Consider the following 230,686-nt stretch of genomic DNA (forward strand, 5'->3'; position numbering starts at 1 on the left):
TGCATTTAATCACCTCATATTACCTAAAACTAATATAAATAACATATTACCATTTGATAATATGTTATTCAATCCTTTTTATAATGTTAATTAGAATTTCGTTTGTCCTAATTAATTTTATTAGTTAGTCTGTAATTATTCTTTCTTAAGATACGTTCCTATATTCATTTGGTGTTAGTCCATCAAATTTTGGAACATATCTTTTATTCATATAATAATTAATATATTCACTGATGCCTGTTTCAAGATCTTCATATGTGCTGAATTGATTTCTATAGTAATATTCTGATTTTAACGTACCCCAAAAAGCTTCTATCGGTTGATTATCTAAACAACTCCCTGCTTTTGACATACTAATTTTTACGTTATGTGTATCTAAATAGTTCTTGTAATGTTTAGAAGTGTATTGAAAACCTCTGTCACTATGTAAAACTGTATTAGATGCATCATTATTTTGTAAGGCTAATTTCAATATGTCCATAACCAATTTTAAATCATTACGCTTACTCACTTTATAAGCAATTATACTTAAATCATACCTATCAATTATAGCGCTAATATAAGCTTTTTGACCTTTTCCATAATTTAAGTAACTAATATCTGTAAACTATTTTTGATTTGGTTTATTGGCTTCAAAATTTCTATTCAATATATTTTCAGCTGTGAAATGTGGTTTGATTCTAGTCCAATTAGGACGTTTTTTTCTGATTTGTGCTTGTAAACCTAAAATTCGCATAATTCTTCTAATACATTTTATATTAACATTTAAATTGCACTCTCTTTTTAAAGCGTAATGTATCCTTACTACACCGAAGGTTTCTTTAGAGTTCTTAAATATACGCTTAATTTCTTTTGCAATTAATTTAGAGCGTTTTTCATTATTAGAAATTTCTTTATTACACCATTTATAATAACCACTACGGCTGACTTCTAGACGCTCGCATAACATTTTAATACTGTAATTTTGTTCTCTGTTGAGCTCAAATATCATTTGATATAAATGTTCTTTATGACCTAATGAAAATGATTGTTTCGATACTTGAACTCTTGCCACTTTTTTACGATTGCTTTATCCATTTCTAAGTATTCTATTCTTGTTTTTAGTTTTTTATTTTCTAATTTTATTAGTTCTATTTCAGATAATTCTTGTTTTTTATTTTTTCCACGTTTATCTTTTAATCCATCTATACCATTCTTTTTATAGCTCTTCACCCAATGGTATATTTGATGGTAGGAAACACCATATTCCACGGAAGCCTCTTGATAGTTAGAATTTTTAGCTATGACATTTTCAGTAATTTCAATACGTTCAGATAAAGTTGTTTTTCTTGATTTATTCATAGTGGAAAACCCTTTCCCTGTGTGCTTGTTAGATTTTCCCTTTTTATAATTTCTTAACCACAATTTTAAAACTGATATAGGGCTAATATTATACTTGTTAACAACTTTATACAGTGGAATATTCCTTTCTAACACATCTTCTATAGCTATTGCTTTAATCTCTGCAGAGTATTTATTTCTTTTACTAAAAGGTTTTAATCCATCTACACCATAAGCTTTATATCTTCTTACCCATTCTTGTAATGTAGCGCTAGAAACTCCATTATTTTTTGCTGTACTATATCTAGATATATTTCCATCAACTATATCTTCAACTATTTTAATATGCTTTTCTAAACGCATCTTATTTGTAGTCATAAAAAATACACTCCCCTAATTATAGTTCACTTTTTATATTTAAAGTGTCTACTTTTAGGGGAGTGTATCAAAAAAGTTGGGATGGTTATTTTTTATGGCTTGATTTAACAAATGTGATTGCTATACCTAACAAGGTAACGATGAATGTACCGAAACCTAACATTAAGTACGGCACTTCTACAATTGAAACCAAACAAGACGTCTCCTTTCTAAAGATTTTGTCGGTACTTTCATAAGCACCACCTCACTTTATACTGAGATTAGCCACCATCTATCCAACTTACTCACCTTAATCTGCTTTCTTCAAATCTTTCCATTTCGCTTACTATCCCGCTTACATTAATTCTATAAAAAAAGAACCTTGCAAGCGCAAGATTCTTAATTGAATAATATGTAATTTATTCTTTTAGTGTCCTGGGAGGGCTGCTATACAGCCCTTATTATCAGTGTTTGTAGCGTTTTAGTGCCATGCCAGTGTCATAAAAATATTGATTATATATTTCTTACATTTTAAATGGTAGAAACTAGTTCGTTATCTTTAACGTTACTAAATCTATTGTTGTGCAATTTTAAACACCTTGACAGATTCTTGTTATTACTTTTACGATTGTATATTGATGTTTAAAAGGACTTGTGGAATTACTGTTTTAAAAGACTTTTAAAATGTTATATCTCTATGAGCGTCTGCACTTTTTTAAATAATCTGTCTTTTTTTGCCCTAAAAAAGACCCACCTATTCATTTAGGTGGGTTTGTTTTCTTATACTGTTATTTTTAATCGTTTAGCTTTTGTGCCAATTGCTATATCTATAACAGAATCATCATAAAGACCTTTAGGATTATGGATATCTAAATAAGCCTCACCATTGCCTGTTTTTAAATAAGCTTTAGTTTCAACAAATTCTTGTTGCTTTCCAAAATTATATATAGATGCAAGTAGTTCTACATTAGATTGACCATACACATGATCTGCTGTAATTGGTATTCTGATAAAGTCGCCAACATTCTCAGCTTTAGTTGTTTCTAAAGTTGCAAAGTCTAAGAAATTCTTAACGGTTGAATTCAAATCAATCGATAATAATTCTGATGCGTTTTTATAAATTAGATAAGTGTTTCCGTTTATTATCGCAGTGTGTTTGAAATCATCTGTACATGCAATAGCTCTTTGTGAGAAGAAATCTAAATATGAAAATCTAGTTGCTAAATCATATGGCTGTTGTTTATCAATATCATCTTGAATGAAATCATCTAAACGCAAACCAAATGTTAATGAACCTGTAACTGTATATCCAGTTAATGAAGTATCATAATTAAAAACACTTTCTCGAACATGCTTTAAGTCCCAAGTAGTTCTCGTTGTTCTACCTTTTAATGCTGGCAGATAAATATTATCAGTTGCATCTATTTCATAATATTCAGTTAATTCTTTAGGTAATGCTTTTTTTACATCTTTAGGTAAATTTAATTTAGGTGCTTTTGGCTTACCTTTAATTTTCACATCACTTTTTTCATCATTTGTAATTTTAGCTTCAGTTGTAAATATGATTTCATCTTTATCAAATGAAATATCTTTAATGTAACTTCTAGCAGTGATGTTTGCTTTTGATTCAGAAAAAGAAATAGCTAGTTCTGGTTTGTTGAGTTCTAATATTTTATCTAAAATTTTACTTCTAGTGTCTAATTTTTCTATTACTTCATTAGTAACATATTTTTCTTTCCACTCTTTTGCTTTTTTAAATTCAACTTCTTTAGTTGCATCTTTCTTCTCGTGGAAATTTTTTCTAATAGCACCTAGCACACGTGAATTGTACCAATGAGTAATCATTGTGATTTTATCTTTTTCATCTAAATGCTTATTGAAAAATTTTGCTAAATTGTTTAATTGTGACCATTTATAGTTTAAATCTTTTCCGAATCCAGCAGATACGTTTTGTTCACGCCAATGATAAATTGGGTAATCTGCATAGATACCTATTTTAGGGTTTTTGCTGTATACAAGGCATGAGTACATAACATCTTCCCACCATACCTTTTCCCCTTCAGAAAAATAAAGGTCATTAGCAATTAAAAAAACTTTTTTATACAATTTAGGTACCGTCATTGGCCCCATAGAATTTACACCGTCTTTTTGAGCGTCAATCTTATTCTCTTTGTATTCTTCCCAACCCCAAGACCAGCCTTTTGTCCTTACTACTTTAGGGTTTACAACATCTAAGTTATTCGTTTCTGCGAATTCATACATACGTTCTAAGGCTTGTGGAAAAATTGAATCATCATCATCACTGAAAAATATGTATTTTGAATCAGCTAAGTCTATCCCTTTGTTTCTAGGTCTACTTGACCAACCTGACGGTGATATTCTGTGGACAAAAAAATTATCGTGAGATTCTGCTTTTTCTTTTAATCTTTTATAAGCAGCAAAGTCACTAGACCCATCATCTATAAAAATTACGTCAAAATCATTTTTATCCATTGTTTGTTCATTTAATGAATCAAATAGTCTTTGTAATACTTTTTCTTCATTATTAAAACTAGGTATGACTACTGTTATTTTTTTCATATAATAATAAACCCCTTTTTACCCATTTGTTTAAATATTATCACATTTTATATTTTATTTACACACAACTAAAAATAAATTTAATTCACATAAAAAATATCCACCTATTTTAGGTAGGCTTTATTTTATCTCCACAATATCTTTTAAATTCAACACACTCATTCCAGTATCTTCATACATGTGTAGTGTTTTAGTATGTACGTCTACTTTATGAATATAACCTACTTTCGTTTTAATATATCCATTTTCGAAGTAACGCAATTCAATTGATGGGTCATTATACATTTTGAAAATTAATGTGTTATTAAGGTCATTCAATTGATCGTCGTCTAATATCGGTCTATCAATCTTATTTTGGTCTTGTATGTATTGTTCTAGTTGCTCGTATTGTTCGGGGAGTGTCTTGAAGGCTTGCCACTTAACGATGCCACGCCCTTGTGGTATACGTGGATTAAGATACTCTCTAGGTATATTACGGTAATCAGTTTCGTATTTGTATTCATCTGGTGCGTTAGGATTTATTATTTTCATATTATCACCTCAAAAAAATGGAATCGTTTTACTAGCTTCTATAATGTCCTTAGTAAAGAAAAATTGCTTGCCTTCACCAGTATAAGCTGGGTTTAAAACCATATTCGCTTTAGCATTATATAGCCACTCTGGATTAATTCCAGAATTTAATATCTCTTGAAATTCTTGAAAATTTTTACTCCAATCTAAATTAGGAATCATATAATCACCTCATGAATATAATGGAACACTTGTTCGTATAAATCAATTTAATATCTATTTTTCTTATAAATAATTATAATTAGTAGTTAGAATAAAATCAGACAATCTAGGAGAATACAAATGGATTATAAAAAAGAAATTGAAAAAATGGGTTGGAATACAAAAGAAGTAACGAATCGAGTCGAAAGTTTAATAGAAGAAAAAGTAATAGATATAAAAGAAGAAGTAACCGAGAATCTATCAGTGGTTGTTGAAAAAGAAAATAATAATCCAATACTTAACGAGTTTTTAAATAAATAAAAAAAACAGCCTATCTAATCAGATAGGCTAATTTATTACAGTTTGTTAAGCGTTCCACGTCGCTTGATAATTAAATACCCCAATTTTCTTATTGGAAACAAATTATAGCTATAAAAGTTATATAAATTGTAGTTCATATATCTCTTTATATTCATAAGTATTAAAACTATCAATATGACCTTTTAATACTACTTCTTGTTTCTTTCTACTCACATTGTGATAATATGTTAGCCTAATATTCATATCTGATTCGTAACCATTATTTTGAATAGTATCATCCAATTCATCAAATACAGTTTTATTAATAGGTAACATATAGCTTTCTTTGCTAGGTAACATATTTATATATTTCTCTTGAATTACGTTATCTTTACCTAACATAACTTCAACAGTTATGTTTTTAGCAGCTCCTCCACCAAGGTTATATAACTTTAAATAATCTTCGTTTTCTTCAGAATTTGAAGTCGTATTTCTTAAATTTAAATTTTTATTATCCTCTTTTTCTAAAAGGATTTGATTAAAACCAAGTGCTGGGATAAAACTAATTTTCATTTGGTAAAGTTGAACTGATACCGATACAAAATAAAATAACGCCATAATAAAAGTTCCTAGTGATCCAATTGCTGAAATAATATTTATCATATTAAATCTCCTTTTTTAATTTTTAGGAGACAGTAGTAGGGAATTAATCATAACATTTAATTTGATATTTTTGTAGATTTTTTAACGTTTCGTACTACCTACGTATAAAATCATCAAATAACCACCCAGTGGCATGTGTGGGTGGCGGATATAAAACTATTCGGGAAAGGGCTTATACATGTAAATAAATTATATCATAAAAAAAATAGGGCAAGCACATAAGTGCTATCCTTAATCTATTATTGATCTCGTGGTGCCACTACGAATTATCAACACCTCAATTTAAACAAAATTTATTTAATATTAACATATTATTAATTTGTTTTTATATAATGATTATTAATACTCTATTTAACTTCTAGTTCACCCCATAATGCTTTCTCTTTTAATAACTTCTCTTCTTTATCAGTAATATTACCTATAGGCATAAAGAAGTTATCCTTTTTGTTTGCTCCATCTGCTTGGTATTTAAATCTAATCCACCACAAGCCATTTTTCTTATCTTTGATGACTTGGTCAAATTTTACAAATTCCCCAGGATAAATCCAAGAACCTTTATCTACTTGAGCTTTATCTAATCCCATTGCTCGTCTTACGACAATTGGTTCAGTATTACTCTTCCTTGCTGTGAATATACCATTCCACGCCCAAACTGTACGAGGTGGTTTGGCTTTGATAGGTTCTTTTACGTCTTTTGCTACTTTTTGTGTTGGTGAATCACCTTTCATATGCTTGAGTACTAAATTATCAAGTACACTAATATCATTTCTTCCATAACCTGCTGCTGCTAATAAGTTACCTGGATCTTGTTTATCATATTGTATTTGTTGGTGTCCAGGCATTTCATTACGTGGGTTAATTTCCCATGAATTACATAATGCTGCCATAATACGACATGAATTATCTAGTGATTTAAGTGTTCGTGAACGATTAGAGAAGTAACAAGCTTCAAGTCCAAATGCAATATCATTTGCATCGTCACCATACCACTGATTATCAATTGGCGTATCATACAATACATGCCACGCTTTCTCCGTAACTGGTATACAAATAATACATTCACTATCGTCTACAAAAATGTGAGCTGATGCTGTTCTAGCCCAATCAATATTATAAGTATTTCTATAATAGCTAACATTTTGTTGTGCTGTTGAATCACGATTACCTGTATCATGAAAAACTGCAAATCGTGGTTTACCACTTTCTAATCTTTGTCCTGTTCGACGCGTGCCAATTGGTAAAAAATCAGTATAAACGGGTACGCCATTCCATGTACCTATTCTTTTTTTGCCCATGTTTTCCCCTCCATTTTCTAAATCATTAATAAAAGGGAGTCGTATGACTCCCCAAAATCCGTAGCTATCATAATCATGTAGAACTTTTTTAACTGGAGAACCATTCCATGTTCCCCAGTTTTGATCCAATGAATAAAAAGTTTCTAAATTACCTTCTAGACCAATAGAAACATGGCCATATTGTCCACCTACCCATACGCAAATATCTAATGGTTGGACAACTAAGTCTAGTGTGTTTGGTAAAAACTTTGTTCCTTTTGGTGCAGTTGCTCTATTTTTAGCATTAATAATATCTTTAGCATCACCTTGAAAATGCCAATTAAAATATTTTTTGCATACATGAATTACCCAATCGGCACATTGACCTGGATATATACCATCTTCATCATGTTGATATCCTATTCTTGAATTAACATATTTTAATGCCTCACTTTTCTTTGCCACTTCGCATCACAACTTTTTCATATTTATTTTGTGTTTTTAGTTCTTTCATTACTTTATTACTTTCTTTAGCTGCATTAGTAAGTGGGTTATCTTTCCATGCCGTAATTAATGCTACTGCAATTGTCATTAACGTTGACTCATCAACTGGTATTGGACTAACACCTTTGTTTGCTAAGCATTGATTGACTAATACCAAAACCAATCCTAAAACTCTCACAATTACTGTTACTTTTACATCCATATAAATTTCCTCCTCATAATAAAAAGCCGACAGATTGTGCCGACTCATAGAATTTGATAATATTTTAATGTTGTGTTAATTTATATATAGAAAAAGGGCAACACACATATGTGTATCGCCCAAATGAGCCCGTTAAAAAGACGGTGGCATAGAGATAATTAAATATTAATAAAACCTTTTAACCATCTGCTCGCCAAAGCTATAGATGGTTATTTTTTATGGTCATTTTTACTAACTAATACTAAGCCAATGATTGTCATGACAATCATTAACATTTCATAATCAGTCAATGTTACTCCTTTCTAGGAGTCAAACCATATTTCATAGGCATCACCCCTTATTCAAAAGAGATTAGCCACCATCTATCCAACTTGCTCACTTTAATATTTTACCATATATATTAATTTTCTTTCCTCAAATCTTGTTTAATTTCGTCCATCATTTTAAGCATCATATCACTCTGCGTATTAAGTTTGTGAAGTAACTTCAAATCCTCATTTTGGCTTTTCAAATCCTTTTTTATATCCTTCAAATTTTCATCATGGTTATCTACCCTACTTTCAATTAATGTCAGTCTATTTTCATTTTCACGTTTATCCTTATTAATTTTCATCCAAAATGTAGAAATACTTATGAAAATTGGAATTAATATACTAAAAATCCAGTATATGAGACTAGGTTCATCCATTATTCCCCTCCTTTACTAATCAATTTAATCTTGACTATTTATATTTACCTCTTATGAAATATAGACCTACTAATCCCACATCTTTATACAGACTATAAATCATACTAGCTTGATGTTTACACCAATTTATATCTGTTGCATATTGCATAGTACCTGGGTTTCGTGGGTTCCATCTCATACGATATAACGTATTTTTACCTTTATTAAAGTAATTTTCTCTAACAAATTTAGCACCACCTAAGATACCCTTAGCTGGTGTTGTCCAACCTCTGTTTTTAGCATAACTAATTGCTAAATTTGGATTATTATCATAGGCATTAATACCAAAGAAATTGTATATACCATACCTACCACTAGCAAAATTAGATGTACCATACGCACTTTCTAAAAAGGCATGTGCAATTAAGTATATTTCGTTTACATTATACTTTTTACATGCATCTGCAAATGCTTTTCCTTGTCCATGTAACTTGCCTTTACCTTTTAATATTTGATTAAGTTTATCTACAGATACATCTTGATATTTACCTAAATTCAACATTTGGTATTTTTGCTTACTATCACTCCAAATTTTATTTGGATCCATAGCAGCACTTACTTTTGCGCGACTAGCATTAAACCATCCACCACCAGTACTAACTACTGGAAGTCCCTTTGCCATTTGAGCATTTAAGGCTTGCGTAAACGTGTATTTACTAATTTCAATATCTACCTTACTTTTCTCTTTATTTTGAGTGGGTGGATTATTAGGTTTTTTGATAAGTACATTATTAGTAGCTGGTTTAAGTTTAATTCTCTTTTTAGATTTTTTAGTTACAATTTCTTGTTTAAGTAAATCATCTTTTTTACGATACATCGTTATTAATTTTTCAATAATAAGTTGATATTTTTCTAATTCTGGATAACCTTTTAAAATTAAGTCATAGTTAGTAGTATCTTTCATGATTCTCCAAATGTTTTTATCCAATCTCAAAGAATTTTCACTTAACTTTAGGTCGTTCCATTCCAACATTTTCAAACCATGAATCATTGCATAAATTAACGTCCGCATATATTCTTCTTTCATTTCAGACTCAGAACCACATACTTCTAATACAATCCAATCAGAATAACTTTCAACTTGAAATTTGGTATGTCGACAATGCCATGTCATATCTTTGTCTACATAACTATGAGGATAAATCATATCATTATCATATTTATTTCGTTGTTTATAAATATCTTTAACACTTCTAAACATAATACTTTCTTTGATATATAATCCCTTAATAGGCGAAGTTCTCTTATTACCATCAACAATGTAATGTGTAACGTTTTCTCTCTCTTTGTCATCTCTGAAACTTGTATAGCTAATATTAATAATATTTTTGAATCTTGGCATATTATCTTTTTTAGTTTCTGTTGGTGTATTATTCTTACTTGGCTCATTTCCTTTACTAGGATTTTCTTTCTTCGGTTCAGGATGATATGGCGGCCTTACAAAATGTGTAACTCCACCTGGAGCATCAGTGTACTTATGTTTTATTTTATATGGAGGGCTTCCAGACCAATTTCCAGTATAATAATTTTGATCTACTGACCAAAAATAATCTTTAGTGGATTTACCAACAACGATAGATACATGTCCTGGGTTTTGATTAGCCCATACTGCCCAATCACCAGGCTTAGGTACAAAATTCTTCGTATTTCTATAAATTTTAAAATTGTATCCACGATAATTGGATTTTTGAGCCATTGCATTTGCATTTCCCCATGTAAAGAATCCCCAGTATTTTTTTAATATATAGTTAGGTAAGTCCCAACACTGCCCGCCCCATTTCCTATCAACATTTATGGTTCTTTTTATTCTAGCAATAGTCAATGCCCATTCCACAACTTCACTTGCAGTTGGTTTACGTTTACTAGGTGAAGGTAATCCCATTTTCTCACCTCCCTTCATTGGCATAATAAAAAGACTACAAACTTAATTTGCAGTCTTTATGCTTTATTGGATAAAACTTTTTCTTTCAAATCATTAAACTCTTTTCTAAGTTTCTCATTTTCTTTTTCTAATTCTTTAATTTTATCTTCTTTAATACTAACCTCATCTTTTGCACTTTCTATAAAGTCAATTTCATTAGGCGGTTCATAATTGTAATTGATAATAATACCCTCGTATTCATCGTAAATATATTTTCTCGGTTCATAATCATCAAAGAAATTAATAGGTAGCTCTTCTGAAGAAATTTCTATAGCATTTTCTACATGACCAACACGAGCATATCCTATAATTTCTCTAAATTCATTAATTGAAATTTCCATTATCTCCACCCCATTATTTTTTGTACTGTAAACTTATTAGCATTTGCTCCTGATGGTTTTCGCAATCCTAAATCCCAAAAAACATCATTAGCGATACGTAAAGTTGTGTTATTAACTTTTGAAATAATACCTTCATATGAAGCACCACCATCGCCAGTAGAATCTGGAATATTATTTTTTGAAACAATAATACTTCCTGGCATTGATACTAAACTCACCTCGTTGAATGTTCCTCCTGGATATAAGCCAGAAACAATAAGGAAATCATATTTTGTATAATCATCAGTTAAAACAATGTCATTACCTACGCCATTTACAGAACCGTCAAATAAAACTTTTTGTCTTTCTTCATTAAAGGTACTCCAACCACTTAAAGTTGAATTATTTAAAGTACTAATTAAAGTTTTTGATGTTCCTTTAGGCGTAAATTCAAACAATTTATTTTTAATGTCCTTAGAAGTAACACGTAAATAACCTTCTGTGCTTTCTATTCCTATTGGTAAATTAGGTACTTTCAATGCATAAAAGTTTGCTGTTTTTAATTCAACTAAACTACTTTGCGCATAATCCAAATCAACATTAATCGTATTGCCATCTGTATCTGTTATTTTATGTTTTTGAATAGATGTACTATTTAATTCATCTTCAAAGAATTTTTTATTTTCTGAGTTTTTAGCATCTACAAATGCTTCTATATAACTTTTAGTAATAGTTTCATCATTAACTTTCAACCAACTTAACCATATATTGTCTTTATAAAAGCATGTATATATTTCATTTGAATCATCTGGATACCAAATAGCCCTACCAGTATTTTGGGATTTATATACAACTAATAAACCTGATGCTATAGAAGAATGTATTTGATGTTCTGGTAATTCTTCATCATGATTTTCGTCATATTCTGAATCAACTCTACCATTATCTATATTTGATACTTCAGAATCACTTATATTATTTGCTAACTTAGATGATGGTGCATCGGTAGCATTATTAATATGAACAAATTTTGTACTTGTAGTATTTTCTAATATTGAATATATAGTTACATCGTTTAATTCTTCGGTTACTCCTGAATCATCAGTTAATTTTGATTTTTGATAGTTTACAACATCGCCTTGTTTCAACACACTTAGTTCTTTTGCTTCTTGCTTGGCATTGTCTATATAGGATTTTATGTCTTCTTTAACAACCACGACATTTTCTACAAAACCATTTGTTTTATTTTCAAAATTTTTTTCTCGCTCACTATAAATCTTATTTAAGTTTGTTTCTACTTCATTAGACTTAAGTTTAATAGCACTTATACCTTCATTCACTTTATTTTCAATGCCTTCTACAAGTGTAGGGAAATCGCCTAATGCTTTATTAAATCTCGAAATATCTCCATTAAATTGTGCCATTATATCTTTAAGTGTTTTAATATAAACTAACTTTGTTTTACCATCAAAATCACTAATTTGATCATTATCAATTCTAAATGCAAATTCACGCATTACAATAATATTGTTACTACCATTTTGAGTGAAAAATACTTGTCCAAAAACTCTACCTGTGTACCTTAATAATTCATCAGTTAATGTATAAGAAAGACGTCCATTGATTGGATCAACGAACGTCAAATCATCTGATATGTGAGCACCAGTTTCAGCACCATAATTCTCTGTTTTTAAATCAATTGTAGCCTTAGCATTATTAGAGCCTATTTCAAAAGGTTTATCATTCTTTGTAACTATAAAATTTAATACAGACGTTCCTTTATCAGTATTAAAAAATCTAATATTAGTATCTGTTAACCTTTTATATTGCGAAGTTACTTCTAAAGGAACTATATTATCATCTTTTAAAAATGCTTCTTCCCTCATTATCCAACCTCCTTATAACTACCAGCATTAGAAAACCACTTAGATTTCTTCTGTCCCTGTGTTGTACGTTCTAATGTTTCAGGTGGTGCAATTATGTTATTTCTAAACAAAAATTCTTTATATTGATTTTGCGACAATTTAACTCTTAAATATACAAAACCTGCTACTCCTTTATATTTAGTTGGAAAATCAACAAAACGTTTTGTATCTTCAGCTGTTAAATAAATCTCTAATCCTGGGATATTTAAATCAGCTAATTTATTAATACTTTTTGGTGGTGTTTCCCACATCTCACCATATGTCTTAACATAACTCCAACCCACTGAAGTTTTACCAGTAAATACATCAACGTTTCTAGTGAAAATCATTGTATTTCGTCCAAAAGAGTATCTAGTTAAAACCTGTCTTACTACTCCATTAATATCACCTGGTAACACATCAAAAAACCATCCGTAACCACGCCAAGCTTTACTTAAAGGAAAATCTTTAATGTTTAATGTGTCTCCTGTATACAGGTAATAATGACCAATGTCAGTAACATTACTTAATTTACTAAATCCTTGTGAAGGTAATGGTTTAGCTCTTCCTCCAGTATCGGTCATTAAAACAGGTGTAGCTCTATTTTTTAAACTATCATTTAAATCTCTTTGAGCAATTGAATGAATTTCATGATGTCTATTGTTACCTGGTCCAGTTGTTACTCCAAGTAAAAGTGCCTTTTTACCAGTATCTTCATCATAGTACATTGCCATACCTTCAGCTTCTTGGAAGTCACCTACATAGTTTCCATCAATTCCTCCAATAGTAACTTTACGTTGCCATAAATGTTTACCGTTTTTGACATCAAAGGCATGTAAATAGTTAGGAATTTTGGGATTACTATCACCTGTGTACCAATACAAAATACCATCATCATAAGTCACGCCTTGCACTGGTTGTGTAGCACTTGTATATTCAGCAGGTATATCAAATTTATATAGTATTTTATCTACATTATTGTCTATATCGTTAATACTTCTTATTTCAATAAAGTTTAATGAATTCTTATCTTTAAATTCTTGCTGTGTATACTCTCTTCTAAATATCATTAATCCTTCTTTAGAATTATATATAGCAGTTGTATAAAGATTATTAAATACATGAGGCATAACATCTTGCATTTCTTCATCTTCGTACTTAATTTCACCCGTTTTATATTTAAATCTTACGAATCTATTCTTTTTATTAGTATTTAAAACTGCAGAATAAATCCATAACTCTCCTTTAATATATCGATATGCATTATGCGTACCATGTCCTCCATTTTTTACTAATAATCTATCTATAAATTGACCATTAGGTTTAAGTCTACTTAACATATAATCCCCGCCTGGTCTTGCTTGTGTCATATAAATAATTTGTGTTCTATAGTCTATCCAAAAACTTTGCATTACGGCATTTGTTCTTGGAGATAAATCAGTTATAAATTGTATTTCTTGATTCTGTGGATCAAAACGATATTCTGCATTTAAAAATTCTTCATGATTCTGTTTTGTTTCTTCGGTTAGTTCAGATATTAACTTTGTGTAGTATAGATTTTCGTGTCTTAATCGTTCATGAAGTGATGAATGAACAACACCTTGATTATCAACTCTTGCGTCTTTAACTTCATTAATACCATCACCATTATGCCCCAAAACTAAATTGTTTAATCTAGCTACTAAATATTTATAAAAATCTGCAATACTTTGTCTTTGATAAATAATCTGGTCGGCATTATGTGCTTGCTTATCTGTTTTACCATGTGCATACATATATAAATTAACGTTTTGCATAAAACGGTTTAACTTTTGATAGTTAAATTCATGTTGATTTATATACTTTTCATTAAACACAGAATGCAAACTTGTGATTAATTTTTCTTCCACTAAATAGTCCTCCTTTAATCGTAAAAGTTATAATAATTTTTGATTAGCTCATACATGATAACTTCATGTCCCAACTCATTAGGATGTAGTCCATCTTCCATATTTTTAGCTCTATATGCTGGATTATATGGATCTATTAAATCAGTATGATATGCATCATAAACAGGGATATTCAATTCTGTACAAGTTGAAATATGGGTATTTACATAATCTTCCAAAACTAATCCAAGTTTATTTTTATCAGTATCTCTACGTCTTATTCTTGTTCCATCAACAGGACATTGTCTTGTTGGAGTCATAGAAAGAATTTTGCCATTTGGGTTGTTTTTCTTAATCGCAATTACTGCTTGATAAAAAGCTCCATAATAAGTTTTCAAATCGTTTTTATCTTCACCTAAAGGTATGCCACCGTTACACAACCAATCATCATCGGTACCTTGAATTATTATTAAGTCGGTATCTTTAATCTTTAAAGCTTGTTCATAGATACTTCGTTCGCGATTAATAGACATAGTAGCACCACCTACAGCACCATTAGTTACTGTTGCACCTATTTTTTTAGCAAGCATTTGTCCGAAGTTTTCTTTTGCACCAGAACCTTTTGCTACCGAATCTCCTATAACATAAATAGACTTCATATTCCTTATACTTGAAACAGATGTGAAGTCTATCATTATAGTGCCATTTTTTGTTTTTATCGTTTTACCAATTAACTCAGGTTTTGGTTTATTAAACTCAACTAAATAGTTGATAGCTTTAATTGTTCTATTTATATCATCATTTCTTAAACGTTCTTTTTTACCTGGTGTTTCAGTAGATGAAACATCTAAATTTGCTACATATTTAGCAGCTTTTCTTGCCATTTTCTTATTTCTTTCTGTTAATGTAAAATCACCAAGTATTACATTTTGATTAATAATATTATTGTTTACATCACGTTTAGTCGTAATTTCAACAATTCTCACTTCATCATTGATATTATTAACTGAGTCTTTCAATGCAGTTATATCACCAGGCATAGGCTTTGCTTCTTTATATGATTCAAGATGTATAAAATCAGTTGAAACGGAAATTTTAACACTATCGTTAATGACTTTTTCCATTTTCTCTTTCAACTTATCTTCGTGTTTAATACGGCCATCTATTACAGGTGGTGCATGTATTTCACCAATTACCTTTGCTACTGGGTGGACGTAAGTTATTTGTAAAGCGCCCTCCATGTATGAGTCATTTTCATCAAAATCACCAAAACCTTTAATATAAGTAAAACGTTCTGATGCATCTTCTTCTAATTGCACATTATTCGCATTAATCTTTGTGTCTATTCGATATTTTGCTTCCTTACCTACAGACGTTTGCAAATAAAATGTTCTCGTTTTTTCATCATAATAATATTCAAGATTATAACGTTTCAAACCCTTTTTAAATAATTCTAGCCTTGAATCTCCTTCACCTAGATTTTCAAACCTAGAAGCATAAACTTTACTTAAAAGTTTAAAGTTATAACCACTACCTTTAAAAATAAGTTTAAAATATTCTTCCCCAGTAAAACTACCAGTATAAGATTCATGTATCCGTTTAGCTTTCAAATCAAATATTTCTCTTTTAATAGCTTTAACATATACTTTCTGATTTTCGCCAATGCTACTCTTTTTAATATAAATAATTTTATATTCATTAATATCATCAGTTCCACCTACATTTGTTACTGTCCACATAGTAGAAATACTGGTAACTAAATCATAATTATAGCTATCTTCTGTAATATCAAATGATAGCACTGATTCTTCAGACACTTTTTCTTGTGTTGTTGTATTAACAAATAACGGGAAACTACGCCCCGCTATACTATTAATTATTATGGGCATAATTCTCCTCCTATCTGTAATACATTTTAAATTTGAAAACTACTTTATTAACTACTTGGTTAAAATGAAATTGATTATAACCAGGGATTAGAGATGGTTGGTTACCTGTACCGTATTTCTTGCCATTAATAGGGATGCCATTTTTATATGTTTGAATACCATCATATTTAATAACATCTCCTTCTTTTAAATCAATATTTTTTACGGTCATCATTTCACTCTTATATCCAGTGTCAAATGTGAAATGTTTTGTGTTCTCACCTATAGTAACTTCAACAATTAATTTCTGATTAAATTGATTTATAGGAACATCACCAGCATAATAAACAAAATCATTATCCGTATTATAAAACGTAAACTTTCTTTGATTACTATTGCTGATGAAAGTCATTCCACTAGTCATACCCCATAAATCTAAATTATTTCCACTTTCTAAATCCGTACTATAACCAATGGACTCATAATAAGGTAATTCAACTGTTTCAAATTCTAATGTTATAATCCCTTCTGTTTTAGTCGTATCAAAAGAAACGTTAGAAACCAATGTGACTAATAACTGTTTGCCATCTACATAGCTTAATTCGAACTTATGCATAGGATCAAACATTGTCTGAAAAGGTATTTCAGTATCATTAGTGGCCATTTCTCTCAAATAAAATTGGCCAGAAAATAAATTTTGGATACTATTTTTTAAGTGAGATGCATATGCAATTTTACTAACACTATAACGAAGAACCATCGTCGCTTTTTTATATCTTTCAACACTTGAATTAAGAAATCTGCCATTAATCCTCTCGATTTCATTAAAATCTAATTCTTTTTCAGAACCTTGTACATCGAATTCTACTACTTCTAGTTTTTGGCCAGTGATAGGGTTATCACTAACCTTATACAGTTCACCATTTTTATTTATTTCTACATCATGCGCTATAAACATATGCCACCTCCTTAAAAGTTGTCTCCGATTGCTTCTCTAGCTCCTAGTTCTTCAATTGTCGATTTAATCCATTCAGAATCACCTTCATTTCTAACTAATACTTTTACTATTGGTTTGTTGTTTTCTTCTAAACTGTGTCTTACATCTTTACTCATGTGAGCATTAATATCACTATTCAACGAACTACCTAATCCTTCTGTTATGCCAGGCGATAGATCTACTTTAAATGCGTCCATTACTTTAGTTGCTGCTAATCTGCTTTCTTTAGCCGCTTTATTAGCATATTGTGCAATTCCATTTCCTAAACCAATCATAGAAAACATACCTAAAGATTTAAATTCTCTTGATGGTGATTTTATGCCTAATGCACTTTTAGCTGCATTTAAAGCTCCTTTAGCCGCGTCCCAGGCTGCTTGTGCCAAATCTTTAGCTTTATCTATAACACCTTGAATCATGCCAGCTATTAAATCAACACCAGCTTGAACAAAATCAGATACAAAACTTCTTGCCCTTGATACAGCATTAGTCACGCCTTGACCAACAGCAGATACTACTAGAATAAATCCACCTACTATTTCATCTAAAAATCTCGCCATACCTGCTTGAGCATGTGACACCATTTGAATAAATCCATTAACAATTTTTGCTAACCATTGACCTACATGAACAGCAATCGCAGTAACCAATGCACTAAATACGCTAGTTATTTTAGACCAAATTTGTGAGACTTTTGAGGAGACAGTAGCAAAAATTTGTTGCCAATTTGTACCGAAAATTCCAAGTATTCTATTTAGTGTACTTGATAAAAAACCAGTAATAATTCCAAAAATATTTGTTATAGTATCCCAAATAATTTGTAAATTTTGAATCACCATATTTTTCAAAGTATCCCAAGCACCGCTAAAATCTCCTGTCAAAAGTTGAATTAAAGCTGTAAAAAGCGAAATGATGGTATTTGCAGCCATTGATACGGAGGCACCAATTAATTGAAACACTACCTGTATTACTGTCAATAATCCTTGTATTGCAGTAATGAGCTGAGAAATTACTAGCATAATTTCGATACCGAAGACTTTATTAAAAATTCCACCTAACATTTCCAAAATAGGCATGATAGGTTTTAATGTAGATTGAATATTTGACCATAATTGTTGAAACCAAGAAATAACGCCTTGAATTGCACTGCCAATTGTTTTAGTCAAATCTTGCCACGCTTTAGTAATAAATTTTCTAAAATTTTCATTTGTTTTCCACAAATAAACAATAGCACCCACTAAAGCAGCAATTACACCAATTACAAGCCAAACAGGTGCACTAATAGCAGATAATGCACCACCAACCAATGGTAGTGTTTTAAGTATATTTCCAATAGGTTTATTTAAAAGGTTAAAAGCATTTTTAAGTATATCCATTAATCCAGTAAATATCTTACTTGCGTTACCTGATATAAGAAATTTCTCTGCTAAACCTAATAAAGATTTTCCAAACAATCCTAAAAAGCTATTCACTGCCATCAATGGAACTGCTAATGACCAAATTGCCCCTAATAATATACCTGATATACCAATCAATCGACCAATCCAAGGATGATTTTCTATTAAAGCAGCAGTAAATCCTATAATTTTAGTAATAACATTTAAAAGTGTGCTTGCAATTGGTGCCATTGCAGTACCAAAGGCTACTAATAAATTCACGATATTACCTATTAACTGCATAATAACTGGACCATTTTTTTGTACATAATCAATGAACTTTCTAAAGCCCTCTGATTTACCAATGGTTTCTGACCAATTACGGAATTTTGCACTCATTTTATCAAGATACTCAAAAATAGTAGTTGAATTTTGTCCAAATGCTGTCATTAAATTAAAAATACCGGCAATCACATTTTTAAAAATGTTGCCGATAATAGGTAAGTTCTTTTTGGTATATTCTATAAATTGTTTAATACTATTTTGACCATTTGCGCTATTAGCCCATTTTTGAAAAGATTGTCCTAAGCGATCAATCCAATTAGCTGACCATTGAAACAAAGGAGCTAATTGAGTAAATACGTTAATTATAGCGTCACCAAAGCGACCTAATGCACTTAATAATTTATTGAATACTGAAACTCCAGTTATATTCATCATTTTAAAGAATTTTTGTGCTACTTTTGAATTTTCTGCCCATTCTAACATCTTCTTACTAGCAACGTTCACACCGTCAGCTACACCTTTTAAGAATGGTGTTAATGATTTCATAGCACTTTCAACTGTATTTAAACCATTAGCCATAGATTCAAATATTGCATTAGCATTTTGTTTAACTATATCTTGCCATGTATTTTTAACTGATTCTAAGGCAGTTTGATATTTTTTAGTAGCTGAACTAGCCTCAATCGTTCCATCTTCTAACATTTTGATTGCTGTTATTGCCATTCCTGCATAAGCAACAAAGCCACCAAAAGCAACGGCTCCTACTCCTGCAAATGCTACTACGCCACCAGTTAATACTTTAATTGCATTTAATACTGCAAATAGCACTGGAACTAATCCAGCTATAATAGGTATTAATGCTTGTATAGACGTTAACATTATCCCTTTAAAAGTTTGTGAAAAAACAATACCAAACGATTTGATGTCTCCAGCTAATCTATCTACATTATTTTTGAAATGATTAACTTGTGTTTCAACATTTCGAAATGCGCGTTGTAGTTTGGAGGTAGAAGTTGTATCAGCATCGATTTTTATTGTTTTCTTTTTGGGCATTATTCTCAAAGATTGTGTTACTTTTTTTAATTTAATCAATGCCTTTGTAATACGTGTATCAACATTAATATTTCTATTGTTAGGTAAACTATATAAATTTTGAGTTACCTTTTTTATGTTGTATTGAGCTTTTTTCACTTTTGCGACTATGTCTATTTCTTTTCGAGGAGGGATGGTAGTAATTATCCCTTTAGCTCTAGTTAACTTTTTTTGCAGCTTTCTTAAATCAGCAGTAACATCTACATTTATTTCATCAGGTACTGAAGTTTTTGCCAATCGTTGTGCTTTTCTGATATTACGTTCAAAATTTCTAATAACTGCATATATTTTAGCCACAAAATTACTTTCCATTTTCACCCTCCCTTGTGACTTGTATTTCTATTATTTAAAGAATTTACAAATCTTCTAGTTCCTCTCATTGCTCTTGCTCTTTCCCGTTTATTTTGAGCAAGTTTTTGCTTACGTTTTAATTCGTATTTATCCTCTTCACCTCGAACAATGTACCTTTCACGTTCAAGTTGATTTTGTAGTTTAGTTAATCTTTTACCAGCTTGAACCATGCCATTTGCTTGTGCCATAAATAACATAGATTCTTTTTGATCTATCAAAGCTTGACGCCTCCCGATAATCCAATCATTCCATATGTGTGGAACCAAATTCATAAGTTCATCTTCCGAAAGATAACCTATATATTGGCTTGTCAGTTGTCTTACCTCTGAATAATTTAGTAAGGTAGTTCTCCCATGATTTCTTTGTAGCTGTTCTTCAACATTTCGATTCCGTGTTTCGTTGATTCTTTCTCTTCTTCTTTGACCATCGGTATAGATTGATTCATCTGTAACCAATAAGCACGTGATTTCTGCTTGAAAAAACCACTATTGTTCATCATGTCTAACGCACCTTGTAACAATTCTATAGTGTCGTCTTTTTCATCAATAATATTCATCAATGCATCTTCAATATCTTCACGTTTAGGCGCTTTTTTACCTAAATATGCAGTAGCACATTCCCAAAAATCAGCAATAGATTTTGTATCTCTAGATAAGATACCGTTGTAAATTGCATTAAACCCTGGTACTTTTTCTTTCTTTCCTTTTTCATCTTCACGTTCTTCAGTAAACTTTTCTGCTTTCATGTCAAAATTAAAAGTTGCTCGTGCTTTTATTTCTTCATCATTAATCATTAATGTTGTAATTGGATTAATTTTTTGTTCTGTCATTTTTATACCTCTTTTCAATTTTTAAATATAAAAAAGGAGCTACACGCCCCTTTTATGCTCCACTATCAACTGATTTTTTAGTTCTTTCTTCATATGATCCTTCATACTCATTCATGTTTTCAAACTCAATAGTTGTTCCAACTTCGCTAGGATTTAACCATTCTTCCGGTAATTCATCTACTTCACCATCAGCACTATTGAATTTAACTTTAGCAGTAATTTCTATCTTGTCGTCTTCATCATCAAATGACCAATCATGTTCTTCAATTACTACATAAGCGAAAGTACCATGATGTTTACCATTTCGTTTTTCAACTTCCCAAATCCATATACGTAATTGTTTAAATAACTTAACTGATGCTTTTAATGCTTCTTGACCTTTGTCACCTGGAACCTTATCAACAGTTAATTTTATTTCTTCTTCAACACTATTACGTGAATAATCTTTTTTGTCTCCTTTAATCATTTCAGCTAAATCATTACTGATTGTATGACCGCCTTCACCAAGACTTGCTAACATTATAGATTCTTCAAGTGTTAATTTAGATGCTAATTTCTTATCTGCAATTTGAATAGCTGCAATGTACTTTTTCTGCAAATTGTTCACTCTCCTTCATATCGTGTTTTATGTCTATATTTAAAAAGAAGTCGTAAAATACCATGCTTTGTATACTGATCTATATCAGTAATAACTTGCTGGACACTTATACGACTTCTAATAAATTCATAATCTGGTATATTTAATTTTCTATTTACTACAAATGCTATATCTCTTATTATTCTTGCTGCTTCATCCCTATTATAAGCTTGGCTATATACATGGATTGTAATTGCCACATCTTCTTTCATACTATTTGCTGTTTCTTCGGGAGTCACATTAGTTTCTCCAACAACAACATATGGATAAATAGCCTTTTTTTGGACACTATCATAAACTCTATGATTAACATGTTTATTAATTAATCGGTGACTTTCTATTTTGTTATACAATCTTTCAAAGAGGTCAGGTTCAACTGATACCCACATATTTAATCACCTCACCCAAAATACTTTCTAAAAAATTTCTCACCTTGATCAACTGCAGGAAACCAAAAAGGCTGTGGTTCTTGGCCAAATGTGGTATACCATTGACCATCGTCACCTTTATATGACCACGGTATTTTTTCAGCTCTTGAACCACCTGGTCCAGTAGCAAAAATTCCACTGCCAAATTCAATGTACACTGCGTAATCAGCTCCAACACTAATAACTGCACTATAACCACCATCAGTAAATTTAAAATCAATGCTTTCTTTTAAATAACCTAAATCTACAGGAGCTAGTGCAATAGCAGCGTTATATATTATAAGTGTTGTTTTTGCTATACCTTTTTTAACCCACTCTTGCATATCTTTTTCGAATTTCTCTAAATCTACTACTAATTTGTCACTACCATATTTAACTTTGGCCAACTTCATACACCTTCAATCTAGTAAGAAGTACTTCATGCATTCCGCCCTGGTCTGTTGGTTCACCGATTACTTCGTATGTCTTACCTTCAAACTTAAAAATTGATTCTCTATCTATAGGTATATGATATGGCGTATATAAATTACGATCATAAGAAGCATTCATTTGATAAAATTTAAGTTGCTCACTGGTAGATGGTGTATCCATAAATCCATTAATTTTTGTTATTGAAACAAATACTCTTTTTTGATTTGGAAATTTACCAACTAATTCAAAACTTCCTATTTCTATTACATGCGGAAACTCATTTAATAGATCAAACATGTTACCACTTCAACTTTCTATATGGTGTTAAAGGTTTGTATAGCGTTACTGGTAATTCAGTAACAAAAGAATAGCTGACCGAACCCATAGAACGACCAGCTATATTACCTGTTTCTCCATATTTGATACAATCCGCTATAAACTTTTTAACTCCTGATGGGTATGGTGTTTGGAATTTATTATTACAATATTCTTCTGCCATACCTTTGTAGATTGTTATCATTGCCTCAATTTTCTCATCGTGAGAATAGTCATCTAATGGCTTTGAATTTAGTATTTTTACTTCTTTTACGTCCATTAAACATCACCTTGCAATGCTTTAATAAGTTCTGATTTCTTCATATCAGAATAGCCTTCAATACCCTGTTTTATGGCCGCTTCTTTTAGTTCTGCAACTTTCATACTCGAAAAGTCTTTTGCTTCTGAAATAGGCTTAATCAAAGGTACTCCTTGTCTATTTTTATCAGTAGATAAATCTTCTAAGCGTTCAGCACTAACTTTTAATCCATCACGTGGAAAAGTATCACCAACATTGTATTCGTAATCATTATCTTGTAAGTCTGTAAAGTATTTAATAACTTCATAGGTCATAATTACTCACTCCTTATGCTCCTGTATCTTCGGTTCTAACTTCTGTAGCATGTGCGTCAATACCATCTCGTTTAGTCTCTACCTCAGTTCCACCAATTGTATAAATGAATTTTTGTAAGTGTTGTGGCACAAAAGCACCTGTATAGATTAATTGCTCTGCCAAAGTTCCAAACATACCCGGAACATTTGAATTTAATTTTGCTAAGTTAGCTTGAATTGGAGACGCCATAACTTCACCAACAATTGCCATAGCTTCAACACCTTGTAAAATTTTTGATGGAACTTTTACCACAATGAATCCATCTAATTCACCTTGAATTCCCTTGCCTAATACTTTTTGTTGAGTATCACCTTGTGGTAATCCAACAACATATTTTTTAATGAATTTATAATATTTAGGTGCTACAAATAAAATACGATTTTGTGATGCGTTAATTTCATCTAGTTCAACTGAAACATCCAATACTGCATCATAATGTGCATCTTCTCCTGTTCCTAAAGCTATGTGCTTAGCTTTATTACGTGCTAATGTGGCAAAACGTAAGTTGTCTAAATATGGCGCCACAACTTCTGCGGCTTGTTTTGCGACAACATAATCAATGTCAATATTACCTTCTGTATCTCGTTTATCTAATGCATCTACAAAACGACCCCAATATTTTTCTTGGTCTAAGAAATAAGTAGTTTCTTGAATTTGTGGGTGATCCCATTCATTTTGTGCATTACGTTCATAATCTTTTAATTCAGATATATCACCTTTTAATACAGTAAATGAACGACCCTCCATAAATATTGCATCATTACTAATAATCGCAGGTGATGAATATGAGTGTTTAGCTGTTACTTTTTCAATAATTCCAATATGCTTGTTTTTTAGTAATGTTTCTCCAGGATCCACCTTAGTTTGTTCTGCGAAAAACTGTAAGTTAAGTTTTAATTTTTCCATTATTTACCACTCCTATTTTAAAAATTCTGTCCATTGTTCAGTAGGTTCTAACGGTTTAGGATTATCACCATCTAAAGGTGAGCTTCCTCTTGGTTTGTCAGCTCCGAACAAATGCGTGTTTTCTTCTTTGAAACTTTCTAAACGTTTATCTAAACCTTTTACTGAGCCATCTTCTTGTATCTCTAGCCCGTCTTTATCTATAAGTTTCAGGACGTGGTCAGTGTTAACAGCATCTTTTGCTACTGCAACTTTAATAGCATTGTCTAAACGCAACTCTTTCATTTTTGATTCATATTCTGTGTTAGTTTTTTTATATTCTTCAAGTTGATTTTCTAATGCTTCTTTATCATTTGCCTTAGACTCTAAATCTGTAATTTGTTTATCTCGTTTAGAAATTTCTTCATTTGCTTTATCAAGCTCTTTTTGAATTGAATCAAGTTTCTCAGCTTTATCTTTAAATTCTTTTAAAGCCTCGTGATGTTCATCAAGAATGTTGTTAATGACTTCATCCTCTAATCCTAAATTTCGTAAAAACTCTCTTTTCATATCAATTACTCCTCACATTTTTTATTACGGTGGTTTTGACCACCATTGAGCTTTGCACCTTTTAACGCCATAAGCATATTTGGGCATAAAAATAGCCACCACACACTGTGCAGTAGCTTTAATCACTTATTTCTGGTCTAATGTTTACCAATTCTTTTTTTATTTTATTCGTATCTGCTTCATTGCTAATAGTTATATTTACAATAGGTTCTTTTAAAATCTCACTTATTTCATTTAATAGTGATTTAACCTTTTCTAATTTTTCAATTCCTTCATCTGCATCTACAATTACTTTTAGCTTTACTTCTTTCATTAGACATCACTCCTTTTTTGTTTTTCCCATTCTGAATAAGTCATGAATGGTATTACTTCGGTTTTATCGTCTTCTTTTCTAACTCTCATTACTGTTGGTAATTCATCTTCATCAATATAATAAAGTAATTTACAACGACAATTTATGTTTTCTCTTGCACTTTTAATACCAATAAATAATTTAGGTGCTTGGCCAATACAACCACTTGAATGGAAGTTATCATCAATAGGTATTGCTTTGCCATCAAGATGACGATGTGTATCTCGTGTCCTAGTATCTTTTGTGGCAAACCATTTCTTTTTCATATCTAATCCATTATCTTTAGCAACTTTAGCGCTATCAAGTCCAGCTTGTGACATTGCTCTGCCCGCTTCAGTACGTGCTACTCTTAATGATTGTACCTTTGTCATTCCAATGTCTTCACGTAATGATTTAGCTATTTTTTCGTATCCTCCACCACTCATAATGCCCTGTGTAATATTTATACGAATTCTTTTAATAACTTCGTTACGGTGTTTCTGTAATGTGGGAACCAATTTTATAAATTCGATTGGTTGCTCTATCGCACTTATAATCACTTCAGGACTTGGAAAATCAAACTGCATAGGTTTTTGTGATGCCATTTCATATAAGTAAATACTCATTAAATACTTTTTGATATAACTATTTTGTTGTGATTGTTGAATGGTTTTAATTACTTCTTTATAATCACTATTTAACATTTGGCCTATACGTATTAACTCTTTATTAAGCCTATTGTATTTATTAAATTCAGTCCACGTGGCATGTGGTGATTCTTGGTGATACTTTTCAAATAGTATCGCAATTGATTGTTGTATGACTTTTAATCTTTTAGCAAATACTATTTCTATTTCCTTATCAGCTTGTTGTTGTATCAATTCAATATAGTTATCTATATCATTTTGGGTTGTTATTTTCGGATTCTTCTTGCTCATTTGAACTCTCCTCAATATCACCAACTTGTTTGCTAAATTCAATTTGTTCTTGTTGTAATCGCTGTAGTTCTGCTTCTAAATCTTCTACAAATGGATGGTTCTCAATTACTGTTTCATGACTTACAACTCCCATTGAAGCTTGTGCCATTTGTACTTGTAATTCTGTGTTTGCAACTTTGTTATAATTAAAACTTATATCAATCTCCTTATGATTAACTTTTAAATTATGATGTTCTATTACGTACCAAAGTAATTCTTGGATAGCCACTTTGGTTTTACGAGCTAATTTATCGGCTTTTAAATTTAAATTAGTATATAAGAACTCTAACGCAACTCCACTTGGTGCAGAACCAAATTTATCAGAACTAAAATCTACTGCTTGGCCAAATAGCATTATATTTTCATATAGCATTTTTAAATATTTTTCTGTATTTTCAACAGGCACTTTTATCTCTATTGTATCTACGCCACCGTCAACATTACTTACTTTAATCGCACCATAGTGACGCATATTTCTTTTAAACTCTGATAAATCGGTGTCATCATAATTTGTTAATACATATATTAATTCATTTGATTCTTTAAACATGTTTGCCGTATCGGATAAACGTCTATTATATGCATCGATCTGTGTCTTATACATAAATAAATCTGAACGTTCAGAGTCATTATTCTTAAATGGTATAAACGGTATACGTCCCCATGAACCCGTACTGAAATGTGTTTCTTGACTATTTAAATTACGTGAGTAATCTCTTATTAAACTTCCATTATCATAAACATAATAATTTATTAATGTTTCATCCCAATACTCGACTTTCATTTCATTATCTAATTTATAGAAACGTATGAATGCTTCCAATTCTTCATGCTCTCTATCTTTCCATATCGGTACTGCTTGCTCAGCTGGCACTCTAAAAAACTTGAGTTCTCCCTCTTCGTCAATATATGGATGAATCCACTCAATACCTTTATTACTTGCACCAGTTAATACACTGTGTAACTTGTCATCAAATCTACTTCCTAGTGCTAGATTGATTTGCTCTATTACATTGGTATCAGTGTATTTAAATTCGATAGGTTTTCCAACTAAATAAGATACTTTTTGATCAACCAAATTTGCATGGAAATTAGTAACTAATCTATCATCTGGTTTTAATGGGTCAACTTGTCCCGTTGCATCTCTTGAAGGTGGCTCTCTTATAATATCTGGCTCTTGATCATAGTATTTTTGACCAATTTCAAAGTTTGGAATTTTTTTCTGATGCGCTTTAATATATCGGATAATCATTTCTTCTAATGTTTCAGGTTTATTATTATTTTTAATGATGTCATTAAAAATTTCTGTTTGCGTTGGTTCACTTGGATACAAAGTATCTCCTCCTTACTTAAAACCAGTTCCTGAACCTTTGCTAGATGTATAAATTGCATATCTCAAAGCATCTAAACAATCATCATTAGCTTTTACTGGTTCATCTTTTTTCTCATCCCATACATAGTTATATATCTCATCTTTGAACAACTTAACTTTATCCTCAATAATAAATAACTCATTAAGTTTGAATCCTCTAGCAACTACTTCTATACCAGATAAAACTGATTTATCAGCATATCTAGCTTTAATTCCTTCTTTACCAAATCTGTTTATGTGTTCAGTTCGAGCGGTGTCGCAATAAAATAAGATATTACCATGTCGCTCTATGACATCTTTTGCAATTTCAACCCAATCATCAATTTCTTTATGTTGATAAGCATGTTCTTCAATCAGGTATCTTTTGCCCTCAATATCTTCTGCAATTACAATAATCGAACCATAATGTTCATATCCCCAGTCGACACCAGCATATTTCTTTTTGATTTGTTTCTGATTATATTCTTCTTCTGTGATGTAGTGTATTTCTTCGTTGAAATCCTTATATACTACACCTTCAGCTGCTACCCATTTACCGTATATATCTCTATCGGTAAACATGCCTGTTGGCGTACTAGCAATAATTGATTCAACATATTCACTATCTAAAAAAGTATTATCAAATAAAGTAAATTGAAATGCTTTTATATTAAGTCTGCCATTGGATAATGTTTGTCCAGAATTATCAATATAATCTTTTTTAACTGGATGCATCGGATTTTCAGGGTTTGTGTCTACTAATATTCTTGCATCTTTATAACTACAACGAGAAAACACCTCTTTAATAAAAGTGTCATGTAGCGCTGTTCCTTCATTAAGAAATGCTCCAGCTGATGTAAAACCACGTGCTTTCTTCCAAGAATCTGCATTTTGACCGTCAAACACATAAACTTTATTTCCAAATATTTTAACTGCATTTGATTTATCTAATTTAAGCTCTTTTCCAAGTATTAATTCCATATCATCTAGTACATTACGACGGATAGATGCTTGAGTAGCACCACCTATAATAAAGTTCAATCCTTTATTCTCATAACCAGCTATGTGCATTAAAAAAAGCAGTATAAAAACATACGTTTTACCTGCTCGCTTAGCTCCACTTGCTATTAAAATTTTAGGTCGTTCATTTATAAAACAATTCCAGACTTCTTGTTGTTTTGGATTTAATACTTTATCAATCATCTGAATCACCAGCTAATTTAATAAGTGCTTTAGCAATTTCAGATTCTTGATTATTATTTTCTGCACTATCCATTTTTTCAATTTTCTTCTGTAACATTTGTATTTCTTTTTCAAGTTTTTCATTAGCTAAACGACCATTTAAAATGCCATGAACCTTTAATATATGTTCTATAGATCGTTGGCGTTCTTCTATTCTAGGTGTAATGATATACGTAACTTCTTTATCAACTTTATCCTTTAAATTGTTATATATCTTTGTATACGACTGTTGATGTTCACCTCGTGCTATTGATGCAGAAATTATTAATGCTTCCTCTACACTCATTAAACGTTCTTCTTTTATTTCATTTAATCGTTTCTTTATATATTCCATAATGTAAGGTTTTGTTAAGTTTTCAGCACCTACTGACCTAGCTGTTCTCTTACTATAACCAGCCTTTATTGCCGCTTCTGTAGCATTACCACTAATTATATATTCATCGGCAAACTTCTGTTGTTTTACTGTTAATTTCATGTCATCGAATCACCTTCTTATGCTAATTGCTTGTTTAAAATAAAAAAGAACATAATTTATTATGTCCTTTTCTTCACATCTATTAATTCAACTATTTTATTTTCATAATAGTCTTGATTTTCATAAATGATATCTAAATCATCCATCATTTTTGCTTTAGTTTCATTGAAAACTTTTAAATTCCGTCCAAATATACCTAATGGCGAAATGTCTTTAATTATACCATCTTCAGTCACAATGCCTTTGGTAATCATTAGTTCGCTTCCATGTGTAATGTCATTCCTATACTTCCTTGTGTTACGATTATTTTTATTAGGTAGTTTCGGATATCCTTTTTTCTCTAATTTCAATATTTCATATTTTTTTCTAAAACACTCGTCTTTATTAGGTGCGTAAGTTTCTACTATTTCCCCATCATTTTTTTCTTTATCGACTAAATGTGTATAAACACCAATTTTAATTAAAATATCATCAAGTGTTGCTAACATTCTTATGTACATATTCATATGATATAAAGTGTCTAGCCCTAAAACGAATGAGTTTTCCTCTCCCTCACTTTTTTCAAAAAGGCCTAATTTTTTTTCAAATTTGTTAACAGCCATAACTGTGACATACATATTATCATCAAACACTTCTAATAATCTATAGAGCTTGCCTTCATTATTTTCTTTTGGCAAATAACTATCAAATATATCTTCATATTCTAGTAAAAATTGCCCATTATTAAACATTTCTCTATTCCTCCATTATTGAATTGCACTACTCTTATTATTATACCCTATATACAACAAACAAAGAGTAATTTTTCATAATAATTAAATTAAAAACCTACCCAGGTCGTAGCTGGATAGGTAAAGGAGAAAATTCATATGCCTTAGTTTTTGAAGGAAAACAAATGCAAAGATTTACATGTTTCGTAACTATAGCTGTTTACATATATCATAATAATACATTTCAAGTATCAAAAACTGTCATATTACTATCAATTTAAGACTCTCCCAGTTCCTCAGCTAATTTTAATACAATTTTCTTTTTTATTCTATGGCCTGTACTTTCAGATATATGAATATCATTACACGCATTAATAATCATTTTTTGATTAAAATAGTACTCATGAATAAATTCACGTTCCTTTTTACTTGAAGTATTTATAACACGTTCAATAGCTCTTTTGAATTCCAATATTTTATTTCTTCTAATATCGCATAAATAATTAGTAACAATCTTTTCAGTTTTTGACTGATTAGATGGTATTAATTCACCTCCAATGTTAGTATCCGTCCTTATCCATGGATTCATAACTTCCTCTTTTAGATCTTTCAACTGTTTATGGTAGTTTGGATAATCAACAAGCTCATCTTCTAGTTTTCTAACCGTTGATAATTTTAAACCGTATTTCTTTTTGCTCATTATCCCCTCCTCCCTTATTTCTCAAATTGTTTCAATCTATTCTCAAGTACTTTCCTTTCATATTCTCTCGACGCTAGTTGTCCCTTCAATTTACTATTTTCTGATATAAAGCCTATGATTAATAGTACTAAAAATATAATAATTAGAACTAGCCACATTATCGTTTCACCTCAAACTTTTCTGCACCTTTTTCTTCAATAACAACATCACTGTTCATCACTTGAACACGTTTACCATCAATATTAATTACTAATGCTCCACCTTCATTATATTTAGTTCTAACATTTTCACCCTTGTACTGTTTAATTAGATCACCTGTTTTACTATAAATAGTGACAGTTCTTTTCAATCCTTTAGTATCACTCTCATGGTCTTTTTTAACATCATCAAACCAAGTACAACCTGCTAATAAAAAAGTAAATGCCACTAATGGAATTAATAATAGTTTTTTCAAAGTTGTCGTCTCCTTTAACATTGGTATAAAATTTTAAAAATATTATCTTCTCTCAATATTTTTAAACATGGACTACCTAAATATTTTTAAAATTAATACTTCGTTTATATAGTTCCTAATGTTCATATAAAAATCTGATATAATAAAACTATATAAGGTGGTGAAGTCACATTGGATAAAGATAAAGTATTTAAAAAATTAGATGAAGCTAAAGAATATGGTCTAACTTTTAGAGTAGAAGAATATAGTACTTTGCATGAACCCGACGAAGATTATAAAATAAAATCTGACTATAGTTATGAAGTTGGATATTTAATGATTAAAAAGTTAAATAGTAATGCTAAGATACCTATTAGTTTTGACTCAATTTTTGCTATTAATCTTTCTAAAGATTCATTAATAATAAAAATTCGTGAGGACAGGGCATGATTGCCCTCCTTATTTTTTTTATAGTTAATTAAAAAAATCCAACTTATCTAGTTTACTTCTGTATTCAATATATTTATTATTACCAAGATGCACGTCTAATTTATAATTAATGAAATTGCTAAACTCTTTAAGTAACTCTGCTTGTTCTTTACTCTCTTCACGAAACTTTTCAATATCATCAAGGCATTTATCTCTTTCTTCTTTGTATTGATCACGTTTTTTAACTACATCAATATGCATTTGCAATATTTCTAACGCAAATTTACTTGGATTACTATTAATTTCATTCAAAATAGCTTGAATAGCTGTACCTACTCTTTTAAATTCTTCCAAATTCATATTATTCAATCACCCTTTTGGGATATATATTATTTTTCATCATATCTTGCACATATTGACTTCTTGGATGTACTTGAGGCGTACCATCGTATAACCATGGTTTCTTTTCTCTCTTTTGTTTTTCTTCTAAAAGCAATATGTGCAATTTCTTGTTATGTTCTACGCAAGTTACTTTTCGCTTTTGTTCATTTTCTCTAAACTCTTTTAGCTTCATACCAACTGGTACATTTACTGATTCATATAATGACCAACCTAACTCAATTCTTCTGCATAATAGCGCCATAGATAATTTATTTTTCTGAAGATGTATTTTCATTTCTTTAGTTAAAGGATATTCCTTACCTTTTACTTTGAATTGACGCATTAGCATTTCTCCTCTACGTTTGCTATTCCTAAAACTGTAGCGTCTGTATAATCATTTTCATATTCAAATAAATTATCTGCTATACGATCAATGAAATTTTGTCTAGTTTCGTATTTTCCCTGTGCAGCCTTAATTCGCTTTTCGAATTCCACTGTATATCTAAGTGTTACTGTTTCTTCTGACAAAGCAATCACCTACTATATGTACTCAAACATGCATGTTTGATATTCTTTTGTTAATTTGTCATTTTGAATAAATGTGTTTAATTCATCTTCCGTAAGTTTCCAATGTTTTCCTGAATAAAATGTTCGTTCTACACCCGTAAGTTCATATAGTCCATTAGGATATAAGCTCACATGAAACATTAATTTTCCGTTTCCATCATACAGGCCGAACTGTTTCATTTGAATTCACCTCGTAATCGTAAATACCATTTCTTGTTTCTCTTTCTAACTTTTTTTGAACTAATAAATTATCTAACTTATAAATATCACCATCAGCATAATCAATTAATTTCTGAACATACATATCTGACAAACCTGGGACATTTAAATAAGCTCTGACATATGCTTTTGTAATCATCGAATCACCTTCAAGTTTTTCAATCTGTAATCTATACCGCTCAATTCAAGCACAGTTGCATTTTTTATCATTCTGCTAAATATCCGTTCTGAATCTAGACCATTCGTCATTTCCTCTAGCCTTAAATTCGTGGTTATAATATTATGCTTATCTACACGACTTTCTAGAATTTGGAAAAGTTTCCCCATTCCATAGTCATTAAGCTTAATTCCATAATCATCAATAACCATTAGGTCAACACTTTTTATTATTTTTAAAAGTTCTGATTCGTGCTCACTAGAATTATTGCTATATGTGCTTCTAAACATCGATATAGCATCTTGAACATTCAAGAATAAAGCTGTATATCGTTGTTCCATTACTTCTTTAGCTATTGACATTGCTAAATGTGATTTTCCTATCCCACAAGATCCAGTAAGGATTAATGACTGCTTGTTATTTAAGTCAAAGTTCTCTACATACCTCTCACAGATAGTCTTTGCTTTTTGTTGTATCTCATTTGTTGGGATGTATTCATCGAAAGTTGCTTTTTTAATTTCATCGTTTACGTGAGAATACTTGAACATACGTTTAACTTTTTGGCTCTCTATTGCATTTTTACGACGTAGCTTTGCTTCTCTCAATTGCGCATTTGATTCGCAAATACAACCGTCTTTGTATTCATAACCACAAGCAAATTTGTAGAAGTCGTAGTTGTGCTTACACTTTTCACAGGTAATCCCTAATTCCTCTACAACCACTTTGCTTATTTTAGGGTTGTTTTCTCGAAGTTTCTTTGCGACATCGGCTATTTGCGTCATCGATGCAAAAGTCTTAATAGTATGGTTTTGTTGATGTTCTTTCTTCCTGTCATCAACATATTTTCTTAATGCCTCACGCTCTGCATGACTCATTGTTTCACTGTCCATTGCGTGCCTCCTCAATTACTTTAAGATAAGGATTATCAAAATCCTTCTTCTTGGTAATATTTAGCTTTTGGTTATTAATCAATGCATCAACATCACTCAATGACTTCACGCCACTTTCATACCAACGTTTGAGTATGCCGTTGATGTAATTCCAGCGTTTAGAATTATTACTTACCGCAATCTTCATTGCTTTAATAACAATCTCATCTGCATCTTTTGGGAATTCATCAAGCCATGCATTGATTTGATCAACAATATAGGGCTGTAAATTACCGAAGCCGTTTTGTTGGAAGAAGTCAAACGCCAACACCTTGGGGGGACTACTGTAAATTTTACAATCACCTATACTCCTGTCTTTGTAACTTATATCTAGTTGTGGTTGTTTCTTTTCATTCTTCTCATTCTTTACATTCTTCTCATTCTTGTTTGTGTGCTTTTGTGATGCATCTGTGTCGCTTTCGTGATGCTTTTGTGATGCATCCGTGATGCTTTTGCGTCGCTTTTCTGAATCTCTACTTTGATAAAACTCATAATTGACAACGGTTAAGAGCGTCTTTTTTGTGTCGCTTTTTGCTGTTAACATACCGTCGCTTTCCAATGTTTTCAAATACATTTTCACCTTGTTATTAGACCAAGACCATCTTTCACAAAGTTTTCTAATACTAATGATTTTTTGTCCACGTTTCACTAAAATTAATTCTTTTCCTAACAAGACTTTTTTATCCTCATGATTAACCATCAATAAAATGTCTAGCCATGCTTCAAAACGAGAAAACTTTCTTTTTTCTTCATACAACCAATGTTCTCTCAACGACCTATGAACTTTTATCCATCCGGTCATGTTTTCTCACCTCTTAAAACAGAGGGAGCTATTTGCTCCCCTTATTCAATTTTATCTTGGTGTTCTATACTTTCATTTTCTTCGACCTCTGAATAATCGGTAACATCGATTACAGTGGACATATCTTTGTCTATCTCTTCCTTAATCGTACTGTCATTTTCAACTGCTTTATTCATTTCAATAGATTTTGGTGCATATTTTAATACTTCTTTGAGTACTGTTTTCTTAGCCATAGCATCATAATTTGTAACCCAAGGAGATGTCCATCCTTTTTGAACAGCCTGGCTAAATGCTTTAGCATGTTTATCTACTCTTTCTCTTGTCCAATAAACAAAGTCATATCCACCATTTTTCAAATGATAAACTGCATAATAACCAATTGGTTCTCCCTCGGGTTCTTGTGAAGGAACATGTATTAAATCTTTGAATAAGCCATATCTATACTCAAACTCATCATTGATATATACTTCATGTGAATAGATTGATTTATATTGGCCACTTCTACTCGCTAAATCAATTAACCCTTTATAGCTCAATTGAAATTGTACTTTACCTCCATAAGGTATTAGATAAGCTTGGCCAAGCCCTGTATTAGGTTCTACACCTAACTGTGATGCTTGCATTAACGCAGCAATAAAACTCATTTGGTCACACTCTAATAATTTAGGGGTATTACTGACTGCAGTCATAGCTATTCGAGCCATTCTGTCTGAATCCATATGCTTAGGTAATGCTCTTTGAATTTCTGGAGCCATTTTCTTCAATAAATGATTTAATTGTGTTTTAGGACTTTGCTCATTTATTCCATTTGCTTTACGCTCAATAACTTTTTGTTTTAACGTTTCATTTGTAGCCATTTACTATCCTCCTAATGATTCAATTCTTTAATTCTAAGTACGCGATATTTTGATTCTTTTGTATATTTTTTTGATAAATCTGGATAATCTTTTTCAAATGATGTTTTATCAAATGATTTTTTATTTTGCATTTTCCAACTAACTTTGAAATTTTTAGACATCCCACGTTCTTCATTGCCTAATGTTGCCTTTATTTCATTTTCATATTTTTGCTTAAGTGTTCTAATTTCTTTTTCTTCTGCTTTTATAGCATTTAATGCTTCAATGGTTGTTTCAATCTCATTGTTTAATATTTTTTCACTACTAAAACTTTCCTTATATTTTTGCTTCAAAAATTCACTTGTAGCATCTGAACCATCCATATCGGGTATCTCATTCTCCGATATATATCGCTCCCAAAAGTCTTTTTCTTTATCTATAATGAGATTAATTAATTCTTCATCACGTTCAATCTCTTTCCATATGAATCTATTACCGCCAATCAACACTGCAATATAAGCCTTTTTATAATCTGTAACTGCTAAATAATGTTGTACTTGAGCTAGATAAGAGCTGGGAATTTCATCATCTTCCCACTTGTCTTTATTGAATTCTGAAGTGGTTTTGCATTCTAATAAAGCTTCTTCGCCAACTACGGAACGATCTATATTTGCGATCATAAAATTATATTTAGGATGTCTGAACATCTTATTAACTCTTCTAACCTTTTTACCTGTACGTTTACTAAACTCTTGAGCAACTACATCTTCTAAGACATTGCCCCAATAGATATATTCATTATCTAAAACTGGTTCTTTAACTTCGCCAATTTTTTCAAAATATAATTGTATTGGAGATTTCCATTTATTAACACCAAGAATAGTACCTACATCAGAACCACCTATTCCAGTTTTCCGAACATTCAACCAATCTTTATGAGACATATCTTTTGTATTAATTGAACTTCTACTCAAGTTAATAACACCTCCTATTTGTTCATAGTATTTATTAGTTCATCTAGCGAATTTAATAATTGGAATTTTTTTAATGCTTCTAAAGCTTTGCTTTCAGAGACAATAAACTTATCCATATAATCAGGCGCAATTAAACTGTCTCCCCAAAAGTCTTTTTCGTCATCTTCTGTACTAATAATTACTTGAAGATTTAATCCTGCATTAACTTCACTTCTTTTACTAAGTTCTATGATAGCTTTTTGTAATTTTATAGTGTGTTTTTTTATATATTGTTTTAGTTCACTATTCGTTTTATCTGATAAATTTACAGCCATTCTTGACGGCCTCCTTTTATTTTTGTATATTTAAGTTGTATATTTTTGTATCTGACTGTTTGCAATTGTCGTTGCTAACAGTCTTTTTTTATTGCTATATCGTAAAACCATTTTGCTAAACCGCCACTTATTATTCCAAAAGCTATACCCAATACAATGCTCAGATGAAAATCTTCTGAAAATAACAAAGTATAAAATGATATTGCAATCCAAACCATCACTCCAATATAAAAAGCAAAATCAGTTTTGCTCATACTATTCACCTCCTTCTAAAAATCTCTTTCCAATTTTCTTGAATAAATTGATACATTTTAGGGCCATTAAATCTCCATTGATTAAAATCACGATTGGGTTCATGTACAATATCCAATTCAATTAATTTCCTTTTGAATTTAGGCCTGTCTAACAACCTATCTTTAATAACTTCATCTGATTTAATCTTTAAATTTTCTTTTAAATCATCCATAGTCCATACTGCTTTTTGTTGATTCATAATAAGTTGATCGTGTTCATCTTTTGTAATGACTACATATTGCTCTGGTATTGTGACTGTTAATTGTGTCATGTAATCACTCCTTCCAAATTTACGTTGTGCTATACTATTTTTATCGGTACTGCGAAAAAAGGTGGTGTTTTAAGTGCATTACATTAATCCATTAAAAAATGTTAGGGCAATAATTAACAAGAATTATAAGCACCTTAAAGGGTACTCAATACTTAATAAATAAATCGTTTAGTAATACACAATATGTAATAAAATCTGTTAATGAACTTAACAATTTATACAGAAAAAACACTTTTAGAGATTGGTAATGCTGGTACTTTAAACCTAAAAATATCAGGTATAACTACAGTTCCTAATTTCAAAAATTTTCGAAGTAGTCTATTTTCTAATGATTCTATGAATAGTTTTAAAGAACTTGTGGATATTGACTTTGATACTATTGATAAAACTATTGAAATCATGAGATATGAGTATGTCAAAAACTCTCTTTTTAACACTAAACCTATTAAAGTTATCAATTGGGAACCTGTTGTTTTTAAACCAGATAAAGAGATAACAAATATAAATACCTATAATATCGATAATGATGCGAATACTAACAAAAAATACATGAAGCCACTCCTAAACTAGAATTGTTTTTATTAGGTGCCTTGTCTGATAATTTAGTCGATTCAATAACTCCTCTAGTTGAGTTTTTATCTGTTCAAATGTTGCCCTTTTTCCCAGAAAATATAAGACCATTTTGTTTCTGGTTAATTGTATTTGTCGATATTTCAAATCATAAAAATACTGATAATTAAATCATTAGAGACTATTTCCTCAGGCTACTCACTACCATGTTTAATTTGATGGTTAAATTAACTCAATTTATCAAAATATCTTTATAAAAAAGTAGCAAAAATTTTGTTATTCTGGATTTAATTAATACCATCTAAAGCCTTTTTAGTCACAATTGCAGTTGTAATTAAAAGGGCTATTTTTAATACTTTGCTTTTCACTAGCTCTCCACTCCTATGACTCTTTTCACGGTTAAACCGTGATTAACGTTAAAAAAAATAATTTCATTATAATTAACGTCAAATAAACTTTCAATGTCAGAAATTTGCTTAGCATTGGGAAAAGATTTTTGGTTTTCCCATTTATTCCACGTACTTTCAGATATACCTAGACTTATTGCTGTTTCTTTTTGAGTCAATTCTAATTTGGCTCTCAACATTTTCAAAGTATACCTAGCTTCCGTATTTACATTCTTCATTTTTATCACCTCCAAAATTTATAACTAGGTACACTTATAATTTATCACGGTTTTACCGTGATATCAAGTGTAAATTTTTCTTTTTTATTTTCAACTTTACTTTTTTATGGTTTAACCGTAAAATATTATCTAAGAGGTGAGCCAAATGCTAGGCAATAAGGAAATAATGGCAAATAACATAAAGTATTATATGAACAAATTTGATATAGATAGAAATAAACTATGTTCAGATCTAAATTTAAAATATATGACAGTTTCTGATTGGATTAATGCAAAAACTTATCCACGTATCGATAAAATTGAATTACTGGCTCATTATTTTGGTATAAATAAAGCAGATTTAGTTGAAGTAAACTCTGATTCTAAAAATGACATCACAACAATTTACAACCAGCTCACATCTCTTAATCAAAAGAAGGTATTTACTTATGCTGAGCATCAACTAGCTACCCAACAAGAAAACACAGTAAATGAAGATACTTTTAATGTAACTAATATATATAATCATAAAAAGGAAAATATAGAAGCTGAAGAAAATATAATCCCCTTCCCTATATACGGAGCCACAGGTGCTGGTTTAGGTGAAGAAATATATGATGATGTTTTATATGAAGAGATTAATATCAATGTAAATGATCTACCTAAAGATGCTGAATTTGGGATATTAGTTAATGGTGATTCTATGGAGCCAATGTTTGATAAAGGGAGCTATGCTTTCGTTAGCAAGCAAAATCAAGTACTTAACAATACGATTGCCTTGGTTGTATTAAATAATGCAGCATTGATAAAGAAAGTTGTATTTAATGATAAGACTGTGAAGTTGGTATCTATTAATCCTTACTATGACGACATCTATGTAAGAGATAATGACAACTTCAGAGTTGTTGGGAGAATTGTTATGTAGAATTCTATTTTGTACACAAGGAGTAGATAACCATGAGCAACTTACATTTACCTAATATGCAATTAATATTCGACGATATGAGGGATAAAGATTATATTATCGATTCATTTAAATTCAAGTACAAAGATGAAAATTATTTAGTCTTTATTCGTAGATTTAAAGGTGAATTTATTAAAAGAATAAATAAATATGCAAAGGTACAATTAACATTTTATAAAGAGTCAATCATCAAAGATTCTTTGATAGTTGAAGCACATAATAACGGTTTAATTATAGATGATTACAATATTATATATACTTTTTTTGGCATAAAATCATCTAGTTTTGGTAAAGGGCTATTTCCTTTTTATGAGAGTCTTAATAAAGCGATTCCTACTGAAGCAAATCTAAACTCAAGTAAAGAAAAAAATATTTCTTTAGCAAAGGAACTTTATAAAGATGACGTCAATGAAATGGATAAAATTTATTGTATAGGAGTAACTCGATTACCAAAAGGTTGGAAAAGATCAGAGAGAAGAAATGAAAAAGCAAAAAGATTAAGACCTGCCCTTTATGAGTTTTTTGATGACCCAAGTATTACTTTTAACTTTTCACCTCATGATTGGAAAGAAAAATCTGATGAACAAATCATTAAGGATGCTGCTGATAGACTTTAATATAAAGGAGATAGTTGGAATGGAAAATTTAACATTTAAGGAATCGTATACTGAAGGAAATATCATTAAAGATTTGAATAAAGAAGACAAAAAGAAATGGAAAAATTTTAATATTGTCACAAAGAAAAGACTTATTCATTTATTTAAAACTGATAAAGAGACTTTTAAAAAGGAGTTAGAATTCTCTTTATCCGATAGTAGTTCTACAAATCTAAATCCTGATAAAGTTCTTTCAGATAATGAAAAAGAAAAGTTAATTAACTTCTTTGCAACACAAGGTATTTATTATCCGAGCCAAACTACTTTAAATGCTTTTAGTAAACAAAATATTATGGCTAATTTCGATAAATTTTATCACGCTTTTGGTACGTTTACATTAAATATGGAAAAACAAGCAACTTATAATTATTATCAAACACAGCAAAACCAAAATTTTATTCAAATTGCACAAAATGATACTATAATTAAGCAACAAGAAAAAATTGTTGAACAGAATGATGAAATTATCAAATTGCTTAAAATTATTTCAGAAAAGTGATGGAGTGATAATATTGGACAAAAATGTATTTGATAATTTAATGAAAAAAATAAAAGTATTTGAAAAGAAATTTAGTACTTTACCAATCGCTGGCGAACAAGCTAAACATAAGTTAATCCATGTAATTGACCACGAGGAAAAATTCACTTTAATCATCAATCGGAAAGGTCATAGAAATAGAAACAATCTCACGTTAATTATCAATAGTAGTACTTATAAATCAAGTATGGTAAGATTTGATGTTAATGGTTCTGATCATGAAAACCCTCCTGATTTTAAAGTGATTCCAACACCACACCTACATATTTTTACTGATGAATATGATAACGGAAGAATTGCGGTTCCATTAAATGAGATTACTGATATAATATTGGTAAATGAAATTATAGATTCACTAGAATTTTTTATGGATTATACGAATATAAAGCGTGATTCACTTGTTCTAAATGATACTTTACTTTAGAGAAGGGAGTAATTTTCATGGAAATCATTGAAAAAAAAATGGATGAATATTTTAAATGGCTGAAAGAAAAATATAAATACAAAAAACTAGATGATTCCATGGAGATTACTACACCATTTAAGAATCATCTAAACGATTACATTAGAATATATATGGATGTAAATACTAATAATAAAATTAGACTTTCAGACGATGGTTTAACCCTTAATGAATTAGATATATATGGAATTGATGTTAAAACTAAAACTAGGCAGATGATAATTACTACAACATTAAATCAATTTAATTTAAAACTTGTAAATGATGAAATTGTAACAGATGCTGCTTTTGAAAATTTTGCACAAGCTAAGCATAATATACTTCAAGGTATCTTAAAAGTGTATGATTTAACTATGACGATTAAAACTAATATATCTAATCTTTTTTATGAAGAGGTTTATGATTTCTTATATGAAGAAGAAATTGGCGGTTCTGATAAAGTTAGTGTAGCTGGTGAATCTGGTATTAATTATACAATTGATTATATTCTTCCTCCCTCAAAATCTAAATCTGAAATACTAATCAATTTTGCAAATAACTTAGATTTCAATAAAATCACTTCAAATTCTTTTACTTATAGAGATGTTAAAAATAACAGACCTAATAGAAATAGACTACAACCTAAAATGAAAGTTATAGCAAATGATGAAGAAAACACTATCCCAAATAAAGTCCTTCAGGCAGCAGAGTACGAAGGGATAGATATATTACCTTGGTCTGATAAACAAAAAATACTAAATAGTTTAAAACGTTAATATAGGGCAGTTCAAACTGCCCTATATATTTTTATATTTTTTAGGAGGTACAGCTTATGAAAACACAACAATATGATAAAAAACTAAAAAAGTGGATGTATGACTTTGTATATGAAGGAAAACGCTATAGAAAAAAAGGATTTAAAACAAAACGTGAAGCTGAGTATGCAGGAAATGAAAAATTTAATGAATTATCTAATGGATTATATCTTGATAATGATTTATCATTTTATGATTACTTTAAGAATTGGTGTGAGACATTCAAACAGCCTAATGTAACACCAAAAACCTACAAATCCTATAAAGCAGCAATCAAACATGTAGGAGAACATTCATTTTCACAGACAAGCCTTAAATCATTAACACGAAATATGTATCAACAATTTATAAATGAATTTTCTAAAACACACTCAAAAGAAACAATAAGAAAACTAAATGGATATATCAGATCATCATTAGACGATGCTGTTTATGAAGGACTATTACCTAAGAATATTACTTACAAGGTTACATTTAAAGGATCTAACCCCCCAAAAGATGAACAAAGCAAGTATATTAACCTAGTAGAATACGAAACACTTAAAAAATATTTCAAATCACAAAATAATCGTTCATCCCTCGCTCTATTTATAATGATTTGTACAGGCTGTCGAATAAGTGGTGTTTTAAATATGAAGTATGAATACATTAACCAAGTAAAAAATGAATTATTTATAGATGAACGTAAAAATGATGTATCACCTCGTACTTTAACTATAGCTAAAGATGATATGAGACACATTACTGGTATGATTGAAAAACTCAAACTAAATACCAAAGGATTACTATTTAATTCTTTTGGTACTATACTTACTATTAACGCTGTTAACAAGCAACTAAAACAGGCTTGTAAGTTACATGGTATTAAACAGATTACTTCACATGCATTAAGACATACGCATTGCTCTTATCTCCTCGCAAATGATGTATCGATTTATTATATTTCAAAAAGGCTTGGCCATAAAAATATTTCTGTTACTACTGAAATCTATTCCCATTTGTTAGAAGAAAAATATCTTGAAGAAAATAACAAAGCAATTGAAGTTTTATCAGCAATGTAAAAATATATTTCTCGGTGCCATGCCAGTGCCATAAAATTTTGTTTTCTATTGTATCGCATTGTAGACAAAATAAAAGAAACCCCGTAACGACGGGGTTTCTAAGTTTGAAATGTGCGCTATTCAACGCTATTAGTGTCCTGGGAGGGATTCTTAAAAGCCTTTAAATATAGTAATCACAAGATTTTTGTGACCGGTTTGTGACTATTTATAACGATAATTTTAATACTAATTCCTTCATTAAATTGGTATAGTTAATATAATGAGTAGTTGCATACTATTCGAATAAAATTTGGGAGGTATTTTTATGCAATTGAAATTAACGTTTGAAAAATTAATGAATGGTGATAGTGATATTGCAAAGTATTATAAAAATGCAAATGATTTATGGGAAAAAATTTGGAATAACCCTAAAAGCCAAAATGTAGATGATTTAGCTCAATTAATTGGGTCATACCAGTATTATTTTGAAGAAAATTGTGGTGGTGTATATTTAGGCAAAGAAATAATGGGTTGGTCTGGATATGTCTACCTTCTTAAATCTGATTCTGATGATTTATTGATTAATAATAGAATTGATGCTTTAAAAGAGGCTATTAATAAATCATTCCTTAGCTCAGAAATATATTATGATTCTGATCAAGCAATTAAATTATTTGGTTTAAACGAAGAATAATTAATACCCACCTATTCATTTAGGTGGGTTTATTTTATCTCCAATATGTCTTTTAAATTCAACACACTCATTCCAGTATCTTCATACATGTGTAGTGTTTTCGTATGCACATCTACTTTATGAATGTAACCTACTTTCGTTTTAATATATCCATTTTCGAAGTAACGCATTTCAATTGATGGGTCGTTGTACATTTTGAAAATCAATGTGTTATTAAGCTCATTCAATTGATCGTCGTCTAATATCGGTTTTTCAATCTTGTTTTGGTCTTGTATGTATTGTTCTAGTTGCTCATATTGTTCGGGGAGGGTCTTGAACGCCTGCCACTTAACAATTCCACGACCTTCTGGTATACGTGGATTAAGATACTCTCTAGGTATCTCTCTATAGTCAGTTGTATATTTATATTCATCAGGTACATCTGGATTAATTGGTTTCATATAATCACCTCATGAATATAATAGAACACTTGTTCTTATATGTAAATAAAAAAATAACCACCCAGTGACATGTGTGGGTGGTGGATATAAAAATTTGAGAAAGGACTTATACATGTAAATAAATTATAACATAAAAAATAGGGCAAGCACTTGGCCGTGCCTACCCTGTAATATAATCTCGTGGAAGAGACTAATTTCAATTCTATCATATTATTTATATTTAATCTTACCAAATAACTTTTTCTCTTTTTTGAGTCGTTCTTTTTTATCAGTAATTTTACAAATTGCCATATAGAAATAACCAGCCTTTGGATTAGTTGGATATTTAAATTTAATCCACCAATAACCGTCCTTCTTAGTCACACTTACAAAATCTACCCATTGATTTTTATAAATCCAAGAACCTTTGTCAACAATTGCACCACTTAATCCAGGTTTACGTCTAACTTTAATAGTGGTATTTGCAGTAAACCTACCTTTCCAGTTCCAAGTAATTTGTTTTTTACCAGCACTTGTACCACCAATAGGTTTACCATTAATCGCACCAGCAAGTTCTTTACTAAACTTGTCATAGTTCTTTTTAAGGTAGTCCATATCTTTTTTATTAGTTATGAATCCCATTTCTACTAATCTATAGTTAATGTTTAATCTACCTGATACATTTGCATTAAGTAAATCATTACGTGGGTCAATAGCTCTGATTGTACCTACAGTAGCTTTTAAACAGTTATTTATATCTTTATCAATCTTATCCGCCGGCCATTGATTAGATATGATAACATGTCCACCTGTTGCACTTGCGCCTGCCGCATCAAGGTGTAACTCTACTACTACATCATATTTCTGATTGTGTACCCAATACATACCGTAATTCTTTGTATCTCCCAAACGTTCACCGTAAGCCGTATCAGTATATAAATTTTGGTCTTGCTTGCTTCCACCGTATAAATCAACAGTGTGACCAGCTTGTTTTAGATATTTTTGTACGTTAGGTGCAATGTATTTACGAATGAAATCACGTTCGTTTGTACCGTTACCAACTGCTCCAACATCTGCATATCCATGACCACTAGCGATTAGAATTTTCTTACCTTTTGCTTTAGCTTTTGTTGTAGTCGTTACTTTATCTTTAACTTTCTCAACCACAGTTGCTTTTGCTTTGTATAATGGTCTTATGAAATACATAGGGTTGTCGTAATAATGAGTAATTAATTGTGCGACTTCTCTAGGATTACTTTGTGCACCACCGTACCAATTTTGATCTAGTGATACAAAACTATTGATGTTTGCAGACCATACAATTGCAACGTGACCAGCACCACCGCCATAACCACTATGAAATACGACAATATCTCCCTTCTGTGGAAGAAAAGATGGCGTATTCTCATACACAGTTGCAAGTCCACTGAAGTTATTTTTAAAAGGTATATCTTTAGCATAATACCCATCTAATCTACCACCGGTTAAATAGTTCCAATATTTATTAGCTAAGTCAAAACACTGTGCTCCAAATGCTCCGTCAAAGTCCCACCAGTAACCTTTAAGCGTATTTAAATAAGCTATTGCTTGTGATTTAGTTTTATTTACAGTCATTTAATCCCTCCTATATTTGTCCGTCTTTATCTGCGTCAAAATCGCTAGGTGCCATACCATTAGTCGGTTGTTTCTTTTCGTACTTCAATTCTTTTAATTTATCGTTAGCTTGTTTACCTTCTTTAGTTATTGGGTTATCTTTATAAGCTGTGTATGCTCCAATAATCCACACAACGATATCGCTTAATAATTGGTCGTCACTAGGAATAGGACTAATACCATGTTTTGTAAGTTGTTGATTTATTAAAGCTAAAATTAAAGCTAGAATCCTAACTGCAGTTCCTTTTGTAATATTCATTTAAAAACCTCCATAATAAAAAGCCACCCCGTTAGGAGTGACTTATTTATATTCTTCGCCAGTCATTTGTTTGTATTGTTCTTCTGTTAGTACGCCGTATTGAACATAAGTTTTAATATCATCATTTGAATAAGCATTCACATCGTAAAAATATTTAATATCTTCGTAACTTGGCCACATATTAATTACCACCCTTTAATTTTGTTATTTCCATCATCATTTGTGCATTTTGTTTTTGTAACTGTAATTGTGCGATATTTGACTTCATTAACTGCATTTGAAGATTTGCCGCAACTTTTTCTAATGGGTCTGGATCTTTAGGCGTAGGCGTTTCTTGATTAGATAACCATTCTTGGTATGACGTACCAACCCATTGGTTACCGTCAAAATGAATAGGTTGATATAACCCATTAGGTGGTTGAATATCTGTGTAAATATCAGAATTAAATTCATCGCCTTCTATTAAACTAGGTCTTCCATCTTCTTTTTTAAATATTTGTTTATACATATTATCCTCCTTATGCAACCCACATAGTATCTAATATAAATGTTTTGGTGGTTGTTATTGACCCTTGACCTTTTAAATCTCCATTAAAAGAAATTGTAAAAGTAAGTTTTTCATTAGTATTCCTATCAAATGCTACAGAATAAAATGTTTTTAATTGTATAGCATATTCTTTTGGAATTTGGCTAAATGTAACGTTATTAGATAGGTTTGTAATCATACCGACAAGTCTTACTATCGTTATACCTCCGATTTTTATAACTTTATATGAAGGTTTAATGGAATTGTTATAAGTATCGGCAGTAACTCCGTTTAATAACGGTAGTTCAATCCATCCACTATCACTAACAAGAACACCATTATCACCTTTTGGACCTTTTAAAGCGTCTAATTGTGATTGAGTGAAGTCTGTGTATTTGAATGGGTCGCCTTTAGGTCCTTTTAAATTATTTAATTGCTCTGTTGTAAAATCAGTGTATTTAAAAGGTTCACCCTTTTCTCCAGGTTCTCCGCGTATACCTTGCTTGCCTTCTACACCATTTACTCCATCTTTACCAGGCATACCACGCTCTCCCTGTGGTCCTTTGAATTGTTCTGAATTTTCCGATATATAATTTTGTAAATCAGTTGTTAGTTCAGTTTTGAAACCACTATCTAATAATACAGTTAAATCATCACTCATAATTCTTCGCACTGTATCTTCAACTAAATTCACACTTATTTCTTTTTGTACTTTGCCTTCAACACCACTATCTACAATATTAAAACTAAAGTTAGCTGCATGTATTTTTTCATTGTCTGATACAAGAAATAATTTAGCATTAACTAAACCGCTGTGCTTTATAACTTCATCACTCACGTTATATTGTACTAACCCTTTTTCACTTGTAATTATTTCTAAAGGTTCATCTATAAATATGGAACCATCTGCTAAAAACAAATCTAATTTAGGAATTAAGTTAACTGTTTTTAAATTAATTGGGCTATTGTTCCAATTTAAGAAAATTCTTATTGAAGCTGTACCTACATCTTCTGTATAAAACTTAACACCTATATTTCCTATATCTATATTTGAAACATTTATATTAGTATTTACATCTTTACTTTTATATATCATTTATACACCCCATTAAAATTAAAAGCCGACGTTACACGCCGACTTAAAAAAATACTTGTGCAAATCCAATTGCTGCAACTATTACACTTACAACAGCACCTACAATAATACCAGTAAGTTGTAGATTACCTTGTTGCTTTGATGCTATTAACCCTTCAAAACCTTTGATTTTATCACTATGATTTTGAACTTTATATTTTATATCTACAAAATCATCAGCAAGTTTATCCATGACATCTTCTAATTTAGCGGCATGTCCTTCTTGTTTTTCTAAATTCTTTTCTTGTCTTTCTAATGAATCTAATTGTCGTTGTGCGATATCTGTTTGTCTTTCTATTCTATTACTCAAATCTGAAATTTTACTATTGTATTCAATTTTATCCATATTGATTCGCTCATATATCTTGCCGTTACTATCGATCCATTCCGAACGTAGAACGTATTTACTTTCTTCTTCCATATATGTCTGCCCCTCCAATAAATGCAAGAAGTCCACAAACAACAGTGATTATTGAAAACTGCGCTGTGGCTAACCAATTAATCGAATGGTAAATACTCGCACTTGTCATTAAAAAATACAAAATTGCAGAACCTAGACCACCGATCACTAACAAATAATTACAGACGTTATTGATTTTTTGCTTTGGAATAAAGAAGGCACTCGTCATCAAAACCAAACTGAAAAACATAGCAACAATTCCCCAAACCCATATTGGCATAATTTGATGTAGCGCTAAATAGAACAGGCTATCACTCAACACTGTTTCTTGTTCTTTCGACCAGAAAAAGCCTCGTCCAAACATATAGGTTCCCCATCCAAATATAAGTACAAATACCAACATTTCAATAAATTCTAACTTCTTCATTTACACACCTACCTTCCATTAAAATAGGGTTAACCACTGGCAGCGATCAACCCCGATTTATTATCTATATCTATCTCTCAAGAAGTACAGACCTCTCAACCCTATTTTTCTATATAAATCATACATTGTACTAGCTTGATGTTGCGCCCAACGTACATCAGTTGCATATTGATGTGTACCTGGATGTGTAGGATTCCAACGCATACGGTAAAGCGTCTGCTGTCCTTTAGATATATAATCTTGTCTTACAAACTTAGCCCCACCAATGATACCTTTAGACGGTGTAGTCCAACCTCTGTTTTTGGCAAATGCTATAGCATTATTAGGGTTAGCATCAAATGCGCCAATACCGAAGTAGTTATACATACCATAACGTCCACTCGCATAATTTGAAGTTCCATATCCACTTTCTAAGAAAGCGTGCGCAATCAAATAAATTTCGTTTAAATTGTATTTCTTACACGCATAGGCTACTGCTTTACCTTGACCCGACAATGTACCTTTCCCTCGTAATATATCATTCAATTTAGAAACTGAAATACCTTGATACTTGCCTAAATTTAACATTTGATATTTCTGTCTTGAACTGTTCCATATCTCCAGTGAATTCATAGCTTTTAATGTAGCACCTCTTGATGCGCTATACCAACCGTTGCCGTAGTTAATTTGTGGATTCGTTCTCATCTGAATATTAACCGCCGAATTAAACGAATATTTACTATGAACAACCGTTGTTTTAGGTGTTCTTGTTGCTTTGCTTGAACTTGAACTTGAAGAACTACTTGATTTAGCAGTTGAAGAATTAATGTTACCGTTGTTTTTATTCTTAACCTCAACTTTAATTTTAGATGTTTTAACAGAACTTTTAGCTATTGAACTAAGAAGTTCGTTGCGCTTGTTATATAATCCGATTAAAGCCTTTTGTAGGGTGTTATATGCAGAAGATTTAGGCATACCATTAACAACCATATCCCAACTAGCATGTTCGTACAAAGAACGCCAAATTTGCGGGTCTATTTTGATTCTCGAACGTTTTATAGGTATTTTATATTCTTTCATTCTTCTAACACCTAAAATTATGGCGTGAATCTCATTTAATATAAAATCATTTTTACTCGCACTGAAATCTTCACACACTTCAATTACAATATTGCCAGGATCACTAGGAACATCAAATATAATACGTCTAGGCATCCATATATGGTTTCTATCAATAAAGAAATGTGGATATTCTCTATCACTCATATATTTTTTTCTGTCGTTATATAAATCTTCGACCGAACTCATTGTATTAGCATTCTTAACAGTTATACCCTTAGGTTGCCCTGCCATCCGATCGCCTGTAACTATAAAATGATAAATATATGAAGGATAGGTTGGTTCAAAATCACTACTTGAAACAGTGATTTCTTTAACGGTTTTCCATACTTTTTTTGTAGTTGGCTCTTTATCTTCTTTTTCAGTTGGTTTAGGTGATTTACTAGATCCGCTAGGGTTAGTTTTAGTTTTCTTCTCTGCTTTATAGGGCGGACGTACAAAGTACATTTGGCCTAATTCATTGTAGCCATGTTTAATTTTTGCAGAAGGCGACCCACTATAAGCGCTCGAATTAATCCAGTTTTGATCAACACTATAAAAATAAGATTTGGTACTTGGTCCAATGACTATAGCGGTATGCCCGAATTGTCCTCCAGTCCATACAGCTATATCTCCTGGACGTGGAATAAAACTGGCAGTATTTTTATATATTTTAAATGACCTACTAGGGTAATTATCACGTCTTGCCATTGCATTAGCATTACCCCATGTTCTGAATCCCCAATATCTATTAAACAAATAGTTCGGAAGATCCCAACACTGATTCCCAAATCTACCATCTACATCAATTCTCCTATGACCTGCTGCAAGCCATTTAGCCCAGTCTACAACGTCACTAGCTCTTGGTTTCCCAGAAGTTGGTAAGCCCATATATGCACCTCATTCCTTGCGAAATAAAAAGCCGACCCATAAATGAGTCGACCTTTGTTTTATTTAACATCTTGGAGTGCCTTGCAAATCGCATTAGCGTATTCGTACATTGATTCACTCCAGTTGTTTCTGCTTTCTCTATTCTTTTTACTGAAATCACTGCCTTCGAATAAAGCTTTTCGTAGTGAAGTAGATAATTCTAGTTGAACACCTACACCACGTTTATTTTTATTTGTAATATTAGTTTCTTTAGATGCACTAATTCGAGTAGGTGCTATTTCAACGCAAAACCCTTTTTCTTTTAAATATTGTGTAATTAATGTAACTAACTGTTTATCATTGCCTCCAACAAACGTGTTTTTTTCTGTACCTGAATAACCATGTATCGCAATAGTTTTATCAGCGTTTTGATTGAGCGTTAGTAACAACGGGTTGTCGTAATTTGTAGATGTTACATGTAGTTGGGTGTTACCAGATGCTTTTAAACCTTTAAAGCTAAAATAATTTGAATTAGATAGTTCAGATGTTAGTAAAGCGAGTTCTGTCGTACCCGCCTCAATACCTCCACCATGAATTGCAGTTATTAGTGTGTCTGAATTTCTATAACCCACTTCAAACATATAATCACTTGTTTTATCATGTTTGCGAATAAGTTCCGTCATTGATTTATAAGTGTCAGCCATTATTTACGCCCCTTTATAATGTTTCGTTATCGTCTGGTTGAGAATTTTCTACTTCTTCAGAAGATTCTTCTTCATCACTATTACTAGGTATTGTTTCGCTATCGTCTGGTTCAAAATTTTCTAATTCTTCAAAATCTTCTTCTTCATCACTCTTACTAGGTATTGTTAAACCATTTGTGATTTCGCGCCATTGACCCCAACCAGTTGTGCTACCCATTTTGTTGCGTGAGTAAATAACGTGTCGGTTAAAAGGCATAAACAACACTTTGATATACGTTGAACTTCTTGCAATAACTTGCATATACCCATTTTGACTATCTTCATCTGGCGAATTAATCGGCTGATAAATATAGAACCAACCACTTGTAGTAATTCCAGTCATAGATTCCATATCTAAATTATCTATACGTGAAACATATCCGCTGTCATCAGTTAAGCTGTACTTACTTGATAATACTTCGTTAACTTTTTCTGTAACCTTTTGTTCTAACAATACGTTGAATTCATCTTGTGTAGTTATATCTGTAGGTATTTCTGATTTATCGGCTTTGTTATTAGTAATGTTCACAAATTGTTCATTTGTCGTATAATCTGCTAACTTAGCAATTAATTCATCTTCGGTAATTACATTGGCAGTGCCTTCTTCAAGCTCTTTTAACGTATCTTGTACTTTTTGATCGATGTCATTCACTTTATCAGTAATTTCAACTTGCGTACGTGATGTTAAATCTTTTAAATCAACAGTCATATCATCAATCTGTTGCTTTAATGTTGTCATTTGAGCTTCTGCATAATCACGAAATTCTTCTTTAACATCTTCGATAGTCGTTAAAGTTTCCATTGCACTTTTCATTTTTTCTTTGAAATTATCAATCAAATCATCTACTTCACGAATGTATGAAATCTTAATATCTCCATCAATTTGATTAATCAGTGCATCTTTAACTCTAAATCTGAATTCGTTTAAAACTACGGTGTCTGCCTTACCAATTGCTTTAATATATAGTTGCCCTGTTACCCAATTATCAGTAGATGCTTTAAGAAAATTGTTATCTAAAATAATTCTAATGATACCGTTAATTGGATCTACATATTCAACGTCTACTTTTCCTGTAGTGCTACCGTTATCAGCAATGAAGTAACCATAAATATTTGTGTTTGTTGAACTTATTGATAATGGATAATCCTCACGCTTTACTTGGAATTGCAAAACACCTGTATTTTCATCCATATTATAAAAACCAATACCTTGATCGGATATTGGTTTTAAATAAGGTTCATCTTTTACGATAAGTTTTGCTACTTTTTGCATACCGTCCATCATAGAACCTCCTTATTTTTTAATTTTAATGTCATTTCTAATATCATAAGGTGCCGGTTTGTTCGGATAAATTTGTGTGAATGTTTCTTCTTTTTGGTTTCCTAATGATGTTGAATTGAATATTTGAACTGCGTTATGGCTGTGGCTTGGTGTAAATTTAATATTTAAAATCATATTTGTTACATGTGCCACACCTTCTGTACGCATTACATCTACCACTGCCATTACTTCATTTGTTCTTTTAACTGTAGGTGGTGCAGTCGTTGAATACTGAACACCCGCAATAGCATTAATCGGAATTGTGTGCGTTCCTTTAGTTACCTTATGCTCAATTTTATAAAGTTGTCGTCTACGAGTTTTACCATTACCAAAGAATGGATTGTAGTTTTGTACAACACCAGGATTAATACCTATCGTTGTATCTCTATCAACATCAATAGTAATCGAACCATTCAACTCTACAAATCCGTTTCCTGTAACTTTGAAACGTTGTTGTGTCATCAGCATACGTTGATAGCCTGTTTTAGCTATCAATGAGAAAGGTTTGATGCCTTTACTATTAAATCTACTACTATAAACAAACGACTTCGCAATTGGCTCTAGTGCCGTTCTACCATGCTTGCTAGTTGTAGCAGATGCTAGTTTCATAACAATATTTCCTATGAAATAAACTGAACGCCACATTTCGCCAGAAGAACGTGGTTTCCCAGCGCGTCCTTCATAGATTTCTGGTAGGAATGAACTAATTTCTTGGTTAATGCCTACCCAGTTACTAAACGAACTTAATGTACTTGAACCCCATGTGACATAATCCCCATAGTCTTGCATTTCGTGCATCATTTCAGTCATGATATTATTTTGTTGATTTGAAAAACGTGGGTAGAATAAACAATAATCACTTACTTGGCTTGTGATATTGTGACAATCAACATGTCCAGTCACATTACTTAAACCTTGAAAGAACTTACGCATATTCTTACTTTCTGCTTCTGAAAATGCTGCTGTTCCTTTAGATCCTCCACCGGCGCTACTTGTACCAGACGACCACATATAATCAAAGTTTCTGTTTAAATCGACGTTATTCACATTTTCACGTTCGTTGTTAGCAAAGCCCCAGGGATTAACAATTGGAACTAATATTAAACGTACATTTTTTCTTAAATAAGCTAACTGTGAATGTTCTTGCCATTTATTAACGATTAAATCCATAAAACGTGCCATCGCATAGAAAGCACTGTATTCGTTCCCATGAATACATGAAGTTACTACAACCGTTTTAGTGTAATGTTTAGGCTCGAATTTGTAACTATATACATTGTATTCGCCTGATTGATCTTTACCAATATATGACTTAGTACAATAATCATCGTCTACAAATTTATCATAAAACACTTTTAAGTTTTCCGTAGGATTATTATTTGAAGGCGTTTCATTCACACCAGATTCTGTACTAGGTATAAATGGTGGCGTCCATAGATAATCGTTTGAATCCGCAACATTCAATTCGTTTTCTATTTTATTATCTATGTTTAAAAAGTCGTGACGTAATCTTTCAGATAATAATGGATGTCTGAATCCATTTAAACTTGTACGACTATCGCGCACTTCTTGTTGACCGTTCCCCAAATTACCTAATACTAGATTCTTAACCCTTTGGCTTTGATATGTTAATTCTTTTTGTACAGATGTTTTAGGACCTGTCTGCAATTTAAATAAGACTTGTTCAGCAGTGTGAGTAAGTCCATTTTTGGTAGCATGATTATATTGTTCTTCTTCTAAAGCAAACAACATATCTCGTATTGTTTTGTAATTCAATTCGTTTTCAGTAACATATCTTGAATCAAATAAGTTACTTAAATCTGTTAAAATGGTTTTTCTCATTAATTTGCCACCTCAATTCCTAACTTGCCATCTTCAACAACAAGATTATATTTTTGGTTGTCCTTACCTTCGATAACTAAACCTTTACTGTTAGTTTCTAAATTATCTATTTTACTTTTGTCTGTTGATGCTAAAAGGCCAGATGATGTTGATGTTGCAATAGGTAATGTGCTTTTATCTAACCCTTTTGATGTGATGACATTTTGGTACGTTTGGCCGCCATCACTACTAACTTTAATTAAGGCACTTCTATCTAAAGCAACTATATCATCGCCATCTTGTGCAGTGAAACCATTGCCATCTGCATTTAAGGCTTCTGCTGCATCCATCATTTTTTGTGTTGATTCCACTACAGCTTTCGCTTTTATTTCAGTGTTTTTGTAGTTAGAAATAAAGTTTCTGCCACCTAAGCCACCCACAACACTCATAGCATCATTCATACGCTTCATATAGCGTTGCATTCGGTTAAATTCACCTAACACAACATCTTGCTTGTATATTCTGTTCTTATGATCGCGTTTAGTTACAACTTCTACAATACGTTGCTCACCGGTGATACCAATGATTGTATGTCTTACCGGTACGATATCGGCTACTTTTGCTATTGCACTAGGAAAATGTTTTTTTAAAGTTATAAAATCTAATGTAAGTGATTGTTTTAAGGATTGGCTTAACCTAGATTCTAATTCACGCTTCATTAAATCTTCATCTTTGATTTTCCCATTCATATAAGGTTCTGCTTCAATTCTACCTTCATCATCATAATCTGGACTTTTAACTTTCATGATTAAACCAGCTTTTTCAAAGCCTTGTTCATCAGTAAAGTCACCATAACCTACAATATAGTTACAATAATCAGCAGAATCTTCTTCTAATTTAATGCTATTTGCATTAATATCATTCGATATATAATATTTTGCTTTCTTCTCTAAAAATGGCGTTAATATAAATTTATAACGTCTTTTTTTCTTGTCATATTCGATATCATATTCGAGGCCATAATGCTCTAGTCCTTTATTAAACAATTCTTCTACACTTTGACCTTCTCCAGCATTTTCAAATATTGATGAAGATACTTTGTGAGTAAGTTCATAATCAATATTTGTATCTCTCAAGATATCATGAAAGAATCTTTCTGCTGTAAAACTACCAGAAATATTACTATGAACTCTTTTGCCCCTCATTACTTCCATAGGCTTAACACGAGCAGTAACAGTAATAAATTGCTTTTTACCTTTACTTTCTCTATCGATTCTAACAACCACATATTCTTTTTTGTCATTGGATCCTTCTATATTTCTAACAGTCCAACGTTTTTTAATCGATCTAATAACATCGTTATTGTTTTCATCTTCTAGCATTTCAAATTTCAAAACACTATCTGAATTCAAACGTTCAGTTAATGTCGTGCCTACGTGAACTGGAATACCCCTACCTCTGATAGGTTTAACTAATATTGGCATTGATCCACCTACTTATAATAAAATTTCATATCAAATTGTACTGATTTAACAACTTGATTAAACTCAAAATCATTCCAACCATTTTTAAATTCGGGTTGCGCTAAATTTGTTTCGTTATTAATAGGAACACCGTTTCTAAATGTTTGAATACCATCATAAACGATTTTATCACCTTTTTTAAGATTAACACCTTCGATTATCATTACTTCTGAATGTGTTAAGTTCCATTGGAAAAGTTTTGAATCTTCCCCTAATATAATCGTCACTTTTTTGTATAAGTTGAATTGATTATTAGGTACGGTTCCAAAATAATTAACACTATTACCATTTGTATTTTCAAATATATATTTCCGTCTAGGATCATTGATGTCAAACGGAACGCCCATGTCGTAGCTCCACAAACTTTTATTTTTATCTGTTTCTAAATCTAAACTTGAGCCAATACTTTCTGCAAAAGGTAATTCATCTGTTTCAAACTCAATATCAAACGTAACCTTATTACCTTCTTGTTGCGGTGTTATAACCCCTGTACATTTCACTTCATATCTTTTTCCTGAAACATACACTTCATAATTACTTGCATTATTAGGATATATAGGTTCGTTATAATAATTAAATTCTTGGTAATCATCTTTTGTAGGTTGTATAAATGGGTAGTTTTGAAAATTCTTTCTGCGTCGTTCTCTTAGATAAACACTATCCGTATCTGTTACTAAGTTATACAACGCATCTCTATAAGCTGCTACATCATTCAATTTAGTAACAGTAAAAAAAGCCGGAACCGTAATTTTTCTTTTACGGTACTGGCTTGATAATAGTAAACGTCCATGTGCATTATCTTTATTTTGATACTCGTCGTCTATTTCTATACTTTCAATAATTACATCTTTAACGACAATACCGTAATCAGACAATTGAAATACGGTACCATCTTTTTTAGTTATTTCAATATCCATTTACAACCTCCTTAGAATGAATATGCGCCACTATTATCAGCATTAACACTATTCACTGTTGCAGCTAACACTTCATTGTTTACGTCCATTTCAATGCGTACAACACGTTGAGAAGGTTTCGTTTCTACTGTGTGGTTATGTTGAATTTGATGATTTAATGATTTACTAGCTTTATTTAAACTACCTTGTATGTCTGGCGCATTTAGATTTGGATTAAAGTTATTAGTCATTGATTTAGCAATGCCAGCTACATCAGTAATTACGTTACGACCTTCTTTTTCTAAACCTATACGCATACCAGCCATAGTGTAGTAACCAACGTCTTTAAACTCTCTGGATGGCGAATGTATACCTAATGCACTTTTTGCAGCATTTAAGGCTTTCATTGCTACGCCTCTTGCTGCCTCCATTAAGTTACCTGCCATTTGACCGATACCATTAATAATACCTTGTATCATGTCAACACCAGCTTGTGTAAAGCTACCTATGAAACTTCTAGCAGCGTTGACTGCATTAGAAACCCCAGAAGTCACATTGCTAACCACATTACTCATTCCCGAAACTACAGAACTTACAATTCCACTCATAGCAGAACCGACTGCACTAAGCATATTATTCCAACCATTCACGACCATACTAACCGCGTTTGATACTGCACCAGAAATCGTGCTAACGATTGAATTCCAAACGCCTGTAATTAATCCTAGAATAGCGGACATAACAGATTGTGTAATACTTTGAACAGCCGACCAATTTCCGGTAACTATGGCTACGACTAGACTTGTAACAGTTGAAATAATTGAAGAAATTACGTTCCAAATTGACGATATAATACTACTGATCGCACCCATGATTGTAGATGTTACACTCAACAATAAATTCCAACCGGCACTTACTAATGTAACAATCGTTTGAACAATTGTAGTGATTACAGTAACTAATGTCGTCCAAATCGTTGTTGCCACAGTAACTAATGTCGTCCAAATCGTTGTTGCTACAGTAACGATTCCCGTCCAAATTGCCGATAAAATCGTACCTAAAGTTGAAACAATTGTCGTTATCACAGTAACGACCATCTGCCAAATTGTTGATGCAACGGTAACAAGCATAGTCCAATAAGTAGTCGCAACTGAAACGATTCCAGCCCAAATTGTAGATAAAAATGAGCCAATCATACCGAAAATAGTAGTAATTACAGTCCATATTTGCTGGGCGTATGTGCTAACTGTGTTCCAAATTTGCTGCCAACTTGTGCCGAATACGCCGAGTATTGTGTTTAGCACATTACTTAAATATTGAAGAATTATGTTCCAAATATTAAGGATTGTTTGCCAGATTATTTGTAAGTTTGTAGAAATCATATTTTTCAATGTTTCCCACGCACCACTGAAATCACCAGATAAAAATTGAATTACTGCGGTAAATAAGCTAACGATTGTGTTTACGATTAAAGATACTGCACCACCAATAATCGATGCTGCTATTTGAATTGCAGCCCACAATGTCTGCCATGCAACTATTACTTGTGCAATTACTTGCATAACAACTTGACCGAAAACTTTACTCATAAAGTCGCCGATTTGTTTTAATACTGGCATAATTGGTTGTAATGTAGATTGTGTTTGCGATGCTAATTGTTGGAACCAACCAATCACACTTTGAACAGCACTACTAATAGATGATACCAAACCGTTCCAGGCATCGGTAAGGAAATTTCTAACTTGTTCGTTTGTCTTGTATAGATATACTAAAACGCCGATTACTGCTAGAATAACCCCGATCACTATTCCTATAGGACCTAGTAGTGCGCTGAATGCAACACCAATTCCTTCTATAGCGCCACTAACAATTCCAGCGATTCCACTCAAACCGCCTAAAGCACTAATTAATGGTACTATGACGTCTACAACAAAAATTATTGCGGGTGTAAGTGCCATGAATACCCCTGCTAAAGTAGCGATTAAACCTAATATTGCACCTATAACTGGGTTTGCTTCTGCTAAGCTAGCTATAAAGCCTGTGATTGCCTTCGCTACACTTAACACTACAGATGCTAGTGGTGCCATACCTACAGCCATTGCAATAATTACTCTAATGATATTACCAATTAAGCCTATTAATTTCGGTCCGTTTTCTTGTACATATTCAATGAATTTTTTAAATCCATCTGATTCTGCAATTTTTGCGCTCCATTGTTCAAATTGTGCTGCCATAGTAGCTAATGATTTGAAAACGAGTTGTGAATTTGGTGCAAAAGCCTTCATTAAATTGAAAATACCTTTAAATGTACTTGAAAAGATTTGACCTATAACCGGTAGATTAGTTTTAACGTATTCAGTGAATGCTTTAATAGCATTTTGTCCAGCTACACTTTGCGCCCATTTGTTAAATGATTGCCCCATTTTAGCAAAACCTTTAGATACCCATTCAGTTAATGGCGCTAATTGAGTTAAAACACTTATTAATCCACTACCAAATCCACCAGCAGCTTTTAGCATATTATTAAATATTCTAACGCCAGTAGTACCCATCATTTCGAAGAATTTCGTTGCTACTTGTGAATTTTTAGCCCAATCAAGCACCTTAGCACTTGCTTGTTCCATTCCTTTAGCTACACCAGTTAAGAACGGTGTTAAACCTTTTAAAGCAACTTGTGCAATCTTCGCACCATTGGCTAAAGTATTAAATATTTGTGCTTGGTTACTTCTTACAACGCCTTCCCATGCACTTTTAAGACCTTCAACTGCACTTTGATAATTCTGTACTTCTTTTGTTACTTGTAATGTGCCATTTTGAACCATTGATAACGCACTTTTTGCCATTAAACCAAATCCAACAACACCAGCGCCTGCAATAGCAAAAGCATTCGCTAATCCTAAAGCGCCACCACCAACTACACCTACAGCATTAAGCACTGCCATTAAAGCTGGTACAAGCGAAGCGATAGCGGGTACTAATAAGGTAATGTTAGATAAGATCGAACCTTTTATTACATTGCTGAATACAGTTCCGAAAGAACGTATTTTAGTTGCTAAAGCATCAATATTACTATCAAATTTATCGAATCCTGCTTTTACTGCTCGTATAGCTGCTATAGCCCCATTACCATCCACATCAAGTCGTGTTCGGTGTCTGTTAGGTATGGATTTGAGCATTGCTTTAAAAGCTGCAATTCGTCCAATAGCTGCCGAACTTTCAACTTCCACTTTAGCCTTAGCACGTTGCTTAGCAAAATCATTTAACGATGCTTTAGCTGCTGCAATACTTGATCTAGCACGAGTAGCATCTGCATCCAATGAAGCACTGTAAACACTACCATCAATACTATCTAAACTAGATTCTAATGATCTGATATTAGTCATCGCTTTAGTAATATTAGCGTCTATTTCAATATCACTATCTGAACTATCGATTTTATCTATATATGCTTTTAACTTTTTAACATTAATCATCGCATTAGTTACATTAGCATCTAATTCAGCATTCCCTCTGTAATTATCAAAGGATTGAATATATGCTTTAGCTTGATCCACATGTGCTTTTAATCCGGAAATATCAACATCTAAATCAGCTTCTTTATCCATTTTTTCAAATGATTCAACTGATTTCTTAGCACTTTCTACTGCTTTAGTAACGCCACTAGAATCTGCATCAATTTTATTGTTCTTGATTGCATCTATTGCCGGTTTAAATTTTTGTGCAGCTCTTTTAGCAGCTTCTATTTGCCTTTTGAACTTGGAAGTATCAGCCTCTATTTTTGAACTTATAGTATACTCTGCCATTCATCCACCTCCAATTCTTATTTATTTAAGTTAGCAATTTGTTGTAGTAAGTCATATGAAGGTTTGCTTTCTTCTTTTTGTGATTCACTACCATATTTAACTTGTTCACCACGATTAAGACGCTTAATATTAGTTTCATAATCAATAATGTCATTAGCACCCCTAAATCTATACTGTGCTTCACCTTTTTTGCCGCCAGGTTTCTTTTCTTCGGCTTGTGCATCACGTATGGCAAACGCTAACTTATACATGTTCATATCTTCTTTAAGTCTTTCGTATTCTAACGCATACATCCGATAGTTAAATTCTCTTAATGTCATCATCTCAATGTAATTTAAATCATAAATATTTAACTCACTCATACAGATAACTACGATCCTATCGAATGTCATAGGTTCTTCATTTATTTCTCTTTTTTCTTCGCTTCCTTGTACTCGTCCGGTACTAGGTTTTGGGTTAAAGGTTTCTTTCCCAGCTCCTTGATGACATCTTCACAAAATGCTTGAATGCCTTCATTTTCTGCAATACCTTCAAGAATTGGCTCTAATTCTTCGTTAGTTTTAGGATGTTTCTTATGATGTGCAGTTGCTGCTTTAATAATTTTTGCTAAAGCTACTACATTACCATTAGATAACTTAGGAACTAACATGTTTAAACCTTCACCAATACTCATTTGTTCAGCTTCAAAACCTAAATCTCTATCAATATCATTTAAAAAACCTAATCCGAATGATAATTCTAAATCTTTACCGTTAAATTTAATTTCCATTTATAAAAACCTCGCTTATTTATATTTAGTCAAAATAAAAACGAGGGTATTTCACCCTCGTCATTTCTTATACTGTTTCGCCTTCTGTTGGTTGTGGAATATCTTGTTCTGCTAAGCCGTCTGTAGCTGGTGTAGATTCCAATGTATCTGTGAAACCGTATTGAGCTTTGTTTTTCTCAATTTCCGCTGGTAACGTAGCAAATCCTCTAACTTTTCTTAGATAAACACCATATTCAACTTCAAACTCTGCAACACTATCAGCTTCGTTAGTACGAGTGATTGAGTTGAAGTAACCTTGACGATATTCTGCTTTGTATTTGCCTTCACTATTTTTTACATATTTGTTAATGATCCACATTTCATATGCAGTGCCATCTTCTGTAGCATCTTCAATATCGTCTGTTAACGTATCATTTTGTAACATGTAAGTAGTTAAAGTAACTGTTGATTCAGTTGTACCTTTTGATTGAACTGAACCGTCCATAGTTGCTTCTGTGTCTGTGTCGCGTTCTGTTTCTCTTTCAATTTCAGTAGCATACATTACTTTGTCTGCTGCTTTTGCTAATCCTAATTTACGAACTAAGACTAACTCATCAGTACCTTGTTTGATTGGCATAGGTTAAACCCTCCATTAATTTTTTTGTATTAAAAAAAGCAAGCCGCTATATACGACCTGCTTAATGAGATTCATATTCAACATTTATAATTGTGTGTAGTAATGCTTGGTTGCTATCTATTTCAGTTAATTCATTCACATTGAATTGAGGATAGTATAAGAAATAGTTAGGCAATTGGATGTCGTCCATTAGAATGTCTTGAACATTCATATATAGCGCATCGTGTTTGCCTTTATCTTCATCTAATCCCCATACATGAACTGTTACCGTTGGATGTCCTCCAAAACTATCAAAAGTTAAACGATCAACACTATCACTCACATTCTGTATAGCGATAAAAGGATAATTCAAATCTAGCTCTAACTCTTTAGTAGTTATAACGGGTACACCTAAACTTTGTAACTTTTCAAATAGATAGTTAAACAATTCTAATTTTGCGGATTGTTTCATCACATGCCTCCCTAACTATCCATCAGCATTTGTAAATCAGCACGTACTTTTTTAGTAAATTCCTGATAAACTGGAAACATAAATGTTTCTGGTTCCATGTATCTAGTGCCATATTCAAGAAAACCAGAATAATGCGCTTTTGATTTAATTTCATATTCTAAATGACCTGTTTTAGCATCTTCTATCATACGGGCTAAGTTACCAGTCCAATAACCTTTGTTCATCACTGACTTAGCACTTTTCACAGTTTCAGCATTGAATTCTATCGCGTTATTGTGTAACACTTCATCAACGTCATCATCAATATCATCTTCCATACGTTCGAATGCTCTAATTAAATCATTTATTGATCCTGCCATTACTTCACTTCCTCAACATAGAAAACTGTATCGTGACGATAATATATTGGTTTAACAATAAGATATTTCTTATTATCAATATACGCATGAGTTACTGGGTAATTATAATTACCATTCAATCGAATAACATTCATACGCTTTTTAACATCGCCATACTCTAATGCAGTTCGTTGTGATGACAAAGGACTAAAGTTACATGGAATCGGTTCGAGAACCTCCATAGATTGTTCTGTTTTACTCGTTTTAGGGTTGTAGACCTTTTCTTTTTCAATAGCAAATATTACTCGGTTATCATATCTCAATAAAAAACACCCCTACCTTTGCGATTACTTGAATCGGTAGGGTAGAATCGCGCTATATCTTCCATATATTCATCGAAATCATTTGCTTGAAAAGTATTAGAACGTCCATCAACACTTTCGGATGTCATACCTTCTGCACCTATACGGTTATATCGTTTGATTGAAACTTCTTCAACAATATAATTTAATTCAGAAGGCACTGAATTAACACCTATTGGCAATAAAACACTCAATCTACTTTCAGTTCTCTCAATTATTCTATTTAATATCTTATCTTGCTTAGTGTCTTGGATTGATAATGATTCTTTTACGTTTTCTAACGCTTCGACCATATTATCCCTCCAATACTTTAAGAATATCCGCTTTAGTGTCCTTTTCTGATACTTCGATATTGTGTTTCTTGGCTATTTCAATTAAATCTGCTTTTGTTGCGTCGCCACTTGGTACAATAGCAATGTATTGTTGATTGTACTCATTATCTTTGAACAAAAGTGTTTTAATTCGTTTGTCTGAAATATCAGTAGGATGATCTTCATTAACCACATATTTCTTGCCACTATCTTTATCAGTGAATTCACGAATTACTTTGTATGAATAATCCATTGAACACCCTCCTTATTAAACAGTTTCACCTGAACCGGCTTCTAATTTAGCGAACGCTTCATCTTGTGCCACATGGAATGCAACATCCATAGTTACACGTAATGCAATTAATTCTTGTTCGAATAGATTCACTGGTGAACCATCAGCATTAGTTACAGTTGATAATTGACCTTCTTCTGAAATTTTATAAGAAAGATTATAAGGGATGCCATAGAATAACTTGTTAAAGTCACCCGCATACAAATCACCTTTTTTAATTCCATCACTTTTTAGATCAACAACTGGGATAGAATCTAAAGTGTTGTTTGCTCTATCGTAGTAACGTTCTTTAGTATCTTCATCGACAACACCACGTAAAGCAGTTCTATTTTGTGTTTTAGAAATAAAGCCGTTAGCTTCTACATCATGTTCTAATAAAGCATCTTCTAAAGCCAATACATTTTCTAAATTAATTGGACCAGTAACTACATTATCGCTTTTAGTAGCAGAATCAGATATAGATTGTGCAAATGGATTATCAACACCTAAAATGCCGGCTTCATCGAATTTTTTATAAAACTGTTCAGCGATTTGTGGTTTCATAGCTTCGAAGAATCGAGCATATGTGTAATTCAAATACTCACGAGAAGCAACTACGATTACACCTAATTTGTGTGAACGCATTGAAGCCTCAACGATACTAGGTTTAGATGTTTGGATTTTTTGACCTTCTCCTACCCAGTAAGCACCAGGTCTATCAGCCCAGTAAGTGAATTTTTTCTCTGATTTACCACCCATATCTTGAATTTGTCCTAATTGCATGATTTTAGAATTCTCTAAAATATCTAATAAAATTGGTTCGTTAAAATCGTTTAATAATTCGCCTTCTTTGTGTTCGTGCATTAAAACATTATCTGGATTAAATTCTTGCGGTTTAGTGTTTGCCATAATTTGTAACCTCCGTTTATTGTGTAATACGTTTTTCGTTTGCTATGTCAATTAATGACTTGCCATCACCATTTTTATGTGTGGCAAAGTTTGAACTTTTATTACTTGGTGTTGTTTGTCTTGTAGCTTCTTTAACTTGTTCTTTTACTGCTGCATCAAAATCTTTTTTAATGGATTGAATAGATTCTTTAATCTTGTCGTTGTCCTCAATAAGAATTAAAGTGTCTGCAAAAGAAGTAGGTAGGTTGTTATCTTTTAGATCTGCTTCAACATCTGATTTAAGATGGCGTAAATTTAATTCACGTTCACGCTCTTTTAACTGATTCTCACGTTTTTCGAGTTCTTTATCTCGCTTCTCTTTTTCAGTTAATTTCGCATAGCTTTCTGCTTCTTTACGTGCTTCCTCTTTAGCATCTTCTAATTGTTTTTGATGTTGCTTTTCTTTTTTAGATAGCGCCTTATCTACTGCCTTACCAATCGCGCTATCAAGTTCTGATTGAGAATAACCTGTTTTGCTTTCATCATTTTTATCGTTAGGGTCGTCATCGTTTCCCGGCTCATTATTATTATTGTTATTATCCGTTTCGCCTTCGCTACCTTCACTGTTTGCAAAATGTTGTAAGTTAAGTTTTAAAAATTCATTTTTATCCATTGTTTATATCCTCCCGTACAGTGTTAACCGTTTAAATATTCGCGCATAATAAAAACGCCCCATACAGTGCAATTAAGCCCCATACAGTGCGTTAAGTTATGTTTGATATATATTAACGAGTAACCCCGTTCAGTTTTTGTTTTGGTTAGCCTTTTAGCGTCGTGCTTAGGACAAGTAACTAACGTATGTTACCAACGAGATAGGTGGACCACCATTTTCACGTTAAGACTTTTCATGAAATCACCTTCTAAATAAAGTTTTTAGGATCGAATTTGTCTGCTTTCTTCTTATCTGATTTAGCGACTGGATTTGGTTCGTTCTGTTTCTTTAATTCTTGGTGTATACCTTTAAGTGATTGTGCTATATCTTTTAAATATTTATCTTCCAATCAAACACCTCCTTAAAGGTTGTCCAAATTATATTTCCCTTTAACTCGTTCAAAGAATTCTGTGCGCCAATCCCCTAAATGTGGAACAACGGCACTACGACAAAATGGGTGCATAGGTGGTGCATTAACACCTGGTGTCATATCTTTAACTTTAAATGTTTTACCGTTTAAACTACGACAAGTAGGTGTTGTTTTGCTATCCATCTTTGCAACATATTCATATTCTGCATCTTCACCGTTATTCTCTAACATATGTTGCTTAGTAGCCAATGTTTGTACACGAGCAGTTTCAGTAAGCAACAACCGTTTGATTTCATACGTTGTATTACCTGTATCTTTACGCATATCTTTTACAAACTCATTAGGATGTCGTCCGCGCAGTAATACATGACTTGCAGTACGTTGTACATGCTTGCGTACTACCCTCATATCTTTCCAATGCCTTGTACTCCATTTTGAGTTGTGGAACGGTGCTAATATGATAGCCTTAACATCAGTTAAACTAACTTGTAATGTTCCACCTAATATTCCAGCTTGTTGTTGCAAACTACGATAGTATGATGATTCCATATAGTTATACATTTGGCTCTCTAGCCTTGCATAAGCATATGTAACGATTAATCCTAATTGCATTTTCAACAGCTTTTCTCGTGATACATACATTGCTGTATTGTATTGCTTTAATTCTTTATTTGCCTGATCGCTAAAATCTCTTTCATTCACATATCGTTTTGCTTTAGCTTTGAATTCTTGAACATCAAATGCGTCAATTTTCTTTTTAGCTTCTTTTAATGTGATACCTTCTGCATTAGCATACTTAGTGTAAAATTTTAATATTTCTTTTTCGATATCATCATTCATTTCATTCACAATACGTTTAATTTCTGTAATGATCTCATAATCACTTTTAGTTTCTTCGTCAATGATTTCATTTGCACGTTCTCGCCAATATTCTCGTGATTTATCAGTAGCCATAGACTATCAACCTTCTTTCTGTTCTTGGTTGTCATCTATACCCTCTGACTGTTGATTTTGTGTAAATTGTTCGTTGTACATACGCTTATCGGATTGCTCTATTTCCTTATCTTCTTCATCTTGAATCTTATCTAACTCTTGTTGTGGATTATCAATAAACGATACTAATGTCATAAGTGTTGATTGGCTTAACTTACCACCTGCACTTAAATACATTTCCATATCTTCTTTGATTGACTTAGGAAGATTGCGTGTGAATGTAAATACAAGACCTTTAAGGTCATCTGCATTAATTTCCCTGTTAATACCCATGATTTCACTTACCAGCTTATAACGACGTCTTAAACCTTTTCTGAACAGCCCTTCTTTAATTGCTGCCCTTTGTTCTAATCCGAACAATTTATATTTCATTGCTTCACCCGAAGTTGTACCACTGAAATTTTCATCAGTCATGTCTGGTGTGTTTGTGAACATGTGTATATTGTCGTTAATTCTATTTTTATATGATTCAACGCCAGATACATCATATTGTTTATAAATATATTCTGCATCTACATTACCTTCGTTTACGCTCATATCATCTTTTTGATATTCTGGTGGGATTAAGTGGAAGATGTTGGCTTCTTTTTGTAACTTAACTAAATTTTCATCACCTAGATCCACATTACCTTTAATTAAAAGCATTGCGTCGTTTAAATCATTCATATAGTTAGCTGTATCAGATTGAACATTATCATATAAATCGATTAGTGGAATAACTTTTTCAAAGTCACCACGACGTTTTTCATTATTCATAAATTCGGTAATTGTTACACGATTGAATGAATGTGGCTCGCTTGGTTTACGTTCTGATAATTCAAAATTGGTAACAACAGAACCTTTATAGAAATGTGTCGCGTTTGGCGTAATAACATCTATGTTATATATAATGTTTTCACCTTGTACATCATCTTTGTTTCGAGCAGCTTCCCAATACCTAACTGCAATCAAACTGTTTTGTTCAATTGTATTATCATAAACAACGAATGTATTACGCGCATCACTCTTATATATTCTTACTTCATCATCTTCACTACGAAGTACATATTCAAATGCACGCCCATATATTGATAAATCCAATCCAATAGATCTATTATGTGTATCTATATCGTTTATATCATGCAATTGATCCAATGTCTTTTGCGCATTATCTTTATCTGCTTGTACTTGTATCGCATGACCTAAAAAGTAACCATTAATGAAATCAGCAATATATGACGCAAAGTCATGGGATGCTCTATTATCAGCTAAATGCTTTTCTAAACGTCGTTGATTACGCATAATGTTAAAGTTCAAACCTTCATAATAGTCATTCAACATATTCAGTCTAGGTGCTTGTGCTTCTATATGATGACGAATGAATTTACTTATTTGTGCCTTATCATCAATTAAATCTTCACTTGTTCCTTCATAACTATATAATTCTGTTGCATCCCTACGATATATTGCATTCCGATGCGCACGATATTCTATATCTTTTTCAAAGTTATTAACCTGTGCCATTTGCACCCTCCTTATAATCCCATTGCTTTAATATTTTTAATGCTATTACCTGTACGTTTCTTCTGTGTATTTTGTCTATTATAAAAACGCTCTACAGAATAACGTAGGGCGTCAATACAGTGATTATATGTGTCTACTGGTTCATTGGTGTATTCTTCGGTGTCTTTATCTTTTTTCCATGTATAGTTATCGAATTCTTCAATCGTCTTAAAACAACGCTCGTCAATAGTGATTTCAAACTGTTGTAAAAACTGTAAACCTTGAACAATTGAGCCTTTACCTTTTTTAGTAGGTACAATTCTTTCAATACCCAACTTTCTAATTTCGGCTATACTCTTTTGTTCAGCACTATCGGCAGTCACTTCTTCTTTGCTATAACCGAGTTGTTTAATAACTTTCGCTATCTCATCATTTAACATCCCAGTTTTAACATATTCTTCGACGATATATAGTTTCTTTTTGTCTTTATCTATCTTCACATGAATAAAAGCACTTGGATCATTGATGTAACCAAAGTCCAAAGCAAAGTATGAAGGCAAATGTCTTAACTCACTTACGTTAAGTAACCTTTTTTCGTACTTAGGAAATACCAATTTATCTAACGTAGCAAATTGACCTAACGCATATATCTTATAATATGCTGGATTACGTTTTGCTAGTAGTTCTAAGTTCTCACGAGTAATGTCATCTAAAAACTTATTATCCCTATAGTTTGACTGACGTATCAACACATTTTCCATTTCTTCCCCATGTTCAAAGAAATACTTATAAACCCAATTGAGTTTGCTCACTGGGTTAAACATTAAATATATTTGCTTTTTATCATGTTTACGTTCACGCAAACGCAGTGTTAATTGTGTGTAGTCATTCATTGTGAATTCAGACGCTTCTTCCATAACAACGTCTGATATACCTTTTATAGACTTTATCTTTTCTGGGTTATCTAACCCTTTAAACAAGAATGTAGATCCATTCGGTAACACTACTTTGTTATCAGTCCTGTTCCATTGGCAGTCATCCCACAATTTAAAATCAATCAAACAACTTTTCACATCTTCAAACAAACTATCTTTAATTGTAGATTGTACTTTCCTTAACCATAATATACGTCTGGGATGTTTCCATGTTTGCATAGCTTTTAATACTACCTTTTGAATAACACCATGTGATTTACCACTTGAACCACCACCATAATGAACTTCAGTGAAATTATCGTAATTCAATAGTACGTTGTATATATTTTTGTTGAATACCTTTTGTGGTTTATCAAACCTAATTTTCGGACTCATCATCATAATCCCCAATCACGATATCGTAATTACGTTGAGTGATTTCTTGTTCGACCTTATCACGATATTTTTTAGGCAATCTGTTTTTAAGTGCAAAAATTAATGATGTTGGATTCGCATGTTCATATTTCGTAGTAGTTACAACCTTGCCATTAGGTAATGCTGTTTCTTCTGTATAGTAATAGCCAGTTGCTCGTTTATGCAACGCATTTTCCAATTCATAATCAGAAACTTCTTTACCCTTTTTTATGGACTCGAAAAATTCGGGCTTTTCATTTTTCCACTTAATCAAAGTGTCTTTAGATACACCTAAATTTTTGGCAATTTGTTCATCAGTTAATCCATCACGTTTCCAACCTTCAACTAACGTCAACTTACTTTTAATATCTAATTTTTCATATAAACCTTTTCTAGCCATCTCATATATCACCACTTTCACGATATGCTCGTTTAATTTATTTTCCTACATAAAAAACCTACCCAGTGTGCTACCGGATAGGCCAAAGGAGAAATTTCATGCGTAAACTACATTTGTTTACATTACTATATTAACACCGTTTTGTAGGTCGTTTGCACAATCAACGCACAACCTTCACTTTAATCCCACATGTAGTGCTACTGCTCTTACAAATTTTTTACGAATGTTAGATACTGTATTACGGTGCATATTACATTCATCACCTAATATTTCTAACTTCATATGCTTTGTGCTATTATCCCAATACTTCTTTCGTATCACTTCTTTGTATGTCGGTTCCATATTACTATATACATATTCAATGGCTTGCACCATTTCTTCTGAATTTCTTAACACTTTGTTAGTCATTAACTTAGTTGCCATTACTTCTGTAGTACGTGTAGGCTCACCTTTTTGTAGCGGACCGTATACAATATTATCATCTTGTGTACTCATTGGATTGAGTATCTCCATGCGTAATTTTTTAATATCTTGCTTGGTTTTATTTAGGTTATATATTTCAGATTCAACATACTTAAATGTTCCTGGTTTAATATCGTAGCCTGTTTTACTCACGCTTATACCCCCTCATCTTCAAAGCAATTTCTTTTATCATCTTCTTGTCGTTTTCCTTTATAGCTTATATAAGCTAATCCCAACAACGGTATAGATACAATAAGTATATTAATCATTACTTGTCCTCCTCATAATCCTTCGGCTGATCTATATCATCGTTTGCTTGTAGTTTAATAATGATTTCATTCGTAACGTATTTGCTTAATTCATATAATGCTATGATCAGTAGTGTTTTAAGTATTCTCATTTAGGTTGCCCCCAGAATAGTTTTATTAATAAATAAGTAGCATGTATATTATGCTTGATGTTTCTTAGGTACCACTTTCTTATTTTCACTTGAAGCATAGCAACGTTTCGAATATACGTTATTTTATTTTCTATATTTTTATTGTTGTTAATATTTATCTGGTCGCTAATGATAATGTCTTGTTCGAAATTTAAATCTAACTTATCTTCATCTGTATAAATTCTCATCACTCACTGTCCTTTCTTATAATAAAAATTTAAAGATAAATATTATAAATCCTGCAAATAACCAAATAGGTAGTATTGACATAAGGACTATCTCCTTAACATCGAACAATCGTGATTTGCCACCGGTTACCTTTTCTTTCGCCTCTTCCTTACTCTCTGCCTCAACCACAGTGAACGTTTCATTCTCACGTGCTTTAGTTACATGAGTGAAAGGTGTGCCGGTTGAATCGGTTAGTGTTCTAATTAAATACTGTGTCATTTCCTCAACACTTCCTTAACTTTTTGTAGTATGTCTTTATCTTGTTCCACTTGAACCGAAACCATTTTGTCCTCTTGCTGTCTCACTTTCAAATTCCTCCACTGGTATTAACTCTGGTGTCCATATAGGTACGATAACTAACTGTGCTAATCGGTCGCCTTTGTTGATTTTGTATGTTCTCAAGAAAACATGATTATTTGTAGTTTCTAAAGGCTTACCATCTATACCGTTAAAATGTAGCCCTATCTCATTTGTTTGTTGTTCATCATTCTTAACATTAATCTTCATATGACCTTGAAACCCTGCGTCAATCTTTCCTGTTTCAACTACAAGATGTGTCTTACTACTCACACCACTTCTACTTGTTAGTAATCCCACATATCCTTTAGGAATATTTACTGCTAAATCAGTTGCAATTAATGCTTTCTGTTGTGGTTCAAGTATCACTGTTTCTGCTGCATATATATCGTAACCAGCCGATTCATCATCTGCTCGTTTAGGTTTAGTTGCGTTGTCGCTTAGTAGTTTGATTTGTAGTTTAGTCATTTTTGTTTGTCCTCACCTTCTAATCTATTTAATGCAATATCATATACCCTTAACACCGTTTCAAATTATGAATTAGTTAAATATGGAGTAAGTCGTTTAGCCATTGATAAGAAATCTCTTACATTTTCATTTGCTATTGTTTGGTTCATCTACTCATCCTCCAAATAAGTTTTGATCAATGTATACATTTCATAAGCGAATAATCCATCGTCATAGTATTCATATCTATTTGCAGATAACGGTAAATCATTTCCATATATACTTGATTTATCTATATGTTGAGAATGTAACTCCAACACTTTATCAAAAGCCTTAGCTTTGCGATAGACTTCTTGTAATTCTTGCGTCATTGCTTTATATTCTTCATATGTTTTGCTACCACTAGCATAATCAAGTAGTTTATCTTCATATTCATACGCCATCTACTTAACCCCCAATTGATCTAACTTACTTCGATATTCTCTATACATCAAACTGCCTTGATGCAGTGATAATTTATAATCTATGAGCTTTCTAAACTGTTTCAGTAATGCGAGTTGTTCTGCGTTCTCTCGTTCCAAACGTTTATTATTTGCACGCAAGACGATTAAATCATCTACACAGTGTTGATACGCTTTTTTGTATTGGTTGAGTTCATTCATTACTTGCCCATATTCATTTTCAGACATTGTTACTCTATCGATTTTGGCATCTATTCTCACTCGCCATCACTCCTTATTGATTTAAAATACGTTCATACCACCCCGCATCATAATGGTTATCTTCTATATCAGATTCTACTTTTTCCCAATCTACATCTGCTTTAAATTTAGGTCGAAAATCTCCATCACCATCTGAGTAGATAGAAACATCTCTGGAAGCTCCTAAATTACCGAGATGTTCCATTTTATTTAACATCGACATAAAACAATCAATCCATCTTTCTTCCATTTCAACTTCAATTGTAAATTTCTTCTTCACCCTCACCACTCCCTTACATAGTTGTCCACATTATCAATAGCACGATTGTCAGTATGATTACGACTACTAGCCAAACTGTGAATTGTTTCATATGCGCAAATCCTCCATTATCTTCCTGTTCCGTTTTATATCCTCACGTGGTACTGCTACGATTACATTTCTATCATTCGAAGATATTACGAATCCTTTAACACCTTTATCACGTAGTAACTTTGCAATTTCATGTGTCTGTAGCCCACATGTATTTAATTTATATTTAACTTTTATAGTATCTGATAGGATCATATCGCTAGCTCTTTCTCTATCTCAGATATCAATACTTTCTCTGCTATTAACCTAATGCTATTCGGTCTGTTACTATTCGCTGCACGTCTCTTATTTACACCAGAAGATAAGAAACCAACTGTCTGTTCACTAACCTCTAGCTTCTCGGCACATTCTTTACGTGTGCCAGCACATATAATTTCATCACCCTTGTATATCACGTATTCATAAAGTTGTTTCTGCCCCATACTGTTCACCTCTTAACACGTTCAGTCTTATTAGCAATGTAATCTTTCCATAGTTCAAAATTGTTATCTTCTGTAATTTCATATTGATGCTCAGGTATAGATTCTATAATTGCACTCTCAATCTCTTTGTCGAAGTTGTAACGTAATTCAATCACTTTACCTATCACTCTCATACCATAGCTATATTCACTTTTACCTAAGTCATGTACAATAATGTATTGTACTTTGTTAGGATCTAATTCTCTAATCTTCATCTACTTCACCACTTTCGGAAATATGTTGTTTTCACATAAATGCTTAAACCACTTGCTACTCACTCTATGTTTCTCAATCATCTCTAAACGTTCTTGTTCTTTGCGTTGTTTAGCATCTAACTTATCTCGTCTACGTTCAGCACGTTCTCTATCCTCTGCAGTGAGTCTGTCCACACCTTGACGTTGTTCATATTTTCTAATGTAATTTTTAAATTGACGTTTACCTTTTCTAGCTTGATATCTGATTACAGTATCAGTTAACTTCATACTTTTAGCCTCTTTGTAATCGTCCACATCTATTAGTATTTCATCTGTTCCATCAAGCATTACGTAACTCAAATTACCTTTATCATCTTTAACCTTTTCCATTCTTGTTGGCATATTATTTGCCCTCCTTATCATCAAAACCTTGTTTTAGGATTTCTAATGCCTTAATAACACTGTCAATGCTTAGTTTGTTATCAAAATCCAAAATCAAACTTCCAGTATCTTTTCCAATGTTTTTCTCATGATTTCTATAAGCAACGTCAAAGGCATTGCTAATGTCGGTTTCAAACGATAAAAATACACCACCTTCGCTTTCTCCAACGCCTAATAAATTCGTCATATTGAATTTAATTACTACATCGTGATAATTTTCGTTTATTTCTTCGTTTATTTCTTTAAATTTTTCTTCTGTTAAATAATGTTCTGCGACTCTTTTCCATACGTTTTCCATCCTTCTCGTCCTCCTAATAATCCTTAACTTGTACGTCTGATACTTTTCTGAATTTAATATCTTCAAACCCTAATTGTTCTGGATTATTTACATACTTTTTATATAACTTATCAGCTTCACTGTTGCTTATTTCTTCCAAATCGTAATTGTCTGCCACAGGTACCGTTACTTCCTGTTCAACTTCCACTTTGATTTGTAGTGTGATTGTTTGTTCCATTGGAATCACCTTCTATTTCTATGTGCATTATGATTTTTGGTTCTTCTGCATATTTTTTGAAACTTCTGATTTCTACAATTTGATTATCGTCATTCCACAAGTGTCCATTTGCTGCATCTAATACTGTTTTTATTAAGTTATCTATATCTGGTTTAGTTCGTTTATATTGCCCTACCATTGCAATGTGTTTTTTCTTACTCCACGACTTTAGTAATGGGAAATAAAATTCGATTGTTAATTTAATTGGCTCATCTATCATTGACATTGGCATTTGCCATCTAAGGCTTCGCTTATGGTCTGTATATTTTTTTGGCATATAGGTTTGTACAAACTTACCCGCGTTCCTGAATCGTGGTCTAGGTGATGACATAGGTACATCTACTTTTAACTCGATTGTTTCCATGTCCTCACTCCTATAGATCAAATATATTCAACTGACTGCCTAGCTCTTGCTCGTAATATAAATTGTGTACTGATTTAAAATGCATCAATTCATGGTCTGTCATTTCTTTAGTTGGACCACCGAAGTAAGCACCAGTGATATTGCCTACTTCGTTCAATCCGTTTTCTAGTGGAACAACTGATATAACTTTTTCATCGTTGTCTCTATATAAGAAATATTTTTTATTTATCATTTACTTAACCTCACGTATAGCCGGTGTATTTCGGCGTTGATTTAACTTTTGGATAAATAGGTCATACAACACTTTATCGTCGCCCTGAGCATAGTCTATGAGTTTCTGAGCATATACATCTGAACACTCAAGGTTTTGTTTAATAAATTGTTTGGTAATCAAAATTTGATACCTCTCATTCTGTAATCTTCGCCATCCATTTTAATTAATGTTGTGTTAGACATCATTCGGCTAAAGATACGCTGTGCGTCTTTATTTTTACTTAATTCTTGTGCATTTAGGTTAGTTGTATATATGTTGTGCTTACCTACTCTCGATTCAATAAGCTCGAACATCTTACCTGTCGCAAACTCATTCATGTTTATACCGAAATCATCAAACACCATTAAGTCTACTTCGCTTATAATGTGATTCAATTCTTGTTCAGTAAGATTGGTGTTCTTGTTATAGGTACCTTTTATAGTTGAAATAAGTTGTGGTACATTCATGTACAATACTGAATAACCTTTATCCCTAACTGCTTTTACTACAGACATTGATAAGTGTGATTTACCAGTACCAAATGAACCTTGCAATAGCAATGATTGCTTGTTATCTAAATTGAAGTTTTCTGCGTATCTCTCGCATAATGCTTTAGCTCTTGCTAATTCTTCATTAGTAGCTTTGTAATTATCAAAAGTACATTGCGATAGATCATCATTAATAATTGATTTCTTAAATATACTGTTAGCTTTTACAGATTTATTACGTTTCTCAAACTCTGCCTTACGCTGTTTAGCAAGTTCTATCATTTCGCAGTCACAACCATCTTTAACTACTTGACCGTTATCAAATTCGTAATAGTCATAAGTACGTCCACACTTATCACATTTCAATCCATATTCTTCTTTAGTAATATTATTTTTAAATCCAACTTTACTTGCTATATTCTCAAAGGGATTCATTTACTCACTCCCTAAAATAGATTTGCGTAAGGGTTGTCGTCTGATCCCTTATTGCTTACTTGTTGGTTGAGGTAACCCTCAAACTTGTTACCGAATAGCGTTTCTGGTCTAAGGAACTTTTCCATATCTGTACCTTTCCATTCAGCTACTTTGTTATCTATGACTTTTCTAAAATCATCTTCTGCAAAACCTTCATTCCATCTAGCCTTGATAACAGTTTGTGTTTTATTAGTAGTATGTTTATAGTGCTTGCCTGTTTTTTCGTTAAGATAGTTAATGATTGATTGATAATGTGGTTGATGTGTAGTCGGGTTTCCCGACAATGTACTTACTTCTTTATCTAGTTCTAATTCTTTATCTAGTTCTAGTTCTTCTTCTGTTGCGTTACCTTGCGTTACTGTAACGTTACTTTCGTTTAATTTGTTTTGTTCCCTGTGTTTACGCACTCTTTCGCGTGTTTGTTGTCTTATTTTTTCAAGCCCTTCGACGTTTTGATGTTTCTCCCAGTTAGTAATTCTCAACGCGCCTACATCTTCAATCATCCCTAATTTCTGGAATGTTTGTATTGCCAACCTCACTGAATTAAGGGGTCTGTTAAATTCATTTGCTAACATTTCTGCGTTGTAAGGTAAATTTTCCGATAACATAATGTAACCTTGTTCGTTATACTTACCAGCTAAAGTTAGCAACTTAACCCAAATTGTTATGATCGTATCTCTTTCGGGTAGTGCTTCAATGTACTTGATTTTGCTATCGTCGAACATCCCTACTTTAAGTTTTATCCATTGGACTTCGCCCATGTCTTTCACCTTCTCCATATAAAAGCCAATTCATATTTACATCACATTCTTTTGTTATCAAATGACATCTCGACACACTTGGTGAAGTTAAACCCTTCTCCCATTTAGAAATTATCGATTTATGCGCTTTGAATAATTCGCCAAATTCTTCTAATGTCATATGCCTTTCGTACCTCAGAATTTTAATTCGTTTACCTATTTCACGTTTGTTAGTGTTAACTTTCATGCTTCTCACCTTCTCCGTACAATATCCATTCGGGTTTTAACTTGAATATGAATGCCATCAATTTAATCTTCTTCATGTGTGGGATTAAAACTCTATTTTCCCAACGGCAAACTGTTATTCTCGTAACACCCATAATTTCCGCAAACTCACTTTGGTCAAAATTGCGTTCTGTTCTAATTTTCATAATTCTGTATGCAATACCTATTCGGTCTTTATTCCTAATTGTTTTTGCTATCATTGTTTCTCACCTCGTAACATACTGTTAAGTTTGTCATCTACTGAAATCCAACTGTTGTGTAAGTGGTATTTTTCATCAAATGATTTAACGCCTATATTGTGCTGTTCGTTGTGATGGCGTCTACAAAGTGCAAGTACATGTTTACCGTAATGATTCATCGTCCTACGATTCATGCCGCGTCCTACTGTTTCGTAATGTGCTAGGTCACTATTCGAAGCGCCACATATTACGCAGTTACGATTCACTGTAGCCCAATACAACATTGCTTTATCTCCTTGTAACAGCTTGCTTGTTTCTACTCTCATTGGTACTTGATGATGGAACATAAACGCTATGATAAGTTCTATTAATTCACTTGCTATTTTTCTTGTACAATCCCGTAAACTAATTCGTTCATAACCATTCATAATTTCTAATTCACTTTGAAATCTTTGACGCAACGCTTCTACTGGCTCGCCCCAATACAACTCAATATCTCTACACATCGCGAATATCTTCTTACGTTGATCAGTAGAAATTAATTTATTATCTGGAACAGTTACATCAGCATTTATTTTGTAACCATTGTCTATCAATTCTGTGTGACTATTTTCTAATTCAACACCAGTGGCAACGACGGAATATGTACCGTCGTTATCCAGTTGGTATCTTGTAATTTGTTGCATTTAACCACTCCTAAATTAGAACGGTAACGTCGAGTCATCTATATCAATTGGTCCGTTAGCGTTAGCGAATGGATTACTTTGATCACTTAGTGATTCTTTTTGTTGTCCATTTCCATTTGCTAATTGTTCTTCACGTTTCATTTCATCAGTTTTAGCAACTGGTTTATTTACTACTTCATCACCTTTGTTCCATACTTTCACAAAAGATAGGCGTACAAAGTATTTACCTTGATCTTCGTTTAGTTTGTGTTTTAAAACGATTGTTCCCATTTTGTTAATCAACTCATCTGTGTTGAATGATAAATCTGGTAAATTCAATTTGATTCCTAATCTACTTAAAAATTCTACATACTGTTTTTCTTGGAAGTCTTGTTGGAATGGTGGTACAAACTGATTGTGTTTATATTGCTTGCCTTCGCTATTTTCAAATACAACTGTGAAGTATCTGTTTTGACTATCATTAAATTCAACATCTTTAACTTTTACTGTGAATTCTCCAGCGCCTAGGAAGTCGCCACCTTTTAAGAATGCCTCTTGATTAGTTTCTTTAATGTGTTGTGCTTTACCTGAAATATTCATAATTTATATACCGTCCTTTTATTTTTTTAGTTTCCGTTTCTGATTGCTTCCACTACATCGTTAATGCTTGGGTTAATAAATCTTTTGTCACTGATTGTCACACTTGGTGAGTGTCTGATTTTGGTTTCAAATAAACTTGATGGCTCTGCGTTTAATACATAGTCATAACGCTTTTGCCCCTCTTGTTCCGTTTCTTCTATAGTCATTCTTGCTAATACATCAGATTGGCTAACAACTGCTTTTTTAATCTGTTCTTGTGCCTCAATTGTGATTGTAGGATTGATTGTTCCACCTTCGTCATCTTTGTCTTTATTGATGCCCTCATGACCACTTATTGCTAAATGAAATTGATAATGTTCTTGTAACTTGGAAATGTAGCGATACATACTAACGATCCTTGTAGCACATTCTCCCCAATCATTGAATGTTGCTTTACGTGTCTTACCAGCCATTACATCATCCATCGTTATATCTCTTAATTTTTGAATAGTTTCAATTACAACTACGTCTATTTGCTTACCATTATTTCTAAGTTGTTCTAATGCTTTAGGCAGCATTTTAATAACATAAGAAAGATGTTTGTAATTCTTCACTTCAACAACTGCGCCATCTTCTGTAACCGTTGTTCCATCTTCGTTAATATCTAATACAAGTGCATTATTATCTTTAGTTAAGAATGTCGTTTTACCTGTTCCGAATTTTCCGTAAATAGCAAACTTGTAATACTTATTTGCGTTTTGTTGACTAATATCTTTCACACCTAATTGAGTTAAAATGTCCTGTTCTTCACTCATTTATCTCACCCTCAAACTTCTAGTTTGCTTAACCTCTACACCAGGAATTTCTTTGCCTTCTTTTAATTCAGCTAATGCTTCTTTTCTGTTTAATTTAGGTGATTGTGATACCCAGTAATCTGTAGGTATTAATTTTTCATCTAACACGTTTAAACTAGGTGGATTGTTCTGAATGTTGTAACTGTTTAATGCAGTTTTAAATTTAGTTTTACCAGTTTCTTCCATCATGTTTTGAAGTGATTCCTTCATACGTTTAATGTGTGCATCATATGTTGTCTTACGTTGTCTTAGACGTTTAATTTCTTCGTCTATTGCTTCGTTATCATTCTCTAGTGATTTAATTACTTTGATATAATTGTCTGCTTTTACTTCTAATGCTTCATCTATACTTTCTAGTGTATCGATATATGATTGATCTAATTCTTCATGTTCTTGCGTAATCATATTCAACACCGTTAAGTAATCGCTTGATAATTGAAAAATGTTACTCATTGACTAATCCCCCTAAGATTGTGTATATTTAAGGTGTTAATTTTTGTTAAATACTCGACTGTTAAGCGTTGGCGCGCTTAGCGGTCTTTTTTTGTGCGTAATAGCTATTCCAAAATGCGTAACTACCTATGAAACTTAAAACGCTAATTACTAAACTGTAATGAAAGTCGAATGTGATAAGTGCGAAAATCATTGTGAATAGTATTGCTGTTGACCACGCTAAAATGTGTTTCATATTATCCCTCCTTACATAATAAAAATTGATTGAGCATATGATTTAATGCATTACTCTTTAAGTTATCGATGAAAATAAAGTAATTATGCTTAGTTTTCTCAAATGGCGTTCTCACAAATTCTATTGAAGTAACTTTTTTAATATCCTTATAACTTCCTTTAGTCATCAGTGATAATTCTTGAATGCGTTTTTCTATTGCTTTATTCATGTTATCCCTCCTTTAATTTTTCTTTTTAACTCTTGCTTTTATTTCTTCATCGTATTCATCAAGAAACTGTTTCATTCGCTTTCTGTTGAATAAATACTTGCCACCACCATTAGGCGTAAGAAATGTACTGAATGGTTCGATTTTCCTTTTGAAGTAATCGTCATCAATTATGTGTTCAACAATGTACTTCTTAGTAACTCTGTAATACTTCGCTACTTCTTCTAAAGTCATATTCATAGGTTGGTTATCAATAAGTTCTTGATACTCAACTTTTGAAACAATTACATGTGTGTCTGGTATTGGAACAGTAACTTGTAGTGTTTGCGTCATTTTAATCACTCCTAGATTTTGATTTACAACGTGAATAACTAGCCAATTTCTCTACTATCAACCGAGAATAAAGTGATTACTTTTTCATTGTTTTTTTCTGCTATTTCTTTTTGTTTGTCTGTAAGTTTCAAATAATTAAACGGTAAATCTACTAATTCAATTGAACTGATGTAGTTCATTGCTTCGTCAAAATCGATGTGCCTAATAGTTGTATAAGTTATCGCATCAAAGTTTTCGTTGATTTTTTTATAAATACCAGTTTGTAAATGAATACGTTTTTTATGAAATAATTCATCGGACACTGGATTTTTAAAATAGTGATTTGCTAAAAGATAGGCTCTTCTCATAACTTGAGATTTTATTTTTTTAGCTTCTCCATTTAATAATGTTTTAGTATTTTCTAAATCTTCCAAACGATCATTTGTTCTAGCGTTAATTGATTTTGCTTCATCAGCTAAATTTTCTACATAGCCTTTTATCTCGATGATTTCATCAAAGGCTTTTGCGATAAATTCACCTTGCTTATTACTTTGTTCAATCTGTCTTTTGAAAAGTTCCAACTCATTATTTTTGTTTATTTCGTTATTGTTAAAATTAGACATCTATAACATCTCCTTGATTGATTTGTTTTTTTAATCGATTTGCCATATCTGACAAATCTTTAATAATTTTTTCTATTGGTTCCCTCGCATAATCGTTATCTATGATGTCTTTCGAAAAAGCTAGGTAACATAATGGCGCTACTTCTCGAATAACTTTCTCACTGCCTTTTACTAAATCGTAAATCTCTTTCTGTGCTTTTAATCTTTGTTGTCCTTCATTAAGCTTTGTGTTCATGCTATTAATAGCTTTATTCAACTCATCGTATTTAGCTGACTTTTCATCTGTTTCAGACCGTTCACGTTTCAATTTCTGAATATCTGTATTTAATTTCTTATTATGGTCTGATACTTCGTTAAGATAATTCTGAAGTTGTTTGTTACTTTCTTTTAATTCTTGATAATCTTCCGGTTCCATGTAACGTTCAATCACTTCCGGTTCTTGATCTTCTGCGTTTTCAAGTTTCTTACGTGCAATTGATTCAGAACGTTGTGCTTGTTCAAGTTGAGATTCGAGCTGTGATTTTTCTTCGTCACGTTGTTTGAGTTGGCGTTCTAACTCTTTGTATTCTTTGTGAGTTTTAATATCACCTTCCAAAACTTTTTCTTTTAATTCTGGAATATGGGACGGTTTCGAAACTTCTAATTGCAATCGTTTCGGCAACTCTTCAAACGTTTCTAATTGGTCGCCGTGCAACTGTTGCACTTCGTTGTATATTTGAATGTAGTTATATACATTTCTTTTTTTGAAACCTAATGAGCAATACCATTTTTCAAATAAACCACCATTGTTATAATCGCTAAACTCTTGTTGTGCTTCGTAGAATACTTTTCCTACTTCTTTTGCGTATCTGTGTTTTATACCATTCAAAATATTTTCTTTTTCAATAATCGATTCTGATAATTTTTGCGGTAAAGAATCGTATTGAAATTCGTCAATTGAATATTCCATTAAAAATCTCAACACCTTTATTAGTCTCTTGTTCGAATAATTCTTTTACCTTTTCGTTTGTAATTCGATAAACCTTAATTCCTTTTTCAGCAAAGAAAATTTCTTTCATTCTATCAACAATTTTCTGTCTTTTAGTTTGATGACTAAGCCCATCAATTTCGATAACTATTTGCCTTTGAGGGTCATAAAAATCTGCAGTGAATTTTTTAGTGGCCCATTTTTCTAAACCGTTTTTACCTGTTCCAAAAGTTATTTGCCTCTCGAAGTTCGGGAATAGTGTTGCAAACATGTTTTCGTGTAAAGTGAAATCAAATTTTCCTCGTTTATCAAAAGACTTCATAACTTTTTCGCTAAGTTGTAATTCGTTCAATTAATTCATCTCCCTATTAAGTCGTTTGATGTTCTTTTTCTTCGACTAAAACGTATTTAAAATACGATTTGTCTTTTAAAAAAATAATCTCATCAATTGAGATTTCTAAAGATTCAGCTATTTTAAAAGCATCTTTAGGTTTAATAATTTCTGGGTTGTTCTCCCAAATATTATAAGTCGATGGTGATATACCTATTTTCTTTGCTAATTCTGGTTGTGTGTAGTTTTTTCTGGATCTCCATTCTTTTAAAGTAAGACCCGTTGCGTTTACTGTCATTTTTAGACCTCCTTCTTTCAAGCGCTAACTAGAGTATATCGAATTAATAATACGATTGCAAGCAATAATCGTAATTATTTTAAAAATATCCGTAATTTATTTTTAAAATATCGTATTTTAGGTATTGCAATTACGATTTTTCATAGTATAATGAAGTCATAGAAAAACATTATATATAAGGAAGTGAAAAATAATGGCTTTTAAAAACACCATAAAAGAAGTTAGGTTAAACAATAGATTAACCAAAGTTGAAATGGCTAAAAAATTAGATGTTAGCGAAGGAACAATAAGAATGTGGGAAAACGGCAAAAACGAACCTAGAATGGGTATGATTGAAAAAATAGCCAACTTATTTAATGTTTCGAAAAGTTACTTGTTAGGAGATATAGAAGAATATACAGTGCCAGAATTCGATTCAGAAATAGAAATTCCTTATTTTGGTAAAGTTTCGGCTGGTAATTTTGAGGAAGTCGCAATTGATAAAGAAACACTTAAAACACCTTCTTCTGTATATAACGGACGTAATCCTAATGAATGTATCGCTTTACAAGTTAATGGAGATAGCATGAACAAAGTGCTTACTAACGGGTCTTACATAATTGTTCATGATTACAGAATGAATCAAGATTACAAATTAAATAGTAATGATATTCTAGTTTTAAGATTAGGTGGAGAATATACGGTAAAACGTGTTAGACGTACAGAAACTAAATTACATTTAGATCCAGCTAGTTATTCTGATGAATTTAAAACAAATTCTTTTGATTTAGAAAGTGTAGGAGAAATAGAAGTTATTGGTAAAGTTATTTATAATTTTCAATCATTTGATTAAAAGTTTACTTTTATTTAACAAATAATTGATAGTATAAAATAGATTATAAAACAAAGGAGAAATGTAGAATGAAAAAGGTAGTATTTTTGTTGCTGGCAAGTTTTTTAGTATTGGGTGCATGTGGAAACAAAGAAGATAGTAAGGAAAAAGATAATAAACAAGCTACTTCATCTAGTAAAGACGATAAAGAATCAAATTATAGTGAAACTCCTGATAAAACTTCAAAGTCAAATAATGAATATAAAGATAGTAATGGTAAAGAAGCCACTAAGACAAATGAAGATAATACAAGCGATAATAATGCAAATAGTAAATCAGAAAACAACACTACAAACGATACCAAACAAGTACAAAGTAATAATAGTAATGTAAATACTGGAAGTAAACAGTCACAAAGTAATCAACAAAATAACAAAAATACTTTAAATCAAAGTAACTTACAAGCATCATCACAAAGCAACCAACAATCGACGCCACCACAAAACAATAATACTACTGGCCAAAAGAAACAAGCACCAGCAGGCATGTCACAAGATGAATTTGATCACTTACCGACTTTACATGACGAATCGCAAGTTAGTGGTAATAAGGACGGTACAGTCAACAATAATAGACAAAGCAGCAATAAGACATATGCGCAAGGTTTAGACGAATATACTGATAACCAAGGCGTTCATGGTGGATATAGTATAGACGAACCTAAAAAGCAACAAAATGTAGATACACAACAAAATAAACGTTTAAATTACGATGAATAAATTTGTGGGTAGTTCGCTACCCTTATTATTTTTTTACCTTTTTTAGGAGGAATCGACTATGAATGTAACAAAACGTAGTGGAAAATGGCAATACGATTTCAGATATAACAATAAACGATATAGAAAAGGTTCATTTAAAACAAAAAAAGATGCAACGATAGCTGGTAATTCTAAATATAACGAACTTATAAATGGATATAATATTTCAGATGATAATTCATTTATTAGCTACTATTATGAATGGGTTCGAGTAAACAAAGAAAACAAAGTTTCACAAACTACTTTGAATAGATATCTTGCATCCGGTAGAGCGTTTGAAGAAAAATTCGGTAATACACCAATCAATAAAATCTCACAATTAAAGTATAGAGAATTTTTAAATGAATATGCAGAAGGTAAGTATTTAACACCTAGAAAAGAAGGACGAGCTAAAGGTAGTGTTAAGAAGTTGCATAACTGTCTAAGTGGTGCCTTTGCAGACGCTATAAATGAAAAATTGATAACTAAAGACCCTACTTACAAAGCAGAACCACATGGAGTTAAAAAAGAAAAATCAGAAAAAGATAAATTTATGAATCTTACAGATTATAAAAAATTGAAAAGTTATGTATCAGATAGTTACGAACTTTCTTATCTATTCATTTATGTGCTTATTGCAACTGGTGCAAGATTTAAAGAAATACAACATCTAAAATATAGTGATATAGATCAAGTCAAACAACAAATACATTTGCCTGGTACGAAATCTGAAAATGCAGAACGTACAATTGCGATTGCTAAAAATGATTTAAAACATATATTAAATATTTTAGACAACAGACCACGTAATATGGGTGGTTATATATTTAATACTGGTGCTACATTAATTTCTAATAATGCAGTTACCAAAACGTTGAGAAAGTTTTTGTTAGAAAATAAGATAGGTAATTATACTTTGCACGCGTTAAGACATACACACGCTTCTATGTTATTAAGTGAAGGATTATCAATACAATATGTTAGTAAACGCTTAGGACATGCAAATATAGAGATTACATGGCGTGTCTATAGTCATTTATTAGAAGAACAAAAACTTGAAGAAGATAGTATGCTAGACAGTGCATTAGCTAATTTTTAAGATGTGTCCACATTTGTGACCACGTTATTATATATGTGTCCACTGCGTGACCAAAAATTTGAAAATGTATGATTATATATTTTTGAACAAAATAAAAAGAACGCTGATATATCAACGTTCTCGGTTGTGAAAGGGTAATAGAATTACGTACATTTTCACGTATTAGTGTCCTGGGAGGGATTCGAACCCCCGACCGATGGCTTAGAAGGCCATTGCTCTATCCAGCTGAGCTACCAGGACATATTGTTTTTGAACACAAAAATAATTATATCTAACTTAGTGCTATAAAGCAATACTCCAAGCGCTAAAAATAAATATGATTTTTCACTTTAATGGACTTTTTATCATCTTTTCTAAATATATTTTAAAATTCTAATTAAAAACTAAGTTATCTCATTTGCTTTTACTGATCAATGATTATCATAAAGCAGCACTATAAGAAATCAAATACGTGTATATTTGATTTCTTACTTCTGCATATTGAAAGCAAATTTTCGTATTAACATAACCATCGTATGTATTTAACGATTAGATTTCAAAAGTTTCACTATCAATGACCTTATGATCACGATTGTAAAAATTCAGTACTACTTCCTTACTTTGTTCATCAATAACTAATTCTGCATACGTTTCTTCAATATTGCTTCTCGATTGTGATATACTTCCTGGATTAATTACGTGTACGCCAGCGATATTTTCATGTTTAGCCACGTGTGTATGACCGTAAAAAGCAAATTGACAACCTAATGATTTAGCCTGTTCAGCAAGTTGCATGCGTGAACGATTCACATTATAAAGATGGCCATGCGTATAAAAAGCTTTAATACCATCTATTTCTATAGTCTCTTCATTAGGAAATTCAGGATAAAAATCTGTATTTCCTTTAACTCTATAAAAATGACTTAGTTCACTATCATCATATGCAAATTCTGAATCGCCTAAATGAATTGCAACATCAATATGACTGTGATGATTTATAACATCAAACAGCACACCTTGCTCTGTGTGATTATCACTAACTATAATCCATTTTGTCATGATTCATCACCTTCTAAATATTGTCGTAATTTTTCTATTGCTTTACCTCTATGACTGACTTCACTTTTTTCTTCTGCAGAAAGCTGTGCCATCGTTTTGTTTTTATCATCTAAGTAAAAAATCGGGTCATAGCCAAAGCCATGTTCACCTATTTTACTCAATGTAATCTCACCTTGTACGTTACCTTTAAATTGTACAGTTTCCTCACCTGGCGTACTCATACTAATCACACATACAAACTGTGCGCTTCTGTCTGTTTCACCACCAAGCTGGGTTAATAATTTATCGATATTGGCATCGTCGTCTTTATCGGTACCAGCATAACGCGCAGAATAAACGCCTGGTTCTCCACCTAAAGCAAATACTTCAAGTCCACTATCGTCAGCAATCACGCGTTTATTCAATACTTTTGCAGCAGCTTCTGATTTCAATTTAGCATTTGCTTCAAATGTATCTCCCGTTTCTTCAACATCGAAATCTTCTATAATTTCAGCTATACCTATAACATTAAAATCTGGAAATATAACTTTAAAATCGTTAATTTTACCTTTGTTCGTCGATGCAATTACAATATCTTCCATTGTTATGTCTCCTGTTCTTTTAAGTCTATTTTTTCAACGGTAGCACTTATATTTAACCATTCTGTTATGATACGTTCTATATATTCTGTTTCACCAGTCACGAAAAAACGATGTTTAGGTTGACGTTGATAACCAGCATGTTCATTACTAAATGTTAGTAAAGCACTGACTTCACGAGCAGTTTCTAGCCCAGAAGAAATCACTGTCTTCTCTCCACCAAAATAATCATTAATAGGTTGGTAAAGCAATGGATAGTGTGTGCAACCCAGAATAACTGTATCTGCATTGCTATTTCGCCAGTGTTTTAAATTTTGATGAATAATAATACTAGTAATGGTTGGGTCTTTATAACGCATTTGTTCTACCATAGGTGCGAAACTTGGACATGCTATACCTGTCACTTCAACGTTCGGGTTAATTGCCTTAATATGATGTCTATATGCTTCTGATTTAATTGTACCTTCTGTTCCTAAAATTAAAACATCATTATTTTTTGTTGTCATAATCGCTGTACGTGCGCCCGGTTCAATGACACCTATCACTGGAATCGGTAAAATATTTTGTAAATGGTTGAGTGCAACGGCTGTTGCAGTATTGCAAGCAATGACTAGCATTTTTATGTCAAAGGTCATTAGCTTTTGCGCTAATTCAGTAGTAAATTGTCTTACTTCAGATCCTTCTCTAGATCCGTATGGACAACGTTCAATGTCGCCTAAATAATATATTGTTTCATTTGGTAGTTGACGCATAATTTCCTTTGCGACTGTTAGACCGCCAACACCTGAATCAATTACACCAATTGGTTTTTCCATATTCAATTACATCCTTACTTATCATCTTCTACTTTATTGTAGCATAGACCTGTTTTTATTATCATTTAACAACACTGTCATTTATTAATAATTTTTAGTATGTATCCTTTACTAAACAAAATATATAACCTATCGTACTTTATTTTATAAAAAAAGACCTAGCATTTGTACTAAACAAATGCTAAGTCCTATTTATTTAATTTGAGCTTTTATTGTACTTGGTGATCTGAACCAAAGAATGATTTGAACATATGGAATGATGTTTCTCTATTTAAAGCAGCGATAGAAGTTGTTAAAGGAATACCTTTAGGACAAGCATTTACACAGTTTTGTGAATTACCACATGCTTGTAAACCGCCACCACCCATTAGTGCTTCAAGTCGTTCATCTTTAGTCATTGATCCTGTTGGATGCAAGTTAAACAATCTAACTTGAGAAATTGCTTGCGCACCAACAAAGTCATTTTTCTTAGTAACGTTAGGGCAAACTTCCAAACAAACACCACATGTCATACATTTAGATAATTCATATGCTGTTTGTCGTTTTTTCTCTGGCATACGAGGGCCTGGTCCCAAATCATACGTACCGTCAATTGGTACCCAAGCTTTCATACGTTTCAAGTTATCAAACATTCTAGTACGATCAACTTGTAAATCACGAATGACTGGGAACGTGCTCATTGGCTCTAATTTAATTGGTTGTTCCAATTGGTCAACAATCGCAGAACAAGACTGTCTTGCTTGACCATTGATAACCATAGAACAGGCACCACACACTTCTTCTAAACAGTTCATATCCCAAATGACAGGTGTTGTTTTCTCACCTTTACTGTTAACTGGGTTACGTCTAATTTCCATTAAACATGCAATCACGTTAAGATTTTCTCTATATGGAATTTCAAATTCTTCCATATAAGGTGTTGATTGATCCGTATCTTGACGTTTAATAATTAATTTAATTGTTTTTTGGCTAGGTTGTTGATTTTGTTCGTTTTGTTCAGGAGCATCATGTACTTCTTGAGTATCTGCCATAATTATTTACCTCCTTTTGAAACACTAGAATAGTCACGTTTACGTGGTGGTATCAAGCTAATATCTACAGGCTCATAAGTAAACTTAGGCGCCTCTGTTTTACCTTGATATGTAGCTAGTGTTGTTTTTAACCATTCTTCATCATTTCTATCTGGGAATTCTGGTTTATAATGCGCACCACGAGACTCATTTCTGTTGTATGCACCGATTGTAATCACTCTTGCAAGCACTAACATATTCCATAATTGACGTGTAAAGAATACCGCTTGGTTACTCCAAGTTTGCGTATCTTCGATATCTATATTTTGATAGCGTTCCATCAATTCTACAATTTTTCTATCTGTTTCTAATAACGCTTTATTTTCACGAACAACTGTGACATTCGCTGTCATAATTTCACCAAGTTCTCTGTGAAGTTTATACGCATTTTCAGTTCCTTTCATATTCAGTAAGTGATCAAATTTTTCTTGTTCTTCTTGTACACGTTTTTCATAAAAACTTTGATCTAAATCTGTATATGAATCTTCGATATTTGAGATGTATTCAACCGCATTTGGTCCTGCAACTGTTCCACCATATATAGCTGATAATAATGAGTTTGCACCAAGACGGTTACCACCATGTTGTGAATAATCACACTCACCAGCTGCAAATAAACCTTTAATATTTGTCATTTGATCGTAGTCAACGTATAGACCACCCATTGAATAGTGAACTGCTGGGAAGATCTTCATCGGAACTTTACGAGGGTCATCACCAGTGAATTTTTCATAAATTTCAATAATACCACCAAGTTTAATATCTAACTCATGTGGATCTTTATGTGATAAGTCTAGATATACCATGTTTTCACCATTGATACCTAATTTTTGGTTAACACATACATCAAAGATTTCTCGCGTTGCAATATCACGAGGTACTAAGTTACCGTAATCAGGGTATTTTTCTTCTAAGAAGTACCATGGCTTACCATCTTTATATGTCCAAATACGACCACCTTCACCACGTGCTGACTCACTCATTAATCTAAGTTTGTCATCTCCAGGAATTGCGGTCGGATGAATTTGAATAAATTCACCGTTTGCATACATTGCGCCTTGTTGATATACAATAGAAGCTGCTGAACCTGTATTAATCATTGAGTTAGTCGTTTTACCGAAGATAATACCAGGACCACCTGTTGCCATAATGACTGCATCTGAACCAAATGATTCAATCTCTGATGTTGTCATATTTTGAGCAACAATACCTCTCGCCATATTATCGTCATCTTTAACGATACCTAAGAACTCCCAACCTTCATACTTTGTAACTAAACCATCGACTTCAAAGCTACGAACTTGTTCGTCCAAAGCATAAAGTAATTGTTGGCCAGTTGTCGCACCAGCATACGCTGTTCTGTGGTACATCGTTCCACCAAAACGTCTAAAGTCTAATAAACCTTCTTTAGTTCTATTAAACATTACACCCATACGGTCTAGTAAATGGATAATCTTTGGTGCAGCTTCCGTCATTGCTTGAACTGGCGGTTGATTTGCCAAAAAGTCTCCACCATATACAGTGTCATCTAAATGTACTGATGGTGAGTCCCCTTCACCTTTTGTATTTACCGCTCCGTTTATACCACCTTGTGCACAAACAGAGTGTGATCGTTTAACAGGAACAAGTGAGAACAAGTCAACGTGTGCGCCTTGTTCTGCTGCTTTAATTGTTGACATCAGACCGGCAAGTCCTCCACCGACAACAATAATTTTCTTCTCTGCCATATATGTCACTCCCTCAAATATATATGAAACTTAGTTATAATTCTTTATAAAAATGCTAAGATTGCACTGATTCCGATATAAGAAACAACTAGGAATACAACAAGTGAAACCCAAGTGAAAATTTGTTGAGATTTTTTAGATTGTAAAACACCCCAAGTAACTAAGAATGACCATAAACCATTCGCAAAGTGGAATGTTACTGCTAATAAACATACAATGTAAAAAATTAACCAAAATCGATTCGTCACAATGTCATGAACCATGTCAAAGTTCACTTCATGTCCTAACGCACGTTGGATACGTGTTTGCCATAGATGAATTGCTACAAAGATAAATGTTATGACACCAGTCACACGTTGTAGTAAAAACATCCAGTTTCTAAATGCAGAATAATGCCCTACATTCTCCTTTGCCGTAAAGGCAATATGTACGCCGTAAACCGCATGATACAGAATTGGAATATAAATAATGATAAATTCCACTGCAATTAAAAAAGGTATAGATTCCATAAATCCAGCTGCCTTGTTAAACGCGGCCTCACCTTGTGTTGCCTGATGGTTAACAAGTAAATGAACTAATAAGAATCCACCTATTGGTATTACGCCTAGCAAAGAATGTAAGCGTCTTAAATAGAATTGATTTTTCGAATATGCCAAAAGGAAGTCCCCCCTGTGAAACAGATAATTTTTTTGGATTTCTTTTTTTACCGTACAAAGTAATGGCAATTTTCATATAAACCTTATGAACAATGATTTTTTTGTGACGTATGTTTTTTACAACACAATAACATTGCATAATTATTTAAACATCACTGCATTTTTTAGACGTTGTAGTTTACAGTTTAAATAAAAGGCTGTTGAGAACATTCTCAATTAGAAAACGCTTCCATATACTTGTAAAAAAAGAACTCCTGTTATTTGTTATTGTAACACTAATTAAATAGAAATTGGGCATGAGAATGATTCTCATGCCACAAAGTTATATCTATGAATTATTGGATAAGGCGTGATGAAGATTCTCAGCCACATTTTGGGGAAGACCAGAGTTTTTTAAATCTTCTACACTTGCTTCTTTCATTCTCTTAATTGACCCAAATGTACGTAATAATTTAGTCTTACGTTTGGCACCAATTCCATCAACTGTATCTAGAACAGATTGTAATCCTGTCTTTTGTCTTGTTTGTCTATGGAAAGTGATTGCAAATCTATGCACCTCGTCTTGAATTCTTTGCAACAAATAAAATGGTTGGCTATTTTTTTTCATAGGTACAACCTCTGCTTGCTCTCCATATAAAATTTCTGACGTTTGGTGCTTATCATTTTTACGCAATCCGGCAACGGGAATATCTAAACCTAATTCATTTTCTAGGACATCAATAACACCACTCATGTGGCCTTTACCACCATCTACAATAATTAAATCTGGTAATGGACTGCCCTCATTTAATACACGTGTATATCGCCTGCGTACCACTTCACGCATTGATTTATAATCGTCGGGTCCATCAACTGTTTTAATTTTATATTTTCTATAACCTTTTTTGTTTGGTTTACCATCAATGAAAGACACCATTGCAGACACAGGATTTACACCTTGGATATTAGAGTTATCAAAAGCCTCTATTCTTATAGGCGTTTGTATACCCATTATATCGCCTAACTCTTCAATCGCTTTAACAGTGCGTGATTCATCCTTTGCAATGAGTTCAAATTTATTTTCTAACGTAACTTCTGCATTATGATTTGCTAAATCAACCATATCTTTCTTTTTGCCTTTAAGTGGTTGTACAATTTTTGTGTCCACAACGGATTGTATCAACTCTTTATTTAAATGTTTCGGTACATGTACCTCTTTAGGCAAAATATGTTGATTTAAATCATAAAATTGTCCAATAAATGTATAGAACTCTTCTTCTTCTGTTTGTTGGAGCGGTATCATCGTTGCGTCTCGTTTAATCATATTACCTTGTCTAATAAAGAATACTTGAATACACATCCATCCTTTAGAAATACTGTAACCAAACACATCTCTAATCGTATTATCAGAAGATGTGATTTTTTGTTTTTTATTAAGGTTATGGATATGTTGTATTAAGTCTCTATATTCTTTGGCACGTTCAAAATCTAGTGATTCACTTGACTCTTGCATTTTTTGCTCTAAATTATACAAAATTGTTTTGTCTTCTCCATTTAAAAAATCCGTTATTTCTTTTGTCATTTCAGCATACTTTTCTAAATCTACTGGATACACACAAGGCCCTAAACATTGGCCAATATGATAATAAAGGCATAATTTGTCAGGCATTTTATCACATTTTCTAAACGGATAGATACGATCTAGTAATTTTTTTGTTTCTTGTGCTGAATATGCATTGGGATATGGTCCAAAGTATTTTCCACTTCCCTTTTTCACTGTTCGCGTTACAACGAGCCTTGGATATTTTTCTTTCGTTATTTTTATAAAAGGGTAACTTTTATCATCTTTCAATAAAATGTTATAACGCGGTTGATATTGTTTTATAAGATTTAATTCTAATAGTAGCGATTCAGTTTCACTGGATGTTACGATAAATTCAAAGTTTCGAATTTCACCGACAAGTCTTGTGGTTTTCGCATCATGCGCACCAGTAAAATAAGATCTTAATCTATTTCTAAGTTTCTTTGCTTTACCTACATATATAATTTGATCATTTCGATCTTTCATTAGGTAACAACCGGGCTCTGTTGGTACTACTGTCAGTTTCTGCTTAATTTTTTCTTGGTATGTTTCCATAAATTGTCCTCCTCCTTTCACACAAAATTTTATAGTTCGATTTTTCAATAAATAGCTTGGTTTTATATGATATCAACGTAGTTTTAATTTACATTTATTTATATTATAAAATAGCTTCGCAATGTTTCTCAATTGATTGATATGCTTATAAATTGAAAACTGGGACATTAATCAAGATTAATGTCCCAGAAAGTTGCCCAATTTATTATAAGTGTTTTTCGATTACTTCAGCTAAGTTTTCTTTTGGTTGGAAACCAACAACTTTGTCAACTGGTTCGCCATCTTTAAAAACGATTAAAGTTGGGATACTCATAACTTCAAATTTAGCAGCTGTTGATGGATTTTCATCTACATCTAGTTTTAAAATATTAGCTTTGCCATCATAGTCACCAGCTAATTCTTCTAATACTGGAGCAATCATCTTACATGGACCACACCAAGTTGCCCAAAAATCTACTAAATTGACCCCTGATTGAATATTTTCATCAAAGTTTGAATCTGTTACTTTTACGATTGCCATAACTGCCAATCCTCCTTAAATTTCAAATGATGAAGAAATTATAACAGACTTTATACAAATCTGCATACCTCTTGCTCACAATTATTTTATTTCTACAACGGTAACGCCAAATCCACCTTCACTCGGCATACCGTTTCTATATGATGCCACATTTTTATGTCGTTTTAAATGATTTTGCACACCTTTTTGTAATGCACCTGTACCTTTACCATGAATAATGTAAACTTGCTCATAATTGCTTAATACAGCTTGATCTAAATATTGATCTACAGCAACCATTGCTTCATCATAACGATAGCCACGTAAATCGAGTTCCATTTTAATGCTTTGACGATTTTCTCGTTTAATCATTTTCGTTGGTTCCGATTTCGTTTTCTTCGTTTTTTCTAAGTCTTCTAATGGTAATTTCATCTTAATAATACCCATTTGAACAACCGCTTCATTATGATCAATCAATTCTAAAACTTCGCCTTTTTGGCCATAAGTTAGCACTTTAACTTCATCACCTGCATTGATTTCATCCCATTTTTTCTTTTGAACATTTTGTTTTAGGGATTTGGCTTCGTATTGATCATCAAGTTGTTTCTTCTTATCAATGAGCTCGTGTTCTTTTACATCGGCACCTTTTTGGTCTCTCAATTCACGCAGTTCTTTTAATATATCGTCAGCTTCTTTTGTAGCTGATTTCACACGTTGGTTCGCTTTTTCTTTTGCTTCGTTCATCAATTGTTTTTCATGATTTTGATATTGTTCATATTGTTTTGCTAAAGCATCATGTGTATCTTGTGCTTCTCTTAATAAATAATCTAACTCGATACGTTGTTCATCTACGCGTTTTGAATTAGATTCTAATGAAGCAATCATTTCATTAATTTCTTGCTCATCTTGGCCAATCATTGATTTTGCTTTTTGAATGATTTTCATATTTAACCCAAGTTTTTTAGAAATATCAAATGCATTTGAACGTCCTGGTACACCCATTAATAATTTGTAGGTTGGACTTAATGTATTGACGTCAAATTCGACACTGGCATTCATTACACCTTCTCGGTTATAGCTATATGCTTTTAACTCTGGGTAATGCGTTGTTGCCATAACTAATGAGCCTATTTCATGAACATGATCTAAAATACTCATTGCTAGTGCAGCACCTTCACTCGGGTCAGTTCCAGCACCTAACTCGTCAAATAATATCAAACTGTTTTTAGTTGTATCTTGTAAAATTTCAACAATATTCTTCATATGTGAAGAGAAAGTAGAAAGTGATTGCTCAATAGATTGTTCATCACCAATATCACAGTAAACATTTTCAAAAATACTTAATTGGCTACCATCTAATGTCGGAATAAGTATACCTGATTGTGCCATAACAATGATTAAGCCTAATGTTTTCAATGTAACTGTTTTACCACCGGTGTTTGGACCTGTAATAATAACTGTTTCAATATCTTGTGCAAATTCAATTGTATTCGCAACAACTGTTTGCTTATCAAGTAATGGGTGAAAAGCTTTTGGTAAATAAACTGTTCTATCTTTTGTAAATTGTGGTTTGGTTCCTTTAATTGAACTTGCATAGCGTGCTTTGGCTGTTAAGAAATCAATTTGGCCCATGATTGACTCTGAAATTAAACATGCATCTGCTTCTTCAGCTACTTCTACTGTCAATGCGGATAAGATGCGTTCTCTTTCAATCGCTTCATCATTTTTTAAACGGCTTATTTGGTTACTCATCTCTACAATGGATGAGGGCTCAATATATAAGGTTTGTCCAGAAGCAGACTGATCATGAACAATACCATTAAAATCTTGGCGATACTCTGCTTTCACTGGAATTACATTTCGCTCATTACGTACAGTGACAATCGCGTCAGATAGTTTCTTCTGGTTAGCTTGACTCTTAACAATCTTGTCTAAATTTTGTTTAATTCTTTGATTCGTACTAGAAATTTTACTTCTAATTCCTTGTAATTCATAACTTGCATTATCATATAAATCATAAGTATCACATTTTTGATGAATACTTTGATATAAATCTGACAATACAGGCAGTTGTTCCATTCTATCGTTAAGAATAGGGTAATTAATTGTTTCTTCTTCATTTAATAAATTATTATAAAATGTTTTATATTGATTTTGGATTTGTATTAGGCGTTTAATGACATTTAATTCGCTAACACTGAGTACACCACCGATTTTCGCTCTATGAATATACGTGGATATTTTAGCTAATCCACTTAAACTAGGCATACGATGTTTGTTATAAATTTGTGAAATCTCATCTGTTTCGTTCATTTGAAATTCAACCGTGTTAAAATCAGTTGCTGGTGCCATATCTACAACTTTTTCTTTACCTAAATCACTGATTGTTTCATTTTCTATCAATGCTTTTATTTTATCGAATTCTAAGACATTTAAAGATTTCTGTCTCATCTAATCCCTCTATTTCTTCAGTTTAATATTATTCTCAACGAATGATTTAAATTCTTCTCGAGACATTGTATTAATCACTCTATCTTTTGTAACAAATCCTTTTTGTGCAGTTGCAACACCATATTTCATAAATTCTAAATGTTCGACATGATGTGCGTCAGTATTGATTGTTAGCTGTATATTTGGATGTTTTTTAACTGTATCTGCATTTAAATCTAAACGTTTTGGATTTGCATTAATTTCTAAAATGGTATTAGTTTCTTCTGCAAGTTGACATAATTTATCTATGTCTGGTTCATAGCCAGGACGTTTACCTATAATGCGACCTGTTGGATGTGCAATATGGCGTACATAAGGGTTACGGCAAGCATTTTCCAATCTGCGCATGATTTCTTCTTGCGACTGATTAAAACTTTGGTGTATCGCAGCAATGGCATAATCTAACTTCGCTAATATCTCATCATCATAGTCTAATTGACCATCAGGTAAGATATCCATTTCTATACCTGAGTATATATCAATTTCCTTATATTTTTCATTTAGCGCTTTAATTTCTTCATTTTGACGCAATAAACGTTCAACTGATAAGCCGTTCGCAACTTTCAAACTTTGAGAATGGTCAGTAATCACCATAAATTCATAACCTTTCTCAATGTTCGCTTTTACCATATCTTCAATACTAAATGCACCATCGCTATATGTCGTATGCATATGGATATCACCATGAATATCTGTTAATTTGATAATATTATCTAAGTTTTTATCAAATTCACTTCCGTCCTCTCTCAATGCAGGTTCTACCCAATTCACTCCAAAATGTTCATATATTTCTTTTTCGCTTTGATATTGAATGATTTCCCCATTATTTTGTTCAATACCATATTCGCTTACCTTTTCGTCTTGTTCTTTAGCCAATTGTCGTATTCTAATATTATGATCTTTTGAACCTGTAAAATGTTGTAAAGTATGATAGAAAGCTGCAGGTTCAATTAACCTAAAATCAACACCTATCGTTTCATCATCATAAGCTAATTCAAGTGATACCTTAGTCTGACCTACTGCTACTTGCTTAACAATGTTAGGCATTTTTAATAATGACTGTTGAACTGAAGTAGGATGATCTGTGCTAATAATATAATCTAAATCTTTACTCATTTCTTTATATCTTCTATAACTACCAGCGACTTCGTATTTGTCTATATCCTTGACTGTAGCTAAATAGTCATTAATTTCACTATTTAAACCACGTATTTGATCGATTGGATATTTTTCTTTCTTAGCGCCTAAAGCTTTTACAGCTTCAAGGATATTCTGTTCTGTCTTTTTAGCAAAGCCACTTAACTCACTAACTTTTCCTTGTTCACAAGCAACTTGCAGTGCTTCTTTACTATCAATATTTAATTCTTTATATAGCTTTGCAATTTTTTTACTTCCAAGACCTTGTATTTTTAATAAAGGAATAAGTCCCTCAGGAACTTCTTTTTGCAATGCTTCTAATGCACTTGATTGGCCTGACTGACGATATTCATCAATCACTTCTCCTACACCTTTACCAATCCCTTTTAATTCAGTCACATCTTCAATTTCATCTAACGTACGTTCGTCCATTTCAAGACTTTGTGCAGCTTTTCTATATGCAGATACTTTAAACGTATTTTCGCCTTTTAATTCCATATAAGTCGCTATTTTTTCTAGTAATTGAATAATATCTTTTTTTGTCATTATTTTCACTCCATAAAAAAAGGTCAAGACAGATTACTGTAGCACGCATTCAGTAAATTAATTGTGTCCTGACCTCCTATATTTTATAAGACCATTCTAATCTATAACACGCTATATATTCACAACATAGTTGGATATATAGGGGATATGTAAAATTAAAAATTCTGAGATTTTCCCACTTATAAGCTGTTGTTGCACTATTTTTAATGGATACAACGAAATAGTGTAAAGCAATGTAGCACTGATAATGATTGAAGAAATCAGACTCATTATCACACCAATCACTCGACTTATGACATTAGGACGCTTAAATTTTAACACATTATCGAAAATCACTATAATACCATAACATATGATTTTAGTAAGGATCGCAATAATTAAAAATGCGATGATATGATCAAATCGTTGGTGTATATTATCAAATTGAATGGCATAATTCAAATCAAATGCACGTGTCTTGGGAAATGGTATAAATAATTCTAATCGCTGAGCAATTTGATGATAAAATCTTTGTGCAATCCATAATGAAAACAAAGTAGAAGTTAAATGCAAAGCACTTAACCAAGCACCTCTTCTAAAACCAATCATTCCAATATAAAGAAAAATAATTAGAACAATCAAATCTAAAATCATTTGTCTTCACTATTTTTCAACTGTTTTATTTCTTGTTGCAGACGAAGGTTTTCTTCTTCTAATTGAACTTTTTCATGCATAATATTGACAGCTGTAAGTATCGCCTTTCTCGTCGTATCTAATCCAGCACTTTTACTAGCTAACATTTTGAGTCTTTCGTCTACTAAATGCGCAACGTAACGGATATGCTCGGGATTGTCCTCACCGACAATAGTATAATGTTGATCATTTATAGTTACGTTAATCCGATTTTTAAACTCGCCCATATCATAACTCCTGACTTTTTAATATATTTCCGAACTTATTTTCCTATTTGTTTCAATTAAGTATGTAATTTAGTATTTTAGAATATTCACGAACCATTATACACGACATAATATTATTTTGTAAGAGGTGAGAATTGTTATATAAGAAATATTTGTTATTAATGCTATTTTTTATCGATAACAATTAAAATTTTCTTTCAATAATTAAAATATCATATATTTATCACCTAACACCACTTACATACATATGATATGATGTTCAATGTCTAAATACATAAGTTATTCATATAAAAAGTGAGGTACCGTACATGACAAATATTGTACATAAATTAACCAATTCAGATATACAGCAATTAATGTCAAAAATACCCTTTGAAACATCAAAGCTATCCCGAGGTATGAAAGCAAAAACAAAATACAAGGGAACTTCTATTTCAATATATAATTCAAACAAAGTGATGTTTCAAGGCAAGGATGCAGAACGTATCGCTGCACAGTTGTTGCCTAATGTTACTAAATCACAACCATCCAATAAGAAAGCTTCAACAACCAAACAAACGATTTCATATAACCAATTTCAATGTATTGGTAGTGATGAGGCAGGAAGTGGCGATTATTTCGGACCATTGACCGTATGTGCTGCCTATGTCTCACATAAAAATGTACAAATCTTGAAAGCGCTAGGCGTCGATGATTCGAAGAAATTAACAGATACAAAAATTGTTGAATTAGCCGAACAGCTCGTTACCTTTATCCCCCACTCATTATTGGTCATGAATAATGAGAAATATAATGAAAAGCAAAAGGCGGGCTGGTCTCAAGTTAAGATGAAGGCTGTATTGCATAATGAAGCGATTAAAAATGTCACTCAAAAAATTGATACCACTGAATTAGATTATATCGTTATTGACCAATTTGCCGAAGCAGGTGTTTATAAACGTTATGCCTTAAGTGACTTACCATTCAGTGATAAAACGAAATTTGAGACTAAAGGTGAATCAAAATCCATTGCAATTGCAGCTGCAAGTATTATTTCAAGGTATGCATTCGTTAAACATATGGATCATTTAACTCAATCAGTTAAAACAGACATTCCTAAAGGAGCGAGTAATAAAGTAGATTTAACTGCAGCTAAAATAATTGAACGCAAAGGCATAGCTTACCTTGATTCTATTTCCAAGAAACATTTTGCCAATCGCAAAAAAGCTGAAAATTTAGTTCAAAAAAAATATAATGATTAAATAGAAAAGCGCCTTAGACATAAATAGATGTCTAAGCCGCTTTTTCAATTGGGGAGTAGATGACTGAATTGAAATTGTAATGTCTCACTTCTTATGCAAAAGCATCAGTATGCCACGTAAAAAGTCTAGTTAGACTTATGCATACGCTTTAGCTCAAATAAACCTTTATCCGAGTCATCCTTGCCTTGATTGCATAGGTGAGACTTCGAAATTTCTATTAGAAAATTTGATTTCTATCCTACTCCCTTATCTTATATTACAAAATCAAATCTAAAATATATGTTTGTGAATCATTATCTAATCGTTGCACCCTCTGATTTTAAAGCCTCTAATATGGCTTCATGTACAGCGTTCACTTTATCATCCGTTAATGTTTGTTCAGTGTCTAAATAAGCTAAATGGATTGCGATTGATTTTTCATCTTCTGCCATATTTTCACCTTCATAGACATCGAAAACTTCTGCTTCTTGTAAAATATTGCCACCATGTTCATGAATGATGTTTACTAATTTGGCTGATGGTGTCGCACGATTAACCACTAATGCGATATCTCTTGATACGCCTGGGAATCTTGGAATTGCTTGATAATTAATATAACCAACAGATACTGACATTAATTTATCAAAGTTTAATTCAAAGACATACGTGCGTTTTAGGTCATAGTCCTTTTCAGTTTTAGGATGTAGTTCACCTACGAAACCAACAATTTCGCCATTTAATTTCACATAAGCTGTTCTACCTGGATGCAGTCCATTTATTTCTCCAGCTTCATATTCAAATTGGATATCTAGCTTTTCAGCGATTCTATCAACGATACCTTTAGCAACGAAGAAATCAATCGTTTCTTTTTTACTTTGCCAGTGATTAACTGTATAATCACCTGTTAAAATACCGCTTAAATATTCTACTTCATCAGGAAGTTCATCCTCACCATTCGCAAAAAATACGCTACCTAATTCATATAATCGCACATCGCTATTTTTACGTGCCACATTATAAGCAACTGCATCAATTAAATGCGGGATTAAACTTTGACGTAAAGTTGAGTGAGCTTCACTCATAGGCATGAGTAAGTCAATTGTTTCACGTTCTTGTAATGCAAAATCTTTTGCTCTGTCTTTATCTACAAGTGAATAATTAATTGCTTGGTTTAATCCAGCACCTTCTAATGTCGCTTTAATTATTCTTGATTTAGATTGTCTATCTGTTAACGCGCCATGTGTTACTTGATCAAATACAGGTAATGTTGAAGGGATTTCATCATAACCATAGATACGTGCGATTTCTTCAATTAAATCTTCCTTAATTGAAATATCTTTACGACGTGAAGGCACCATGACAGTGAGTACATCTTTATTTTTAGTTGTTTCAAAACCTAATTGAACAAATATAGATTCAATATCTTCAGCACTGAGTTCAAAACCGATTGTTTGATTCACTTTTGAAACTGAAATATCAATTGGTGTAACGAAAGATCCAAGTTCACCTTGAGAAACACGTCCTTGTGCTACTGAACCGCCAGCATAGGTTTGTAATAAGTAACAAGCTCTATCAACGGCCTCATCTACAAATTCAGTTGCAATACCTTTTTCGAAGCGACTAGATGCTTCACTTCTTAAGTTCAATCGACGTGATGTATGTCTTATGGATACTGGATCAAAAATAGCGCCTTCTATTACAACGTGCTTCGTTGCTTCTGTAACTTCAAAGAAATCTCCGCCCATTACACCTGCAATCGCAATAGGTGTTTCTCCATTTGTTATAACAATGTCATTTTCTTTTAGTTGACGTTCCTGGTTGTCTAAAGTTGTCATCTCTTCATCAGCTTTAGCTTGTCTCACTTCTATATGTTTGGAACCAATTTGGTCTTGATCAAACATGTGCAACGGTTGACCGTATTCAATTAATACATAATTAGAGATATCTACAACATTATTAATTGGGCGAATACCAGCTTTGATTAAACGCATTTGCATCCACTCTGGAGAAGGTGCAATTGTTACATTTTTCACTACGCGTGCACTGTAATATGGTACTTTATCTTCATTTTGAATGTTGACACTAATTTCATCATTCGTTTGATCACTTGTTTCTGTACTTTGTGTTTCAGGTTTCGTCATTGGAACATTATATAGTGCAGCAGTCTCATAGGCTGTACCAATCATACTTAATGCATCTGCTCTATTTGGTGTTAAATCAAATTCCATCACTTGATCATTTAAATATAATGCATCTAATGCATCTGTTCCCGGTTTAACTTCAGTTGAAAATACAAATATACCATCTTCAAATTGTTTCGGTACTAAATTACTAGGCACCCCAACTTCTTGTAATGAACAAATCATACCTTCAGAACGTTCGCCACGTAATTTCGCACGTTTGATTTTCACACCACCAGGTAATCTGCCACCAACACTTGCAACGATCACTGTTTGGCCTGCATCTACATTCGGCGCACCACAAACGATTTGTACTGGCTCCGCTTCACCAATATCAACTTGGCATATATTAAGTTTATCGGCATCTGGATGTGCAGCTATGGATTGTACATAGCCTACTACAAGGTTTTTAATCTCTTTTGTATAATCAATAATATCGTCAACTTCAATTCCAGTACGTGTAATACGTTCTGCAAGTACATTAACTGGTTCATTAATTTCTACATATGACTCTAACCATTCTTTAGAAATAAACATTATTTTTCACCTCTGTCTTCTACTGCTTTAAATTGACTTAAGAAACGTACATCATTTGTATAGAAATGACGTATATCTTCAATACCATATTTCAACATAGCGATTCGATCTGGTCCCATACCAAAAGCGAAACCAGTATATTTATTTGAATCAAAGCCTGCCATTTCAAGAACGTTAGGATGAACCATACCAGCACCTAATATTTCTATCCAACCCGTATGCTTACATACGTTACAACCTTCACCTTTACATTTGAAACAAGATACATCAACTTCAACAGAAGGTTCTGTAAATGGGAAATAGCTAGGTCGTAAACGTATTTCTCTATCTTCACCAAATAGTTGTTTAGCTAATAATTCTAAAGTACCTTTCAAATCGCTCATTTTAATATTTTCATCAACAACTAACCCTTCAATTTGAGTGAATTGGTGACTATGTGTCGCATCATCAGAATCACGACGATAAACCTTACCAGGACATAAAATTTTAACTGGGCCTTCACCATTGCGTTTTTCCATTGTTCTAGCCTGTACTGGAGATGTGTGTGTACGCATTAAAATTTCATCCGTTATATAAAAACTATCTTGCATATCTCTGGCAGGATGTGATTTTGGTAAGTTTAACGCTTCAAAGTTATAATAATCTTGTTCAACTTCAAAACCATCAACAATTTCATAACCTAAACCTAAAAATAAATCTTCAATTTCTTCGATGGTTCTTGTGAGCGGATGTTTAGCACCAATCGCAATTTTACGACTTGGTAATGTTACATCTATTTTTTCTTCTTTCAATTGTTGCTCTAACTGCTCATTACCCAGTAATTCATGACGTGCTTGAATTTCCTTTTCAATCGTTTGTCTAACTTCATTTACTTGTTGACCATATGCAGGTTTCTCTTCATTCGGTAAATCTTTCATATGTTTCATCAATCCAGTAACTGAACCTTTTTTTCCTAAATACTTAACCTTTACATCCTGTAACGCTTTTTCATTTTGAGCTTCATTAATATCGACTAATGCCTGCTGCTTGATTTCAGCCATAGCTTCTGTTTGTGCCATACTTAGCCCTCCTACTTGAATTTTAAGTTGTTATATTTATATTTTAAAATTGCATAAAAAAAGACTTCCATCCCTTAAAACTGGGACGAAGTCTTCCGTGGTACCACCCAAATTTATGCCGTAGCATACACTTGTTGTCATTGATAACGGAAATGATTTCCGACTTAAATTTCTTTAAGTAACCAAAAAGGTGAAAAAAACTAACTACATCGGATTATCTTTCAGTCGTGGATAATCTCCCTTTTACTTCTGTATCTATTTAGTTTACGTCTTTTTATGGGTTCATATTTAAATATCATTACATTTATTATATACGATGATTTATGATAGGGTCAACCTTTCAAATGATACATCACAATACTACCTGCTATTGCAACATTTAAACTTTCTGCTTTACCATAAATTGGAATTGTTAGATTTTGCGTTGTTTGACTGAGTAATTTGTCATTAACGCCTTCACCTTCATTACCTAAAAGTAAAGCAAATGTCTCTTGACTAGGTATTTGATTATATACAACTGCATCTTCTAACGCAGTCCCATAAACATCGCCCTCAAAATCAGCAATAAAACCACTTAACTCTGTCGTTAAAATAGGTATGTGAAATACACTACCTTGACTTGCACGCATTACTTTATCTTGATACGGATCTGCAGTTCCTTTTTCTAACACGATTAAATCTAAACCTGCAGCATCAGCTGTACGGATTAACGTACCTAAGTTACCTGGGTCCTGAATACAATCTATTAATAACACTTGCTTCGCATTAGTAGTTTCGTAGATAGGTTTCTCAATAACAGCAAAGAATCCTTGCGGTGTCACAGTTCCCGATAATACTTCTGCAACTTTTAAATTAATTTCAAATACTTCTTCTGCATAACTTATCATATCATCTTGTATTCTATCTGCATCAACAACATAGAGCTGTTGAATCTTGATATTACTCTTATAAGCTTCTTCTATAAGATGATAACCTTCTATAAGCGCAAGGCCAGTCTTATCTCGCTCACGCTTTTTCTTTAATTTATTTGCATTTTTTATTTTATTATTTTGTGCTGAAGTTATTATTTCCATAACATAGCCTCTTTATATATTTATTTTCAACTTTTGAATAGGTGTGTAATGTTCGAACGTATGCCTTTTGCTAATTTAGACAATTCGTGTTTTTCTTTTACCACAATACTATCACCTTTATATGTTACTATATCACCTTTGACAGGCGCTGTAACATTTTGAAATTGAATTTTTAATGTTTGTGTCGCTTGAATATGCTTATCTTTCATAACTTGAAAGTGTATATGTGGCTCTGGTGTATTACCTGAATTACCAACTTCTGCTATGTGTTGTCCTCGCAATAGCATATCACCTTTTTCAATCTTAAAAGAATATGGTTTAATATGTGCAATCATACTATATTCATTACGCCCATGTTTAATAATAATATAATTACCTTCTGGATGGACAGTATTACTATCACCGGGTAAGTTATCTGGTATACCATCTACAATCGCCTCTACTACCCCATTTGCTGGCGCTACGATTGATGTTCCATAGCTATAGTAATTCTCACATTCATTTGGATTTCCTTTATATGTATAACCATCTTTAACTCTCACTAAATCTAAAGCATGACGTTGTTGTTTAAATCGATGATGGTCATTCGTTAATTCATTATCTCCACCCCAATAAACTAAGCACGGTTCTTTAATTGGAATGGTATAGCTATATTTAGTATGTTTCGCATTATGGTTATGACCAATTGGTAATAAGGACATTCCAACAATCTCTTGGTACTTATTTAATGTGACACTTGCACCTGTAGCCATTTTATTATCAAACCAAATGTACTCATCTTGTCGATTAATATTGAGATGTCTATATAAATTATTTTCGCCTCTAAGTGCATTATAATTACTTAGTAATTTCTCAAGTTCTTCAAAAGATGAAACTTCTTGAAATGATTCACTAAAATGATGATAAAGCCACTGCGCATCGTGATCTTCAATTTTATTTATAATTATTTGTGCATTTATCGTTTCCATATGATTCACACAACCTATCAGTTGAATATATAGAGTAACTATCTCTAAAATAAAAAATCGTTCAAAAATTATCAAGTGAATAATTAATGAACGATTAGATTAGGCTATCATATAGCCTAATAATTAAATGAAATTATTTTGATACAACGTCTTCGCCTTTGTATGAACCACAGTTCTTACATACACGGTGAGATAATTTGTATTCTCCACAATTTGGGCATTCAGTCATACCAGGTACTGAAATTTTAAAATGCGTACGACGTTTATTTTTTCTTGTTTTAGACGTTCTTCTTTTTGGTACTGCCATGATAATCCTCCTTATATTCAAACACTAAATAGATAATTTCAGATTCAATAATCCATTATACTATAGATTATCTAAATCCGCTATTGCTCTTCGTCATATAATTGTTGTAGTTTTTGAAGCCTAGGATCGATTTGCTCTGATTCAGCAGATGCTTTATCTTTCGCAATTTCAACCGCTTGTTCTTCGTCAATAACTTCCCAACCATTACCTTCTCGTAACATCTGATCGCTTTCTTTTGAAAAAACGCGCATTGGTTTTTCAATAATAACTAGTTCTTCAGCAATATCTTTTAGATTTATCATACCGTCTGTTGCATCATGGTAATGTTCATCTTCATCTTCATCATTTTCAAACTGCTCATATCCTTCTAAATCAAAAATCTCTTGAGACTTGATATCAATAGGAACTTCAACAGGAACTAAAGTACGTGCACAAGACATCGTATACGTCCCAGTCAAATGCATATCTGCAATGACTTCACTTGATCTGACGGTTAATTCACCTTCAACATCAATATCTGATAAATCTATTAAATCTAATGATTTTACTAAATGATCAAAATTAACCGTTTGATGGAATTCAAAAGGTTTATCTTGGAATTTTCTTAATTGTGTTATTGACCATTTCATATGGCTTCACCTCTAACAAGCACAAAATTTATTTTAACTTTATAGATATAAGTTGTCAAGATTTTTTCTTAACACAGTTACATCTGTTACAATATCTATAATGAATTCTGAAAGGAAGAATTGCAAATGAAAAGCGTTGCACTAGTCACTGAATATAATCCCTTCCACAATGGTCACTTATACCATGCCCAACAATCAAAGTCAATAACCAACTCTGACATTTCCATAGCAATCATGAGTGGAAACTTTGTGATGAGAGGCCAACCTGCAATTTACAATAAATTCACTCGTGCAAAAATGGCATTGTGTGCCGTAGACCTTGCCGTAGAGCTTCCAGCTTATGCATCAGTGTCTGCAGGTCAATATTTCGCAAAAACAGCTGTGCAGATAGCAGATTATTTAAATGTTTCTCATTTATCATTTGGAAGCGAATCGGGTAATATGGATGACTTTCTATCATTGGCACAGTCTATTGATAAAATTGAGCAATCACCTCTATTTTTAGAAAAATTAAAAGAAGGCAAAAGCTACCCAAGAATCTTAAGCGAACTGATTACTGATAATGACTTGCTATCATCGCCCAACAATACATTAGGCCTTTCTTATGTGAGAGCAATCCAAACATACGCACCATCAATACAACCATGGACGATTTCCCGATTTCAGTCTGCCCATCACGATAATGAAATCTCTCACCAAACATTTGCAAGCGGCACTTCTATTCGTCAATCATTAATGAATCAAACGGATCATTGGAAAGATGTCGTACCATCTGAGATACATAAGCACTATGAACGACCTCATATCTCTATTGAGGATACATTCAATTATTTAAAATATGCAATTTTAAGCCAAGATGCCACATCATTAGCACAGATTTATACCATGAGTGAAGGCATTGAAAATCGCATACTTCAAACTATTGAACGAGCGACAAGTTTTGAACATTTAATGACACTATTAAAAACGAAACGTTATACCTATACGCACATTCAGCGTTTACTTATGAATATACTTTTAAATTTTAAAAAATATGATGAGCCTGCGTCAATTAACGCTGTGCGTATCCTAGGCATGTCTGAACGTGGACAACAGTATTTAAAACAAATTAAAAAATCGTTTCCAGAAAGAAACTTTGTGACGCAAGTCAATAAACAAAACGCAAATTTATTTACTAATGAGATACATGCTACTAAAATTTACAACCTTATTTCAGGCCAAACTGCAAACGACTTTAATACACCAGTGATACGGATTTGATACGGATTAAAATACCAAGCATGGTCATTTAGCTTTGCAATTGCATAAGGGAGTGGGACAGAAATCAGCTTTTTAATAATGATTTCGTTGTCCCGCCCCCACAAGGCTGACTAGAATGCTAAAAAACATGCTTGTGTGCATTTAGCTTCAGTCAGCTACTGTGTAACACTAACCAACAAGTTGGTAAGCTACTTTGGTTTACAATTGCCTTGCAATTGCATAAGAACCACTAACCAACAAGTTGGTAAGCTACTTTGGTTTACAATTGCCTTGCAATTGCATAAGAACCACTAACCAATAAGTTGGTAAGCTACTTTGGTTTACAATTGCCTTGCAATTGCATAAGAACCACTAACCAACAAGTTGGTAAGCTACTTTGGTTTACAATTGCCTTGCAATTGCATAAGAACCACTAACCAACAAGTTGGTAAGCTACTTTGGTTTACAATTGCCTTGCAATTGCATAAGAACCACTAACCAACAAGTTGGTAAGCTACTTTGGTTTACAATTGCCTTGCAATTGCATAAGAACCACTAACCAACAAGTTGGTAAGTGGTTCTTTATCATTTTTTAAACTTTTCGTTTAACGCTTTTTCAACATGTACAGGTACAAAGTCTGAAACGTTTGCTTTATATGCTGCAACTTCTTTCACAACGCTAGAACTGATGAATGAATAATTTGTACTCGTCATCATATACATTGTCTCTACATTGCTGTTTAATTTTTTATTCATTGATGTAAGTCTTAATTCATATTCAAAATCACTCACAGCTCTTAATCCTCTTATAATCGTTTCTGCTCCAATTTTGTCACAAAAATTGACTAATAAACCATTGAAATGATGAACTGTTACGTTATTCAAATGTTTCACTGATTCTTCAATCAGCGCGATACGTTCTTCTATTGAAAATGTGCCTGACTTACCACTATTTTTCAATACACAAATATGTAGTTCATCAAAGCGATCCGCACTTCTATCTATGATATCGATATGACCATATGTAATCGGATCGAAACTTCCTGGAATGACTGCTTTAGTTGTAGACATATTAATCTCCTTTTTTTAATAACAAAGTGTCTGTCAAACCATAATGATAACGTTTTATCTCATGGAATGGCTCCGTTTTGATTTTTTCATGATGTTTAAACTCACAAACGATAATACCATTTTCTTTTAATAAATTAAACTTTGCAATACCTTCCAATGCTTCATCAATTAACCCTTTTTCATAAGGAGGATCTAAAAATATTACATCAAATTGTATTTCTCGTTTGGCTAAGGCCTTTAAAGCACGATCAGCATTGTTTTTATATACTTCTGCTTGTGTATCAATATTAAGGTTTTTTAAATTTGCTTTAATGACTTTTACAGCTTTAAAATTTTGATCAACAAATATCATTTGGTCAATGCCTCGAGATAATGCTTCAATTCCAAGTGCTCCACTACCAGCAAATAAATCAAGACCAATGCCAGAAACTTCGTGTAAACTATTAAATATACCTTCTTTTACTTTATCCATTGTCGGTCTAGTATTGCGTCCTTCTAAACTCTCAAGCGCCTTACTCTTATGTATTCCAGAAATTACTCTCATATGATTTACACTTCCATTCTCAAAATATATTTTATATAATGCATACTGCAGATAAGGAGGCATCGTATTTTGAAACAATCATTTATAAAGCTCGGAGAAGGCCTTACAGATTTATTCGAATTTAATACATTAATAGAATATAACCACCAACGTATAGCACATATCGTTTATTTTCATTCTCCAAATTGTGCACACGCACGTTCATCTGTCGCTATCATCATGCAACCAACCAGTGAACAACATTTCCAAGCAATGTATATTATGCTTAACGCAGTGAAATACCCTTACCCTGATTCCAATAAAAAATTTGAACTGATAAATAACCAGGCTGAAAAATATCACGTCAATATAAAAGCTGTTGACGTCCAGCCCACCGAACGATTTCACGACACTGAATTATATTTTAATTATTTAACAAGTGTCTTGCGCTTACAAAGATGGATTCCACCTTTGCAATAATATAACAAAAAGCCACTATAGCTATTGCATATACTATTGTGGCTTCCCTATTGTTAACGCTGATATAGCAACTGCTTCAGTCAGTATGCAGCAGTATCGTTAAGTTCATATTATAAAACTTCATGCTGTTCTTTCTCATAAACTTTCTTCAAATATTTATAAGGTGAACCTTCAACATGCTTCACGTATTTTAATCTCATTAATTTATCAACAATTTGATCCGCTTCGTCTTCATTAATGTACATGACAACAAATCTCTCTTGTCCATTAGTACTGACAATATGCCCGAATTTACGTACTTGTCTTTCATGCTTCATATGTTTTAGATATATAATTATACTTGTTCTTGGTACAATATTCATTTATTCATCACTCCATTTATTAGCTATTATATAATATCATGGCTTTTCCATTTTATAAATAATAATTATTTTGATGTAGCATGAACTTTTGCTATATTACTCTATATACCCAAATTTGAGGAGGAAGGCTCGTGACAAAAATTAATAACATAATTAAAGCTGGATTTTTAGGCACAGTCGGTTTGGTAGGAAGTTTAATTTTTATTAATAAATATAAAACACAACCGCATAATCAAAGTATACCACCTTTCTTTTCTAGAACTGCACCATATATTTTTGCACATCGAGGTGGTATGGCTGTCAGACCAGAGCAAACTAAGCTTGCTTTTGATAATGCAGTCGCACATGATATAGATGGTTTTGAAACAGATGTCAGACTTACGAAAGACCATAAACTTGTAGTATTTCATGATGCTACTGTTGATCGTACTACAAATGGATCAGGTAAAGTATCTGAACATACTTTAGCAGAATTAAAACAACTAGATGCAGGTTATCGATTCACCGATATTAATGGTACTAAAGTTTATCGTGGACATGAAGATGCCAAAATATTATCATTTGATGAATTATTAAAACATTATCCAAATCAATTAATTAATGTGGATTTAAAAGATGACCCCAAAAGCAAAGAAGGTGAATTAGCGCCAGAAATCATTTATGAAGTCATCGTTGCACACCATGCACAAAAACGCGTTTTAGTGACAAGTTTTCACAGTCAACAAATTGAAAGATTTAATATAATTAGCCATGGTACTGTGGCGATTGGTGCAAGTCAAAATGAAGTAGCTGAAGGCGTATTGAAATTCTTCACAGGTCTTGGCAATACTTTCCAACCTCGTGCGAATACGTTTCAAATGCCTGTTTCTTTTAACGGGATTAAGCTAACATCGCCCAAGTTTATACAATGGTTAAACGAACGAAATATTGTTCCAGGCTACTATGGTGTTAACAATTTAGATATGATGAATGATTTAATCTTTTATGGTGCACATACCTTAGTCACTGATCGACCTGATTTAGCAGAAAGATTTAAAAATACGTATCCCAAATAAATATTATAAAATAAACGACAAGTGCTATTTACAATGATTTCAATATCTGATTAAATTCACAAAAAAGGAGGCAGAGTCCTGTTAGCGCTCTGCCTCCTTTACTATTTTCTTAAAAATTCCAATCTATCTTTTATAATGAACAACCACATGAACCGCCAGTGGCACAACCACCTGATTCTTTTTGGAAAAATGGATTGCCCGCTTCAATCTTCACATTCTCAGAAACTGCGTAAGCAATTTTCACAATAACTTGATCTATCAATTCCTGCAAAGCAACTTCTTTTTGTTTATAATCCATCACTACATCAAGCATTTCATATGCACGTTTACGTATACGTGTTTCTAACATGACACTTTGATAATCTGGATGATATTTACCAAACCGCATAATTTCATCATATTTTTCTTTAGATTTTAAGAAAGCTTGATAAAGTAGATGCGCTTCATCATCATTGGCTAATGTCTGTTCAGCTGTTTTGTATGCTTTATATAATCGAGATTGTAATATTTTATCACTGAGCATTTCTATTTCATCTAGCACTGTTAAAGTTTCTTCTGTAATCATCGTCGTCCATCTCCTTTCTATTTATCCTCTACGAAAATAAGTGTGTAATAACCATTTGTTACTTCGCCACCCATTTCATTATATTTTGAATTTAACATCCTTGATCTATGGATATCCGAATTTAACCAACTATGAATCAACGTAGGTACTTCATTAAAATCATATCCTACGTTTTGACTCGTGGAGACAAATGATATTTTTTGTTCATTCAACTGTTGTTTTAAAGCATCTTCTGTAAATTCAACACTATCAGTCCCTGTAGCTTCATACAAGTTAAATGATGCAATATGAGCTATATCATTGTTAATTTTAAGTGGCTTGGCATCCTTTAACTTTCTCATTTCATTTGTAATTTCATATAATGTCATCAATTGATTTGAATTTTGCTCATAGGGCAAATCATCATGCTCACTTTGAACTTCTTTATCTTCTTGAGAACTTAACATTTGATATGGTTTAAAGGCTGCTAAGGCTTCGCTATCTAAATATCTAACAGCTACAATTTCATTTGATTGTTGGTCAATATAAATTTGTGCATAAATATTTTTAAACTTTATAAGTGTTTGCGTCTTCATATCTAAATCAGATAATTCAAGTTCATATTCTTTACCATCAACTTTAATCGTTGGTTCAGGATTAATACTGTATTTCTCAAAAACATGTGATGCATTATCGGAAATCTTTAATGGATCAACTTTTGCATCTTTACCAGTTGCGTACACAGATTTAATAATATTATGCTTTGTTGTAACAAGATAATATTGATTATGCTCTTTAAATATATAATTTTTAAAATCACCTTTATATGAATAAACCCGTTCAGCTTGCCCATATGTATTTGTAAGTTTTTTTAGGTTTTGACCTACCCACGTACCGATACCTTCTTTTGGCATCGGATTTTCAACTGATTCCTCATTTTTATTAATATTTTCATTTTGAGTAGTCTTCGTTGAATCTTTATTAGGATTCTCCAAAACATCAAACTTTAAACGTGGTGAGTAAAAAAGGTAAATCAAGAAACATATTAATAACAGTACACCAATAATTTTAATTATTAATTTTTTCATCGCTCACCCACCTATACTTCTCTTTCATTTATTGTACATGTTTCAATATATCACAAACAAGGCATGCCGTCGTAATATTAGAAGTATATTGTAAAATACGACAGATTTTCAACATATTACGCTCTATTACAAATTAAGGTAATACACAACTCAACTTTGGGTATACTATGAAATAAGAGGTGAAAATGCATGTCAATGATACGTATACATGGCGCAAAGCAAAATAATTTAAAAAATATTTCTGTTGATATACCTAAACATCAAATAACTGTTTTTACTGGGCGTTCGGGTTCAGGAAAATCTTCTTTAGTGTTTAATACAATTGCCGCAGAATCAGAACGGCTTTTAAACGAAACTTACTCAACATACATACAACATCAACTAGCTCAATTTTCAAAACCAAAGGTCGACTTAATCGAACATTTACCAGTGGCAATGATTATAAATCAAAAAAGATTAGGTGGAAATTCTCGCTCTACAGTCGGTACAATCTCGGACATCTATGCATCTGTGAGATTACTTTGGTCACGAATTGGCAAACCGTTTGTTGGTTACTCAGATATCTTTTCATTTAATAATCCTAAAGGTATGTGTGAAACTTGTTCAGGGCTTGGTTACGTTGAGGACATTGATTTACATGAATTATTAGATTTTAATAAATCGCTCAATGAAGATGCGATACGTTTCCCTTCTTTCAGACCAGATAGTTGGCGAGGAAAACGCTATTTATATTCTGGTTTGTTTGACAACGATAAAAAATTAAAACATTTTACCAAAGAAGAACTAGATACCTTCTTGTACGCTAAGCCAATGAAAATTAAACACCCACCAGAAAACTGGCCTAAGACTGCAAAATTTGAAGGTCTCATCCATAGATTTAGACGTTCATTTTTATTGAATGACAACTTTGAAAAAAATAAATTTAAAGAAGCGATTGATAGAGTGGTTACTTCTAAAAAATGCCCTACTTGTCACGGAAAAAGACTGAGCACTTCAGTTTTAAAGTGTAAAATCAATAACTTAGATATTGCTGATTTTACAAATTTATCAATTGATGATGCTTTAAAATTCATCAAAAAAATTGATTCACCAAAAGCAAATGTCATTATTGAACCATTGCAACAGCAGTTAGAATCATTGAGTTATATCGGCTTAAATTATTTAACTTTATCTAGAGAAACCACCTCTTTATCAGGTGGAGAATCACAAAGAATTAAACTCATTAGACATTTAAACAGTGCGTTGAGTGATTTAGTATATATTATTGATGAGCCGAGTATTGGACTTCATCCAGAAGATATTCAGCGTATTAATGAAATTATTCTGTCCTTGAAAAATAAAGGGAATACAGTTTTAGTAGTCGAACATGACCCAGATGTTATAAAAATAGCCGATCATATTATTGATTTAGGTCCTTTAGCTGGCAAATATGGTGGTGACATTACTTTTACAGGTAGTTATCATGAGTTACTCAATTCAACAACACATACTGGTGATGCTTTACGCAGAACGCACCAATTAAAATCACCGAATTTAAGCGCTTCAAATTTCATAAATTTAAAGAATGTTTCTCGTAACAATATTAAGAATATGACTGTGACACTGCCTGAACAAGCTATGACTGTCGTAACTGGTGTTGCGGGTTCTGGTAAAAGTTCGTTAATCCATGCAGGTTTAGAAGCGCTAGCAGATACCATTTTTATAGACCAAAAACCAGCGCATGCTTCGAGTCGCTCCAATTTATTGACTTATTTAAATATATTTGATGATGTGCGCTCATATTTTTGTGAAGCAACCGGTTTAAAGAAATCGTTGTTTAGCTATAATTCTGCAGGTGCTTGTCCTGAATGCCACGGTAGAGGCATTATCAAAACAGAGCTAGCCTTTATGCCAGATTTCACACAAACATGTGATGTTTGTCATGGTAAACGATACAAACCAGAAGTGTTAGATGCTAAAGTGGAGGGGTATAATATTGCTGATATTTTAGCATTAACGGTTGATGAAGCAATCACCTTTTTCAATAAAAATAAGGATATCGCTCAACCACTCCAAGCTTTAAAATCAACTGGTTTAAACTATATGACATTGGGACAAACACTTGATACATTGTCTGGTGGCGAAGTACAAAGAGTCAAATTAAGTAAATACTTAACAAAGACTGTCCACCAACATATCTTTGTTTTTGATGAACCAACGACTGGTTTACATGAAGATGATATCCCCATATTAATAGATTGCTTTAAACGACTCATCGATGAACACAATACAGTTGTTATTATAGAACATAATTTAACGATGATGACTTATGCTGATTGGATTATTGATATCGGACCATTTGCAGGTGAAAAAGGAGGCCAATTACTTTATCAAGGGGAACCTCAAGGTTTACTTCAAATAAATGCGTCGCTTACAGCCAAGCACTTAAAAAGATATACAGAACGCTAATTATCTTGTTAGCTATTCAAAACAAAGAGGAGTCATCTCATTGAGATGACTCCTCTTATATGCCTTTTAAAAAACTAACGCTTTATTTATGATTATTATAATCCAAACGTTGCTTTAAGTAGCGATGTTGTCTCGCCACCTGGATATAATACGTAAAGCAATAGGTATACAGCTACACCTGTAATAGCTGTACAGAACCAGACAATCGATGCTATAGGTCCAACAAATCTATGTACCTTAAATTTATCTTTAAAGGCGGTAATGATTTGTACAAGTCCTAAAATGCCCCCGATTGTTGCCAAATTAATGTGGAAAATCAAGAAAATTGTATAATAAATTTTGATAGAATCTGGACCACCAAATGCAGTATTACCTATAAAAATTGTTCTTGAAGCATAAATGATAAAGAATGCTAGTGCAAAAAATGCTGCAGCCAACATTACCTTTTTATGACTTTCAATTTTTCTTTTCCATATTTGACGCCAACCTATTGCAATAAGGATTGCACTAATTACAATAAAGCTTGTACTGATTGTGGGTAAAATTGGTAAGTTCATATAATACATCCTTATCATAAGTTATTAAAACATTTGAATGAGCGAGATGACAACAACGAGTACGAAGAAAACGACTAAATAGTTTAGTGAATATATAAACATTTTTGTTGCCCATTTTGTTTGATCTGTATCTTTTTTGAAGCTTGTTAATCCTAAGTACAGCCATCCTAAATTTAATAAAGTAGCTAACACAATAAATGTAACACCTAAGCTACTTAATAAGAATGGTAGTGGTAACAAGACAACTAACCAGAAAAACATACTTACTCTCGTACGATTAAATCCTTTAACTGATGGTAACATTGGTATATTTGCTAATGAATATTCATCCTTACGTTTAATTGCTAAAGCATAAAAATGAATCGGTTGCCAACAGAAGATAACTAAGAATAGTGCAACGGCTACTAAGCTTATATTTCCTTCTATCGCTGTCCAACCAATTAGCGGTGGAACTGCTCCTGGAAAACTGCCTATGACTGTATTCCAAACCGTATGTCTTTTAGACCAAATTGAATAAAATGATACATAACCAACAATGCCCAATAGACCAATAACGCCTGAAGGTATATTGAGTGCAAATAGTAATGCTTCCCCTATGAGCATCATTCCAAAGCTGAGAATTAATAAATTTCTATTTGAAATTCTTTCATTAACTGTAGGTCTCTGTTGTTTACTTGGCATGATACTGTCAATATCTTGATCGTAGTAATTATTTAAAGCACATGCGCCCCCCATAATTAACGTAGAGCCCACTAACATCATTAAGATTTGTGGTATTGACGAGAGGAAGGAATGATTTGCCAACACAATCGCTAACCATGATCCAGCAAATGCAGGAATTAAATTCCCTTGAACCAAGCCCATTTTGATGATTTGCTGTAACTCTTTAAAAGTTACACGGCTAGAATTATGCGCCAAAGTTTGTTCTTTGTTCATAATTTCCCTCCTATTTTTTTCATATAATACAATGATATATTAATTTTGTTCGATTGACTACATTAATGTAAAGATATTTGTGACACTTTATCGACATTAGCAAAAAGTCATTTTTGTGACACATTTTATTTGCTATTTATTGTTATAATAAAATTTAAGATTTATGAACATATAAAAATATATGAATGAGATGTATCATTATGTATACCTAAGTTGCTTTTAGCACTACTGGGCGTAATTAAATATTTTCATTATTATATTTTTAAAGTGGGGGGTTAATTCTTGTTTAGCAAAAAAAACCTTAAATGGTTATCTGTGTTAGCAACAGTCATAATGGCTTTTGTTCAACTTGGTGGCGCGTTAGTAACAAAAACAGGTTCAGCAGATGGTTGTGGATCTGACTGGCCACTTTGTCATGGCGCGTTCTTACCTCAAAATTTACCAATTCAAACATTAATTGAATTAAGTCATCGTGCAGTATCTGGCTTATCATTAATTGTCGTTTTATGGTTGGTTATTGTTGCTTGGAAACATATTGGTTATATCAAAGAAGTTAAACCATTATCTTGTATTAGTGTTGGTTTCTTACTAATTCAGGCTTTAGTTGGTGCGGCAGCAGTAATGTGGCAACAAAATGCATATGTATTAGCACTTCACTTTGGTATCTCTTTAATTTCCTTTTCATCTGTATTTGTATTAACTTTAATTATATATGAAGTTGACCGTAAATATGAAGCTGATGAATTGTTTATTAGAAAACCATTGAGAATTTATACATGGATTATGGCACTCATTGTTTATATGACGATATATACAGGTGCTTTAGTAAGACATAAAGAAGCAAGTTTAGCGTATGGTCAATGGCCATTACCGTTTAATGATTTAATGCCACATAATGTTCAGGATTGGGTAAATTTAACACATAGAGGTATGGCACTCATTGCCTTTATTTGGATTTTAATTACATTTATCCACGCCGTAAACAATTATAGAGAAAATCGTACAATTCGTTACGGTTATACAGCGGCATTTATTTTAGTTATCTTACAAGTAACAACAGGCGCATTATCCATTATTACTGAAGTTAATTTATTCATCGCATTGTTACATGCATTGTTTATTACATTACTCTTCGGATTAATCGCATACTTTATCATATTAATGTTACGTACAATTCGAAGTGGCGGATAATTAACGTTTTGGGTATATAATCACATAAAAAGCAAGCTCAGTTTTTAAGAAAACTGAGCTTGCTTTTTATTTTTAAACTAATCAACAGGTTCTTTTTCAATTTCAATCAATAAGTCGCCTGTTTCAATTGCTTCACCACTTTGTACTGTAACTTTTTTAACAACGCCATCAAACGGTGCTTGAATCGTTGTTTCCATCTTCATAGCTTCAGTAATCAATAACGCTTGACCACTCGTTACAGATTCTCCTTCAGCAATCTTCACTTCCGTAACTGAACCTGGCATTTGTGCACCAATATGATTTGGGTTTAATTTATCTGCTTTTGGCTTAACACTTTCATTCGCCTTAACATTTTCATCTTGAATAAAGATACGTCGCGCTTGACCATTCATATCATAAAAGATTGTACGTATACCTTTTTCATCTGGTTCCGTAATTGTCTTAAGTGTAATGATTAAACGTTTACCTGTATCAATTTCAATCTCAACCGTTTCATTTGAACGCATACCAAAGAAGAATGTTGGCGTATCTAAAAGAGACACATTTCCAAATTGTTCTTGTGTTGCTATAAATTGTTCGTAAACTTTAGGATATAGCACATAACTTATGATGTCTTGTTCTGTTACTTCTCTCTCTTGTTTTTCTTCTAATTCTTTTCTTACTGCTTCAAAATCAACAGGATCTAAATGTTCCCCTGGTCGATCTGTAATGGCAGATTGCCCTTTGAGAATAACTTTTTGTAACGTTTTATTGAAACCATTAACTGGCTGTCCAATATCACCTTTAAAGAATGACACAACTGATTCAGGGAAATCCAATTTATAGCCATCTTTTATAATAGTATCTTCATCTAAATCATTTTGTACCATGTACAATGCCATGTCACCTACAACTTTAGATGACGGCGTTACTTTAACAATATCACCAAATAAGAAGTTCACACGTCTATACATTTCTTTTACTTCATTAAATCGATTGCCTAATCCTAAACTTTTAGCTTGTTGGCTTAGGTTCGAATATTGACCACCAGGCATTTCGTGTTTATAAATTTCAGTATTAGGTGATTTAATATCACTTTCAAAATCACTGTAATATTGACGTACTGTACCCCAATAGTGTGATAACTCTTCCATACCATCTACATCTGCACGCATATTTCTATCAAATCCATTTAATGCATAATATAAAGAGTTGCCACTTGGTTGGCTTGTTAAACCACTCATAGAAGCTACTGCAGTATCAATGACGTCTACACCTGCATCTATAGCTTGTTTATACACTAATAAACCATTTCCACTTGTGTCATGTGTGTGTAAGTGAATTGGTAAATCAACCGCAGCTTTCAATTCTCCAATTAGTTCATTGGCAGCTTTAGGTTTCAATAATCCCGCCATATCTTTAATCGCTAATATATGGAATCCTTCACGTTCAAGTGTTTTCGCCATATCAACATAGTATTGTAAAGTGTAAATATCCGAACGATTTGGATTTAATATGTCTCCTGTATAACAAATCGTCCCTTCCGAAATTTTACCCGCTTCTTGTACAGCTTCATTGGCCACTTTCATTTGATCAACCCAATTTAAAGAGTCAAAGATACGGAACACGTCTATGCCAGCTTCTGAACTTTCTTTAACGAATTTTTTTATAACATTGTCTGGATAATTTTTATATCCAACAGCATTTGAGGCGCGTAATAACATTTGGAATAAAACATTTGGAATTTCTTTTCTTAATCTTTCTAAGCGTTCCCATGGATTTTCTTTCAAGAAATTATACGCAACATCAAAAGTTGCACCGCCCCACATCTCTAATGAAAAGCTGTCTTTCATTACTTGAGCTGTTTTAGAAGCAATATTCATCATGTCTTTTGTTCTCACACGTGTAGCTAATAATGACTGATGCGCATCTCTAAATGTAGTGTCGGTGATTAATACATCGTCTTGCTCTTTTAACCATTCTGCTACTGCCTTAGGTCCTTTAGTATCCAGTATTTGTTTCGTTCCCTCTAATTTTGCTATTTCTTTTCTAGGGATTTGTGGAATTGGCGATGTTTCATAGATCGGTTTAGGTCGTTTTTCTACATTTGGAAATCCATTAATCGAAACATTACCAATATATTCTAACGTTTTTGTACCTCTATCTAATGTCGGTTCAATATCAAATAACTCAGGTGTCCGCTCAATGAATTTAGTAGTATAATCACCTGTTTTAAATTGCTCATTTCTCATAACATTAATTAAAAACGGAACATTGGTTTTCACACCACGGATTCGCATTTCTTGTAATGAACGATCCATTTTTTCATTTGCTTGTTTGTAAGACATAGCGTGTGTAGATAATTTTACCAATAACGAATCATAATAAGGTGAAATTTCTGCACCTTGGAATCCATCACCAGCATCTAATCTCACTCCAAAACCACCGCTTGAACGATAAGCTATGATACGTCCAGTATCTGGCATAAAATCATTTGTTGGATCTTCAGTAGTAATACGACATTGAATCGCATATCCTAATGTTTTAATATCTGCTTGACTTGGCATACTTATTTCTTCGTCAAATAGATTTTCACCATCAGCAACAAGTATTTGTGTTTTAACGATATCAACACCTGTAATCATCTCAGTAATCGTATGTTCCACTTGAACACGCGGATTAACTTCAATGAAGTAGAATTCTTCGCCCGATACAAGGAATTCCACCGTACCCGCATTGACATATTCAATATTTTCCATTAATTGGATTGCTGCTTCACAGATACGTTCCCTTAAATCATCTGACAATGCAACTGAAGGTGCCACTTCTACTACCTTTTGGTGTCGTCTTTGTACAGAACAATCACGTTCATATAAATGTACGATATTACCATGTTCATCACCGATAACTTGTACTTCAATATGTTTCGGATTGTCTATATATTTTTCAATATATACTTCACTATTACCAAATGATTTTTCCGCTTCAGATTTAGCTCGATGGAATGCGTCTTCTAATTCATCTTCCGATTGTACGATACGCATACCTTTACCGCCGCCACCACTTGTCGCTTTAATCATCAATGGGTAACCTGCTTCATTAGCAAATGCAATCGCATCCTCTTGATTATCAATAGGACCATCCGTACCTGGAATGACTCTTAAATCCGCATTAATTGCTGTTGTTCTTGCCTTAACTTTATCGCCAAACATGTCTAAATGTTCAACACGTGGACCAATAAATTTAATTCCTTCTTCTTGACATCTACGAGCAAATGTTTCATTTTCACTTAAAAAGCCATAACCAGGATGTATCGCATCTACATCTGCACGCTTAGCAACATCAATGATTCTTTCTATATCTAAATAAGATTCAGCAGGTCCTAAATCTTTGCCTACTAAATAAGATTCATCTGCTTTATATCTATGTAAAGATCCTTTATCTTCATTTGAATAAATTGCAACTGTTTTAATATCTAATTCTGTCGCTGCCCTAAAAATTCTTATTGCTATTTCACCACGATTGGCTACCAAAAGCTTGTTTATTTGTTTCACATCATGGTCCCCCTTAAATTTTGAATTTTCTAAAAAGTTAGATATGATTTTCATTATAGCAAAATACGAACAATGTATACAGTAATAAATTATTAAGTTTTATCTTGAAACTATTTATAAGATGTTAAATTTTAAAATTTTTATAATTTAAATGTACTTCTTCCTAATAAATCGAAAGCCTTACTATAACAAGCTTAGAAGAAAATTATATCACGTATTAACATTAATAAAAAGTTATTACTATTGATAACTTTTTATTATCATTATATCTATCTGTAAAAAGTATTTCAAAATTAGGTTTAAATTGTAAAAAAATAGACAAACATTTCAACTATTAAAAGTTGAAATGTTTGCCTTTAAATCCTTTTACTGATTATTAAACATTGAATTTAGTTTTTTATTAATACCGTCTAGTCATTCCAATATGAGTCTTTTTCTTATTCGCTTGTTTTTTTCTATAAGCTTCTATTCTTATTTGTTTACCGGTAATAAGTAATAAACCTAAAGCGATACTTAAACTAATCATAGATGAACCACCAAAACTGATAAATGGTAATGGCACCCCTGTTAAAGGAATTGTACCTGAAATACCACCTAAATTAACGAAAGTTTGACTTCCTATATAACTAGCTACACCAACACATACGAGTTTATAAAAATAAGAATTTGTCTTATTAGCTAACTCAAAGGCTCTATAGACGATAAAGAATAGTAAACAAATGACTACAAGGCCACCTACTAAACCTAATTCTTCACATATAATAGAAAAAATAAAATCTGTATGTGGTTCAGGCAAATAACCTAATTTCATGATACTATTGCCTAGGCCTCTACCTAGCAAGCCACCATTTCCGATGGCAATTAGGGAATTAGAAATATGATACCCCGTACCTGATTCTTGGCTAAATGGATTTGTTAACGTACTAAATCTCGCTGTTAAGTAATCTGGTACTAAACCAATAATTAAGAAGAGCGAGCCAATAATAACGACACCTACTATAATTAACAGACCGTATTTAATGGATTTTTGGACACCAATACCAGCATAGAAAAGTATTGAAACGAATATAATCATGATCAATAATGTTTGTCCGACATCGCGCTGTAACAGCACTAATGCGATACACAATCCTGCTAAAATAATTGGTGAAGTCATTAATTTTGGCTGTTTAAATACTTTTGGTCGTTTCTTTTCAATCATATAAGGAATATATAAGATGATTGCAATTTTCAACAATTCAGAAGCTTGTAAATTCATAAAACCTAAATTAATCCAACTTTTTGAACCATTGATATTACTACCAACAACTAGTGTTGCAGCAAGTAAAATAATGATGCCAATCATCATCCATTTTTGAAATCTAATTGTTTCTAATAATTTAACATTCATGAAGAATGCCATGAAAAATACTATAACTAAACTCATTATCACGTACATTAATTGTCTTGTATAAAAGTACGTACCTGGTACGGATATGCCACCTGTCAACGATCCTTTTGTAGCAGCAACCATACTTGCACTATATACCATAACCAAACCAATTAGACATAATAATAAATATGTAACTACGAGTGGATAATCGATATATTTGGCATTTTTACTTATATATCGAAAAAACCGTTTTATGTTATTCATATGACATATCATCCAATTCTAATTTTTAATATTCTATTTGTTAATTCGATAACTGTATTTAATAAAAGTGATTTGAATCATCCGTAATCCTTTTACGGTAATCGTTTGATAAAAATAAATTTTACTTTTAACATTATATCAAACATTGTAACAATTTCTCGAGCAAATATAACACTAATAATCATTATTTTATTTTATTGTTGAGTTATTTTTTTAAAGCACGACAAAAGTGGCTAAGAAATGATCAACAAATGATTGATGTCCCAGCCACTTTCACAATACTTATGTAGTTTTAAATAATAAATTCCTATATAAGTTTATATATCAATTTTGGAATCTTATGTTTCCAGAAATAAATCTACCTACTGTAACCAAATTAAACATTAGTAAATGCATCATGCAATTTAGAAAGTTCTTTTTCTAAACGAAGCATTAAATCTTTGCCCACTTCTCTGTCAACTAAACCAAGTTGTACAGCAAAATCCACTTCTTTTTGTAATCCAAACATTTGTGTATCAAGTACTTCTTCATATAATGGGCATTGAGGTAATGTAAGATTATCCATTTGTACTTTAATAAGTTGGAGAATCCTATCAGCATCTTTATTCAATTGGTCATATGCCGCATTGTTAATTTTTTGATTTTTTTCCAAGACATACTCCCCCTATCAATTGTAACTTTATAAGAAGAGTGTATCTTACTAAATAGTAAAAAGCAAGTGAATTCAAGAATATACGTTTCTGTCTAATTTGTGATAATATTAATAGTAACGATAATTTAATTTACTCTTATTTATAATCAATGTGCCTTTATACAGGCCATTACTTGAAAACGGTTTAATGATTTTTATTTTTTAGCTCTGCTAAACTTGAATTAAATGTAACATAGATAAGTGTTTTGTTCACAAAAAAGTCATTTTTATCACTAAAATTTTTTCAATAAAATGATTATAGATATTTGTAATTTATGCCAATAGGAGTGGGATTATGATTCAAATTAAGGGTGAAGTTAAATTTCCAATTACGCTAGATAGTACGACTTGGATTTTTGATGACAGAAAAGTACAAATTGAAGATTTAGAACAAGGCGTTTTTGACGGCACAAAGCCAATCAATTTTGACGATAATCGCGAATGGAATAGGGCCATTCTAGAAGGTCAAACGAATCCGCCAACTCTAAATTCAGAAATTAAATATAAAAGACGCGCAGTATTAGAAAAATCTTTTGTTATCAATATGACACCATTTTTCAAAAATGCTGAACCTCATGATAATGCAACCACAATACGTTTGTTTAATGATAATGAGTCAATTGAAATACCAATCTACTTGTTACCTTACCTCTTTTTCCAATTCGCCAAAGATGGTAAAAGATTATATGAGGATTATTCTGTTGATAGCTTTGTTTATATTCCTGAAGAAGGATATTCTTATCAGTTTCAATATGTTACTGGTATAGAGGTGATCTAGTTATGAAGAAAGTGAAATGTATCATTTGTGATACGGAAGTGTTCATAGATCAAAATACATTAGAAGCCAAAAGATTACGTAACGATCCAATGCATACGTTTATGTGTGATGAATGTAAAAGTAGACTTGATACACCAAAACAACGTAATCAAGATACAACGTATAATCATCGTTAAACAGTTAAATATGTAATAAAACGTTTCTTAAAATATGATAATAATATACTAACAACCCAATAAAGCATCCGTGACATAAATGTCTCTAATTAATAAGGCACCTCATTTTTAAATTATTTAATGGTAATTTTAAAATGAGGTGCCTTTATTTTTTGAATATTAATATGCGTATTTTGAATCATAACATAACTTGCTGACGCCCAGAGCAATAGTAAGCGTGTGAGACTATAAGCTCGTCTATCTTACAAGCCTGAGATGGTTAAAATAATAATATTTTAAATATAAAGAAGACTCATCCTTAATACGAATGAGTCCTCTTATATTTAAATTAAAATGTTTTAGAAAAAAACGTTTTATTATTCATCTTCTTGCATTAATTGTTTAATACGTTTCGCTTCTTTTTCACGTGCATTTTTCTCTAATACTGTTTTTCTAATACGGATGTTTTCTGGCGTAGCTTCTACAAGTTCATCGTCATTAATAAATTGTAAAGCTTCTTCAAGTGTTAACGTTCTTGGACGTTTCATTGTAACTGTTTGGTCTTTATTAGAAGAACGTACGTTAGTTTGGTTTTTCTCTTTCGTTACATTAACTGTTAAGTCATTTTCACGGTTATGTTCACCAACAACCATACCTTCATAAACTTCAGTACCTGGTTCCATAAAGTTTACACCACGGTCTTCTAAGCCCATAAGTGCATATGAACTTGCTTTACCTTGATCTAATGATACTAATGCGCCATTTCTTCTACCACCGATACGGCCTTTAACACGTGGTTTAAATTCTTCAAATGTATGGTTAATAATACCATAACCACGTGTTTGAGACATAAATTCAGTAGTATAACCGATTAATCCACGCGCTGGTACCATAAAGATAATACGTGTTAAGCCATTGTCTGTAGTGACCATGTCTAACATTTCACCTTTACGTTGTCCTAATGATTCAATCACAGCACCTGTATATTCTTGTGGTACTTCACATTGTACACGTTCAAATGGCTCACATTGTACGCCATCAATTTCTCTTAAGATAACTTGTGGTTTAGAAACTTGTAATTCGAAACCTTCACGTCTCATATTTTCAATTAATATAGATAGGTGTAATTCACCACGACCTGCAACAATCCATTTATCTGGAGATTCAGTTTGTGTAACTTTTAAAGAAACGTCTGTTTCTAATTGTTGATCTAAACGTTCTTGAATTTGACGTGAAGTCACGTAATCACCTTCACGACCTGCGAATGGAGAATTGTTTACTCTGAAAGTCATTTCTAGTGTTGGTTCATCAATTCTTAATACTGGTAATGCCTCTTGGTTATCAGTTGGCGTTACTGTTTCACCAACGTTAATATCTTCCATTCCTGATACAGCAATTAGGTCCCCGGCATATGCTTCATTAACTTCTTCACGTTTCAAACCGAAGAAACCAAAGATTTTTGTTACACGGAAGTTTTTAATTGATCCGTCTAATTTAATCAATGATACATTGTCACCGACACGCATTGTTCCTCTAAATACACGACCAACACCAATACGTCCTAAATAGTCACTATAGTCTAATAGTGCTGTTTGGAATTGAAGTGGCTCATCTCTATTATCTACAGGAGCTGGTACATAATCAATGATTGTTTCATACAATGATTGCATGTTTTCATCTTGTTTTTCTGGATCTAAACTTGCAGTACCATTCACTGCTGAAGCATATACAACTGGGAAATCAAGTTGTTCATCGTTTGCTTCTAATTCAATAAATAAGTCTAAAACTTCATCAACTACACCTTCAGGTCTAGCTTCTGGTTTGTCAATTTTATTTACAACTACAACTGGTTTCAAGTTTTGTTCTAATGCTTTTTTCAAAACAAAGCGTGTTTGAGGCATTGTACCTTCATATGCATCTACTACTAAGACAACACCATCAACCATTTTCATGATACGTTCTACTTCTCCACCGAAGTCAGCATGTCCTGGTGTATCTAATATATTAATTCGATTATCTTTGTAATTTACTGCTGTATTTTTCGCAAGGATAGTGATACCACGTTCTCTTTCAATATCATTTGAATCCATTGCTCTTTCGTCTACGTGCTCATTCTCACGGAAAATTCCTGATTGTTTTAACAATTCGTCTACAAGTGTCGTTTTACCATGGTCAACGTGAGCAATGATAGCTATATTACGAACATCTTCTCTTATTTTAGTCATTTTTATACAATTTCCTTTCTCGAGTAAATTCCCACTTTTCTTTGCAACTTTTTTATTATATCATATAATTGGTTAAAGAAAACTATAAAGGTGTGGTAGGGATGCAACAAAAAAAATCAAAAGCAATATTTTGGGTACTCGCTGTGGTTGCTATAGTATTTTTACTTTTATTTAGCTTCAGTTTAGCTGCTACAAATGTTCCATTCATGATTTTAACATTTATATTATTCATTGCAACATTTGGTTACGGTTTCACGTTGAAAAAGAAATATCGTGAAAATGATTGGCTATAATTTCATGTTGATTTAACATATATTCATAAATACGTCTCACTCTTCTAAGTAGGAGTGAGACGCTTTTTTATTTTTAAAAATCGATTTAGCTAATCATTTTTAGCTTTTAATTTTTGCTGTAATAATTGAACTATTTCATAATTTTTTTTGAAATGGTTATCTATTAACTCTGAATGTAAATCCTTATTTGCCATTATAATCGAACTCGGTTCATATATGGATAAGGGTTCTCCTAATAAGTTTGTGCCGACGCCCCCCACTTCATTTAAGATAATCAAACCACCTGCAAAATCCCATGGTTGTAATCTAGGTGTCATATATGCACCTAATTTACCAGTTGCCACGTGTATGATTTCTAACGCTGCAGAACCATAGGCACGCGCGCTCCTTGCTTCATTTACGATGGGTTTAAACATTTCACCTAAGCGTGGTTTAGTTAGCCAATTGGGATTGATACCAATAATACTCGTTTTTAGTTGTGTGGAAGAAATTGCTGGTAACAAATTACCGTTTTCATATGCGCCTTCACCCGTTTTAGCATGATATAATACATCGTTCATAACGTCATAAACAAAGCCAGCATGTGGTTTCCCATCATTATAGATACCGATTGAAATTGCAAAATTTTCTTGCTGATGTACAAAATTCAACGTACCATCAATTGGATCGATAACCCAAACTACCCCTGCCTCGTCTTTCAGCTCATGTCCATGTCCTTCTTCACCTATAACTAAATGATTCGGGTATGTTTGCTTGATGTTATCAAAAAGATATTTCTCCGTAGCTTTATCCACATTCGTCACTAGATCATTAGGATTTGATTTTGTCTCAATCTTAATGTCTTGTTTCATTATTTTTTTTACATTGATTCCTGCTTCTAATATAAGGCCTTTTGCAAATTCATAAACAGTCATTGTATCAGCTCCTTGTTCACTATTTATTATACATTAGTTAATACTTAAAAAGATATTAGCCAACAATTTATTAAATACTTCAATAATCAAGCATTAAATTTCATCTAAGTATGATTTATCTATTATAATTACCCTTTTTACTCGTTGTATACACGCACTAGATATCACTTATTCAGTATCATAAGGGTATAGAGCAAAGCAAATGTTTCAATGTTTATATTATGCTACAATACAAACGTATAGAATGATTATAGGAGGACCAAATGACTAAATATACATTTAAACCTAAGAATTTTAAAGCATTCACTGTTGATGGTCTTGATGCAAGAATGGAAGCACTCAACGAACGCGTTAGACCACAATTAAATCATTTGGGTGACTACTTCGCACAATACTTGGAAACTGCTACTGGCGAAATTTTCTATCCACATGTTGCTAAACATGCACGTAGAAGTGTCAATCCACCCAAAGATACTTGGGTCGCTTTTGCAACAAATAATCGTGGTTATAAAATGCAACCACATTTTCAAATAGGCCTTTTTGAAAATCAATTGTTCGTTATGTATGGTGTGATGCATGAAGCCAAGGATAAAGCGCAACAAGTACAAGCTTTTGTAGATCAATTCGATGCATTGAGAAATTTACCCTCAGATTATAGCGTGAGTTTAGACCATATGAGTCAAGAAAAAACGTATATCCACAATATGACTGACGAAGATTTATTCAAAGCGTTTAAGCGCGTTAAAGAAGTGAAAAAAGGTGAATTTTTCGTTGCTCGTACTTTGTCACCAAATTCAGAACACCTTAAAAATGATAAAGCTTTCCTATCTTTCTTAGAAGAAACGTTTGAACAACTGTTAAAATTTTATAAATAAAAACAACTGACCTATACGATTCTAATGTCACCTTCATAAATGAGTTATATAACTCATTTATGAAGGTACGACAATGTATGAGGTCAGTTGTTTTTTTGCGTTATCACGCTATTTATTAACACAGATTTAAATCATGATATTTTGTATGTTGCCTAATGATACTTAATAAATATAAGGGTCATTATCTTTCTTCTGTTTCATTTCACGATCTGGATCCATGTCCTCAGTTCGATTGGCATTATGCGTATCATTAGCGTTATCGTTTGAAACAATACCTTTGTGATGATCAAAGCGCTTATCCTTTTTGACGAATAACATGATACCAACAATAAACCACAAAATGAGCGCAACAAAATTCCCGGAAAATATACTAGTGATTGCTGCAATTATAAAAACACAAGCAGCCAACACACGATTTCCTTTGATAATAAAAGTTCCCAATATACCAAGTATCGTAGAAATAATTAATAAAACGCCTTGAAACATAATAGATGTTTTAAATGTTTCCGTCGACATTTCTAGTCCTTGTTGCTGATTCATTTGATGAAATGCCTCTTTAAATTCTGGTACATTCATAAATGAAAAGACTAGAACCATTAATAATAGAAACAGTATACTAAGACCATTTGCAATCCACGCCATGATACGTTCAGGTTTCCTATTCATCGACTTCCTCCTTAGATTATACTTTCCTCTATCATATCAAAATTGCATTTAATTAAAAATCATCTCGTATAATGATCAAACTAATTAATCAATAGCCCCTATTCAAATTTTAATGTAGCCAAGAAATTTATTCTCTATGTATTTTTTAGGTTGACCTAATAATTATTTTGGAGTAATCTATAAAGTGTTAATAAATGAATATGGAGGTGGGGGTATTGAAAAATCATGTTCAAACCCATAATAAGAGTTTAGATGAAATTAATAATACGGTTTCCATCAATACTCATGGCAAATTTAGCCAAAAATTATTTTCATTTTTAGGGCCAGGTTTATTAGTCGCTGTTGGCTATATGGACCCAGGTAATTGGATTACTTCTATGCAAGGTGGCGCGCAGTTTGGATACATTTTGCTATTCGTGATTTTACTTTCTAGTCTGTCAGCAATGTTATTACAAAGTATGACAGTAAGGTTAGGAATAGCAACAGGTATGGACTTAGCTCAGGCTACTAAACACTATTTAAATAAACCCGTTGCATTTGTATTTTGGATCATTGCTGAGTTAGCAATTATCGCGACAGATATAGCAGAAGTTATAGGTAGTGCCATTGCCTTAGATTTATTATTTGGTATTCCGCTTCTTGTAGGCGCGTTAATCACAGTATTTGATGTTTTCTTATTACTATTTATTATGCGCTTTGGTTTTAGAAAAATCGAAGCCATTGTGGGAACACTTATATTCACAGTACTTGTTATTTTTGTTTTCGAGGTATTTATTGCATCACCTCACGTTACTGAAGTATTAAATGGTTTTGTTCCGAGTTCAACAATTATTACAGATAATGGTGCACTCTTTATTGCATTAGGTATTATCGGAGCGACAATTATGCCGCACAACTTATATTTACATTCATCAATCGTTCAATCACGTATGTATGATCGCAATAGCACACAATCAAAAGCACACGCAATCAAATATGCAACAATGGACTCAAATATACAATTATCAATTGCATTCATCGTGAATTGTTTATTACTATTATTAGGCGCAGCGCTTTTCTTTGGTGTAAATACAGAGCAATTAGGTGGATTCTATGATTTATATAATGCATTACAGAATCAACCATTATTAGGTGCGTCGTTAGGTGCAATTATGAGTACTTTATTTGCAATCGCACTGCTTGCGTCAGGTCAAAATTCTACAATAACTGGAACAATGGCAGGTCAAATCGTCATGGAAGGTTTTATAAATTTAAAAATACCAAATTGGTTACGAAGATTGATTACACGTTTAATTGCGATATTACCTATCATTATCTGTTTAATCGTCTTTAATAGTAATGAAGCAAAAATGGAACAATTATTAGTATTTTCACAAGTATTTTTAAGTTTAGCTTTACCATTTTCACTCATTCCACTTCAATTATCAACGAATGACAAACGTTTGATGGGACAATTTAAAAATAAATTATGGGTCAATATTATATCATGGTGTTTAATCATTATACTTAGCATTCTAAATATTTACCTAATTATTCAAACATTCCAAGAGTTATAATATATAGCATTATTGTATATAACTAAAATGAATATTTTATGTAAAAGATAAACATAAAAAAGATGAGCGAGGTACACTTTATGTCCTCGCTCATCTTTTTTATTAAGCATCGTCTCTTATTACGATTTATCTTGTTGATCTTTTTCAGTTTCATGAGACGTCATCTTTTTGCGTTCTTCAAAATTTTGTCTGCGTAGACTAACTGCGCTCGGCTGTTGTTTGCGTCTTTCTTTTTCGCGCTTCTTACGTTCTTTCTTCTCTTGCTTAACACGCATTTTTTCTTCAGCTTTTTCTTGTTTTAATCGCGCCGCTTCTTCGGCCTCAGCTTGTTGTCGACGTTGTTGTTCTTCATACTCAGCTTGTTGACGACGTTGCTCCGCTTCATGTTCTTCTTGTCTGCGTTGTGCTGCAGCTGCTTCATCTTCTTGGTTATGCTTAGATACGTATTCACCAGATTCATCATACACATCACTCACATTACCAAAATCATCTTCCACATTTTGCGCATCTGCTTGCGTCTCATTTTGTTTTTTCTGCTTATAGTTGTATTTTGCTTGTCTTGATAGAACTTGAGGTTCCTCTTCAGTCGCATCATTTTTACCATTTACTTTATTAGCAACTTCAGATGAATAGCCCCCTCTTCTTAACGAATCATCATTAGTAGGTTGTTCAACATCAGCAGTTTGTTGTTTCTCATAATATTGAGATTGTGGTTGTGGTTCTGGTTCTGACGGTTGATCATAATCAGAATAATGACCTCTATAACCTTCTGTATAATATGCAGGTACTGTTTCTACTTTGTCTTTTCGAGCAAACATCATGATTGCAACGATTAAAAATAGAATTGGTATGATAAGTGGTACAAATAATAATACGAGCGGTAATGTTATAACCGTAGCCAATAAAAATAAGAACCCTGATAAGATTCTAATATTCATAGATATCAGTGCTAAGAATGATAACAGTAAACATACGATAAAGTATACAATGACTGCCCATACACCATTTTGTAGCCAAATAACAAATTGTGTCGTATTCAAACTATTATTTGCTAGAATTTGTTGAACAAAGTCATTACCATTTAGCGTTGTTTCTAAATTTTGTATTGATGTTTCACTACTAAAAGATACTAGTGCAATAAACATCGTAATTACGGTTAGTAGTAATAAGAATACCCAACTTAACCAACCTAATACTTTTTCTGCTAGTCGACTCACTGGTCGTCTAACTTGAGTATATTGCTCTCCTGACATATTTTTACAACTCCTTATATTGCTTGTCAAACTATTATAGCGAATTAATGGCAAAATAACTACTAACTACGCCTTATTTCAAGGAGATTTTAAAATTTAAAAATCGCTCATTATATTCGCTTAATGTTTCTTTACCTAAATCTTTATAAACTTCCAGTCTTTTTTGGTCTTGCTGTGTAGGATAAAAACGTTTATCATTTTTAACTTCATCTGGTAATTTCTCTCTTGCTGCTTTATTAGGTGTCGCATAACCAACCCATTCAGTATTTTGCTTGCTAATTTCTTCGTCTAATAGAAAGTTCATAAATTTATAGGCGCCCGCTTTATTTTGTGCTGTCTTAGGCATCACCATATTATCGAACCAAAGATTAGATCCTTCTTTTGGTACAACATAGTTAAATTCATCACTACCTTGTACCATAGGTGCTGCTACGCCACTCCATACAACCGCAACATTTGCTTCATGTTGCTCTAACATCATCGTTATTTCATCACCTACAACACCTTTAACATTGGGTCCTAGGTGTGATAATGTTTTTTCAGCTTCTGCTAAATGTTGTGAATTTGTATCATTTAAACTGTAGCCTAATTTATTCAAGGCTAAACCTATGACTTCTCTAGCACCATCAACCAAGATTACATCATTGTTATACTTTTTATCATATAGTTGCTTCCAAGAATCGAAATGATCATTCGGATAAGCTTTTTTATTATAAAGAATTCCTACTGTGCCAAAGAAATAAGGAACAGAGTATCGATTACCTTGATCAAATGACATATTCATATAATCTGAATCTAAATTCTTCATATTTGGTATTTTCTCATGATTTAGCGGCAATAACAAATTCTCTTTTTTTAATTTTTGAACAGTATATTCACTTGGAAAAGCAACATCATAATTTGTGCCACCATTCCGTATTTTTGCTTCCATTGCTTCATTAGAATCAAATGTTTCATAAACTACTTCAATACCCGTTTCTTTTTGGAATTTTTTTATCAAACTAGGATCGATATACTCTCCCCAGTTATAGACATATATTTTTTCACCACTCGCAGAATGGTCTTTAGATGTGAACTTTTGACTTATAAGTAAACAAATCACGCCAACAACAATTGAAATTATAATTAATTGTAAAAATCGTTTCATTGTTGCACACCTCTTTTGCTATGTTTTTTGTGTTTTAGCGTGTTCTGAATTAAATAATAAGCTAATATACCCAGCATGATAACTAAGAATAATATAGTAGAAATCGCATTAATTTCCATACTTATTCCTTTTCTTGCCATGGCGTATACTTCTACAGATAGTACACTAAAACCATTACCAGTAACAAAGAAACTTACTGTGAAGTCATCAAGTGAATAGGTAAGCGCCATAAAAAAACCACCAATAACTGCGGGCATTAAATGAGGTAACATGACTTTGTTTAATACTTGCAATTCAGTCGCTCCAAGATCACGTGCTGCATTTAATGTATGATCATTCATTTCATATAATTTAGGCAATACAATAATCACAACAATTGGTATACAAAATGCAATGTGGGAAATGAGCACCGTTAAAAATCCTAAACCTAAACCAGTAAAATGGCCAATGGCTGTAAACATAATCAAAAACGAAGCACCAATCACTACATCAGAAGATACCATTAATACATTATTGAGCGTCAACAATGAAACTTTTAATTTTTTATTTCTCAAATGGTATAAACCAATTGCTCCCATTGTACCGATCACAGTAGCAAAAGCCGCCGCTAACAAGGCAACAGCAATCGTATTAAATATAACTGACATTAGACGATCATTACTAAACAAGGATTGATAATGTTCCAAAGTGAAATGCTCAAAATGAATCATATTCCCAGCAGAATTAAATGAATATACCATTAAAAATAAAATTGGAATATACAATATTGCAATTAATATACCAAGGTATAATTTACCGTACCATTTCATATGACTCACCCTTTTCCATTTGTAGATTTAGTATTCGTAATGATTAACACTAACGCCATAAAGAGAATCAAACATAATGCTATAGTAGAACCCATGCCGTAGTTTTGAATCACTAGAAATTGTTCCTCTATCGCAGTTCCTATGTTAATCACTTTATTTCCAGCAATTAACCTTGTTATCATAAATAACGATAATGCTGGAATAAATGTCACTTGAACCCCTGTTAACACACCTTGTTTTGTAAGTGGTAAGATGATTTTTCGGAAAGTCGTAAACGGACTAGCACCTAAATCACTAGAGGCTTGTAAAATGTTATTAGGGATGTCTTTCATACTATTGAAAATGGGTAAAATCATAAATGGTATATAAATATAACTCGCAACAAGTATAAATGCAGGTACAGTAAATAATAAATCCATTTTAGGTAAATGTAATAAATTTAACATTTGATTGATAACACCATCATGACTCAATAACCCTATAAATGCATAGGTCTTTAGAAGTAAATTAATCCAAGTTGGAATAATGAGTATCATTAACCATAAATTTTGATATTTTGAATTTCGTATAAAATAAGCAGCTGGATAACTAATGAACAATGTAATGATAGTAATGACAGCTGCAAAAATAACTGAATCCCAAATCATGCTAAAATATTTCCACGAAAACATTTGTTTATAATTTTCAAAACTGAAATGACCCTGAATATCAAATAGTGAAAAATAAACAAGTAATAACACAGGTACAATAATAAATAATATCATCCATAATACATATGGGATAAAGAGAAATCGATTCAGTTTACGCATTGTCTTGTTCCTCGTAACTTTCAATTCGTTTATCAAATTCTTCTTCTGTCTCACCAGGAACCATAATATGAATTGCTTCAGGATCGAAGTATAAACCTACTTTACTACCTACTTCTGCTTTTTTAGTTGAATGAATCATCCATTCATAGCCTTTTCTATCAATACAATTTATTTCATAATGCACGCCTCGAAATAACATAGAATCTACAGTAACTTCAAACAGTCCACTTTTTGCATCTATCAATGAAATATCTTCAGGACGAATCACAATTTCAACTTTCTTTTGCTCAGGTATACCCATATCTACACATTCAAAATCTTGCCCATAGATATTCACTAAGTAATCTTTAACCATCTTACCTTCTACGATATTTGATTCACCGATAAAATCAGCAACAAAACGATTGACTGGTTCATCATAAATATCAATTGGCGTACCAAATTGTTGGATTTTACCATCTTTCATCACAAATATATAATCACTAAGCGCTAATGCTTCTTCTTGATCATGTGTAACAAAAATAAATGTAATGCCTAATCGAGATTGTATTTCTCTAAGTTCATACTGCATTTCAGTTCTTAATTTTAAATCCAAAGCAGATAGAGATTCATCTAACAATAAAATTTCAGGCTCATTGACAATTGCTCTTGCTATTGCAATACGTTGTTTTTGTCCACCACTAATGCCCTCTATCGTTCTTGATTCATAACCTTCCAGTTTCACTAACTTCAATGCTTCATGTACTTTTCGTTTAATTTCTGATTTGGCTAATTTTTTTAATTTTAGCCCAAAAGCGATATTGTCATAGACATTTAAGTGAGGGAATAACGCATAATCTTGGAACACAGTATTAACTTTTCTTTTATTCGCTGATAAATGATTAATTGATTTACCTTGATAAATAATGTCACCATTATCAGCTTCTTCAAAACCTGCAATTAATTTTAATATCGTTGTCTTACCACAACCTGATGGCCCTAATAATGTATAAAAATATCCTGATTCAATATCTATATCTATTTTGTCTAATATCTGCATATCATCATACTGCTTACTTACAGATTTAAATGATAATAATGGTTCCATACGCGTGTCCTCCTATAGATATGAAGCTGTAACAACAATCATTACTTGTACTTCATCCGCTGTTTGATTTTCTAGTCTATGTATTTGGTTCGCTTTAAAATAAAGCGCGTCACCAGTTGTTGCATAATAATTTTGATTACCCAACATGAGTACTACTTCACCTTTTAAGCAATATATGAAGGTATCAGATTCAGATGGTCCAAAATTTTTATATGATGCATTCGCTCTTAAAGTTAATATCAATGGTTCCATATCAAATTCGTTTGATTGGCTGACTGGCCAGTTCAAAATATAACCTTTATCATATTCATCATATGTGATTTGTGTTGCTTTTTTATATAATACTTTTTCAGATTTAGGTTCTTTGAAAAAATCACTCGGACTTGTGCCAAGTACTTCTAATATATTCAAAAATGTTTCCATACTTGGTGATGCATATTGACTTTCAATTTGTGAAATATAACCTTTTGAAAGATCTGTTCTTTCTGCCAATTCTTCTTGCGTTAACTTTTTTATATTTCTTAAATTTTTAATTTTCTTTCCAATTTCCATATTGTCACCTTTTTGTAATTTTCAAAATTGAATCTAATGCTATTATGTAAAATTAAAAAATCGTTATATGCTGTTTATATTTATCAAACATTTTGTTTAATGCTTAATAAAAATATCAAAATATAACGATGAAGACAATACTTATTTACTTTTTGCTGAAAATAATTTTTGATCTGGTGATGATTGAACTGCTTTCACTGCATGATAACTGCTATAGCCACTACTATTTTCAAATTCTTTAAAAATTTGTTTTTCCTCGGCTTTACCTGGAACGATTTTTTTAAATTGTTTGTAGCGATCTAACAATTTTTCTCCTTCTACACTTGATTCATAATAGGATTCTACTGCATTAAAGAAAGAAACAACTTGCATCATTTCATCATTTGACCAATCTAAATCAATGGGATATTGGTACTCCATAGATTTTAACACCCTTTCATTCAAATTATGATAAACCTCAATTTATGTTTGCTATGCTTTATGTATAAATAAAATGTAACAGTAAAAGATTTTACTTTATAAACCTATAATCATACTATTCTATTATTTTATTAACTACTCGATATTGTTATCTATATCTATAAAAGCAAATGAGACTGAGACATTCATCGATGTCCCAGTCCCAATTAAATTTATATGAAATTACTTATAATTACATAGTGTGGATAGGTAATCCTAATGCTTTTTCAGCAGCTTCCATAGACATTTCACCTAATGTTGGGTGAGCATGAATAGTTAATGCTAAATCTTCAGCATTCATACCTGATTCAATTGCTAAACCTAATTCAGAAATAATATCAGAAGCCCCAGTACCTACTACTTGAGCACCTACTAATGTATTATCTTCTTTAAGTGTTAACAATTTAACAAATCCAGTTGTATCATCTAATGATAACGCACGACCATTAGCTGCATAAGGGAATTTAGAAGCAGTAACTGCTAAACCTTCTTCTTTAGCTTGAGCTTCTGTATAACCAACTGTCGCTAATTCTGGTTCAGTGAAACATACAGCAGGCATACCAATGTAGTCTACTTCTGATGCTTCTCCAGCAATAACTTCTGCAGCTACTTTAGCTTCATAACTTGCTTTATGTGCAAGTGGTAAACCTGGTACGATATCGCCAATTGCAAAGATGTTTTCAACTGATGTACGGCTTTGTTTATCTACTTCTAATAAACCGCGATCTGCGAATTTAAGACCTAATTCTTCTAAGCCTAATTCGTCAGTGTTTGGACGACGTCCAACAGTAACTAATACGTAATCAGCGTCGATTGTTTGTTCTTCACCTTTTACTTCATAAGTCACTTTAACACCATTGTCTGTTTCTTCAGCTGATTTCGCCATTGCTTCAGTAACAATTTCAACGCCTTTTTCTTTCATACCTTTTTTAACAGGTTGCGTCATTTGTTTTTCGAAACCGCCTAAGATATCTTTAGCACCTTCTAAAATAGTTACTTCAGAACCAAAGTTAGCAAATGCAGTACCTAATTCAGAACCAATATAACCGCCACCAACGACAACTAATTTACCAGGTACATCTTGTAAATTTAAAGCGCCAGTTGAATCAATTACACGGTCACCAAACTTGAAGTTAGGGATTTCAATTGGTCTAGAACCAGTTGCAATAATCGCGTGTTTGAAGTTGTAAGTTTGAGCACTTTTCTCGTCCATAACACGTAGGCTATTATTATCAACAAAGTAAGCTTCGCCTTTTACGATTTCAACTTTATTACCTTTTAATAGTCCTTCAACACCACCAGTTAATTTTTTAACAACTGATTGTTTGAATTCTTGAACTTTATCAAATTTAAGTGAAACACTTTCAGCAATAACACCTAAATTTTCAGAGTTTTTAGTTTCATCATAACGATGCGAAGCGTGTAATAACGCTTTTGAAGGAATACATCCTACATTAAGACATACGCCACCAAGTTCGCCTTTTTCTACGATTGTTACTTTTTGACCTAACTGTGCTGCACGTATTGCTGCAACATAGCCCCCAGGTCCTGCTCCGATTACAATAGTATCTGTTTCAATTGGGAAATCTCCAACTACCATGTTTTACCCCTCCATTAATAATAATTCTGGATTATTTAATAAACGTTTAATATGATTCATAGCGTTTTGACCAGTTGCACCATCAATTTGTCTATGGTCAAAGCTTAGTGATAATGATAATACTGGTGCCGCAACAATTTCTCCATCTTTTACGATAGGTTTTTGCGCAATACGACCAATACCTAAGATAGCAACTTCTGGGTGATTGATAACTGGTGTGAACCATTGTCCACCTGCTGAACCGATGTTACTAATTGTACAAGTAGCACCTTTCATTTCATCAGCTGATAATTTACCATCACGTGCTTTGACAGCAAGTTCATTAATTTCGTCTGAAATTGCAAACATAGATTTGCGATCAGCATTTTTAACTACTGGTACGAGTAAACCTCTGTCAGTGTCAGCTGCAATACCGATATTCCAGTAATGTTTATGCACGATTTCACCAGCTTCTTCATTAAATGAAGTATTAAGTGCTGGGTATTTTTTAAGTGCAGACACAAGTGCTTTGACAACGTAAGGTAAGAAAGTTAATTTAGTACCTTGTTCAGCTGCAACTTCTTTGAATTTTTTACGGTGATCCCATAATTCTTGCACATCAATTTCATCCATCAATGTTACGTGAGGTGCAGTATGTTTTGAGTTAACCATTGCTTTAGCAATTGCTTTACGCATTGCAGGTATTTTTTCAGTAGTTTCTGGGTATTCCCCTTCTGTAGAAACTGCTGCTGATTGTGCAGAACTTGTAGTTTCTTCGCTAGTTGCTGCTGCACTTTCATTTGAAGCTGTTGCTTGTCCACCATTTAAGTAAGCATCAACGTCTTCTTTACGTCCGTTTTTACCTGAACCTGAAACAGCTTTAATGTTAACGCCATTTTCACGTGCGTATTTACGAACTGACGGCATTGCTTTAACACGTTTACTTTCATCTACTTCTTCATCATTTGAAGATTGAGCAGGTGCTGATGCTTCTTCTTTAGTGCTTTCTTCAACAGGAGCTTCTGTTGACTCGCTTGAAGCCTCGTCACTTTCGCTACCTTTAAATTGCATGTCTTCTGCATCAGGTGCATCAATTTTAACAATTGTATCACCAACAACTGCTACAGTACCTTCATCTACTAGTACTTCTTCGATAGTACCTGAAACAGGTGATGGAATTTCAACAACTGATTTGTCGTTTTGAACTTCAGCTAATACATCATCTTCTTCAATTGTATCTCCAGCTTTAACAAACCACTTTACAATTTCACCTTCGTGGATACCTTCACCAATGTCGGGTAATTTAAATTCAAATGCCACGTTATTATCCTCCTAAAAATTCATATTAAGTCAAAAATTAGAAATTGAGAATGCGCTAAACAACTCAAATCTCATGCTTATATATAAACCTGAATGAAGTAGGTATATCGACTTATCGTATACGCTACTTCTTATCAGTGATTATTAAAATTCTAATGTTGCTTTTGCTTTTTCAACAATATCGTTTTTGTTTGGTAACCAAACATTTTCAGCTTGCGTAAACGGATAAACCGTGTCTGCTGCTGCAACACGAGCGATTGGAGCATCTAATGAAAGAATTGCACGTTCTGCTAATTCAGAAGCAACTGCTGCACCAACACCAGCTTGACGTTGCGCTTCTTGAACTACTACAGCACGTCCAGTTTTTTCAACTGAAGCAACAAGTGTTTCAATGTCGATTGGTTGTACAGTACGTAAGTCAATGACTTCTACTGAATAACCTTCTTTTTCTAATTCTTCTGCTGCTTTTAATGATTCTTGTACCATCGCACCATAAGCAATTAGTGTAATATCATTACCTTCTTGTTTAACGTTCGCTTTACCAATTTCGATTGTATACTCTTCTTCAGGTACTTCGTCACGGAATGAACGATATAATTTCATATGCTCTAAGTAAACAACTGGGTCGTTACTTCTGATTGCAGAAATTAATAAACCTTTAGCATCGTAAGGATTAGAAGGAATTACAACACTTAGACCAGGTGATTGCGCTAAGATACCTTCTAAGTTATCAGCGTGTAATTCAGGTGTATGTACACCGCCACCAAATGGAGCACGAATTGTTACTGGTGCTTGTTTAGAGTTACCAGAACGGAAACGCGTACGCGCTAATTGTCCTGCTACAGAGTCGAATACTTCAAATACGAATCCTAAGAATTGTATTTCCATAACTGGACGGTATCCTTGAGTAGTTAAACCTAAAGCTAAACCACCAATACCAGATTCCGCTAAAGGTGTATCGAATACACGATCTTCACCGAATTCTTTTTGTAAACCTTCAGTTACACGGAAAACACCACCGTTAACACCGACGTCTTCACCGAAAAGTAAAACATTTTCATCGTTTTGTAATTCGGTTTTAAGCGCGTTGTTAATCGCTTGTACCATTGTCATTTGTGCCATCGGTTACTTCGACTCCTTCTCTTTATAAATTTCATATTGCTCTGCTAAATTTTGAGGCATTTCTTCGTACATATTTTCCATCAAGTCAATAACAGTTTGTTTTTCTGTATTATCTGCTTCTTTGATAGCAGCTTTAATATCATTTTTCGCACGTTCGATTACTTCGTTTTCTTTTTCTTCAGTCCATAGACCTTTAGCTTCAAGGAATTTTCTATAACGAACTAATGGATCCTTTTTCTCCCATTCAGAATCTTCATCTGAAGTTCTGTATTTAGTTGGATCGTCACCAGCCATAGTATGAGGACCATAACGGTAAGTAATTGTTTCAATTAATGTTGGACCATCACCATTAACAGCACGGTCACGCGCTTCTTTTGTCGCTTGGTATACAGCTAATGCATCCATACCATCAACTTGTAAACCTGGGATACCACAGGCAATTGCTTTTTGAGCTAAAGTAGTTGCCGCTGTTTGTTTACTACGAGGTGTAGAGATAGCATAGTTGTTATTTTGGATTACAAAAATTGCAGGTGCTTTATAAGCAGAAGCAAAGTTAATACCTTCGTAGAAATCACCTTGTGAAGAACCACCATCACCAGTATAAGTAATTGCTACAGCTTGCTTACCACGTTTTTTAATACCTAATGCTACACCAGCAGTTTGTACATACTGTGCACCAATAATAATTTGTGGGCTTAACGCATTAACGCCTTCAGGCATTCTGTTACCTTTAAAGTGACCTCTTGAGAATAAGAAAGCTTCAGTTAAAGGTAATCCTTGCCAGATTAATTGTGGTACATCACGGTAACCTGGTAAAATAAAATCTTCTTGTTCTAAAGCGTATTGAGAAGCTAATTGTGAAGCTTCTTGTCCTGCTGTTGGAGCGTAGAAACCTAATCTACCTTGTCTATTTAATGAAATAGAACGTTGATCAAGGATACGTGTCCAAACCATTCTCTCCATTAATTCAACTAACTGCTCGTCTGACAAATCTGGTAATAAATCTTCGTTAACGACGTTACCATCTTCATCCAAAATTTGAATCATTTCAAATTGAGATTGAGTATCATTCAATACTTTCTCTGCATCGAATTGGGCTTTTAATTTCGGAGCCATTCAATTCACCAAACCTTTCCCGTATAATAGAAATTCATTTTATTCTTAAACATTGTACCACAAAACTGTTTCGCTGTTAAACAATTTGAAAAAGTTCTGTAGTAGTTAAAACAGGTACAGTTCCGCAACTGTACTAATGAAATTATTACAACTGTATTACCAGTCATTGTATGTCTATCGTTGAGCATTTCCATTTGAATGTAAGCGCAACCAATACTTATACTATATCTTCCATATTATAATTTCAAATGACTCGCTTTTTTGAATTAAGCTAGGCTATCTACATCTTCTTTTTCTTTATTCACTTTATTCATTGTATCTGAATACTTTTTGAAGGCTTTATTCATATCTTTATATGATTTTGATACTGCCTCAGATTTTTTATCAATTTGAGATTGTTCTACTTGATCGCCAGCAGTATATTCAAACATATCTTTTTCTTTATTCATGATATTCTTATAGGCTTTTGCATATTCATCATGTGCCTTATATTTTTCTTTAAGTGCATCATTTAGTTGTTTAACTTCTTTTTTCTTCGCTTTGTCGCTAATATTATCTAAATGTTTTTCCGCTTTTTTGAATTTTTCTTCAGAATTATTTATGGCTTTTTCTTCTTTTCCGAATTCTTTTTCTCTTTGTTCTACATTATCTACAACTTTTTTAGAAGTTTCTTGTACTTCTTGTTGGTCTTTACCGTTGATTTTTTTCACTAATTTTTGTTTGTCTTGTTCTAAACTATTTAATTTCTTCCCTACAGATGATACAGGCTTTTCTTCATCAAAAGCTTTTTGAACTTGTTCGTTGTAATCTTTGATTTCACCTTTATCTGTTGTACAACCTGCAACTAATACTGTAGAAGCAATGACTGCACCGATGCCATATTTTAATTTCATTTTGAAAAATCCTCCTTTATGTGCTTGTAATGTTATATAATATTTTATAACAAATCAAATCTAACTACTGTATTTTATCTATGAAACTTTGGTATATTTTATATTAAGGAAGGTGTATGAACAAATGTTAACTATGAAAGATATTATCCGTGATGGACATCCTACTCTTCGTGAAAAAGCAAAAGATGTTACTTTACCGCTTTCTGAAGAAGATCGTAATACGTTATTGGCTATGCGTGAATTTTTAATTAATAGTCAAGATGATGAAATTGCTACTAAATATGGTTTGCGCTCAGGCGTGGGTCTTGCCGCGCCACAAATTAATATTTCAAAAAAAATGATTGCCGTTTATCTCCCTGATGACGGAAATGGCAAGTCATATGATTTGATGTTAGTTAATCCAAAAATCATGAGCCACAGTATTCAAGAAGCGTATCTTCCTACAGGTGAAGGTTGCCTAAGCGTAGATGAAAACATTCCAGGATTAGTTCATCGTAAAAATAGAATTACTGTTAAAGCTACAGATATCGATGGAAAAGAAGTTAAATTGCGCTTGAAAGGTTACCCTGCTGTTGTGGTTCAACATGAAATTGACCATATCAACGGCATCATGTTCTATGATCATATAGATCCAAATAATCCACTTCAGCCACATAATGATGCTGTAGAAGTTTAATCTATTTGATTAAAACATATTATAAACAAGAGTTTGGTTCATAAATAACCATGCTCAAACTAAAAGAGCTAATCCGCAGTCGGATTAGCTCTTTTTATTTTTAAACTTTTTAACTTTGGCAATGTATACTTAACATCGTATTTAACTTGGTTATCAAACATTTTACAAATAAATTATCAACAATATCATATTCTTTCATTGTTATATCTATGAATTACATGAAATCATCTCTTCGCTCATGAAATGGAATATCTAGCTCTTTAAACTCAGCCTTTAATTCAGTTAATTGCTGAATATCAATAAACTCTGGATCGTGGTTATGTTTAACATAATTTTGATCCTCATTCACTGTATCAATAATTTCATTATAATTAAAAAACATGATAACTTGCTCAGCACGTACTTCAAAAGTGATATCCTTAAATATTTTATCCGTACGCACTTTTTCTTTTTTTACATCTTCTACTATTCTCTTTACATTGTTCAAATGGTCCACCTCAAATATTTACTTATGTATCATACTTAATATATTGTACTTAACTTTCCCTTTAAGATACTTCTTTATCTTAATTAATTTTTATATACTACTCAAGTTTTTATGTTGTTTTTTCAAAATTTTCTGTATTTAATTTCAGTAATTTTTAATATGTAATTTAAATAAGAAGTAACTTGTACTATTAAATAGTTTTCTCTTGTGATAAAACTGCTTTATTTATTCCACTACATCATGTAAAATGAGAAATAACTGAAAACATACAAATTAAAGTATTTGTGTTTTTCTATTCGAACGAACTGAAGATCACCCTAAAAACTTACCAGACAATACTAGTATGTTCTAATTATAGATGGTAGTAATAACACTTTTTATGAAAAACAGAGCTCGTTTTATAAAAGTAGTCTCATCTTTTTCATATATACAAAGTGCTAGGGTATTACAATAAAAATAATTATAAAATCAACACATGATTTTTAGGAGGAAATATATAAAATGGCAGTATTTAAAGTATTTTATCAACATAATAAAGAAGAAGTAATCGTACGTGAACACACACAAACTATTTATGTTGAAGCACAAACTGAAGAACAAGTTAGAAGATATTTGAAGGATCGTAATTTTAATATTGAATTTATTACTAAATTAGAGGGCGCACATTTAGAATATGAAAAACAATCTGATCACTTCAACGTGGAGCAAGCTGAATAATGAAACAAATCCACAAAAATGAAGTTGCGGTATACGCACTTGGTGGTTTAGGTGAAATCGGTAAAAATACCTACGCTGTTGAGTATCAGGATGAAATCGTTATTATTGATGCAGGTATTAAATTTCCTGACGATAATTTATTAGGTATCGATTATGTTATTCCTGATATCACATACCTAGAACAAAACCAAGATAAAATTGTAGGTCTGTTTATTACTCACGGACATGAAGACCATATAGGTGGTGTGCCCTACCTATTAAAGCAAATTAATGTACCTATATATGGCGGTCCATTAGCTTTAGGTTTGATTAGAAACAAATTAGAAGAACATCATTTATTAAGAACTACAGAATTAATTGAAATTGATGAAAGTAGCGTTATTAAATCGAAGCATTTTGAAGTATCTTTCTATCTAACAACACACAGTATTCCAGAAGCCTATGGTGTTATCGTAAATACACCAGAAGGTAATATTGTGCATACTGGAGATTTCAAATTTGACTTCACACCAGTTGGAGAACCAGCAAACATTGCAAAAATGGCAAAGCTTGGTGAAGAAGGCGTACTTTGTTTACTTTCAGATTCAACAAATTCACTCGTTCCAGATTTCACTTTAAGTGAACGTGAAGTTGGACAAAATGTTGAAAAAATCTTCCGCAATTGCAGTGGACGTATTATTTTCGCGACATTTGCTTCAAACATTTACAGAGTTCAACAAGCTGTTGAAGCTGCAATTAAACATAATCGTAAAATCGTTACATTCGGTCGTTCAATGGAAAACAATATTAAAATTGGTATGGAATTAGGTTACATCAAAGCACCACCAGAAACATTTGTGGAACCTAACAAAATAAACACTGTTCCAAAACATGAATTATTAATTTTATGTACTGGTTCACAAGGTGAGCCAATGGCAGCTTTATCAAGAATTGCCAATGGTACACATAAACAAATCAAAATTATTCCAGAAGATACAGTCGTATTTAGCTCTTCACCTATTCCAGGAAATACAAAGAGTATTAATCGTACGATTAATTCCCTTTACCGTGCAGGTGCCGAGGTTATTCATAATAAAGTATCTAACATTCATACTTCTGGTCATGGTTCTAAAGGCGATCAACAATTAATGCTTCGCCTACTACGTCCTAAATTTTTCTTACCAATTCATGGTGAGTATCGTATGCTAAAAGCACACGGTCAATCAGGTATCGAATGTGGTGTTGATCCTGACAATGTCTTTATCTTTGATATTGGTGATGTTTTAGCATTAACACATGATTCAGCTAGAAAAGCCGGCAGAATTCCTTCTGGCAATGTTTTAGTTGATGGTAGTGGTATTGGTGATATTGGTAACGTCGTTATTCGTGATAGAAAGCTTTTATCTGAAGAAGGTTTAGTCATAGTAGTAGTAAGCATTGACTTTAAAACGAATAAACTTCTTTCAGGACCAGATATTATTTCACGAGGTTTCGTATATATGCGTGAATCTGGTCAATTGATTTATGATGCACAACGTAGAATCAAAACGGATGTAATTGGTAAGTTGAATCAGAATCAAGATATTCAATGGCACCAAATCAAATCTTCAATTATCGAAACATTACAACCCTATTTATTCGAAAAAACTGCACGTAAACCAATGATATTACCAGTTATCATGAAAGTGAATGAAGATAATAATCAAACATCCACTAAAAAACCAAGTAACAAAAATACGAAACCGAAGAAAAACAACACAAAATCACCATCAAAAAATCAACAAAATGTAGAAAAATCAAGTAATAAAAATGGCTCAAATAAAGCCAATCAATCCGTTGAAAAACCAAATCAATCGAATCAAAACCAAAATTCAGAATCTTAAAAAAGTACGGGAATGGACTTAAATCTTCATTGTCACAGTAAGCGGCCTAATCCTCATTAAGGATTAGGCTGCTTTATATTTACTCATTTTATTATTCAACACAACTGTAAAAACAAGCATTAATACAACTTATAATATACGAACAGCATTTATGCTATGATATATTAGCTGTGATGTGACATTAATTTAAAGAGAAGTATTTGATTTACAAAGATAAGTTATATACTTATCGTATTAATTATTTGGGCCATTTTAACATCTATTGTCATACCATATGTAATTTATCAGTTGTTATTTCTTCTCTACTACCTTTAATAATCATAATTATATAAAATTGAGTATATGAATCACTTTATGTATATAGGAGGATTATCATGTCGAAAACTTTGAGTCTGAATTTAGTCATCTTAATTATGCTCATCATTCTGATACTAGCGATGATTACTAATTTATTTGGTGCATTTTCTATATATTTAATAATAGTTCTTCCAATACTGATGTTAACCATTGGGTTATATGTTTTAATTACTAATGTAAAAAAGTACAATAGTAACAATAACTTTAACAACAAATTGTGATTAACAAAATAAGATAGTATCTCGCTAATTTACCACCTTTCATAAATGCAAAAAAACGTCAATTTCTATACTATCTCAATAGAAATTGACGTTTATTTTTAATCAAAATTATTAATATTACTGCCTCATTTTTAAATAAGTTATCTTACTACTTTTTTCTCAAAACGATTTAAATCATTATCGTGTCCAATCATGATTAAAATATCTCCTATTTCAATACTAATATTAGGATCTGGAGATACTAAAATGTCTCTACCTCTTTTAATCGCTATGATACTTATTCCAAATTGCGCACGAATATCTAATTGAATTATAGTTTGACCAGCCATTTTTTCACTCGCTTTAATTTCTACTATAGAATGCTCATCTGCAAGTTCTAAATAATCAAGAACACTGGCACTCGCTACATTATGTGCGATTCTTCTCCCCATATCTCTTTCTGGGTGTACTACCGTGTCAGCACCAATTTTATTTAAAATTTTAGCGTGATAATCATTTTGAGCCTTGGCTGTAACTTTTTTCACACCTAATTCTTTTAAGATTAATGTTGTTAAGGTACTCGATTGAATATTTTCACCAATTGCAACGATCACATGATCAAAATTTCTCATGCCCAGACTCTTCATAACTGCCTCGTCTGTAGTGTCAGCAACTACAGCATGTGTTGCAATATCACTATATTCATTCACACGTGCTTCATTCATATCAATTGCCATTACATCCATATCAAGCGCATTTAATTCTCTTACAATACTACCGCCAAATCGGCCTAAACCAATTACAACATACTCTTTATCCATGTGTGTCCTCCAATTTAAAAATCGTGGCATGACCATTCTAAACAACACCACATAAGTATTATTTAGAACAATCATAACCACATTTGAAAATCTTCTATTTTTTGCCTTCCACATATTTTTTGTCGAAAACAAATAATCTTAATATTAATATTAACGATGGAATCAGTAAAAGTAAACCTAAAATAAAGGCAATGATTAACGCAATTGCCATACTACTATTTACTACGTGTTCATTTATACGAATGAACGGATAAAGTAAATATGGTAATTTACTTGCACCATATCCGAAAAATGCAAATCCCATTTGTAAAATGACTAATATAAATGCGTAACCATGTCCTTTTTTCATTAATGTTAAGACCATTGCACCAATAAAACAAATAAAGCTTAACAAGAATATCCACCAATAATTAGATACTGCATTGATGAAGTGTGCTTCATTTTGTAAACGCAATGATAAAAATACAAATAATGAAATTGCTATCATTGGTGGGCCCCAAATTAAGAACCAATATCTTAATAAGTTATACGCTGGTTTATCTTTTGCTTTCGAAGCATAATAAGTTAAGAACCCTGAAGATATATACAGAACTGAGATAATCGCTAAGAATACGACTGACCAAGAGTATGGACTTAATAATAACTCTGTCCAATTTAAATCCAAATTATTTTCTGTTCCAGTGATATATCCACCTTCTGAAATCGTTAATGTCGTAGCAAGTGATGCTGGTATTAATAAACCAGCGATACCATACATTGCTAACCAAACTAATTTACTATCTGGGCCATAATTTTCAAAGGCATAAAATGCACCTCTAATAGACAGTAATATTAAAGCGATAGAGGCTGGCAATAGTAACACTGTTCCAAAATACATTGCAGTGTCAGGGAAAAAACCTACCATACCAACAAAGAAGAATACAAAGAAAACATTTGTCACTTCCCAAACTGGGTTTAAATAACGTGCTATTAAATGATTTATTTTCTTATCTTGCTTTGTAATTTTGGCATGTAATGTAAAGAAACCTGCACCAAAATCTATGGATGCAATAATGATGTAACAGAATAAGAAAATCCAAAGTACGGAAATGCCAATATATGCGAATATCATTATGCATCACCTCTTTCTGAAGCTAGTGCTTCAACTTCTTTATAAGCTGGTTTCTCTTTAAACATACGAATTAATACATAAGCAGAGGTAACCATTAACACAAGGTATAACAAGCCGAATAGAATTGTAACTAGGGTTAATCCTCCTGCTTGTGTCGCAGCATCTGCTACTTTAAGATAACCACGAACAATCCATGGCTGACGACCTTGCTCTGTTAAGAACCAACCAAACTCGATTGCTAGCATAGCCGCTGGACCAGTCAATAGTGCACCATATAACATAGGTTTTGAATGTGTAAATTTCCGCAGTTTTTTAAATATAAGTGTAAGTACATATGCACCGGAAACGACTAAACAAAATACCCCCATCGAAACCATGAGATCAAAGTAATAATGTACAATCATTGGTGGTTGTAAATCTTTTGGAAATTCATCCAGACCTTTAACTTCTGTATTAGTATTATTATCAGCTAAAAAGCTAAGGAGACCAGGAATTTTAATTGCGCCATTTACTTCTTGCGTTTTTTCATCTAAGGAACCAAATAAAACTAAATCTGCATGTGATTCCGTATCAAAGTGCCATTCATAAGCTGCTAATTTCTCTGGTTGCTCTTGATGTAAGAACTTAGCAGATAAGTCACCTGCTAACATAGATCCTAATGTAAAAACAACACCTAAGATCATAGTTAGTTTTAGTGCTTTTTTATGGTATTCTATATCTTTTTTAAATTTATTTTTGAGTAATTTGAAAGCAGCGATAGCCGCTAATACAAACGCCATTGTCATAAGTGCAGTTGCAACCACATGGAATGATCTAATTAAAAACGAATCATTAAACATTGCTGCTAATGGTTCTACATTAACCATTTTGCCATTTTTCATTTCAAATCCAGCAGGTGTATTCATAAATGAGTTAACGGCAGTAATAAAGAACGCCGAGAATGATCCACCAAGGATAACTGGTATACTAATTAAAAAATGCGTCCATTTTCCTTTAAAACGATCCCATGTATATAGATATATACTCAAGAATATCGCTTCAAAGAAGAAAGCAAATGTTTCCATAAATAATGGTAATGCTATAACATGTCCACCCATTTGCATAAATGTTGGCCATAGTAATGACAACTGTAGACCTATAATTGTACCTGTCACGACACCTACAGCTACTGTTATCGTATAACCTTTGGACCATCTTTTGGCTAATGTTGTGTATAGTGGATTATTTTTCTTAATACCAATAAATTCGGCAATAGCGAACATGACTGGCATCCCCACACCAATTGTTGCAAAAATTATATGCACTGCGAGTGTCATCGCAGTTAAAAACCGTGCTAATTCAACTGAATCCATAATATCACCTTTTTTATTTATTTGTGACAAAAATCACAACGTCTTTCCATTATAAACCGGTGTACATATTTTTTAAATTTATTTCTCTCAAAATAAAGTGACAAATTAATGTCTAATTTCATACAATTTAAAAGACTTGAAATATATTTTAAAGTCTCTTATATTATAGTAAATTGAATAAAGAAAGGATAAACCGATTATGAACGAGATTATCATATACACACAAAATGATTGTCCACCTTGTACTTTCATCAAAAACTACTTAGCTGACAATGATGTCGCATATCGTGAAAAAAATATCAGTAATACACAATATAGAAATGAAATGATTGATTATGATGCATTTGCAACACCTTTTATTTTATTAAATGGTGAACCAATGCACCAAATTGACATGGATAAAATAAATAGCACATTAAATATTAAATAAGCGATGCATTCTCAAAGTTAACAATTTAATTATGTTGTAAAGTTAATTAAGTGCTAATTATAAAGTAACGTATTTTGTAACTTTTTACAAAATTAAAAATTAATCATTCGTGTTTCTTTAGCCATTTCTAAATAAAATTTATTAATATTAAACACTCTATGCAAACCCTCCAGCCTTTAAATTCACTTTCCAAACGTAAAAAACGCCAATTTCTATTTAATTACAATAGAAATCGGCGTTTTTAGTTAATCTCAGATGTTTATATCCAAGACATATCTTTATTTTTTAATAAGTACTCATTTTATTTAGCGTATTGATTTACTAAATCTTGAACTTCTTCAGAAGTAGCACAATCAATTGCTCTTTGAGCTAATTCTTCCATTTCATTTTGACTTAAACCTTTGATTTGACGACGTGCTTTAAGTACTGAGGTAGCACTCATTGAGAACTCATCTAATCCTAAGCCTAATAACAATGGAATTGCAATTTCATCGCCAGCCATTTCTCCACACATACCAGTCCATTTACCTTCTTTATGAGAAGCTTCTATTACTTGTTTTACTAAACGTAATATTGAAGGATTATATGGTTGATACAAGTAAGAAACACGTTCTGACATTCTATCAGCAGCCATTGTATATTGAATTAAATCATTCGTTCCTATACTGAAGAAATCAACTTCTTTAGCAAATACATCTGCTAAAGCAGCAGTAGAAGGAATTTCTACCATAATACCAAGTTCGATATCATCAGAAACTTCAATGCCTTCATTTGTTAAGTTATCTTTTTCTTCAAGTAACAATGCTTTAGCATCACGGAACTCTTGGATTGTAGCTACCATAGGGAACATGATATTCAATTTACCAAAAGCAGATGCACGTAATAATGCACGCAACTGCGGTCTGAAAATATCAGGTTGATCTAAGCATAAACGGATAGCGCGGTAACCTAAGAAAGGATTCATTTCTTCAGGTAAATTCAGATAAGGTAGTTCTTTATCTCCACCAATATCTAAAGTACGTACAACAACGCGTTTATCTTCCATCGTTTCTAATACTTTTTTATAAGCTTCGAACTGCTCATCTTCAGTTGGCATTTCGTCTCTACCCATATATAAAAATTCAGTACGGTATAATCCAATGCCCTCTGCACCATTTTCAATTACACCTTTTAAATCATTCGGTGTACCGATATTGGCAGCAAGTTCAGCGTGTCTACCATCAATTGTAGTTGTCTCTTCATCGCGTAATTTTTGTAATTCTTGCTTGTCTTCAAAGAAACGTTCACGCTTGTTTTGATAAGCAATGACTTCATCTTCAGTAGGATCAATGATGACTTCACCTGTTAAACCGTCAACAATAATCATGTCACCTTGTTTAACTTCTTGAGTAATAGATTTAGTACCTACAACTGCAGCAATTTCTAATGAGCGACTCATAATTGCTGAATGTGAAGTTCTACCACCTATATTAGTTACAAATCCTTGTACAAATTCTTTATTTAATTGAGCAGTATCTGAAGGTGTTAAATCGTTACCGATTATAACAACGCTTTCATCAATCATACTAGGATTTGGTAATTCTACACCTAAAATATGTGCTAACACACGTTTTGAAACATCGCGGATATCGGCAGCACGTTCTTTCATATATTCATTATCCATTGATTCAAAAATAGTAATGAATTGTCCAGTTACATCAGATAATGCAGTTGGTGCGTTAACTTGTTCATTCTTAATTTTTTCTTCGATTGGTTGAATTAATTCAGGATCATCTAAAACAAGTAAATGCGCATCAAAAATTGCTGCTTTATCAGCACCTAAATTTTGTTCAGCATTATTTCTAATTTTAGTTAATTCAACTTTGGATGTTTGAATAGCATTATTGAACTTTGCAATCTCAGCATCTACATCTGACACTTTTTCGCTATCAAATGATAAATCTGGTTCAACTAATAAGTATGCTTTAGCTATAGCTACACCGTCAGATGCAGCTATACCATTTATATAATTAGACATAATTATTTAGTTAATCCTTCTTTAGATAAAATGTCAGTGATTGCTTCAATTGCATCTTTTTCATCGCTACCATCAGCGTAGATTGTAATTTCAGCATCTTTACCTACACCTAAACTCATAACACCCATGATTGATTTCAAGTTAACTTTTTTACCGTTATATTCTAATTGAATATCAGAATCAAATTTTGAGGCAGTTTGAACAAGCATTGTCGCTGGACGAGCGTGAATACCTGTTTCGTCGATAATTACATATGATTTTTGTTCCATAAAATGATTTCTCCTTCGTATAGTTAGAATCGTTAGTTTATTATAAAACCTAGCATAGTTTTATATAATAACATTACCAAATTATTATTATAAATTCAATTCGTTGCACCCACGACATGACAATATTCAGAGAATTTTAGCTAATTTGTGAAAACGCTATAGTTTTAAACAAGTTCTTTCACAACTTTTTCACATTTTTGAATATGTTCATCTCCAATTTTTTTCATAAAGTAATAACTAATTGATGCTGAAATAGCCTGCCCCACAACCGGGAACCATTTCGTTTGTTTCGCAGCTACACGTTTTGCAACATCTCTAACGACAACTTTTAATATCGCATTCGATATTTTTTTACCGATAAATTGACTACCTTGAATCGCCGCGGCAGCTAAGACACGCTCTTTCATATCGTCGCCCATGTTATTCACTTGTTTATGATCTAAGCCATAAATTTTATTAACATCTTCAATAATATCTCTCATCAATTTAATATCGACACCAAAATCTAAACCAGGTATTGGCACAATACTGATACTTGATGATAAAACAGATTTTTTTCTAACTAGTGCCTGTGCACGTTTACGTCGTTCTTCAATTTCTATATTTGTGGTAGGTATATTACTTTTTTGTTTGATATCTTCAATTTTTAATACTTTATTACCAACTTTTTGTGTAACATTATTTGTGATTTTATTTTTAAAACCCATTTTATTCACTCCTTAGTAAATTACTTCGTATTAAAAAGAATACCCTTTTTTCATAATTTTACTTTATTTTTACAAAAACAGCCTTTAAATATTTAGAAGGTTTATAGTGTGGATGTGTTTTGAAATCTTTTGGCAAGCCCATTACATCTACAATTTCATAATCTACTTCTTCTTCTGTTAATGTTTGATTGATTACATTTTTGAATGATTTCAAAGAAAACGTACTATTATTTGTGCATAACAGTAATGTACCGTCAGGCCCTAATATTTCAAGTGCACCTTTAATTAATTTATCGTAATCTTTTAATACCGAAAAAGTTTTTTTCTTGTTTCTAGCAAAACTTGGTGGATCAATAACAATCGTATCGTAAAACAAGTCATGACGACGCGCATAATTAAAATAATCAAAAGTGTCCATTACATAAATATATTGTGACTTAGGATCAATACCATTCAAGCCAAAATTTTCTTCTGTAAGTGCACGTGATCGGTTTGCTAAATCTACGCTTGTTGTCATTGTTGCGTTTTCGGCAGCTATAACAGAAAATGCACCCGTATAACTAAATACATTTAATATTTCTTTATCTTCAGCATAATGATCTTTTAATTTTTTTCGTACTTCTTTTTGATCTAAAAATATGCCTGTCATAGGTCCATCATTTAAATCTACATTATAGAATGTGAAATTTTCTTCAATAATAATTGGAAACTCAGGTGCTTCACCATCAACAAATCCACCTTGAATTTCTGCGTCTTTAAATCTCATTTTTTCAAATATAGACGTATATTCGAATACATTTTCTAACGCTGATAACACATTATAACGGAATTTATAAATGCCTTTTGAATACCATTGGATTAAGAAATGACCATCATAGTTATCTATGGTTAAACCACCTATACCATCGCCTTCACCATTAAAAACACGAAAAGCATTCGTCCCATCAATATTATAGAAATATTCACGTTCAGCTTTGGCATTTTTAAATAATGTTTCAAAAAATTGTGTGTTAATGACTTCATCTTTGTCATAGCTCAATACCCAGCCAACGCCTTTATGCTGTCTACCAACATAAGCAGTAGCTATATATTGATCTCTATCGTTCATTAAATAAAATAGGTCTCCCTCTTTTAAATGATCGTGTGCATAAATATCTTCTTCATCTACTAATGGGTATTCATTTAAATATTTCGTTTCTTTTCCTCTATTTAACGTGGCAATTTTCATAAATTTATGTCAGCCTTTCTACTTTTATTTATATTTATTATTTACTTATTCATTTTATCATCTCATTAACATCGTAACATCAATTATCTACAATTCACCAAAATATTATATCTGAAACTTCATAAGTATTTTTATAGAAATTTAATTTTTCAATAAAGATTGGGTCGCCTCACCTTATCAAATATAGTGAATGACATCAGCCGATGCTCATGAATAAGTGCGACTAATCCACATAAAATGTGAAAGAAATTCTATTTAGAAGTTATGTTTCACCTTTACTTTCAAATAAAAAAAGCCTGAGACAATGCCATGTCCCAGACTTCTTCCTTGTTTCTATTAAAATAATTAATATTTAGTTGGTTCACGTAACTTCATAACAAATGCTACAAATATAGCCAATAGCATAATGATTAAAATTGGTGTGATAAAGATGGATAATAATAATCCGTGAACCATAATGTTCATAAACTCAGTCAGTAATTTAAAGAATAATAAACTAACCATAAACATTTGCAGATAATAGAACCTATCTTTTAAGAAATTCGTTAATGTTGTCAATATATAAATAATGATAATAATCATTAAAAAGAATAGCGTAATCCATTCTATCACATATTGTGTTTGGGAAATTTCCCAATTACCTGAAACAAAAAGTGAATTCCTATTGTTAAATTCAATTAAAGTAAAGAATAATAAGATTGCTCCACAGAACAACTCTACATATGCAGGTTTAATCCATTTAGGTTTTTTCATCCAATTTGGAATATCATCCTCTTGAATATCGATAATTTCTTTCCATTTAGCAATAAATTTATCTTTTTTATCTCTAGCTTTTTGAATATCAACACTTCTGCGCGTTTTACGTGTAAATTCTGTTGTTTTATCTTGTAGTGTCTTCCATGTTTCTTTCGTTTGATTTGTTACTGATCCTTTGTTAGTTCTTGATAATTCTGGTTCTTCTTCCCCAAGTTCTTGTTTTGTTAAAGGAAGTGATCTTCTTAAAAATAAGAAGTTCCAAATAGACATTTGTCCAAGTAACCACATGATAATAAAGAATGTGTTAACACTCAAAATATCAATAGGAATGATTTCATCGCTTTCAATTCTTCCGTATAAAACAATTTGCGTTATTAAGTAACTTATCCCATAACTGAAAATAATCCATAAATAATGATATTTTCTATGTTCTGTATTTAACTCGTCCTTATAAACGATATAACCAATATGAATTGCAAATGGTATTACGAAAATAATAGCAAAAAAGCTATAAACTTGAGTCATCAATATCAGTGTTATAATGAAAAAAAGAATACCAATAACTAAAAAGAATACTGAAATATCATAGTCATATCTTGTCGTTCTATATAAAGTAAAGCCAATCATAATGACACCAATACCAAATAAAGCAATAATGATGGCACTAATTATCGGGAAATTACCTATGTAATTACTCATTACTCTAATTATTTCACCAAAAAATGCATTTATAAAATCCCATACATTATGAATGTGCAAATCAATTTTACCTTTACCATTTAATTTATTAATTAATGGTAAATTAATTAAAATGATAAGACCTGTGAAAAGCGAAACGATGCCTATAACATAACTATATAATATCTCAGCGTGTTTCTTCAAAAAAGACATACCATTCACCTCAAAAGTTATTATATATGAACATTTAGTTCTTGTCTTTAATTATCTAATAAATAAGTCCATAGTATGATATAAAATGACTTATAGTCAAATTTCCACTTACAATTCATGTTTAAACAATTTTATAAATTTAACTTATTAAGTACATTATCGATGCATTATTTAGATTATCCATTAATTAACATTAATCTCATATCAAACTATTGTAATTATATTGAAGTGTTTATATTTTATTCAATTGTGGTACATACTAAATATAGATAATCTTAACTATGAAGGAGTGCTTTAATTATGAGTAAAGAAGAATTAAATAAAGAAGCAGCTGAAAAAGCTAAAAAAGCAGAGGATAAATTAAAAGAAGAAAAAGAATCTGCAAAAGATAACACTGAAGAAACTAAACAAAATATTCAAGATACTTTAGACTAGTATAGATACTTGGTATTAATAGTAATTCAATATAAATGTAAATCCGATATGGGAGTGCGACATCAAATCTTATCAAAATGAGGTTTGTGTCCACTCCTATTTTTTAATGGTTTTATAATTTGATTACGTGTAATAAACTTAAATAACAACGTTTGTCCTTAAAATAATCACTCTATTAACCAACAATTTTTTAGCATAACCTTGACATAAACGTCGAAAAGTCATACATTATAATTAAATTTAAATAAATCATTCGCACTAGGGGTGTTTTGTGACTGAGATGAGGTATACCCTCAAACCCTTTGAACCTGATCTAGATTAAACTAGCGTAGGAAAGTGTATTGCGATATCACTGAGTAACTTTGGTATCCGTATGCCTATATAAAAACGCGCAACTTTCTAGAAGGTTGTGCGTTTTTTATATTAGGAGGAACAATGATGTCAAAAGGTTTAAAACTATCCGAAATACTTGTAACTGTGCTTATCGCAGTTGTTTTCGCCATTATTTATAATGTTTGGAATTTTGTCTATAAAGCTGTACAGGTAACTGGACTTCATTTTGAAGAACTCACTTATGGTGCCTGGTTTATGGCAGCAGTCGTAGCTTATCTCATAATTCCAAAAGCCGGTATTGCTGTGCTTGCAGAATTTGCTGCAGGTGCTGGTGAAACAATTGTAATGGGTCGTTTTGATATTGCAACGATGGTCTATGCATTATTACAAGGCTTAGCTTGCGAAATTATATTTGCTATTTTTCGATATAAATCACGTTCAGCAATGGTTGCAATGCTAGCAGGATTTTTAGCTTCAGTTGCAACACTACCTTTAGATTTTGCCTATGGTTATCTAGGAGAAGTCGCGGGTTGGAATCTTGCTTTATACATCATATTTAGATTAATTAGCGGTATTATCGTTGCCGGTCTCTTATCTTATTATATTGTTAAAGCACTTGACCAAACTGGTGTAACAAAATTATTCAGACCAGCAACCCAGAGTGATTATGACAATCTATAAGGAGTAATAATGTTGATAGCTACTAAAAATTTACGCTTGAAATATCCAAATGGTCAAAAAAAAATATTCGACAATTTGTCTATTCAAATAAAAGATAAAGAAAAAGTATTATTATTAGGTCCTTCTGGCTCAGGTAAAAGTACTTTATTAAACGTACTTAGCGGCATTGTGCCAAACTTGATAGGTTTGCCGTTAAAATATGATGCTTTAGAAGTCGATCCTTCAAGTGGTGTCATATTCCAAGATCCAGATACTCAATTTTGTATGCCTAAAGTTTATGAAGAGCTTGCATTTGTACTAGAAAATCAACAAGTTCCTCGGGAAGAAATGGATCATCGTATTGAGGAAGCGCTAATGACAGTTGGATTAAACGTGGACAAAAATCAATATATTAATGAATTAAGTGGCGGTATGAAACAAAAACTTGCGATTGCTGAGACAATTTTACAACAAGCAACGACACTATTTTTAGATGAACCTACCGCGATGTTAGATGTAGAGTCAACTGCTGATTTATGGCAAAAAATTCAATCATTGTGGCGAGACCAAACTGTACTTATAGTAGAACACAAAGTCGAACATATATGGCAACATGTCGATCGTGTCGTTTTAATGAATTATGATGGTGCTATCATTGCAGATGCCCCACCTTCTCAAATTTTAAATGATTATGAAGCGCTATTAACTGAATATGGTGTTTGGCATCCAAAAGCTTGGCATTCTGCACCAAAAGCGCTAAACTTTTCAGATTCTGATTCATCTCATTTTAATTTCCAAATTCAAGATGCAGTTATTAAACGTGGAAAGCAGCAACTCATTAACATTCCTAAGTTAAATGTCAATGCGGGAGAATGGATATCCATTACCGGGTCCAATGGTTCAGGTAAAACTTCACTGCTCGAATCAATGATGCAATTAATTAAATATGAAGGTCAGATGTACATCAATCATCATATTTACACTAAAATTAAATCTGCAGCAAAATCTATGTATCTTGTGTATCAAAATCCCGAATTACAATTTATAACAAATTCTGTATACGACGAAATTCATATACAAAACAAAAACAAATTTAATTCAACGGATGAAGCTAAACAGCAAACTGAATCATTATTAAAAACGCTTAACTTAACATCAGTACAAATGCAACACCCTTATGAATTATCTATGGGACAAAAGCGACGTTTAAGTGTTGCCATTGCTTTAAGTGCTTCTTCTGATTTAATTTTACTTGATGAACCTACATTTGGACTTGATAGTCACAATACATTTAACCTAATTAAGCTGTTTCAACAGAGAATTAAACAAGGACAAACCATTATCATGGTTACACATGACCCAGAAATTATTGCACGTTACCCAACTCGAAGACTACATCTCGAACATCACCATTTAATAGAAAAGACAGGTGATACATATGTTTGATATGTGGAAAAAACACCATTCCTTTATCGATGATGTAAATATCATTACTAAATTAGGGATTGCTGTTATATTATTCTTCTTTGTCATATTTGTTCATCAATTCGATTATATGTTTTATATTACGTGCTTAATGCTTGCCCTATTATTAATATTCAATGGCTTGCAATTTAAAATAACCTTAGTATTTATCACTTTTACAATAATTTTCAGTTTAGTGTCCGCATTATTCATGATTTTTTATGGTGATGGGACGCACTTACTATTCAAATTTGGGTTTATCCAAATAACAACTGAAAGTTTGTATCGTGGCTTACATTTAGCAATGCGTACAACAACGGTTTCATTTTTTGGAATCTTAATTGCTTTTACTTCACAAATCGTTCTTGTATTTTATAGTTTAATGCAACATTTAAAAGTAAAACCCAAAGTAGCATATGCCTTTATGGCGGCAATACGCATGGTGCCATTAATGTTTATGTCTTTTTTACAATTAAGAAAATCATTAAAAATACGTTATCAATTAATAAGTGCCCAAAATTATCGAGGTATAAAAAGAGTCAAGCACCTCATCATTCCGTTATTAAGTCAAAACATCAGGAAGGCACATCAGCTTTCAGTAGCAATGGAAAAAAAAGGCTTCAAAGATGGGCCTCGAACATATTATTATCATGCACCTTTCTCGTATAAAGATATTCTATTAATTATAGTTATGGGACTCATATTAATAAGTGCCTATTACTTATCACTATATTTTCCAATAACTGGAATCGACGATGTCCGTACAACAAGTATTTATTAAAAAAGTTCAACTAACTTTTCGAAATCATTTTTATCCAAAAAATAAAAGCGATGGAACAAAACCTAAACCAGTTTGTTCCATCGCTTTTTTTGCTATTTTTGTTTTATCGCTTTGTCACTGATGTCAGAACGATAAAATAATGCATTACTTTGAATTTGGTCAACCGCTTCATAAGCATTAGCTTTAGCTTCACTAATGTCGCTACCTTCGCCTAAAGCGAGAATAACACGACCTCCTGAAGTTACGTAATGTTGATCAACTTTATTTAAACCACTTACAAAGTATCTTCCATCTAATGTAAACCCTGAAACGACCTCACCTTTATTATAAGTACCTGGATAGCCTTTAGACGCAAGCATAACCCCTACAACCGCATCTTTTTTCCACTTAAATTGAATCGGTTGCTTCGCCTCTAAATCTAAAATGTGTTGCATCAAATCACTTTCCATTCGAGTCAACAACACTTGCGCTTCTGGATCTCCAAACCTTGCATTAAACTCAATCACCTTAGGACCCTCTTTTGTTATAATTGCGCCTATATATAGCACACCAAAAAATGAATAGCCCTCTTTCGCCATTGCTTGTGCAATTGGCTGAGCAATTTCTTTATTTGTACGTTCTATCATACCCTTATCAATATGAGGTACCGGACAGTATGCTCCCATACCACCAGTATTAGGACCTTCATCATTGTCAAACGCACGTTTATGATCTTGCGCAATACAATCAAATGGCACAGCATAATCTTGATTAACAAATGTCATAAGTGAAAATTCCTCACCTTCAAGAAATTGTTCAAATACAACTGTGCCTTTTTCTTCAGAATATAAAATATCTATTCCTTCACGTGCTTCATCGATATTATTAGCAATAATAACACCTTTACCTGCGGCTAATCCATCTTTTTTCAGTACAATTGGAAATTCACATGTGTCAATATAGGCTAATGCATCTGTTTTGTTATTTGTTTCTTTGTAAGCTGCAGTTGGAATGTCATACTTTTCCATGAGTTGTTTTGCAAATAATTTTGAACCTTCAATTTGTGCTGCAGCTTGATTTGGACCAAATACTTTTATATTTTCTGTTTGCAATTTATCGGTTAATCCTTCGGTTAATGGCTGTTCAGGTCCAATAATTACCCATGAAACATTCTGTGTCTTAGCAAAATCTACAATTTTTTCATGATTCGCTTCATCTATATCTTTATGTACTGTCGCTATATTTTTCATAGCGTCATTGCCTGGTATCACATGAATTTCATTAATAAGTGGAGACTGTTTTAATTTAAATGCTAATACATGCTCTCTACCACCTGCACCAATTACGAGTACTTTCATAAGCTACATTTCCTCCAATATTAATTAATGTTTAAAATGTCTTACGCCTGTTGTAACCATTGCAATACCATGTTTATTTGCCATATCAATAGATTCTTGATCTTTGATAGAACCACCTGGTTGAATAATTGCTTTAATACCAGAATTTGCAGCTAATTCTACCGTGTCATCCATAGGGAAGAAACCATCTGAAACCATAGCAACGTCATCGTTTATTTCAATCGCTCTTTCAATTGCAATTTGAGCAGAACCTACTCTATTCATTTGACCTGCACCAATACCCACTGTTTGTTTTGCATTACTTAAGATAACAGCATTACTTTTAACTGATGCAACAACTTTCCATCCAAGAAGCATAGCATCCCATTGCGCTTCTGTTGGCTCAACTTCTGTAACGACTGTCATGTCTTCTCTATTTAATTTGACATTATCTTTATCTTGTACAAGATAACCTCCTGATACAGAGACAAGTTCTTGTTCACTATTATCAATTGTCATATCAGTCTCTAAAAGCCTAATATTTTTCTTTTTACCTAACACTTCTAGAGCTTCTTGTGTAAATTTTGGTGCAATAACAACTTCTAAAAAGATACCATGCAATACTTCTGCCAATGATTTTTCTACAGTTCTATTCAAAGCAACAATACCACCAAAAATAGACTGATTATCTGCATCGAAAGCATGTTTATATGCCTCATCAATTGTTTCAGCAACGCCCACGCCACATGGATTCATATGCTTAACAGCAACAGCAGCAGGTTGTTCAAATTGTTTCACCAATGATAACGCTGCATCCGCATCTTTGATATTGTTATAGCTTAATTGCTTGCCATGTAATTGTTTGGCACCTGCTAAAGTATGTTTGGCATCAGATGTTCTAACAAAATAAGCTGATTGTTGTGGATTTTCACCATAACGTAAACTTTCCTTATTATCTTTAAAATAGTCTACAATCGCTACGTCATATTCATTTGTATGTTCAAATACTTTAATCATAAGTGATTTGCGATAAGCTTCATCTAATGTGCCATTTTTCAATTTATCAATCACTTCATTATAATCAGCAGGATGTACAACGGTGATAACATGTTTGAAGTTCTTTGCTGCAGCACGCAGCATCGTTGGTCCACCGATATCAATGTTTTCAATTGCATCTTCTTCTGTCACATTAGGGTTTGCAACCGTTTCTTTAAATGGATATAAATTGACAACTACCATATCTATTAAATCAATACCTTGTGCTTGCAGTTGTTCTAAATGTTCAGGTTTATCTCTATCAGCTAAAATACCGCCGTGTACAGATGGATGTAATGTTTTAACTCTGCCATCCATAATTTCTTCAAACTCTGTCAACTCTGAAATCGACTTCACAGGTAACCCGGCATTGGCTAATTCACGCATTGTTCCGCCCGTTGAATATAATTCATAATTTTGCTCTATTAATGATTGACCAAAGGTTACAATACCTGCTTTATTAGACACACTTAATATTGCTTTCTTCATTTAAATTAGCACCTCTTATTGAATGATTTTTGATATGACTTCTGGATATAATTCATGCTCTATTGCTTTAATTCTTTCTTCAAGATCAGATTTATTATCGTCCGGATAAATATCACATTGACGTTGTTCAATAATTTCTCCCGTATCCATACCACTGTCAACATAATGTACTGTTGAACCAGTTATTGTATCGCCACTTGCTAGCGCTTGTCCTATAGCATCTTTCCCTTTATATTTTGGTAATAATGAAGGGTGAATATTTAAAATGCGTTTATCATAAGCTCTTAAAATATTTTCACCTATTAATTTCATATAGCCAGCTAGAACAATCCACTCTACTTTTTCAGACGTTAACCATTCTATAATTTTACGTTCATAATCCGCTTTAGAATCAAAATTTTTCAATTCATTAATATGAACATCTAAATGATATTTGCGCGCGCGTTCAATACAATATGCATTTACTTGATCTGTATAAAGTGAGGTTACTTCAATATTTGGTAGTTCCCCTTGTTTGATTTTAGACATAATACTTTCAAAATTACTTCCAGAACCAGAAGCAAATATAGCTATTTTGGTCAATTTTATACCCCCGTTAATTGGATTGGTTCGTTGCCTTTAACAGTTTCACCAATTTTATATGCCTTGATATTTTGACCTTTAAGTATTTCTAATGTTGATTCAACTTGGTTTTTATCAACGACTAAAGTAAAGCCAATACCCATGTTAAAAATGTTATACATTTCATCAGTTGAGATGTTTCCTTGTTCCTGTAACCAATCAAATATAGCTGGCGTAGGAAATTGCGTGACATCAATCTTGGCTGTTATCCCCTCAGGTAAGGCTCTAGGTATATTTTCATAAAAACCGCCCCCTGTAATATGGGTCATGGCATATATCTTAATAGATGATTTAACAGCTAACACGGGTTTTACATATAAACGTGTGGGTTTCAAAAAAGCATCTAAAAATGTCTGTTCTTGATTGAATGGTTCACTTAATTTAATACCTGATTGTTGTATTAATTTTCTAACTAAACTATAACCATTGGAATGTATGCCACTAGATTCAAGACCTATAATTGCTTGTCCAGGTTCAACAGATGAGCCATCAATATAGTCATCCTTTTCTACTGCACCTACTGCGAAGCCTGCTAAATCATATTCACCCTCGTGATACATTTCTCCCATTTCAGCTGTTTCTCCACCGATTAAAGCTGTATTGGTCTCTTCACAGCCATCACTTACCCCTTTGACAATTTGCTCAATGACTTCAGGAACGACTTTATTAGTTGCAATATAATCTAAAAAGTAAAGTGGTTCTGCACCTGTAGTTAAAATATCATTGACACACATTGCGACAACATCTATACCAATCGTGTCATGTTTATCGTTATCGATGGCTAATTTTAATTTTGTACCTACACCATCTGTACCTGATACAAGTAAAGGTGCTTTCATATTCAACTGTGACAAATCAAACGTAGCACCAAAGCCACCCAATCCACCAAGTACTTCTTTGCGCATTGTTCTTTGGACATGACTTGTCATTCGTTCTACCGCTTCGTACCCTGCATTAATATCGACGCCTGCTTGTTGATATGCTTTAGACATTTAAATTACCCTCTCTATCAAAGTATTGTTGATGATTTGCTAAGTATGCTTTTTGACGTTCACTTAAATGCGCTACATAATCTTGCTCATAATCATATAAACCTGCAGGATAATCACCTGTGAAACTTTCAACACAAAGTCCACTATAAGGCGCATCGCAATCAAGTCCAATAGAATCAATTAGACCTTCGACTGTTAAATAAGCCAGTGAATCTGCTCCAATATAATCACTAATCTCCTCGGGCGATTTATTTGATGAAATAAGCTCTGCCGTTGTTGAAACATCTATGCCATAAAAACTTGGAAACATAAACTCAGGAGAAGCAATGCGTACATGAACTTCCTTAGCGCCTGCGTCTTTCAACATTTGTACTATACGTTTACTCGTAGTACCTCTGACAATCGAATCATCTACTAAGACAATATTTTTATCATAGACAATATCTTTTACAGCAGATAATTTTACGCGGACGCCTTGTTCACGTAATTCTTGTGTCGGTTGAATAAATGTTCTTGCAACATATTGATTTTTAACAAGACCCATTTCATACGGCAGTCCACTCTCTTCGGCATAACCAGATGCTGCTGAAAGTGAAGAATTAGGTACACCAATAACCATGTCCGCACTTGATGCTGGACTTTCTTTCGCTAATTGTTTACCAGACTGTTTTCTAACAGCATGTACGTTTTTACCGGCAATGGTTGAATCAGGTCTAGCAAAGTAAATATACTCCATAGCTGAAATAGCCGTCGTTGTATGACGCGTATAAGATTCGACTCTGATCCCATCATCATTGATGACTACATATTCTCCAGCATGAATATCTCTTACAAATTCAGCACCTAGGACATCGATTGCACATGTTTCACTTGCAATAATATTTGAACCATTTTTCATTTTACCAACAGCTAATGGTCGAATCGCATTAGGGTCAACTGCACCATATAAAGCGTCTTTAGTTAGTACCGCAAAAGTAAATCCGCCTTTTATTTTTCTTAAACTTTCTTGAAAAGCACCTTCAAATGTAGGTGCTTTACTTCTTCGTATCAAGTGCATGATAACTTCAGTATCTGAAGAAGAGTGAAAAATAGAGCCTTGATGTTCTAAAGATTTTTTTAGACTTTGCGCATTGATAAGATTACCATTATGACAAACTGCAACACTCATATCATAAAAATGATATAAAAACGGTTGAATATTCTCTATACCTTTATTCCCGGATGTTGCGTATCTCACATGCCCAATTGCATGTTGATATGTTTTAAATGATTCCATTTGTGTATCTGATATCGCATCTGTCAATAAACCTAAACCACGTTCACCTTTAAGCACTTCACCATTTGAACAAACGATTCCAGCACCTTCTTGACCACGATGTTGCAAACTGTGTAGTCCCATATAGGTTAATTGAGCAGATTCCGGATGATTCCATATGCCAAACACGCCACATTCTTCATTTAATCCGTTGCTGTCATACATTGAGGTATAGCTCCTTCCCATAAATCATTTAAATGTTTTACATCACGCACAATTTCGCTCTGTTCATTCGTCACTTTAAATTGTTGATCATTAGTCACTTTACCAATCTCAACAGCATGATCGCAGTTTAATGATTGACCATTTTTTACGATTACAATATAACGTCCTTGTGTTTCACTAAACAGTTGCGCATTCGTAACACTTAGTTTCGCCTGTAAACCAAGTTGGTAATGTGCACTGATACGAGCTAAAGTAAGCAATAAGCCACCTTTACCTACTGTTTGCACATGTGAAGCTACCCCTTCTCGAATTGCTTGTTTTATCGATTCACCTTTACGAACTTCTTCCGATAAATCAATGGATTCAAATTCATGATTCACTTGACCATACAACAATTTCTCAATTTGACTACCACCGAAATCGTCATTTGTATCACCAACAACATATAATGTATCTCCTACAGAAGGATTAAAATGATTAAGATAACTTATGTCATCGATGAGACCAACCATACCTACTACAGGTGTTGGGAATATAGATGTTTCTCTCGTTTCGTTATATAAAGACACATTACCCGAAACGACAGGTGTGCTTAAAATCTCACATGCTTCTGCCATACCTTTTGTTGAATCTGCTAATTGTTGATATATTTCTTTCTTCTCAGGTGAGCCATAATTTAAACAATCCGTCATAGCTAAAGGCGTTGCACCTACAGAAATTAAATTTCTATACGCTTCGGCAACAATCATTTTTCCACCTTCATATGGATTGTTAAATACATAGCGGGCTTCTCCATCAATCGTTGACGCAATAGCTTTATCAGTTCCTTCAACGCGCACAACAGAGGCTTGTAATCCTGGCTTAACTATCGTATTAGCACCTACTTGTTGATCATATTGTTCGTATAAATAACGCTTCGAAGCTATAGTTGGGTGTTGTAATAATTGATCAAATACGGATTCAACATCTACACTGCTATAGTCATTTTTAGTTTCATTGTATTCTGGCGACGTACCTTCAAGTACATAAACTGGCGCTTCATCAGATAAAGGTTGAACTGGAATATCGGCAAATACTTCATCTTCATAAGTTAATACGAAACGATCCGTGTCAGTTACTTCTCCAATTACTGCACTGTCTAACTCATGTTTATCAAAGAGGTCTAAGAATTTTTGTTCTGTTCCCTTTTCTACAACAAGCAACATACGTTCTTGAGTTTCAGATAACATCATTTCATACGGTGAAATACCTTGTTCTCTTGTAGGGACTTGTTCTAAACGTAAATGTAAGCCACTACCACCTTTAGCTGCCATTTCTGAGGATGATGATGTTAGTCCTGCAGCCCCCATGTCTTGGATACCAACGAGTTCATCAAATGTGATGGCTTCTAGCGTGGCTTCCATTAATTTTTTACCTACAAATGGATCACCAATTTGAACAGATGGTCGTTTGCTTTCACTATCTTCACTTAATTCTTCAGAAGCAAAAGTCGCACCATGAATACCATCGCGGCCAGTTTTTAAACCAACATAAATAACAGAGTTTCCAACGCCTTTAGCCGTCCCTTTTTGAACCATGTCGTGATCAATTATGCCTACACACATCGCATTGACGAGTGGGTTGCCATCATATCGATCATCAAACTCTATTTCTCCAGCAGTTGTAGGAATTCCTATACAGTTACCATAGCCACCTATACCTGCAACAACGCCACGTAAAAGTCGACGGTTTTGTTTTTCTGTCAATTCACCAAACCTTAGACTATTCAATAAATTAATTGGACGTGCACCAATAGAAACAATATCTCTAATAATGCCTCCCACACCAGTAGCTGCGCCTTGGTATGGTTCAACTGCAGAAGGGTGATTGTGTGACTCAACCTTAAACACAACCGCTTGGTTATCACCAATATCAACAACGCCTGCGCCTTCTCCTGGGCCCATTAAAACATGTTCACCTGAAGTTGGAAATTGTGTTAAAAAGGGTTTGGAATGTTTATAAGAACAGTGTTCACTCCACATAACTGAGAAAATACCAATCTCCGTAAAGTTAGGTTCACTACCTAAAATATCACAAACCTTTGCGTATTCTTCATCACTTAATCCCATATCCTTGTACAGTTGTTCAATTTTAATATCTTCAGAACTTGGTTCAATAAATTTAGACATTTTGTTCCCTCCAACTATTTACCATTGCTTGAAATAATTTTACGCCGCTATCTGTACCAAGAATTGGTTCAATAGCACGTTCCGGATGAGGCATCATACCACACACATTGCCCTGTTCATTGATAATACCTGCGATATCATTAAAAGAACCATTCGGATTATTGACATATTTTAATATAATTTGATTATTTGCCTCTAAACGATCATACATATCTTGAGTACAATAATAATGACCTTCACCATGGGCAACAGGATAAACTACAGTTTCATCCTCATTATATAAATTTGTGAATGCCGTATTATGATTTACCACACGCAATGATTCATTTCGACTCACGAATAAATGAGAATCATTATGTAGTAAAGCACCTGGAAGTAAACCAATTTCAGTTAGAATTTGAAACCCATTACACACACCAAGTACCGGTTTACCTTCTTTCGCAAATTGTTTTACTGCTTCTGTAATTGGTGCAACACTTGCCATTGCCCCAGAACGTAAATAATCACCAAAAGAAAAACCACCTGGTATCAGTACACCATCAAAACCGTCCAACGATGTATTTCTATAATCTACATATTCTGCTTCTACATCTGATTTCAATGCAGCATTATACATGTCTCTGTCGCAATTTGATCCTGGAAATTTCAGCACTGCAAATTTCATTATGCTTTCTCTCCTTCTTCCAATACTTTATAACTATATTCTTCAATAACAGTATTAGCAAAAAGTTTTTCACTTAACGTAATTACAACATTATGAACTGCTTCGTCAGTTGCTTCATCAACAGTCATATAGAGTACTTTACCAACTCTGATATCATTGACTTGCTTATATCCTAAATCATGTACAGCTCGATTTAATGCTTGTCCTTGTGTATCTAATACTTGTGGTTGTAATGTAATATGCAATTCAATTGTTTTCATTGTTAGAGTGCCTCCAATTTATTTAAAAAAGTTTGATATGTCTCGATAATTGATCCTGTATCTTCTCGATAAACATCTTTATCAAAATTTGTATCACTTTGTTTATCCCAAATTCGACATGTATCTGGAGAAATTTCATCAGCCAATAAAATTTCACCTTCATTTGTGCGTCCGAATTCAATTTTAAAATCGACTAATCTTAAATTCATTTTGTCCATTAAGTTCACTAATACTTCATTAATTTCTGTTGCTGCTTCTTTTAATTTTTCAATTTCACCATCATCAGCAATTTGAAGTAGTTTAATATGGTCTTCAGTGATAAGGGGGTCGTTCAAATCATCATTCTTGTAGAAAAATTCAACTAATGGTGTTTCAAATGTATGTCCTTTTTCAAAACCTAGTCTTTTTGTAATTGAGCCTGCTGCAATATTTCTAACTACAACTTCTAAAGGAATGATTTCAACCGAATTAACTAATTGTTCCGTTTCAGATATTTGCTCAATAAAATGACTATTCAAGCCTTTAGCTTTCAAATAATTAAATATACGAGAGGTAATTTGGTTATTTAAGCGCCCTTTCCCTTCAATGAAGTCTTTTTTAGCACCATTTCCAGCTGTCACTTCATCTTTATATTCAACTCGTAATACATCAGACGTTCCTGTTGAAAAAATTCTTTTAGCCTTTCCTTCATATAACAAAGACATATATTTATCTCCCTTCAAATTGTTTAAGCAACTTTTGTTCAGTTTCATTTATATCATTAGTTAACACCGTTAAATGTCCCATCTTACGATTAAATTTACGTTCGTTTTTGCCATAGATATGGACATGCCATTCAGGGTGTTCTGCGAATTGATCTTCTAATAAATCTAAATCTCTGCCTAATAAGTTCATCATAATCGCCGGTATCAATAGTGTTACTTGTTGTGGTAATTGTTGTCCTGTTATCGCCTTAATATGTGTATCAAATTGAGAATATTCGCAAGCTTCAATTGAATAATGTCCGGAATTATGTGGTCTAGGCGCAATTTCATTTACATATAATTGATTCTGTTGATCTATAAAAAATTCAACTGTAAATGTGCCTATAAAATGTATGGCTTTAATTATTTTATTTACTTCATTACGCGCTTCTTGCTCTTTATTATCTTGTACTCGCGCAGGCACGATTGTTTTAAATAGTATTTGATTTTGATGTTCATTTTCTTGTAGAGGGAAATATGTGATCTGATTGTTTGTACCGATGGTTACTGTCAAAGAAACTTCTTTACTTAAGTTTAGGTACTGTTCTGCTACACATTCTTGTGCTTGAATCAGTTGATGCGCTTCATCTAAATGAGTGGCGTCTTTAACAAGCACTTGACCTTTACCGTCATATCCACCGAAACGTGTTTTAACAATAAAAGGATATCCAATTGAATCAACCGCTTTAACTAGATCGTCATAGTCAGTTAATTGGAAGAACGGCGCTATATTACTGCCAGAATCTTGTAAAGTTTGTTTCTCCGTCAGGCGATCTTGAAGTAATTGAATCGCTTGATAGCCTTGAGGAATATTATATTTTGAAGCTAATGCTTGTAATTGATTAGCCGAGATATTTTCAAATTCGTACGTTATTACATCTGATAATGCTCCAAGTCGATCTAGTGCTATTTGGTCGTCATACGCAGCGTTGATGAACTCGTTGGCAACATACTGGCAAGGACATGATGAATCGGGATCTAACACAATCACTTTGTATCCCATTTGTTGGGCAGACTGCGCCATCATTTTGCCCAGTTGACCGCCTCCTATGATACCTATGGTTGAGCCGAATTTTAATTTACTCAAGTTCATCTTGCATATCACTCACTTTCTCAACTAAAGATTTCTCATAATTTTCCAAATTCTTTTGCACTGTTTGATTACCAATACTAAGTATTCTTGCAGCCAAGATACCCGCATTTTTAGCGCCAGCTTTACCTATTGCTGTCGTTGCTACTGGAATACCACCTGGCATTTGTACGATTGACAATAGCGAATCCATTCCTTTTAAACTTTTAGACTCAATAGGAACGCCAATTACTGGTAAAGTCGTCATTGACGCAACCATACCTGGTAAATGCGCAGCACCGCCTGCACCAGCGATAATGACATCATATCCTGCATCTCTCGCTTCTCTTGAAAATTCAAACATTAATTCAGGCGTACGATGTGCTGAAACTACTTTTTTATCATACGGAATTTCAAATTGGTCTAACATCGAACAACTTTCTTTCATTGTTTCCCAATCAGAAGAACTTCCCATAATGACTACTACTTTCAAAATGAACACCCTTTCAGAAATTTGAAATGATACTACTATTAGATGTATATTACAGATATAGCATAACAAGTAAATGATGCTTTTTCAATCAAAAATCGAACTTTAATACTTTTTTTTTGTTTAATCTACGTCTTTTGGTTGTTAATTATCCCATCATTTGTGTTAATGTTAAGTAAAGTTCAAACATTCAAGGAGGATTTTTTCATGGTCGCAAAAATTTTAGACGGGAAACAAATCGCTAAAGATTACAGACAAGGACTTAAAGATCAAGTTGAAGCTTTACAAGCTGAGGGGTATACACCAAAATTATCTGTTATTCTAGTCGGTAATGATGGTGCAAGTCAAAGTTATGTCAACTCTAAAAAGAAAGCTGCGGAAAAGATTGGAATGATTTCAGAAATTGTTCATCTCGACGAATCTACTTCTGAAGCAGACGTTTTAAACGAATTAAAACGCTTAAATGAAGATGATAGTGTGAGCGGTATATTAGTCCAAGTACCACTTCCTGATCAAGTAAGTGAACAAAAAGTATTAGAATCTATTAACCCAGCAAAAGATGTCGATGGCTTCCATCCTGAAAATATTGGTAAGCTTTATATTGATCAACAAACATTTGTACCTTGTACACCATTAGGCATCATGGAACTTTTAAATCATGCCGATATTGATTTAGAAGGAAAAGACGCTGTTGTTATCGGACGTAGTCACATTGTAGGTCAACCAGTTTCTAAATTATTACTTCAAAAAAATGCTTCCGTAACGATTCTTCATTCAAGAACTAAAGATATGAAGCGTTATTTAAAAAATGCTGACATCATTGTTAGTGCTGTGGGTCGTCCTGGATTAGTAACAAAAGAAGACGTTAAAGAAGGCGCGGTTGTAATCGATGTAGGGAATACACCTGATGAAAATGGTAAATTAAAAGGTGATATCGAATACGATGAAGTTAAAGAAGTGGCAGGTGCAATTACACCCGTACCTGGTGGCGTTGGCCCAATGACAATTACAATGGTATTAAATAACACACTTATAGCTGAAAAAATGCGTAGAGGGATTGAATAAACTCGCGAGATAAAGAATCAATTTTTTTGATATTTATATAAATAAAATGCTTTACTGCTTCATTAACAAAAAACAAGACACGTTAAGTTCAATACGACTTAACGTGTCTTGTTTTTTGTTAATTTATATTATTTCATTCAATCATATAACACTTTATACACCAACACTTAATTTAGGGATAAACGATTCGAAATGAATTTTCGTTTCATCAACTTCCATTTCTTTTAAGGTAGTGATGATAGATTGAAGGAAATTAACACCACCACAAACATAAATTTCAGTATCTTTTGTTATAAATTGATTCAAATACGATGCATCCATATAACCCATTTTATGCTTATCATAAATAATATAATCGTTATTCTCTTTACTTTCAGCTATTGCCTCTAGTTTATTTGAGAATGGTATATCTGTATCATTAATAATATTTTGAATAAATTGAATTGGCGCTTCTGACTTAGCCACTTGATTAAACATTGGAATTAAAGGTGTAACCCCGATACCGGATCCAATAAATAGCTGTGGTGACTCACTGTTGACCACGGAAAACGGACCTACTGGTGCTGATAATTGAATCGTATCGCCTTCTTTGTATTCACTATGAAGTATCGTAGACACTTCCCCTTCATGTGTTGTTGTTACATCATGTTTAACTGCAAAAGTCAGTGTTTCACTATCACCTTCTACAATTGAATAATGGCGTTTAGCACGGTATGGTAGTGACGCACTCTTCACATCGACCGTGACATATTGACCTGGTTTAAATTTACTCATGTCTATTTCATCAGATTTAACTGTAAATGCTTTGATGTCTGTAGCTACAGTTTCTATATTTTTAATTACAAATGCTTGGAAACCATCCCATGCCATTGTTTTATAAATATCTTTTTCAACTTCAATAAATACTTTAGCAATTTCTCCGTATGCTTTAGCCCAAGTGTCTAATATTGCATCATCATCCGATAATTTTAAAACATTTTGGATGGCAGCTAATAAATTTTCACCTACAATATCATAACCAGCTGGCGGCACCTGTAATGCACAATGTTTAAATGCAATTTCTTTCACAACTGGTAAAATACGTGTCAAATCATCAATATTCATCGCTGCAGCTAATACACTCTGTGCTAGCGCTGTTGATTGCAATCCTTTCTTTTGGTTTGTTTGATTAAACATATTTCTTAATTCAGGGTGTTGTGTAAACATTCTATTATAGAAAAACGATGTGATTTCTACCCCTCTTTCTTGCAATACCGGAACCGTTTCTTTAATAATCGCTTTTTCTTTTTCATTCAACATAATAAGCACTTCCATTTCTTCAAATATAGCTTTATCATTTCTACTTTATTTTATTACAAATTATAGTATTTCAAAACAAATTTGTGATAAAATTCACAAAAAGTTCATTTTACTTATTTTTAACTAAAAATTACAATTATATTTAAATAAATAAGGTATATTAGGACTATAGTATGATGTAATACACAGCGCATTACAGTATAGTATAGATAAATCAATTAAAGTCTCTTCTTGGAGGTCAATAAATGAATAAACTTATACAATCGTTATCAGCAATTGGCGTTTCTGCAACTCTTGTATCCCCAAACCTAAGTGCAGAAGCCACTGACAATTCAATTCCAGAGCTTAAAGGTACGAATGATACAATCATAGATAAAGGTGAAGAATATAATCTTTTAAATGGTGTACATGCATACGATAAAGAAGACGGCGATTTAACACATAAAATTAAAGTTGATGGTAATGTTAATATCAACCAAGCTGGAAAATACAAAATTGAGTATAAAGTGGAAGATTCAAACGGCGCATCAAGTAAATCGATACGTTATATAGAAGTTAAATAAATTAAAATTCCATACATAGCAAAAATCAAGCTAAATGATAACCTTTATCACTACTTTTTTGATAAAATCACCCTTTCGCCTTAAATATGACACTTTTCACAAAATGTACACATAATTTTAACAAATCTTTGAAAGCCCACCAGACGTTGAGTTTGTTGGGTTTCTTTTAATTTTACAATATTTTTTTTCGCACAAACACTTGTAAATATTACGTAATATCTTAAAATTGATGTTAAGCCCTACATTTGTAGTATTAGGAGGTCAAAAAAGTGTCAAAATTTAAGTCTTTGCTTCTACTCTTTGGCTCGCTAATTTTACTTAGTGGCTGTTCTAACGTAGAAGTTTTAAACCCAAAAGGGCCGATGGCAAGTGATTCGAAGTTTTTGATTATGTATTCAATTATCTTCATGCTTGTTATTATTGCCGCTGTACTTATTCTATTCACAGTTTTTCTATATAAATATAGAATTGGAAACACTGATGAATCAGGTAAGATGCACCACAATTCTTTATTAGAAACAATTTGGTTTATTATTCCAGTAATTATTGTAATTGCATTAGCTATTCCAACAGTTAATTCACTTTATAATTACGAGGAAAAACCACAGAAAGAAGACGATCCACTTGTTGTTTATGCTACAAGTGCTGGTTATAAGTGGTTCTTTAGTTATCCTGAAGAGAAAATCGAAACAGTTAACCATTTAACTATTCCGAAAGATCGCCCAGTTGTCTTCAAGCTCCAATCAATGGATATGATGACAAGTTTCTGGATTCCACAATTAGGTGGTCAAAAATATGCGATGACAGGTATGACTATGGACTGGACTTTAACAGCTAGTGAAGAAGGTACGTTCCGTGGACGTAACTCAAACTTCAATGGTGAAGGCTTCAGTCGTCAGACATTTGATGTGAATTCAGTAAGCCAAAGCAAATTCGAGGATTGGGTAAAAGATGCCAAAAAACAAAAAGTATTGGATCAAGATACATTTGATAAGCAACTTTTACCAACTACTGAAAACAAAAATTTAACTTTCAGTGGTACGCATTTAGCATTTGTTGATCCTGCAGCAGATCCTGAGTATATTTTCTATGCTTATGATCGTTATAATTTCGTTCAAAAAGATCCAAACTTTAACACTGAAGAAGAACGTACAGCAGATGTGTTAGATAAACCAGATCAACCTGCACGTAAGCCGCAAATCACAAATGCTAACTACGAACGTCATGGAATGAAAGCCATGATTTTAGGCAATAATGAACCATATGATAGTGAATTCAAAGATGAAGAATCACATAATATGGATGAAATGGAAAAAATCTCTGAAGGTGCTAAAGATGAAAAAGCATCTAAAATTGAGAAAAAAGACCATGAAAATGGAGGTGGACATTAATGAATTTTCCATGGGATCAATTACTCGTTCAAGGTAACTGGATGATAACAATGGGACAAATTGGTGCTCCTTTCGCAGTTATTGCCGTGATCGCAGTAATTAGCTATTTCAAATTATGGAAATATCTATACAGAGAATGGTTCACATCTATTGACCATAAAAAAATTGGTGCAATGTACTTAATCTGTGCGGTATTAATGTTCGTACGTGGTGGTATTGACGCGCTAATGATGCGTACGCAATTAGCCATTCCAGACAATACATTTTTAGAAGGAAACCATTATAATGAAGTCTTTAGTACGCACGGCGTAATAATGATTATCTTTATGGCTATGCCTTTCATCTTTGGTTTATGGAATGTTGTCGTACCACTACAAATTGGTGCGCGTGACGTTGCATTCCCTGTATTAAATAACGTAAGTTTCTGGTTATTCTTCTCAGGTATGATTTTATTCAACCTTTCATTTATAGTCGGAGGCTCACCTGCAGCTGGTTGGACAAACTACGCACCACTCGCAGGAGAATTCAGTCCAGGACCTGGTGTCAACTATTACTTAATAGCGATACAAATTTCCGGTATTGGTACACTGATGACTGGTATTAACTTCTTTGTTACTATACTTAGATGTAAAACACCAACAATGAAATTTATGGAAATGCCAATGTTTACGGTTACGACTTTTATTACAGCATTAATCGTTATCTTGGCTTTCCCAGTATTAACAGTTACATTAGCGCTATTTACAACTGATAGAATTTTCGACACAGCATTCTTCTCAGTTGCAAATGGTGGTATGCCAATGCTTTGGGCTAACTTCTTCTGGGTATGGGGGCACCCTGAAGTGTATATCGTTATCTTGCCAGCATTCGGTATCTACTCTGAAATTATTCCGACATTTGCACGTAAACGCCTATTCGGACATCAAAGCATGGTCTGGGCGACTGCAGGTATCGCATTCTTAAGTTTCTTAGTTTGGGTTCACCATTTCTTCACAATGGGTAATGGTGCATTAATTAACTCATTCTTCTCAATTTCAACCATGTTAATTGGTATACCAACTGGTGTTAAAATCTTTAACTGGTTGTTCACGCTTTATAAAGGTCGTGTTACCTTCGAATCTCCAATGCTATTCGCATTAGGGTTCATACCGAACTTCTTAATCGGTGGGGTAACAGGTGTTATGCTTTCAATGGCGGCAGCAGATTATCAATATCATAATACTTACTTCTTAGTAGCGCATTTCCACTATACGCTAGTAGCTGGTGTAGTATTTGCCTGTCTTGGAGCTTTAATATTCTGGTGGCCTAAGATGACTGGCTTCAAGTTAAACGAAACATTAAACAAATGGTGTTTCTGGTTATTCATGATCGGATTTAACGTTTGTTTCATACCACAATTCATCCTTGGATTAGATGGTATGCCACGTCGTTTATACACTTATATGCCAGAAGATGGTTGGTGGTTACTAAACGCAATCTCAACTGTCGGTGCCCTATTAATGGCATTAGGATTTATGTTCTTAGTTGCAAGTATCGTATACAGCTTCTTCAAAGCACCACGTGAAGCAACTGGCGACAACTGGGATGGTTTAGGACGTACTTTAGAATGGGCAACTGCTGGAGCAATGCCACCTAAATACAACTTTGCTATCACACCAGACTGGAATGACTATGATACATTTGTAGATATGAAAGAACATGGTCGTCATTATTTAGACAACCATAACTATACAGATATCCATATGCCAAATAATACTCCTGTTGGATTCTGGATGGGAATTCTCTTCACTATTGGTGGATTCTTCCTTATCTTTGAAACACTCGTTCCAGCTATTATTTGTTTAATTGGTATCTTCGCAACTATGGTTTATCGCAGTTTCCAAATCGACCATGGTTATCATATACCAGCGTCTGAAGTTGCTGAAACTGAAAAACGTTTACGTGATGCACGTATAAAAGAAAGGGAGGCTGTAAGTCATGAGTCATGATGCAAACACAATTGATCAACGTTCGCATGAAGGTAATTTAAATAAACTTGGCTTTTGGGTATTCCTTACAGCAGAATTCTCATTATTCGGTACGTTATTCGCAACATTATTAACACTTCAACACGGTGGCGATTATGCTGGAAAAATGACGACTGAATTGTTTGAATTACCATTAGTTTTAATTATGACATTTGCATTATTAATTAGTTCTTATACATGTGGTATTGCAATTTACTATATGAGAAAAGAAAAAGAAAAATTAATGCTGATTTGGATGATTATCACTGTATTACTTGGTATGGTATTCGTAGGCTTCGAGATTTATGAGTTTGCGCACTACGTACATGAAGGTGTTAATCTAACTATCGGTTCTTATTGGTCTAGTTTCTTTATTCTATTAGGAACACATGGTGCCCACGTGTCATTAGGTATTGTTTGGATTATTTGCCTATTAATTCAAGTAGCAATGCGCGGATTAAATAAAGACAATGCTCCTAAATTATTTATAGTTAGTTTATACTGGCACTTTTTAGATGTTGTATGGATTTTCATCTTCACTGCCGTATATATGATAGGGATGGTGTTTAGCGGATGAATACAATAGTAAAACATACTGTAGGTTTTATCGCCTCAATCGTTTTAACGATCTTAGCTGTATTTGTAACCTTATACACATCTATGGCACTTAATGCTAAGATTACCATCATCTTTGGTTTTGCTTTTATACAAGCTGCAGTTCAATTATTAATGTTCATGCACTTAACTGAAGGTAAAGATGGTAATTTACAAACCTTTAAAGTTTTATTTGCGATTATCATTACTTTAATTACTGTTATCGGTACTTATTGGGTAATGCAAGGTGGACACTCAAGCCACTTATAATCAATATAGACTTCTCTTCTGAGAAGCCTTAGAACAAAGAGACCCCCTACGCATTCATTTGTGTAGGGGGTCTCTTTATATATTGATTTCGTTAATTTCAAAATATGTATGTTTTGTTGTTATAAATTTTTCGTATGAAAAGAAAGTACTAAATTAATCGTTTATATTAACTATGGTAAACCAAACATGCAACTGACCGTCACTTTTCCTTCTTCATATCCCCCCTATTTTCAAATAGTATTTTCATTAGATGACGCTGATTTCTAATGAAAATACTTCACGAATATTAAAAACTAACCTAGATTATTCAAAATAAATACTAATAAACTAAACTTAGGCTCTATGGAATGTCTTTACAACATTATTTGCTCATATTCCTATCAATAGTCGCTTAATTTTTCAATTGCTATACAACATTTTCTAGGTAAAACAATGTACACTATATTTAAATGATTATTTATTTTTAGGAGGAAATTCAATTATGAAACAACCTATTATCATAGATTCAGATCCTGGAATTGATGATGCTGCTGCGATTAGCATTGCATTAAATCATCCTAATTTTGATTTGCGAATGATTACTACAGTTAATGGAAATGTGGGTATTGAAAAAACAACTGCGAACGCTTTGAAACTTAAACGCTTTTTCTCGAGTACCGTTCCTGTACATAGAGGTTCCTCTCAACCATTATTATCAGAAATCGTAGATGCTAGTGCAGTACATGGTGAATCTGGGATGGGAGGATATGATTTTCCTAAGATTAATTACAGTGATTTATCATCCACTCATGCTGTAGAAGCCATGCGCAAAGAACTTCAATCAAGTGAAGACCCTATTACTTTAATACCAATAGGACCTTTAACAAATATTGCCCTATTACTCTCAACCTATCCAGAAGTAAAAGATTATATTAAAGAAATTGTATTAATGGGTGGTTCGGCAGCTCGAGGCAATGTCACACCATTAGCAGAATTTAATATTTATTGTGATCCAGAAGCAGCACACATTGTATTTAACTCTGGATTACCAATTACTATGGTTGGCTTGGATGTAGCTAGAAGTTCTACACTTAGTCACGCAACGGTGAATGAATTACAAAGTTTAAACAAAACCGGTGACATGTTGCATCAACTTTTCAAACATTATAAGGGCGACGATTTTGAAAAAGGAATCAATATCTATGATGCATATACGATACTTTATTTATTACATCCTGAAAAATTTGATGTGAAAGAGGCAGATGTACAAATTGAGACCACTGGAACACTTACAAAAGGTGCAACTGTTACAGATTTTAACACGCACTTCCCTAACTGCTCAGTTGTTATGTCTATCGAAACAAACGATTTCAAAAAACTATTTATTGAAGCTTTAAAATACTGTATATAATCTTAGTAAAAAACACACGCCCATTTCCATGGCGTGTGTTTTAAAATTTCAATTAATATGATTTACCCACATGATTATAAGGTCCACCCTGTTTTAAAATCTGATTGTAAATATGTTGGATTTTCTGTTCATTATTCACATCACTATTTTCATAATTAGTTCCTAGGATTACAATATACTTGTCATTAAAATATGACGTAAAAACTTGACCAAAAAAACCACCATTAATTCTATTTTTATCTGCAAAGGAATAAAACCCATAGCGATAAGGTTGAGGATATTTAGACGTCTTACTCTCATGTATCAGTGGTTTTGATATATGGCTATTTAATATTCCATTATTCTGTAATCCTAAAATCAATTTTCCCATATCACTCGGCGTCATGTATAAATTACCCGCCCCATAATACTGTTCTAAAACGTTGGGATACTGTTGTAGTGGTTTGCCAGATTTACCATCCTTTTTATAACCCTTAGCCATATATGCTTGAAAATTTGGATCATCAAAAAATGCAGTGAAATTTAGATGTTGCGGTTTTGAAATTCTATCCTCAAAATTTTTCTTATACGACTTGTTTGTCACTTCTTCAATCACACGCGATAATACTAAATAATTTCCGTCGTTGTACCTATTTTTATTGTAAAATTTAGGCTCAATGCCTTTTTGTTGAATCGCATGTACCGCTTCGTTTAAATTTTTATAATTTGGAGAAGCTTTATATTTAAACAATCCACTTTTATGCAACATGAGTTGATTTAAAGTAATTGGCTGCTTCGTTTTAAACCATGGCAAATATTTAGTTACAGAATCGTTCATGTTAATTTTATTTTCGCTTTCTAATTGTTTCAACATTAATCCTGTTGCAAACTTTTGAGAAGATCCAATTAAATATAAAGTATCTGCTTGATTCTGTTTATTTTCTTGAATGTTTTGCAAACCGTATCCTTTATTTAATTTGAGTTGACCATTTTCGAACACAGTTGCAGTACCGTTAAATTTAACTTGTTCAAGATATTGATTAATCTGCATCATCTGTGGATTTTGATTATCGACAATAGTCTGTAAATGCCCCATTTGTTTATTCGTAGTTTCTTGTTTCGTCTCATTTTGTAACATTGGCGTTTCTTGATGACTACGATGATATAGCTTATAGGCGATTGTAATAATAATTACTATTAATAATATAATTAAAATGATTGTTATTTTTTTGAGTATCTTTGTTGTCATAATGTTGCCTCTATATTTGTTTAAACTATATTATTAATATAGTTTGCTTCAAACTGTTGTGTAATTTCATCAATATTTTCAACTTCAAGTGAAAAATATAATTTAATTTTTGGCTCTGTACCAGAAGGTCTTAACGCAATAAAACCATTTTCAAAAATAAATCTAATTAAATTTGTCTTTGGTAATGTTAATTTCTCAGTATGACCTGTTATCATGTCTCTAACTTCTCCAACATGGTAGTCCTCAATTTTTAGTACATCCATACCACATATAGAAAATACCTGTTCATTTCTAAATTGCGCCATAATACTTTCTATTTTTTTAACACCGGCTTTTCCTTCAAATGTAGGCGCAAGTGTTCTGTCCTTGAAATAACCGATATTTTCGTAAATATCTTCAATTGTTTCCTTAAATGTTATACCGTTTTTATCAAGTAAATTCTTATATTTAACTAATAATGGTACCATTTGTATAGCATCTTTATCTCTTGAAATAGGTTGTGCTAAGTACCCATGACTTTCTTCAAATGCAAGCAGTAATTGCTTATCATCATCTTTCTGTTTGTGTTCTATTAAATCTGAAATGAATTTAAAACCTGTCAGAACATCGTTAACTTCTACATTGAGAGATGTTGCTAACCTTTCTGCTAGCTCGCTCGTAACTATTGATTTGATCATATATTGCGGCGTACTATCTTCAGTTAAATCTTGGAACCTTAATTTCATTAATAATAGCCCTATTTCATTGCCATTAAAATATCTAAAATCATTATCACCATAACGTTCTATAAATCCTAATCGATCCGCATCAGGATCAGTTGCAATAATAAGCTGTGCATCTGTTTTATCTGCTAGCTGTTTGCCAAGTGCAAAAGCTGCTTCATCTTCAGGATTAGCAATAGCTACTGTTGGAAAATTACCATTAGGTTCTGACTGTTCTTTTTCTATAACAAAATTATGATAATCTAATTCAGTTAAAATGTCAGATACCAAAGGTAGGCTCGTACCATGTAAACTCGTCAATATGACTTTTGCGTCATGTGCATCTATTGATCCTACTAATGACTTAACTTCTTTTTTATAACTTTCTGTTACTTCATTCGACATATATTTTATTTTACCGTTTTCTACGAACGCATTAAAATCACCTTTTTCAATATTTAACGGAGTTTCAATTGAATTTATATATTCACTTAATTGCTCTGAAGCTTCAGGTAATAATTGGCCACCCTTTTCATTATAAATCTTTATACCATTATAATTTTTAGGATTATGACTTGCTGTAATCATGATGCCTGCATTTACTTGTAGATGTCTTACGGCAAAGGATAATTCTGGTGTCGATTTATAATTGTCTGAAATAATAGCTGTGATACCATTATTTGCCAACACACTTGCCATCTCTTGTGAAAATGCTTTTGATAAAAATCTTGTATCAAAATGTATGACAACAGATGCGTCATCAACATTATGATTTAAATATTGAGCTAAACCTAGCGCTACTTTGCGGACTGTAAAAGCATTTAACCTTGCTGGTCCTAAACCAAATGTACTTCTAATACCTGCAGTACCAAATGATAAGACCCCTTCAAAACCAGCATTCTGTTCTTCTTCTGTTTGTGTTTCGTAAAAATCCTTTACTAAACTTTCATTTATATTTTCTAACCAAAGTGCTTTCACTATAATATTTCCTCCTCAAATCATTCATTCCTAGTACGTTTATTCTATCTTTATGCTGGAATATGATTAAATTTGTTTCAACGCTTGCTATAATTAAGTACAAAGGCAATCTAAAATTTCTAACATCTTTTAATTATAATCGTCTACAAGATGATATTTCCAATATATATTATATCCTATGTCTTTAAATAAATCATATTTTATCAAATGACATTATTGTAATACTATTTTTATGTTTATTAACCTTGCCACTTTCAATGATTTAAATCATTTCATAAATGATGATTTTATTAAATACAATCATATTTACTTAATCATACATGACAAGTGCATTGTATATTTATGATTAACACATAACTTCTGCGTGCATATTGTTTCATCATTTTATTACACATTGCCAATAAAATTACAATTAACAACTTCATAGTTGATATTTTTTAGTGATAGTAATAAAATTATAATTTATAGTGCATTTTCTTCTTTACAAATAATTTACAAAGTTAAAAAGAAGTATAATCAAAATATAAATATAGTTACATGTACAAAAAATCTAATAATTTGGGAGCTTCAAACATGAATAAATTTTTAAAATATTTCTTAATATTTCTTTCATTAGTTCTTGTCGTTGTTCCAATTATTTTTGCGATCATATTGCTAAAATCTTCTCAAGGCGCTTTTGAGTCTTCCTTTAATGATAGTGATTCCTCTAGGAAGTCAAATATACGTGACTCTAAAGTAAATCCTTCAAAAGATCCTATATCTATCCTATTTTTGGGAATTGATGATAATAGTGGCCGTGAAAAAAATGGACAAACAGCTGAAAAATCTAGAACCGATGCAATGATATTATCTACTTTTAATGCAGATAAGGAACAAATTAGAATGTTAAGTATTCCGCGTGATACAATCAGCTACATACCAAAAGTTGGTTATTATGATAAAATTACGCATGCACATGCATACGGAGGCCCTACTGCTTCAATGGACTCGGTAGAGGCTACATTAGATTTACCAGTCGATTACTATGTCAGAATTAATATGGAAGCGTTTGTTGATGCAGTTGATGAATTGGGCGGCATTAAATATGACGTCCCTTACAACATTAATGAACCAAATACAAACGATACTGGTAAAATTAAAGTCAAAAAAGGCTATCAAAATCTTAATGGCGATGAAGCATTGGCTGTAGCTAGAACACGTCATCAAGACTCAGATTTAAAACGTGGTCAGAGACAAATGGATTTAATTAAAAAACTATTTGCAAAAGCACAAAAAGCAGACTCATTTAATAAACTAGATGATGTTGTTGAAATTGTCGGAAAAAATGCCAAACATAATTTAAGTTATGATGAAATAAAAGTACTTGCTACTTCTTATTTAAAAGATGATATAAAAATAAAAAGTTCACAACTTGAAGGTGACGATGATTATTTAAATGGCATTTATTACTATAATCCAGATATAAAAAATATCCTGTCAACGACAAATATGTTGCGAAGTGACTTAGATTTACCTAAAATTAAAGATAAAGATGAATTACTAAATCAACGCGTGATTGATTATTATGGTACACTCGTACCATTAACCGAGTTAGATGATAGTCTTCTAACGAAATCACAAAAAGATAGCTCGGAAGATGAAAATAGTAATGAAAATCAATCAAATGAGAATGACAATAGCAACTCAGAAACAAATAACGCTGAAGATTATAATAATCAGCAACAAACGGATCAGTTTGGTAACGAACAAAATAACGTGAATCAACCCCAGAACGATTCTAATCAACAACAAAACGATCCTAACCAACAGCAAATTGATCCAAACCAACAACAGAACGCTCAAGAAGTACCAACGAATCAATATTAATCTAGAAAGGAGCTCGTAATATGTCACGCAAAACTTATGAAAAACTAGCACATGTGAATGGCATGTTTAATGTTTTAGAGCAGCAATTGATTCACAGCAAAGATATGGCGCTATACAGAAATGAATTTTTCTACGTTAATCATGAACATCGTGAGAATTATGAGGCCTTACGCATTTACTATAAAGATAGTGACCTTAATCCTGTAGTTGATGGTGCGTGTTACATCGTTGCACTCCCAGAAATATTTGAAAAAGTTGATGTTTTTGAATCTGAGTTACCATTTACTTGGGTATATGATCAAAATGGTATCACTGATACTATGAAGCAAATCAGTGTACCTATCCAATACTTGATTGCTGCAGCGTTAGAAGTAACCGATGTAAACCTATTCAAACCTTCTGGCTTTACCATGGGAATGAATAACTGGAATATTGCACAAATGCGTATTTTTTGGCAGTATACAGCAATCGTAAGAAAAGAAGCACAATAAATTCAAATAACTCTACCCTACCATCTATTTTATGGTAGGGTATTTTTAATATCTAAAATGAGAAAAGAGGTAAATATATGTTTAATATTGTGACTACACCTAAAATGATGGACGATGCATTAGAAATTCGTAAAGAAGTATTTGTGAAAGAACAAGGTGTTCCATTAGAAAATGAAATTGATCAATTTGAAGACGTTGCCACTCATGTCATTGGTTATGATTCAAATCATATACCTTTTGCTACTGGAAGATTTCGTCCTGTAAATAATAGTGTAAAAATAGAACGTGTAGCTGTTAGAGCGACGCACCGTAAATCAGGATATGGTCAATTACTTATGCAATTTCTTGAAACATCTGCAAAACAACAAGGTTATAATAAAATGACGTTAAATGCACAATATCATGCCAAGCCCTTTTATGAAGCGCTTGGTTATAAATCTACTGGTGATATCTTTATGGAAGAAAATATCGAACACATTGCTATGACAAAAATAATTTAAAAATTTTTCATCCGAATATTACAGTTATTCTTCATTTAAATTTTGTAATATTTCAGAAAGTGTAATATTTTAATATAATGTAAATTAGGCGTTATAACGCTTTTCTATTAGCTTTATAATTTTTTAATACTGGCTTTAGATTAATTTTATATTACAAAACAGTAAAAACCAGCCTCTAGGTCTTTCGTCGTATTATAATAGGATACAAAATATATAGTTAAAGGGGCAGTTAAATGGCTAAGAAAAAGAACACTTATAAGGTACCTTCGATTGTAGCACTTACATTAGCAGGTACAGCTTTGACAACTCATCATGCTCAAGCAGCAAGTAATACACAAGATCAAACTCCGAATAAAAATGTATTGGATGATGAAAAAGCACTTAACCAAAGTGAACAAATTAAATCTGAAATTAGCAAACCAACAACTAACATTTCAGGTACACAAACATACCAAGACCCTACACAAGTAAAAGATGCATCTTCAAATGAAGATACAAATTATGATGCACAGTTAGATGAGTTGAATGATCAAACTTCTGAACAAACATCAAATCAAGATACATATAATCAGGAGACAGACGTTCAAGAAGATCAACAAGATGTTTCATCAGATAATGACACGAAATCTTTAGATACTGAGCAAACTTCTGTTGAAGATAACAACCAAGAGAATGAAGAAAACAACACTGACTCAATACAATCAGAAACAAATTCAACTAATGAAGCATCACAGACATCTAATGATGTGAGTTCGAATGCTGAAGAAACAAATACAGATGAAAATTCGTCTGATGTAGCAAATCAAAATGAACCTGTTGCTCAAAATGACAAAGCAGAAACTTCTAATGAAGACGTTGCTTCTTCTGACGTTAAGCAAGACGACACTCAAAGTGACGCTAACACTTCTGATGTAGCAGATCAAAATGAATCAGAGACTCAAAATGACAATGCAGAAACTTCTAAAGAAGATGACGTTGCTTCTTCTGATGTTAAACAAGATGACACTCAAAGTGACGCTAACGCTTCTGATGATGTAAAAGATCAAAACGAATCTGAGACTCAAAATGATAAAGCAGAATCTTCTAATGAAGATGACATTGCTTCTTTTGATGTTAAGCAAGACGACACTCATAGTGACGCTAACGCTTCTGATGATGTGAAAGATCAAAACGAATCAGAAACTCAAAATGATAAAGCAGAAACTTCTAATGAAGACGTTGCTTCTAGTGATAAACAAGACGACACTCACAGTGACGCTAACGCTTCTGATATAGCAGATCAAAATGAATCTGCCACTCAAGATGACAAAGCAGAAACTTCTAATGAAGACGTTGCTTCTTCTGACGTTAATCAAGACGGCACTCATAGTGACGATAACGCTTCTGACGTAACAGATCAAAACGAATCTGTTGCTCAAAATGACAAAGCAGAAACTTCTAATGAAGACGTTGCTTCTTCTGATGTTAAACAAGATGACACTCAAAGTGACGCTAACGCTTCTGATGATGTAAAAGATCAAAACGAATCTGAGACTCAAAATGATAAAGCAGAATCTTCTAATGAAGATGACGTTGCTTCTTCTGATGTTAAACAAGATGACACTCAAAGTGACGCTAACGCTTCTGATGATGTAAAAGATCAAAACGAATCTGAAACTCAAAATGATAAAGCAGAATCTTCTAATGAAGACGTTGCTTCTAGTGATAAACAAGACGACACTCATAGTAACGATAGCGCTTCTGATATAGCAGATCAAAATGAATCTGCCACTCAAGATGACAAAGCAACTTCTAAAGAAGATGACGTTGCTTCTAATGACAAGCAAGATAATGCCAAAGTATCTACATCATCTAAAGAAGCTTCTACAGCAGAAAACAAAGTACAGCCAGCTACATTTAGTGCAAAAGTAACACCTAAGCTTAGAGTAGCTACTACTAGTGCTAATACTGCAGTAGCAACACGTTCTGCAGTAACTAAAGAAGCAACAACACGTGCGGCATTACCTAAATATTCACCAAAAGTTAATTCATCAATTAATAACTATATTCGTAAAAATAATTTTAAAGCACCAAATTACGAACAAGATATAGCAAATTACTTACCTCAATATAATTACCGTTATGGCAAACCTGAAGGTATTGTAATGCATGATACTGCTAATGATAATTCAACTATCACTGGTGAGATTAACTATATGAAGAATAATTACACGAGCGCTTTTGTTCATGCATATGTAGATGGTGATCGTATTATTGAAACTGCAAATACTGACTACTTAGCATGGGGTGCCGGTCCACAAGCAAATGATCGTTTTATACATGTTGAATTAGTTCATACGCATGACTATGACTCTTTTGCACGTTCAATAAATAATTATGCAGACTACGCAGCAACTAACCTACAATATTATGGTTTAGTCCCAGACAGTGCTGAATATGATGGTGTTGGTACGGTATGGACTCACCAAGCAGTCAGCAATTATTTAGGTGGTTCTGACCACTCTGACCCTCATGGTTACTTAGCAGCACATAATTATAGCTATGATGAACTTTACGATTTAATTTATGAAAAATATTTAATTAAAACTGGTCAAGCAGCAGCATGGGGTACTACTTCTTCTGGCAGTACAGGTGGTACTGGTGGTAGCACTGGTTCTGGAAACACAGGCACAACTACCCCATCAAAATCAGGTACCGTTAAAGTTACTGAAAATAATGGCGTAGGCCGTATCAACTCAAAAAATGATGGTTTATATACAACCGTTTATGACCAAAAAGGTAAAAAGACTGATCGCGTAAACCAAACACTTAAAGTAACTAAATCTGCTACTTTAGGTAAAGAACAATACTATTTAGTTTCTGACTATAACAAAGGCACTTTAATTGGTTGGGTACATCAAGGTGATGTGAGTTATAACGCCGCTAAAGCCGCTGCAAAAATCAATAAAACTTATAAAATTAATCCTGGAGAAGTGATTTATACAGTTCCTTGGGGAACAAGTAGTCAAAAAGCAGGTTCTGTTTCAGGTAAATCAGCTCAAACATTTAAAGCAACTAAGCAACAACAAATTAGTAAAACAAACTATATTTATGGTACTGTAAATAATTTAACTGGATGGGTTAGCTTAAGTAAATTAACGGCACCACCTACGACGCCAAGCAAGCCGTCTACGACTGCCAAGTTAGTTGTATCTAATTTAACTAATCAACAAGGTACAGTTGCTAAATCTAATCATGGTGTATATACATCTGTATATGATAAGCAAGGTGTACAAAAATCATATGTGAATGGTCAAACATACAAATTAAGTAAAAAAGCAACTTTAGGTAGCAATGCATTTTATTTAATTACTGATAATAAAACCAATACTAATTTAGGTTGGATGCAAACTGGAGATATAACAGTTAAAGAGACTGCTAAGAAACCAGCAGCAACTCAAACACAAACTGTAAGTAAGATTGGTCAATTAAATGCTACTAACTCTGGAATTAAAACAACAGTTTATGATCCAAAAGGTAAAGATGCATCTAAATTCTCAGGTAAAACATTTACTGTTACTAAACAACGTACACAAGGCAATAACACATATGTCTTAATCCAAAATACAAATCAAAACACACCAATCGGTTGGGTTAATACAAAAGATATCAATACACGTAACTTAAGTAAGACAACGGCTAAAAATGGTCAATATACTGTTAAAGCTACAAATAATGGTCTTTATGCTGTCCCTTGGGGTACAAAATCACAACAACTAGATACTTTAAAAAATGTAAAAAACAATCAATTTAATGCATCAAAATCAGTCTACGTTGACAAAGATGAATATATCTACGGTATTGTTAATAATAAAACTGGTTGGATTGCTGCAAAAGATTTAAATAGTACCACGAAGACACCTAGCGTTACAAAATCAGCTGTAACACCTATAAAATATGATTACATCATTCATAACCAAAAAGGTAGTTATTATATTGATCCATTAACAGGAAAAGCTGCTGGTTCATTGAAAGACTTTTATGAAGGTATTTTCACTGTATTTGAAAAACAAGTCATTAATGGTGTCACTTGGTACCATGGTAAATTAGCTAATGGTAAAGTCGTTTGGGTAAAAGAAGATGACTTACGTAAAGAATTAGTGAAATATTACAAATCAGGTCTTACACTTGATCAAGCAGTTGCTATCCAAAAAGGATTGAAATTCAAACCACAAATTCAACATACAGCTGGTAAATGGCAAGATGCTTCTGCAACTGAAATTAAAAATGCTATGGATTCTAGCAAATTAATTAAAGATCCAACTCAAAAATATCAATTCTTACGTTTAGATAAATCACAAAATATTTCTTCAGCTGATTTGGATAAACTATTAGTTGGTAAAGGTATTTTAGAAGGCCAAGGTGAAGCATTTAGCGAAGCTGCCAAAGCGTATAATATCAATGAAGTATATTTAATTTCACATGCCCTACTTGAAACTGGTAATGGTACATCTAAACTAGCTAATGGCGGAGATGTTGTTAACGGTAAAGTTGTAACTAATGGCAAAGATAAATACTATAATATGTTTGGTATTGGTGCTGTTGACAGCGATGCTGTTAAACAAGGTTTCGCTACAGCCAAAAATAATGGTTGGAATACTGTTAAAAAAGCAATTGTTGGTGGTGCTAAATTCATTGCTGGCTCATATATCAATCAAGGTCAAAACACACTTTACAAAATGCGTTGGAACCCTGAAAATCCAGGTGTTCATCAATATGCAACAGATGTAGCATGGGCAGCACATAATGCTACACGTATTAAAGGGTTTTATGATTCAATGGGTAAATTAGGTAAATACTTTGACGTAGATACTTATAAATAATCGCACTACTTTTTAGAGGCATTATTAAATGTTTATCAGCTTTACCTGTATCCCAATTTTTGGTATTTGATGACTAAAAAGTAAAAATCACTTTATGCTTTATAAATAACAAAAGATATTAAACGAAGCGTAGGTAATACATCACTTTTCAAAAAAGTGCTATATATCACCTACGCTTCGTTTATTTTATATTTCATTTAATAAAATATGTATGATGTGCATTTAATTTTTTTAATAACTGATTTAAGCTTTCAATATCTTTAGCTGTTAAATTTTGACATCGTGCTTCGATTAGCGCTATCCTAACTTCATTTATTTGTTCGACTAAAGCTTTTGACTTCTCTGTCACCATTAAATCTTTGCATCTCATATCCTTATTGGATTGTTTGCTCGTGATATAACCCATTTGACATAACTTCTTGATCCAACGTGATACGATAGATTGTTCTTTATTAATCTTCATTGTTAAATCATATTGAGATAACTTTTTATAATTATATAAAATTCTTAGCATCTCCAATTGCTCTGAAGTTAAATCTGTACGTTGTCCAAATCGTCTACTTACTAAATTAAGATCATTGCTCGTCAGTGTAATTAATTGTTCTAGTTGTTTATACATGTTGGTCATCTCCACTACTTTAAATTAAATTCTTAAGAGGTTAAATACACTATTTTATTTTCTAATATTATAATAGTATTCTTCCTAATATACAATGATAAAAGACAAATTGTACTATTTTGTTGCATTTCTCATATGTTTTATAATAAATTAGAAGTAGCGCATATAAAATTTATCGCATATATAAAAGGAGCAAAATAATGTCACAATTGAAAGAGAGAGATTACTTTTTCGATAATGCTAGAGCAATGTTAATCTTTCTTGTTGTGTTTGGCCATTTATTACAGCCATATACAGAAGCCAGTAAACATCTTTCTTCATTGTATTTAACAATATACAGCTTTCATATGCCGGGCTTTTTATTTATTTCTGGTTATTTTGCAAAAAAAGCAGGCCAAGCTGGTTATTTAGAAAAAGTCTCTAAAAAACTATTAATTCCTTACGTTGTTTTCTTTGGCTTTTTCTCTTTTTACTATTATTTAACTGGTAAAGAAGATAGTGTGAAATTTGATCCATTCGATCCAGTATTTGCATTATGGTTTTTACTTACATTATTCTTTTTCCACGTTATATTAGTAATCGTGAAGGACTATAAACCATACTATGTTTTACCGATTGCCATAATTATCTCATTATTTGCGGGTTATTCATCAAATATCGATAATTATCTAAGCTTTTCAAGAACCATCATGTTCTTTCCAATATTTTATTTAGGTTATCTGTTTACGAATAAGCATATCCAAACTTTAAAAAATAAAAAACTTGTTCCAATCTCTATCATCATTTTGATTGTATTTTATGTTACTTATACATATCATCCTATTAATGCAGATTGGTTATTAGGTGACTCACCCTATATGTCACTCGAAGGTAAACCAGACTTATACAGTCCTATTAAAAGGTTATTACTTTATTTCATAATTTTAATAACACTTTTCTCTTTCTTAAATCTAATACCAGAAAAAGAAAAGTTTTACACTTATATTGGACGTAGAACAATGTATGTTTATTTATTACATGGTTTAGTCATCGGGGTTATACGTGGATTCGGTATTTATCCATTTAAAGATTCAGTATCGATATTAACTTATGTCTATTTACTGCTCTTTACGACGATTATTGTCTATGCATTATCAACACGTTTTGTATCAAAATGGACAAATCCAATTATTAATCTACAATCCCCTTCTAAATTCAAAGAATAAAGGTACTGTGAAACGCGATATGATATATTTAAAGTAATGATGCGTAACCATTAATTAACGCAATCGCTTTATAGCAAGTATCATTAAAAAATAAGCATGATATAAATTTTTGCTATCCATTATAACTTTATATCGACATGCTTGTGGAGCGAGAATCAAAAGCCAAAGCTATCTTTGATTCTCGCTCTAACTCTACATATAAAATTAAATTTGGTATTTTTAAATCTTGAGGTGATTTATACAATGAAACTATCATTAAATAATAATTCAAAACATTTAAGTGCACCAAGTATTCGTCAATTTTCAAGCCGTATTAGCGGTATAAAAGACTGTATTAATTTAACAATTGGTCAACCAGATTTTCCAATGCCTGATGTTGTTAAATCTGCTTATATCCAGGCAATAAATGAAAATCAAACAAGCTATTCACATAATAAAGGTCTAGAGGAAACAAGAAATGCAGTTAGCCAATATTTCCATCAACGTTATGGATTTAAATATAGTTCCGAAGAAATTATTATTACCAACGGTGCTAGTGAAGCATTAGATACTGCATTAAGAAGCATCATTGATGAAGGTGATGAAATATTAATACCAGGTCCAGTATATTCTGGCTATATTCCACTTATCAAAACATTAGGTGGCGTGCCGGTTTATATTGATACCACAGAGACGAATTATAAAGTCACACCTGAAGCTATAGAGGCACATTTAACTGCGAAGACCAAAGCCATATTACTAAACTACCCTACTAATCCAACGGGCGTCATTTTGAACCACAATGAGGTTCAAGCACTAACTGAAACTTTAAAGCATATGCCTATATTTGTTATTAGTGATGAGATATATGCTGAAAACACTTTTACTGGCAAACATACATCATTCGCTGAATTCCCATCTATTAGAGAACAATTATTATTAGTTGGTGGTTTAAGTAAATCTCACTCTGCTACAGGTATTCGCATTGGATTCTTAATAGGTCCAGAATATCTTATTGAAAAATTAACTTTTATGCATGCCTACAATTGTATTTGTGCAAATGTACCAGCACAAATTGCTTGTATCGCTGCATTGAACGAAGGACTTGAAGCACCACAATATATGAACGAAGCATATATTGAACGCCGTAATTTCCTTATACAAAAACTTGAATCATTAGGTTTTGAACTCGATGCCAAACCTGAAGGTGCTTTTTATATTTTCCCAAGTATTCAACGCTTTACAGAAAACGATTTTGACTTTTGTGTAGATGTTCTGGAAAATGCTCATGTTGCAATTGTACCTGGTTCATCTTTTACTGATATTGGAAAGGGGCATGTTCGTATATCTTACGCATACGAACTTGATGCTTTAAAAGAAGCCATGAGAAGATTAGAAGATTACCTTAAAAATAAATATAATTAAAATAAAAACCGAGTAAAAGTTATGTCTATTAATAACTTTTACTCGGTTTTTTTATAAACAAGTGCTGCTCGTCAGCTATTCAATCCTGTTATATTTATCTTTCTTCATCATTTATATATATATTTTGTTCAGCGAACGTTTTTAAAATTTCATGATAAGCAAGAGAATCTTCCCTCTTCATATTAAACTGTTGAATGACATCCTCTGATATTTTTGGAAAATGATCTTTCAATTCTAATCCTTTTTCAGTTAATCGAACCTTCACTCTGCGCTCATCTTCTTCCGTTCTCATACGCTCAATAAGTGATTTTTTTTCTAAACGTTTAATAATTGGACTGATTGTACCTGAATCTAAATAAAGTTCATCACACAAGGTTTTAATATATATAGGTTTATCATTTTCAATATAAAGTAAGACAATATAATTCGGAAAGCTAATATCAAATTGCTTTAAATACTTATTAAATCTATTTACTACTTCTTTGCTAGTAATATAAAATAAATAGCACATTTCTTTTCTCATTTGATCATAATCGTTTGAAGTCATCTGTCTCCCCCAATCTATTAATAATAATATTAATAGATGTTTTAATAATAGTCAAATTTAATAATTAATTGTAAAAAAGTTTTCACATATAAAGGTATACCACCATTTATTATTTTGAAAAGAAACACTAAAAAATTAAGGTAAATATTTTGAATTTACATTCTAAAATTTTTAACTATCTCACAATAACAAATCATAATCTATCAATATTAGTACGCTTGAATATTAATATTATTATTAATTATTAAATACAATTGATATTCTAAAATTAATAAAAAAGAGCCTGGCACATGTCAAAATGTCCAGACTCTTTTCTTAATTACCAGTAGATATAAAGTACAGCTTAGAACTACTTTCACATTTTATGTGAATTAGTAGTTCTTATGCATGAGGTTAGCTCAAGTAATCCTTATACACTACTTTCACATCCTAAATTTTTATGGGAATTTAGGGAATTGATCAAAATCAGGATCACGTTTTTCTTTAAACGCATCTCTACCTTCTTTAGCTTCATCCGTTGTGTAATAAAGTAAAGTAGCGTCTCCTGCCATTTGTTGTAAACCAGCTAATCCATCCGTATCAGCATTCATAGCTGCTTTTAAGAATCTTAATGCTGTAGGAGAATGTTGTTTCATTTCTTGACACCATTGTACTGTTTCATCTTCAACTTGATCTAAAGGAACAACCGTATTGACTAAGCCCATGTCCAATGCTTCCTGAGCATTATATTGACGACATAAGTACCAAATTTCACGTGCTTTTTTATGTCCTACGATACGAGCTAAATAACCTGAACCATAGCCAGCATCAAACGAACCTACTTTAGGTCCTGTTTGGCCAAAAATAGCATTATCAGCAGCAATTGTTAAATCACATACAACGTTCAATACGTTACCGCCACCGATAGCATAACCTCTAACCATTGCAACTACAGGTTTAGGGATTACACGAATAAGTCTTTGTAAATCTAAAACGTTTAAACGTGGAATTTGATCATCGCCTACATAACCACCATGGCCACGGACTTTTTGGTCTCCGCCAGAACAAAACGCTTTATCTCCTTCACCTGTCAAAATAATGACAGAAATACGTTGGTCGTCACGTGCTCTTGTAAATGCATCAATCATTTCTTGTACCGTATTTGGTGTGAATGCATTACGTACTTCAGGACGATTAATTGTAACTTTTGCAATACCATCATATAATTCATATTTAATTTCTTTATATTCTCTAATTGTTTCCCACTGTCTAGTCATTTTGCTCCTCCTTATTAATAAAACCTATTACTATTCTATCAAATTCTGCCATTTCTTCCACATGAATTGTATGCCCACTATTAGCAACAACATGCATTTCAAAATTTGGCATAACTGAAATGATATTTCTAGCTATTTTACAGAACTTACCATCTAATTCACCTACTATGATACACGTTGGTATTTGAATTTGATTTAATTGTGGCCATAAGTTCGGCATTTGTCCAGTTCCATAATCACGCAAAGCTTTGGCTAAACGCATTGGATTTTGACGTAATCTCATATCACGAATTGCGTTTCTTGTTGATTTATCTAACTCATACTGCGTATAAAACAACGGTAATTTTTCCCAATCATTCACAAACACCTCTAAGCCAGCTATTTCAAGCACTTTTGCTCTTGCTTGATCAACTAGCTGTCTTTCTTGTCGCTCATCACTGTTTTCAATTCCAGGAGATGTACTTTCTAGTATAAGCCCTGTTAATTGCGCTTGACCATATAAAGCATAGTAAAGTCCAATTCTACCACCCATGGAATAACCATGTAAGTAAATTTGATAATTTGTAAATAATCGCAACGTTTGATCTAACTCATGACTAATAAAAGGAAAATCCCATTTATGCTCTAAATCAGACTGATCTGCACCATGACCTGGTAAATCAATAGTTAAAATATTTATATTTTTATTTAGACTATGAATATGTTGATCAAATGTCTGTTGATCACTAATAAAGCCATGCAACATGACTAACAATTTGTCTGTTGGGGCGGTTGATTGATGAAATTTATAATGTAACATCGATAATATCACTCAACTTTTTATAGAGTTTAAGATGTTGCTGTTTGTTATCTTCTCGATGTGTCATGATTTCGTAAATATGTGAACCAAATTGCGATAAATCTGCATATTTAAAGGCTTCAATCGTATCAAATCGATCAAATGCAAAATCATATAATAACGCCGTATGTTCAAAATTCAATCCAGTTGGTGTACCGAACAATCTTTCAAAATATGCATCTGCCTCATTTTTTTGAGGTAAATATGAAAAGATACCGCCACCATCATTATTAAGTAAGACGATATTGAGTTGTATATCATTCAATTTAGACATTAATAAGCCATTCATATCATGGTAAAATGCTAAATCTCCAATCAACAATGTAATCTTTTTATGCACGGCCATACCTAACGCCGTAGATGTGACACCATCTATACCGTTCGCACCACGATTCGCGAATACTTCTGCCTCACAATCAATAAATAGATTATCAACATCACGAATTGGCATACTATTGCTCACAAACATAGCATCATCCTTGGTTAATTTATCTAATACATTACCCACATAAGCAGCTTCATCTGTAGCAGTTCTTAAATGATTTTTGATTTCTACTATTGCATGTTTTTCCACTGTTTGCCATTTCTCTAACCATTGCTTACGCTCAACTGTTGGCATCTCTGATAATTGTCTAAAGAAATCATTAGCAGACATTTCATATGATACGTGTGGGGTGATCGGAAATGCATCCGGACGATCATTATTTTGTACTAATATTTGGAATGCTTCTGTTACTTTTAACCATTGATTTAATTTTTTCGAAATTACAGGTTTACCAACACGAATGACAAAATCAGCCTCTAATTCTAAACCTGATCTCAACAATAGATCATAAGTCGTAACCACATTCGGATGGTGTTCACGTCTTAATTGACTCAATGGATCAGCTAAAATTGGCATATCATGGATTGTTGAAAATGTAAGAATTTGATCCACATCTTGATGTTGCATATCACCAACAATGATTAAACCTTTTCTTTTTTTCATCATTGCACTAATTTCATTTAAACTCGTTGTTTTTTGATAGTGTGGCAATATCTTTGTATCTGAAGTTAACCATTCTACTTTTTCAGTATTTGGTGTTAATGGTTCTCTAAAAGGTAAATTAAGATGTATGGGTCCTCGATGTGGGCCATAAAGAAATTGACTCGCTTTTTGCAATTGGAATTTAATTGTATTCGCCATTATATCTTCATTATCATTCTTTTCAGCAATTGGAAAATCAAACTGATACTGCACATAATTAGCAAACATATTCGTTTGATTTATTGCCTGAGGTGCACCAATGCCTCTTAATTCATGAGGTCGATCACTTGTAAGTACAACTAATGGTAAGTGACTCAAACTGCTTTCGGAAATCGCAGGTGTATAGTTAGCAGCTGCACTTCCTGATGTACAAAGGATAGCGACTGGTTTTTCACTACCTTTCGTCAAACCCATTGCAAAAAAGGCTGCACTTCTTTCATCTGGATGAATCCACGATTTCAATTTGGGATGCGCTTCTATAGCAATTGCTAGTGGTGTAGAACGCGATCCAGGACTTATAACTACTTCTCTAATGCCATAAGCATATAATTCAGAAACAATTGTAAAAACCTGCTTTGTTAATGCATCTGTATGATTATTCATATTCCTCGACTCCTAAAGCTTTCATCATAGGGTTAAATTTAACTGCAGTTTCTTCGACTTCACTATCCGCATCAGAATTTTTCACAATGCCACAACCAGCAAATAATGTGGCCTGGTTTTTCTTAATTAGCATGGATCTAATTGCTACAATAAACTCGCAATCATCATTCATATCTATATATCCAACAGGTGCACCATATAATCCACGCGTACCGAATTCATTTTGTTCAATGTATTCAATTGCTTCAGCTTTTGGATAGCCTCCAAGCGCTGGTGTTGGATGTAAATTGTCTAACAATCCAATATATGAATCATTTTCTAATTGACCCTTAATTTTTGTATATAGGTGATATAAATGATCATTGGTTAATATCTGCGGTGTTTCGTTAAAAGTAATATCTCTAACATAAGGTGCTATATCGTTTAATATACTTTCTACTACGAAACGATGTTCGTTTAAATTTTTATCATCATTTAAGAAAGCCTGTATATTTTCTTTATCTACTTCATCTTGATGTGTACGTTTGATTGTTCCAGCAACAGCCTTGGTAGATAATATACCATTGTTAACTTCCATTAATTGTTCCGGTGTTTGCGAGAAGAATATACTATCCTGTGACTCTAAGACAAATAAGTAACTATTATGTTCACCTTGTGATGCTTTTTGTAAGATATACGGTATATTGATATTTTTATCAAACATAACCAAACGTTTTCTCGCTAATACAATTTTTTTATGTTCATCTAATACATCAATTGTATCCTTAACTAAATCACGCCATTCATCTTTATATATATCTTCAATGCGTTTAATATTACCAATTTCAAACTCAGAATCTATTGTATTTTGAGTTAAATGTGCAATCAACGCTTTAAATTGTTCAATTTCAAATTGTTCTGCTTTTACAGTATAAGTAATATAAGAAACACCATTTTCCATAGTTATTAATACTTCTGGTAGTATAAAATGATTAATACCAAATTCTCGCCACTCATCACCAGATTTATGCATTGAGAATTGGAAACCTCCGCAAATCTTCAGATGATGTTTATCGGAGCTCGGATGTATTAATTCAATATCACTTTTGTATTTTTGCCATTCTCGAAAAATAGATTGTTTATTTTCAAAATCATTTTTAAATCTAGTAATAGCATGATAGCCAAAGAATGAAGTTTTGTTGTCATTTTTCTTGTAATAAAAACGGTCTCCAGCATTTTCTTCAGTCAAATGGAATAACACTGTAGGATCTAATTCATAGTCTATTTTTGCTTCTACTGAAACCCAAGTATGATTACTTTCGTATACCGCTTCGACAATTTCACTTTCCCTGAGGTCTAATGTCATCTATTTCACTTCTTTCATTTATCAGTTTACACTCATTATAATATTGTACCACTTTTCACATTGTGTGTATGGTTTCTAGCTTATTTCGTTACTACAAATTTTTACGTAATTTGACCTTTACACCTTATTCTATTAAAATATATTAGATAAAAAATATCATAAATTTAAAGAATTCGAGGTAAATCATTATGTCATCTCAATATCAACAATATTCAACTGTCAAAAAGTACTGGCAGTTAATGAGACCACATACATTGACTGCTGCTGTCGTACCTGTACTCGTTGGTACTGCTTCAGCTAAGCTCTTCTTACTGGGGAGTGAAGATCATTTAAAACTAAGTCTCTTATTAGCTATGTTAATTGCCTGTCTATTAATACAAGCTGCAACGAACATGTTCAACGAATACTATGATTTCAAAAAAGGCTTAGATGATCATACTTCAGTTGGTATCGGAGGCGCCATTGTTCGAAATGGTATGAGTCCCAAATTAGTAATGAATTTAGCCATTGCATTCTATATTATAGCCGCGTTATTAGGTATTTTCATTGCAATACAAAGCTCATTCTGGTTACTGCCAATTGGTCTAGTTTGTATGTCAGTTGGTTATTTGTATACTGGTGGTCCTTTACCAATCTCATGGACACCATTCGGCGAACTGTTTTCTGGCGTGTTTATGGGTATGATCATTATATTAATTGCATTCTTTATTCAAACTGGCAATTTACAAAGCCTTGTTGTTTGGATAAGCATTCCAATTGTAATCACTATTGGTCTTATCAATATGGCCAACAATATTCGAGATCGTGTTAAAGATAAAGAAAGTGGTCGAAAGACACTACCAATCTTATTAGGCAAAAATAATTCAGTACGCTTCTTAGGTCTCATGTATATTATTGCCTATGTACTTGTTATTTATATCACTTTCTTTATCCCTGGTGGTTCAATCTTCTTTTTATTAGCATTACTTTCATTCCCAATGCCAATTAAAGCCGTGCGTAGATTCAAGAAAAACGATACACCTCAAACAATGATGCCAGCGATGGCAGCGACAGGTAAAACCAATACATTCTTTGGTTTACTATATGCATTAGGTATTTATATTAGCGCATTACTTGGTGGTATTTAAGAACGTGCTAGTGTCACATTCCCATGACTCGGACGTATACATTTTCGTCCCTGTTAACCACTGTAAATAAGCTGAATTAAGTCGAGACATATATTCATGTCTCGGCTTTTTTAATTCGCTTTATAAACCATGTGATAATGTATATGACCATATAGATCAAATTTACTATTCGCTTCAAATCCCAACTTTTTATACACACTTAATGCGCCTTCATTAGTTACATCACAATTTAAACTCCATTTTTCATCTTTATATGCATTTAGCACATGTTTAACTAACTGTGTGGCAACACCTCTTCCACGATATTGTGGAAATGTTGCGACTGTCTCTATATACCATTCATCATCATTAGCCTCTTTCATCGGCATCGGCGACCCGTATGCTCTAATATCATCGTCTAACGTCATATCTAGCCACGCACGTTCCATTTCTAATTCCTTATTGCCAGGATATGCAATTAAGCACCCTGCTACCTCTCCATCTATTTCATATATCCATGTATTGCTATAATGACCTCTGTAAGGTACCTCAATCATACTTTGCTCCATTACTTTCAGTAAACGTTCCTTTTCAATACCTTTTACCATATCAACTTCTAGTTCTTGCCAAATGATGTAACACAATTCTGCAATTTTTTGAATATCGTTTGGATTTGCTTTTCTAATCATATATAATCTCCTCAGCTTCGTTAATTATTTATTTTAATTATAAATGATAAAATCTAAAATTTCGAAGTTAATACTATTTAATTTTTCTCTTTTAAATCAATTGTTTTCAATTGTTGTATCGTAAAAGATAAGAGATAATTACCGTATTAACTATAATTTATGAAAGGATATGGAATAATGAAAGTAAATAAAGTCATTTACGTCGTACTTGCGTTTATTTTAGGCTGGTGTGGTATACACAAATTTTATTCAAATCAGCTTTTACAAGGAATACTTCACCTTATTTTCTTTTGGACTGGTATCCCCTATATCATTGCGATTATTAGTGGATTGTTAACAATATTTTTCAACAAAGCTGATGAAGATGGATTGATTATCCTCGAGAAATAGACTTTAACCTCTTATAAAATTTATGAATTTGCAAAATCATCTATATTTTGTCTTAAAATTGGGTAAATAGAAAAATAACGCAAATTAAAACATTTCAATTGTATTTTGGGAGGTCTTAGGATGAAAAATATTATTCAACGTGTATTCAGAGCTTTAGCTGTAGGTTATATTGTTAAAGCAATTAGAAATTTAATAAGTAAAAATAAATAATAAAGCTAATCGCAAATTGTATAAATCAAAAAAGCTTATAACGCCTTGTACTTTAAGGGTTATAAGCTTTTTCTATCTTCGTTAATTTAGTTGACACTGACTTGAATTTCAATATCGATTGATTCTTTTAAAGCCTTAGAATATGGACAATAGTTATGCGCTTTTTCAACATAAGTTTCTGCTTCTTCCTGAGTCATATCAGTTAACGTTACATCTAATTCTGCTGCTAATTTAACACCACCATCATTTTTGTCTGGTAATAAATAAGCTGTCACACTTACTTCTGGTTCAATCGTGCCTTTACTATCGCTTTTTAAAATATGCATAAGTGCATTGTTAAAACATGCACTGTAACCTGCTGCAAATAGCTGCTCGGGATTAGATTCTGTTACGCCATTACCACCCATCTCTTTCGGCACTGCTAAATCCTGATAAAATGTATTATCTTCACTAAATACTTTACCATCTCTTCCACCATTGCTAATCACTTTTGTTTCATATAAAGGTTTGACCATCTTAAAATCTCCTTTTAAAATTATATTATTTTTTTATACAATCAACATTAATTCATTAATAATATAACATTATTTTTTTGTGATTAACAAAAATATGATTTGAGCTATTTTATAGAATTGCAAACACTACTTAATTCACTTACTTTAAACGCACAAAAAAACACCGCAATCCCAAAAAGGATTACGGTGTTTAAAACAAAGTTTTATATTACGGAAACGGAGGGATTCGAACCCTCGCGCCGCTCTCGCGACCTACACCCTTAGCAGGGGCGCCTCTTCAGCCAACTTGAGTACGTTTCCAATGGCTCCACAGGTAGGACTCGAACCTACGACCGATCGGTTAACAGCCGATAGCTCTACCACTGAGCTACTGTGGAATAATGGGTTGCTCTAATCAAGCACAAATATTATTATATCAACTCTCGTTAAATTTTCAAGTAGTAAACGTAAAAAAATATGCGGAATATTTACACTAAATTAATATAATATTCCACATATATCATTTTTACATGCTTACGTCGCCAAATTTACTACGATTTATTTTCAAATAATGAATATTTTGCTAATGCTTCATAAATATTTAATTGAGGTTTTGTATAATCAATAGGAGATTCTGGATCAAAGGTAGCAACTCTTGCTGCCCTATCCATCATATAGTAATAATAAATACCATTTAGGTATTGATGATGCATGCTATGTGCTGAAATGTTAGCTACAATTGTTTGATTATCTACAAATGTCACTTTACATTTCTTTTCTTTTAGTGGTTTGATTTGGTGAACATAATGAATATTAATCCAAGTATTTTCTTCTTTTCTATCAGAGTGCGTTGGGAAAAAATAAGTAGGAAAAAGTGGAGTAAATAAAATTGGGGGTTTACTGCTTATGCCAGTAATTCTCATCGTATCTTCTTTCTTAAAATGATAACTACTACCATAAAATCTACACGATCGATCAATAATCTTTGGAACACGTTCTTTTAGAACTTTGCTGTCATCCTTATACTTTAAAAGATAACTACCTTCATACTTACCAGTTGATAAACTGCATGGTTGTAAAACCATATCCCCTTTTTTAATGATATAGGGTTGAATCATATTTTTACCTCCTTATATATTATGGCGACAACCAAATAATATAATACAAGCATCTTAAAATCAACTTATATAATAATAATTTTTATAAATTTTCTACAATTAATTTTTAGTATCTATACTTTTGCATTAATTTATTTTTTGTAAAGTTGCATTTTACACTTATTTTTTTTCGGAAAAGTCTGAATATTCATTGATTTAAAAATTAAAACCTTGTATACTGTATATAAATATAGATAGAGGGGCTGTGTTGATTATGAAACATAATACACATGTAAAGTACAATACACTAGAATCATTTGTATCTACGATTAATGATTTAGGCATTGAATTGATCATAGATGAATCATTGCGCAACGTTCGTAAGCAAAAATTGGAACAACTCATTGATAATGCTTTAAAAAATAAAAACGAGAATGATTTCAAACGCTATACTGAAGAATACAAAAATTTGGAGGAATTTCTCGTTGGTTAATTTATTGTTTTGTTACTTAAAATAAGGTCTATTCCCTACTTAAAATTAAGATAGAGAATAGACCTTTTTATATGTTATTTATTATGACATTAATCTGATTAATTCGTAGCGTTCAATATCACCAAAATAATGATAAATATCGTAATTTGAAAGTGCTTCTTCTATACTATCGAATTCATGCATTGTACCCTCTAGTGCATTTTCTAATTCAGTTATGTCGCCTTCACCGAAAAAGTCACCGAAAATTTTTGCATGCTCAATCCGACCTTTTTTTACATCTAATTTTATTTGAACGAAACCTTTTTCAAATTTTTCTTCTCTTTCAAAATTATATTTTGGATTCCTACCGTAATTCCATTCCCATGTACGGTATTTTTCATTACTTAGTTGTTCAATTTTTTTCCAATCGTCATCAGTTAATATATATTCTTCTACTTGCGTAGCTTCTCCAAAAATTGTTTTTAAAATTATTTCCTTAAATCGATCAATATCTAAAGGTTCATCTAAAAACTCAGAAATATTGGCTACTCTGCTTCTTACTGATTTGATACCTTTCGATTTAATCTTTGCTGGATTAACTTTCAATGCATTTTGGACTTCATTCAATTCACTATTTAGCATTAATGTGCCATGACTAAACATACGATCCTTTACTTTGACCATAGCATTACCTGATATTTTTGCACTACCTACTTGAATGTCATTTCTACCACTCATGTCAGCATCAACGCCTAATGATTGTAATGCCTCAACAATCGGCTCTGTGAATTTTTTGAAATTATGGAAACTGTTACCATCATCATCAGTTACAAAACTAAAGTTTAAATTGCCTGTGTCATGGTATACTGCTCCTCCACCAGATATACGTCTAACGACATCAATGCCGTGTTCGTCTATATATGGTTGATTCACTTCTTCAATTGTATTTTGATTTTTCCCAATAATAATCGAAGGTCTATTTACATAAAACAAAAAATAACTATCATCTTTTGGCATATTTTTTAAAACATATTCTTCCATTGCCAAATTTAATGTTGGATCTGTAATGTCGTTGTTACTAATAAACTTCATCTACTGCACTCCTTTTCCATAAATATATGCCCTTACCCTATTTATGCTATATTTTCACAAAAATTGCCAATCATTCACTTTGATATTTTGCTAAAAATTGAAAATTGTTTTACATCATGCAATTTAATGGTTTTTTGTTTATTTGTCTGCCGATTTTTTGTATAATACTATCTAGTTAGCATTTCTAGGGAGGACTAAAAATGACTGTTGCAGAAGTGGGAAATATCGTAGAATTTTATGACGGCTTAAAAGGTCGAGTTGAAAAAATTAATGACAACTCAGTAATTGTTGATTTAACAATTATGGAGAACTTCGAAGAACTAGACTTGCCAGAAAAAACTGTCATTAATCACAAACGATACACAATCGTCGAACAAGAAGGATAGTTAAAATGAATAGAATTTCTAAGGCACTAATTTGGTTTGTCGTAAGTTTCATAGTATTCCACATTATTCTTTTGGTAATGTGGGGCGAGAAACAAGAATATTGGTATCTTTATACGGGCATTATGCTAATTGCTGGTATCAGTTATATCTTTTATCAGAGAGATATTGAATCTAAACGTTTACTCACATCACTAGGTGTGGGCATTATTACTGGTATTGTATTGATTATTATTCAACTTATTATCGCAGCAATTGCTTCTGATATAAAATATGCTGAATTAATCAAAGAACTCACACGTACGGGTGTCTATTATAAATGGCAAATGTTAGTAACATTAGTCTTTGTTATACCTTGTCATGAGCTTTACATGAGAACTGTTTTACAAAAAGAATTAATCAAATTAAATATCCCAAGTTGGTTAAGTATTATAATTACAGCATTATGTTCTGCTTCATTATTTTACTATCTTGACAACTTATGGATTGTTTTCTTTGTATTTATTGTACAAATGGCACTTTCATTAAGTTATTTCTATACACGCAGAATAGCAACAACTGTTGTAGCTCAAATTGTAGCAGTTGTTATCTTATTAATATTCAACGTATAAACCTATACGATTATTAATAAACGTTGGGACTTCAATACCCTTCTCAAATGAAAAGGAGTCTGAGACATAAATAGTTGTCTCAGACTCCTTTTCATTTAGGCAGCAGATGACTGAATTGAAAATGTAAAGTCTCACTGATTTAAAGAACTACTTTTTCAATTTATGAAAATCAGTAGTTCTTATGCATAAGCCAAAGCTTATGTATTCTGCATAAAATTCTAGGAGACTTATGCATGGGCTTTAGCTCAGATAAACATTTCAATCCTAGTCATCCTTGCCTTGATTGCATAGGTGGGACTACGAAATCTCTATTAAAAAATTTGATTTCTGTCCCACTCCCCTTTCGTTATTAACATTTTGCACTTTTGGAGATTCATTCAAGCTATTGAAAGTTAGCGATACAAAACGATATTTATACAATGCGCCCGAGAGTCAGGATGTTACAACATCATATAATCTTTAATTTAATATTCTAAATAAAGATACTTTCGTATAATTTTGCAAAAAGTAAAGAAAACGTCAATTTCTATATTATCTCAATAGAAATTGACGTTTATTTTTAGTCAAAGTTACTTATATACTAGACGTGCTTATATTAAAACTTCAAATGTCTGTTTTTGTTTTATTTTATATTGGTCATCTTTCAAATTTCGTGAAATCAATTCAACCATCGTAATTTCACCTGTTTCATGAATAACTGCTTGCTCTAAATATTGTTTATAATTTCTGTAGCAATAATCTGTCATACTTACGCGATACATATGATCTAATGTTATATTATTTAATTGAACCCTTTCAAATGGCAATGCATTCATATCAATTGTATAGTCCACACCTTGCCAAAATGTACAGAGTGTTTCATCCACAATAGTTAAGCTTAACGAACCTCCACTAAATTCAATATGTGCATAACAATATTCTAAAATATCTTTTATTTGTTGACCTTTCAAAGTTAAATCAATTGGTACATCTGGATGAGGATATGCATTATATAATGCCTCATTAGTAATTTGTCCAGATAATCCAGTTTCGCCGCTTGTAGGCAAATGGACACAGGAAATATCATAATCAAATTTGCGACGTATACTATCATGTAATAGTTGGGTAAATGCATGAGGTTTGGTAATCACGTCATCTAACCCATCAATATGTGCATCTATATCTTTATTTGTTAAAATTTCTTTTCCCCAATGTTCAACTGTTTTTCGATCATAATAAGTTAAATCTAATAACGCTTCATCTTCTTTATATTCATTTAAATCAACGATTTTTGATTCTACATTTTCTAATTCGAATGAATTCGTTCGCTTTTTAAAATTGATTTTCACGTGGATTAACTGTTCTGCATTTTGGCCAGCTTGAACATATAAAGTTTTTTCATCTTTTCCAATAAATGTTTGATGCTGATGACCAGTAATAAGCAAATCGATGACACCTAAGGTTTGCATTAGTTTTTCTGCTTCATTCACATTTTGCTCACGTTCATTTGATGACTTATTAAGCTGATCTAATCCCCCATGATAAATGACAATTAGAAATTCTGGCATCTCTGTTTCGTGAATAAATCGAATCCATCGCTTAGAAGACAGCAAGGTTTTTTCAATTTGTACATCATTCTCCATTTCAAAATGCTCTCTCTCCATTAAACCGTCCGAAGTTAATCCAACGATTGCAATTTTAACACCTTCTATTTCTTTAATTGTATAAGGCGTTGAAAAATAAGGCTCACGTGTTTTCTTATATTCAATATTGGCAGAAAGCCATGGAAATCTCGATAATGAAACTGCTCTAGAAAAGAAGGATAATCCAAATTTGAATTCATTAGGACTAATGCCACTTGCATCATATTGCATGGCGTTCATTAATTTTATCATTGGATGGCGTTTATATGGCGCTACCACAGCGTAGTAAAACGCAGCCAGAGAACCCGCTAAACTCCCGCCACTATCTAGTAAAATGACATGTTCATTTTCTTCTCTTTTCGATTTAACATACGTACCAGCTCGATAGATATTAGAACCATTATCTCCATTTAGAAAATAACTATGCATATCTGAAGTAGCAATAACATCAATTGCAATCTTTTCACTTTTTTTCATATGCCTCTCTCCTCGTTAATCACAGTTTAACATGTTTTTAAATTACGTCGATACTAATATCTTATCTTCATTATTTATAACTAATATTAAAAATAGATAATTAAAAAACACTTAATTGAATTTGTCGTTCAACTAAGTGTTTTTTTAGGATTCTATGCTCATCACATTATCCAATTTGCACACGTTCTTTTGGATAATGGAATTTATCTGGTTCTCTACGTCCACCAATCATTATAATAAAGCTAATTAAACCTACACGTCCGATAAACATTAATATCATAAGTGTAACTTTCGACATATCATTAAAATCGCCAGTGACACCTAATGATAACCCACACGTTCCGAACGCAGACATCACCTCAAAAAAGCCTTGAAGAAATGAAATTTTACCATTCTCAACAACTAATATAAAAATCGTCGCTGCAAAAGTTAAAATACCTGCCATTGTGAACACTGCAAATGATCGTTGAACATCTGTTGTATGTATCTCACGATTAAATACTTTAATTGACAATTTCTCGCTATTATTATTAAAGTTTAATAAAAATAAGATTAAAATTGCAAATGTTGTTGTTCTAATACCACCACCGACCGAGCTTGGTGATGACCCAATAAACATCAAGATGCTCATAATCACGTTCGTACCTTCACCAAAATGACTTACATCAATTGTCTGTAATCCAGCACTTCTCGTCGTTGCAGATTGGAACAAAGCATAGAATAACGATTTGTGCCAAGACATATTTTGGAATGCATGGTTATATTCAAATAGTAAAATGATAATGACACCAAATACAAATAGTACTAAATACGTTACTGTTGTTATTTTAGCAAATAATGAAAATCTAAAATTAGGGATTCTATTTTTAATATATGCCTTCACTTCAATTAACACAGGGAAGCCAATCGAACCTAATATAATTAAAAACATTACAATGGTTTGCACAAAATAATCATTAGCATATGGAATCAAGGATTGACCGGTAATATCTAAACCACCATTCGTCGTTGCTGATACTGCAACAAATAACCCTTGCATGATAGCATACTGCAAATCAGGGTTATCTCGATAAAAATAGAACGTTAATAATGCTGCACCAACCACTTCGATTATTAAAATGGTACGCACGATATCGAGAATTAATTTAACTGTACCACTCATTGTATCTTTATTATTATCCAACATAATTAACTGTCTTTCACGCATACCAATATGTTTACCAAGTACTACCCACAACATTGTTCCAATTGCCATTACACCAATACCGCCAATGTTTAGGATGATCATGATGATAATTTGTCCAAACGTCGTATATGTTTCTACAATATTAACTGGTGATAACCCTGTAACACTCACACCTGAAACAGCAACAAACAATGAATCGATTGGGTCTACAGAGACACCTGCTTTATGAACATAAGGTAAGTTCAACAGTAAGAATGCCACGATAATCGCGACTATATAATACATCACAATACCTTGTTGAGGACTTGATTTTTTAAATAATTGATTGAAAATGGACAACGCGTACTCACCCCAACGCTACTTCAATTTAATCTTGATATCTTGCTCTTTACCATCTCTATATATTTTTGCTGGCAATGTATCTAAATCATCTTTATGACTAAAAATAATCTGTCTATATCTTAGATTATCTTCAACTTCTTTACCATCTAATTCTACTATTACATCATTTTTTTGCAACCCAGATTTTTCACCTAAACTATTATCTTTTACATCTCCAATGATAACACCTTTATTAACCTCTTCAGGTAAGTTAAGGGATTGATGCGTAGCTTCATCCATATCTTTAACATTCGCGATTTTTATGCCAGTATTAGGATATTTAACTTCACCTTTTGCTTCAAGTTGTTTGGCAATAGATTCAGCGTCATTGACTGGGATTGCAAATGCAATTCCTTCAACATGATCCATATCAATTTTTAAAGAAGCTATACCAATCAATTTACCATTTTTATCAATAACACCACCACCTGAATTACCAGGATTAACAGGTGCATCCATTTGAAAAGCGCTCATGAGCACATCATATTGATTATCTTTATCGATATCAACTGGCACATGACGATTTAAACCAGACACAATACCTTCTGAAACACTACCTTTAAAGTCAACACCTAGTGGGTTCCCTACGACAATAATAGGCTCACCGAGGACTAATGTACTGGAATCACCCATTTTAATTGATTTAACATCACTACCTGATTTTATTTTGGTTTTAACTACTGCAATATCAGAAAATTTGTCCGTTCCAATGACCTTACCAATAGATGTATCATTATTACCGTATGTAATTTTTTGTTCCTTTTTATCACCTACAACATGTGCATTCGTCATGATAAAAATAGAGTCGCCCACTTTTTTGTAGACGACACCTGATCCTAATTCATTTTCTTTTCCTGCTTCTTGTGTCTCTTTCTCCGCAGATGAACTATTATTACTTGTATCATTTTCGACTGTTACGATGGAATGAATGGCACTATTCGCACTTTTCATTGTATCTGTATATGTTTTTTCTTTATTAGCATTATCGTTGCTTTGGAATATATTATCCTTCGTGTTTCCATTATGATCTACATTATTAAAGATGGCATTAATTAAGACAATTAACAAAATAACTGCCAATACAATTAGTACTTTCGCCCAGTGTTCTTTGAAGAAATACTTAACTTTATCTATTAAAGTTGGTTGGTCACTATGTCTGTGTTGGTCAGATTTATCATCTGTCTGTCCAGACTTATGATTTCTGGCAATATTGTTATGAACCTTATCTGAGTTATCTTCTTCAATATACTGATTAACCCTTGACTGTTGCGCTTCTTCAGAATAAAAATGATCATCATGTAAACGGTCTTTGTTAGTAGATGCATTTACATCTATATCTGAATCATTTGATGTTTCGTTGGTTTTTAAATAACCATTTGTTTCATTTGTCGTTGATGCCACTTCAACATCATCTTTGGCTATATCCGATGTAGGCGAAACTTCTTCTGGTTGTTGCTTAGATACATGATTCAGAGCGTTATCTTCAGATGGTTCAAATTCACTTTCTGAATTACTGCTATTTCGTTTCGCAGCCATTGCTTGTTGCTGCTGAATTTCTTCTTGTGTTAGTTTTTCTATGCGTGCTTTTCTTAAATTTTCTTTAACACGTTCTTCGTTATTCTTTGCTAATTTTTCCGCTATTTCAGCCCGTTGTTTTCTAGCTTTACGTTCCATTTGGACACGTTGTTCCCGTTCTTCATTGTGAAAATATTCTCGTCTTTTACGACCATATTTCTCTCTTGGGATCACATGTTTTTTATCATTCGCCACAAAAACGCCCCCCTAAACTACATATTTTTTATACTATCCATTATGACATATCATTAAGGATTTTTCCGATTTATTTTACTAGTACACACAAATATTCATACTGAATTCTATTTTGATTGAGTGTGTAAATGTATTGCATAAATCGCCAAATTTACTATTTAGCTATTATATTTTCAAATATTTTATCATTTATACCTTAGCTTTGATTATAAGCACTTTTTATACAAATTTCTAACTTTATCTCATTTTCTCTTTAAATAATTTAAGCAGATATTTTTAAATTTACTTAAACAATCATTATTTAAAATAAACTATTTTCTGCAAACAAAAAACTGAAAAGCACAATGGCTTTCCAGTCTAATAATAAATGATTATTTTTTCTCTTCTTTTTTATTTTGACGAACTGACGTCAACCAACCAATTAGAACTAATAATATCATAACTGTCCAGAAGATAGATTGCCATAAAATACTGTGTGGGAAGTGTTCAGGTAAAATTAAAATGTCTGGGTGTGCTAACACCATAACAACAAGTTTAATACCAACCCAACCAACAATGGCAAATGCCGCGCCTTCTAAACCTGGATATTTGTTTAATAAGTTGACAAACCATGTTGCTGCAAAACGCATAATGATAACACCTATCATACCGCCTAAGAACATCACAGCAAATTGACCTAAGTCCATACCACCAAAGTGTATACCAACCGCTGGTAACGTAACTGCTATTGCAAGTGCTGCAAGCATTGAGTCTATTGCAAAAGCAATATCTGCAAATTCAACTTTCAATACTGTACCCCAGAATGATTTAGCACTGGCATGAATTTCTTCTCCATCATCATCAAAATGATGATCGTCGGTACCATCATGCTCTTGCTGATCTTTCTCTTTAAAGAAGGTTATCAAGTTCCGTATTGACATATAAAGTAGATATATCGCACCTAGTGCTTGTATCCACCAGAAATGCGCTATGATACTGATTAAGAATAAAGAAATAAAACGAAATGCAAATGCACCAAGCAAACCATAAAACAGTGCTTTTTTACGTTGCTCTGGTGGTAAATGTTTCACCATAACAGCCATTACAACTGCATTATCTGCAGCGAGTAAACCTTCTAAAAATACGAGCACTAATAGTACCCATAGATAAGGTAAGATCAAACTTGGATCCATATAGGACAACTCCTTTAATTTTTTAAGAATAAAAATAGAGACCTAAGCTAAGCTAGTGTTTACGTAACTTGCACTTGTCTTCATCATTTATAATGATGTTAAGAACCAACTGGCAATCCATATTCACTATTAGCAAAGGTCTCACTCGACAGTTTTATTCTGCCCACTTTACCGGAAGTTTGATACTTCGTAATGACGATAAAATGACTAAGTTAAAAGATAAACAAGTTGCATTACTTTCCATATATAAACGATTGTATGCGAAACTCATATATTTTCAACTAAAGTTAAGTTACTCCCCTCTGACAACTGAGTCATAGGTATTCTATTAATATAGTTATTATACACAAAAATAAAATTTATAACAATCCATATAATTTAATTTCTGGGAACTTCTCTTCAAACCATCTTGTAGCAAATTCATTTTCAAACAAGAATACATAGTTATCGTATATATCTTTTACTAAGATTGAACGTGATGTACTCATTTTATCTTTTATGTCTTCTTCGTTTTCAATCCAACGTGCAATTTTCTGACCCACCGGTTCCATCACTACGTCAACATTATATTCATTTTTCAAACGATGTTCGAATACTTCAAATTGTAATTGTCCAACTGCACCAATAATAATTTGATTTGTATGCAATGCTTTATAATATTGAATAGCACCTTCTTGAACAAGCTGTTCAATACCTTTATGAAAATGTTTTTGCTTCATAACATTTTTTGCAGAAACTTTCATAAACAATTCCGGTGTAAATTGCGGTAGTTCTTGGAAACTGAATTTCTGATTACCACCTACGAGCGTGTCACCAATTTGGTAATTTCCTGTGTCATAAAGTCCAATAATATCGCCTGCAACAGCATGATTAACGGTTTCTTTATCATCTGCCATAAACGAAGTTGAACGTGTTATCTTTTGTTTTTTATGTGTACGTTGAAGGGTTACATCCATACCACGTTCAAAAGCACCACTTACAACTCGCATAAATGCAATTCTATCTCTATGTTTAGGATCCATATTAGCTTGAATTTTAAAGATAAATCCTGAAAAATCAAGATCAAATGGACTAACTTCTATATCTTCATTAGTTTGACGAGCATTCGGCATTGGCGCATGATCAACATAAGCATTCAAGAAATTTTGAACACCAAAATTCGCTAGTGCAGATCCGAAAAATACAGGTGTCAAATCACCGCTTAATAATGCTTCATTATCAAACGTTTCGCCCGCTTCTTCGACAAGCATTAACTCTTCGATTGCTTGAGTAAATGCACTATCGTTTTTCATTGCATGGTCTTCTTCCAACTCATAATCATCATTTAAATGCAGTACATTTTCTTCATCTCTAAAAGGCTCTATTGTGTGAGATTCACGATCGATAATACCAAAGAAATTTTGCCCCATACCTACTGGCCAATTCATTGGGTATGTTTCGATTTCTAATGTAGATTCTATTTCATCTAATAATTCAAAAGGTTCTTTACCGACTCTATCTAATTTGTTAATAAATGTGAAAATAGGTATACCTCTCATTTTACATACTTTGAATAGTTTCAATGTTTGAGGTTCGATACCTTTAGCACAGTCAATCACCATTACAGCACTATCAACTGCCATCAGTGTTCTATATGTGTCCTCTGAGAAGTCTTCATGTCCTGGCGTATCTAAAATGTTGATTTTATAGTGGTCATAATCAAATTGCATCACTGAACTTGTAACAGAAATCCCTCTCTCCTGCTCAACTTTCATCCAGTCACTCGTCGCAAATTTGCCACTTTTTTTACCTTTAACCGTACCTGCTTCTCTTATCGCACCACCGAATAGTAATAACTTTTCTGTTAATGTAGTCTTCCCAGCATCTGGGTGAGATATAATCGCAAAGGTTTTTCTTGATTCTACTTCTTCCTTTATACTCATTTATACTCTCCTTTAACTTTCAAATATCCATTTAACGATGTCATCAGCAATTTGTGAAGCTGTTGACTCATCAAGTAACGTAAACAAGTGTATCACAAGTTCCTCGTTCATATCATCTTCATTTAAAGATGAATCGATTTCTAATGACCAAAGCATATCAGGAATTGCGATTAACATACATTGATTCACTTTGTTTTCATAAATATACACATGACCAGCTATTTCATTAAAATGTAAATTTTTAATCTTCAATTGGACCACCACCGAATTTATCATAAGCCGCTTCAAGACCAATTAAATCATCGCGATGTGGCACTTTGACATGTCCAGGCATAATTTGATAAGGCTCACGCCCTTTAGAAGCTAATACGACAGTATCTCCTGGTTCCGCTATATTGATTGCATGACGAATACCTTCAGCTCTGTCTTCAAATTCAATATAATTATCATGTGTAGCACCTTTTGCTAATTCTTGAGTTAGTGTCTTAGGGTCATCATTAGCTGGATTATCAGGTGTAAAAATAACATAGTCTGCACGACAAGCGACCCGGCCCATTTCTGGCGTCTTCGTTAAATCTCGTTCTCCAGCCATACCACATAAGAATATCAATTTTTGTTTAGCAAATGGTTTAACCGCATCTATCAGTTTATCCATACCATCAGCCGTGTGTGCATAATCTATAATCAAATCTATAGGTAATGACGGATCAAGTACTTCCAATCGTCCTTCAACTGGTTCTAGATTTTCTACCGCATCAACGATATCATTTAACGCAATACCTTTACTCCACACAGCAATCATTGCTGCCATAATATTAGAGACATTGAATAAACCAACGTAAGGTGATCTCACTTGAAACTCACCTTCAGGGGTTTTAAAGGTAAACTGCACACCTTGTAATGATTCATTGATATGATGTGCTGTAAATTGTGCATCATTTGTCACTCCATATGTAAATACTTCAAATGGTGTAACAGAGGCAAGATATTCTGAAAAAGCGTCATCCTTATTCAATACTACAAACTTTTCTTGTGATAAGTCTTCTCCTAATTGACTAAATAATAATGATTTGGCATGTCCATAGGCTTCCATAGTACCATGAAAGTCCAAATGATCTTGTGTTAAGTTTGAAAAGATTGCTACGTCAAAATCAACGCCTCGTAATCTACCTAATGATAATCCATGACTTGACACTTCCAAAGTCATGGCTTCTGCATTTTTTTCTACTGCTTCATTTATTTTTTTAGTCAGTGAGACTGTTTCAGGCGTCGTATTAGCACCTTTTGATTTATCCTCATTAATTTGAAAGCCGTTCGTACCTAAATAAGCACTTCCTTTACCTAACTTTCTATATATGTGGTGTATCATTGTTGCAATTGACGTTTTACCATTTGTTCCAGTTACACCATAAGTTATCAATTGTTTACTAGGGTAATTGTACAATGTATTTGCCAATAAACTAGCCACACGCAAAGTATCAGGTACGATAACTTGAGTTACATCGCCTGTTATTTCTTGCTGATGGCTAACGATAATCACTTGGCATCCTTGATTAACGACATCTTGGCAGAATTTATGACTATCCACTGTATAACCTTTTGAGGCAACAAACACACTGCCATGTTGTGCCGTACGTGAATCGGTCGTTATATCTGTTATATTTTTTTCTAGTGTGCCGATAACTTGTTTCACTCTTATTTTTTCAAACAACACATTTGCATCCAACATTTATCGCTCCTTTATTTCCAATAGTTCTATTATACACATTTTCAACTTATTTTATAGAATCTAAAGATGAGATGCTAATAATTTCTTCCTATTGTATATAGCTATTTTATACATTTAAAATCTGTTAAATATTAACCCCATGTTATATAATTGTTAATATTTTCTATATATTTGCTTAAATTACCATTTTGCAAGCTTACTTCTAGATTAATAGTGGTATGGTATAGATATACAACAATCTTATTTTAATATGTATTAATTTCCAATACAGTATGTAGCATTTCTTATCTGATTGTAAAATGATATAATCATTATTAATTGTGTTTTTTCTTTCACACGTTAAAAAAATACGTTAAACTTAACATGAGCTAAATATAATCTATTGGAGGGTGGCTTTTAATGGTTACTCAAAATAAAAAAATACTGATAATTACTGGATCTTTTGGTAATGGGCATTTACAAGTTACTCAGAGTGTAGTGAACCAATTCAAAGAAATGAATCTAGACAATTTAACAGTTATCGAACACGATTTATTTTTAGAAGCACACCCTATCCTCACTTCTATTTGTAAAAAATGGTACATTAACAGCTTTAAATACTTTAGAAATATGTATAAAGCTTTTTATTATAGCCAACCAGATCAATTAGATAAATGTTTCTATAAATATTACGGATTAAATAAATTAATGAATTTACTTTTGAAAGAAAAGCCAGACCTTATCTTACTCACATTTCCTACACCAGTCATGTCTGTATTAACTGAGCAATTTGATATGAATATACCAATCGCTACTGTCATGACTGACTATCGTATGCAAAAGAATTGGATTACACCTTTCTCTCAACGATACTATCTTGCTACAGAGGAACTGAAAGATGAGTTTGCAAGTATTGGCATTCCTAAAGATAAATTGAAGGTTACAGGTATTCCTATATCTGATAAATTCGAAACAGACATTGATAAAACGGCATGGCTAAGTCAAAATCACTTAGACCCTGACAAACCGACAATTCTAATGTCTGCGGGTGCTTTTGGTGTTTCTAAAGGTTTTGGTCAAATGATTCAAGAAATTTTAAATCGCAGTCCGCATGCACAAGTTGTCATGATATGTGGTAAAAATAAAGATTTAAAACGTTCATTAACATCGCAATTTAAAGATTATAACAACGTCTTGATTTTAGGTTATACCAAACATATGAATGAATGGATGGCTTCGAGTCAATTGATGATTACTAAACCAGGTGGCATCACGATCTCAGAAGCATTAACGCGTCAAATCCCTATGATTTTCTTAGATCCTGCGCCAGGTCAAGAACTTGAGAACGCAGTTTACTTTGAAGAAAAAGGCTATGGTCGTATTGCCAATACACCTGAAGCTGCTATTGAGCAAGTCGCTGCTCTAACGAATGCACCGACCAAATTAGCTTCGATGTCAGAATCTATGGACGCGTCAAGAATTCCATATTCAACTTATAAATTATGTAAAGATTTATTAAACTTACTTAATCATTCATCTCATTATGAAGAAGTATATGGAAAGGTTCCTTTATATGCAAAGCTCTTCGTTAAATAATTACAACTCAAATAAAAATTTCATAATCATGCTCATCATCTTATTCTTAATGGAATTCGCTCGCGGAATGTACATACTCAGTTATTTAGCGCTACTTCCAACAGCAACATCTATCGCGGTAGGTATTACATCTATCGCTATTTCTATACATTTTATTGCTGATGCAACTACCAATTTTGTGATTGGCTTTTTACTTAAGCGTTTAGGTACTAAATTAGTGCTAACACTAGGTTTCTTACTTGCCTTTGCAAGTTTATTTTTAGTCATTTGGTTCCCTACATCGCCCTTTGTTTTAATAGCCAGTGCCATTTTACTTGGTATCGCTGTGAGTCCAATTTGGGTGATTATGTTAGCAAGTGTAGATGAGAATAATCGTGGTAAGCAAATGGGATATGTATATTTCTCTTGGCTGTTAGGCCTGCTAGTCGGTATGGTTGGTATGAATATCATTTTTAAATTCCATCCAACTCAATTTGCATTTTTAATGTCACTCGTTGTATTAATCGCTTGGATATTATACTACTTCGTGAAAATAAGATTGACGAATTACAATACACGCCCAGTCAAACAACAATTAGGGCAAATTGTCGATGTGACTAAACGTCACATGATATTATTCCCTGGTATATTATTACAAGGTGCTTCAATCACTGCATTGGTACCCATATTACCTACATACGCTACTAAAGTTGTTGGTGTCTCCACATTAGAATATACTATGGCAATTGTGTTCGGCGGTATCGGTTGTGCTATTTCAATGCTCTTCTTATCTAAAATAATAGATAAACATGGCACCTTATTTATGTACTGGGTTATTTTTGGTGGCTTTGTCTTATACACGCTGATGATATTTGCACTTTCACTTATTACAAATATTACAATCGTTTGGGTGCTAGCAGTATTTATAGGTCTTATGTACGGTATTTTACTGCCAGCGTGGAATACGTTTATGGCAAGTCATATCCATTCAGATGAACAAGAAGAAACTTGGGGGGTATTCAATAGTGTACAAGGTTTCGGTTCAATGATCGGTCCCCTTGTAGGTGGACTCATTACTGAATTCACCAAATCAGTTAACAATACTTTTTATTTCTCAGCACTTGTATTCTTATTCTTAGCCATCTTTTATGGTATTTATTTTGTAAAAGTGAACAATAAAACTAAAACTTCTTAACTAAATAATATAAAAAAGCGCCACTCGCATATTAGAAAATTTATTTCTAATATTGCGAGTGGCGCTTTTATTCATTCCAAGTTTTTATCGTATGTTATGACTCATATTTTATAGTTTAATCTTAAGCTAAGTTATAGTTCTCAAGTACTTTCCATTTTTCTTCTTTTTCATCATAATAAACAAGTGAAAGCTGCTCAATTGTTTCTTTGTAATCAATTCCCGCTAACTTTAATTGACCATAAATATCTTCAAATTCTTGACTAGTCAAGCCTTGAGCAATAGTAAAGTGAGGCACGAATGTATGATCTGCTACACCATAAAAATCACCATTGTTAAATTGATTAAATAGTCTTTCTAAAGTTTCAGTTTTTTCAACTTTAAAATAAATAACATTAGTGATTGGCGCAAAATTTGATGCTTTTGTCGCATGTATATCAATCGTTGGAATGCCTTCGATTTTAGATTTAATTGTCTCTTTAACAGATTCTAAATCACCATCGTTTATTTTAAATTGCCCCTTAATCGTAATGTGCGGCATAATTGTCGCATAATGTGCATCATAACGCTTACGATATGCGTTCACTTCATCTTGAAATGCTTTTGACGGAATTAATGCTAATCCTAAAATCATTTAAATTCCTCCTTTGTTTAACATATTTTCATTATAGCAAATTTCTGAAAAATTCGTTACTCTAAAGTCATCTTAGTTCAGATTATTAAAAAGAAATATTATCTGATAAAAAATATTTTAACAGATCTCCTAATAATGGTTTCCATGACTTCCACATATGGCCACCTTCAAATTCTAAATAATGGTATGTGAAATCATTTTTTTCAATGACTTGATTTAGTTTTCGATTAGGTGTTAAAAAGTCTGCAGATTTGCCTGTTGTTGGCAATTTAAAGTCTTCTTCCTCTAATCCTACAGCATGCCAAATGGATAATTGTTCTTTAAACTGACAACGTTCAATTAACATTTCAATCGCTTCATCATGTTGTGGACTTAATAAACCAACTTGACTGAAGATACGCGGATAAGATAACGCCGTAATTAACGCAGCACTCCCCCCTAAACTATCACCTAATAAAATGCGTGCGTTACCTACTTTAAATGTAGGAAATGTTTGATCAATATATGGCAATATTTCATTGGCCATTGCTTTTACAGTTAAATGTGTACGTGCACCCTGTGGATGAAATTCTGCGCGCCGTTTATCAACATCTTCATAGTGAAATCCAACAAATATAGCTCTTTCTACCTCATTGGCCTCTCGTAACTGCTCATAAGTTCGATGAATTCTACCAAAACTGAAAAAATCAGCACCATCAAAACAAAATACGATTTTATATTTAAATAATTCGGTAAAATCTTTTGGTAAATAAATAGATAGTGTGACATCTCTATCTAATATTTTACTAGGAAAATTAATTTTAGTGATACATCCTGGTTTAAAATCATACATAAATAATGCGCCCCCTCGTAGTCTTAATGACATTGTACCAAGAGACGCATTATTTTAAAATGTTGAAATCTTATTATTTGTGGTGTAAATACCTCTATGACTCATCTGTTTTCTGTTTGGCCAACCGTTGTGGATAGTCTTTTAGCCAAAAGACGGCATTTGGTACTTTTTTGGGGTCTGGTTTGTAAATTGCTTTTTTACCAGAACCTAGTTGTTTTTTCTGTAATTCATAATCTTTCAATGCTTGAATAGCTGGTTTGTGCAATATCCAAATAGCTATGATATTCAACCAAGCCATCATACCAACTCCCAAATCACCCATCATCCAAGCGATATCCGCCGTCTTCACTGCACCATATACTGTGGCAGCAATTAATACGACTCTCGTGACATTAATCCAGAAGAATGTTGTCCTTCCTGTTCCCTTCCGAGTCAAATAAGTAATATTGGTTTCTGCAATATAGTAATACGCTAATATCGTTGTAAATGCAAAGAAGAATAACGCAAATGCAATAAAGTATGAGCCAATGCCTGAAAATGCAGGATCAAAATGATAACTACCACCTTGAAAGGCCTTATCAATACCAGCTTGTGCATACATCGCTGTACCCGAATAATCTTTATCACCATTTGACATTTCTACAAAAATGCCATTATCTTTAATCATACTCGGTTTACCACTTGAGGTTGTCTCTCCATCTGTCACATTATATGTACCTGAAAGTAATATAATTAAAGCCGTTGCCGAACATACAAACAATGTATCTACATAGACAGAAAACGCTTGAACTAACCCTTGCTTAGCTGGGTGTGACACCTCTGCTGCTGAAGCTGCATGTGGTCCAGTTCCTTGTCCAGCCTCATTAGAATACAATCCACGTTTAACACCGATTTCAATCATGGCACCTAAGATACCACCAAAAGCCGCTTGCATACCAAAAGCAGATTTGAAAATAAGTGCAATCAATCCTGGAACTTGTTCAATATTCAAGAATATAATGATAACAGCCATTATAATATATGCAATTGCCATAAATGGAACAATAGCGGTTGCTGCATTCGCTATCCATTTAATACCTCCAAAAATAATTAAGGCTAAAAGCACCGCTAAAAATATTGCAATAATCCATGGTTCCAATCTAAATGCATTTTTCATAGAGCTGGCAATCGCATTAGACTGAACACCTGGTAATAGGAGTCCTACAGAAATGACTGTGACAATAGCAAAAATTAAGCCATAGACTTTTCCTAATTTGCCCTTAATCCCATATTCAATATAGAATGCTGGTCCACCACGGTATTGTCCCTTTTCTTCTCGCTTATATATTTGACCTAGTGTTGATTCTATAAATGCACTACTTGCCCCTAAGAAAGCCGTTGCCCACATCCAAAATACAGCACCTGGTCCACCAATAAAGATTGCAGTTGATACACCCACTATGTTACCAGTACCGACACGGCCAGCGAGTGACAGTGCAATGGCTTGGAAACTCGATATCCCCGTAGGTGATTTTTCCCCTTGAAACATTAATCTGATCATTTCTTTAAAATGCCTAACTTGGAAAAAGCGCATCATTAATGAAAAAAGTACACCTGTAATCAGTAACCCATAAACTAACGGTTTGCTCCAAACAATATCATAAAACCAAGTAAGTAACCCCTCTAACATAATGTATCCCCCTTGTAGTACCATTATGTAAAATGATATATTTTTTATCATTATACACTTATAAAATATTCCGTGCAACGTATTTCATAAGTAATCATTTTCACAATTTATATATTTCAAGTTATAATTAATATAAAATATTTACAATGACTTTATATCAAAGGAAAATAATTTCACACTATTTAATATGACGTCACGCGTATATCGTTTTTAGATTTCTTTATTTGTCACAATATACTCTATTGGCTTCAATAATTTTAATTTCATCTTTTGTTATGTCTTCATTTAAGATATACTGAATTGTACTTAAATAATGAATTTTAGGAGGAACCGTTCTATGCTAAATAAGGTTTGGTTTAGAACAGGTATTGCACTATTAATCCTGTTTTTACTAATCAAATTAGTAATGGAAGTCCATAGTGTGTTCACGCCATTTATTATTATTTTACAATCGGTGTTGTTACCACTCTTATTAAGTAGCTTCTTATTCTATATTTGCTTACCTTTTCAAAAAATACTTGAAAAAAATAAAATCCCTCGTTGGGGAAGTATCACTTTAATTTTCATTGGCTTAATTATCATCATTGGTGTTGTCATTGGTTATATAGGACCACTGATTGCCGAGCAAATTGAAAATTTAATTAATCAAATTCCAGCATTACAGCACGAAGTTCAACACATCATTAACTTTTCATTAGACCAAATGGAAAGACTACCTAATGATGTCACAGATAGAATTAATAAAATGGTTCAATCTATGAGTGATAGTACTGCAAATGTTTTATCTAACTCATTAAGTTACTTGACTTCATTTATTTCAACTTTATTCTTACTCATCATGGTGCCATTCTTCTTGATCTATATGTTAAAAGATCACGAACGTTTTATTCCATTTATCGCTAAATTATTTAAAGGCGAAAGAAAAGTATTTATTGTTGATTTATTAAAAGACTTAAATGACACTTTAAAATCTTATATTCAAGGTCAAGTGACAGTAAGTATTATCTTAGGTATCATTTTATATATAGGCTATTCTATTGTAGGTTTAAATTACACATTATTACTTGTTATATTTGCATGTGTTGCCAATATGATACCGTTCTTAGGTCCTTGGATGGCATTTGCACCAGCAGGTATTATTGGTATTATTCAAAGTCCTACAATTTTCATTTGGGTATGTATCATTACACTAATCGCTCAACAATTAGAAGGTAATGTCATCACACCAAACGTTATGGGTAAATCATTAAATATTCACCCACTAACGATTATTGTTGTTATTCTTGCTGCTGGTAATTTAGGTGGTTTCGTACTCATCCTAGTAGCCGTTCCATTATATGCAGTCATTAAAACAATTGTTCGAAATGTATTCCATTATCGAGAAAAGATTATGGAAAAAGCGAATAGTGATGTAAAAGAATAATCATCAAAAAATAAGTGGGAAGATGAACTCATGGTTATATAAAATGCGCTCATCTTCCTTTTTTGAAAATAAAGTTTGAGACCGAGACAATAATCTATGTCTCGGTCTTATTTATATAAAAATACGCATGACCATCGTTGAATTGTAACGATGGTCATGCGTATTTTGTGTTTCTTTATTTAACGATATGGTAACCACTATCTACATGGATATTTTCACCCGTTACACCACTTGAAAAATCACTTAACAAGTATGCCGCTGTCTTACCTACTTCTTCTTGATCAATGTTACGTTTTAGAGGCGCACGTTCTGCAATCTCTTTTAAGATAGTGTTAAAGCCGCCAACACCTTTCCCACTTAATGTACGGATAGGACCAGCTGATATCGCATTAACACGAATGTTATCTTCACCTAAGTCTAAAGCTAAATAACGTACATTTGCTTCTAAACTTGCTTTAGCAACACCCATCACATTGTAGTTTTGTACTGCAAATTCTCCGCCTAGATATGTTGTAGCTACAATGCTACCACCTTCAGGCATTAATTTTTTTGCTTCACGCGCTACAAGTGTTAATGAATAAGAACTAATATCTTGCGCTAATAAGAAACCATCACGTGATGTATCACTAAAGCGACCACGTAAATCTTCCATATTTGCAAAAGCAATTGAGTGGTATACGCCATCAATATGTCCGATATCTTCACCAATTTTAGCAAAACCATTAATGACATCTTCATCTTGTTGAACATCAATTTGATACATATAATGTTCTGATTGGTTTAATTGTTCAACTAATTTTTCTAATTCATTTTTACTGCGATCCTTACGGTATGTAAATACTAATTTTGCACCAAGTTGGTCCAATACTTTAGCTACACCAAAACCGATACTACGTTTGTTCGCAATACCCATAATGACGAATGTTTTATTCTCTAAATTTAACATGAATATAACTCCTTTATTTAAATTTCCATTTTTAATTGGTTCGAGTAGTTATGAAGCTACGAACGATCACTTTGCTCTATGCCAATATAAGCATTCCCTATTATAACATTGGTTTGATTGAATAAACAATTTATTTTACTATACTCATAAATTTAATACGTTTTCACTTCCAAATTTGTCAGTATAACGCGCTTTCGTACAAAAAAAAACATAAAAATAAAGCAAACGACATTGCATACCATGCAATGTCCTTCGCTCTATTTTTCACTAACTTAATAATAGAATTCTAATTCGCGTTTTAATTCGTCTACATATTCTTTTGAACCAGTAACGATTACTCTATCTCTGTAACGTAATTGTGTATCACCATGTGGCACGATAGATTCATTATTTCTAATAATTCGTACAAAGATAATATCTCCACCAAATGGGAAATTACGTAATTGGATTTGATCATATTGATGATTTAACATCGCAATTTCATATAATGATGTTTCAACATTACTTAAAAGATTAAGCATATTTGGTGTTTCAATGAGACCTTTTAACAAAATTTTGTTACTCATATAACTACTGAAGATTTCAATACCCGCTTTTTGTAACGTTTCATCTGACGAACTAGACTCCAATCGACAGATAACACGTTTCACACCATGCGCCTTAGCCATCAATGCTACTTTACGGTTAATTTCATCATCATTTGTAGAACATACTACGATATTTCTTTCGAATAGTCCTAGACGTTCTAACAACTCTTCTTCGTAATCCGAAATTTCAATCATTGAAATGGCATCAGACAATTTACGTTTATCACTTAAATCATTTCTATAATAAAGCGATACTTGATAAAGTTGTGATGATAAATTTTGGGCAATTGGAATCGTTAATTGATTTTTCCCAATCAAACTAACTTCAATTTGTCTAGTGGCCTCATCAGGCATAGGAAACATTTTTTTAAATACAATAGGTACAAATACACATGTAATCACTGCACTTAATATCAAAATACCTGAAATTTCTGGTGAAATTGTACCTAATTGTTCTGCTATTTTTGCAGAAGCAATAACTAACGATAAAGTTGATGTTAGTAAAAATGCGGAAGAAATCGTTGTTTTCATATCAAACCATTTTCGTATGTAAAACAATGGAATTAATTTAGAAATTAAAAATGCTAAAATTAAAAATGGAATAATTAATAATAATGCTGGTTCTTTAATGAGTTGTGGAATATTCAAATCTACGCCGACCATTATGAAAAAGATTGGAATAAAAAAGCCATAGCCAAAAGAGTCTAGCTTTTCAACCATATCTTCATCTGGACCAAGTAATGAGACAACCACACCTGCTAAAAATGCACCTAAAATATTTTCTGCCCCTACCCCTTCAGCTAAAGCAACTAACAAAATAATCAGGGCAAATACTGCACGTATACCGATTTGAGTCGTACCATCCATTAATTTCTGTAAAAATTGTGCTTTTTTGAAAATGCCGCCTAACAAATAAAAAATAATGGTAAAGACGACTAAACTACCAATTAGCCATAACGATGTATTACCCGAAGCATGTAATGTACCATAAGCTGTTAATAGAATCATTGTAACTAAGTCTGCAAGTACAGCTACTAATAAGATAAACTGACCTATCGTCGTACGCATAATATTCATTTCTTTAAGTGTCGGCACGACTACACCTAATGAGATCGTAGAAATAATAATAACCATTAGTAAGACATCATCAATAAGTCCAAACCACTTAAACATATATGCGAAAATAATAGAAATAATCATAATAAACATGAAAACAACAACTGCTAATTGTAAATGGCCAGGTTCTTGTTTCTTCAATTTTTGTTCTTTATTCGCTGAACTTTTATCTCTTTTAAAAGCTTTAAAATCTATTTCCAAACCACTTAAGAACATCAAGAAAATAAATCCTAAAGTTGATAATATATTGAGCATTGCATCTCGTTCTACTAAATTTAAAAATGAGTGCCCAATGACAATGCCCATTAAAATTTCAGCTACCACTATAGGTAAAAATGTGATTCTGAGTCGATTGACTAATATTGGTGTAAAAAATGCCGCTAACACTACGACAACAAGCGATAAAAATTCCATATAACCCCCTTAAGTTAAATAAGACATAAATGATGTAGCTAATCCAAAATAAATTAGCATACTGACAATATCATTGATTGTTGTGATAAATGGTCCGCTAGCAACCGCTGGATCAATTTTCAATTTATTCATTACTAAGGGAATCATGGATCCCACTAAAGTACCTACCGTCATTGCAATCGTCAAACTTCCACCAACAATGATAGCTAGTATTGCTTGTCCGTACAGCACCATTATAATAATAAATAGTAACAAAGCACATACAAGACCACTTAAAAATCCACTACCCGCTTCTCTTAAAGCGACTTTAAATTTACTTTGTTCATATATTTCACCAGTAGAAATATTACGTACGGATACGGCGAGTGATTGTGTCCCAGAGTTCCCGGACATCCCGCTGATAATAGGAATAAATGCTGCTAATAATGCTACTTTTGATAAAGTATCTTCAAATGAACCTAATATTGTTGCTGTAATCATCCCTAAAAATGTTAAAATAATTAACCATGGCAATCTCTTTTTAGCTGTCGTAAACACTGAATCATTTGTTGCATCTACGTCTGATACACCAGCCAAACGAGAGTAGTCTTCACTTGCTTCTTCGTCCATAACATCCAAGATATCATCGATTGTTATAATACCTAGCAAATGATCTTGATAATCGACAACTGGCATTGCAATAAAATCATAGTCTCTCATCTTTTGAGCTACATCTTCTTGGTCATCTGCAGCATTTGCACTAATGACACGTTCACTCATTATGTCTTCTATGTATGCATCATTTTCAGCAATAATTAAATCTCTAAGAGAGAGTACCCCAGCCAATTGTTTGTTATCATTAACTGCAAAAATAACATAAATTGTCTCAGCGTCTGGCGCTTGTTCTTTGACATGCATGAGCGCTTCTTTTACTGGCATGGTTGCCTTTAAAGAAATATATTCAGTTGTCATAATACCGCCGGCAGTATCTTCATCATAATGTAATAATGCTTTTATTTCTTTTGCATCTTCTCTATTCATTAACGTGAGGAGACTAACTATTTTTTGCTTAGATAGCTGGTTCATAATGTCAACTGCATTATCGTAAGACATTTCTTCTAGTACCTTGCTTGCATAATTAGCATTCATCGCATCAAAAAGTGATTCGTATTCATCTTCATCAATTTCTAATTGTTCAAAGAAATCCGCTACTTCTTCTGGCGATAGTACTTCATACATACGTTGGCGTATATCTTCATTGCTATCCTCAAAGTATTCACTTTGTTCATATGTATGCATGGATAAGAATTCATCTCTAAATTCATCTATATGATTATTTAACAACAAATTGTCTAATAATGTTTGGTCATAAACTTGTTCATCCTCTAAAACGATTGAATCTTTCTCATTAGCCATTCGTACACCTCCATGTATGTTTAAAATTATATCATATTAAATAGCGTTTCTATTGCATCATATTTATCATTAATTACAATATTTTGATTTTTTATAGGATGTATGAATGCCACCTGGGTACATCTCAATAGTTGATGATGATAGCTTTCATGCTTGCCACCATAAAGCGCATCGCCTACGATAGAATGACCGATATGCTGAAAGTGCACACGTATTTGATGTGTTCTTCCAGTTAGTAATGTTACTTCACACATACTAAATCCTTCCTTATATTCCACTCGCTTAAACCGTGTTTGCGCTGTTTTTCCAGCTGCATCGACACGACGTTGAATAATACTTTCTGGGTGTCTTGCAATGGGCGCATCTATCACGCCTTCTTTTTCAGTCTTACCATAACAGATACAAAGATATTTTTTATCTATATTAAGGTTAGACATTAAATGATGAATAAACCCATGTTTAGCCAATATAACAATTCCAGAGGTATTACGATCTAGTCGTGTCACTATATGGGGATTGATGCCAGGCTGTTTTTCATTTAAATAGCCTAATACTTGTTCTACTATACTATAATGCAAATGGTCTCTTGAAGGTGCGCAGTTCTGATACGGTGGTTTTGATACAACAATTAAATAGTCATCTTCGAATAAAATATTTAATGGTTGTTGATAAGGTTTAAGATTTGTACTTGGGATTTCTTTACCAAGGTATACTTCCAAAATATCACCAATAGCCAATTGTTTTCTAACCGTAACAGTTTGACCATTAACTACTAAAGCGCCATTATGTTTAATGGCGCTTATCGTTCGCTTAGAGAAATGATGTCGTTGTAAAAAAGAACGTAACATTTCTGAAGCAGTAATATTAAAAGTAAACTTCATTATTCATCCTCTCCACTGG

General features: G+C 32.6%; 258 protein-coding genes, 3 tRNA genes, 1 pseudogene and 1 riboswitch (2 of these 263 only partly in view). Of the genes and pseudogenes, 56 read left to right on the top strand and 206 right to left on the bottom strand.

Annotation, left to right across the window (positions count from 1 at the left end):
• From M1D64_RS08165 to M1D64_RS08200, 8 genes are all read right to left on the bottom strand, one after another.
• A protein-coding gene (locus M1D64_RS08165; protein WP_011303341.1) for an ArsR/SmtB family transcription factor crosses the window boundary here: on the bottom strand, positions 1-5 show its 5' end (the start). Its footprint begins 310 nt before the window's first position; only the first 5 of its 315 coding nucleotides appear in the window; it begins with the start codon at positions 3-5; its stop codon lies beyond the left edge, outside the window.
• Positions 6-145: 140 nt separating this feature from the next.
• Positions 146-598, bottom strand: a complete 453-nt coding sequence (locus tag M1D64_RS08170; RefSeq protein WP_115338577.1) for a DDE-type integrase/transposase/recombinase — start codon at positions 596-598, stop codon at positions 146-148.
• 9 nt (positions 599-607) lie between these two features.
• A complete protein-coding gene (locus tag M1D64_RS08175) occupies positions 608-1,054 on the bottom strand; it encodes an IS3 family transposase (RefSeq protein WP_080588846.1) in 447 nt (148 codons plus the stop codon).
• Positions 1,015-1,698, bottom strand: coding sequence for a helix-turn-helix domain-containing protein (locus M1D64_RS08180; protein ID WP_115338579.1), 684 nt, complete (start codon positions 1,696-1,698; stop codon positions 1,015-1,017). The genes M1D64_RS08175 and M1D64_RS08180 overlap by 40 nt, the downstream gene beginning before the upstream one ends.
• Before the next feature lie 85 nt (positions 1,699-1,783).
• Positions 1,784-1,891, bottom strand: coding sequence for a putative holin-like toxin (locus M1D64_RS08185; protein WP_115338580.1), 108 nt, complete (start codon positions 1,889-1,891; stop codon positions 1,784-1,786).
• 566 nt (positions 1,892-2,457) lie between these two features.
• The gene (locus tag M1D64_RS08190) at positions 2,458-4,257 is read right to left on the bottom strand and encodes a glycosyltransferase family 2 protein (protein WP_069825828.1); all 1,800 of its coding nucleotides are present in this window, start codon (positions 4,255-4,257) and stop codon (positions 2,458-2,460) included.
• 120 nt (positions 4,258-4,377) lie between these two features.
• Complete coding sequence (locus M1D64_RS08195; RefSeq protein WP_069825827.1) at positions 4,378-4,788, bottom strand: YolD-like family protein; 411 nt, start codon at positions 4,786-4,788, stop codon at positions 4,378-4,380.
• A gap of 9 nt (positions 4,789-4,797) precedes the next feature.
• Entirely contained in the window at positions 4,798-4,989 is a 192-nt protein-coding gene (locus M1D64_RS08200; RefSeq protein WP_069825826.1) for a hypothetical protein, read from the bottom strand.
• 120 nt (positions 4,990-5,109) lie between these two features.
• Between M1D64_RS08200 and M1D64_RS08205 the strand changes: the two genes are divergently transcribed.
• Complete coding sequence (locus M1D64_RS08205; protein ID WP_069825825.1) at positions 5,110-5,289, top strand: hypothetical protein; 180 nt, start codon at positions 5,110-5,112, stop codon at positions 5,287-5,289.
• 117 nt (positions 5,290-5,406) lie between these two features.
• Here the strand turns inward: M1D64_RS08205 and M1D64_RS08210 are convergent, their stop codons facing one another.
• From M1D64_RS08210 to M1D64_RS08220, 3 genes are all read right to left on the bottom strand, one after another.
• Positions 5,407-5,931 carry a hypothetical protein gene (locus tag M1D64_RS08210; RefSeq protein WP_069825824.1) on the bottom strand — a complete coding sequence of 175 codons (525 nt, stop codon included), beginning with the start codon at positions 5,929-5,931 and terminating at the stop codon, positions 5,407-5,409.
• Positions 5,932-6,278: 347 nt separating this feature from the next.
• Entirely contained in the window at positions 6,279-7,226 is a 948-nt protein-coding gene (locus M1D64_RS08215; protein WP_069825933.1) for a peptidoglycan recognition protein family protein, read from the bottom strand.
• A 427-nt stretch (positions 7,227-7,653) separates the two neighbouring features.
• Positions 7,654-7,911: a phage holin gene (locus tag M1D64_RS08220; RefSeq protein WP_041080397.1), complete on the bottom strand. Its 258-nt coding sequence runs from the start codon at positions 7,909-7,911 to the stop codon at positions 7,654-7,656.
• Between the two features lie 71 nt (positions 7,912-7,982).
• Here M1D64_RS08220 and M1D64_RS08225 point away from each other — a divergent pair.
• A pseudogene (locus M1D64_RS08225) lies at positions 7,983-8,063 on the top strand (hypothetical protein); the annotation flags it as partial.
• 248 nt (positions 8,064-8,311) lie between these two features.
• Here M1D64_RS08225 and M1D64_RS08230 read toward each other — a convergent pair.
• The 26 genes from M1D64_RS08230 to M1D64_RS08355 all read right to left on the bottom strand — a co-directional run bounded on the left by M1D64_RS08230 (position 8,312) and on the right by M1D64_RS08355 (position 31,542).
• Positions 8,312-8,599 (bottom strand): DUF7365 family protein, encoded by a 288-nt coding sequence (locus M1D64_RS08230; RefSeq protein WP_041080395.1) that lies wholly within the window; start codon positions 8,597-8,599, stop codon positions 8,312-8,314.
• A gap of 34 nt (positions 8,600-8,633) precedes the next feature.
• Positions 8,634-10,520, bottom strand: coding sequence for a glucosaminidase domain-containing protein (locus M1D64_RS08235; RefSeq protein WP_069825823.1), 1,887 nt, complete (start codon positions 10,518-10,520; stop codon positions 8,634-8,636).
• Positions 10,521-10,576: 56 nt separating this feature from the next.
• Positions 10,577-10,900: a DUF2977 domain-containing protein gene (locus tag M1D64_RS08240; RefSeq protein WP_069825822.1), complete on the bottom strand. Its 324-nt coding sequence runs from the start codon at positions 10,898-10,900 to the stop codon at positions 10,577-10,579.
• Complete coding sequence (locus M1D64_RS08245; protein ID WP_069825821.1) at positions 10,900-12,765, bottom strand: phage baseplate upper protein; 1,866 nt, start codon at positions 12,763-12,765, stop codon at positions 10,900-10,902. Before M1D64_RS08245 ends, M1D64_RS08240 begins: the two co-directional genes overlap by 1 nt.
• Entirely contained in the window at positions 12,765-14,672 is a 1,908-nt protein-coding gene (locus M1D64_RS08250; protein ID WP_069825820.1) for a phage baseplate protein, read from the bottom strand. Before M1D64_RS08250 ends, M1D64_RS08245 begins: the two co-directional genes overlap by 1 nt.
• A gap of 14 nt (positions 14,673-14,686) precedes the next feature.
• Positions 14,687-16,540 (bottom strand): SGNH/GDSL hydrolase family protein, encoded by a 1,854-nt coding sequence (locus tag M1D64_RS08255; protein ID WP_480977438.1) that lies wholly within the window; start codon positions 16,538-16,540, stop codon positions 14,687-14,689.
• Positions 16,541-16,550: 10 nt separating this feature from the next.
• Entirely contained in the window at positions 16,551-17,477 is a 927-nt protein-coding gene (locus tag M1D64_RS08260; protein ID WP_069825818.1) for a phage tail family protein, read from the bottom strand.
• 11 nt (positions 17,478-17,488) lie between these two features.
• Positions 17,489-20,578, bottom strand: coding sequence for a phage tail protein (locus M1D64_RS08265; RefSeq protein WP_069825817.1), 3,090 nt, complete (start codon positions 20,576-20,578; stop codon positions 17,489-17,491).
• Between the two features lie 2 nt (positions 20,579-20,580).
• Positions 20,581-20,889 (bottom strand): hypothetical protein, encoded by a 309-nt coding sequence (locus tag M1D64_RS08270; RefSeq protein ID WP_069825816.1) that lies wholly within the window; start codon positions 20,887-20,889, stop codon positions 20,581-20,583.
• Positions 20,890-20,951: 62 nt separating this feature from the next.
• Positions 20,952-21,446 carry a tail assembly chaperone gene (locus M1D64_RS08275; RefSeq protein ID WP_069825815.1) on the bottom strand — a complete coding sequence of 165 codons (495 nt, stop codon included), beginning with the start codon at positions 21,444-21,446 and terminating at the stop codon, positions 20,952-20,954.
• A 52-nt stretch (positions 21,447-21,498) separates the two neighbouring features.
• Entirely contained in the window at positions 21,499-22,044 is a 546-nt protein-coding gene (locus tag M1D64_RS08280; protein WP_069825814.1) for a phage tail protein, read from the bottom strand.
• 5 nt (positions 22,045-22,049) lie between these two features.
• On the bottom strand, positions 22,050-22,472 hold the full coding sequence (locus M1D64_RS08285) for a DUF3168 domain-containing protein (RefSeq protein ID WP_069825813.1): 423 nt from the start codon (positions 22,470-22,472) through the stop codon (positions 22,050-22,052).
• A gap of 11 nt (positions 22,473-22,483) precedes the next feature.
• Positions 22,484-22,897: an HK97-gp10 family putative phage morphogenesis protein gene (locus M1D64_RS08290; protein ID WP_069825812.1), complete on the bottom strand. Its 414-nt coding sequence runs from the start codon at positions 22,895-22,897 to the stop codon at positions 22,484-22,486.
• Complete coding sequence (locus tag M1D64_RS08295; RefSeq protein ID WP_069825811.1) at positions 22,884-23,219, bottom strand: phage head-tail adapter protein; 336 nt, start codon at positions 23,217-23,219, stop codon at positions 22,884-22,886. The genes M1D64_RS08290 and M1D64_RS08295 overlap by 14 nt, the downstream gene beginning before the upstream one ends.
• Before the next feature lies 1 nt (position 23,220).
• Complete coding sequence (locus M1D64_RS08300) at positions 23,221-23,517, bottom strand: head-tail connector protein (RefSeq protein ID WP_069825810.1); 297 nt, start codon at positions 23,515-23,517, stop codon at positions 23,221-23,223.
• On the bottom strand, positions 23,517-23,810 hold the full coding sequence (locus M1D64_RS08305; RefSeq protein WP_069825809.1) for a Rho termination factor N-terminal domain-containing protein: 294 nt from the start codon (positions 23,808-23,810) through the stop codon (positions 23,517-23,519). Before M1D64_RS08305 ends, M1D64_RS08300 begins: the two co-directional genes overlap by 1 nt.
• A gap of 13 nt (positions 23,811-23,823) precedes the next feature.
• Positions 23,824-24,756, bottom strand: a complete 933-nt coding sequence (locus M1D64_RS08310; protein ID WP_069825808.1) for a sugar-binding protein — start codon at positions 24,754-24,756, stop codon at positions 23,824-23,826.
• A 12-nt stretch (positions 24,757-24,768) separates the two neighbouring features.
• Positions 24,769-25,302, bottom strand: a complete 534-nt coding sequence (locus M1D64_RS08315) for a phage scaffolding protein (protein ID WP_069825807.1) — start codon at positions 25,300-25,302, stop codon at positions 24,769-24,771.
• Positions 25,303-25,420: 118 nt separating this feature from the next.
• Positions 25,421-25,615: a hypothetical protein gene (locus M1D64_RS08320; protein ID WP_069825806.1), complete on the bottom strand. Its 195-nt coding sequence runs from the start codon at positions 25,613-25,615 to the stop codon at positions 25,421-25,423.
• Positions 25,615-26,571 (bottom strand): phage head morphogenesis protein, encoded by a 957-nt coding sequence (locus M1D64_RS08325; protein WP_069825805.1) that lies wholly within the window; start codon positions 26,569-26,571, stop codon positions 25,615-25,617. The genes M1D64_RS08320 and M1D64_RS08325 overlap by 1 nt, the downstream gene beginning before the upstream one ends.
• A complete protein-coding gene (locus M1D64_RS08330; RefSeq protein ID WP_069825804.1) occupies positions 26,534-27,943 on the bottom strand; it encodes a phage portal protein in 1,410 nt (469 codons plus the stop codon). Before M1D64_RS08330 ends, M1D64_RS08325 begins: the two co-directional genes overlap by 38 nt.
• Before the next feature lie 12 nt (positions 27,944-27,955).
• Positions 27,956-29,164 carry a PBSX family phage terminase large subunit gene (locus tag M1D64_RS08335; protein WP_069825803.1) on the bottom strand — a complete coding sequence of 403 codons (1,209 nt, stop codon included), beginning with the start codon at positions 29,162-29,164 and terminating at the stop codon, positions 27,956-27,958.
• Positions 29,157-29,678 carry a terminase small subunit gene (locus M1D64_RS08340; RefSeq protein ID WP_069825802.1) on the bottom strand — a complete coding sequence of 174 codons (522 nt, stop codon included), beginning with the start codon at positions 29,676-29,678 and terminating at the stop codon, positions 29,157-29,159. Before M1D64_RS08340 ends, M1D64_RS08335 begins: the two co-directional genes overlap by 8 nt.
• A 59-nt stretch (positions 29,679-29,737) precedes the next feature.
• Entirely contained in the window at positions 29,738-30,409 is a 672-nt protein-coding gene (locus tag M1D64_RS08345) for a hypothetical protein (RefSeq protein WP_069825801.1), read from the bottom strand.
• Positions 30,410-30,665: 256 nt separating this feature from the next.
• On the bottom strand, positions 30,666-31,088 hold the full coding sequence (locus tag M1D64_RS08350) for a transcriptional regulator (protein ID WP_069825800.1): 423 nt from the start codon (positions 31,086-31,088) through the stop codon (positions 30,666-30,668).
• Between the two features lie 157 nt (positions 31,089-31,245).
• A complete protein-coding gene (locus M1D64_RS08355) occupies positions 31,246-31,542 on the bottom strand; it encodes a DUF5052 family protein (protein WP_069825799.1) in 297 nt (98 codons plus the stop codon).
• 171 nt (positions 31,543-31,713) lie between these two features.
• On the opposite strand from M1D64_RS08355, the gene M1D64_RS08360 reads away from it, so the two are divergent.
• A complete protein-coding gene (locus M1D64_RS08360) occupies positions 31,714-31,971 on the top strand; it encodes a hypothetical protein (RefSeq protein WP_069825798.1) in 258 nt (85 codons plus the stop codon).
• A 24-nt stretch (positions 31,972-31,995) separates the two neighbouring features.
• Here the strand turns inward: M1D64_RS08360 and M1D64_RS08365 are convergent, their stop codons facing one another.
• The 12 genes from M1D64_RS08365 to M1D64_RS08420 form a co-directional block, all read right to left on the bottom strand.
• Complete coding sequence (locus tag M1D64_RS08365; RefSeq protein WP_069825797.1) at positions 31,996-32,310, bottom strand: hypothetical protein; 315 nt, start codon at positions 32,308-32,310, stop codon at positions 31,996-31,998.
• Position 32,311: 1 nt separating this feature from the next.
• On the bottom strand, positions 32,312-32,674 hold the full coding sequence (locus tag M1D64_RS08370) for an SA1788 family PVL leukocidin-associated protein (protein WP_069825796.1): 363 nt from the start codon (positions 32,672-32,674) through the stop codon (positions 32,312-32,314).
• Positions 32,674-32,859, bottom strand: a complete 186-nt coding sequence (locus M1D64_RS08375) for a hypothetical protein (protein WP_041080365.1) — start codon at positions 32,857-32,859, stop codon at positions 32,674-32,676. The genes M1D64_RS08370 and M1D64_RS08375 overlap by 1 nt, the downstream gene beginning before the upstream one ends.
• Before the next feature lie 12 nt (positions 32,860-32,871).
• Positions 32,872-33,078, bottom strand: coding sequence for a hypothetical protein (locus M1D64_RS08380; RefSeq protein WP_061050641.1), 207 nt, complete (start codon positions 33,076-33,078; stop codon positions 32,872-32,874).
• Positions 33,056-33,256 (bottom strand): hypothetical protein, encoded by a 201-nt coding sequence (locus tag M1D64_RS08385; protein WP_061050642.1) that lies wholly within the window; start codon positions 33,254-33,256, stop codon positions 33,056-33,058. Before M1D64_RS08385 ends, M1D64_RS08380 begins: the two co-directional genes overlap by 23 nt.
• Positions 33,253-34,164, bottom strand: coding sequence for an ATP-binding protein (locus M1D64_RS08390; RefSeq protein ID WP_241686113.1), 912 nt, complete (start codon positions 34,162-34,164; stop codon positions 33,253-33,255). The genes M1D64_RS08385 and M1D64_RS08390 overlap by 4 nt, the downstream gene beginning before the upstream one ends.
• The gene (locus M1D64_RS08395) at positions 34,154-35,005 is read right to left on the bottom strand and encodes a DnaD domain-containing protein (protein ID WP_069825794.1); all 852 of its coding nucleotides are present in this window, start codon (positions 35,003-35,005) and stop codon (positions 34,154-34,156) included. The genes M1D64_RS08390 and M1D64_RS08395 overlap by 11 nt, the downstream gene beginning before the upstream one ends.
• Positions 35,006-35,046: 41 nt before the next feature.
• Positions 35,047-35,862 carry a recombinase RecT gene (locus tag M1D64_RS08400; RefSeq protein ID WP_069825793.1) on the bottom strand — a complete coding sequence of 272 codons (816 nt, stop codon included), beginning with the start codon at positions 35,860-35,862 and terminating at the stop codon, positions 35,047-35,049.
• Between the two features lie 11 nt (positions 35,863-35,873).
• Positions 35,874-36,815: a YqaJ viral recombinase family nuclease gene (locus tag M1D64_RS08405; RefSeq protein WP_241686110.1), complete on the bottom strand. Its 942-nt coding sequence runs from the start codon at positions 36,813-36,815 to the stop codon at positions 35,874-35,876.
• 14 nt (positions 36,816-36,829) lie between these two features.
• A complete protein-coding gene (locus M1D64_RS08410; protein WP_069825792.1) occupies positions 36,830-37,129 on the bottom strand; it encodes a hypothetical protein in 300 nt (99 codons plus the stop codon).
• 74 nt (positions 37,130-37,203) lie between these two features.
• Positions 37,204-37,383, bottom strand: coding sequence for a hypothetical protein (locus M1D64_RS08415; RefSeq protein ID WP_069825791.1), 180 nt, complete (start codon positions 37,381-37,383; stop codon positions 37,204-37,206).
• Between the two features lie 5 nt (positions 37,384-37,388).
• Positions 37,389-37,694 (bottom strand): DUF771 domain-containing protein, encoded by a 306-nt coding sequence (locus tag M1D64_RS08420; RefSeq protein WP_041080360.1) that lies wholly within the window; start codon positions 37,692-37,694, stop codon positions 37,389-37,391.
• A gap of 201 nt (positions 37,695-37,895) precedes the next feature.
• Between M1D64_RS08420 and M1D64_RS08425 the strand changes: the two genes are divergently transcribed.
• On the top strand, positions 37,896-38,264 hold the full coding sequence (locus M1D64_RS08425; RefSeq protein ID WP_069825790.1) for a hypothetical protein: 369 nt from the start codon (positions 37,896-37,898) through the stop codon (positions 38,262-38,264).
• A gap of 367 nt (positions 38,265-38,631) precedes the next feature.
• On the opposite strand, the gene M1D64_RS08430 is transcribed toward M1D64_RS08425, so the two are convergent.
• Complete coding sequence (locus tag M1D64_RS08430; protein WP_069825789.1) at positions 38,632-38,889, bottom strand: helix-turn-helix transcriptional regulator; 258 nt, start codon at positions 38,887-38,889, stop codon at positions 38,632-38,634.
• 166 nt (positions 38,890-39,055) lie between these two features.
• Between M1D64_RS08430 and M1D64_RS08435 the strand changes: the two genes are divergently transcribed.
• The 7 genes from M1D64_RS08435 to M1D64_RS08465 all read left to right on the top strand — a co-directional run bounded on the left by M1D64_RS08435 (position 39,056) and on the right by M1D64_RS08465 (position 44,017).
• On the top strand, positions 39,056-39,793 hold the full coding sequence (locus M1D64_RS08435) for an XRE family transcriptional regulator (protein ID WP_176720834.1): 738 nt from the start codon (positions 39,056-39,058) through the stop codon (positions 39,791-39,793).
• Between the two features lie 32 nt (positions 39,794-39,825).
• Entirely contained in the window at positions 39,826-40,449 is a 624-nt protein-coding gene (locus M1D64_RS08440; protein ID WP_069825787.1) for a DUF6037 family protein, read from the top strand.
• Between the two features lie 19 nt (positions 40,450-40,468).
• Entirely contained in the window at positions 40,469-40,987 is a 519-nt protein-coding gene (locus M1D64_RS08445; protein ID WP_069825786.1) for a hypothetical protein, read from the top strand.
• Positions 40,988-40,991: 4 nt separating this feature from the next.
• Positions 40,992-41,450 carry a DUF6978 family protein gene (locus M1D64_RS08450; protein ID WP_241686683.1) on the top strand — a complete coding sequence of 153 codons (459 nt, stop codon included), beginning with the start codon at positions 40,992-40,994 and terminating at the stop codon, positions 41,448-41,450.
• A 17-nt stretch (positions 41,451-41,467) separates the two neighbouring features.
• Positions 41,468-42,244: a DUF1828 domain-containing protein gene (locus M1D64_RS08455; RefSeq protein ID WP_069825785.1), complete on the top strand. Its 777-nt coding sequence runs from the start codon at positions 41,468-41,470 to the stop codon at positions 42,242-42,244.
• A 56-nt stretch (positions 42,245-42,300) separates the two neighbouring features.
• Positions 42,301-43,344, top strand: coding sequence for a tyrosine-type recombinase/integrase (locus M1D64_RS08460; RefSeq protein WP_069825784.1), 1,044 nt, complete (start codon positions 42,301-42,303; stop codon positions 43,342-43,344).
• 304 nt (positions 43,345-43,648) lie between these two features.
• On the top strand, positions 43,649-44,017 hold the full coding sequence (locus tag M1D64_RS08465; RefSeq protein WP_069796293.1) for a hypothetical protein: 369 nt from the start codon (positions 43,649-43,651) through the stop codon (positions 44,015-44,017).
• A 29-nt stretch (positions 44,018-44,046) separates the two neighbouring features.
• Here the strand turns inward: M1D64_RS08465 and M1D64_RS08470 are convergent, their stop codons facing one another.
• The 62 genes from M1D64_RS08470 to M1D64_RS08775 form a co-directional block, all read right to left on the bottom strand.
• On the bottom strand, positions 44,047-44,457 hold the full coding sequence (locus tag M1D64_RS08470; protein ID WP_480977439.1) for a YolD-like family protein: 411 nt from the start codon (positions 44,455-44,457) through the stop codon (positions 44,047-44,049).
• Between the two features lie 210 nt (positions 44,458-44,667).
• Positions 44,668-46,050 carry an N-acetylmuramoyl-L-alanine amidase gene (locus tag M1D64_RS08475; RefSeq protein ID WP_480977440.1) on the bottom strand — a complete coding sequence of 461 codons (1,383 nt, stop codon included), beginning with the start codon at positions 46,048-46,050 and terminating at the stop codon, positions 44,668-44,670.
• Between the two features lie 10 nt (positions 46,051-46,060).
• Complete coding sequence (locus M1D64_RS08480; protein ID WP_480977441.1) at positions 46,061-46,348, bottom strand: phage holin; 288 nt, start codon at positions 46,346-46,348, stop codon at positions 46,061-46,063.
• Positions 46,349-46,390: 42 nt separating this feature from the next.
• A complete protein-coding gene (locus M1D64_RS08485) occupies positions 46,391-46,528 on the bottom strand; it encodes an XkdX family protein (RefSeq protein WP_270892774.1) in 138 nt (45 codons plus the stop codon).
• Between the two features lies 1 nt (position 46,529).
• Complete coding sequence (locus M1D64_RS08490; protein WP_480977442.1) at positions 46,530-46,856, bottom strand: hypothetical protein; 327 nt, start codon at positions 46,854-46,856, stop codon at positions 46,530-46,532.
• A gap of 10 nt (positions 46,857-46,866) precedes the next feature.
• Positions 46,867-47,970, bottom strand: a complete 1,104-nt coding sequence (locus tag M1D64_RS08495) for a BppU family phage baseplate upper protein (protein ID WP_129334844.1) — start codon at positions 47,968-47,970, stop codon at positions 46,867-46,869.
• 43 nt (positions 47,971-48,013) lie between these two features.
• Positions 48,014-48,430, bottom strand: a complete 417-nt coding sequence (locus M1D64_RS08500) for a hypothetical protein (protein WP_129334843.1) — start codon at positions 48,428-48,430, stop codon at positions 48,014-48,016.
• Positions 48,414-48,836, bottom strand: a complete 423-nt coding sequence (locus tag M1D64_RS08505; protein ID WP_480977443.1) for a hypothetical protein — start codon at positions 48,834-48,836, stop codon at positions 48,414-48,416. The genes M1D64_RS08500 and M1D64_RS08505 overlap by 17 nt, the downstream gene beginning before the upstream one ends.
• Before the next feature lie 60 nt (positions 48,837-48,896).
• Positions 48,897-50,804 carry a glucosaminidase domain-containing protein gene (locus M1D64_RS08510; RefSeq protein WP_480977444.1) on the bottom strand — a complete coding sequence of 636 codons (1,908 nt, stop codon included), beginning with the start codon at positions 50,802-50,804 and terminating at the stop codon, positions 48,897-48,899.
• Between the two features lie 59 nt (positions 50,805-50,863).
• Entirely contained in the window at positions 50,864-51,487 is a 624-nt protein-coding gene (locus tag M1D64_RS08515; protein ID WP_480977445.1) for a poly-gamma-glutamate hydrolase family protein, read from the bottom strand.
• A gap of 13 nt (positions 51,488-51,500) precedes the next feature.
• A complete protein-coding gene (locus tag M1D64_RS08520) occupies positions 51,501-52,808 on the bottom strand; it encodes a BppU family phage baseplate upper protein (protein ID WP_480977446.1) in 1,308 nt (435 codons plus the stop codon).
• A gap of 12 nt (positions 52,809-52,820) precedes the next feature.
• A complete protein-coding gene (locus tag M1D64_RS08525; RefSeq protein ID WP_174605011.1) occupies positions 52,821-54,689 on the bottom strand; it encodes a M14 family metallopeptidase in 1,869 nt (622 codons plus the stop codon).
• Positions 54,689-56,152: a tail tube TT1 domain-containing protein gene (locus tag M1D64_RS08530; protein ID WP_480977447.1), complete on the bottom strand. Its 1,464-nt coding sequence runs from the start codon at positions 56,150-56,152 to the stop codon at positions 54,689-54,691. Before M1D64_RS08530 ends, M1D64_RS08525 begins: the two co-directional genes overlap by 1 nt.
• A gap of 8 nt (positions 56,153-56,160) precedes the next feature.
• Positions 56,161-57,108 carry a phage tail domain-containing protein gene (locus tag M1D64_RS08535; RefSeq protein WP_480977448.1) on the bottom strand — a complete coding sequence of 316 codons (948 nt, stop codon included), beginning with the start codon at positions 57,106-57,108 and terminating at the stop codon, positions 56,161-56,163.
• 11 nt (positions 57,109-57,119) lie between these two features.
• Positions 57,120-60,890, bottom strand: a complete 3,771-nt coding sequence (locus M1D64_RS08540; protein ID WP_480977449.1) for a phage tail protein — start codon at positions 60,888-60,890, stop codon at positions 57,120-57,122.
• Positions 60,891-60,907: 17 nt separating this feature from the next.
• Complete coding sequence (locus tag M1D64_RS08545) at positions 60,908-61,252, bottom strand: hypothetical protein (RefSeq protein WP_145461884.1); 345 nt, start codon at positions 61,250-61,252, stop codon at positions 60,908-60,910.
• 41 nt (positions 61,253-61,293) lie between these two features.
• The gene (locus tag M1D64_RS08550; RefSeq protein WP_129334833.1) at positions 61,294-61,659 is read right to left on the bottom strand and encodes a tail assembly chaperone; all 366 of its coding nucleotides are present in this window, start codon (positions 61,657-61,659) and stop codon (positions 61,294-61,296) included.
• A gap of 67 nt (positions 61,660-61,726) precedes the next feature.
• Positions 61,727-62,275, bottom strand: a complete 549-nt coding sequence (locus M1D64_RS08555; protein ID WP_480977450.1) for a phage major tail protein, TP901-1 family — start codon at positions 62,273-62,275, stop codon at positions 61,727-61,729.
• A 61-nt stretch (positions 62,276-62,336) separates the two neighbouring features.
• Positions 62,337-62,726, bottom strand: a complete 390-nt coding sequence (locus tag M1D64_RS08560) for a hypothetical protein (RefSeq protein ID WP_129334831.1) — start codon at positions 62,724-62,726, stop codon at positions 62,337-62,339.
• Positions 62,727-62,737: 11 nt separating this feature from the next.
• Entirely contained in the window at positions 62,738-63,085 is a 348-nt protein-coding gene (locus M1D64_RS08565; protein ID WP_129334830.1) for an HK97-gp10 family putative phage morphogenesis protein, read from the bottom strand.
• Entirely contained in the window at positions 63,085-63,387 is a 303-nt protein-coding gene (locus M1D64_RS08570; protein ID WP_186311669.1) for a hypothetical protein, read from the bottom strand. The genes M1D64_RS08565 and M1D64_RS08570 overlap by 1 nt, the downstream gene beginning before the upstream one ends.
• On the bottom strand, positions 63,384-63,719 hold the full coding sequence (locus M1D64_RS08575) for a phage head-tail connector protein (protein ID WP_145461878.1): 336 nt from the start codon (positions 63,717-63,719) through the stop codon (positions 63,384-63,386). Before M1D64_RS08575 ends, M1D64_RS08570 begins: the two co-directional genes overlap by 4 nt.
• A gap of 1 nt (position 63,720) precedes the next feature.
• A complete protein-coding gene (locus M1D64_RS08580) occupies positions 63,721-63,990 on the bottom strand; it encodes a hypothetical protein (RefSeq protein WP_145461879.1) in 270 nt (89 codons plus the stop codon).
• 15 nt (positions 63,991-64,005) lie between these two features.
• Entirely contained in the window at positions 64,006-64,917 is a 912-nt protein-coding gene (locus M1D64_RS08585) for a phage major capsid protein (RefSeq protein WP_174605019.1), read from the bottom strand.
• Positions 64,918-64,933: 16 nt separating this feature from the next.
• The gene (locus tag M1D64_RS08590) at positions 64,934-65,569 is read right to left on the bottom strand and encodes a capsid assembly scaffolding protein Gp46 family protein (protein WP_480977451.1); all 636 of its coding nucleotides are present in this window, start codon (positions 65,567-65,569) and stop codon (positions 64,934-64,936) included.
• Between the two features lie 247 nt (positions 65,570-65,816).
• Positions 65,817-65,957 carry a hypothetical protein gene (locus tag M1D64_RS08595; protein WP_174605020.1) on the bottom strand — a complete coding sequence of 47 codons (141 nt, stop codon included), beginning with the start codon at positions 65,955-65,957 and terminating at the stop codon, positions 65,817-65,819.
• Between the two features lie 12 nt (positions 65,958-65,969).
• Positions 65,970-66,932, bottom strand: a complete 963-nt coding sequence (locus tag M1D64_RS08600) for a minor capsid protein (RefSeq protein ID WP_480977452.1) — start codon at positions 66,930-66,932, stop codon at positions 65,970-65,972.
• A gap of 6 nt (positions 66,933-66,938) precedes the next feature.
• Complete coding sequence (locus tag M1D64_RS08605; RefSeq protein WP_480977453.1) at positions 66,939-68,474, bottom strand: phage portal protein; 1,536 nt, start codon at positions 68,472-68,474, stop codon at positions 66,939-66,941.
• 11 nt (positions 68,475-68,485) lie between these two features.
• Positions 68,486-69,766 carry a PBSX family phage terminase large subunit gene (locus M1D64_RS08610; RefSeq protein WP_419744335.1) on the bottom strand — a complete coding sequence of 427 codons (1,281 nt, stop codon included), beginning with the start codon at positions 69,764-69,766 and terminating at the stop codon, positions 68,486-68,488.
• Positions 69,747-70,181 (bottom strand): helix-turn-helix domain-containing protein, encoded by a 435-nt coding sequence (locus tag M1D64_RS08615; protein ID WP_129334822.1) that lies wholly within the window; start codon positions 70,179-70,181, stop codon positions 69,747-69,749. Before M1D64_RS08615 ends, M1D64_RS08610 begins: the two co-directional genes overlap by 20 nt.
• A 174-nt stretch (positions 70,182-70,355) precedes the next feature.
• Complete coding sequence (locus M1D64_RS08620) at positions 70,356-70,796, bottom strand: transcriptional regulator (protein WP_129334821.1); 441 nt, start codon at positions 70,794-70,796, stop codon at positions 70,356-70,358.
• Positions 70,797-70,911: 115 nt separating this feature from the next.
• Positions 70,912-71,043: a transcriptional activator RinB gene (gene rinB / locus M1D64_RS08625; protein WP_458390380.1), complete on the bottom strand. Its 132-nt coding sequence runs from the start codon at positions 71,041-71,043 to the stop codon at positions 70,912-70,914.
• Positions 71,040-71,270, bottom strand: coding sequence for a hypothetical protein (locus M1D64_RS08630; RefSeq protein WP_480977454.1), 231 nt, complete (start codon positions 71,268-71,270; stop codon positions 71,040-71,042). The genes rinB and M1D64_RS08630 overlap by 4 nt, the downstream gene beginning before the upstream one ends.
• A gap of 16 nt (positions 71,271-71,286) precedes the next feature.
• Positions 71,287-71,529, bottom strand: coding sequence for a DUF1381 domain-containing protein (locus M1D64_RS08635; RefSeq protein WP_103301473.1), 243 nt, complete (start codon positions 71,527-71,529; stop codon positions 71,287-71,289).
• A gap of 36 nt (positions 71,530-71,565) precedes the next feature.
• Positions 71,566-72,075 (bottom strand): dUTP diphosphatase, encoded by a 510-nt coding sequence (locus M1D64_RS08640; RefSeq protein WP_480977455.1) that lies wholly within the window; start codon positions 72,073-72,075, stop codon positions 71,566-71,568.
• Between the two features lie 149 nt (positions 72,076-72,224).
• Positions 72,225-72,497 carry a hypothetical protein gene (locus tag M1D64_RS08645; RefSeq protein ID WP_480977456.1) on the bottom strand — a complete coding sequence of 91 codons (273 nt, stop codon included), beginning with the start codon at positions 72,495-72,497 and terminating at the stop codon, positions 72,225-72,227.
• A complete protein-coding gene (locus M1D64_RS08650) occupies positions 72,498-72,776 on the bottom strand; it encodes a hypothetical protein (protein WP_480977457.1) in 279 nt (92 codons plus the stop codon).
• A gap of 13 nt (positions 72,777-72,789) precedes the next feature.
• Entirely contained in the window at positions 72,790-73,035 is a 246-nt protein-coding gene (locus M1D64_RS08655; RefSeq protein WP_480977458.1) for a hypothetical protein, read from the bottom strand.
• An 87-nt stretch (positions 73,036-73,122) separates the two neighbouring features.
• Positions 73,123-73,320: a hypothetical protein gene (locus M1D64_RS08660; protein WP_069820672.1), complete on the bottom strand. Its 198-nt coding sequence runs from the start codon at positions 73,318-73,320 to the stop codon at positions 73,123-73,125.
• Complete coding sequence (locus M1D64_RS08665; RefSeq protein ID WP_056935517.1) at positions 73,317-73,547, bottom strand: hypothetical protein; 231 nt, start codon at positions 73,545-73,547, stop codon at positions 73,317-73,319. The genes M1D64_RS08660 and M1D64_RS08665 overlap by 4 nt, the downstream gene beginning before the upstream one ends.
• 5 nt (positions 73,548-73,552) lie before the next feature.
• Positions 73,553-73,801, bottom strand: coding sequence for a lipocalin/fatty acid-binding family protein (locus M1D64_RS08670; RefSeq protein WP_197911063.1), 249 nt, complete (start codon positions 73,799-73,801; stop codon positions 73,553-73,555).
• The gene (locus tag M1D64_RS08675; protein ID WP_480977459.1) at positions 73,802-74,182 is read right to left on the bottom strand and encodes a hypothetical protein; all 381 of its coding nucleotides are present in this window, start codon (positions 74,180-74,182) and stop codon (positions 73,802-73,804) included.
• Position 74,183: 1 nt separating this feature from the next.
• Positions 74,184-74,519: a hypothetical protein gene (locus M1D64_RS08680; protein ID WP_145461742.1), complete on the bottom strand. Its 336-nt coding sequence runs from the start codon at positions 74,517-74,519 to the stop codon at positions 74,184-74,186.
• 13 nt (positions 74,520-74,532) lie between these two features.
• A complete protein-coding gene (locus M1D64_RS08685; protein WP_480977460.1) occupies positions 74,533-74,736 on the bottom strand; it encodes a hypothetical protein in 204 nt (67 codons plus the stop codon).
• Positions 74,696-75,139 (bottom strand): RusA family crossover junction endodeoxyribonuclease, encoded by a 444-nt coding sequence (locus M1D64_RS08690; protein ID WP_480977461.1) that lies wholly within the window; start codon positions 75,137-75,139, stop codon positions 74,696-74,698. The genes M1D64_RS08685 and M1D64_RS08690 overlap by 41 nt, the downstream gene beginning before the upstream one ends.
• A gap of 10 nt (positions 75,140-75,149) precedes the next feature.
• A complete protein-coding gene (locus tag M1D64_RS08695) occupies positions 75,150-75,371 on the bottom strand; it encodes a DUF3269 family protein (RefSeq protein ID WP_480977462.1) in 222 nt (73 codons plus the stop codon).
• Positions 75,372-75,533, bottom strand: a complete 162-nt coding sequence (locus tag M1D64_RS08700; protein ID WP_256107960.1) for a hypothetical protein — start codon at positions 75,531-75,533, stop codon at positions 75,372-75,374.
• Entirely contained in the window at positions 75,530-76,315 is a 786-nt protein-coding gene (locus M1D64_RS08705) for an ATP-binding protein (protein WP_480977463.1), read from the bottom strand. Before M1D64_RS08705 ends, M1D64_RS08700 begins: the two co-directional genes overlap by 4 nt.
• Positions 76,316-76,326: 11 nt before the next feature.
• Entirely contained in the window at positions 76,327-77,115 is a 789-nt protein-coding gene (locus M1D64_RS08710; RefSeq protein WP_480977568.1) for a phage replisome organizer N-terminal domain-containing protein, read from the bottom strand.
• Positions 77,087-77,341 (bottom strand): helix-turn-helix domain-containing protein, encoded by a 255-nt coding sequence (locus tag M1D64_RS08715; protein ID WP_480977464.1) that lies wholly within the window; start codon positions 77,339-77,341, stop codon positions 77,087-77,089. Before M1D64_RS08715 ends, M1D64_RS08710 begins: the two co-directional genes overlap by 29 nt.
• On the bottom strand, positions 77,331-77,579 hold the full coding sequence (locus M1D64_RS08720) for a helix-turn-helix transcriptional regulator (RefSeq protein ID WP_480977465.1): 249 nt from the start codon (positions 77,577-77,579) through the stop codon (positions 77,331-77,333). Before M1D64_RS08720 ends, M1D64_RS08715 begins: the two co-directional genes overlap by 11 nt.
• Positions 77,576-78,244: a putative HNHc nuclease gene (locus M1D64_RS08725; RefSeq protein ID WP_480977466.1), complete on the bottom strand. Its 669-nt coding sequence runs from the start codon at positions 78,242-78,244 to the stop codon at positions 77,576-77,578. The genes M1D64_RS08720 and M1D64_RS08725 overlap by 4 nt, the downstream gene beginning before the upstream one ends.
• A 15-nt stretch (positions 78,245-78,259) precedes the next feature.
• Positions 78,260-78,823: a single-stranded DNA-binding protein gene (locus M1D64_RS08730; RefSeq protein WP_480977467.1), complete on the bottom strand. Its 564-nt coding sequence runs from the start codon at positions 78,821-78,823 to the stop codon at positions 78,260-78,262.
• Between the two features lie 26 nt (positions 78,824-78,849).
• A complete protein-coding gene (locus M1D64_RS08735) occupies positions 78,850-79,617 on the bottom strand; it encodes an ATP-binding protein (protein ID WP_129334803.1) in 768 nt (255 codons plus the stop codon).
• A complete protein-coding gene (locus tag M1D64_RS08740) occupies positions 79,618-80,109 on the bottom strand; it encodes a siphovirus Gp157 family protein (protein WP_480977468.1) in 492 nt (163 codons plus the stop codon).
• A 61-nt stretch (positions 80,110-80,170) separates the two neighbouring features.
• Positions 80,171-80,344 (bottom strand): hypothetical protein, encoded by a 174-nt coding sequence (locus tag M1D64_RS08745; protein WP_186311647.1) that lies wholly within the window; start codon positions 80,342-80,344, stop codon positions 80,171-80,173.
• A gap of 1 nt (position 80,345) precedes the next feature.
• On the bottom strand, positions 80,346-80,552 hold the full coding sequence (locus tag M1D64_RS08750) for a hypothetical protein (protein WP_480977469.1): 207 nt from the start codon (positions 80,550-80,552) through the stop codon (positions 80,346-80,348).
• A gap of 12 nt (positions 80,553-80,564) precedes the next feature.
• On the bottom strand, positions 80,565-80,882 hold the full coding sequence (locus M1D64_RS08755; protein WP_069796346.1) for a DUF771 domain-containing protein: 318 nt from the start codon (positions 80,880-80,882) through the stop codon (positions 80,565-80,567).
• A gap of 38 nt (positions 80,883-80,920) precedes the next feature.
• Positions 80,921-81,484: an ORF6C domain-containing protein gene (locus tag M1D64_RS08760; protein ID WP_069796347.1), complete on the bottom strand. Its 564-nt coding sequence runs from the start codon at positions 81,482-81,484 to the stop codon at positions 80,921-80,923.
• Complete coding sequence (locus tag M1D64_RS08765; RefSeq protein WP_069796348.1) at positions 81,477-82,433, bottom strand: hypothetical protein; 957 nt, start codon at positions 82,431-82,433, stop codon at positions 81,477-81,479. Before M1D64_RS08765 ends, M1D64_RS08760 begins: the two co-directional genes overlap by 8 nt.
• Positions 82,417-82,803 carry a DUF559 domain-containing protein gene (locus M1D64_RS08770; protein ID WP_069796349.1) on the bottom strand — a complete coding sequence of 129 codons (387 nt, stop codon included), beginning with the start codon at positions 82,801-82,803 and terminating at the stop codon, positions 82,417-82,419. Before M1D64_RS08770 ends, M1D64_RS08765 begins: the two co-directional genes overlap by 17 nt.
• A gap of 16 nt (positions 82,804-82,819) precedes the next feature.
• Positions 82,820-83,080: a helix-turn-helix transcriptional regulator gene (locus M1D64_RS08775; RefSeq protein WP_069796350.1), complete on the bottom strand. Its 261-nt coding sequence runs from the start codon at positions 83,078-83,080 to the stop codon at positions 82,820-82,822.
• A 193-nt stretch (positions 83,081-83,273) separates the two neighbouring features.
• Between M1D64_RS08775 and M1D64_RS08780 the strand changes: the two genes are divergently transcribed.
• The 3 genes from M1D64_RS08780 to M1D64_RS08790 all read left to right on the top strand — a co-directional run bounded on the left by M1D64_RS08780 (position 83,274) and on the right by M1D64_RS08790 (position 85,787).
• Positions 83,274-83,912 carry an XRE family transcriptional regulator gene (locus M1D64_RS08780; protein ID WP_069796351.1) on the top strand — a complete coding sequence of 213 codons (639 nt, stop codon included), beginning with the start codon at positions 83,274-83,276 and terminating at the stop codon, positions 83,910-83,912.
• A 68-nt stretch (positions 83,913-83,980) separates the two neighbouring features.
• Positions 83,981-84,670, top strand: coding sequence for a hypothetical protein (locus M1D64_RS08785; RefSeq protein WP_145461637.1), 690 nt, complete (start codon positions 83,981-83,983; stop codon positions 84,668-84,670).
• Between the two features lie 58 nt (positions 84,671-84,728).
• On the top strand, positions 84,729-85,787 hold the full coding sequence (locus tag M1D64_RS08790) for a tyrosine-type recombinase/integrase (protein ID WP_129334796.1): 1,059 nt from the start codon (positions 84,729-84,731) through the stop codon (positions 85,785-85,787).
• 166 nt (positions 85,788-85,953) lie between these two features.
• On the opposite strand, the gene M1D64_RS08795 is transcribed toward M1D64_RS08790, so the two are convergent.
• From M1D64_RS08795 to zapA, 13 genes are all read right to left on the bottom strand, one after another.
• Positions 85,954-86,027, bottom strand: a tRNA-Arg gene (locus M1D64_RS08795).
• A gap of 288 nt (positions 86,028-86,315) precedes the next feature.
• Positions 86,316-86,825, bottom strand: coding sequence for a YfcE family phosphodiesterase (locus M1D64_RS08800; protein WP_002483627.1), 510 nt, complete (start codon positions 86,823-86,825; stop codon positions 86,316-86,318).
• The gene (locus tag M1D64_RS08805) at positions 86,822-87,406 is read right to left on the bottom strand and encodes an XTP/dITP diphosphatase (protein ID WP_002483628.1); all 585 of its coding nucleotides are present in this window, start codon (positions 87,404-87,406) and stop codon (positions 86,822-86,824) included. Before M1D64_RS08805 ends, M1D64_RS08800 begins: the two co-directional genes overlap by 4 nt.
• Before the next feature lie 2 nt (positions 87,407-87,408).
• The gene (gene racE, locus M1D64_RS08810; protein ID WP_041080350.1) at positions 87,409-88,218 is read right to left on the bottom strand and encodes a glutamate racemase; all 810 of its coding nucleotides are present in this window, start codon (positions 88,216-88,218) and stop codon (positions 87,409-87,411) included.
• 209 nt (positions 88,219-88,427) lie between these two features.
• A complete protein-coding gene (sdhB, locus tag M1D64_RS08815; RefSeq protein WP_002483630.1) occupies positions 88,428-89,249 on the bottom strand; it encodes a succinate dehydrogenase iron-sulfur subunit in 822 nt (273 codons plus the stop codon).
• A 2-nt stretch (positions 89,250-89,251) separates the two neighbouring features.
• Positions 89,252-91,015 (bottom strand): succinate dehydrogenase flavoprotein subunit, encoded by a 1,764-nt coding sequence (gene sdhA / locus M1D64_RS08820; protein WP_002483631.1) that lies wholly within the window; start codon positions 91,013-91,015, stop codon positions 89,252-89,254.
• Between the two features lie 44 nt (positions 91,016-91,059).
• The gene (locus tag M1D64_RS08825) at positions 91,060-91,671 is read right to left on the bottom strand and encodes a succinate dehydrogenase cytochrome b558 subunit (protein ID WP_069838034.1); all 612 of its coding nucleotides are present in this window, start codon (positions 91,669-91,671) and stop codon (positions 91,060-91,062) included.
• Between the two features lie 328 nt (positions 91,672-91,999).
• A complete protein-coding gene (uvrC, locus tag M1D64_RS08830; protein ID WP_069838035.1) occupies positions 92,000-93,787 on the bottom strand; it encodes an excinuclease ABC subunit UvrC in 1,788 nt (595 codons plus the stop codon).
• Positions 93,788-93,992: 205 nt separating this feature from the next.
• Positions 93,993-94,307, bottom strand: coding sequence for a thioredoxin (gene trxA / locus M1D64_RS08835; protein WP_002483634.1), 315 nt, complete (start codon positions 94,305-94,307; stop codon positions 93,993-93,995).
• A gap of 81 nt (positions 94,308-94,388) precedes the next feature.
• Positions 94,389-96,737 carry an endonuclease MutS2 gene (locus M1D64_RS08840; protein WP_041080347.1) on the bottom strand — a complete coding sequence of 783 codons (2,349 nt, stop codon included), beginning with the start codon at positions 96,735-96,737 and terminating at the stop codon, positions 94,389-94,391.
• A gap of 9 nt (positions 96,738-96,746) precedes the next feature.
• Positions 96,747-98,459 carry a DNA polymerase/3'-5' exonuclease PolX gene (gene polX / locus M1D64_RS08845; protein WP_069838036.1) on the bottom strand — a complete coding sequence of 571 codons (1,713 nt, stop codon included), beginning with the start codon at positions 98,457-98,459 and terminating at the stop codon, positions 96,747-96,749.
• A 111-nt stretch (positions 98,460-98,570) separates the two neighbouring features.
• Entirely contained in the window at positions 98,571-99,092 is a 522-nt protein-coding gene (locus M1D64_RS08850) for a CvpA family protein (RefSeq protein WP_041080344.1), read from the bottom strand.
• Complete coding sequence (gene zapA, locus M1D64_RS08855) at positions 99,089-99,358, bottom strand: cell division protein ZapA (RefSeq protein ID WP_002483638.1); 270 nt, start codon at positions 99,356-99,358, stop codon at positions 99,089-99,091. Before zapA ends, M1D64_RS08850 begins: the two co-directional genes overlap by 4 nt.
• A 308-nt stretch (positions 99,359-99,666) precedes the next feature.
• Here zapA and rnhC point away from each other — a divergent pair, with 308 nt between their 5' ends.
• Positions 99,667-100,599 (top strand): ribonuclease HIII, encoded by a 933-nt coding sequence (rnhC, locus tag M1D64_RS08860; protein ID WP_069838037.1) that lies wholly within the window; start codon positions 99,667-99,669, stop codon positions 100,597-100,599.
• A 293-nt stretch (positions 100,600-100,892) separates the two neighbouring features.
• On the opposite strand, the gene pheT is transcribed toward rnhC, so the two are convergent.
• From pheT to M1D64_RS08890, 6 genes are all read right to left on the bottom strand, one after another.
• Positions 100,893-103,295, bottom strand: coding sequence for a phenylalanine--tRNA ligase subunit beta (gene pheT / locus M1D64_RS08865; RefSeq protein ID WP_210124642.1), 2,403 nt, complete (start codon positions 103,293-103,295; stop codon positions 100,893-100,895).
• A complete protein-coding gene (pheS, locus tag M1D64_RS08870; RefSeq protein ID WP_002483641.1) occupies positions 103,295-104,353 on the bottom strand; it encodes a phenylalanine--tRNA ligase subunit alpha in 1,059 nt (352 codons plus the stop codon). Before pheS ends, pheT begins: the two co-directional genes overlap by 1 nt.
• A gap of 332 nt (positions 104,354-104,685) precedes the next feature.
• Entirely contained in the window at positions 104,686-105,426 is a 741-nt protein-coding gene (locus M1D64_RS08875) for a TrmH family RNA methyltransferase (protein WP_069825780.1), read from the bottom strand.
• A 26-nt stretch (positions 105,427-105,452) separates the two neighbouring features.
• Complete coding sequence (locus M1D64_RS08880) at positions 105,453-106,394, bottom strand: M23 family metallopeptidase (protein ID WP_002483643.1); 942 nt, start codon at positions 106,392-106,394, stop codon at positions 105,453-105,455.
• A 133-nt stretch (positions 106,395-106,527) separates the two neighbouring features.
• On the bottom strand, positions 106,528-106,701 hold the full coding sequence (gene rpmF / locus M1D64_RS08885) for a 50S ribosomal protein L32 (protein WP_011303391.1): 174 nt from the start codon (positions 106,699-106,701) through the stop codon (positions 106,528-106,530).
• Between the two features lie 80 nt (positions 106,702-106,781).
• Positions 106,782-107,330: a YceD family protein gene (locus tag M1D64_RS08890; RefSeq protein WP_002483644.1), complete on the bottom strand. Its 549-nt coding sequence runs from the start codon at positions 107,328-107,330 to the stop codon at positions 106,782-106,784.
• A gap of 126 nt (positions 107,331-107,456) precedes the next feature.
• On the opposite strand from M1D64_RS08890, the gene M1D64_RS08895 reads away from it, so the two are divergent.
• Entirely contained in the window at positions 107,457-108,590 is a 1,134-nt protein-coding gene (locus M1D64_RS08895) for a nucleotidyltransferase (protein ID WP_041080338.1), read from the top strand.
• 564 nt (positions 108,591-109,154) lie between these two features.
• Here the strand turns inward: M1D64_RS08895 and coaD are convergent.
• On the bottom strand, positions 109,155-109,640 hold the full coding sequence (gene coaD / locus M1D64_RS08900; RefSeq protein WP_002483646.1) for a pantetheine-phosphate adenylyltransferase: 486 nt from the start codon (positions 109,638-109,640) through the stop codon (positions 109,155-109,157).
• 1 nt (position 109,641) lies between these two features.
• Positions 109,642-110,184: a 16S rRNA (guanine(966)-N(2))-methyltransferase RsmD gene (rsmD, locus tag M1D64_RS08905; protein WP_041079088.1), complete on the bottom strand. Its 543-nt coding sequence runs from the start codon at positions 110,182-110,184 to the stop codon at positions 109,642-109,644.
• 69 nt (positions 110,185-110,253) lie between these two features.
• Here rsmD and M1D64_RS08910 point away from each other — a divergent pair, with 69 nt between their 5' ends.
• Positions 110,254-110,643 carry a DUF7147 family protein gene (locus M1D64_RS08910; protein ID WP_041079087.1) on the top strand — a complete coding sequence of 130 codons (390 nt, stop codon included), beginning with the start codon at positions 110,254-110,256 and terminating at the stop codon, positions 110,641-110,643.
• Positions 110,644-110,753: 110 nt separating this feature from the next.
• On the opposite strand, the gene M1D64_RS08915 is transcribed toward M1D64_RS08910, so the two are convergent.
• Positions 110,754-111,005: a YlbG family protein gene (locus M1D64_RS08915; protein ID WP_041079085.1), complete on the bottom strand. Its 252-nt coding sequence runs from the start codon at positions 111,003-111,005 to the stop codon at positions 110,754-110,756.
• A 131-nt stretch (positions 111,006-111,136) separates the two neighbouring features.
• On the opposite strand from M1D64_RS08915, the gene M1D64_RS08920 reads away from it, so the two are divergent.
• Entirely contained in the window at positions 111,137-112,060 is a 924-nt protein-coding gene (locus tag M1D64_RS08920; RefSeq protein ID WP_041079083.1) for a glycerophosphodiester phosphodiesterase family protein, read from the top strand.
• A 130-nt stretch (positions 112,061-112,190) separates the two neighbouring features.
• Here the strand turns inward: M1D64_RS08920 and M1D64_RS08925 are convergent, their stop codons facing one another.
• Together M1D64_RS08925 and M1D64_RS08930 are read right to left on the bottom strand one after the other, a co-directional pair.
• Positions 112,191-112,625: a YlbF/YmcA family competence regulator gene (locus tag M1D64_RS08925; RefSeq protein ID WP_041079081.1), complete on the bottom strand. Its 435-nt coding sequence runs from the start codon at positions 112,623-112,625 to the stop codon at positions 112,191-112,193.
• Positions 112,626-112,642: 17 nt separating this feature from the next.
• Positions 112,643-113,692: a CAP-associated domain-containing protein gene (locus M1D64_RS08930; protein WP_037538811.1), complete on the bottom strand. Its 1,050-nt coding sequence runs from the start codon at positions 113,690-113,692 to the stop codon at positions 112,643-112,645.
• A 189-nt stretch (positions 113,693-113,881) separates the two neighbouring features.
• Here M1D64_RS08930 and M1D64_RS08935 point away from each other — a divergent pair, with 189 nt between their 5' ends.
• Entirely contained in the window at positions 113,882-116,140 is a 2,259-nt protein-coding gene (locus tag M1D64_RS08935) for an ATP-binding cassette domain-containing protein (RefSeq protein WP_115340631.1), read from the top strand.
• Between the two features lie 95 nt (positions 116,141-116,235).
• Here the strand turns inward: M1D64_RS08935 and M1D64_RS08940 are convergent, their stop codons facing one another.
• Both M1D64_RS08940 and cyoE read right to left on the bottom strand, forming a co-directional pair.
• Positions 116,236-116,697, bottom strand: coding sequence for a DUF420 domain-containing protein (locus tag M1D64_RS08940; protein ID WP_011303401.1), 462 nt, complete (start codon positions 116,695-116,697; stop codon positions 116,236-116,238).
• Between the two features lie 24 nt (positions 116,698-116,721).
• Positions 116,722-117,633, bottom strand: coding sequence for a heme o synthase (gene cyoE / locus M1D64_RS08945; protein WP_002483654.1), 912 nt, complete (start codon positions 117,631-117,633; stop codon positions 116,722-116,724).
• A gap of 282 nt (positions 117,634-117,915) precedes the next feature.
• Between cyoE and M1D64_RS08950 the strand changes: the two genes are divergently transcribed.
• Positions 117,916-118,824, top strand: a complete 909-nt coding sequence (locus M1D64_RS08950; RefSeq protein ID WP_011303402.1) for a COX15/CtaA family protein — start codon at positions 117,916-117,918, stop codon at positions 118,822-118,824.
• A 77-nt stretch (positions 118,825-118,901) separates the two neighbouring features.
• Here M1D64_RS08950 and M1D64_RS08955 read toward each other — a convergent pair whose 3' ends face one another.
• The 3 genes from M1D64_RS08955 to M1D64_RS08965 all read right to left on the bottom strand — a co-directional run bounded on the left by M1D64_RS08955 (position 118,902) and on the right by M1D64_RS08965 (position 124,645).
• Positions 118,902-122,357, bottom strand: coding sequence for a pyruvate carboxylase (locus tag M1D64_RS08955; RefSeq protein ID WP_041079076.1), 3,456 nt, complete (start codon positions 122,355-122,357; stop codon positions 118,902-118,904).
• A 400-nt stretch (positions 122,358-122,757) separates the two neighbouring features.
• Entirely contained in the window at positions 122,758-123,993 is a 1,236-nt protein-coding gene (gene ftsW, locus M1D64_RS08960; RefSeq protein WP_011303404.1) for a cell division peptidoglycan polymerase FtsW, read from the bottom strand.
• A 376-nt stretch (positions 123,994-124,369) separates the two neighbouring features.
• Entirely contained in the window at positions 124,370-124,645 is a 276-nt protein-coding gene (locus M1D64_RS08965) for an Fpa/YlaN family protein (protein ID WP_002483658.1), read from the bottom strand.
• Between the two features lie 334 nt (positions 124,646-124,979).
• Between M1D64_RS08965 and M1D64_RS08970 the strand changes: the two genes are divergently transcribed.
• Positions 124,980-125,462: a hypothetical protein gene (locus tag M1D64_RS08970; RefSeq protein WP_041079074.1), complete on the top strand. Its 483-nt coding sequence runs from the start codon at positions 124,980-124,982 to the stop codon at positions 125,460-125,462.
• A 2-nt stretch (positions 125,463-125,464) separates the two neighbouring features.
• Positions 125,465-125,638: a DUF2197 domain-containing protein gene (locus M1D64_RS08975; protein WP_011303405.1), complete on the top strand. Its 174-nt coding sequence runs from the start codon at positions 125,465-125,467 to the stop codon at positions 125,636-125,638.
• Between the two features lie 356 nt (positions 125,639-125,994).
• On the opposite strand, the gene typA is transcribed toward M1D64_RS08975, so the two are convergent.
• Positions 125,995-127,842 carry a translational GTPase TypA gene (gene typA / locus M1D64_RS08980; protein WP_002483661.1) on the bottom strand — a complete coding sequence of 616 codons (1,848 nt, stop codon included), beginning with the start codon at positions 127,840-127,842 and terminating at the stop codon, positions 125,995-125,997.
• Positions 127,843-127,943: 101 nt separating this feature from the next.
• On the opposite strand from typA, the gene M1D64_RS08985 reads away from it, so the two are divergent.
• Complete coding sequence (locus M1D64_RS08985; protein ID WP_037538825.1) at positions 127,944-128,135, top strand: DUF5325 family protein; 192 nt, start codon at positions 127,944-127,946, stop codon at positions 128,133-128,135.
• A gap of 89 nt (positions 128,136-128,224) precedes the next feature.
• On the opposite strand, the gene M1D64_RS08990 is transcribed toward M1D64_RS08985, so the two are convergent.
• Positions 128,225-129,049, bottom strand: coding sequence for an inositol monophosphatase family protein (locus M1D64_RS08990; RefSeq protein ID WP_174543972.1), 825 nt, complete (start codon positions 129,047-129,049; stop codon positions 128,225-128,227).
• 263 nt (positions 129,050-129,312) lie between these two features.
• Here M1D64_RS08990 and M1D64_RS08995 point away from each other — a divergent pair, with 263 nt between their 5' ends.
• Positions 129,313-129,924 (top strand): YktB family protein, encoded by a 612-nt coding sequence (locus tag M1D64_RS08995; protein ID WP_002483664.1) that lies wholly within the window; start codon positions 129,313-129,315, stop codon positions 129,922-129,924.
• A 162-nt stretch (positions 129,925-130,086) separates the two neighbouring features.
• Here M1D64_RS08995 and M1D64_RS09000 read toward each other — a convergent pair whose 3' ends face one another.
• Positions 130,087-130,590 (bottom strand): DUF4064 domain-containing protein, encoded by a 504-nt coding sequence (locus M1D64_RS09000; protein WP_480977470.1) that lies wholly within the window; start codon positions 130,588-130,590, stop codon positions 130,087-130,089.
• Positions 130,591-130,790: 200 nt separating this feature from the next.
• Here M1D64_RS09000 and M1D64_RS09005 point away from each other — a divergent pair, with 200 nt between their 5' ends.
• A complete protein-coding gene (locus M1D64_RS09005; RefSeq protein ID WP_075339806.1) occupies positions 130,791-132,146 on the top strand; it encodes an Nramp family divalent metal transporter in 1,356 nt (451 codons plus the stop codon).
• Between the two features lie 119 nt (positions 132,147-132,265).
• Here the strand turns inward: M1D64_RS09005 and auxB are convergent, their stop codons facing one another.
• The 12 genes from auxB to M1D64_RS09065 form a co-directional block, all read right to left on the bottom strand.
• On the bottom strand, positions 132,266-133,399 hold the full coding sequence (auxB, locus tag M1D64_RS09010) for a lipoteichoic acid stability factor AuxB (RefSeq protein ID WP_174543973.1): 1,134 nt from the start codon (positions 133,397-133,399) through the stop codon (positions 132,266-132,268).
• Between the two features lie 73 nt (positions 133,400-133,472).
• The gene (locus tag M1D64_RS09015) at positions 133,473-134,546 is read right to left on the bottom strand and encodes an ABC transporter substrate-binding protein (RefSeq protein ID WP_069825775.1); all 1,074 of its coding nucleotides are present in this window, start codon (positions 134,544-134,546) and stop codon (positions 133,473-133,475) included.
• Positions 134,543-135,355: an ABC transporter permease gene (locus M1D64_RS09020; protein WP_011303411.1), complete on the bottom strand. Its 813-nt coding sequence runs from the start codon at positions 135,353-135,355 to the stop codon at positions 134,543-134,545. The genes M1D64_RS09015 and M1D64_RS09020 overlap by 4 nt, the downstream gene beginning before the upstream one ends.
• Positions 135,356-135,360: 5 nt before the next feature.
• The gene (locus M1D64_RS09025; RefSeq protein ID WP_011303412.1) at positions 135,361-136,164 is read right to left on the bottom strand and encodes an ABC transporter permease; all 804 of its coding nucleotides are present in this window, start codon (positions 136,162-136,164) and stop codon (positions 135,361-135,363) included.
• On the bottom strand, positions 136,157-137,251 hold the full coding sequence (locus M1D64_RS09030) for an ABC transporter ATP-binding protein (RefSeq protein ID WP_011303413.1): 1,095 nt from the start codon (positions 137,249-137,251) through the stop codon (positions 136,157-136,159). Before M1D64_RS09030 ends, M1D64_RS09025 begins: the two co-directional genes overlap by 8 nt.
• A gap of 12 nt (positions 137,252-137,263) precedes the next feature.
• On the bottom strand, positions 137,264-137,803 hold the full coding sequence (locus M1D64_RS09035) for a helix-turn-helix domain-containing protein (protein ID WP_011303414.1): 540 nt from the start codon (positions 137,801-137,803) through the stop codon (positions 137,264-137,266).
• Positions 137,804-137,944: 141 nt separating this feature from the next.
• Positions 137,945-138,223, bottom strand: coding sequence for a UPF0223 family protein (locus M1D64_RS09040; RefSeq protein ID WP_002483673.1), 279 nt, complete (start codon positions 138,221-138,223; stop codon positions 137,945-137,947).
• Positions 138,224-138,455: 232 nt separating this feature from the next.
• Positions 138,456-139,862, bottom strand: a complete 1,407-nt coding sequence (gene lpdA / locus M1D64_RS09045; protein WP_002483674.1) for a dihydrolipoyl dehydrogenase — start codon at positions 139,860-139,862, stop codon at positions 138,456-138,458.
• Between the two features lie 3 nt (positions 139,863-139,865).
• Positions 139,866-141,161, bottom strand: a complete 1,296-nt coding sequence (locus tag M1D64_RS09050) for a dihydrolipoamide acetyltransferase family protein (protein WP_480977471.1) — start codon at positions 141,159-141,161, stop codon at positions 139,866-139,868.
• A 144-nt stretch (positions 141,162-141,305) separates the two neighbouring features.
• A complete protein-coding gene (locus M1D64_RS09055; RefSeq protein ID WP_002483676.1) occupies positions 141,306-142,283 on the bottom strand; it encodes an alpha-ketoacid dehydrogenase subunit beta in 978 nt (325 codons plus the stop codon).
• 3 nt (positions 142,284-142,286) lie between these two features.
• Positions 142,287-143,399, bottom strand: a complete 1,113-nt coding sequence (gene pdhA, locus M1D64_RS09060; RefSeq protein ID WP_069825773.1) for a pyruvate dehydrogenase (acetyl-transferring) E1 component subunit alpha — start codon at positions 143,397-143,399, stop codon at positions 142,287-142,289.
• Between the two features lie 266 nt (positions 143,400-143,665).
• The gene (locus M1D64_RS09065) at positions 143,666-144,292 is read right to left on the bottom strand and encodes a YkyA family protein (RefSeq protein ID WP_002483678.1); all 627 of its coding nucleotides are present in this window, start codon (positions 144,290-144,292) and stop codon (positions 143,666-143,668) included.
• Positions 144,293-144,416: 124 nt separating this feature from the next.
• Between M1D64_RS09065 and def the strand changes: the two genes are divergently transcribed.
• Positions 144,417-144,968: a peptide deformylase gene (def, locus tag M1D64_RS09070; protein ID WP_011303417.1), complete on the top strand. Its 552-nt coding sequence runs from the start codon at positions 144,417-144,419 to the stop codon at positions 144,966-144,968.
• Between the two features lie 214 nt (positions 144,969-145,182).
• Here def and M1D64_RS09075 read toward each other — a convergent pair whose 3' ends face one another.
• The gene (locus tag M1D64_RS09075; RefSeq protein ID WP_011303418.1) at positions 145,183-145,455 is read right to left on the bottom strand and encodes a hypothetical protein; all 273 of its coding nucleotides are present in this window, start codon (positions 145,453-145,455) and stop codon (positions 145,183-145,185) included.
• 501 nt (positions 145,456-145,956) lie between these two features.
• On the opposite strand from M1D64_RS09075, the gene M1D64_RS09080 reads away from it, so the two are divergent.
• From M1D64_RS09080 to M1D64_RS09090, 3 genes are all read left to right on the top strand, one after another.
• Positions 145,957-146,172, top strand: a complete 216-nt coding sequence (locus M1D64_RS09080; RefSeq protein ID WP_002483681.1) for a DNA-dependent RNA polymerase subunit epsilon — start codon at positions 145,957-145,959, stop codon at positions 146,170-146,172.
• Positions 146,172-148,034, top strand: a complete 1,863-nt coding sequence (gene rnjA / locus M1D64_RS09085) for a ribonuclease J1 (RefSeq protein ID WP_041079060.1) — start codon at positions 146,172-146,174, stop codon at positions 148,032-148,034. The genes M1D64_RS09080 and rnjA overlap by 1 nt, the downstream gene beginning before the upstream one ends.
• A 374-nt stretch (positions 148,035-148,408) precedes the next feature.
• Positions 148,409-148,612 (top strand): hypothetical protein, encoded by a 204-nt coding sequence (locus M1D64_RS09090; RefSeq protein ID WP_037538836.1) that lies wholly within the window; start codon positions 148,409-148,411, stop codon positions 148,610-148,612.
• 140 nt (positions 148,613-148,752) lie between these two features.
• On the opposite strand, the gene M1D64_RS09095 is transcribed toward M1D64_RS09090, so the two are convergent.
• From M1D64_RS09095 to M1D64_RS09105, 3 genes are all read right to left on the bottom strand, one after another.
• A complete protein-coding gene (locus M1D64_RS09095) occupies positions 148,753-149,412 on the bottom strand; it encodes a potassium channel family protein (RefSeq protein WP_002483683.1) in 660 nt (219 codons plus the stop codon).
• 94 nt (positions 149,413-149,506) lie between these two features.
• Positions 149,507-150,523, bottom strand: coding sequence for a cytochrome d ubiquinol oxidase subunit II (locus tag M1D64_RS09100; RefSeq protein ID WP_002483684.1), 1,017 nt, complete (start codon positions 150,521-150,523; stop codon positions 149,507-149,509).
• Positions 150,523-151,875: a cytochrome ubiquinol oxidase subunit I gene (locus M1D64_RS09105; RefSeq protein WP_041079058.1), complete on the bottom strand. Its 1,353-nt coding sequence runs from the start codon at positions 151,873-151,875 to the stop codon at positions 150,523-150,525. Before M1D64_RS09105 ends, M1D64_RS09100 begins: the two co-directional genes overlap by 1 nt.
• Before the next feature lie 199 nt (positions 151,876-152,074).
• On the opposite strand from M1D64_RS09105, the gene M1D64_RS09110 reads away from it, so the two are divergent.
• A complete protein-coding gene (locus M1D64_RS09110; protein WP_002483686.1) occupies positions 152,075-152,305 on the top strand; it encodes a glutaredoxin family protein in 231 nt (76 codons plus the stop codon).
• Positions 152,306-152,606: 301 nt separating this feature from the next.
• Here the strand turns inward: M1D64_RS09110 and ptsP are convergent, their stop codons facing one another.
• From ptsP to auxA, 5 genes are all read right to left on the bottom strand, one after another.
• On the bottom strand, positions 152,607-154,322 hold the full coding sequence (gene ptsP, locus M1D64_RS09115) for a phosphoenolpyruvate--protein phosphotransferase (protein WP_041079056.1): 1,716 nt from the start codon (positions 154,320-154,322) through the stop codon (positions 152,607-152,609).
• Positions 154,323-154,324: 2 nt separating this feature from the next.
• Positions 154,325-154,591, bottom strand: coding sequence for a phosphocarrier protein HPr (locus M1D64_RS09120; protein ID WP_002483688.1), 267 nt, complete (start codon positions 154,589-154,591; stop codon positions 154,325-154,327).
• Between the two features lie 164 nt (positions 154,592-154,755).
• Positions 154,756-155,298 (bottom strand): hypothetical protein, encoded by a 543-nt coding sequence (locus tag M1D64_RS09125; RefSeq protein ID WP_002483689.1) that lies wholly within the window; start codon positions 155,296-155,298, stop codon positions 154,756-154,758.
• Between the two features lie 58 nt (positions 155,299-155,356).
• The gene (locus tag M1D64_RS09130; protein ID WP_041079055.1) at positions 155,357-156,526 is read right to left on the bottom strand and encodes a class I SAM-dependent rRNA methyltransferase; all 1,170 of its coding nucleotides are present in this window, start codon (positions 156,524-156,526) and stop codon (positions 155,357-155,359) included.
• A 345-nt stretch (positions 156,527-156,871) separates the two neighbouring features.
• On the bottom strand, positions 156,872-158,173 hold the full coding sequence (gene auxA / locus M1D64_RS09135; protein ID WP_002483691.1) for a lipoteichoic acid stability factor AuxA: 1,302 nt from the start codon (positions 158,171-158,173) through the stop codon (positions 156,872-156,874).
• A 300-nt stretch (positions 158,174-158,473) separates the two neighbouring features.
• Here auxA and graF point away from each other — a divergent pair, with 300 nt between their 5' ends.
• From graF to M1D64_RS09155, 4 genes are all read left to right on the top strand, one after another.
• Positions 158,474-158,608, top strand: coding sequence for a glycopeptide resistance-associated protein GraF (gene graF, locus M1D64_RS09140; RefSeq protein WP_002483692.1), 135 nt, complete (start codon positions 158,474-158,476; stop codon positions 158,606-158,608).
• 250 nt (positions 158,609-158,858) lie between these two features.
• A riboswitch (TPP riboswitch) is annotated at positions 158,859-158,960 on the top strand.
• 86 nt (positions 158,961-159,046) lie between these two features.
• Positions 159,047-159,622, top strand: a complete 576-nt coding sequence (locus tag M1D64_RS09145) for an ECF transporter S component (protein WP_037538842.1) — start codon at positions 159,047-159,049, stop codon at positions 159,620-159,622.
• Positions 159,623-159,634: 12 nt separating this feature from the next.
• The gene (locus tag M1D64_RS09150; protein ID WP_041079092.1) at positions 159,635-161,047 is read left to right on the top strand and encodes an ABC transporter ATP-binding protein; all 1,413 of its coding nucleotides are present in this window, start codon (positions 159,635-159,637) and stop codon (positions 161,045-161,047) included.
• Positions 161,040-161,846, top strand: a complete 807-nt coding sequence (locus M1D64_RS09155; protein WP_041079053.1) for an energy-coupling factor transporter transmembrane component T family protein — start codon at positions 161,040-161,042, stop codon at positions 161,844-161,846. The genes M1D64_RS09150 and M1D64_RS09155 overlap by 8 nt, the downstream gene beginning before the upstream one ends.
• A gap of 92 nt (positions 161,847-161,938) precedes the next feature.
• Here M1D64_RS09155 and purD read toward each other — a convergent pair whose 3' ends face one another.
• The 11 genes from purD to purE are packed head-to-tail and all read right to left on the bottom strand — an operon-like array spanning position 161,939 to position 173,176.
• Positions 161,939-163,183, bottom strand: a complete 1,245-nt coding sequence (gene purD / locus M1D64_RS09160; RefSeq protein ID WP_041079051.1) for a phosphoribosylamine--glycine ligase — start codon at positions 163,181-163,183, stop codon at positions 161,939-161,941.
• 24 nt (positions 163,184-163,207) lie between these two features.
• Positions 163,208-164,686, bottom strand: coding sequence for a bifunctional phosphoribosylaminoimidazolecarboxamide formyltransferase/IMP cyclohydrolase (gene purH, locus M1D64_RS09165; protein ID WP_041079049.1), 1,479 nt, complete (start codon positions 164,684-164,686; stop codon positions 163,208-163,210).
• 15 nt (positions 164,687-164,701) lie between these two features.
• The gene (gene purN / locus M1D64_RS09170) at positions 164,702-165,268 is read right to left on the bottom strand and encodes a phosphoribosylglycinamide formyltransferase (protein WP_011303433.1); all 567 of its coding nucleotides are present in this window, start codon (positions 165,266-165,268) and stop codon (positions 164,702-164,704) included.
• Positions 165,269-165,270: 2 nt separating this feature from the next.
• A complete protein-coding gene (gene purM / locus M1D64_RS09175) occupies positions 165,271-166,299 on the bottom strand; it encodes a phosphoribosylformylglycinamidine cyclo-ligase (RefSeq protein WP_041079047.1) in 1,029 nt (342 codons plus the stop codon).
• The gene (gene purF / locus M1D64_RS09180) at positions 166,292-167,779 is read right to left on the bottom strand and encodes an amidophosphoribosyltransferase (protein ID WP_041079046.1); all 1,488 of its coding nucleotides are present in this window, start codon (positions 167,777-167,779) and stop codon (positions 166,292-166,294) included. The genes purM and purF overlap by 8 nt, the downstream gene beginning before the upstream one ends.
• The gene (gene purL, locus M1D64_RS09185) at positions 167,758-169,947 is read right to left on the bottom strand and encodes a phosphoribosylformylglycinamidine synthase subunit PurL (protein WP_069821861.1); all 2,190 of its coding nucleotides are present in this window, start codon (positions 169,945-169,947) and stop codon (positions 167,758-167,760) included. The genes purF and purL overlap by 22 nt, the downstream gene beginning before the upstream one ends.
• A complete protein-coding gene (purQ, locus tag M1D64_RS09190; protein WP_011303437.1) occupies positions 169,940-170,611 on the bottom strand; it encodes a phosphoribosylformylglycinamidine synthase subunit PurQ in 672 nt (223 codons plus the stop codon). Before purQ ends, purL begins: the two co-directional genes overlap by 8 nt.
• Entirely contained in the window at positions 170,611-170,871 is a 261-nt protein-coding gene (gene purS / locus M1D64_RS09195; protein ID WP_002483703.1) for a phosphoribosylformylglycinamidine synthase subunit PurS, read from the bottom strand. Before purS ends, purQ begins: the two co-directional genes overlap by 1 nt.
• 2 nt (positions 170,872-170,873) lie before the next feature.
• Complete coding sequence (purC, locus tag M1D64_RS09200) at positions 170,874-171,575, bottom strand: phosphoribosylaminoimidazolesuccinocarboxamide synthase (RefSeq protein WP_041079043.1); 702 nt, start codon at positions 171,573-171,575, stop codon at positions 170,874-170,876.
• A 4-nt stretch (positions 171,576-171,579) separates the two neighbouring features.
• Positions 171,580-172,707, bottom strand: coding sequence for a 5-(carboxyamino)imidazole ribonucleotide synthase (purK, locus tag M1D64_RS09205; RefSeq protein WP_041079041.1), 1,128 nt, complete (start codon positions 172,705-172,707; stop codon positions 171,580-171,582).
• The gene (gene purE / locus M1D64_RS09210) at positions 172,694-173,176 is read right to left on the bottom strand and encodes a 5-(carboxyamino)imidazole ribonucleotide mutase (protein ID WP_037538847.1); all 483 of its coding nucleotides are present in this window, start codon (positions 173,174-173,176) and stop codon (positions 172,694-172,696) included. Before purE ends, purK begins: the two co-directional genes overlap by 14 nt.
• Before the next feature lie 204 nt (positions 173,177-173,380).
• Here purE and folD point away from each other — a divergent pair, with 204 nt between their 5' ends.
• Positions 173,381-174,238, top strand: coding sequence for a bifunctional methylenetetrahydrofolate dehydrogenase/methenyltetrahydrofolate cyclohydrolase FolD (gene folD / locus M1D64_RS09215; RefSeq protein ID WP_011303442.1), 858 nt, complete (start codon positions 173,381-173,383; stop codon positions 174,236-174,238).
• Positions 174,239-174,391: 153 nt separating this feature from the next.
• Here folD and M1D64_RS09220 read toward each other — a convergent pair whose 3' ends face one another.
• A complete protein-coding gene (locus M1D64_RS09220) occupies positions 174,392-175,537 on the bottom strand; it encodes a globin domain-containing protein (protein WP_041079039.1) in 1,146 nt (381 codons plus the stop codon).
• A 245-nt stretch (positions 175,538-175,782) separates the two neighbouring features.
• On the opposite strand from M1D64_RS09220, the gene M1D64_RS09225 reads away from it, so the two are divergent.
• The 6 genes from M1D64_RS09225 (at position 175,783) to rihC (ending at position 181,751) form a co-directional block, all read left to right on the top strand.
• A complete protein-coding gene (locus M1D64_RS09225; protein WP_002483709.1) occupies positions 175,783-176,100 on the top strand; it encodes a DUF5011 domain-containing protein in 318 nt (105 codons plus the stop codon).
• Positions 176,101-176,369: 269 nt separating this feature from the next.
• The gene (gene qoxA / locus M1D64_RS09230; RefSeq protein WP_037538850.1) at positions 176,370-177,491 is read left to right on the top strand and encodes a cytochrome aa3 quinol oxidase subunit II; all 1,122 of its coding nucleotides are present in this window, start codon (positions 176,370-176,372) and stop codon (positions 177,489-177,491) included.
• The gene (qoxB, locus tag M1D64_RS09235) at positions 177,491-179,479 is read left to right on the top strand and encodes a cytochrome aa3 quinol oxidase subunit I (RefSeq protein ID WP_011303444.1); all 1,989 of its coding nucleotides are present in this window, start codon (positions 177,491-177,493) and stop codon (positions 179,477-179,479) included. Before qoxA ends, qoxB begins: the two co-directional genes overlap by 1 nt.
• A complete protein-coding gene (gene qoxC, locus M1D64_RS09240; RefSeq protein ID WP_002483712.1) occupies positions 179,469-180,074 on the top strand; it encodes a cytochrome aa3 quinol oxidase subunit III in 606 nt (201 codons plus the stop codon). Before qoxB ends, qoxC begins: the two co-directional genes overlap by 11 nt.
• Positions 180,071-180,361, top strand: coding sequence for a cytochrome aa3 quinol oxidase subunit IV (gene qoxD, locus M1D64_RS09245; protein ID WP_037538855.1), 291 nt, complete (start codon positions 180,071-180,073; stop codon positions 180,359-180,361). Before qoxC ends, qoxD begins: the two co-directional genes overlap by 4 nt.
• A gap of 481 nt (positions 180,362-180,842) precedes the next feature.
• Positions 180,843-181,751 carry a ribonucleoside hydrolase RihC gene (gene rihC / locus M1D64_RS09250; protein ID WP_041079033.1) on the top strand — a complete coding sequence of 303 codons (909 nt, stop codon included), beginning with the start codon at positions 180,843-180,845 and terminating at the stop codon, positions 181,749-181,751.
• A gap of 52 nt (positions 181,752-181,803) precedes the next feature.
• Here the strand turns inward: rihC and M1D64_RS09255 are convergent, their stop codons facing one another.
• Both M1D64_RS09255 and M1D64_RS09260 read right to left on the bottom strand, forming a co-directional pair.
• Positions 181,804-182,979: a serine hydrolase domain-containing protein gene (locus tag M1D64_RS09255; protein WP_002483715.1), complete on the bottom strand. Its 1,176-nt coding sequence runs from the start codon at positions 182,977-182,979 to the stop codon at positions 181,804-181,806.
• Positions 182,980-182,999: 20 nt separating this feature from the next.
• A complete protein-coding gene (locus tag M1D64_RS09260) occupies positions 183,000-184,658 on the bottom strand; it encodes a phospho-sugar mutase (RefSeq protein WP_002483716.1) in 1,659 nt (552 codons plus the stop codon).
• Between the two features lie 573 nt (positions 184,659-185,231).
• On the opposite strand from M1D64_RS09260, the gene M1D64_RS09265 reads away from it, so the two are divergent.
• The 4 genes from M1D64_RS09265 to M1D64_RS09280 all read left to right on the top strand — a co-directional run bounded on the left by M1D64_RS09265 (position 185,232) and on the right by M1D64_RS09280 (position 192,377).
• Positions 185,232-186,524 carry an LCP family protein gene (locus M1D64_RS09265; RefSeq protein ID WP_011303450.1) on the top strand — a complete coding sequence of 431 codons (1,293 nt, stop codon included), beginning with the start codon at positions 185,232-185,234 and terminating at the stop codon, positions 186,522-186,524.
• Positions 186,525-186,544: 20 nt separating this feature from the next.
• The gene (locus tag M1D64_RS09270) at positions 186,545-187,015 is read left to right on the top strand and encodes a DUF2538 family protein (protein WP_002483718.1); all 471 of its coding nucleotides are present in this window, start codon (positions 186,545-186,547) and stop codon (positions 187,013-187,015) included.
• Positions 187,016-187,092: 77 nt separating this feature from the next.
• Entirely contained in the window at positions 187,093-187,515 is a 423-nt protein-coding gene (locus M1D64_RS09275; RefSeq protein ID WP_041079030.1) for a GNAT family N-acetyltransferase, read from the top strand.
• Between the two features lie 233 nt (positions 187,516-187,748).
• Entirely contained in the window at positions 187,749-192,377 is a 4,629-nt protein-coding gene (locus tag M1D64_RS09280; protein WP_129303492.1) for a GW dipeptide domain-containing protein, read from the top strand.
• Positions 192,378-192,570: 193 nt separating this feature from the next.
• Here the strand turns inward: M1D64_RS09280 and M1D64_RS09285 are convergent, their stop codons facing one another.
• Positions 192,571-192,996: a MarR family transcriptional regulator gene (locus M1D64_RS09285; protein ID WP_002483721.1), complete on the bottom strand. Its 426-nt coding sequence runs from the start codon at positions 192,994-192,996 to the stop codon at positions 192,571-192,573.
• Positions 192,997-193,196: 200 nt separating this feature from the next.
• Between M1D64_RS09285 and M1D64_RS09290 the strand changes: the two genes are divergently transcribed.
• Together M1D64_RS09290 and M1D64_RS09295 are read left to right on the top strand one after the other, a co-directional pair.
• The gene (locus tag M1D64_RS09290) at positions 193,197-194,201 is read left to right on the top strand and encodes an acyltransferase family protein (RefSeq protein WP_041079028.1); all 1,005 of its coding nucleotides are present in this window, start codon (positions 193,197-193,199) and stop codon (positions 194,199-194,201) included.
• Positions 194,202-194,444: 243 nt separating this feature from the next.
• Complete coding sequence (locus tag M1D64_RS09295) at positions 194,445-195,605, top strand: aminotransferase class I/II-fold pyridoxal phosphate-dependent enzyme (protein WP_041079026.1); 1,161 nt, start codon at positions 194,445-194,447, stop codon at positions 195,603-195,605.
• A gap of 94 nt (positions 195,606-195,699) precedes the next feature.
• Here the strand turns inward: M1D64_RS09295 and M1D64_RS09300 are convergent, their stop codons facing one another.
• From M1D64_RS09300 to M1D64_RS09320, 5 genes are all read right to left on the bottom strand, one after another.
• Positions 195,700-196,152, bottom strand: a complete 453-nt coding sequence (locus M1D64_RS09300) for a MarR family winged helix-turn-helix transcriptional regulator (RefSeq protein WP_041079024.1) — start codon at positions 196,150-196,152, stop codon at positions 195,700-195,702.
• Between the two features lie 437 nt (positions 196,153-196,589).
• On the bottom strand, positions 196,590-197,408 hold the full coding sequence (gene menB, locus M1D64_RS09305) for a 1,4-dihydroxy-2-naphthoyl-CoA synthase (protein WP_002483725.1): 819 nt from the start codon (positions 197,406-197,408) through the stop codon (positions 196,590-196,592).
• Entirely contained in the window at positions 197,401-198,207 is an 807-nt protein-coding gene (gene menH, locus M1D64_RS09310) for a 2-succinyl-6-hydroxy-2,4-cyclohexadiene-1-carboxylate synthase (RefSeq protein WP_041079022.1), read from the bottom strand. Before menH ends, menB begins: the two co-directional genes overlap by 8 nt.
• Positions 198,194-199,876 carry a 2-succinyl-5-enolpyruvyl-6-hydroxy-3-cyclohexene-1-carboxylic-acid synthase gene (gene menD, locus M1D64_RS09315; RefSeq protein ID WP_369083814.1) on the bottom strand — a complete coding sequence of 561 codons (1,683 nt, stop codon included), beginning with the start codon at positions 199,874-199,876 and terminating at the stop codon, positions 198,194-198,196. Before menD ends, menH begins: the two co-directional genes overlap by 14 nt.
• Positions 199,869-201,221 carry an isochorismate synthase gene (locus tag M1D64_RS09320; protein ID WP_011303459.1) on the bottom strand — a complete coding sequence of 451 codons (1,353 nt, stop codon included), beginning with the start codon at positions 201,219-201,221 and terminating at the stop codon, positions 199,869-199,871. Before M1D64_RS09320 ends, menD begins: the two co-directional genes overlap by 8 nt.
• A gap of 188 nt (positions 201,222-201,409) precedes the next feature.
• Between M1D64_RS09320 and M1D64_RS09325 the strand changes: the two genes are divergently transcribed.
• Positions 201,410-202,348, top strand: a complete 939-nt coding sequence (locus M1D64_RS09325; protein WP_041079016.1) for a 1,4-dihydroxy-2-naphthoate polyprenyltransferase — start codon at positions 201,410-201,412, stop codon at positions 202,346-202,348.
• A 110-nt stretch (positions 202,349-202,458) separates the two neighbouring features.
• Here the strand turns inward: M1D64_RS09325 and M1D64_RS09330 are convergent, their stop codons facing one another.
• Positions 202,459-203,016 carry a GNAT family N-acetyltransferase gene (locus tag M1D64_RS09330; protein ID WP_002483730.1) on the bottom strand — a complete coding sequence of 186 codons (558 nt, stop codon included), beginning with the start codon at positions 203,014-203,016 and terminating at the stop codon, positions 202,459-202,461.
• Between the two features lie 177 nt (positions 203,017-203,193).
• Here M1D64_RS09330 and M1D64_RS09335 point away from each other — a divergent pair, with 177 nt between their 5' ends.
• Together M1D64_RS09335 and M1D64_RS09340 are read left to right on the top strand one after the other, a co-directional pair.
• Positions 203,194-203,406, top strand: a complete 213-nt coding sequence (locus M1D64_RS09335; protein ID WP_011303462.1) for a TM2 domain-containing protein — start codon at positions 203,194-203,196, stop codon at positions 203,404-203,406.
• Positions 203,407-203,526: 120 nt separating this feature from the next.
• Positions 203,527-203,616, top strand: coding sequence for an SAR1012 family small protein (locus tag M1D64_RS09340; protein WP_011303463.1), 90 nt, complete (start codon positions 203,527-203,529; stop codon positions 203,614-203,616).
• A gap of 86 nt (positions 203,617-203,702) precedes the next feature.
• Here the strand turns inward: M1D64_RS09340 and M1D64_RS09345 are convergent, their stop codons facing one another.
• The 4 genes from M1D64_RS09345 to M1D64_RS09360 all read right to left on the bottom strand — a co-directional run bounded on the left by M1D64_RS09345 (position 203,703) and on the right by M1D64_RS09360 (position 205,228).
• Complete coding sequence (locus M1D64_RS09345; protein WP_002483731.1) at positions 203,703-204,131, bottom strand: organic hydroperoxide resistance protein; 429 nt, start codon at positions 204,129-204,131, stop codon at positions 203,703-203,705.
• A gap of 211 nt (positions 204,132-204,342) precedes the next feature.
• Positions 204,343-204,431, bottom strand: a tRNA-Ser gene (locus M1D64_RS09350).
• Positions 204,432-204,433: 2 nt separating this feature from the next.
• Positions 204,434-204,508, bottom strand: a tRNA-Asn gene (locus M1D64_RS09355).
• 153 nt (positions 204,509-204,661) lie between these two features.
• Positions 204,662-205,228, bottom strand: a complete 567-nt coding sequence (locus tag M1D64_RS09360; RefSeq protein ID WP_041079011.1) for a competence protein ComK — start codon at positions 205,226-205,228, stop codon at positions 204,662-204,664.
• 253 nt (positions 205,229-205,481) lie between these two features.
• Here M1D64_RS09360 and M1D64_RS09365 point away from each other — a divergent pair, with 253 nt between their 5' ends.
• Positions 205,482-205,700 carry an IDEAL domain-containing protein gene (locus M1D64_RS09365; protein ID WP_011303465.1) on the top strand — a complete coding sequence of 73 codons (219 nt, stop codon included), beginning with the start codon at positions 205,482-205,484 and terminating at the stop codon, positions 205,698-205,700.
• 81 nt (positions 205,701-205,781) lie between these two features.
• On the opposite strand, the gene lplA is transcribed toward M1D64_RS09365, so the two are convergent.
• A complete protein-coding gene (lplA, locus tag M1D64_RS09370; protein WP_002483734.1) occupies positions 205,782-206,771 on the bottom strand; it encodes a lipoate--protein ligase in 990 nt (329 codons plus the stop codon).
• Positions 206,772-206,971: 200 nt separating this feature from the next.
• Between lplA and M1D64_RS09375 the strand changes: the two genes are divergently transcribed.
• Both M1D64_RS09375 and M1D64_RS09380 read left to right on the top strand, forming a co-directional pair.
• On the top strand, positions 206,972-207,157 hold the full coding sequence (locus M1D64_RS09375) for a YkvS family protein (protein WP_002483735.1): 186 nt from the start codon (positions 206,972-206,974) through the stop codon (positions 207,155-207,157).
• Between the two features lie 5 nt (positions 207,158-207,162).
• Positions 207,163-207,765, top strand: coding sequence for a CPBP family glutamic-type intramembrane protease (locus M1D64_RS09380; protein WP_002483736.1), 603 nt, complete (start codon positions 207,163-207,165; stop codon positions 207,763-207,765).
• A 590-nt stretch (positions 207,766-208,355) separates the two neighbouring features.
• On the opposite strand, the gene M1D64_RS09385 is transcribed toward M1D64_RS09380, so the two are convergent.
• The 7 genes from M1D64_RS09385 to M1D64_RS09415 all read right to left on the bottom strand — a co-directional run bounded on the left by M1D64_RS09385 (position 208,356) and on the right by M1D64_RS09415 (position 218,021).
• Positions 208,356-209,864: a bifunctional metallophosphatase/5'-nucleotidase gene (locus tag M1D64_RS09385; protein WP_002483737.1), complete on the bottom strand. Its 1,509-nt coding sequence runs from the start codon at positions 209,862-209,864 to the stop codon at positions 208,356-208,358.
• A 166-nt stretch (positions 209,865-210,030) separates the two neighbouring features.
• On the bottom strand, positions 210,031-211,389 hold the full coding sequence (locus M1D64_RS09390) for a TrkH family potassium uptake protein (protein WP_041079007.1): 1,359 nt from the start codon (positions 211,387-211,389) through the stop codon (positions 210,031-210,033).
• A gap of 18 nt (positions 211,390-211,407) precedes the next feature.
• On the bottom strand, positions 211,408-213,201 hold the full coding sequence (locus tag M1D64_RS09395) for a S1C family serine protease (protein WP_480977472.1): 1,794 nt from the start codon (positions 213,199-213,201) through the stop codon (positions 211,408-211,410).
• Positions 213,202-213,572: 371 nt separating this feature from the next.
• Positions 213,573-214,373: a TerC family protein gene (locus tag M1D64_RS09400; RefSeq protein ID WP_041079003.1), complete on the bottom strand. Its 801-nt coding sequence runs from the start codon at positions 214,371-214,373 to the stop codon at positions 213,573-213,575.
• 359 nt (positions 214,374-214,732) lie between these two features.
• Positions 214,733-216,295: a peptide chain release factor 3 gene (locus M1D64_RS09405; protein WP_002483741.1), complete on the bottom strand. Its 1,563-nt coding sequence runs from the start codon at positions 216,293-216,295 to the stop codon at positions 214,733-214,735.
• A gap of 12 nt (positions 216,296-216,307) precedes the next feature.
• Positions 216,308-216,547 (bottom strand): YueH family protein, encoded by a 240-nt coding sequence (locus M1D64_RS09410; protein ID WP_041078999.1) that lies wholly within the window; start codon positions 216,545-216,547, stop codon positions 216,308-216,310.
• A complete protein-coding gene (locus M1D64_RS09415) occupies positions 216,537-218,021 on the bottom strand; it encodes a UDP-N-acetylmuramoyl-L-alanyl-D-glutamate--L-lysine ligase (protein ID WP_210136445.1) in 1,485 nt (494 codons plus the stop codon). The genes M1D64_RS09410 and M1D64_RS09415 overlap by 11 nt, the downstream gene beginning before the upstream one ends.
• 402 nt (positions 218,022-218,423) lie before the next feature.
• Here M1D64_RS09415 and M1D64_RS09420 point away from each other — a divergent pair, with 402 nt between their 5' ends.
• Positions 218,424-219,599, top strand: a complete 1,176-nt coding sequence (locus tag M1D64_RS09420; protein WP_037538876.1) for a diglucosyl diacylglycerol synthase — start codon at positions 218,424-218,426, stop codon at positions 219,597-219,599.
• Positions 219,577-220,773, top strand: coding sequence for a lipoteichoic acid biosynthesis MFS flippase LtaA (ltaA, locus tag M1D64_RS09425; protein ID WP_037538878.1), 1,197 nt, complete (start codon positions 219,577-219,579; stop codon positions 220,771-220,773). Before M1D64_RS09420 ends, ltaA begins: the two co-directional genes overlap by 23 nt.
• A gap of 121 nt (positions 220,774-220,894) precedes the next feature.
• Here the strand turns inward: ltaA and M1D64_RS09430 are convergent, their stop codons facing one another.
• From M1D64_RS09430 to M1D64_RS09440, 3 genes are all read right to left on the bottom strand, one after another.
• Positions 220,895-221,404: a YjcG family protein gene (locus tag M1D64_RS09430; RefSeq protein ID WP_002483746.1), complete on the bottom strand. Its 510-nt coding sequence runs from the start codon at positions 221,402-221,404 to the stop codon at positions 220,895-220,897.
• Positions 221,405-221,489: 85 nt separating this feature from the next.
• On the bottom strand, positions 221,490-222,236 hold the full coding sequence (locus M1D64_RS09435; protein WP_069821854.1) for an esterase family protein: 747 nt from the start codon (positions 222,234-222,236) through the stop codon (positions 221,490-221,492).
• A 94-nt stretch (positions 222,237-222,330) separates the two neighbouring features.
• Positions 222,331-223,905, bottom strand: a complete 1,575-nt coding sequence (locus tag M1D64_RS09440) for an alanine/glycine:cation symporter family protein (RefSeq protein WP_069821853.1) — start codon at positions 223,903-223,905, stop codon at positions 222,331-222,333.
• 337 nt (positions 223,906-224,242) lie between these two features.
• Between M1D64_RS09440 and cozEa the strand changes: the two genes are divergently transcribed.
• Positions 224,243-225,328, top strand: a complete 1,086-nt coding sequence (cozEa, locus tag M1D64_RS09445) for a lipoteichoic acid biosynthesis protein CozEa (protein WP_037538884.1) — start codon at positions 224,243-224,245, stop codon at positions 225,326-225,328.
• A 175-nt stretch (positions 225,329-225,503) separates the two neighbouring features.
• Here the strand turns inward: cozEa and fabI are convergent, their stop codons facing one another.
• The 5 genes from fabI to M1D64_RS09470 form a co-directional block, all read right to left on the bottom strand.
• On the bottom strand, positions 225,504-226,274 hold the full coding sequence (fabI, locus tag M1D64_RS09450; protein ID WP_069821852.1) for an enoyl-ACP reductase FabI: 771 nt from the start codon (positions 226,272-226,274) through the stop codon (positions 225,504-225,506).
• Positions 226,275-226,546: 272 nt separating this feature from the next.
• Entirely contained in the window at positions 226,547-228,391 is a 1,845-nt protein-coding gene (locus M1D64_RS09455) for a monovalent cation:proton antiporter family protein (RefSeq protein ID WP_011303479.1), read from the bottom strand.
• Between the two features lie 9 nt (positions 228,392-228,400).
• Positions 228,401-229,786 carry a magnesium transporter gene (gene mgtE / locus M1D64_RS09460; protein WP_002483753.1) on the bottom strand — a complete coding sequence of 462 codons (1,386 nt, stop codon included), beginning with the start codon at positions 229,784-229,786 and terminating at the stop codon, positions 228,401-228,403.
• A 26-nt stretch (positions 229,787-229,812) separates the two neighbouring features.
• Positions 229,813-230,667: an RluA family pseudouridine synthase gene (locus M1D64_RS09465; RefSeq protein WP_002483754.1), complete on the bottom strand. Its 855-nt coding sequence runs from the start codon at positions 230,665-230,667 to the stop codon at positions 229,813-229,815.
• On the bottom strand, positions 230,667-230,686 hold the end of the coding sequence (locus M1D64_RS09470; RefSeq protein WP_002483755.1) for an NAD kinase. Its footprint extends 790 nt past the window's final position; 20 of the gene's 810 nt are visible here — the last part of the coding sequence; its start codon lies off the right edge, out of view; its stop codon occupies positions 230,667-230,669. The genes M1D64_RS09465 and M1D64_RS09470 overlap by 1 nt, the downstream gene beginning before the upstream one ends.

The sequence above is a fragment of the Staphylococcus sp. Z5-21 genome (genome assembly GCF_056529615.1).

Coding starts and splice junctions, on each gene's coding strand:
- M1D64_RS08345 (WP_069825801.1), bottom strand. CDS start 30,409: ATGTTTAATAATGGGCAATTTTTACTAGAATATGAAGATATATTTGAT.
- ftsW (WP_011303404.1), bottom strand. CDS start 123,993: ATGAATAACATAAAACGGTTTTTTCGATATATAAGTAAAAATGCCAAA.
- M1D64_RS08985 (WP_037538825.1), top strand. CDS start 127,944: ATGCAACAAAAAAAATCAAAAGCAATATTTTGGGTACTCGCTGTGGTT.
- M1D64_RS08410 (WP_069825792.1), bottom strand. CDS start 37,129: ATGGCTGTAAATTTATCAGATAAAACGAATAGTGAACTAAAACAATAT.
- M1D64_RS08715 (WP_480977464.1), bottom strand. CDS start 77,341: ATGAAAGTTAACACTAACAAACGTGAAATAGGTAAACGAATTAAAATT.
- M1D64_RS08415 (WP_069825791.1), bottom strand. CDS start 37,383: ATGAGCAAAACTGATTTTGCTTTTTATATTGGAGTGATGGTTTGGATT.
- pheT (WP_210124642.1), bottom strand. CDS start 103,295: ATGTTTATTTCTAAAGAATGGTTAGAGTCATATGTAGAAATTAATGAA.
- racE (WP_041080350.1), bottom strand. CDS start 88,218: ATGGAAAAACCAATTGGTGTAATTGATTCAGGTGTTGGCGGTCTAACA.
- M1D64_RS08295 (WP_069825811.1), bottom strand. CDS start 23,219: ATGTTTGATCTATTAAATGAGTTTCCGCATGTAATAGAAATAGGAAGT.
- M1D64_RS08195 (WP_069825827.1), bottom strand. CDS start 4,788: ATGAAAATAATAAATCCTAACGCACCAGATGAATACAAATACGAAACT.
- M1D64_RS08495 (WP_129334844.1), bottom strand. CDS start 47,970: ATGATATATAAAAGTAAAGATGTAAATACTAATATAAATGTTTCAAAT.
- M1D64_RS08915 (WP_041079085.1), bottom strand. CDS start 111,005: ATGAATATTGTACCAAGAACAAGTATAATTATATATCTAAAACATATG.
- M1D64_RS08850 (WP_041080344.1), bottom strand. CDS start 99,092: ATGATTTTAGATTTGATTGTTCTAATTATTTTTCTTTATATTGGAATG.
- M1D64_RS08215 (WP_069825933.1), bottom strand. CDS start 7,226: ATGGGCAAAAAAAGAATAGGTACATGGAATGGCGTACCCGTTTATACT.
- M1D64_RS09040 (WP_002483673.1), bottom strand. CDS start 138,223: ATGGAGTACCAATATCCCATTGATTTAGATTGGTCAAATGATGAAATG.
- M1D64_RS08480 (WP_480977441.1), bottom strand. CDS start 46,348: ATGAATATTACAAAAGGAACTGCAGTTAGGATTCTAGCTTTAATTTTA.
- M1D64_RS08230 (WP_041080395.1), bottom strand. CDS start 8,599: ATGGATGAACCTAGTCTCATATACTGGATTTTTAGTATATTAATTCCA.
- M1D64_RS09440 (WP_069821853.1), bottom strand. CDS start 223,905: ATGTTAGAGGGGTTACTTACTTGGTTTTATGATATTGTTTGGAGCAAA.
- M1D64_RS08540 (WP_480977449.1), bottom strand. CDS start 60,890: ATGGCAGAGTATACTATAAGTTCAAAAATAGAGGCTGATACTTCCAAG.
- purD (WP_041079051.1), bottom strand. CDS start 163,183: ATGAAAGTACTCGTAATTGGTGCAGGTGGTAGAGAGCATGTATTAGCA.
- M1D64_RS08785 (WP_145461637.1), top strand. CDS start 83,981: ATGAAAAAGGTAGTATTTTTGTTGCTGGCAAGTTTTTTAGTATTGGGT.
- M1D64_RS08705 (WP_480977463.1), bottom strand. CDS start 76,315: ATGAATCCCTTTGAGAATATAGCAAGTAAAGTTGGATTTAAAAATAAT.
- M1D64_RS08235 (WP_069825823.1), bottom strand. CDS start 10,520: ATGGGATTACCTTCACCTAGTAAACGTAAACCAACTGCAAGTGAAGTT.
- trxA (WP_002483634.1), bottom strand. CDS start 94,307: ATGGCAATCGTAAAAGTAACAGATTCAAACTTTGATGAAAATATTCAA.
- pdhA (WP_069825773.1), bottom strand. CDS start 143,399: ATGGCTCCGAAATTAAAAGCCCAATTCGATGCAGAGAAAGTATTGAAT.
- M1D64_RS08585 (WP_174605019.1), bottom strand. CDS start 64,917: ATGGCAAACACTAAACCGCAAGAATTTAATCCAGATAATGTTTTAATG.
- zapA (WP_002483638.1), bottom strand. CDS start 99,358: ATGGGCGAGTTTAAAAATCGGATTAACGTAACTATAAATGATCAACAT.
- M1D64_RS08780 (WP_069796351.1), top strand. CDS start 83,274: ATGGCTTTTAAAAACACCATAAAAGAAGTTAGGTTAAACAATAGATTA.
- M1D64_RS08380 (WP_061050641.1), bottom strand. CDS start 33,078: ATGAAACAGTTCGGCCTGTATGATGGAAACGGAAAATTAATGTTTCAT.
- M1D64_RS08590 (WP_480977451.1), bottom strand. CDS start 65,569: ATGGATAAAAATGAATTTTTAAAACTTAACTTACAACATTTTGCAAAC.
- M1D64_RS08515 (WP_480977445.1), bottom strand. CDS start 51,487: ATGGCTGACACTTATAAATCAATGACGGAACTTATTCGCAAACATGAT.
- M1D64_RS08805 (WP_002483628.1), bottom strand. CDS start 87,406: ATGGAAGATATTGTAATTGCATCGACGAACAAAGGTAAAATTAACGAT.
- M1D64_RS08335 (WP_069825803.1), bottom strand. CDS start 29,164: ATGATTGATAAAGTATTAAATCCAAAACAACAAGAAGTCTGGAATTGT.
- M1D64_RS09080 (WP_002483681.1), top strand. CDS start 145,957: ATGGCAGTATTTAAAGTATTTTATCAACATAATAAAGAAGAAGTAATC.
- M1D64_RS08420 (WP_041080360.1), bottom strand. CDS start 37,694: ATGACACAATTAACAGTCACAATACCAGAGCAATATGTAGTCATTACA.
- M1D64_RS08560 (WP_129334831.1), bottom strand. CDS start 62,726: ATGAAACAATCCGCAAAATTAGAATTGTTTAACTATCTATTTGAAAAG.
- M1D64_RS08460 (WP_069825784.1), top strand. CDS start 42,301: ATGAAAACACAACAATATGATAAAAAACTAAAAAAGTGGATGTATGAC.
- M1D64_RS08260 (WP_069825818.1), bottom strand. CDS start 17,477: ATGTTTATAGCGCATGATGTAGAAATAAATAAAAATGGTGAACTGTAT.
- M1D64_RS09455 (WP_011303479.1), bottom strand. CDS start 228,391: ATGGAATTTTTATCGCTTGTTGTCGTAGTGTTAGCGGCATTTTTTACA.
- M1D64_RS08200 (WP_069825826.1), bottom strand. CDS start 4,989: ATGATTCCTAATTTAGATTGGAGTAAAAATTTTCAAGAATTTCAAGAG.
- M1D64_RS08465 (WP_069796293.1), top strand. CDS start 43,649: ATGCAATTGAAATTAACGTTTGAAAAATTAATGAATGGTGATAGTGAT.
- pheS (WP_002483641.1), bottom strand. CDS start 104,353: ATGGCACAAACAGAAGCTATGGCTGAAATCAAGCAGCAGGCATTAGTC.
- M1D64_RS08840 (WP_041080347.1), bottom strand. CDS start 96,737: ATGAGACAGAAATCTTTAAATGTCTTAGAATTCGATAAAATAAAAGCA.
- qoxC (WP_002483712.1), top strand. CDS start 179,469: ATGAGTCATGATGCAAACACAATTGATCAACGTTCGCATGAAGGTAAT.
- M1D64_RS09000 (WP_480977470.1), bottom strand. CDS start 130,590: ATGAATAGGAAACCTGAACGTATCATGGCGTGGATTGCAAATGGTCTT.
- graF (WP_002483692.1), top strand. CDS start 158,474: ATGAGTAAAGAAGAATTAAATAAAGAAGCAGCTGAAAAAGCTAAAAAA.
- M1D64_RS08390 (WP_241686113.1), bottom strand. CDS start 34,164: ATGGACAGTGAAACAATGAGTCATGCAGAGCGTGAGGCATTAAGAAAA.
- M1D64_RS08725 (WP_480977466.1), bottom strand. CDS start 78,244: ATGCAACAAATTACAAGATACCAACTGGATAACGACGGTACATATTCC.
- M1D64_RS08425 (WP_069825790.1), top strand. CDS start 37,896: ATGAACTTAACAATTTATACAGAAAAAACACTTTTAGAGATTGGTAAT.
- M1D64_RS08800 (WP_002483627.1), bottom strand. CDS start 86,825: ATGACAAAATGGATTATAGTTAGTGATAATCACACAGAGCAAGGTGTG.
- M1D64_RS08220 (WP_041080397.1), bottom strand. CDS start 7,911: ATGGATGTAAAAGTAACAGTAATTGTGAGAGTTTTAGGATTGGTTTTG.
- M1D64_RS08640 (WP_480977455.1), bottom strand. CDS start 72,075: ATGACTAAACTACAAATCAAACTACTAAGCGACAACGCAACTAAACCT.
- M1D64_RS09340 (WP_011303463.1), top strand. CDS start 203,527: ATGAAAAATATTATTCAACGTGTATTCAGAGCTTTAGCTGTAGGTTAT.
- def (WP_011303417.1), top strand. CDS start 144,417: ATGTTAACTATGAAAGATATTATCCGTGATGGACATCCTACTCTTCGT.
- M1D64_RS08370 (WP_069825796.1), bottom strand. CDS start 32,674: ATGCGTCAATTCAAAGTAAAAGGTAAGGAATATCCTTTAACTAAAGAA.
- M1D64_RS08635 (WP_103301473.1), bottom strand. CDS start 71,529: ATGACACAGTATTTAATTAGAACACTAACCGATTCAACCGGCACACCT.
- M1D64_RS08670 (WP_197911063.1), bottom strand. CDS start 73,801: ATGAAGATTAGAGAATTAGATCCTAACAAAGTACAATACATTATTGTA.
- M1D64_RS08875 (WP_069825780.1), bottom strand. CDS start 105,426: ATGGAAATAATAACTTCAGCACAAAATAATAAAATAAAAAATGCAAAT.
- M1D64_RS08245 (WP_069825821.1), bottom strand. CDS start 12,765: ATGAGGGAAGAAGCATTTTTAAAAGATGATAATATAGTTCCTTTAGAA.
- lpdA (WP_002483674.1), bottom strand. CDS start 139,862: ATGGTAGTTGGAGATTTCCCAATTGAAACAGATACTATTGTAATCGGA.
- M1D64_RS08395 (WP_069825794.1), bottom strand. CDS start 35,005: ATGACCGGATGGATAAAAGTTCATAGGTCGTTGAGAGAACATTGGTTG.
- M1D64_RS08275 (WP_069825815.1), bottom strand. CDS start 21,446: ATGACAGAACAAAAAATTAATCCAATTACAACATTAATGATTAATGAT.
- M1D64_RS08680 (WP_145461742.1), bottom strand. CDS start 74,519: ATGGAAAACGTATGGAAAAGAGTCGCAGAACATTATTTAACAGAAGAA.
- M1D64_RS08305 (WP_069825809.1), bottom strand. CDS start 23,810: ATGACCTATGAAGTTATTAAATACTTTACAGACTTACAAGATAATGAT.
- M1D64_RS09020 (WP_011303411.1), bottom strand. CDS start 135,355: ATGAAATGGTACGGTAAATTATACCTTGGTATATTAATTGCAATATTG.
- M1D64_RS08320 (WP_069825806.1), bottom strand. CDS start 25,615: ATGAAAGAAGTAAAGCTAAAAGTAATTGTAGATGCAGATGAAGGAATT.
- sdhA (WP_002483631.1), bottom strand. CDS start 91,015: ATGGCAGAGAAGAAAATTATTGTTGTCGGTGGAGGACTTGCCGGTCTG.
- purS (WP_002483703.1), bottom strand. CDS start 170,871: ATGAAAACAATTGAATTGCATATTACATTACAACCACAAGTATTAGAT.
- M1D64_RS09270 (WP_002483718.1), top strand. CDS start 186,545: ATGTCACGCAAAACTTATGAAAAACTAGCACATGTGAATGGCATGTTT.
- M1D64_RS08660 (WP_069820672.1), bottom strand. CDS start 73,320: ATGATCCTATCAGATACTATAAAAGTTAAATATAAATTAAATACATGT.
- M1D64_RS08285 (WP_069825813.1), bottom strand. CDS start 22,472: ATGTGGGTATCAGTTGAACCTGACCTCTTTGAAAGATTGTATAACAAA.
- M1D64_RS08575 (WP_145461878.1), bottom strand. CDS start 63,719: ATGGTCGAAGCGTTAGAAAACGTAAAAGAATCATTATCAATCCAAGAC.
- typA (WP_002483661.1), bottom strand. CDS start 127,842: ATGACTAAAATAAGAGAAGATGTTCGTAATATAGCTATCATTGCTCAC.
- M1D64_RS08615 (WP_129334822.1), bottom strand. CDS start 70,181: ATGGCTAGAAAAGGTTTATATGAAAAATTAGATATTAAAAGTAAGTTG.
- M1D64_RS08265 (WP_069825817.1), bottom strand. CDS start 20,578: ATGGAAAGTAATTTTGTGGCTAAAATATATGCAGTTATTAGAAATTTT.
- M1D64_RS09435 (WP_069821854.1), bottom strand. CDS start 222,236: ATGTATGATTTTAAACCAGGATGTATCACTAAAATTAATTTTCCTAGT.
- M1D64_RS09225 (WP_002483709.1), top strand. CDS start 175,783: ATGAATAAACTTATACAATCGTTATCAGCAATTGGCGTTTCTGCAACT.
- M1D64_RS08925 (WP_041079081.1), bottom strand. CDS start 112,625: ATGATTACAGAAGAAACTTTAACAGTGCTAGATGAAATAGAAATGCTC.
- lplA (WP_002483734.1), bottom strand. CDS start 206,771: ATGAAGTTTATTAGTAACAACGACATTACAGATCCAACATTAAATTTG.
- M1D64_RS09295 (WP_041079026.1), top strand. CDS start 194,445: ATGAAACTATCATTAAATAATAATTCAAAACATTTAAGTGCACCAAGT.
- menH (WP_041079022.1), bottom strand. CDS start 198,207: ATGTTACATTATAAATTTCATCAATCAACCGCCCCAACAGACAAATTG.
- M1D64_RS08525 (WP_174605011.1), bottom strand. CDS start 54,689: ATGAGAAAAACCATTTTAACAGATTTAAGTAACTTATTTGATTCAAGA.
- M1D64_RS08475 (WP_480977440.1), bottom strand. CDS start 46,050: ATGACTGTAAATAAAACTAAATCACAAGCAATAGCTTATTTAAATACG.
- M1D64_RS08210 (WP_069825824.1), bottom strand. CDS start 5,931: ATGATAAATATTATTTCAGCAATTGGATCACTAGGAACTTTTATTATG.
- M1D64_RS08440 (WP_069825787.1), top strand. CDS start 39,826: ATGAGCAACTTACATTTACCTAATATGCAATTAATATTCGACGATATG.
- M1D64_RS09065 (WP_002483678.1), bottom strand. CDS start 144,292: ATGAAATTAAAATATGGCATCGGTGCAGTCATTGCTTCTACAGTATTA.
- M1D64_RS08470 (WP_480977439.1), bottom strand. CDS start 44,457: ATGAAACCAATTAATCCAGATGTACCTGATGAATATAAATATACAACT.
- M1D64_RS09375 (WP_002483735.1), top strand. CDS start 206,972: ATGACTGTTGCAGAAGTGGGAAATATCGTAGAATTTTATGACGGCTTA.
- M1D64_RS09255 (WP_002483715.1), bottom strand. CDS start 182,979: ATGACAACAAAGATACTCAAAAAAATAACAATCATTTTAATTATATTA.
- M1D64_RS08935 (WP_115340631.1), top strand. CDS start 113,882: ATGTCAATGATACGTATACATGGCGCAAAGCAAAATAATTTAAAAAAT.
- purC (WP_041079043.1), bottom strand. CDS start 171,575: ATGTCTTTGTTATATGAAGGAAAGGCTAAAAGAATTTTTTCAACAGGA.
- M1D64_RS08775 (WP_069796350.1), bottom strand. CDS start 83,080: ATGACAGTAAACGCAACGGGTCTTACTTTAAAAGAATGGAGATCCAGA.
- M1D64_RS09365 (WP_011303465.1), top strand. CDS start 205,482: ATGAAACATAATACACATGTAAAGTACAATACACTAGAATCATTTGTA.
- M1D64_RS08535 (WP_480977448.1), bottom strand. CDS start 57,108: ATGGATATTGAAATAACTAAAAAAGATGGTACCGTATTTCAATTGTCT.
- M1D64_RS08730 (WP_480977467.1), bottom strand. CDS start 78,823: ATGAATATTTCAGGTAAAGCACAACACATTAAAGAAACTAATCAAGAG.
- M1D64_RS08340 (WP_069825802.1), bottom strand. CDS start 29,678: ATGAAATTAACAGTAAAACAACAGAAGTTTGCCGATGAATATATAATT.
- M1D64_RS09145 (WP_037538842.1), top strand. CDS start 159,047: ATGTCAAAAGGTTTAAAACTATCCGAAATACTTGTAACTGTGCTTATC.
- purQ (WP_011303437.1), bottom strand. CDS start 170,611: ATGAAATTTGCAGTGCTGAAATTTCCAGGATCAAATTGCGACAGAGAC.
- M1D64_RS08310 (WP_069825808.1), bottom strand. CDS start 24,756: ATGGAAAAATTAAAACTTAACTTACAGTTTTTCGCAGAACAAACTAAG.
- M1D64_RS08755 (WP_069796346.1), bottom strand. CDS start 80,882: ATGACGCAAACACTACAAGTTACTGTTCCAATACCAGACACACATGTA.
- folD (WP_011303442.1), top strand. CDS start 173,381: ATGGTCGCAAAAATTTTAGACGGGAAACAAATCGCTAAAGATTACAGA.
- purH (WP_041079049.1), bottom strand. CDS start 164,686: ATGAAGAAAGCAATATTAAGTGTGTCTAATAAAGCAGGTATTGTAACC.
- M1D64_RS08270 (WP_069825816.1), bottom strand. CDS start 20,889: ATGAATTTGGTTCCACACATATGGAATGATTGGATTATCGGGAGGCGT.
- M1D64_RS09465 (WP_002483754.1), bottom strand. CDS start 230,667: ATGAAGTTTACTTTTAATATTACTGCTTCAGAAATGTTACGTTCTTTT.
- M1D64_RS09290 (WP_041079028.1), top strand. CDS start 193,197: ATGTCACAATTGAAAGAGAGAGATTACTTTTTCGATAATGCTAGAGCA.
- M1D64_RS08505 (WP_480977443.1), bottom strand. CDS start 48,836: ATGAAGAAGTTAGAATTTATTGAAATGTTGGTATTTGTACTTATATTT.
- M1D64_RS09265 (WP_011303450.1), top strand. CDS start 185,232: ATGAATAAATTTTTAAAATATTTCTTAATATTTCTTTCATTAGTTCTT.
- coaD (WP_002483646.1), bottom strand. CDS start 109,640: ATGTCTACAACTAAAGCAGTCATTCCAGGAAGTTTCGATCCGATTACA.
- M1D64_RS08880 (WP_002483643.1), bottom strand. CDS start 106,394: ATGGAAACGATAAATGCACAAATAATTATAAATAAAATTGAAGATCAC.
- M1D64_RS08685 (WP_480977460.1), bottom strand. CDS start 74,736: ATGGAACAAACAATCACACTACAAATCAAAGTGGAAGTTGAACAGGAA.
- M1D64_RS08735 (WP_129334803.1), bottom strand. CDS start 79,617: ATGAGTGAAGAACAGGACATTTTAACTCAATTAGGTGTGAAAGATATT.
- polX (WP_069838036.1), bottom strand. CDS start 98,459: ATGACAAAAAAAGATATTATTCAATTACTAGAAAAAATAGCGACTTAT.
- M1D64_RS08545 (WP_145461884.1), bottom strand. CDS start 61,252: ATGAGTGAGTTAAATATTTATGATTTAAATTACATTGAGATGATGACA.
- rnhC (WP_069838037.1), top strand. CDS start 99,667: ATGACAAATATTGTACATAAATTAACCAATTCAGATATACAGCAATTA.
- M1D64_RS09335 (WP_011303462.1), top strand. CDS start 203,194: ATGAAAGTAAATAAAGTCATTTACGTCGTACTTGCGTTTATTTTAGGC.
- M1D64_RS09275 (WP_041079030.1), top strand. CDS start 187,093: ATGTTTAATATTGTGACTACACCTAAAATGATGGACGATGCATTAGAA.
- M1D64_RS08675 (WP_480977459.1), bottom strand. CDS start 74,182: ATGCCAACAAGAATGGAAAAGGTTAAAGATGATAAAGGTAATTTGAGT.
- M1D64_RS09360 (WP_041079011.1), bottom strand. CDS start 205,228: ATGATTCAACCCTATATCATTAAAAAAGGGGATATGGTTTTACAACCA.
- M1D64_RS08765 (WP_069796348.1), bottom strand. CDS start 82,433: ATGGAATATTCAATTGACGAATTTCAATACGATTCTTTACCGCAAAAA.
- M1D64_RS09055 (WP_002483676.1), bottom strand. CDS start 142,283: ATGGCACAAATGACAATGGTACAAGCGATTAACAACGCGCTTAAAACC.
- menD (WP_369083814.1), bottom strand. CDS start 199,876: ATGAATAATCATACAGATGCATTAACAAAGCAGGTTTTTACAATTGTT.
- M1D64_RS08365 (WP_069825797.1), bottom strand. CDS start 32,310: ATGAATTTGGAAGAATTTAAAAGAGTAGGTACAGCTATTCAAGCTATT.
- M1D64_RS09030 (WP_011303413.1), bottom strand. CDS start 137,251: ATGGAACCATTATTATCATTTAAATCTGTAAGTAAGCAGTATGATGAT.
- M1D64_RS09330 (WP_002483730.1), bottom strand. CDS start 203,016: ATGATTAGAAAAGCAAATCCAAACGATATTCAAAAAATTGCAGAATTG.
- M1D64_RS09110 (WP_002483686.1), top strand. CDS start 152,075: ATGAACGAGATTATCATATACACACAAAATGATTGTCCACCTTGTACT.
- qoxB (WP_011303444.1), top strand. CDS start 177,491: ATGAATTTTCCATGGGATCAATTACTCGTTCAAGGTAACTGGATGATA.
- M1D64_RS08325 (WP_069825805.1), bottom strand. CDS start 26,571: ATGAGCAAGAAGAATCCGAAAATAACAACCCAAAATGATATAGATAAC.
- M1D64_RS09300 (WP_041079024.1), bottom strand. CDS start 196,152: ATGACTTCAAACGATTATGATCAAATGAGAAAAGAAATGTGCTATTTA.
- M1D64_RS09035 (WP_011303414.1), bottom strand. CDS start 137,803: ATGGAAATTGGAAAGAAAATTAAAAATTTAAGAAATATAAAAAAGTTA.
- cozEa (WP_037538884.1), top strand. CDS start 224,243: ATGCTAAATAAGGTTTGGTTTAGAACAGGTATTGCACTATTAATCCTG.
- M1D64_RS08665 (WP_056935517.1), bottom strand. CDS start 73,547: ATGGGGCAGAAACAACTTTATGAATACGTGATATACAAGGGTGATGAA.
- rinB (WP_458390380.1), bottom strand. CDS start 71,043: ATGAGAATACTTAAAACACTACTGATCATAGCATTATATGAATTAAGC.
- M1D64_RS08760 (WP_069796347.1), bottom strand. CDS start 81,484: ATGTCTAATTTTAACAATAACGAAATAAACAAAAATAATGAGTTGGAA.
- M1D64_RS09285 (WP_002483721.1), bottom strand. CDS start 192,996: ATGTATAAACAACTAGAACAATTAATTACACTGACGAGCAATGATCTT.
- M1D64_RS08975 (WP_011303405.1), top strand. CDS start 125,465: ATGAAGAAAGTGAAATGTATCATTTGTGATACGGAAGTGTTCATAGAT.
- M1D64_RS08605 (WP_480977453.1), bottom strand. CDS start 68,474: ATGGCACAGGTTAATAACTTTGAAAAAGATATAGAATATCGTGCGCAT.
- M1D64_RS08895 (WP_041080338.1), top strand. CDS start 107,457: ATGAAAAGCGTTGCACTAGTCACTGAATATAATCCCTTCCACAATGGT.
- M1D64_RS09130 (WP_041079055.1), bottom strand. CDS start 156,526: ATGAAAATTGCCACGTTAAATAGAGGAAAAGAAACGAAATATTTAAAT.
- M1D64_RS08695 (WP_480977462.1), bottom strand. CDS start 75,371: ATGATAAATAAAAAATATTTCTTATATAGAGACAACGATGAAAAAGTT.
- M1D64_RS08520 (WP_480977446.1), bottom strand. CDS start 52,808: ATGGACGGTATGCAAAAAGTAGCAAAACTTATCGTAAAAGATGAACCT.
- M1D64_RS08430 (WP_069825789.1), bottom strand. CDS start 38,889: ATGAAGAATGTAAATACGGAAGCTAGGTATACTTTGAAAATGTTGAGA.
- M1D64_RS08990 (WP_174543972.1), bottom strand. CDS start 129,049: ATGACTGTTTATGAATTTGCAAAAGGCCTTATATTAGAAGCAGGAATC.
- M1D64_RS09430 (WP_002483746.1), bottom strand. CDS start 221,404: ATGATTTTAGGATTAGCATTAATTCCGTCAAAAGCATTTCAAGATGAA.
- uvrC (WP_069838035.1), bottom strand. CDS start 93,787: ATGGAAACATACCAAGAAAAAATTAAGCAGAAACTGACAGTAGTACCA.
- M1D64_RS09095 (WP_002483683.1), bottom strand. CDS start 149,412: ATGGATAAAGAGTATGTTGTAATTGGTTTAGGCCGATTTGGCGGTAGT.
- M1D64_RS08555 (WP_480977450.1), bottom strand. CDS start 62,275: ATGCCAATCAAACAAGGTACTGATGAGTTAGTCTTAGTTCGTAAATTA.
- M1D64_RS09125 (WP_002483689.1), bottom strand. CDS start 155,298: ATGGGTTTTAAAAATAAAATCACAAATAATGTTACACAAAAAGTTGGT.
- rsmD (WP_041079088.1), bottom strand. CDS start 110,184: ATGAGAGTAATTTCTGGAATACATAAGAGTAAGGCGCTTGAGAGTTTA.
- M1D64_RS08350 (WP_069825800.1), bottom strand. CDS start 31,088: ATGAGCAAAAAGAAATACGGTTTAAAATTATCAACGGTTAGAAAACTA.
- purF (WP_041079046.1), bottom strand. CDS start 167,779: ATGTATGACAGCAACGGATTAAATGAAGAATGTGGCGTGTTTGGCATA.
- M1D64_RS08600 (WP_480977452.1), bottom strand. CDS start 66,932: ATGGCTACTGATAAATCACGAGAATATTGGCGAGAACGTGCAAATGAA.
- M1D64_RS08580 (WP_145461879.1), bottom strand. CDS start 63,990: ATGGATTATTCATACAAAGTAATTCGTGAATTCACTGATAAAGATAGT.
- M1D64_RS08550 (WP_129334833.1), bottom strand. CDS start 61,659: ATGGAAATTAAATTTAACGGTAAAGATTTAGAATTATCATTCGGATTA.
- mgtE (WP_002483753.1), bottom strand. CDS start 229,786: ATGGCTAATGAGAAAGATTCAATCGTTTTAGAGGATGAACAAGTTTAT.
- M1D64_RS09100 (WP_002483684.1), bottom strand. CDS start 150,523: ATGATATTCGCATATATTGGCATTTCCGTACTTTGGATTTTCTTATTC.
- M1D64_RS08690 (WP_480977461.1), bottom strand. CDS start 75,139: ATGGAAACAATCGAGTTAAAAGTAGATGTACCTATGTCATCACCTAGA.
- fabI (WP_069821852.1), bottom strand. CDS start 226,274: ATGTTAAATTTAGAGAATAAAACATTCGTCATTATGGGTATTGCGAAC.
- M1D64_RS08930 (WP_037538811.1), bottom strand. CDS start 113,692: ATGAAAAAATTAATAATTAAAATTATTGGTGTACTGTTATTAATATGT.
- M1D64_RS08565 (WP_129334830.1), bottom strand. CDS start 63,085: ATGGCAGGATCAATAAATGATTTAATTAGAGCATTCGAACGTATGGAA.
- M1D64_RS09400 (WP_041079003.1), bottom strand. CDS start 214,373: ATGGATCCAAGTTTGATCTTACCTTATCTATGGGTACTATTAGTGCTC.
- qoxD (WP_037538855.1), top strand. CDS start 180,071: ATGAATACAATAGTAAAACATACTGTAGGTTTTATCGCCTCAATCGTT.
- M1D64_RS08790 (WP_129334796.1), top strand. CDS start 84,729: ATGAATGTAACAAAACGTAGTGGAAAATGGCAATACGATTTCAGATAT.
- M1D64_RS08255 (WP_480977438.1), bottom strand. CDS start 16,540: ATGCCCATAATAATTAATAGTATAGCGGGGCGTAGTTTCCCGTTATTT.
- M1D64_RS08995 (WP_002483664.1), top strand. CDS start 129,313: ATGACTAAATATACATTTAAACCTAAGAATTTTAAAGCATTCACTGTT.
- sdhB (WP_002483630.1), bottom strand. CDS start 89,249: ATGGCAGATACTCAAGAAGTACATGATGCTCCTGAACAAAACGAACAA.
- M1D64_RS09405 (WP_002483741.1), bottom strand. CDS start 216,295: ATGAGTATAAAGGAAGAAGTAGAATCAAGAAAAACCTTTGCGATTATA.
- M1D64_RS09220 (WP_041079039.1), bottom strand. CDS start 175,537: ATGTTGAATGAAAAAGAAAAAGCGATTATTAAAGAAACGGTTCCGGTA.
- M1D64_RS08720 (WP_480977465.1), bottom strand. CDS start 77,579: ATGATAGCAAAAACAATTAGGAATAAAGACCGAATAGGTATTGCATAC.
- M1D64_RS08385 (WP_061050642.1), bottom strand. CDS start 33,256: ATGATTACAAAAGCATATGTCAGAGCTTATTTAAATGTCCCAGGTTTG.
- M1D64_RS08315 (WP_069825807.1), bottom strand. CDS start 25,302: ATGAAAAGAGAGTTTTTACGAAATTTAGGATTAGAGGATGAAGTCATT.
- purM (WP_041079047.1), bottom strand. CDS start 166,299: ATGTCTAAAGCATATCAACAAGCAGGCGTCGATATTAATGCAGGGTAC.
- menB (WP_002483725.1), bottom strand. CDS start 197,408: ATGACTAGACAGTGGGAAACAATTAGAGAATATAAAGAAATTAAATAT.
- M1D64_RS08750 (WP_480977469.1), bottom strand. CDS start 80,552: ATGAATAAAGCAATAGAAAAACGCATTCAAGAATTATCACTGATGACT.
- M1D64_RS09345 (WP_002483731.1), bottom strand. CDS start 204,131: ATGGTCAAACCTTTATATGAAACAAAAGTGATTAGCAATGGTGGAAGA.
- M1D64_RS09380 (WP_002483736.1), top strand. CDS start 207,163: ATGAATAGAATTTCTAAGGCACTAATTTGGTTTGTCGTAAGTTTCATA.
- M1D64_RS08740 (WP_480977468.1), bottom strand. CDS start 80,109: ATGAGTAACATTTTTCAATTATCAAGCGATTACTTAACGGTGTTGAAT.
- M1D64_RS08180 (WP_115338579.1), bottom strand. CDS start 1,698: ATGACTACAAATAAGATGCGTTTAGAAAAGCATATTAAAATAGTTGAA.
- M1D64_RS08645 (WP_480977456.1), bottom strand. CDS start 72,497: ATGGCGTATGAATATGAAGATAAACTACTTGATTATGCTAGTGGTAGC.
- auxA (WP_002483691.1), bottom strand. CDS start 158,173: ATGTCTTTTTTGAAGAAACACGCTGAGATATTATATAGTTATGTTATA.
- M1D64_RS09015 (WP_069825775.1), bottom strand. CDS start 134,546: ATGAAACGATTTTTACAATTAATTATAATTTCAATTGTTGTTGGCGTG.
- ptsP (WP_041079056.1), bottom strand. CDS start 154,322: ATGTCTAATTATATAAATGGTATAGCTGCATCTGACGGTGTAGCTATA.
- purK (WP_041079041.1), bottom strand. CDS start 172,707: ATGAACTTGAGTAAATTAAAATTCGGCTCAACCATAGGTATCATAGGA.
- rpmF (WP_011303391.1), bottom strand. CDS start 106,701: ATGGCAGTACCAAAAAGAAGAACGTCTAAAACAAGAAAAAATAAACGT.
- M1D64_RS08890 (WP_002483644.1), bottom strand. CDS start 107,330: ATGAAATGGTCAATAACACAATTAAGAAAATTCCAAGATAAACCTTTT.
- M1D64_RS08510 (WP_480977444.1), bottom strand. CDS start 50,804: ATGGGCTTACCAACTTCTGGGAAACCAAGAGCTAGTGACGTTGTAGAC.
- M1D64_RS08400 (WP_069825793.1), bottom strand. CDS start 35,862: ATGGCTACAAATGAAACGTTAAAACAAAAAGTTATTGAGCGTAAAGCA.
- M1D64_RS08445 (WP_069825786.1), top strand. CDS start 40,469: ATGGAAAATTTAACATTTAAGGAATCGTATACTGAAGGAAATATCATT.
- M1D64_RS09105 (WP_041079058.1), bottom strand. CDS start 151,875: ATGGATTCAGTTGAATTAGCACGGTTTTTAACTGCGATGACACTCGCA.
- M1D64_RS08610 (WP_419744335.1), bottom strand. CDS start 69,766: ATGATGAGTCCGAAAATTAGGTTTGATAAACCACAAAAGGTATTCAAC.
- M1D64_RS09385 (WP_002483737.1), bottom strand. CDS start 209,864: ATGAAAAAAAGTGAAAAGATTGCAATTGATGTTATTGCTACTTCAGAT.
- M1D64_RS09005 (WP_075339806.1), top strand. CDS start 130,791: ATGGAGGTGGGGGTATTGAAAAATCATGTTCAAACCCATAATAAGAGT.
- M1D64_RS08455 (WP_069825785.1), top strand. CDS start 41,468: ATGGAAATCATTGAAAAAAAAATGGATGAATATTTTAAATGGCTGAAA.
- M1D64_RS08205 (WP_069825825.1), top strand. CDS start 5,110: ATGGATTATAAAAAAGAAATTGAAAAAATGGGTTGGAATACAAAAGAA.
- M1D64_RS09325 (WP_041079016.1), top strand. CDS start 201,410: ATGTCATCTCAATATCAACAATATTCAACTGTCAAAAAGTACTGGCAG.
- auxB (WP_174543973.1), bottom strand. CDS start 133,399: ATGTCAGGAGAGCAATATACTCAAGTTAGACGACCAGTGAGTCGACTA.
- M1D64_RS08530 (WP_480977447.1), bottom strand. CDS start 56,152: ATGCCAATATTAGTTAAACCTATCAGAGGTAGGGGTATTCCAGTTCAC.
- M1D64_RS09280 (WP_129303492.1), top strand. CDS start 187,749: ATGGCTAAGAAAAAGAACACTTATAAGGTACCTTCGATTGTAGCACTT.
- M1D64_RS08485 (WP_270892774.1), bottom strand. CDS start 46,528: ATGTGGCCAAGTTACGAAGATATTAAATATTTTTACGATGTGAATGCT.
- M1D64_RS08435 (WP_176720834.1), top strand. CDS start 39,056: ATGGCAAATAACATAAAGTATTATATGAACAAATTTGATATAGATAGA.
- rihC (WP_041079033.1), top strand. CDS start 180,843: ATGAAACAACCTATTATCATAGATTCAGATCCTGGAATTGATGATGCT.
- M1D64_RS09155 (WP_041079053.1), top strand. CDS start 161,040: ATGTTTGATATGTGGAAAAAACACCATTCCTTTATCGATGATGTAAAT.
- M1D64_RS08500 (WP_129334843.1), bottom strand. CDS start 48,430: ATGGAAGAAGAAAGTAAATACGTTCTACGTTCGGAATGGATCGATAGT.
- M1D64_RS08970 (WP_041079074.1), top strand. CDS start 124,980: ATGATTCAAATTAAGGGTGAAGTTAAATTTCCAATTACGCTAGATAGT.
- purL (WP_069821861.1), bottom strand. CDS start 169,947: ATGTCTAAATTTATTGAACCAAGTTCTGAAGATATTAAAATTGAACAA.
- M1D64_RS08190 (WP_069825828.1), bottom strand. CDS start 4,257: ATGAAAAAAATAACAGTAGTCATACCTAGTTTTAATAATGAAGAAAAA.
- M1D64_RS08630 (WP_480977454.1), bottom strand. CDS start 71,270: ATGAGAATTTATACAGATGAAGATAAGTTAGATTTAAATTTCGAACAA.
- M1D64_RS08490 (WP_480977442.1), bottom strand. CDS start 46,856: ATGTATAAACAAATATTTAAAAAAGAAGATGGAAGACCTAGTTTAATA.
- M1D64_RS08240 (WP_069825822.1), bottom strand. CDS start 10,900: ATGGAAATTTCAATTAATGAATTTAGAGAAATTATAGGATATGCTCGT.
- rnjA (WP_041079060.1), top strand. CDS start 146,172: ATGAAACAAATCCACAAAAATGAAGTTGCGGTATACGCACTTGGTGGT.
- cyoE (WP_002483654.1), bottom strand. CDS start 117,633: ATGAACAAAGAACAAACTTTGGCGCATAATTCTAGCCGTGTAACTTTT.
- M1D64_RS09420 (WP_037538876.1), top strand. CDS start 218,424: ATGGTTACTCAAAATAAAAAAATACTGATAATTACTGGATCTTTTGGT.
- M1D64_RS08300 (WP_069825810.1), bottom strand. CDS start 23,517: ATGGACGTAAAAGAAGTAAAAATACTAAATTCAAAGCCATTAGATGAC.
- M1D64_RS09025 (WP_011303412.1), bottom strand. CDS start 136,164: ATGCGTAAACTGAATCGATTTCTCTTTATCCCATATGTATTATGGATG.
- M1D64_RS09120 (WP_002483688.1), bottom strand. CDS start 154,591: ATGGAACAAAAATCATATGTAATTATCGACGAAACAGGTATTCACGCT.
- ltaA (WP_037538878.1), top strand. CDS start 219,577: ATGCAAAGCTCTTCGTTAAATAATTACAACTCAAATAAAAATTTCATA.
- M1D64_RS08940 (WP_011303401.1), bottom strand. CDS start 116,697: ATGAACTTACCAATTTTACCCACAATCAGTACAAGCTTTATTGTAATT.
- M1D64_RS08710 (WP_480977568.1), bottom strand. CDS start 77,115: ATGGGCGAAGTCCAATGGATAAAACTTAAAGTAGGGATGTTCGACGAT.
- M1D64_RS09090 (WP_037538836.1), top strand. CDS start 148,409: ATGTCGAAAACTTTGAGTCTGAATTTAGTCATCTTAATTATGCTCATC.
- M1D64_RS08745 (WP_186311647.1), bottom strand. CDS start 80,344: ATGAAACACATTTTAGCGTGGTCAACAGCAATACTATTCACAATGATT.
- M1D64_RS09320 (WP_011303459.1), bottom strand. CDS start 201,221: ATGACATTAGACCTCAGGGAAAGTGAAATTGTCGAAGCGGTATACGAA.